We start from the raw sequence: 230,686 nt of genomic DNA, 5'->3' as shown, positions 1-230,686 counted from the left end.
TAGCCCAGGCCATTTACATCCAGGATCAGATGGGGAGGCTGCTTCTCAGCCAGGGTGCCGCGCAAACGTCCAATCACGTTACAAATCCTTGAGCGTTGGCCAGCTCATGGCCAGCGACTGATAGAGCGAGGAATACCGCCGACAACACAGGCGGAATACCCTCACTCCATGAAAATGATTACTGATGCTATCAGAGACGCAGGCGCCCGCCACGACTGCGTGCAGCTCCCAGACCATGGGGCAACAGACTGGAACGGGTATGAGCGTGGCAGATGGCAATGGCCAAGGCATCCGAAGCATCGATCTGCGGTTTGCTGGTGAGTTTGAGCATGTGCATGACCATCATCTGCACCTGTTCCTTGTTGGCCGCACCGGTACCGACGACCGCCTGCTTGACCTGGGTTGCAGTGTATTCGGCAATTTCCAGGCTTTCCTCGGCTCCCGCCACGATCGCGGCACCACGGGCCTGCCCCAGTTTCAGGGCGGAATCGGCGTTACGGGCCATGAACACCTTTTCGATCCCCATGGTCACCGGGTGGTAAGTCTGAATGATCTCCCGCACCCCGCGGTAGACAATCTGCAGTCGCTCATGCAGCTCGCCGGCACCGGTGCGGATACAACCGGAGGCGACGTACTCACAGCCACGGCCGGTATCGCGAACCACACCGTAACCGGTGATGCGCGAACCGGGGTCGATACCAAGAATTAAAGTCATAACGCCTGCGGGTTAAGAAAAAACACGATCTTCAGCTCAGCGAAAAATAAATGTGGGAGCGGGCTTGCTCGCGAATGCGGACTATCAGACAACATCGTTGCTGAATATTAAACCGCTTTCGCGAGCAAGCCCGCTCCCACATGGGACATTGTTGCCCTTTAGCCGAGCTGCGCGGCCACCGACTCCGGAATCTCCGCGTTGGAATAGACGTTTTGCACGTCATCCAGGTCTTCGAGCATGTCGATCAGCTTGAGGACTTTCTCGGCGCCTTCCAGATCGAGCTCGGCGCTGGTGGTCGGCAACATGACGATTTCAGCGTCGTCACCTTTGAAGCCCGCCGCTTCCAGTGCGTTACGCACGGAATAGAATCCGGCAAACGAGGTGAAAACGTCGATCGAACCGTCTTCGTTGGTCACCACGTCATCGGCGTCGGCTTCCATGGCGGCTTCCATCAGTGCGTCTTCGTCAACGCCGGCAGCGAAGGAGATCTGCCCCTTGCGCTCGAATAGATAGGCCACCGAACCGTCAGTCCCCAGGTTGCCACCGCACTTGCTGAACGCGTGACGAACAGCGGCTGCGGTGCGATTACGGTTGTCGGTCATGCATTCGACCATCACCGCCACGCCGCCCGGACCGTAACCTTCGTAGGTCAGTTCGACCACGTCGTCCGTGTCGGCAGCGCCGGTTCCGCGGGCGACGGCACGATCGATGATGTCGCGGCTCATGTTCGCACCCAGGGCCTTGTCCAGGGCCAGGCGCAGACGCGGATTGGAGCCTGGATCACCACCACCCTGACGGGCAGCGACGGTCAGCTCACGAATCCACTTGGTGAAGATCTTGCCCCTCTTGGCATCCTGACGTTCTTTGCGGTGCTTGATGTTCGCCCACTTGGAATGACCTGCCATAACTCGCTCCGAATTCTCTTTGAAACATTGCCCGCCGCGCTGCATTGCGCCGGCCGGCAAACAAAAATCTTGAACTGCTCTGCCTATAAAGGAAAGGGCGCATCCACAGATGCGCCCTTCAGGTCAGCCTTACTCGGCCTTAGGCGTTTCGCGCAGACGAATGTGCAGCTCGCGCAATGCCTTGGCATCCACCTGGCCCGGCGCCTGAGTCATGACATCCGCCGCGCTCTGGGTTTTCGGGAAGGCGATCACTTCACGGATCGACTGGGCGCCGGTCATCAGCATGACCAGACGGTCCAGACCGAAGGCCAGGCCACCGTGCGGTGGCGCGCCGTATTTCAGGGCATCGAGCAGGAAGCCGAATTTCTCTTCCTGTTCCGCTTCGTTGATGCCCAACAGACGGAACACCGACTGCTGCATCTCTTTACGGTGGATACGGATCGAACCGCCACCCAGTTCGGTACCGTTCAATACCATGTCGTAGGCACGGGACAGAGCGCCAGCCGGGTTGGCCTCCAGCTCTTGCGGGGTGCACTTCGGCGCGGTGAACGGGTGGTGCAAGGCGGTGAAGCTACCGTCGTCGTTTTCTTCAAACATCGGGAAGTCGACGACCCACATTGGTGCCCACTTGCAGGTCAGCAGGTCCAGGTCGTGGCCGAGCTTGATCCGCAGCGCGCCCAGGGCTTCGCTGACGATCTTCGCCTTGTCGGCGCCGAAGAACACGATATCGCCGTCGACCGCACCGACGCGATCGAGGATCACGTTGAGGTTGTCTTCAGGGATGTTCTTCACGATTGGCGACTGCAGGCCTTCAACGCCCTTGGCACGCTCGTTGACCTTGATGTACGCCAGGCCCTTGGCACCGTAGATGCCGACGAACTTGGTGTAGTCGTCGATCTGCTTGCGCGGCATGCTCGCCCCGCCCGGGACGCGCAAGGCAGCGATACGGCATTTAGGGTCATTGGCGGGGCCGCTGAACACCTTGAAGTCGACTTCCTTGAGCTGATCGGCCACGTCCACCAGTTCCAGCGGGTTACGCAGGTCTGGCTTGTCGGAACCGTAGCGGCGCATGGCTTCTTCGAAGGTCATGTGCGGGAACTCGCCGAATTCCAGGCCCAGCACTTCCTTGAACAGGTTGCGGATCATTTGCTCGGTCAGGCCCATGATCTCTTTTTCATCGAGGAAGCTGGTCTCGATGTCGATCTGGGTGAATTCCGGCTGACGGTCGGCACGCAGGTCTTCGTCACGGAAGCACTTGGCGATCTGGTAGTAACGGTCGAAGCCGGCCACCATCAGCAGTTGCTTGAACAGCTGCGGCGATTGCGGCAAGGCGAAGAACGAACCGGCATGAGTACGGCTCGGTACCAGGTAGTCGCGTGCGCCTTCCGGGGTGGCACGGGTCAGGATCGGCGTCTCGACGTCGAGGAAGCCGTTCTCGTCCAGGAAGCGGCGGATGCTTGTGGTCATGCGCGAGCGCAGACGCAGCTTCTCGGCCATTTCCGGGCGACGCAGGTCGAGGAAGCGATAGCGCAGGCGGGTTTCTTCGCCGACGTCGGAGAACTCGTTCAGCGGGAACGGCGGGGTTTCCGACTCGTTCAGCACTTCCAGCTCGTAGCCCAGGACTTCGATCATGCCCGACGCCATGTTGGCGTTGGTCGCGCCGGCCGGACGCAGGCGAACCTTGCCGGTGATCTTCACGACGTACTCGCTGCGCACGCGATCGGCAGCGGCGAAGGTTTCAGCACGGTCCGGATCGAACACGACCTGGGCCAGACCATCACGATCACGGATATCGAGGAAAATCACCCCACCGTGGTCACGGCGACGGTGGACCCATCCGCAAAGGGTAATTTCTTGGCCGTCCAGGCTTTCGTTCAGTTGGCCGCAATAATGGCTGCGCATCATGGTCGTGGTTTCACTTCTCGTAATTCGAAATTCGGTGGAGATCCTACAGCAGCCCCGCCTTTTAAAAAGTCGTCGGGTGATGCAAGAGCACGCGTGTCGTTCAACTCAGGTTCCAGACCTTAGTCAGCTTTGTCGCCGCCGGCCAGGTTCTTCTTGGAACCGGTCTTGAAATCGGTTTCGTACCAACCCGTGCCGCTGAGGCGGAAGCCCGGCATGGACAGCAACTTTTTAAGCTCTGGCGCCTGACAGGCAGGGCAGTCGACCAGCGGTGCATCGCTGATCTTTTGAATGGCTTCCAACTGATGACCACAGGAAGCACATTGATAATCGTACATCGGCATGGAGGTTGTCTCGGCGATCAGATTGCTACCGTAAACGCAGGGTTTTGCGGCAAAGAGCGGGATTATATCCATTAAATGCGGCCTGTGCAGCCGTAAGACTGCACAGACCGACACTCTGCTGTTTTCGCCGCCCAGACTAGGCCGTGGCGATGCAACCCCCCTCCTTGAGACTGTGCACGACACAGACAACCCGCACCAATCCACTGAAGTTCCTCACCCCGCCGTGACGCAAATGAACTTCGCGATCCACATGAGACAACAGGTTGTTGACCGAGCAACCATTGACCCGGGCCACCCCCCCCAAAATATCCCAATAAACCTGCTCGAGCCGCAAACAGGTGGCGAAGCCATTCAATCGCACGGAGCGGGACAAGGGCTGCGCCAGCCCCATATCGAACTCGCGAACAAACGGATCAACCTTTACATCCTTGTGCGAACCGTATCGCCCCTCTTCCTGCCTTTCATAAACCATAACGCTGACACTCCTTTGCCATCCTGGTTTCTTTAAGCGCAACTGTGTGTCGACTTATAAAAACGCAGATACAAAGGTCTTTTCCAGCCGACTTTATGACCCTCGACGTAGGATAAGCCAACAACGTTTGGCAGACCCTGGAGAGCGTCCTACTCCGGACATTTTCCCACGCAGCGAAGCGATACCCCCTTCAGAAGCACCTAATGGAATGGCGTAGGAAAGAAGAGCGCGAACAACACTTCAAGGTGCCTGGCAAAACCCGCCGTCGTACCGCAGCCCCGGAACTTCGGGCAACCCACGGCTAATCCCCCCCAAAAGAGCCGCCGGACGCCCTGATTTGAGTAGCCTGCGGCTTTGCTGTTAAATAGACAGTGTGTCGCCAGTGCCCATTTTTTCCGGGTACGGCGCATAGGCTGATACCGGGTACGTGTCCAACGCCTCTTTATTATCTTGAAGCGAACCGTGCGCCATCAGCTCTTCCTTGTGAGCTGTCTTAACGTGAGTTAATCAAAATGTTGAAAATCGTCCATCTGTTGATAGGCGCAGCGGCCTTGCTGCTGTCCTTCATCCCTAGCCTGCAATCCGAAGCCTTACCTTACCTGCAACAACCCGACGCGCTGTACCTGGCCTTTTTCGGCCTGCTCAACCTCACACTTGCGCCTGTCATCCCTTACTGGAACAAAGGCCCGCGTCACCAACTGCAAAACCTGGTCAGCGCCCTGCTGGTTCTGAGCGTGGTCCTGCAGACCCTGACGCTGATCGCACCGATGCCCGTCATCGCCGGTCAACCCGCTGTATTGTTCAGCCTGGTCGCAGCCCTGATCGCCGTTACCCTGCACCTGGGCATCAGCTTCTACAAGTCGTCACCAGCCGCCACCTCGCCAAGCTACGACATGAGCAACCGCGATACCGGCACCGTCAAGTGGTTCAACACATCCAAAGGCTTCGGCTTTATCTCCCGCGACTCCGGTGACGATATCTTCGTCCACTTCCGGGCCATTCGCGGCGAAGGCCACCGTGTCCTGGTCGAAGGCCAGCGCGTGGAGTTCTCCGTCATGAATCGTGACAAGGGCCTGCAAGCCGAAGATGTGATCGCCGCACTGCCGCGCCGCTGATTCAAGGCTAAAAAAAACCGCGCACAGCTGAGCTGTCCGCGGTTTTTTCATGCCTGCGACGCTCCTAATAGTGCGGCGGCGGCGCCTCTTCTTCGAATGACTCGAACTGCCCGACCATTTCCTCCTGCCGTTTGAGCAGCGCAGCCATTTGCAGCTGCAGGCGCTCGACCACCCGCTGCTGCGCCACCAGCACATCGTTCAACGCCTGGATGGTGTCATCCTGAAACGCCAGACGGCTTTCAAGCTCGGTAACGCGCTCTTCCAGGCTCATGCTTCAGCCCTCCAGAAACGTAAATTCATCGGTCAAAATCAAGCGCAAACGTTCGCGAATCGCGGCGATCTGCTCCGAACTGTAGGGTTTCGCCGGATGCTTACCCCAAACCGGCGCTGGCCAGGCGGCATCTTCGCGCTTGCGCACAATCACATGCATGTGCAACTGACTCACGACATTGCCCAGCGCCGCCACATTCAACTTGTCCGCATCGAACGCGTCCTTGAGCACTTGCGACAGCACTGTTGTTTCCTGCCAAAGCTGTTGTTGCTCTAGGACATCTAACTGAAATATCTCGCTGATAGCCTCGCGACGAGGTACCAGGATGAACCAGGGATAGTTCGAATCGTTGGACAGCAGCAACCGGCAGAGCGGAAAGTCCCCGATCGGTAACGTGTCTTGTTGAAGTCGTGGATCTAAAGTGAACACTGCGCGTACTCCCGCCGGGCCATCATTTTCAGCTTAGCGCCCATCCAGAGGGACAGCGCACCAAGCGACCGGACGGCAGCATACCTGCGAACGGCGCAGGCTTCACGGCGAACCTTGCATCGAAGCCACGAGCGCCAGTGGAAAGCTGACAGCCGCCCCCGAATGGGACAATTTTCGCTGCCGCGCACCTTTACAGAACCGAACGACAGGCAACAAACGTCGAAATGACTGATCAACAAGGAAAAGTTCGCTACAGGCAAGCGGCCAACAGAGATGAATTCAGTACAGGGCTAAAATTTTTTGCACCAAAACCGCACAGTGGGTCTACGCTGAACGCTTCGACATCCGCCATTTACTCAGTGGTGGGGTGAACCGGTAACATTTTTGGTAGCCAGACTGTCGACCAGAAGGCCGAAACATGATGTCAGGCAAGGCGTCAAGCCCAAACTAAAAGCGCTTGAACCCCCCGGTTTTATGAGGTTTTTACAGCACCTGGCAGTCAATTATAAAATAATCGTGAAAAAACACGATTTTGTGCACGCTTGTTGCATTCATACCCAACATCGCCCGAGTCGCACCCGCTGGAAGCGGAGGCCCTCAGGCAAAAAAAACAGTGGCAAGGTAGCCCGATGGAGATTCAAACGTTTCACCAGGACTCTTTTTACCGACGACAAGGCGCAAAAAACAGCATTAAAGTTGTCCGCCCGGTTGCGTCGGAGCTGGAAATTTGCGACATCTACCACGCTGTTTGCGACAGGGTCGTAAAGAAGGCGAAAGGTTAGATGCGCAAGTATCGCCAACATTGTCGGCGTGATATAAGTTTGCGCCGACACAAAAAGAAAGAGCCGCCCAGATAATAAAACAGGTGGGACGGCAGTACTCTTCTAAAACCAAAGGAGCAAATCACGATGCGCGTGATGAAGTGGAGCATGATCGCACTGGCAGTTGCAGCAGCAGCCAGTACCCAATTGGCTACGGCCGCCCCTTTCGTAAGTGACCAGGCTGAAGCCAAAGGTTTTGTTGAAGACAGCACGCTGAACTTGCTGGTTCGCAACTACTACTTCAACCGTGATAACAAAGACGGTGGCCGTGACCAGAAAGACTGGACCCAGGGCATCTGGGCTAACTACAGCTCCGGTTACACCCAAGGCCTGATCGGTGTCGGCGTTGATGCGTACGGTTACCTGGCAATCAAGCTGGACGGTGGTGACGGCACTAGCGGTAGCGGCAACATGAGCCGTAGCGACACCGTTAACGCCAACGGTTCTCGCGATGTCAACGACAGCCAGGGTAAAGCCGGTGGCGCCGTTAAATTCCGCGTTTCCAAAACCGAGCTGAAAGTCGGCGACATGCAGCCAAGCACTTCCCCAGTGTTCGCTGTGGGCGGCTCCCGTATCCTGCCGCAAACTGCCAGCGGTATCCAACTGCAGAGCAGCGAGATCAAAGACCTTGACCTCGAGGCCGGTCACTTCTACTCGGGTAGCAGCCAGGACAAAAACGCCCGTGACGGCGACCTGTTTGCAAACTACGCCGGCGTTTCCGCCAACAAGATCGACTACTTCGGCGGCAAGTACGGTTTCACCGAAAACCTGAGCGCATCGCTGTACGGCGCCAAGCTGGAAGACATCTGGAACCAGTACTACGCCAACCTGAACTACACCATCCCGTTCACCGACTCCGAGTCGCTGAACCTGGACGGTAACATCTACAACACCAAAGACACTGGCGATGCCAAAGTCGGCGATATCAGCAACACCACGTTCTCCCTGGCGGCTGCTTTCTCGTTCCTGAAAGCACACACCATTACCCTGGGCTTCCAGAAGGTCAACGGTGACACTCCGTTCGACTACATCGGTATTGGCAAGAACAACCGCGGCGGTGACTCGATCTTCCTCGCCAACTCCATCCAGTACTCTGACTTCAACGCTCCGAACGAGAAGTCTGCCCAGGTTCGTTACGACCTGAAAATGGCCGAGTACGGCGTTCCAGGTCTGAGCTTCATGACCCGTTACGTTAAAGGTTGGGACATCGACGGCACCAACACTCCAGCCAACAGCGCTTACGCTGGTCTGTACGGTGCAGATGGCAAGCACAACGAAACCAACTTCGAAGCCAAGTACGTTGTTCAGACTGGCCCGGCAAAAGACCTGTCCTTCCGTATTCGTCAGGCATGGCACTTCGCTAACGCCGACCAAGGCGAAGGCGACGTGAAAGAGTTCCGTTTCATCGTCGACTACCCGCTGTCGGTTTTGTAATCGCATCCAGTTAGTTTGCGGTAACAAAACAAAAGGCCCATCTTCGGATGGGCCTTTTTGTTGGCTGTCGCTTGACTGCTTTAACGACCTGCCCCTTACAGAACATGCCTGACCAAAGAGTCAGACATTGTTCAAATGACCTGTCACTGCACCGCAGACTCCTGAACCACACGAATAACCCGCTGTGGAAATGGAATATCAATGCCGGCCTCTCTCAGGCGATCACGGGATAGTTCGTTGAACATGAACAACACATCCCAGTAATCGGCAGTCTTTACCCAGACACGAAGCGAAAGCGTGATCGAACTGTCACCCAGGGTAGAAACAACTGCCTGTGGTTCCGGATCTGTCAATACTCGCGGGTCCCTGGCCAATTCCAGTAAAACTTCACGGGCTTTCTGAAGGTCCGCTTCGTAATCAACGCCTACATCAAACACGACTTTACGAGTCGGCTGACGGTTTGTGTTAGTGATGATGCCATTCGACAGATTGCCGTTCGGCACGATGATGGTCTTGTTGTCACCAGTACGCAGTACGGTATGGAAAATCTGGATGCTGTCGACAGTACCGGCGATACCCTGAGCCTCGATCCAGTCGCCGATGCGAAACGGACGGAACAGCAAAATCAGCACGCCACCGGCGAAGTTCGCCAAGCTGCCCTGCAAGGCCAGGCCAATGGCCAGGCCTGCCGCACCAATCGCCGCCACAAACGAAGTGGTTTCCACACCGATCATCGAGGCCACGCTGACGACCAGCAGGATCTTGAGGATGATGTTCGCCAGACTGCTGATAAAGCCTTGCAGCGCCAGGTCGGCATTACGTAATGCAATCAGGCCGCCGAGCTTTTTCGTGACCTTGTTGATCAGCCACCAGCCGATGGCCAGGGTGATGACCGCCAGCAGTACACGGCTGCCGTATTCCATGATCATCGGGATCCAGCTTTGGGATACCTTGACCAGATTGTCTACCTCGGCATTTAAGTCCATCTACATTCTCCTGTTTTCCGGCTACCCGGCATGCGTAAAAAAAGCGGCAGAAAGATCCAACCGCGACGGGCTCAATCGTTTCTGCCGTTGCTGGGGCCTCCGACGTCGCAAACGCCAGGAGGTTCCCGCTTTCAAGATCAGTCGCGGAAGTTGTTGAACTGCAGCGGCATGCCGAATTCCTTGGCCCGCAGCACTGCAATGGCTTCTTGCAGGTCATCACGCTTTTTGCCGGTGATGCGAACCTGCTCGCCCTGAATGGCCGCCTGGACCTTGAGCTTGGCGTCTTTGACATGAGCGACGATTTTCTTCGCCAGCTCCTTGTCGATGCCTTCCTTGAGGACGGCGTCCTGCTTCATCAGCTTGCCCGACGCGAACGCGTCCTTGACTTCAAGGCACTGCACGTCGATTTTGCGCTTGACCAGCGCCAGCTTGAGGATCTCAATCATCGCTTCGAGCTGGAAATCCGCTTCGGCGGTCAGGTTGACGGTCAGGTCTTTTTCCTTGAACTCGAAGCTGCCTTTGCCTTTCAGGTCATAACGACGATCGAGTTCCTTGACGGCGTTCTCGACCGCGTTGGTGACTTCGTGTTTGTCCAGTTCGGATACCACGTCGAACGACGGCATGTAATCTCTCCAAATATAAAGGCGCACCGATGGAGCACGCCTGGCTTGCGGTTAAAATCCGCGCTGATTATAACGGGTCTTTCCCATCATTCACTGTGAGCTGCCGATGCACGCCTTAAACAGAGCAAAAAGCTGATGTCCACAACCTGGCATGTATTGGGCGCCGGCAGCCTCGGCACATTATGGACGACACGTCTGGCACGGGCTGGCGTGCCGGTCAGGCTGATCCTGCGGGACACCGCGAGACTGCAGGCCTATGAGACTGCCGGTGGATTGACACTGGTGGAACACGATGAGGCGCAACACTATGCCGTGCCCGCCGAGACAGCCGACAACCCGCAACCGATCCACCGCCTGCTGGTGGCGTGCAAAGCCTACGATACCGAAAGTGCGGTGGCTCGATTGGCGCCACGCCTGGCACCAGGCGCCGAACTGATCCTGCTGCAAAATGGCCTGGGCAGTCAGGACGCGGTAGCCGCACAGGTTCCTCAGGCACGCTGCATCTATGCCTCGAGCACAGAAGGCGCCTTCCGCGATGGCGATTGGCGCGTGGTGTTTGCCGGGCATGGCTTCACCTGGCTGGGGGATGCGAGCCATCCGGTGGCGCCGATCTGGCTTGATGACCTGAGCGCTGCCGGCATTCCCCACGAGTGGAGCACGGAGATTCTGACCAGGCTGTGGCGCAAACTCGCCCTCAACTGTGCGATCAATCCGCTGACGGTGCTGCACGATTGCCGCAACGGCGGTTTGCAGCAACATCAATGTGAGGTCGCCACCCTGTGCGGCGAACTGGCGGAGTTGCTTGAGCGTTGTGGTCAGCCGGCAGCCGCCGAAAACCTGCAGCAGGAAGTCGAACGAGTGATTCACGCCACCGCAGCCAACTACTCCTCGATGCATCAGGACGTCACGAGCCAGCGCCGCACGGAAATCAGCTACCTGCTCGGTTACGCCTGCAAAGTGGCCGGGCGTCATCAACTGAACCTGCCTCACCTCAATCAACTTGAGACAAGGTTGATCGCTCGCCTGCAAAGCCTTGGATTGCCCAGCGACTGAGCAGCGGCTACGCTGGCCACTTGTTCCTTGTCTGCGATCAATCCGATGCCATTGCGCCAGCGCCTTGAAAACCTGCCCGTCGGCCAGAAACTGCTGGCCGCCCTGCTGGTACTGATGGTCACCGTCCTGCTGGTCGCCAACCTGACCTTTATCAGTGCCGCCTACTACATCTCCCAGGAAAGCATGGCGCCCCAGGCTCTGCAGACCATCGGCCGCCTGATATCCAACCCGAGCCTGGCCTCCGAAGCCCTGGCGTCACCGCAAAGCGCCGAGCGCCTGCTCAATGAACTCAACAGCTATTCGCCGTTGCGCGCGGCGGCCCTGTATGACGGAAAGGGTGAGCGATTGGCGCAATTGCAGCATGGCGACAACCTGGAACTGCCGAAGCGTTTCCGGCATATCGAAGACTGGCAGGCCACCGAGTTTCGTACCAACCAGGTCATCCCCCTGCCCCGCACCGGTGCGGCACCAGGGCACCTGCTGTTGGTGGCCACGAGCGAACTGCCAGTGGCGTTCTACACCGGGACCCTGACGGCCAGCCTGGGGATTCTGATCTTCAGCGTGCTGCTGTGGCTGATCATTGCCCGACAGATCAAGCGCTTGATTACCCGGCCGATCCACCAACTCGAGGAGTTGTCCCGACAGGTAACCCGTGAAGAAAACTATGCACTGCGTGCTTCGCGCGGAAACCACGATGAAATCGGCAGCCTCGCCGAGGCGTTCAACACCATGCTATCGCGGATCGAGGCCAGGGAGCAGCAACTCAAGCGGGCCAGGGACGACTCCCAGGCAGCCTACGACCAGGCCCAGGGTCTGGCAGAGGAAACCCGCCACACCAACCGCAAACTGGAGCTCGAAGTCCAGGTGCGCAGCAAGATCGAGAAAAAGCTCACCGGTTTCCAGAACTACCTCAACAGCATCATCGACTCCATGCCGTCGGCGCTGATCGCACTCGACGAACAGCTCTACGTGACGCAATGGAACCAGGAGGCCAGTGCCCTGTCCGGCACGCGTCTCGATGAAGCCCTGAACCAGCCTATCTTCCTCGCCTTCGAACCGCTCAAGCCGTTCTTGCCGCAACTCAAGGAAACGGTCGAGCAGCATACGGTGGCCAAGATCGAACGTGTCACCTGGCTCAAGGACGATGAGCCCCGCCACTACGCCCTGACTTTCTACCCGCTGATGGGCGGTGCCGGGCGTGGCGTGGTAATCCGGATCGATGACATCACCCAGCGCCTGTCCCTGGAAGAGATGATGGTGCAGTCGGAGAAAATGCTTTCGGTGGGTGGTCTGGCCGCCGGCATGGCCCATGAGATCAACAACCCGCTGGGCGCGATCCTGCACAACGTGCAAAACATTCGCCGACGCCTGTCACCCGATTTGCCGAAGAACCTCGAAGTGGCTGAACAGGCCGGCATCGAACTGACGACGGTCAACCAGTACCTGCAAGTTCGCGAGGTGCCACAGTTGCTCGACGGCATCCAGCAGGCAGGTGCCCGGGCGGCGAAAATCGTCACCCACATGCTCAGCTTCAGTCGTCGCAGCACCCGCCAGATGGCCCCCTGCGACCTGCCCGCCCTGATCGACCAGGCGGTGGAGATCGCCGGTAACGATTTTGACCTGGCGATCGGCTTCGACTTCAAGGGCCAGGCCATCATTCGTCAGTTCGATCCCGCGCTGGGACCGGTCCCCGGCACCGCCAACGAACTGGAGCAAGTGCTGCTCAACCTGTTGAAAAACGCCGCGCAAGCCATCCACCAGCGCGAAGACGACAGCGAGCCTGGACGGATCATTCTGCGCACCAGGCTCAACCCGCCATGGGCGGAAATTCAGGTCGAGGACAACGGCATCGGCATGAGCGAAAGCGTGCGCAAACGGACCTTCGAACCATTCTTCACCACCAAGGAAATCGGCCAGGGCACCGGGCTTGGCCTGTCGGTGTCGTACTTCATCGTCACCAATAACCACAAAGGGCAGATGGAAGTGCAATCGACGCTTGGCCAAGGCACTTGCTTCACCTTGCGCCTGCCCCTGGCGAGCACGCCGCCTGTCTCGCAACAACTCAATCTGCTATCGAGGTAACCATGGGCTTTCGTTTGTCGAAGATTTACACCCGCACTGGCGACAAAGGCGAGACCGGGCTGGGCGATGGTCGTCGCGTGCCCAAGGATCACCCGCGGATCGAGGCCATTGGCGAAGTCGATACGCTGAACAGTCAGGTGGGCGTGTTGCTGGCCGGGTTGGCAGCGCAAACGGGTCAGTTTCCGGACCTGAACGAAGTGATCGAGGTATTGGCCCCCTGCCAGCACCGGTTATTTGATCTGGGTGGCGAACTGGCGATGCCGGTGTATCAGGCGTTGAATGCAGCGGAAATCGAACGACTGGAAGCGGCGATTGATCTGTGGAATGAAGAGCTGGGGCCGCTGGAAAACTTCATCTTGCCCGGCGGCTCGACGCTGATTGCCCAGGCCCATGTCTGCCGCAGCCTGGCGCGCAGCGCAGAACGGCGATGTCAGCAGCTCAACGCGATTGAACCGTTGGCCGGGGTTGGCCTGGCGTACATCAATCGGTTGTCGGATTTGTTGTTTGTGGTGGCGCGGCTGATTGCCAAGCGTCAGGGAGTGGCGGAGATACTTTGGCAGCCTGCGGCGAAGCCTGAGGTTTAATCGGCGCCTGTCAGGCCCTCATCGCGAGCGAGCTCGCTCCCACAGTGGACTTGTGGCGTTCACAAAACCTGTGGGAGCGAGCTTGCTCGCGATTGCGTCGGAAGCTACAGCACAGAATCAAGCCTCAGGCCAAAACGCCCGAATCCCCGCCACACCCTGCGCACCCGTCGCCCAGGCTTTCTCGACTTCAGCCGGACCGACCCCGCCGAGCAGGAACACCGGCTTGCTGAAGCCCTCGATCAGGCTCGATGCCTGCTCCCAACCCAACGGCTCGGCGCCAGGGTGAGTCAGGGTCGGTTGAACCGGCGACAGGGTCACGAAATCCACCCCCATCTGTTCGGCCAGCGCCAACTCTTCAGCGTTATGGCAAGACGCCGCCAGCCAGCGCGATGCCGGAAGCGGTCGGCCAGCCGCTGCGTATTTGCGCAGTTGCGCCGCGGTAATGTGCCAACCGGCGGACGGGAAGTCGCCCAGCCATTCGAATGGCCCCTTGATCATCAATTGCGCCTTGCCGGCACACAGCCCCACAGCATCCACTGCCAGGTCGCGGTATTTCGGGTCGTAGCCGTTCGGTGCACGCAACTGGATCAGCTTGACGCCGCCGGCAATGGCCTTCTGAATACCACGCAGCAACGCGGGGGGTTCCAGGTCTTCCGGGGTGATCAAGTACTGCTCGGGTAACCGTGCGGCCGCGACGATCGGCCGGTTGGCTTCAGGGAACTCATAATCCGACAGGTCGCGGGGTGTCACCCAGGCCAGCGGTTGTCCCTCGGCACCGTGGGGCTCGCCGCTAAACGCCGAGACTTCCCAGACATCCAGCAACACCTGCTTGTCCGGGTAATCGTGCCGGACCTTGATCAGCGGGCGCGCCGCACCGACCACGATGCCCAGTTCCTCATGGAGTTCGCGGGCCAGTGCGGTTTCGACCGACTCGTCGGCCTCGACCTTGCCCCCGGGAAACTCCCACAGGCCACCCTGGTGCTGGGTATCGGCACGGCGGGCGATAAGGATCTTGCCGTTGTTATCACGGATAACGGCGGCGGCTACATGAACTCGTTTCACCGCTCGATTTCCTCCAGTCCGGCCTTCTGCCAGGCCTTGAACGCTGGCCATTGGTAGAGGGTTTCAACATAGGCTTCATCAGCCGCGGACAGTTTCACCCGATAGGTGCGCAGGCGCACGGCGATGGGTGCAAAGAACGCGTCGGCCAACGTGATGCGGCCAAACAAGTACGGACCGCTCTCGGTCGCAGCGACACGACACTCGGCCCACAACGCTGACATGCGCTCGATGTCCGCCTGGACATCGGCCGGGACCGGCGACAGCGCTGCGTCATGGCTCAGGTCGAACGGCATGTTGCCGCGCATGGCGAAAAAGCCACTGTGCATCTGCGCGCACGCCGAACGCGCCTGGGCACGGGCGGCGGTGTCTTTGGGCCACAGGTTCGCGTCGGGAAACTGTTCTGCCAGGTATTCAGCAATTGCCAGGGAGTCGGCGATGGTTCCGTGTTCGGTTTTCAGCAGCGGGACCTTGCCGGTCGGAGAATGCTTGAGCAGACGCTCGCGGGTGTCCGGCTGGTTCAGTTTGATCAGTTCTTCGGTGTAGGAGGCGCCAGCCAGATCGAGGGCCAGAGCCCCGCGCAGGGACCAGGAGGAATGCAGTTTGTCGCCGATGATCAGGTGCAGGCTCATGTTCGGGGTGCCTTCTCGTCAGAGTAACAAGCCAGAATATCCAGCGTCTGGTCGTCAGCCTTCGCGAGCAAGCCCGCTCCCACAGTTGATCGGACAGTACTCACATTTTGTGTTCACTGAAGATCTCCTGTGGGAGCGGGCTTGCTCGCGAATGGGACGACTCGGTCTTTAACCGTGTATCAAGTACGGTACTCGGCGTTGATCTTCACGTACTCGTGGGACAGATCGGTAGTCCAGATGGTTTCACTGCAATCGCCACGACCCAACTCGATACGGATGGTGATTTCTTCCTGCTGCATCACCGCCGCGCCCTGGGCTTCGGTGTAGGTCGCCGCGCGCGCGCCACGGCTGGCGATGCATACGTCGCCGAGGAACACGTCGATCTTGCTCACGTCCAGGTTCGGTACACCGGCACGGCCGACGGCGGCCAGGATGCGGCCCCAGTTCGGGTCCGAAGCGAAGAGCGCGGTCTTGATCAGCGGCGAGTGAGCCACGGTGTAACCGACGTCCAGGCACTCCTGGTGATTGCCGCCGCCGTTGACTTCAACGGTGACGAATTTGGTCGCGCCTTCACCGTCGCGAACGATGGCCTGGGCTACGTCCATGCACACTTCGAACACCGCTTGCTTGAGCTTGGCAAACAGTTCGCCTTCGGCGCGGGTGATTTCCGGCAGCGCAGCCTGACCGGTGGCGATCAGCATGCAGCAGTCGTTGGTCGAGGTATCACCGTCGATGGTGATGCGGTTGAACGACTTGTTGGCGCCATCGAGCATCAGGTTTTGCAGCACATCGCGGGAGACTTTGGCGTCGGTGGCGATGTAGCCGAGCATGGTCGCCATGTTCGGGCGAATCATGCCGGCGCCTTTGCTGATGCCGGTAACGGTGATGGTCACGCCGTCGTGCTGGAACTGACGACTGGCGCCCTTTGGCAGGGTGTCAGTGGTCATGATGCCCGTGGCGGCAGCTTCCCAGTTGTGGATCGACAGGTCATCGAGGGCCGCTTGCAGCGCGCCTTCGATTTTCTCGACCGGCAGCGGCTCGCCGATCACACCGGTGGAATACGGCAGCACCTGGCTGGCATCGACACCGGTCAACTCGGCCAGTTTCGCACAAGTGCGCTCGGCGGCGGCCAGGCCAGGTTCGCCCGTGCCGGCGTTGGCATTGCCGGTGTTGGTCAACAGGTAACGCACAGGGCCTTGTACGCGTTGCTTGGCCAGGATCACCGGTGCGGCGCAAAAGGCGTTCAAGGTGAACACGCCGGCAACCGTGGAGCCCTCAACACAGCGCATGACCACAACATCCTTGCGCCCCGGGCGCTTGATGCCAGCCGAGGCGATACCGAGTTCAAAACCGGCAACCGGGTGCAACGTTGGCAAAGGACCAAGACCAACAGCCATGAATGCGCTCCTTTATAAATGATGTCAGCACCGTTTCAGCAGAACGGTGGTTCGAATGGTAAAACGCCGCGACGGCAGAAGCCGGTCGCGGCGCGGGTATTTCAGCGATTGAAACGGGTTTTACTGAATCTGCCCGTGGCAATGCTTGAACTTCTTGCCCGAACCGCAGTAGCACAACTCGTTGCGACCCAGCTTCTGCTCGTTGCGAACCGGCGCGGCAGCGAGGGCAACATCGACCTCTTCGCCCAACACTTCAGGCTGTTCAAGGCCTGGAGCCTCTTCATGCAGGAACTGCATGCGAGCGGCCAATGCCTCGGCTTCCTGACGCAGGCGCTGCTCCTCTTCGATCGGATCTTCGCGACGAACCTGAACGTGGGACAGCACACGGATCGAATCGCGCTTGATCGAATCCAGCAATTCGGAGAACAGGGTGAAGGACTCGCGCTTGTATTCCTGCTTCGGGTTCTTCTGGGCATAACCACGCAAGTGGATACCGTGACGCAGGTGATCCATGGTCGACAGGTGGTCTTTCCACAGGTCGTCCAGCACGCGCAGAACGATTTGCTTCTCGAAGGTGCGCAGCGCTTCGGCGCCCGCCTGGTCTTCTTTCTCGTTGTACGCCGCGATCAGTTCCTGCATCAGTTTCTCGCGCAGGGTTTCTTCGTACAGGTGGTCGTCTTCGTCGAGCCACTGCTGGATCGGCAGCGCCACACCGAAATCGCTCTGCAACGCGGCTTCCAGACCGGCCACGTCCCACTGCTCAGGCAGCGATTGTGGAGGAATGTGCGCGCTGACGGTGGCTTCGAGCACATCCTGACGGAAGTCAGCGATGGTCTCACCGATGTTGTCGGCGGCCAGCAACGTGTTACGCATGTGATAGATCACTTTACGCTGTTCGTTGTTGACGTCGTCGAACTCGAGCAGTTGCTTGCGAATGTCGAAGTTGCGGCCTTCAACCTTGCGCTGGGCCTTTTCGATAGCGTTGGTCACCATGCGGTGCTCGATCGCTTCGCCAGGCTGCATGCCCAGGGCCTTCATGAAGTTCTTCACCCGGTCAGAGGCGAAGATGCGCATCAGGCTGTCTTCCAGCGACAGGTAGAAACGGCTGGAACCGGCGTCGCCCTGACGACCGGCACGACCACGCAACTGGTTGTCGATACGGCGCGATTCATGGCGCTCGGAGGCAATCACCTGCAAACCGCCCGATTCGAGCACTTGCTGGTGACGTTTCTGCCAGTCGGCCTTGATCTGGGCAATCTGCTCAGGGGTCGGGTTTTCCAGGGAAGCCACTTCCACTTCCCAGTTACCACCCAACAGGATGTCGGTACCACGACCGGCCATGTTGGTGGCGATGGTCAGCGCGCCCGGGCGACCGGCCTGGGCAATGATCTCGGCTTCCTTTTCGTGGAACTTGGCGTTCAGGACCTTGTGTTCGATGCCTTCCTTCACGAGCAGGCTGGACATGTGCTCGGAGGTTTCGATAGTGGCGGTACCGACCAGGACCGGACGGCCCGCGGCCATGCTTTCCTTGATGTCGGCCACGATTGCCGCGTATTTCTCGTCGGCGGTCAGGAACACCAAGTCGTTGTAGTCCTTACGGGCCAGCGGCTTGTTCGGTGGAATCACCATGACCTGCAGGCCATAGATCTGGTGGAACTCGAACGCTTCGGTGTCGGCCGTACCGGTCATGCCGGACAGTTTGTTGTACAGACGGAAGTAGTTCTGGAAGGTGGTCGACGCCAGCGTCTGGCTTTCGGCCTGGATGTTCAGGTTTTCCTTGGCTTCGATGGCCTGGTGCAGGCCTTCGGACAAGCGGCGGCCCGGCATGGTACGGCCGGTGTGCTCGTCGACCAGTACGACCTGACCGTCCTGCACGATGTATTCGACGTTGCGATGGAACAGCTTGTGCGCGCGCAGGCCGGCGTAAACGTGAGTCAGCAGGCTCAGGTTGTGGGCCGAGTACAGGCTCTCGCCTTCAGCCAGCAGGCCGATGCGGGTCAGCGTTTCTTCGACGTACTGGTGACCGGCTTCGTTGAGTTCGACCTGACGGGTCTTCTCGTCGACGGTGAAGTGACCGGCCTGGGTCACTTCGCCTTCGACTTCTTCAACGTGCAGCTTGAGCTGCGGGATCAGCTTGTTGACCTCGATGTACAGCTTGGAGCTGTCTTCGGCCTGACCGGAGATGATCAGCGGCGTACGGGCTTCGTCGATGAGGATCGAGTCGACTTCGTCGATCACGGCAAAATTGAGTTCGCGCTGGAATTTTTCTTCCATGCTGAACGCCATGTTGTCGCGCAGGTAATCGAAACCGAATTCGTTGTTGGTGCCGTAGGTGATGTCGGCGGCGTAGGCAGCGCGCTTCTCTTCCGGCGGCTGGAACGGCGTGACAACTCCGACCGTCAGGCCGAGGAACTCATACAGCGGGCGCATCCAGTTGGCGTCGCGGCGGGCCAGGTAGTCGTTCACCGTCACAACGTGCACGCCGTTGCCGGACAGCGCGTTGAGGTAAACGCCCAGTGTTGCCACCAGGGTCTTGCCTTCACCGGTACGCATTTCCGCGATCATGCCTTCATGCAAGGTCATGCCGCCGATCAGCTGGACATCGAAGTGGCGCATGCCCATGACACGCTTGCCGGCTTCGCGGGCGACCGCAAAGGCTTCTGGCAGCAGTTTGTCGAGGGATTCCCCTTTGGCGATGCGGGCCTTGAACTCGCTTGTCTTGGCACGCAATTGATCGTCCGAAAGGGCCACCATTTGCTCTTCGAAGGCATTGACGAGTTGCACCGTCTTGAGCATGCGTTTGACTTCACGCTCGTTCTTGCTTCCAAAAAGTTTCTTTAACAAAGGCGCAAACATATCGGCAGGATCTTCCACACTAAAGGGATGGAGGGCGGCCCCGTGAGTCGCCCGTGCAGCCCTCATGGCCGCATGCGAACGAGCATTCTACCCGGAAACGATGGAGAGGAAAGTGGCGATATTCCACGATGCTGGCACAGCGCTTTGACGGGGCTCACTTAAAATAAGGGCGTTTTGCTCAACTTCAAGCCGTTCAAGGCAGAAGTTAGTTGTTGATTTAATGGGTAAAGCGCCCACAAAAGCAATGGGCGGGTGCACTCGGTGCTTTCTGCTACCATGGCGCCTCTGTTACTTCAGGTGTCTGATCATGGCATTTCGCCCACTTACGGCCAAAGTACCTGCCGTTCTACTACGCGAAGCCAAGCCGCTGAAGGCCATTCTCGGCCACGCTCAACGCCTGGGTCATCTGCAACGTTTGCTCGAAAGCCAATTGCAACCCGCCGCTCGCGAGCATTGCCACGTGGCTTCCTGGCGCGAAGGCAGTTTGTTGCTGATTGTCACCGACGGTCATTGGGCAACCCGCCTGCGTTACCAGCAAAAGCGTTTGCAGCGGCAATTGCAGATGTTCGATGAGTTCGCCAATCTGACCCGGATCCTGTTCAAAGTTCAACCGCCGACCGTTCAGCAAGGTGCGGCCGGGCATACCATGGACTTGTCCAACGACGCGGCAGCGACCATCCAGGCCACGGCCGATGGGATCAGCGACCCGAATTTGCGGGCAGCGCTGGAGCGACTGGCGGCGCACGCCAAAACCAGAACCTGATACAAATCCAATGTGGGAGCGAGCTTGCTCGCGATGGCGGTGTGTCAGACGGCATATCCGTTGAATAGCAGACCGCTCCCACATTGATTGTGTTCGCTCAAGCTAGCGGCGTTTTTTGCTGCCTAGCAACGACCCCATCAACCCGCGCACCAACTGTCGGCCAATCTGGTTCGCCGCCTGTTGCATCGCCGATTTCAGTGCCTTCCCTGCCGCGGTGCCGAGGAACTCTCCCGCCTGTTCGGTGAAGCTCGGTTCCTGTTTGCCCTGCTCCGCTTCGGGCTCAGGTGCCAGGCCCTTGCGTCCCATCAGCACCTCATAGGCCGAGTCGCGGTCAATCGGCTTGTCATAACGCCCCTGCAACGGCGAACCGGCAATCAACGCTGTGCGTTCCGCACCGGTCAAAGGCCCGATCCGCGATTGCGGCGGTGCCACCAGCACCCGCCGGACCATTTCCGGCGTGCCTTTTTCCTGCAGGGTGCCGACCAGCGCCTCCCCGATCCCGAGCTCGGTCAGCACCGACAACGCATCAAACGCTGGGTTCGGCCGGAAACCCTCGGCCACCGCGCGCAGGGACTTCTGTTCCTTGGCGGTGAACGCACGCAGACCGTGCTGGATGCGCAAGCCCAACTGCGCCAGCACATCATCCGGCAGGTCTCCCGGCGACTGGGTGACGAAATACACCCCTACGCCTTTCGAACGAATCAGCCTCACGACTTGCTCCAGACGATCACGCAATGCCTGGGGCGTACCGTTAAACAACAAGTGAGCCTCGTCGAAGAACAGCGCCAGCAACGGCTTGTCGGCATCGCCACGCTCCGGCAACTGTTCGAACAGCTCTGCCAGCAGCCACAGCAGGAACGTCGCGTAGACTTTCGGCGCTTCATGCACCAGACGACTGGCATCCAGCAAATGAATGCGACCGCGCCCGTCCGCCGAAGGCTGGAGGATGTCTTCGAGTTGCAGAGCCGGCTCGCCGAACAAGGCTTCGGCGCCCTGTTGCTCCAGGGTCGCCAGACGTCGCAGCAATGCCTGGCTGGAGCCGGTGGTCATCAATGCCGCATCGTCGCCCAGCAACTGGGGGTTGTCCCGCAGGTGATTGAGCAATGCCTTCAGGTCCTTGAGATCAAGCAACAACAGGCCTTCGCGGTCCGCCACCTTGAACGCGGCGTACAGCGCCGACTGCTGACTGTCAGTCAGCTCCAGCAGACTGCCCAGCAGCAGCGGCCCCATTTCACTCAAGGTTGTGCGTAAAGGATGACCGGACTGACCGTGTATGTCCCACAACGTCACCGGATAAGCCTGAGGCTTGTGGTTGAGCCAGGGCATCCCGGCAATCCGCTCGGCGATCTTGCCCTGGGGATTGCCGGCGGCGCCGAGGCCGCACAGGTCACCCTTGATGTCCGCGGCGAACACCGCCACGCCGGCATCGCTGAAAGCTTCGGCCATTCGTTGCAAAGTGACGGTCTTGCCGGTGCCGGTCGCGCCCGCGATCAATCCGTGGCGGTTCGCCAGGCGCATGGCCTGGGCAGTCGGCTGCCCTTCTGGATCGGCGCCGATAACGAGTTGCAATGAGTCAGGCATTTGGTCACCCATGATTAATCTTTGGTCCTACACGGCCGATAGAGATAACGACAAAGCAGTCAGACACGATCTGGTCGGAAATTTCCCTAAGGAGAGTCGGAAAATTCACTTGCTTTCAACCTTGCCCGTCGTGCGTCCCTTTATAAAAGCACGCGCTGGACATTAAGACCTTAGCGGAACCCCAAGCCATGAACAAAAATCTGCGTTTCAGCCATAAAATCCTGCTTGCTGCCGCCCTCATTGTGATTGCCGCCTTCGCCTCCTTTACGCTGTACAACGACTACTTGCAGCGCAACGCCATCCGCCAAGACCTGGAAAATTATCTGCAGGAAATGGGCACAGTGACCGCCAACAATATCCAGACCTGGTTGAACGGGCGCAGCCTGCTGATTGAAAACCTGTCACAAACTGTTGCGCTCAACCCCGATGCCGACAACGTTTCCAGCCTGCTTGTACAAAAAGCCGTGACCTCGACCTTCATGGGAGCCTACCTCGGCAGCAAGGATGGTTCTTTCATCATTCGCCCGGACAGCAAGATGCCCGATGGCTACGACCCGCGTGCACGTCCCTGGTACAAGAGCGCGCAAGGCAGCAGCGGTTCGGCATTGACCGAGCCTTATATTGATCTGGCCTCCGGCCAACTGGTGATTTCCATTGTCGACAGCGTTATCAAGGACGGCCAGAACATCGGCGTGGTCGGTGGCGACCTGAGTTTGCAGGTGATAGCCGACAGCCTTGGCAAGCTGGATTTCGACGGCATGGGTTATGCGTTCCTGGTCAGCTCCGACGGCAAGATCCTGGTACATCCCGACAAAGCGCTGGCGATGAAGACGCTCAAGGATGTCTACCCGCAAGACACGCCGGCCATCAGCAGCGCCATGAGCGAAATCCTGGTCGACGGCAAAACCCGCATCGTGACCTTCACCCCGATCAAAGGCTTGTCATCGGTCAACTGGTACATCGGTCTGTCGGTCGATAAGGAAAAAGCCTACTCGATGCTCAGCGAATTCCGCACCTCGGCTGTGGTTGCGACCATCATCGCCGTGGCCATCATCATCGCCCTGCTCGGCATGCTGATTCGCATCCTGACCCAGCCGTTGCACGTCATGACCCGCGCCATGGCCGACATCGCCGACGGCGAAGGCGACCTGACCAAGCGCCTGACCATCCAGAACAATGACGAATTCGGCACTCTGGGCACCGCGTTCAACCGTTTCGTCGAGCGCATTCACGGCTCGATCCGCGAAGTGTCTTCGGCCACCGGGCAAGTCAACGAAGTGGCATTGCGCGTAGTGGCCGCTTCCAATTCGTCGATGTTCAACTCCGACCAGCAAGCCTCGCGCACCAGCAGCGTCGCGGCCGCAATCAACCAGCTCGGCGCCGCCGCCCAGGAAATTGCCCGTAACGCCGCTCAGGCTTCGAGCCAGGCCAGCGATGCCCGCAGCCTGGCCGAAGACGGCCAGCAAGTGGTGGACCGCAGTATCGTGGCGATGAATCAATTGTCGAGCATGCTCAGTGCGTCGAGTTCCAACATCGAATCGCTGAACAGTAAAACGGTGAACATCGGGCAGATTCTCGAAGTGATCACCAGCATTTCCCAGCAAACCAACTTGCTGGCGCTCAACGCCGCCATTGAAGCCGCACGCGCCGGTGAAGCCGGTCGTGGATTTGCCGTGGTAGCGGACGAAGTGCGCAACCTGGCACATCGCACGCAGGAATCGGCGCAACAGGTGCAAACCATGATCGAGGAGCTGCAGGTCGGCGCCCGGGAATCGGTCAGCACCATGAGCGACAGTCAGCGCCACAGCCAGGACAGCGTGGAAATCGCCAACCTTGCGGGTGAGCGCCTGAACAGCGTGACGCTGCGTATCGGTGAAATCGACGGCATGAACCAGTCGGTGGCCACCGCGACCGAAGAACAGACCGCCGTAGTGGAGTCGATCAACGTCGACATCACCGAAATCAACACGCTGAACCAGGAAGGTGTGGAAAACCTGCAATCGACATTGCGCGCGTGCTCGGACCTAGAGCAGCAGGCGGCGCGGTTGAAGCAGTTGGTAGGTAGCTTCAGGATCTAAGGCAACCTCACCGGCCTCATCGCGAGCAAGCTCGCTCCCACAGTAGATCTATAGTGCGACAAAGATTCCTGTGGGAGCGAGCCTGCTCGCGATAGCGGCCTGCCAAACGATACATCCCCCCGCCGACATCCCTCCCGCAAACCCCAACCGAACATCTATCCTTCATATAGGTCAACCAAAGGAGTAACAGGACCGGAGGATCGTTCATCGTGCATATCGCGGACATCACCATGTTCTACGCCCCTGCCAGCGGAGGCGTGCGCACTTATCTGGATGCCAAGCACCGTCGCCTGGGCATCAAGCCAGGCATTCGCCACAGTTTGCTGATCCCCGGATCATCCTTTGGAGAGCAGGATGGCATCTTCACAGTTCCCGCCCCTGCCCTGCCCTTCGGCAAGGGCTATCGCTTTCCTCTGCGTCTGGCGCCCTGGCGCAATGTCCTGCAAGACTTGCAACCCGACCTGATCGAAGTCGGCGACCCCTACCTCACCGCTTGGGCGGCGCTGGATGCGCGGCGCCAACTCGATGTGCCGATCATCGGTTTTTATCACTCGGACCTGCCCCTGCTGGTCAGCAACCGCATGGGCAACTGGGTGACCAACAACGTCGAGGCCTATGTCAGCAAGCTCTACGGCAACTTCGACAGGGTCCTGGCGCCCAGCCGGGTCATGGCCGACAAACTCACCGGGCTTGGGGTCAGGAATGTCTTCGTGCAGCCGCTCGGCGTCGACCTGCAAACCTTCAATCCCGATGCCAGAGACCCCGGGCTGCGGGCCGAACTGGGTCTGGACGAAAACACCCACCTCTTGATCTTTGCCGGGCGCGGTTCCAAGGAAAAAAACCTGCCGGTGCTGCTCGACTGCATGAAACGCCTGGGCCGACGCTATCACCTGCTACTGGTTGGGTCGTCGATGCCCACGGCCGTGCCCTCCAACGTGACGGTGATCGACGAGTTCTGCCCGGCGGCGCAGGTGGCCCGCCTGATGGCCAGCGCCGACGCCTTGCTCCACGCTGGCGATCAGGAAACCTTCGGCCTGGTGATACTCGAAGCCATGGCCAGCGGTATTCCGGTGGTAGCCGTGGCGGCCGGGGCGTTCGAAGAAATCGTCACCGAGGACTGCGGCCTGCTCTGTGCGCCGAACAATCCCGCCGCGATGGCCACCGCTGTTCGAGAACTGTTCGGCTCGGGCAGCGTAGCGCTGGGCCAACAGGCGCGATTACATGTCGAACGACATTATGCCTGGGACACGGTGGTCACCAGTTTGCTGCGTCACTACCACGCCGTGCTCGGCAGCCAATGGCCGCTGACAGCCAATGGTTGAGCCCATGAACAGTCCCGCTTTACTGCTGGTACTGCACGACGTGGCGCCGCCCACCTGGGCCGATTACCAGCCGTTCGTCAAAGCCGTCGACGCTTTGGGTGGCGTACCGATCACCTGGCTGGTGGTGCCGGATTTGCACAAACACAACAACCTGGACGCCCATCCGCAGTTTTGCCGCCAGCTCAGTGCCAGGGTCGCCCGGGGCGACGAACTGGCACTGCATGGCTATTTCCATTACGACGACGGGCCGATGACCATCAATCCCAGCGACTGGTTCATGCGCCGGATCTACACCCACGAAGGCGAGTTTTACCGTTTGTCGCAGGAAGATGCCCTCACCCGCCTGCGTTCGGGCATCGAGATGTTCCACCGCCATGACTGGCCGCTGGAAGGGTTCGTCGCCCCGGCCTGGCTGATGAGCCAAGGCACTCGCCAGGCATTGCGCCAATTGCCGCTGAGTTACACCAGCGACTCGCAACATTTATACCGGCTACCGGATTTCACCGCGCTCCAGGCGCCGGGGCTGGTCTGGAGTGCGCGCAGTGCCTGGCGCCGGGGTGTGTCGAAGCTCGTCAGCGACCGGCGTGAACAGCGCTGGCAGCACGCTCCGGTGATTCGCCTGGGCCTGCACCCGGTGGACATGCGCCATGAGTTCTCGCGCCGATACTGGCTAAAAACTCTTGAGCGCCAGCTCGACAACGGACGGGTGCCAATGACCAAGGCCCACTGGCTGGCGATGCAAAACGGCCGACTGGGCCGTGCCGCATGAGTCGCGCACTGCTGTTGCTCGTCGGTCTGCTCGCGGCAGTGCTGATTCCATTACTGTTGGGCGGCAGCGAAATCTGGTCTCGGCTGACCGCCTTTCCGCTGCCGTGGGTGCTGATCATGTTCGGCATGATCCTGTTGTGCTGGGGGGTGAACACCCTGCGTTTGCGCCTATTGCTGGGGGATCAATGCAACAAAGTCAGCCGGCTCAGGAGCCTCGGCGTGGTGATGGCCGCCGAATTCGCCTACTGCGCCACGCCCGGCGGCAGTGGCGGGCCTCTGACGATCATGGCTTTGCTGGCGCGTCACGGCGTGCGTCCGGCCAGGGGCAGTGCGGTGTTTGCCATGGATCAACTGAGCGACTTGCTGTTTTTTCTCTGTGCCCTGAGCGGGATTCTGATTTACGCACTGTTCCAGCACCTCAGCCAGCGTATGGAATGGATGCTGATGGTCAGCGCCGTTTCGCTGTTCGGCGGCCTGATCAGTTGCGTCATGGTGGCGCGCTATCACCGATTATTGATTCGCCTGAGTGGTCGTTGGCTCGCCCGACTCAATGTCAAAGCGGCCACTCGAATGCGCTGGGCGCGCAAACTCCTGCAGTTTCTGGCGGCGTTTACCGACACGTTGAAGTTGCCCGTGCAGACCTTGATCAAGGTATTCGCCCTGACCTGTGTGCATTGGGGCCTGCGCTACAGCGTGCTGTACCTGGCGTTGCGTGGGCTCGGCGCGGATTTGCAGTGGGCCTGGAGTTTTCTGATCCAGATGCTGGCACTGAGCGCCGGGCAATTCAGCCTGCTGCCGGGCGGAGCCGGGGCGGCTGAGCTGACGTCCGCTGCGCTGCTGGCGCCCATGGTCGGGAAGTCCACGGCAGCCGCGGCGATCCTGATTTGGCGGGCGGTAACCTATTACTTCTACTTACTGGTCGGTGGGCCGGTGTTTCTGCTGATGCTGGGTCGGCCGCTGCTGAAGAAGTTGATGAAACTCAGGCAGGCTTAGGTTTGTCCTCGGGCTCTTGCTGCAACTGTTCCCACAACTGCGCGGCGTCGGGAAACTCCGTACCGGTTTCAGGCCCCATGTCATCCGGGTCGTAGCGGCTCAGGCAACCCTCGCCCAGCGTGGCGGGAGCCTTGGAGGTGGCTTTGTCCAGTGGATCGGCCATGGTCATGTCCTCGGTGCAAAAACGGCGAAGGGCCTGAAGCGATTGAACGCCCAGGCCCTTCGAATTTCAACTGTGACGTACGTCTGTCAGAAGACGACGGTCTTGTTGCCGTGCACCAGCACGCGGTCTTCCAGGTGATAACGCAAGCCACGGGCCAGCACCATTTTCTCGACATCGCGGCCGAAACGCACCATGTCTTCGATGCTGTCGCTGTGGTTGACGCGCACCACGTCCTGCTCGATGATCGGGCCGGCATCCAGCTCTTCGGTCACATAGTGGCAAGTCGCGCCAATCAGCTTCACGCCGCGCAGGGAGGCCTGGTGGTACGGCTTGGCACCGACGAACGACGGCAGGAAGCTGTGGTGAATGTTGATGACCTTGTGCGCGTATTCGCTGCACAACTCAGGCGGCAGGATCTGCATGTAGCGGGCAAGTACCACCACTTCGGCATCGTGTTGCTTGACCAGGCGCGAAACCTCGGTGAAGGCTGGCTGCTTGTCCTGCGGATTGACCGGGACGTGGTAGTACGGAATACCGTGCCACTCCACCATGCTGCGCAAGTCATCATGGTTGGAAATCACACAGGAAATTTCACAGTCCAGTTCATCGCTGTGCCAGCGGTGCAGCAAGTCGGCCAGGCAGTGCGACTCGCGGCTGGCCATCAGGACCACGCGCTTCTTTTGCTCGGTATCGGTGATGCGCCAGTCCATCGAGAACTCTTCGGCGATCGGGGCAAAGGCTTCACGAAACGCTTCTATACCAAATGGCAGGGAGTCGGCACGGATTTCGTGACGCATGAAGAACCAGCCACTGAGATTGTCCGAGTGATGGCTCGCTTCAGTGATCCAGCCGTTGTGTGATGCCAGAAAGTTACTGACTTTGGCAACGATGCCAACACGGTCCGGGCAAGAAATCACCAGACGAAAAGTGCGCATGAGGGGGGAACTCCAGAACTTCGCAAAGGCCGCCATTCTAGCGATTGCGCAACAAAACTGCAGTATTGTTGACGTTTCGCCCTGCCGGAAGGTCAGTGCGGCAGGGCGGACACCAGCAGTGCCTGCTTGCACAGATGCTCTTGCGGTGCCGGCCAATTGTTAATTTATGTATATCTGACAGACCGGGACCACACTAATAATCGCACTACCAATGCGCGCCAGAACCCCGGCAATTAAATTGAATAAACTTGCCTTAAATGTTTACTTGATGAAACACCGTGACTATTATTGCCGCACTGTCACCTGCCATCCAGCGCACAACATAAGGTAGTCCACATGTCCTTGATCAACGAATATCGCGCCACCGAAGAAGCTATCAAAGAGCTGCAAGCCCGTTTGAAGAACCTGTCCCAAGACGACAAACTGCAAACCGAGCTGGAATTCGAAGGCAAACTGCGCACCCTGATGGGTGAATACTCCAAGTCCCTGCGTGACATCATCGCGCTGCTGGATCCAGAATCCAAAACCAAGGCACCACGCGGCGGTGCAGTGAAAACTACCGGCACCAAGCGTGCTCGCAAAGTTAAACAATACAAAAACCCGCACAACGGTGAAGTCATCGAAACCAAAGGTGGCAACCACAAGACTCTGAAAGAGTGGAAAGCCAAGTGGGGCGGTGACGTGGTGGAAGGCTGGGCTACCCTGCTGGGCTAAGCCTCAGAGCTTGTCGCAGATGGATCCGTGACAAAAAATAACGCCAGCAAATGCTGGCGTTATTTATGCTCGGCGTTTAAGCCCTGGCATGTTCGATTTCAAAGACTCAAACGCTGGCGCAGTCCCTGGACATAATCCTGCCACTCACCGAGCACCCCCTGCTGAAACGCAGTAGCACTAACGCTCAATTGGGCCGCGGCTTCTACAAAACTTTCAAGGGTATTTGGCGCACCCCATTCAGGGTCTGACAAACGTTTCTGACAGAATATTCGCCAGCGCTCTTGCTCTTCGGAATTCAACGTGTCGGGAAAGTTGCGTGCGCGATATCGAAACAGCAATTCAGGCAAACGTTCGTCATCGAAGGGCCACTGCTCTTGTGCCAATTGCATCGGGTCAACGGTCCTGACTTGTTCACACAATCGTCGATCCCGATCACCGATAAATCCATCGTATAACTGTTGCTCCGGATCCTGGTTCTGGGAAAAGTCTTCGCGGGCATAAATCGCCAGGATTTTATCCAGCCAAACTTTCCGGGCGTCATTGAGCTGCGACACCCTCTGCTGATACAGCGCCATATCCAGCCCCAGACGCTGCTGATCTTCCTGGCGAAGTACCGACAACGGTGCCACCACCGGACACTTGTTGATGTGAATCAGCTTCAACGGCACCGGCAACTCGCCTTCGGCCAGTTCGTCGCGGCGGGTATACAAGCGCTGGCGCAAACTTTCGGCATCCAGGTCGAGCAGGCCCTGGGGATCCAGGTGCAGGTCACAGACAATCAGGGCGTTTTTGTTGCGCGGGTGCCAGGCCAGCGGCAACACCACCCCCACATAGTTGCGCGCGGCCGAAAAACGTCCGGAAACATGCACCAGCGGTTGCAGCAGGCGTATCTGGTCCATGACTTTTTGCTTGCTGCGCAGTTGAAATAGCCAGTCGTACAGCTTTGGCTGTTTTTCCCGTATCAGGCGCGCCAGGGCGATCGTCGCGCGAACGTCCGACAGTGCTTCGTGGGCATTGCCATGATCGATGCCATTGGCAGCGGTCAGGCGTTCGAGCTTGAGCGTGACCCGCCCCTCGTCATCGGTCGGCCAGACCAGGCCATCGGGACGCAAGGCATAGGCGGCGCGCACCACATCGATCAGGTCCCAGCGGCTATTGCCGCCCTGCCACTCCCGCGCATAGGGGTCGAAAAAGTTTCGGTACAGGCTGTAGCGGGTCATCTCGTCATCGAAACGCAAGGTGTTATACCCCGCACCACAGGTACCGGGCGCCGCGAGTTGGGCATGCACCCGGGTCATGAAATCGGCTTCGCTCAAGCCGTGCTCTTGCAGTTGCCCGGGGGTGATTCCCGTGATCGCGCAGGCGGCAGGATGCGGCAGGATGTCGTCACTGGGCTGGCAGTAAAGATTGACCGGCTCGTCGATTTCATTGAGATCGAAGTCGGTGCGCAGGCCGGCCATTTGCAACGGACGGTCACTACGGGGATTGATGCCAGTGGTTTCGTAGTCGTACCAGAAAATGGAGGTCACGGGCGATTCCTGAACTGAAGATCGGCAAAGTCTAGGCGTTCACCGCCCGCCCCGGCCAGTAGTCTTGTCATTCAAGCACCTTGCGCGACTCACCATGCAATACATTGTTATGTCGTTTCCCCCGGCCCCCGCCCCTCGAATAGGCTGCTAGCATCGAATGGATACACAATCCCGAATAAGGCCACATCATCAGGTTGCCCATGCTCGAGACCACAGCACAGCCACGGAATGCGCCGCTGTCACCGCCGCTGGATACGCGGTACCAGGTTGAAACGCCGGAGGGCGTCGACCTGCCACTGCGCCCGGCCGGGTTGATGGTCCGTGTGCTGGCATTCTCCATTGATCTTGGTTTACGCGGCCTGGTCCTGGGCGTGCTGTTCATTGTGCTGGCGATGCTCGGCAAACTCGGAGCCGGGCTCGGCTCGATCCTGCTGTTCGTGGTGAGCTGGTGGTACATGGTGCTGTTCGAGGTGCTGAATCACGGTCGCTCGCCGGGCAAGCAATGGATGGGCCTGCAGGTGGTGCACGACGATGGCACCCCGGTCGGCTGGTCGGCGTCGCTGTTGCGCAACCTGCTGCGCGTTGTCGACCTGCTGCCGTTCGGTTACTTCCTCGGGGCCATCAGTTGCCTGCAACATCCCCACTTCAAGCGCCTCGGCGATATCGCCGCCGGGACCCTGGTGATCTACCGCGAACGACCGCACACCCGCCCCCAGCTCCCCGAAGCCCGGCCCCGCCGCCCGGCCTTTGTCCTGACACTCACCGAGCAACGGGCCATCCTCGGGTTTGCCGAGCGCCAGGGTGAACTCTCCGAAGCGCGGGTCAATGAACTGGCTTCGATTCTCGCCCACCCCTTGCAAGTCGAACCCCCGCAGGCAGTGACCGAGCTCAACGGCATCGCCCGCGGCTTGTTGGGGCCGACATGAAGCAAAGCCTTTTTGAAAGCCGGCACAAGGCCGAATGGGACCATTTCACCCATCTGCTCGAGCAGTTGGAACGGGACGGCAAGGCTCCCGACGCCGGCAGTTTCCCGAAGGACTACCGACGCCTCTGCCAACACCTGGCACTGGCACGGGAGCGTGGCTACAGCAGTTTTCTGATCGACTCCTTGCAGCAACAGGTGCTGCGCGGACACCAACAGCTTTACCGTCATCGCAGCCATTTGGGGGCCAATGTGCTGGCGTTCATCCTGGCCGACTTTCCGCGACTGGTGCGCGAACAGTGGCGTTTTGTCCTCGCCGCCAGCCTGATGTTTTTTGGCAGCCTGGCCGGTTTCGCGCTGCTGGTGTACCTGTACCCGGAGCTGGTCTACAACCTGATCCCCGCCGAGCAGGTCAGCGAAATGCAAAGCATGTACGACCCCGTTGCCGGTCACCTCGGGCGCACAGCGGAACGAGCCGCCAGTGAGGACTGGGCGATGTTCGGCTACTACATCATGCACAACATCGGCATTGCCTTTCAGACCTTCGCCAGTGGTTTGCTGTTCGGTCTGGGCAGCGTGTTTTTCCTGATTTTCAACGGCCTGATGATCGGTGCGGTGGCCGGGCACCTGACCTACGTCGGCTACGGACAAACCTTTTGGTCATTCGTGATCGGCCATGGCGCTTTCGAACTCAGCGCCATCGCCCTGGCCGGTGCCGCCGGTCTGAAGCTGGGCTGGGCCTTGGTCGCCCCGGGGCGCCTGCCACGGGCCGAGGCCTTGCGATTGGCTGCGCGCAAGAGCGTGCTGCTGATCTGCGGGGTCATGCTGTTTCTGTTGATCGCTGCGTTTATCGAAGCCTATTGGTCGTCAATGACCGGCCCTTCGCACCAGACCAAATATCTGGTCGGCGCGGCGCTCTGGCTGTCGGTGGTGGTTTATCTCGTGTTTGCCGGACGTCAGCGCCATGCGCCTGAGTGACGCCACGGTGGTGATTCGCCCGCGCTCGACCTGGGAAGCCATGGACCTGGGGGTGCTGCTGAGCCAACGCCACCGACGTCTGTTGATGACCAGTTGGGCCTTGGTCACCTTGCCGGTTTTCGCGCTGCTCAGTTGGGGGCTCTGGGATTCGCCCGATCTCGCCGTGTTCATTTTCTGGTGGCTGAAGCCGGCGTTCGAACGCCTTCCCCTATACATCCTGTCCAAAGCCATGTTCGGTGAAACGCCCACGCTCAAACAGGCCCTGCGCCAATGGCCACGTCTGCTCAAGCCGCAATTGCTGGCCAGCCTGACCTGGCGACGCCTGAGTTTGCCCCGCAGTTTCGTGATGCCGGTGGTGCAACTCGAAGGACTGGACGGGCAGCAACGGCAACAACGCCTACAAGTGCTGTTGCAGCGAGACGCCGGCACCGCACGCTGGCTGACGATCATCGGCGCGCACCTGGAAGGCGCATTGTGGGTCGGCTTGATGGTGTTGTTCTATCTGCTGCTGCCACAACAGGTCGCGCTCGACTGGAGCTGGCAGTCGCTGATCTCGGCGGCCACCCAGGACTGGCGTTGGCTGGAACACCTGACTAATGCCTTTTATGCACTGGTGCTGGTGGTCTGGGAACCGATCTATGTCGCCTGCGGTTTCAGCCTGTACCTGAACCGGCGCACCGTGCTGGAGGCCTGGGATATCGAACTGGTGTTTCGCCGGATGCGCCAACGTCTGGTCAGTGCAGGCGCTGTCCTGTTGATGGCCGTGATTATGCTGATGCCAACCACCCACAACGCATGGGCCACAGAACCGGCCCTCTCACCCGACAGCCCGCGCCTGCTGGGCCAGCCCCTTACCAGTCAGGCCTCCAGGGACAGCATCAAGGCGATCCTCGAACAGGCGCCCTTCAAGAACCGGGAATCGGTCACGCGCTACCGCTTTGGCGAAGAGCAACCGAATGCTGAAGCTTTGGACGACGGCAAGACACCACAATGGTTGAAGGCGCTGTTGAAGCTGTTCGAGGGGCAACACTTCGGGGCATTGGCGACACTGATCGAAATCGTACTGTGGGGCATCGTCATTGGCGCCGTCGGCCTGTTGATCTGGCGCTATCGCGACTGGCTGCAGGCGTTCGTCAGCCGACGACCGCCCCTCAATGTCAAAGCCACGCGACCGTTACCGCAGCAGGCGTTCGGCCTGGACCTCAAGCCCGAATCCCTGCCCGCCGACATCGCCGCCCACGCCGAAAGCCTCTGGCAAGCCCACCCACGCGAAGCGCTTGGCTTGCTCTATCGCGCTCTGCTCAGCCGCCTGTTGCACGACTTCAATATCGTGCTCAAGGCCGCCGACACCGAAGGTCAGGTGCTTCGGCGTGTCGAGCTACTGCAGCAGCCGGCCTTGCTGGCCTACAGCCAAAACCTGACCGGGCACTGGCAAAACATGGCCTACGGGCATCGCCTGCCGCCCGCTCAAGTGCAACAAGAACTGTGTAACGGCTGGCGTGTTCTGTTCGGTCCGGAGGCTGTCCGTTGAGTCGGCGCCGGGGTTCGATAGCCGGTGCGTTGATGGCCGTGTTGCTGGCTGCGTTGAGTGTTTATCTGTACCTCAAGGCGACTCCCTACCAGACCGAAATCGATCACGGCCCCTCCCCCGAAGCCAATGCCAATCCTTATCTGGCGGCCGAGTTGTTCCTGCGCAAGCAAGGCCTGAAGGTCGGCCACGCCAACGGCCTTGATATCCTGCCCAGCCTCGACCCGCATCAACACAGCCTGCTATTGCTCGGGGAACGCTACAACATGACCCCACGGCAGATCGACCAGGTGATGAACTGGACCCGGGCCGGCGGGCGGCTTCTGTTCGTCGCCGAGTCGCTGTGGGATGAAAAACTCGGCCATAGCAATGACCTGCTGCTCGACCGGGTGCAACTGCACCAGTCCTTGAGCAAAGACCTCAAGGACCCACCGCCGGATGTCGGTGAAGATCCGTACCCGCAACTGACCAAGCTCTATCTGGAAGACGAAGACACCCCGGCCTATGCCGGTTTCGATACCGCGTTCCATCTCGAAGACCCGAAAAACCTCGCCCTGGCCTGGGCCAACAGCGCCAGGGCCACGCACATGATGCAACTCAACCACGGGCTCGGTTCGATCATCGTGGTCACCGATGCCGACCTGTGGAAAACCCCGGCCATCGACCGGTACGACAACGCCTGGCTGCTCTGGTACCTGACCGCCGACACCCGCGTGACGCTGATCTTCAACACCGATCACGACAGCCTGCTGACGTTGCTGCTGCGTTACTTCCCCCAGGCGCTGGTCGCGTTGTTCGCCTTGATCGGCCTGGGTTTCTGGCACTTTGGCGTGCGCCAGGGACCGCTGCTGGAAGCGGCTCCGAAAGCACGCCGGCAATTGCAGGAGCACCTGCGCGCCAGTGCCGACTTCCTGTTGCGCCGCAACGGTCAGGCCGGCCTGCTGCAAGCCTTGCAGCAAGACATCCTGCGGCGTGTACGGCGTCGTCACCCCGGTTTTGAACAGCTCGGTGTTGCCGAACAATGGCTGGTGCTCGCGCGCCTGACCGGCCAACCCACACGCGCCATCAGCCAGGCCATGAGCCCGCGACCGAAACAACGGCTTTCCAGCGTTGAATTCAGCCGCCAGGTCGCCCACCTGCAAACCTTGAGGAACGCCTTATGATCTGGCACCTGACAAGTGTTGGATTCCCATTGGATTAGAAGACAGCCCCTTACGAGCTGTTCGAGGCTACCTCCGGCAGTTGCGGGTGCGAGCCACATTTGAGTCGACCTCTCATCGTCCGCATTGGGTTGAATCCATAGTCGAAAGCGGACGTTCCCAGGCACCTACGAAGTTATGGCGATTTAGTCTTGGTCCGTGGGAAATCAGTGCTCGCCATTAATCTTTCGTGAACATACTCCTCAAATTGTTCGGCTGGCAGTGGCGGGGAAAACAGGAAGCCCTGATAGGTCTGGCAGCCATGCTTGACCAAAAAGATGCGCTGAGCTTCTGTCTCCACACCTTCTGCAATCACCGAAAGCCCCAATATCTGGCTCAGGCTCACAATCGCGCAGGCGATGGCGGCGTCGTTGGGATCAACCAGCACATCTCTGATGAAGGACTGATCGATCTTGAGTTGATCCAGCGGAAGGCTCTTCAGGTATGACAGTGACGAGTAGCCGGTTCCGAAATCATCCAGCGAAAGGCCTATGCCGATCTCTTTCAACTCGATCATTTTGGCGACAGTACCTTCCATATCCTCTATCAGCAGGCCTTCGGTCAGTTCCAGTTTCAATTTCTTCGGATCGGCCCCCGTGTATCTCAGTACTTGCAGTACCTCCTCGACGAAGTCCGGATGGTGAAACTGGCGGGCGCTGACATTCACAGCCATACCCAGTCGGGCGGTTTCCGAACGCTTTGCCCAGGCAACCAGCTGAGTGCAGGCTGCCTGCAGCGCCCAACGGCCCAATGGCAGAATCAACCCCGTTTCCTCTGCCAATGGAATGAACTCGCCTGGAAACACGACTCCGCGCTCAGGATTCCGCCATCTCATCAGTGCCTCTGCGCCAATGATACGGCCCTCACTATTCACCTGCGGCTGGTAATGAAGAAGGAATTCGTTGTCCTGCAAGCCTTGGCGCAAGTCTACTTCCAGTCTGGCGCGTGCCGTGGCGACCGCCTGCATTTCCGGATCGAAGAAGCGCATGGTATTGCGGCCCGCTGCCTTGGCGCGATACATCGCCAGGTCAGCGCGCTTCAGAATATCGTCCGCTGTGCTCAGTTGCCCCTGGAACAGCGCAATGCCGAGGCTGGGAGTGCTGTGGTGCTCATATCCATCCAACTGGTAGGAAATGTTCAGAGAGTTGAGAATCTTTTCGCCAATAGCCTTGGCCTGGATAGCTGCGTCTGGAGGATTCTCATTAAGGCCATCCAGCAGGACGACGAATTCGTCTCCGCCCAGGCGAGCCACGGTGTCGCTCTCGCGTATGCAGCCGCAAAGGCGCAGAGCAACTTGCTGCAGCAACATGTCGCCTCTGTCATGCCCCAGCGTGTCGTTCAGTGCCTTGAAGTTATCCAGGTCAATGAGAATTATCCCGTTCGTATGCAGGCTACGGGCGCTGCCCGCCAGCAGATGCTGTAACCGGTCCAACATGAGCCGCCTGTTGGCCAGCCCGGTCAACTGATCGTAGAAGGCCAAACGCTGGACCTCTTGCTCAGCGGTCTTACGGTGGGTGATGTCAGTATTGATCGACAGAACGGATTGCGGCTGGCCATCATCGTCTCGCACCAGGGTTCGATGACTTTCGAGCGTGATGGTGCAGCCATCCCGGCGTCGAAGTGTAACTTCGTCCGCCCAGTCACCCGTTTCTATCAGGCTGTCAGTGGCCGCATTGAAAGCGGCGCTACCCTGGTAGATCAACTCCTGTGCCGATTTGCCGAGTGCCTCTTCCTTTGACAGACCGTAGAGACGCTCGGCACTTTTGTTCCAGTACAGGATGCGGTTATCCATCCCGTGAACGACAATGGCGTCCTGGGCCTTGTCCAGCAGCGATGCTTGCTGGCGGGCCTGCTTCTCGCTTTCGCGCAGCACTGCCAGATAACCTTCCCTTTCGGCTGCTTGCGACTCCATTTCGCGCCTGATCTTGCCCCCGTAGATAACGGCCGCACTGACCATCAGTAGCACGAACACCATGATCGCGTATTCGACCCGGCGCAGTTCTTCGACCGACTCAAGCTCCTCCTCCAGGAGCTTGCTTTGAATCAGGCCAACGCGATCCCGCACGGTACTGAGTGAGGCGAGCAACAGGGCAAACTTCCTGTCCATCGTTGCCATGCGTTTGCCGGCATTATCCGACTGCCCCTCCCTGAAGTAGGAAAAGATCAGCAAGGCCTCGTTCACCATTTCGACCATCGCGGCATCAACTGCACCCACCTCATCCTTCAATGCAAGGGTAAAGGCCTGTATATCTGCACTGTGTTCAGCCTCATTGGCGATCCGTACTTCCAACTGTTTTTTGGCCATTGCCAAATGCTCGTTGAAGGCGCGCAGGGCTTCATTCATGTTCCGCGATTCGGCTTCAACATTATGTGTATCGAACACATTATTGCCCGGCGCATTGACTGTGGAAGCCAGGCTGCCCAGCGTTGAATAGCTCGACAGCTGTTGGACCCACGACTGGTTTGCCTTGATGGAGCGGTGATAGGTATCGACGATCAGGTGATTCAATAGCACGCTCAGCACAACAACCAGCACGTCGAATCCCGCAAGAAAAAAGTACATGCGGTGCCATTTGGTCGAGCGCGGCTTATTTGAACTGGTGGGTATGGCTTGCTTTGCGGCGGTTTTATTCCTGAAAAAATCCATTTCACAATCTCCAAACATAATCCTTCTAAATTGACCAATAGAAGCGGTATTCGGAAACCAATTGACCTTTTGTGCCGCCACCTGAACCTGAGAACACACCGCACGTAGCATTAGCCAAATTTTTTCTCTGTTCTGGATTCACGCTGGTTTTCGTGAGCGAAGCTCCCGAGTGTCGTTGCGCATTTGCGCCCCTGAACTGGATGCTTCATGCAGAATAGTCGGGTTACACAGAGCACGTTGCGGGTCATTTCCGCGCAGCCTGCCGGACTGCCTGATCAGCTTCGACAGCAGACCAAGCATAGCCACTAATTTGCCATTATTCTGTTCGCCGACTGCTCCAGGTCGGTAGCAGCCCTTGATGGTCGGCAGCTTTCGGCTGTGGATTCAACCGGTCGATGCAACACAGCTAAATTCTGTGTAGGCAGAAGGAGTGTTGCAGGCTTGCTCTGCTGTGAAATTGTCACTGGCTGAACCCGTCCCTGCTATCTACGACATGCGCCGTTGCCGCCTGATACCGGTGCGGCAGATACGTTTCAAGCAGCTCCAGCCATGCTTTTCGCTCGCATCACCCTTGGTTCCGGGATGGCCGAATGACTGCCGCGACACGGCAAGGCTTTACTGCACCTTATCGTGCAGACCTGACAGCAGCGTTTGATTCACTCATCGAACCAAATTCTCCCAAGCAAGGCAGGTAATGTCGGCAGTTGACCGTCATAGACTAACCTCCACCTCTGACGAACGCTCAAATGAAGGGTTGCCATGGGTTTGCAATGAGGCAGATTGGCAGTCACTCACTCGTTCCACGCGTAAAAAAATACGTGAAAAAAGTTAGATTAGATAAGTGACTGACTTATGGAAGATAAAACAAATGTAACTGTTAACAAGGCTCCGGAAGTCGTGAGTCAACCGATCGAGCCCGACGCACCGAGCCATGCCGCTCAACAGCGTCAGCGTGCCGGCCATCTGGCCCAGGCCGTACGCAAAGAACTGCAAAAAGCGGTGATTGGCCAGGACAGCGTGATCGACGACGTCCTGACGGCACTGATCGCCGGCGGCCACGTGCTGCTCGAAGGCGTGCCGGGTTTGGGCAAGACCCTGTTGGTGCGCGCCCTCGCCCGCTGCTTCGGCGGCGAGTTCGCACGCATCCAGTTCACCCCGGACCTGATGCCCAGCGATGTCACCGGGCATGCCGTATATGACTTGCAGACCGAGCAATTCAAACTGCGCAAAGGGCCATTGTTCACCAACCTGCTACTGGCCGACGAGATCAACCGTGCCCCGGCGAAAACCCAGGCCGCGCTGCTCGAAGCCATGCAGGAACGGCAAGTCACCCTCGAAGGCCAGGCATTGCCGATTGCGCAACCGTTCATGGTGCTCGCCACGCAAAACCCGATCGAACAGGAAGGCACTTACCCCCTGCCGGAGGCTGAACTGGACCGTTTCATGCTCAAGGTCCGCATGGATTACCCCGACGCCGAGCAGGAGCTGGACATGGTGCGTCAGGTCAGCCGCTCGACCCGGGCCGACATGCTTGATGTCCAACCGATGCGCACGTTAATGCAGGCCAGGGATGTACTGGTCCTGCAACGCATCGCCAGCGACCTGGCACTGGACGACCAGGTGCTCGACTACGCCGTGCGCCTGGCCCGTTCCACCCGCAACTGGCCTGGTTTGATCCTCGGCGCCGGCCCACGCGCATCCATCGCGCTGGTGCGATGTGCCCGGGCCCGGGCGCTGCTGCGCGGCGGTGAGTTCGTGATTCCGGATGACATCAAAGGCTGCGCCCTGGCCGTGCTGCGCCATCGTGTGCGCATCGCGCCGGAGCTGGATATCGAGGGTCTGGATGTCGATCAGGTGCTCCAGCAGTTGCTCGACCAAGTGCCGGCGCCGCGCCTGTGAAACCCTCGCGCCTGGTGCTCGTCTGGCTGTTGATCCTGCTGGCCTGCACCATTGTGTCGGGCACTTTGGTGGCATTGGAGGTCTCGGTTCCGACGAATCTCATGGCGATCAACTGGGGGTTGCTCCTGGCGCTGCTGGCCCTGGCACTGCTGGATGCGGTGTGCGTGAAGCGCCTGCCGTCGCCCCGGCTGAAACGCCAGATACCCGGCAGCCTGGCGCTGGGTCGATGGAGCGAGGTGCAACTGACGGTCGAACACGACTTTGCGCAACCGCTGAAGGTACAAGTCTTCGACCATGTGCCACCGGGCCTGAGTTTCGAAAACCTGCCGCTGACGGTCGAGCTGCAACCCGGCCAGCACAGTCTGGCCGGTTATCGCCTGCGCCCGCTCAAGCGCGGCCACTTCAGCTTCGAACACTGCGAAATCAACCTGCCAAGCCCCTTGGGACTCTGGTCGCAAAGACGCTTGCTCGACCTGCCCGACGCCACCCGCGTCTACCCCGACTTCGCCCGTCTCTATGAAGGGCAATTACTGGCGGTGGACAACTGGCTCAGCCAGCTTGGCGTCCGCCAGAAACAACGGAGGGGCCTGGGCCTGGAATTCCATCAATTGCGCGAATTTCGCGAGGGCGACAGCCTGCGCCAGATCGACTGGAAAGCCACCGCGCGCCAGCGCACGCCGATTGCCCGGGAATATCAGGACGAACGCGATCAGCAAATCATTTTCATGCTCGACTGCGGCCGGCACATGCGCAGCCAGGATGATGAGCTGTCGCACTTCGATCACGCCCTCAACGCCTGTTTGTTGCTCAGCTACGTCGCTCTACGTCAGGGCGACGCCGTGGGCCTGAGTACTTTTGCCAGCGAACAGGCGCGCTACCTCGCGCCGGTAAAAGGCACCAGCCATCTCAACACCCTGCTCAACACCGTCTATGACTTGAACAGCAGCCAGCGCAGCGCCGACTATCAAGCCGCAGCCACGCAACTGCTGGCACGGCAAAAACGCCGGGCACTGGTGGTGCTGGTGACCAACCTGCGCGAAGAGGACGACGATGAATTGCTGCCGGCCGTCCACCGCCTGAGCCAGCAGCATCAGGTGTTGGTCGCGAGCCTGCGCGAAGACGTGCTCGACTCCCTGCGTCAGTCACCGGTGCAGACTTTGCCCGAAGCGCTGGCCTATTGCGGGACCGTGGACTACCTGAATGCACGCGCCGAACTCCATGAGCGCTTGAACGCTCATGGCGTATTGGTGATGGATGCGCGGCCTGGTGAGTTGGGAGCAGAGTTGGTGACTCGGTACCTGGGCTGGAAGAGAACCGGACTCTGAGCCTGGGCAATCACTCACAGCCAGGTTCCCACTGATCTCACGCCGAAGCCGGCAGCGGCAGAAAACTGAAATACTGCTTCAACGCCTCTACCAGTTGCCCATACTCCGGCGGTGCCCGTTGCAGGCTGAACCCGGCGTCGAAATGTTGGGGGGTCGCGTCTTCGTGGCACCACAGGCAACAGGCCTGCAGGTCGATGATTCGCAGACCACCTTCGCTGGCTGGAATTTTCAGGCGCAGGCTGAAGTCCGCGCCGATCATCATCGGCAGCTGGCTGATCAACATCAGCCCGTCTTCGGAGACGTTGCCCAGGTAGCCGATGGGTTTGCCGGTGATGCCGTTGAACACTTTCAGGAAGTACGGCAGTTGATGCCGCTCGATTCGGCGGTCAGTGAACATGTGCAAATTCGCTATGCAAGGCTCTTAAGCAGAGCCGCACTACTGCTTCGGAACGGGTATGCATAAGTCTTTGCCCGCTCTCCCCGCTTCCGGTGCGCCAGTCCTTGTAGCGCAGAGTCTTGCTTGTACCGGTCACAGGTGTTGCCCCGGTTCATCAAAGACAACGCTCTAAAACCGGTTCCCTGGACTATAGCTCACCACCGCCGGGGAGCCAGCGATCAGAGGGTTGCGGCCGTCAGAACTGCGTGGATTTTGTCGCGGCGGCACTGCGCAACGGGTAGTGACCCAGGCTTTGCAGGGTTTCCAGACGGGCTCGGGCGCGGTAGGCGTATTCGCTCTGTGGGTACGAGGCGATGATGAACTGATACGTCTGCGCCGCATCGACAAACATCTTCTGCCGTTCCAGGCAAAGTCCGCGCATCATCGATGCTTCCGGCCACACATAAGGTCGCGCCCGGCTTTCGCGCTCGACCTTGGACAGTTCAAGCATGACTTGCTCGCAATTGCCCCGGTCATAGGCTTTGTAGGCATTGTTCAAATGATGGTTCATCGACCAACGGGTGCAGCCCGTGACGCTGAGGGCGCTGATGGCAAGGGCGGCAATGAGTACGCAACGCATGGGAAAATCTCCTGTCATGAACGCTGTATCGACCCATGGTCGGAAATCTTCAGGCTGCCGGATGCAAAGTTGCGCGGTTCTATAAAGAAGGCAATAACCAGGTTCTTCGAAAAAACCAAGCTCTTCACGAAAAGTAGTGCATACGAACAATGACTACACCTTCGGAGCATAGTAGCCTCACTCAGCGCTTGAACTCAGGAGTCTTTGCATGTCCGTCCGTCGTACCAAAATCGTCGCCACCCTTGGCCCGGCCAGTAACTCGCCGGAAGTTCTCGAACAGCTGATTCTGGCTGGCCTGGACGTCGCCCGCCTGAACTTCTCCCACGGCACCCCCGACGAGCACAAGGCTCGCGCGAAGCTGGTGCGTGACCTCGCTGCCAAGCACGGCCGCTTCGTCGCCCTGCTGGGTGACCTGCAAGGCCCGAAAATCCGTATCGCCAAATTCGCCAACAAGAAGATCGAGCTGAAGATCGGTGATCAATTCACCTTCTCCACCAGCCATCCTCTGACCGAAGGCAACCAGCAAGTGGTCGGCATCGACTACCCGGACCTGGTCAAGGACTGCGGTGTGGGCGACGAGCTGCTGCTCGACGACGGTCGCGTGGTGATGCGCGTCGATACCGCCACCGCCACCGAACTGAACTGCACAGTGACCATCGGCGGCCCGCTGTCCGACCACAAAGGCATCAACCGTCGCGGTGGCGGCCTGACCGCTCCGGCCCTGACTGAAAAAGACAAGGCCGACATCAAGCTCGCCGCGGAAATGGAAGTCGACTACCTCGCGGTATCCTTCCCGCGTGACGCCGCCGACATGGAGTACGCCCGTCAACTGCGCGACGAGGCCGGCGGCACTGCCTGGCTGGTGGCGAAGATCGAACGCGCCGAAGCCGTGGCCGACGACGAAACCCTCGACGGCCTGATCAAGGCGTCCGACGCGGTGATGGTTGCCCGTGGTGACCTGGGTGTGGAAATCGGTGATGCCGAGCTGGTGGGCATCCAGAAGAAAATCATTCTGCACGCACGCCGCCACAACAAGGCGGTGATCGTGGCGACCCAGATGATGGAGTCGATGATCCAGAACCCGATGCCGACCCGCGCCGAAGTGTCCGACGTAGCCAACGCCGTGCTCGACTACACCGATGCCGTGATGCTCTCGGCCGAAAGCGCCGCTGGCCTGTACCCGCTGGAAGCCGTTCAGGCCATGGCGCGTATCTGCGTCGGTGCCGAAAAGCACCCGACCAGCAAGACCTCCAGCCACCGCATCGGCAAGGAATTCCAGCGCTGCGACGAAAGCATCGCGCTGGCGACCATGTACACCGCCAACCACTTCCCGGGCGTGAAGGCGATCATCGCCTTGACCGAAAGTGGCTACACCCCGCTGATCATGTCGCGCATCCGCTCCTCGGTGCCGATCTACGCGTTCACCCCACACCGCGAAGCCCAGGCTCGCGCGGCAATGTTCCGTGGCGTATACACCATCCCGTTCGACCCGGCTTCGCTGGCGCCGAACGAAGTCAGCCAGAAGGCTATCGACGAGCTGGTCAAGCGCGGCGTGGTACAGAAAGGCGACTGGGTCATCCTGACCAAAGGCGACAGCTACCACACTACCGGTGGCACCAACGGCATGAAGATCCTGCATGTTGGCGATCCGATGGTCTGAGTGACCGGCTGCTGAAAAACAAAAGCCCCGCCATGTGAATGGCGGGGCTTTTTGCATTCTGATCCGATAGTTGTGTTGTTCAGGCTGGCCTCATCGCGAGCAAGCTCGCTCCCACAATGGTTTGGTGTACACAAATCTACTGTGGGAGCGAGCTTGCTCGCGATGGGGCCGGCCCAGTCAGCGAAAGACTCAATGCCGCTTGATGAACCCCGTCAACGCCGCCAACGCCTCCGGCGACCGCAGCCGCTGGGTAAACAACGCACCCTCCTCTTCAATCACCTTGCGCAACAGCTCCCGGTCCGGCGCTTTCATCAATTGCTTGCTGATACGCACTGCTTCCGGCGGCAGCGACTCGAATCGAAACGCCATCTCCCGCGCCCTGGCCAAGGTTTCTTCGCCACTGCCCAAGGCTTCGGACGCAATACCCCACGCGGCAGCCTGCTCCCCATTGAAACCTTCACCGAGCAGCAACAACTCCGCCGCCTTGGCCTGCCCGAGCAGACGCGGCAGGATCAGGCTGGAGCCGAACTCCGGGCAAAGACCAAGGTTGACGAACGGCATGCGCAGGCGGGCGTCGCGGCTGACGTAGACCAGGTCGCAATGCAGCAACATGGTCGTACCAATGCCCACCGCCGCTCCGGCCACGGCGGCGACCACCGGTTTGCGGCATTCGAGCAAGTTGAGCATGAAATGGAACACCGGACTGTCGAGGCTGTTCGGCGGTTGCTGGATGAAATCGGCGATGTCGTTGCCGGCGGTGAAGCATTCGGCAGAGCCGGTGATCAACACGGCGTTGATATTGGGGTCGCTGTCGGCCTGTTTCAGCGCCTCGGCCAAGTGGCTGTACATGGCGCGGGTCAGGGCGTTTTTCTTGTCCGGGCGATTCAGGCGCAGGGTCAACAGGCCGCGTTCGCGTTCAACTTGGATGGCATCGGTCATGGCAGGTCTCGCGTCTGAAAAGTCAGCGCTCAACCACGGGGCAGGAACACATCGGCCAGCAGTTGATTGCGCGGCAATCCCGCCAGGTACAGACGCCGGGCAAAGGCGTCGACACTGTCGGGGCCTCCGCAGAGTAAGGCCAGGGTTTGCCGGGAAACAAGCCGCAGTTGCGCCAAAGCCGCTGGCAACTCGGCCGGGGTCCACAGTTCGACACTCAGGTTCGGACGGCTGGTTGCCATGGCTTGCAGGGGTTTGGCCAGGTAGTGCTCATCGGTATCATGGGCCAGGTGGATGACGCGGATGGTGCCCTGGTGATCCTGGCGCAATGCTTCGCGCAAGACACCAAACAATGGCCCCAATCCGGTGCCAGCCGCCATCAACCACAACGGCCGGGCGTGCCAGTCAGGGTCATAATGCAAGGCACCGCCGCGCAGTTCACCGAGACGGATCGGATCGCCGATGCGCATTTGCCTGGCGGCATCGCTGAATTCCCCGGGCGTGCGGCAATCGAGATGAAACTCCAGAAAACGGTCTTCCTGCGGCAGGCTGGCGAGGGAATACGGCCGCGCCACGCTGCCCGCCCACAATACCAGGTGCTGCCCGGCGCTATAACGCAACGGTCGCTGGGGGATTACCCGCAAGCGCAGCACCGTGGTACTCAGCCAATCGACCGCCGCGACCTCGGCCGGATGACCATCGGTTTGCGGGTCGAAGGCGTGCACCTGCAAGTCCTCGACCACCTGGCACTGGCACGCCAACCGCCAGCCTTGTTCACGCTGCTGTGCACTCAAGGCATCGGGGCGGCTGTCGTTCGGCAGGCCCCGCACACACTGCACCAGGCACGCATGGCAACTGCCGGCGCGGCAACTGTAAGGCACTGGCACGCCGTTCTGATTCAGTGCATCGAGCAGATTGCTGCCCGCCGCCACCGACCAATGGCGCTCGCCGACCCGCAGCTCAGGCATCGACGTTCTCCCACGCTGCCGCGCATCGGTTGCGGCCGTCACGCTTGGCGCGATAGAGCGCCTGATCGGCCTGCTGCAACGCATCATCGAGGTCGTCACCCAGTTCCAGCAGGGTCATGCCGGCGGACAGGCTGAGGTTGCGTACATTCAGACCAATCAGCTCGACATCGGTGAACGCGATGCGCAGCCGTTCGCAACACGAAGTCAGACTGTCGGCATCGCAATCGGGCAGCAGCACCACGAACTCTTCGCCACCGTAGCGAGCCAGTACGTCACCGTCACGCAGGCACGCGCTGGCAACGCCGGCAAAGGCTTGCAGCACCTGATCGCCGGCGGCATGACCGTGCAGGTCGTTGATGCGTTTGAAATGGTCGAGGTCTATCAGCGCCAGGCCATGCACGACACCGGCGTCCATGGCGTTCAGCTCGCGTGACGCCAGGCGCAGGAAATGCCGACGATTGAACAGGCCCGTGAGCTCGTCGGTGGCCACCAGGTCTTCGAGCTGGCGCATCATCCCGCGCAACGTGTCCTGGTGCGCCTGCAAGGCAAAACGCCGCTGGCGCATGCGTTGTCGCGAGGCCTGGACATAGCGGGCATACAGCACCAGCCACACCAGCACGATGAACAGCACACAGACCTGCAACACCGCCATGGCCGGGTCAGGCAGCTGGAAGTGGTAGCCCTCCCACAGCGTGATCGCACTGAAACTCAAAAACACCAGCAGCGCGCATCGTACTAAAGACCGGCGAGACAGATGGAACAGGCCGAACAGCAGGATCAGCACGTAAAACACCAGAAACGCGCCCCGGGCTTCGTCCAGATGGGCAATCAGCCAGGTTTGCCAACCCAGCCCCAGCAACACTTGTGCCTCGGTCAGGCTGGGGTCGGTGAAGCGCAGGTTGCAGCCGCTGTAGAACACCGCGAACAGGATGGCCTGACTGATCACTACCAGTGCGCTGCCGATGGCGACACTGGAAAGCGGCGCGTTGTAGTGACCGGTAAAAAACGCCAGCCACAGCAACAACAATGCCAGGGCATAGGTGCCGGCCGCGAGGGCGAAACGTTTGAGCAACAGGCGCTGGATGGCGTTTTGGGTCAATCGTTGATTCACCAAATGAAAGGAGACTGACAGAGCGTCCTACTCTACAGACCGAATGTCACTTTAGTGGCGTGGCCGATAAATGACCATTCAATTTTCGGGATCGACGGTCCGGGCCTTGCGCGACCCTGTGGCGAGGGGGCTTGTCGGACCGCCGCATCGCCCCGTTGGACTGCGGAGCAGTCCCGGTAACAGACAGGTCGTTGTGTCAGGCAGATTGTTTTCACCGGTTTTGCGGCTGCTTCGCAACCGAACGGGGGCAAGCCCCCTCGCCACAAAAGCCACGCACTCCTCTTGCAGCTGCTTCTATGCGACCAACGATTGACTGTCGGCGCGTGTGCCGGCCTTTGATGCGCGGTATACTGCCGCGCCTTTTTAGCGTCGCGCCAGCTTGCCCGGCGTGCCTTGAAAGGTGCTTGCAACCGACCGATGCACCCAAGCTGCAAGCACCTTATTGAATGTTCCCGTCTTTTAGAGGAGCGCGACTCATGACCGTGATTAAGCAAGACGACCTGATTCAGAGCGTTGCCGACGCCCTGCAGTTCATTTCCTACTACCACCCCGTGGATTTCATCCAGGCGATGCACGAGGCCTACCTGCGCGAAGAATCGCCAGCGGCCCGCGACTCGATGGCACAGATCCTGATCAACTCGCGCATGTGCGCCACCGGCCACCGCCCGATCTGCCAGGACACCGGTATCGTCACCGTGTTCGTGCGTGTCGGCATGGATGTGCGCTGGGATGGCGCCACCATGGGCCTGGACGACATGATCAACGAAGGCGTACGTCGCGCCTACAACCTGCCGGAAAACGTCCTGCGTGCTTCGATCCTCGCCGACCCGGCGGGCGCTCGCAAGAACACCAAGGACAACACTCCGGCGGTCATCCACTACTCCATCGTTCCGGGTAACACCGTGGAAGTGGACGTGGCAGCCAAGGGCGGCGGCTCCGAGAACAAGTCGAAGATGGCCATGCTCAACCCGTCCGACTCGATCGTCGACTGGGTGCTCAAGACAGTTCCGGAAATGGGCGCCGGCTGGTGCCCACCGGGCATGCTCGGCATCGGCATCGGCGGCACCGCCGAGAAAGCTGCCGTCATGGCCAAGGAAGTGTTGATGGAATCCATCGACATTCACGAGCTGAAGGCCCGTGGCCCACAGAACCGCATTGAAGAAATGCGCCTGGAGCTGTTCGAGAAGGTCAACCAACTGGGCATCGGCGCCCAGGGCCTGGGTGGCCTGACCACCGTGCTCGACGTGAAGATCATGGACTACCCGACTCACGCCGCTTCGCTGCCGGTGTGCATGATCCCGAACTGCGCCGCCACCCGTCACGCACACTTCGTGCTCGACGGTTCCGGCCCTGCTTCGCTGGAAGCGCCACCGCTGGACGCCTACCCGGAAATCGTCTGGGAAGCCGGCCCGTCGGCCCGTCGCGTCAACCTCGACACCCTGACCCCGGAAGAAGTGCAGAGCTGGAAGCCGGGCGAAACCGTCCTGCTCAACGGCAAGATGCTCACCGGCCGCGACGCTGCGCACAAGCGCATGGTCGAGATGCTGAACAAGGGAGAAACCCTGCCGGTGGACCTCAAGGGTCGCTTCATCTACTACGTCGGCCCGGTCGATCCGGTCGGTGACGAAGTGGTTGGCCCGGCCGGTCCTACCACCGCCACGCGGATGGACAAGTTCACCCGTCAGATCCTCGACCAAACCGGCCTGCTGGGTATGATCGGCAAATCCGAGCGCGGCCCGACCGCAATCGACGCGATCAAGGACCACAAGGCCGTCTACCTGATGGCAGTCGGCGGCGCGGCTTACCTTGTAGCGCAAGCGATCAAGAAATCCCGCGTGGTGGCTTTCGCCGAACTGGGCATGGAAGCGATCTACGAGTTCGACGTGAAAGACATGCCTGTGACTGTTGCCGTCGACAGCAAAGGTGAGTCGGTACACATCACCGGTCCTGCCATCTGGCAGAAAAAGATCAGTGAAAGCCTGGCGGTAGAAGTGCAGTAAGCGCTTGGACTGTTCCAGAAAAGGCGACAGGGTTATCCCTGTCGCCTTTTTTATTGCCAGGCCATCCCCCTGCAGAAGCGAGCCCGCTCGCGAAGGACGCATGGACGACACGGGCTGTCTGATGCCCCGCGTTATCGTTGACTTCCATCGCGAGCAGGCTCGCTCCTACAAGGGCCAAGTCGCTCATGTTATCGTGCGCCCCCTCCGTATTCCTTGTGTAAGCCCTGCATGTTTGAGTCATCTCGATCCCTGCGCCTGGCGCTCTATACCGTATTGATCATTGCCGGTGCTGCCATCGCGGCCACTCTGGCCATGCGCCACACCGTGCGCCAGTCAATGGTCGAAGACGCGGCTCGCGCCAATCAGCAACTGGCACTGTATGCCACGTCCCTGCATACCCTGATCGAACGTTACCGCGCCCTGCCCGCGGTGTTGGCGCTGGACCCGGAGCTGCGCTCGGCGCTCAAGGGCAAGGTCAGTTCCGAACAGCAGGACGCATTGAACCGCAAACTGGAAAAAATCAACGGCGCCGCCCAATCATCGACCCTGGAACTGCTCGATCACACCGGCCTCGCCGTGGCGGCGAGCAACTGGCGTTTGCCCAGCAGTTATGTCGGCCACAACTACGGTTTCCGTCCCTATTTCAACCAGACCCGCACCCAGGGCACCGGGCGCTTTTACGCCGTGGGGGTGACCAGCGGAATTCCCGGCTACTTCCTCTCCAGCGCGGTCAGCGATGACGATGGCCAGTTCCTCGGCGCCATGGTGGTGAAACTGGAATTCCCCGAACTGGAACGCGAGTGGCGCCAAGGCAGCGACACACTGCTGGTCAGCGACGCACGTGGAATAATCTTCATCGCCAACCAGCCGGGCTGGCGCTATCGCTTGCTCAAGCCGCTGAGCGACAGCGATCATGCCGAACTCAAGACCACCCGCCAGTACGACAAGCAGCCGCTGACGCCGCTTGAGTTTCAATCGTTGCGGCGCTTCGACGATAACAGTGACCTGGCTCGGGTCGACGGCCCCGACGGCAAGGCGGATTACCTGTGGGAATCCCTGCCGCTGAATACCGAGGGCTGGACCCTGCACCTGCTGCGGCGCCCACAAGTCGCCTTCGAAGACAGCCGCAATGCGGCCCTCGCCGCGGCCGGGCTATGGCTGACCCTGGTGTTCCTGCTGCTGTTTCTCAACCAGCGCTGGCGCCTGGCCAAACTGCGTCAGCGCAGTCGCGAAGAACTCGAACAGCTTGTAGAAGAGCGTACCCGCGACCTGCGCACCGCCCAGGAAGGTCTGGTGCAGTCGGCCAAACTCGCGGCGCTGGGGCAGATGTCCGCCGCCCTGGCCCATGAGATCAACCAGCCGCTCACCGCCCAGCGCATGCAGCTGGCGACCTTGCGCCTGCTGCTCGACAACGGCCGCGTCGACGACGCCTACAAGGCGCTCAAGCCGGTGGATGAAATGCTCACCCGCATGGCGGCCCTCACCGGCCACCTGAAAACCTTCGCCCGCAAGAGCCCCAGCGGTTTGCGCGAACGCCTGGACCTGGCGGCGGTGGTGGATCAGTCGCTGCAACTGCTCGACACTCGGCTGCGCGACGAACAGGTCAGCACCGTGCTGCATCTGACCCGCCCGGCCTGGGTGCGTGGCGATGCGATTCGCCTGGAACAGGTGCTGATCAATCTGCTGCGCAATGCCCTCGATGCGATGCAGGATAAACCCTGCAAACGCCTGGAAATCCGCCTCGAAGCCGACGAACAACTATGGCGCCTGAGTGTGATCGACAACGGCGGCGGTATCGCCGAAGAGAACCTGTCCAAGGTCTTCGATCCGTTCTTCACCACCAAACCGGTGGGCGATGGCCTGGGGATCGGTTTGGCCGTATCGTTTGCCATCGTTCACGAATCCGGCGGGCGCTTGAGTGCCGACAATCATGACAAAGGTGCCGTGTTCACCGTGACCTTGCCCATCGACCTGGACGTGCATGAACCATGCTGAACTCAGTGATCGTGGTCGATGACGAAAGCAGCATCCGCAGTGCCGTCGAGCAATGGTTGAGTCTGTCGGGTTTCGAGGTGCAGTTGTTCAGTCGCGCCGATGAATGCCTGGCGCAATTGCCCAGGCATTTTGCCGGGGTGATTCTCAGCGATGTGCGCATGCCCGGCATGACCGGCCTCGAACTGCTGGCCGAGGTGCAGCGCCGGGATGCCGATTTGCCGGTGATCCTGCTGACCGGTCACGGCGATGTACCGATGGCCGTCGAAGCCATGCGCGACGGTGCCTACGATTTCCTCGAAAAACCCTTCAGCCCGGAAACCCTGCTCGGCAGCCTGCGCCGCGCCCTCGACAAACGCCGGCTGGTGCTGGAAAACCGCGCACTGCACGAACAGGCGGACAACCGCGCCAAACTGGATGCCACGCTGCTCGGCGTGTCTCGGGGTCTGCAGACCCTGCGTCGGCAAGTTTTGGACCTGGCAGCACTGCCGGTCAACGTGCTGATTCGCGGCGAAACCGGTAGCGGCAAGGAACTGGTCGCGCGTTGCCTGCACGACTTCGGGCCGCGGGCCGACAAGCCCTTTGTCGCACTCAACTGCGCGGCCATCCCCGAGCAATTGTTCGAGGCCGAGCTGTTCGGCCACGAGAGCGGCGCGTTCACCGGGGCGTCCGGCAAGCGCATCGGCAAGCTCGAGTACGCCGACGGCGGCACACTGTTTCTCGATGAAATCGAAAGCATGCCGTTGGCCCAGCAGGTGAAACTGCTGCGGGTGTTGCAGGAGCAAAAGCTTGAACGGCTGGGCTCGAACCAGAGTATCCGCGTGGATTTGCGCATCATTGCCGCGACCAAGCCGGACCTGCTCGACGAAGCGCGGGCCGGACGTTTTCGCGAAGACCTGGCCTATCGCTTGAACGTCGCTGAGCTACGCCTGCCGCCCTTGCGCGAACGTCGTGAAGACATACCCCTGTTGTTCGAATCCTTTGCCCAAAACGCCGCCGAACGCCTGGGACGCAAATTTCCACCGTTGAGCGGCGCCCAGTTGAGTCACCTGCTGAGCCACGACTGGCCAGGCAACGTGCGCGAATTGGCGAATGTCGCCGAGCGTCAGGTATTGGGGCTCGGTGAACCGGAGCCCTTGGGCATCGAGCCCGGCCAGTCACTGGCGGCTCAGCAGGAAGCGTTCGAAGCGCAATGCCTGCGTGCGGCCTTGACCCGGCACAAGGGCGACGTGAAAGCGGTGCTCGAAGAACTGCAACTGCCGCGCCGGACCTTCAATGAAAAGATGCAGCGGCATGGGTTGAGCCGGGAGATGTTTTTGCCCGAGGCCTGATTTTTGTGGTGTCTGCCCTGGCCCCATCGCGAGCAAGCTCGCTCCCACAGTGGATCTGTGTACGCCAAACATTGTGGGAGCGAGCTTGCTCGCGATGGGGCCTGTACAGGCAAAGCAACCAACCAAACCGTAAGCAATTTTCCGCCCATCAGCTGCCACGAATAAGCGGATTTCCGCTCACCGAAACACTCCACCCCCTCTAAACCGGCCCTCTCCCCGTTGGCACAGCTCCTGCTATAGCCCTGGCAGGCTGCGTTTCATCGCGCTCCACAAAAACAATTAAATGAAGGATCCTTCAATGGATAACTCCAACTCCCTGCCGCTTGGGTCGGCTGCCGCGCCGGTCAAAGAAAGAACCACTTCCAGCCGCATCAAGTCGATCTTCAGCGGCTCCGTTGGCAACATGGTCGAGTGGTACGACTGGTACGTCTACGCCGCCTTCTCCCTGTACTTCGCCAAGACCTTCTTCCCCAAAGGCGACACCACCGCCCAACTGCTCAACACCGCCGCGATCTTCGCCGTGGGCTTCCTGATGCGTCCGATCGGTGGCTGGCTGATGGGTCTGTATGCCGACAAGGTCGGGCGCAAAAAGGCCCTGATGGCCTCGGTGTACCTGATGTGCTTCGGCTCGCTGCTGATTGCCCTGAGCCCGAGTTATGAAGTCATCGGCATCGGTGCGCCGATCCTGCTGGTGTTCGCGCGCTTGCTGCAAGGCCTGTCGGTGGGTGGCGAATACGGCACCTCCGCCACTTACCTCAGCGAGATGGCGACCAAGGAGCGTCGCGGCTTCTACTCCAGCTTCCAGTACGTGACCCTGATCTCCGGTCAGCTCATCGCTTTGGCGGTGCTGATTGTCCTGCAGAACTTCCTGACCACCGAGGAGCTCTACGCCTGGGGCTGGCGCATCCCGTTCGCCATCGGCGCGCTGTGTGCCGTGGTTGCGCTGTACCTGCGTCGTGGCATGGAAGAAACCGAGTCTTTCACCAAGAAAGAAAAAGCCAAGGAAAGCGCGATGCGCACCTTGATGCGTCACCCCAAGGAACTGATGACCGTGGTCGGCCTGACCATGGGCGGTACGCTGGCGTTCTACACCTACACCACCTACATGCAGAAATACCTGGTGAATACCGTCGGCATGAGTATTTCCGACTCCACCACCATTTCCGCTGCCACGCTGTTCCTGTTCATGTGCCTGCAACCGATCATCGGCGGGCTGTCGGATAAAATCGGTCGTCGGCCGATCCTGATTGCCTTCGGCATCCTGGGCACGCTGTTCACCGTACCGATCCTGACCACCCTGCACACCATTACGACCTGGTGGGGCGCGTTCTTCCTGATCATGGCGGCGCTGATCATCGTCAGCGGCTACACCTCGATCAACGCAGTGGTGAAAGCCGAACTGTTCCCGACCGAAATCCGCGCCCTGGGCGTGGGCCTGCCGTACGCACTGACCGTATCGATCTTCGGCGGCACCGCCGAATACATCGCGCTGTGGTTCAAGAGCATCGGCATGGAGACGGGTTACTACTGGTATGTCACCGCGTGTATTGCCGTGTCGTTGCTGGTGTACATCACCATGAAAGACACCCGCAAGCATTCGCGGATCGTCACTGACTGACAGATAGATCGAAGCTGGCTGTACCGGCCTCTTCGCGAGCAAGCCCGCTCCCACATTCGACCGCGTTCCTTCTGGAACAACCCGGTTAAATGTGGGAGCGGGCTTGCTCGCGAATGGAGCCGACTCGGTATCAAGCCAGCATAGTCATGACAGCCAAACCCAGGCTCGGCGATGCCACACTGAAAAATGGACAAGGGCTTCATGAAAAATCCGTCACCCAGGTAAAAGAGCCGATTAATCACGCGTTAATGCTCGCCGCCCAACCTTTAACGGCCTGATCGATTCATTGCGATGCGCTCACTCAGTCCTTGAAAGCGAAAAAGCCTGACGGCCTTAACATCCAATTAATCGATAGGTAGCAGGATTTAATTGCGAAATTTAATCGATATATCTGGCGTCTTGGCTTTTTCCACTAAACGCCAACGAGACGGGAGTCACTACCATGAAGACCAAACTGATCCTTGCCCTGGCCCTTTCCGTACTGGCCGCCAACACGTTCGCCGCCGATGGCTACGACAAAACCGGCTCGGCCTCTTACGGCTCCGGCGCCAGCGCCGCCATCGAACGCAGCCACTCGGGCACCTATGCTTCTGACGGCTTCGATAAAACCGGCACCGCGGACGCTATCGCTGCCGACGGTTTCGACAAAACCGGTAGCGCTGAAGCTATCGGCTGATCGTGGAGGGAACTCACGGCCCGGCTTCGGCCGGGCTTGGTCGTTTTTGGGGTAATACAATTCTTCCGGCAGACCACAAATCCTGTGGGAGCGGGCTTGCTCGCGAAGACGGCGGCACATCCAATATCAATGTGACTGGCACACCGCCTTCGCGAGCAAGCCCGCTCCCACATTGGATCTCATCAACTCAACTACCGAATCCGACTGGAAATCCGTGGCGCATGCTTGCACCATGAACGCCTCCCGAAAGCTCTGGAAATCCCATGCCTGACGACATCCACTTCTACGAACCCGCCAACGGCCACGGCCTGCCCCACGATCCGTTCAACGCTATCGTCGGCCCGCGCCCCATTGGCTGGATCTCTTCACAGGATGCCGAGGGCCACCTGAACCTGGCGCCCTACAGTTTCTTCAACGCCTTCAACTACATTCCGCCGATCATTGGGTTTTCCAGCGTCGGGCGCAAAGACAGCCTGAACAACATCGAACAGACCGGCGAATTCGCCTGGAACCTGGCCACGCGGCCGCTGGCCGAGCAGATGAACCAGAGCTGCGCCATGGTCGGGCCTGAGGTCAACGAATTCGAACTGGCCGGGCTGACGACCGCTGCCTCGAAGGTCATTCAGGTGCCACGGGTGGCAGAGAGCCCGGTGTCCTTCGAGTGCAAGGTCACGCAGATCATTCAGTTGCAACGAGCGGACGGCAACGTGGTGCCGAGCTGGCTGATCCTCGGCGAAGTGGTCGCCGTGCATATCGCCAAATGGCTGTTGAAGGACGGGGTATACGACACCGCCGCGGCAGAACCGATTCTGCGCGGCGGCGGGCCGGCGGATTACTTCCAGCTGGGGCCTGAGGCGTTGTTCAAGATGTACCGCCCGGGGGCGGTGAAGTGATCACCAGAGCAGGTCGGTGTCTTCTTTGACGTCCTTGAGGTGGGTCAGCTCTTTGGCCGCTGCCAGGTCGGCGTCATGGGCGGTCTTGAAGATCTGCCCTTCCAGCACTTTGTGAAAACGCGGGGCGCCGGAACCACCCAGCGCTTTGACGGCGATAGCGGCGTGGTAACCACCCTCGCCCGGTACTACAGCGGAAACAGCTTCGAAGTGTTCAAAGGCTTTACGTGCCATGTCGCGAATCCTGGCTGGTTGAGAATGCCGTCATTAAACCCTCAACCGGCCAGTTTGTGTACCGCCACTGCGGACTGCCCCAGGGCCTGCGCCGCCGAGACATCCTTGAAGGTGTGGAAATCCAGACTGTTGACCACCAGCTCCTGCACCAGCTCGGCAAAAATCTCCATCGCCGGCGTGCTGAAGTACGCGGTCATGGCCTGTTGATTGCTCCAGAAACCGGACACCAGCCACAGCTCCGGATCGCATTGCGAATGCTGCAAGGCAAAGCTCAGGCAGCCTGGCGCTGCGCGGGACGGTTCGATCAGGGCGCTGAGGCGCACACCGAGTTCCTCCGAGCGCCCGGCGCGCGCTCGAACGAAGGCCATATGACTGACGGGGATCTGCGTGGACATGTTCAACCCTCCCGGGGAGTCGCGTGGCAGCCGGGGGACGGGCTGCGACAGGATCAAAGGTTAAGGGCCGCGACGCCTGTCTCGTTAGTCGATTCCTGCCGGTGCGTTGCACAATCCTGCGAAACTTCATCGCCAGCCTGTAACAAGCTGTAAAACCCTGTCACGGTTCTGCCATACGAGTTTCAAGCAAGTTCTTGCGGCACAAGGCTCTATTGGCTACACCGCCGGTCGCCCCCAGGCAGAATCAGGCAAGCATCCGGCAGGATGTGTCTACCGCTGTCGCTTGCACAAACTTATGCTCTGCACCACTCCCTTCATGCCTTGCCGAGGATGCCTCGCATGTCGTCGCTCGATCACTTTCAAGCCCCGCTAGACACCGACATGGAAAAGCAGCGCGCGGAACTGGCGGCCATCATCCGCCGCAACACCGCCGAAGATGGCAGTTATGCCACGGCCATCGGCTCGCTGTTCATGTCCCGCCACAGCCAGTCCCACGAGTTCGCCCCGGTGCTCGCGCAACCGGCGCTGTGCATCATGGCCCAGGGGCGCAAGGAAGTTCAGCTGGCCAACGAATACTTCAACTACGACCCGCTGAACTACCTGGTGGTCTCGGTCTCGATGCCGCTCAGTGGACGAGTGGTGGATGTCTCGCCTGAGGAACCGATCCTGGCCTTGCGCCTGGACATCGACCCGACGGAAATCACCGCACTGATCGCTGACGCCGGCCCCCTCGGCGTGCCCACCCGGCCGACCGGGCGCGGGCTCTATGTCGAAAAACTCGACACCGCGATGCTCGACGCCGTGCTGCGCCTGGCACGGTTACTGGACACGCCAAAAGACATCGCCATGCTCGCGCCGCTGATTCGCCGGGAGATCCTCTATCGCCTGTTGCGCAGTAAACAGGGGCATCGGCTGTACGAAATCGCCATCGCCAACAGTCAGAGCCATCGCATCAGCCAGGCGATCAAATGGCTCAACGGCAATTTCGAACAGCCGTTGCGCATTGATGAATTGGCCAAGGAAGTGAACCTGAGCGTGTCGACGCTGCATCACCGCTTCAAGGCGATGACGGCGATGAGTCCGTTGCAGTATCAGAAGCAGTTGCGCCTGCAGGAAGCACGGCGGCTGATGCTCGCCGAAGGGCTGGAGGCTTCGGCGGCGGGGTATCGGGTCGGGTATGAGAGTCCGTCGCAGTTCAGCCGGGAGTACAGCCGGTTGTTCGGGGCGCCGCCATTGCGGGATCTGGCGCGATTGCGGTTGTCAGTCTGATCCAGAATTTGTGTTGGTTGTGCCGACCCCATCGCGAGCAAGCTCGCTCCCACAGGGTCCGGTGTACACCGATCCAGTGTGGGAGCGAGCTTGCTCGCGATGAGGCCAGCGAGGCCAACATCAAATCCGGATCAGGCGCCCAGTACCCGGCATGCCTCCACCGGCAAGGTCACCGACACCGGATGACCAACGCTCAGGCCAAAGCCCTGACATGGCGTGCTCAACGCTGTAAACGACACCCCGGAACACTCCACCGTGGTCTCGATGGTCGCGCCGATATCGCGCACGAACGTCACCTTGCCCAGCAAGCGGTTGCCCGCGGTCGCCTGGGGTGCGGACAGTTGCAGGTCTTCCGGGCGAATCAGCATCTTCACCTTTTCACCGACCACGATGCTGCTGCAGATCGGTACTTGCAGCGCATCGCCGCCCGGCAAACTGACCTTGCCGTTACCCAGCACCGTGGCCGGGAAGATGTTGCCCGAGCCGATGAAGTCCGCGACGAACTCGTTGGCCGGGTGACGATAGATCTCGATCGGCGTGCCCACCTGCTGCACCTTGTGCTCACCCAATACGACCACGATATCGGCCATGGTCATGGCCTCGCGCTGGTCGTGGGTCACCATGATGGTGGTGATGTTCAGGCGTTGTTGCAGTTGGCGGATTTCCACCTGCATCGACTCGCGCAGCTTGGCATCCAGCGCTGACAGAGGTTCGTCGAGCAGGAGGATTTTCGGGTGATTGGCAATCGCCCGGGCAATCGCCACGCGCTGGCGTTGGCCGCCGGACAGCTTGGCCACCGGACGATTGATCATCGCTTGCAGCTGGATCAGTTCCAGCAATTCCACCACCCGCGCCTGCTGGTCAGCCTTGCTGACCCCGCGCAGTTTCAGCGGATAGGCGATGTTCTCCCCCACCGTCATGTGCGGGAACAGCGCCAGCGACTGGAACACCATGCCGAAATTACGCAGATGCGCCGGGGTGTGGCCGATGTCCTCACCGTCCAGGCGAATCTCGCCACCGCTAAGGGTTTCCAGCCCGGCAATCATGCGCAGCAAGGTGGTTTTGCCACAGCCCGAAGGACCGAGGAAACACACCAGTTTGCCCTCGGGCAAATGCAGGTTTACATCCTTTACCGCGCAGGCCGAGCCGTAATGTTTCTCGACGTTTTCCAGAATCAGACCAGACATAAGAATCACCTCAAGAAATCAGAACGAAACGCCACCTTCACCAACCAGCTTCTCCAGCGCCCAGATGAGGACGAAGTCGATCAGCACGATCAGCACGGCAAACGAAAATACGGTTGGGTCGAGCGAAGACACGGTGCGGCTGTACATCCAGATCGGCACGGTCATGACGTCGATGGTGTAGAGGAAATAGGTCACGGTGAATTCGTTGAACGAGACGATGAACGCCAGCAGCATGCCCGCCAGGATCCCCGACTTCATCAACGGCACCACCACATCGACAATCGCCCGCAGCGGTGAGGCACCGAGCATTTGCGCGGCCTCTTCGACTTCGCTGCCGATGGAGAGCATCGCCGCCGTGCAGTTCTTCACCACGAATGGCAACGCGAGGATCACGTGGGCAATCACCAGGCGCGAGGTGGTCATGTGGAACGGCAGGCTGTCGAACACCAGCAGCAACGCCAGGCCCAACACCACCATCGGAAACACCAGCGGCAACGACATCAATTGCAGCGCCACCGCCTTGCCGCGGAACTCGCAACGGGTCAGCGCGTAGGCCGCCGGCACCGCGATGATCGTGGCGAAAATCATGGTCAGGCACGACACCAGCAAGCTGGTAGACATGGCCTGGCCGAGGCTCAGGACGTCACTGGCGTCCGGCGACACGAAGGTGTGCCAGGCGGCCTTGTACCATTGCAAGCTGTAGCTGCTCGGCGGGAAGTCGAGGTTCGACGCGCCGCTGAACGACATGACGATCATGGTCAGGATCGGCAGTACCGCCAGCAGCAGGATGAAGCCGGAAAGGATGCCGGCAAACTTGCCGGTCTCGCCGGGCAACAGCCCATAACGCTTTTTGGTCAGGGTGCTCATTGGGAAGCCTCCAGCATGCGCCGACGACGGCCAGTGATGTATTCGGACAAGGTCATGATCGCGAGGGTAGTGACGATCAGCACCACGCCGGCAGCGGACGCGGCGGGCCAGTTCATCAGCGGGGCGATCTGGTCATGCACCATCACCGCCAGCATCGGCACGCGCCGACCTCCGAGCAGCAAGGGCACCACGAAACTGCTGGCGTTGTAGGCGAACACCAGGGTCGCACCGGTAATGATCCCCGGCAGACTCATCGGCAATACCACTTGGCGGAACACCTGGAAGCGACTGGCGCCCAGGGTGGCGGCAGCTTCTTCGTAGCTGCGGGCGACACCGCGCATGGCGCTGGCAATCGGCAACACGGCCAGCGGGAAGGCGGTTTGCACCAGGCCCATCAACACGCCGTTCTGGTTGTACAACAGCATGATCGGGCGCTTGATCAGGCCCAGGCCCATCAAGGTCTGGTTGAGCATGCCGCCAGGGCCGAGGATCACCAGCCAGCCGTAGCTTTGCAGCAGCAGGTTGACCAGCAATGGCAGCAACACCGCCGCCAGGAAGATCCGTCGCACGAACGGCGAGGTCAGGCGCGACATGGTGTAGGCCACCGGGATCGCCAGAATCACTGCGATCACCGCGCTGATCAGCGCCAGGCGCAGGGTCAGCATCAGCGACTTGAGGTAATAGGGTTCCAGCAACTGGGCGTAACTGGCCAGGCTGAACCCGGACCATTCCGCGCCTTTGGTGCCCACGCTCATGCGCAGTACCAGCAGGCTCGCGGCAATCAAAACGCCGAGAAACAGCATCGACGGCGTGAGGAAAAGCCAGGCGCGCGTCGTGGGTGAAACACCCTGAGCGGCGCGCACGGGGGCGGCACTCACCGGATGGGTCAGAGGTTGGTGTTCCATAGCAAAGGGTCTCGTCAATGGACAGCAGCTGACAAACACAAGACTCAAGGTCACTTTGCCCCCTTGTGGGAGCGAGCTTGCTCGCGATGACTGCTTGTCAGTCGCCAATGATGTCGACTGACACTCCGATATCGCGAGCAAGCTCGCTCCCACAGGGGATCTTCAGTGTTTGAAGATCTTGTGTACGTCACTCGATCAGGAAGAAAAGATTTCCGTGTAACGACGAATCCATTGGTCATGCACGCTGGCCAGGAAGGCGTTGTCGTGCATGATCGCCTTCTCGGCAATCTGCTCCGGCGTGAGGATGTACGGGCTCTTGCGTGCTTCGGCGGAAATGATCGCCTTGGCGTTGACCGGGCCGTTGTAGATGTCTTCAGCCATCTTGCCCTGCACCAGCGGGTCCAGAGAGTGGTTGATGAAGGCGTAGGCCATGTCGGTATCGCCCGGACGGTTCTTCGGCATCACCGACAGCATCAGGTCGGTGTAGAAACCTTCCTTCATGCCGAACGTGGCGCCCAGGCCGTAGTTCGGATCGCGGATCTGTTTCGGGAAGAAGGCTGGTGCGTACAGGCCGCCCATGTCCAGGGAACCGGTGCGGAACAGTTCGGCGATCTGGTTAGGGTTTTCACCCAGGGTCACCACACGATCCTTCAGCTCGGCGAGCTTCTTGAAGCCAGGCTCGATGTTGTGTTCGTCACCACCGGCCAGTTTGGCGGCGATGATGATCAGGTCCATGGCCTCGGTCCAGTTCGGCGGCGGCAGGAAGATGTTCGGCGCCGCGTCGGCATCCCACAGGGAGGCGTAACTGGTCGGGGCTTCTTTCTGGGTGCGGGTGCTGTAGACCAGGCTGTTGCACCACAGCAGGTAACCGATACCGTGGCCATTGGCGCCGGTGCGGTATTTCTCCGGTACATCGACGAGGTTGGGAATGCGGTTGAGGTCGGGTTTTTCCAGCAGGTTGGCGGCGGCCAGACCTTCGGCGCCAACGCCTGCCAGGGTGATGATGTCGTATTGCGGACGATCACCGCCGGCCTTGAGTTTGGCGACCATTTCCGAGGTACTGCCGGTGCGGTCAGCGATGACCTTGCAGCCGTACTTGTCTTCGAACGTCGCGGCGATGTTGCGCAGTGCGGCCAGGCCGGTGTCATCGGACCAGGTCAGCAGACGAAGGGTCTTGCCGGCAAAGCGTGTGTCGCTGGCATTCGCCTTGATGAACGGCATGCTCATGGCTGCCGCTGCAACCGAGGCTACGCCCACGGTCTTGATGAATTGACGTCTGTTCAGATCATGCTCGCCCATTACGGACTCCCTTTGTTTTTGTAGGTATAAGGCAGGTCGAAACTGTTGCATCCGCGCGACCGGACCAGCGTTAGCCCTCGTATTTTCGGGGGCTTGGCTGAGCCAGCGAGTTCATCCTGAGGTCGTGTAAAACACCTGACTATCGATAAAAACTCATTGAAGCCATGACGCCAGCGCATGCCTCCTTTTCCTTGTGGGAGCGAGCTTGCTCGCGATGGACGTCAACGATAATGCGGGGCATCAGACAGCCCGTGTCGTCCATGCGTCCATCGCGAGCAAGCTCGCTCCTACACAGTGCCAGGCGTCAGACGGCCCGGATCACGTGTTTGATTTCCTGGAAAGCCTGCAAGCCCCATGGCCCCAATTCGCGGCCGATGCTGCTCTGCTTGTAGCCGCCCCAGGCGGTCTGCGGGAAGATCACCTGCGGCGCGTTGATCCACACAAGCCCCGCCTGCAAAGCATTGGCAACGCGGTCGGCGGTCTGTGCATTGCGCGTCACCACACTGGCAACCAGGCCAAACTGACTGTCGTTGGCCAGGGCAATCGCTTCGGCCTCGGAGGCGAAACGGCGCACGCAGATCACCGGGCCGAAAATCTCTTCATTCCACAACGCACTGTCGAGGGGCACTTCGGTGAACACCGTCGGCTGCAAAAAATATCCGCGCGGCAGGTCGGCCGGGCGATTGCCACCGCAAACCAGCTTGGCACCGGCACTCAAACCGCGATCGATGTGACCGAGCACGCGCTGGTATTGCGCCTGATTGACCAGCGCGCCCATTTCCACGTTCGGGTCGAACGGGTCGGCCACGCGAATGGCTTCGGCACGGGCCTTCACTCGGCTCAGGAATTCATCGGCCAGTTCATCGGCGACCAGCACGCGGCTGGTGGCGGAGCACATCTGCCCGGCGTTGAAGAAACCACCGCCACAGGCCACTTCCACCGCCAGTTCGAGATCGGCATCGGCCAGCACCAACAGCGAAGATTTGCCGCCCAGCTCCAGGCTCACACCTTTGACGGTTTCCGCCGCCCGTTGCATGACCTGCACGCCAACGGCATTGCTGCCGGTGAACGACACCTTGGCGATGCGCGGGTCTGCCGACAGCGGAGCGCCAACGGCCAGGCCGGTGCCGCACACAAGGTTAAAGACACCCGCCGGCACACCGGCATGATCGATGATCGCGGCCAGTTCCAGTTCCGGCAGCGGCGTCACTTCCGAAGGCTTGAGCACCACGCAGCAACCGGCGGCCAGGGCTGGGGCGAGTTTCCATGCGGTGGTGACCATCGGAAAATTCCACGGCACGATCAGGCCGACCACACCGCACGGCTCGCGGCGCAGGCGAGCACTGAAGTCGTCGGTCGGCAGCTCTACCGCGCTGTCTTGTTTGGCATCCAGGCCTTCGGCCAGACCGGCGTAATACTCGAACGTGGCGATCACGTCATCGACGTCGATCGCGGCTTCGAACTGCGGTTTGCCGTTGTTGCTCGACTGCAAGTGCATCAGTTTTTCACGGTTGGCCTGCACGCCCGTGGCGATTTTGCGCAGGATCGCACCGCGTTCGGCGCCCGTGGTTTTCGACCAGTCGGCGAACGCCTGGGTCGCTGCGTTCACGGCTTGATCAACCGCGCGTTCGTCGCCGCCATTGACGGTGGTCAACAGGGCTTCGGTCGCCGGGTTGATCACCCGCAGGTGTTCGTTGCCGGCCGACCATTGGCCGTTGATGTACAGGCCATCCAGAGTCGTCGGGAAGCTCATTTCGACACCGCCTGCATCCACTGGGTCTGGTCGATTTCAATCAGGGTCGGGCCCTGGCGATCGGTAGCCACCCGCAATGCACCGCGCAATTGCTCGACACTGCTGACCGCTTCGGCGGCGCAACCCAATGCCTTGGCCACACCGATGAAGTCCGGGGTGTAGATGTCCACGCCCACCGGCTCGATGGCGCGGTTGACCATGTATTTCTTGATCTCTTCGTAGCCCTGGTTATTCCACAGCAGCACGATCACCGGGGTGCGCGCTTCAACGGCACTGGCCAGTTCCGGCAAGGTGAACTGCAGGCCACCGTCGCCGATCAGGCACACCACCGGAGGACGCGCGCCACCTTCGATGCGGCCACCCAGCCAGGCGCCAATCGCCGCCGGCAAGGCATAGCCGAGGGTGCCGTAACCGGTGGACGAGTTGAACCAGCGACGCGGACGCTCCGGGTTGAACGTCAGGTTGCCGGTGTAAACCGGCTGGGTCGAATCGCCGACGAACACCGCGTCCGGCAGTTCCTGCAGCACGGTTTCGAGGAAGCGGGTCTGGGCCAGGGTCGGTGCGTCCCAGGTTGCAGCCAGGTCTTCACGCAGACGGGCGGCACGTACTTGTCCCCAATCGTTGCGACGCTCGGCCAGGGATTTGTGCGACAGGGCACTGAGCAACGCCTGGGCGGCGTTACGCGAGTCGGCCACCAGCGCCACATGCGGCGGGTAGTTGCGCACGGTCTGGTCCGGGTCGATATCGACGCGCAGCAACTTGCCAGGAATTTCGAAGCCACCGGCGAAGGTCACGTCGTAGTCGGTCTCGGCCAGTTCAGTGCCGATGGCCAGTACCACGTCGGCCTCGGCGACCAGCGCACGAGTGGCGACCAGGCTCTGGGTCGAGCCGATCAGCAGCGGGTGGCCGGAGGCGAGCATGCCCTTGGCATTGATGGTCAGGGCGACCGGCGCGTCCAGCAGTTCAGCCAGCTCAGTCAGCTCGACGGCCGCGTCGATGGCGCCGCCACCGGCGAGAATCAGCGGACGCTTGGCGCCGGCCAGCAATTCGGCCATGCGCGACACGGCGCTCGGCGAAGCACCGGCGCGGTCGATATTGACCGGCAGGCTGGCGAGCAGGTCGTCGGCTTCTTCAACCAGAACATCCAGCGGAATTTCAATGTGCACCGGACGCGGACGGCCAGCCTGGAACAGAGCGAAGGCGCGAGCCAGCACACCCGGCAATTCCGACGCCGACATCAGGGTGTGGGAGAACGCCGCGACACCGGCACACAGCGCGCCCTGGTTCGGCAGTTCGTGCAGCTTGCCGCGACCACCGCCCAACTGGCTGCGCGATTGCACGCTGGAGATCACCAGCATCGGGATCGAATCGGCGTAGGCCTGGCCCATGGCGGTGGTGATGTTGGTCATGCCGGGGCCGGTGATGATGAAGCACACACCCGGTTTGCCGCTGGTACGGGCGTAGCCGTCGGCCATAAAGCCGGCGCCCTGTTCATGGCGCGGCGTGACGTGGTTGATGCTCGAACGGGCCAGCCCGCGATACAGCTCCACGGTATGCACCCCTGGAATGCCGAACACCTGCTCGACCCCGTAGTTTTCAAGTAACTTGACCAATACTTCGCCGCACGTCGCCATGTCTTTGCCCTTTTTGTTCGTTTGAGACGCCGGGCGTGCGCTGTGTTTATGATGGATTCGCAGGCCCGGGAATGGCCTCATTGGAACGGGCGACAGGTAGCCGCAACAATGGATAAAAAGTCATACTAGCCATGTCCTCACGTCATACCTTGGATCCCAATGAAACGACTGCCTCCCCTGCCGGCGCTGCACACTTTTCTGATTACCGCGCAGTGCTGCAATTTCACCCGGGCCGCCGAACAGCTGCACATCACCCAGGGCGCGGTGAGTCGGCAGATCGCCGGGCTGGAAGATCATCTGGGTTATGAACTGTTCATCCGCCTGGCCCGAGGCCTGGACCTCACAGCCGAGGGACGGGAATGGCTGCCACGGGTCCAGCAGATTTTCGGCCTGATCGACGAGGCCGTTGAACAGATTGGCGAGAAGCGTGAAACCCTGCAACTCAAGGCACCGACCTGCGTCATGCGCTGGTTGCTGCCGCGTCTGTTGCAATGGCAAAGGGAACGCCCGGACGTGCCGGTGGAACTGACCACCACGGTCAAGCACGGGGTGGATTTTCATCGCGAGCAGTTCGATGCGGCGGTGATGTACGGCGCACCGCCGGATGATTCATTGATGTCGCAAAAACTCTTCGATGAACAACTCACGCCGGTGTGTTCCAGACCGATGCTCGAAGGCCCCATGCCCCTGCAGACTCCGGCCGATCTGCAACAACACCTGTTGCTGCACCCGACCCGCGACGAACGGGACTGGAAAGCCTGGTTGAAAGCCGCGGATGTGCATTTGACCAATGTCGGCAAGGGCCAGCACTTCGAAACACTGGACCTGGCGATGTCGATGGCGTCCCAGGGAACGGGTGTGGCGATTGGCGACTGGTCGCTGATCGGCGATGACCTGAACGCCGGGCGGCTGGTCATGCCATTCGATTTGAAGGTGACAACGGGGCTGGCGTATTACCTGGTGTTCCCCGAAAAACCCGGGCCTTCGCCGAAGTTGCGTGAATTGATGGGGTGGTTGGTGGAGCAGGCGCAATCGCGGTAAAACCGCAAAATCCTGGTGCACCACCCTGTGGGAGCGCGCTTGCTCGCGATGAACCTGAGAACGCCGCGGGGTATCAGGTTCCCAGCGTTATCGTTGGCGATCATCGCGAGCGAGCTCGCTCCTACAGGAGATCAGTGAACTCAATAACCGACAGTAAACCGCTGCCGCGAATGCTTCGGGGCTTCCACTTCATCGAGCATCGCGATCGCATAATCGGCAAACGTGATCCAGCTGCGCCCTTCGCTGCTCACCAGCAAATCATCCTGGCCGATGCGGAACTTGCCCGTGCGCTCGCCCTCGACAAATTCGGCCGATGGCGACAGGAAGGTCCAGTCCAGATCCCGCTCTTCACGCAAGTTTGCGAGGAATTCGGCACCGGCGCTGGCCTCTGCCTTGTAAGCCTCAGGGAAACCTTCGCTATCGATCACTCGAGCGCCATCGGGCAATAGCAGCGAACCCGCCCCGCCCACTACCAGCAAACGTTTAACCCCGGTTTTTTTCACCGGGCCAACGACTGCACTGGCAGGCAGGGTCGCGAAATGTGCGGCGCTGATGACTACGTCATGGCCCGCAATCGCAGCTTGCAACGCAGCGGCATCAAGGGCATCGACTTCCTTGCTGACCACACCTTCACGCACGTCTATTTTCGATGTGTCGCGGGCAATGGCAGTAACGCTGTGGCCGCGCCGCAGGGCTTCTTCCAGCACTTGGCTACCGGCACGACCGGTGGCACCGATGATTGCGATTTTGCTCATGACGTTCTCCAGTTGGCTTGAAAGTATCGGTATCAAATTGCGCTGACCTTTGTGGCGAGGGGGCTTGCCCCCGCTCGGCTGCGTAGCAGTCGTAAAACCTGTGCTTAGGGTGTGACTGATGGATTGCAGGGGAGCGCTTCGCACTCCAACGGGGGCAAGCCCCCTCGCCACAGGTAATCAATTTCATCTCAAAACTTGCTTCAGCTTCATGTACTTCCGGTTACCACTTCATCTCGCCCTTGGCGACCTTGGCACTCAGCTCCAGGGAGCTTTCATCGCCCAGGGTCGGGAAGCGTTTTTTCATCGCGGCGATCAGCGCGGCAGCATCCCTGGCCTTGGCGGTTTCTTCGTCGAAGGCCTTGATGTAGGCGGCGGTGAACTGCACGGCCGTCAGTGAACGATCGCTCTCGCCAAGGTAATGACCCGGCACCACGGTCTGCGGTTTCAGGGTTTCAATGGCATGCAGCGTAGTCAGCCAATCGGCATGGGACTGCGGAGTTTGCGTGTCAGCCATCCACACGTGGATGTTTTGCGCCACCACGACACCACCAACCACGGCCTTGATCGATGGAATCCACACAAAGCTGCGATCCGGCTGCGGGCCCTCAAGACCCACCACCTGCAACTTCTGCCCTTCGAGGATCAGGCTGTCCCCCTTGAGCACGTCCGGCACGATGGTTTTTACAGGCACATCGGCCCCCATTTTCGGGCCCCAGAATGCCAGTTTGCCGTCGACGGTGTGCTTGATGTGGTCGACGGTCGGCTGCGAGGCGAGGACCTTGGCCTTGGGGAATGCGGCCGTCAGGGTATCGAGGCCGAAGTAGTAGTCCGGGTCACCGTGGCTGATGTAGATGGTGGTCAACTGCTTGCCGCTGGCGCGGATTTTTTCCACTACCTGTTCGGCCTGGGATTTGCCGAATTGCGCATCCACCAGGATCGCTTCTTTCTCGCCACTGACCAGCACCGAGGTCACCGGGAAGATGGCTTTTTCGCCGGGGTTGTAGACATCCAGCGTCAGGGTCGAGGCGCTGGCGTGGGCGGCAAAACCGAAGGTGGTGGCCAGCAAAACTCGCTTAAGTGAGGTGAAACCGATCATCTGTTGCTCCGTGATCCCGATGCCATGTTTGGCGATGCCTTTTGTAGGAGCGAGCCTGCTCGCGATGGACTTGAAGGCGCCGCGTATAACCGGTATCCCGCGTTATCGTTAACGACCATCGCGAGCAAGCTCGCTCCTACACAGAGGAACAGAGCTTAGTTGCCTGACTCGGTACAAAAAATGCGATGCTTGAACATAGTTTGTTTCTGAAAGCGGGCAAATCATGGATCGTCTTCAAGCAATGCGTGTGTTCGTCACGGTGGTCGACCTCGGCAGCCAGTCGGCCGCCGCCGATCATCTGGAGCTGTCACGGCCGGTGGTGTCGCGGTATCTGGCGGAACTGGAAGACTGGGTCGGCGCGCGCCTGATGCATCGCACCACACGCAAGTTGAGCCTCACCGCCGCTGGCACCGAGATCCTGCCCCGCTGCCGGCAGATGCTCGATTTATCCACCGACATGCAAGCCGCCGTCAGCGAACCGGATGACGCACCCCGCGGCCAGCTGCGAATCAGCGTCAGCACCTCCTTCGGCCAGGCGCAATTGGCCGACGCCATGGCCGCCTATGTCCGACGCTACCCCGGCGTCAGCATCGACATGCAGATGCTCGACCGCACCGTGAACCTGGTGGATGAGCGCATCGACCTGGCGATCCGTACCAGCAACGACCTGGACCCGAACCTGATCGCCCGCCGCCTGACGGTTTGCCGCTCGGTGATTTGCGCGTCCCCCGCTTACTTGCGCGAGCACCCGGCGCCGCAACGGGTCGAGGACTTGAGCCTGCACAATTGCCTGACCCACTCCTACTTCGGCAAAAGCCTGTGGCATTTCGAACAGGACGGCGAGCAGGTTTCAGTACCGGTGCAAGGCAACATCAGCGCCAACGAGGCCAGCACACTGCTGCGCGCAACGATAGCCGGCGCCGGGGTAGCGATGCTGCCCACCTACCAGGCCGGCGTGCACATCCACAGCGGCGAGTTGATTCGCCTGCTGCCGACGGCCGAACCCCGGCAAATGAACGTGTATGCGGTGTATGCCTCGCGCAAGCACATGCCGGCGGCGTTGCGCAGCTTGCTGGATTTTCTGGTGGTGAGGTTTCCGCAAGAACCGGAATGGGACATCGGGTTGTAAATGGAAGCCCTGTGGGAGCGAGCTTGCTCGCGATGGCTGCCGAACATTCACCCATGATATCGACTGATCCACCGCTATCGCGAGCAAGCTCGCTCCCACAGGGGTGATCAGTGTTCTGAATACCGCGCTATTGCTGGTAACTCACCGGCGCTGACCTATGCTCAAAGTAGTACCGAAAGGTATTCGTTCAGAGGTCAACGCCATGAACATCAGAACAAGAAGATACCTCGCGATTTTCATCACCTGTGCGGTCACGCTCGGGCTTTATGGCGCTGCGGCCTGGCGCGTCGAGCAACTGCGCAACCTGCCCCGTGAAGCCGCGAGCTGCAACTTCGAGCGCTGCATCCCCCACAACGCCACCCTCAACGCCCTCCGGTAACGAAGGGGGTCAGGCTTCGTTGTCCTGATCGGCCTTCAAGCGGTCGCGGAACGCCTTTGGCGAAATCCCCACTCGACGTCGGAACAGGCGTGTGAAGTTGGTCGGATCGGAAAACCCCAACACGTCGGACATTTCATAAATGGTCATGCTGGTGTAGGTCAGCAAACGCTTGGCCTCCAGCAATTGCCGCTCATGCATGATCTGCAACGCCGGTTGCCCCGCCAGCTCACGACAGGTGCCGTTGAGGTGGGACACGGAAATCCCCAGCCGGTGTGCCAGATCCTCGACCTTGACGTGCTGGCGATACGTCTCTTCCACCAGTTGAATAAAGCCGTTGAGGTATTCCCGGGCCCGCTGCGGTCGCGCCATGGCGGTGCGACGCTGGATCACCTGGCGACTGACCCACACCACGATCACGCTGACCAGCGAATGCATGAGCATTTCCCGCGCCGGTTGATGGCTGGTGTATTCGTTCTGCAAGGCGCTGAACAGGCTGTTGAGGTACTCGGCGTCCTTGCCTGCCGGGTAGCTTTCGGACTGGGCCAGGGCATTGACCGATTGCCCCAACTGCATCTGCAGGTGGGCGATCAGCGGCGCGGCCAGGGTTACGACAAACCCTTCCACGTCCTCGGAAAAACGAAAGCCGTGCACCGACAGCGGTGGCAGGATCTGGATTGCCGGCTCCACCAGTTGCGTTCGCTTGCCTTCGATTTCAAGCTCGGCCTGACCTTTGAATACGAAGAGCAACTGGCACAAGTCAGCGTGGCGGTGAGGTTTGATTTCCCAATGATGTTCGCGACTGCGTTTGGAAATGGTTTCACAGTGCAGCAAGTCCGGGGTCGGCCAATCCAGGCTTTCACCGTAGAGCTTGAACACCGGAATCGAAGGCAGGTCAGGCTTGTTCATCACTTCAATCCAGGCCTCGGGGTTGATCTGGGGCGATAATCGCACCGATTGGCAGAATGTACAGCTATCGGCTCAGTTTTCACCTTCAATTGACAGACTCGCAAGGGAAAAATGCAAGCACTCGATCCATAAAAATCATTCACCGGCCCAGGTCGTGTAGAGCTTGCGAGTCATAAGAACAATGAAAACACTGAAAACCCAAGTTGCCATTATCGGTGCTGGCCCCTCAGGCTTGCTGCTCGGCCAATTGCTGCACAACGCCGGCATCGACAACATCGTTCTCGAACGTCAAACCCCCGATTACGTACTCGGTCGAATCCGCGCCGGCGTGCTTGAACAAGGCATGGTAGAGCTGTTGCGTCAGGCCGGCGTGAGTCAGCGCATGGACGCCGAGGGACTGGTCCATGGTGGCTTCGAACTGGCCCTCGACGGGCGCCAGGTACACATCGATCTGCAAGCGTTGACCGGCGGCAAGACGGTGATGATCTACGGCCAGACTGAGGTCACCCGTGACCTGATGGCCGCTCGTCGGGAGGTGGGCGCGCAGACGATTTACCAGGCCAGCAACGTCGTTCCCCACGGCATGAAAACCGATGAAGCGTTTGTCACTTTTGAGAAGGACGGCGAGCCATATCGACTTGACTGCGACTACATCGCCGGTTGCGACGGCTTCCACGGTGTGGCGCGACAATCGATTCCCGCCGACAGCCTGAAAATCTTCGAACGGATCTATCCCTTCGGCTGGCTGGGGATTCTGGCCGATACCCCACCGGTCCACGATGAGCTGGTCTATGCCCGCCATGAGCGCGGTTTCGCCCTGTGCAGCATGCGCTCGCCGACGCGCACCCGTTATTACCTGCAAGTGCCCGCAGAGGAAAATGTCGAGGATTGGTCCGATCAACGCTTCTGGGACGAGCTCAAAAACCGCCTGCCGGTCGATCTTGCGCAAAAACTGGTGACCGGCCCGTCCATCGAGAAAAGCATCGCGCCGCTGCGCAGCTTCGTCGTCGAACCCATGCAGTACGGGCGGATGTTCCTCGTCGGTGATGCCGCGCACATTGTCCCGCCCACCGGGGCCAAGGGCCTGAACCTGGCGGCCAGTGACGTCAGCACGCTGTTCAACATCTTGGTCAAGGTTTACCGCAACGATCGCCTTGATCTGCTGGAGAAATACTCGGAAATCTGCCTGCGCCGGGTGTGGAAAGCCGAGCGTTTTTCCTGGTGGATGACCTCGATGCTGCACCGCTTTGATGATCACGATGCCTTTAGCCAGCGCATTGCCGAGTCGGAACTGGACTATTTTGTCGATTCGCAGGCGGGTCGCAAAACCATTGCAGAAAACTACGTCGGGCTTCCTTATGAGGCTATCGAATAGCCTCCTATCGACTTACACTGGCGAGCATCCCCGCTCGCCTTGCCTCTTGCGGGTCAATCACTGCCCGCAGGTTTTCCCGTGACCAATCTCCACCAGCCTGAAACGCCCAAACCGGCCATTCGCAGCGTGCTGATCGCCCTGATGCTGGCGATCTTTCTCGGTGCGTTGGACCAGACCATCGTCGCCGTTTCGATGCCGGCCATTTCCGCGCAATTCAAGGACGTCAGCCTGCTGGCCTGGGTGATTTCCGGCTACATGGTGGCCATGACCGTGGCGGTGCCGATCTACGGCAAACTGGGCGACTTGTACGGGCGGCGCAAGCTGATGCTGTTCGGCATGGGCCTGTTCACCCTGGCGTCGGTGTTCTGCGGCATGGCACAGAGCATGGAACAACTGGTACTGGCGCGAATCTTCCAGGGCATCGGGGCCGGCGGAATGATTTCGGTGAGCCAGGCGATCATCGGTGACATCGTGCCGCCACGGGAGCGCGGCCGGTATCAGGGCTATTTCAGCAGCATGTATGCAGTGGCCAGCGTGGCCGGCCCGGTGCTCGGCGGTTACATGACCGAATACCTGTCCTGGCGCTGGGTGTTCCTGATCAACCTGCCACTGGGCCTGGGCGCCTGGCTGGTCGCCTATCGCACGCTGGTGGGCCTGCCGATTCCGCAACGCAAACCGATCATCGACTACCTGGGCACCGTGTTGATGATCATCGGGCTGACAGCATTGTTGCTGGGCATCACCCAGGTCGGCCAGGGCCATTCGTGGCGCAGTGCCGAGGTGCTGGCGCTGCTCGCTTGTGCGGTGCTGGTGCTGGGGCTGTTCGTCGTCCACGAGCGACGGGCGCGAGAACCGTTGTTGCCCATGCATCTGTTCGCCAACCGCAATGCGATCCTGTGCTGGTGCACGATTTTCTTCACCAGTTTCCAAGCCATCTCGCTGATTGTGTTGATGCCGCTGCGCTTTCAGAGCGTCACCGGCGCCGGTGCCGACAGCGCCGCCCTGCACCTGCTGCCCCTGGCCATGGGTTTGCCGATTGGCGCGTATTTCGCGGGCCGCCGCACCTCGGTCACCGGACGCTACAAACCGATGATCCTTACCGGTGCGGCGCTGATGCCCATCTCGATTCTTGGCATGGCGTTCAGCCCGCCGCAGGCGTTCGTCGTGAGCAGTCTGTTCATGCTGCTCTGCGGGATATCCTCGGGCATGCAGTTCCCGACGTCATTGGTCGGCACGCAGAACTCGGTGGACCAGCGGGACATCGGTGTAGCCACCAGCACCACCAACCTGTTCCGTTCGCTGGGTGGTGCCGTGGGTGTGGCGTTGATGTCGGCGCTGCTGTTGGCGTTGTTGCAGGATTCGAGTTTCGCGCACCTGGCCGGTTCGTCGCTGATTGCCGAAGGCAGCTCGGGGAATGTGTTGCTGGACGGTTTGAATGCCGCGCCGGGTGACGCGCAGAACACCCTGCGTGCCGAATTGTCACTGACATTCCGGCACTTGCTGACAGTCAGCGCGGCCGTTTCATTGCTTGGGCTGGCGGCGGCGATTGCCATGCCGAACATGTTGTTGCGCGGGCGCGAGGACAAGGTTCGATAGATAGACCGGGTCGCCAGTATTCGCGAGCAAGCCCGCTCCCACAGTTGACCGAGTTCTTCATAAGCACGCGGTCAACTGTGGGAGCGGGCTTGCTCGCGAAGGCGGTCTAACAGCCACTACGATTCAAGGGCTGTAATACCCGACCGCCACCAGAAAATGTCCGACCTTCTTCAGGTAGGCATGCTTGTTCTCGACTTTGCCCGTCACCGGGTTTTTCCAGCGGTATTCGTATTCGCCGTAATCCTGCTGGGCCATCAACGCCAGAATCGGCTCGCCCACCGGTTTGCCTTCCGGGTCCACGATCTTGCTGAAGTCGGTATTGATCAGCCGCAGGTTGGTGCCGTGGGCCACGTAACGCTGGGTATCCAGGTCGACGACAAACACATACAGATCATCCTGCAGGTAGCCGCCCTTGAGGGAATTGATCGCCGTCAGGGTGCCCTTTTCGTCCTTGGCCAGATCGGTTGTCGTTTTGTTCAGCAAGGCCATGGCCTGTTCGGCGGAGGCCCGTGGCAGGTAATAACCGACCGCCAGAATCCGCTCTCCGACGCGCTGGTAGTAGACGTGCTTGCGCTCGATCTTGCCGTCACTCCAGTTCTGCCAGCGATATTCCGCCTGCTGAATGCCATTGCCCTCCGGCACCTTCAGGGCGTCCTTGAAAGCTTTCTGCAGATCCGGCCCGAGCACTTGCGACACGTCCCGGCCAATCAGCGCCGACGACGGCCCGCCACTGGCGAGCATCACGCCCTTGGTGTCGAGCACAAAGACATAACGGTCCTTGTCGACAAACTCACCCTGGCGGCTGAATGCCGCCAGCGCCTTGTCGCCATTCTGGTGGTAGTAGGCCAGGGCTTTTTCCAGTAGGGCAATGGCCGCCTTGCTGTCGTCCTTTTCCGTCCCGGCGGCTTGCGCCTGGCCCAGGCACAACAAAAACATGCCGCACAGCAAGGTAAACCTATGCAGAAACCCCATTGCGCATCCCTCGTTCCTGATGGTGTTTCAAGAGCGTAGACGGCAATGGGATATGTACGAATATTCGCCAGAACAGGGTCATAGGCTTTTGTGGCGAGGGGGCTTGCCCCCGTTCGGCTGCGCAGCAGTCGTAAATCAGGCACCGCGGTTGATCTGGTGAACCGCGGCGAATGGATTTGGGGCGGCTCCGCCACCCATCGGGGGCAAGCCCCCTCGCCACAAGTGTTCGGATTACTGCCGGGCGCGCAGTTGCTGCTGAAGGTTCTGGATCTGCGCCTGAAGGGTATTGATGTTGCGGGTGACCTGGCTGCGGAATGCATCGAACTCGGCGGTATTGGTCGAGCCCTGCGTGACCGCCGGCCGGTTGTCCTGCTCGCTCTTGAGCACGATCATGTCTTGCTCGAGACGCTCGATAGCAGCGCTTGGGTTGCCTTGTTTCTTCAGCGCTGTGATATCGGCGCCCAGGCTCTTCAGTTGTGCATCGAGTTTTTCAGCGTCCGACGGGGCACTTTTCAGGGTGGCCAATTCAGCACTCAATGCTTTGACCTGGGCCTGCAACTGGGTATTGGCCGTCTGATGTTCGGTGTTCTGGGCATTCATTTGCGCCAGGCGCTTGTCCAGTTCGGTGGTTTGCGCGGTCATTTGTGCCAGTCGCTTGTCCAGGTCCGAGGCCTGGCCGGCAACACCTTGCTGCTGGGCGTTCTGGTCCTGGAGCTTGCTTTCCAGCTGGCGGATTTGCAGCTTCAAGGCCTCGCTGTCGGTAGTGACACTGGTCTGGCCGGCAACAACCTTTCCGGAAATATCCTGCAGGCGCCCTGCCGCTTCCTCACTGATTCGCGCGAAGCTTTCCTGGGTCGCCACCAATTGCTGTTCCATCAGGGAGATCTGCTGAAAGCTCCACCAGGCCAGGCCCGCGAACGCAAAGAACAACGCCCCGACCAACGCCCACAAGGCACCGGTACTCGCCGCCTTGACCTTCACCACCGGCGTCGTGCGCGAATGCACGACCGTACGGGCGGTGGGCGCAAAGTCGTCATCGAGAACGTCTGCACGCAGGCTCGGTACATCATCGAAGTCGTCGTTGGCATCGTTTCGCATGGACATTGAATCAACCTTAGTGAATCACATAATGGCTTTATGCCGCGCAGTATAAACCCCACAGCCGCAACCATTGACCCCCAAGCCCGAATCCGGTTCAGTCGGGGGTCGTTGTTCGAGCGTCAGCGAACAGCCTGGGCCTTCCACCAGCCACAGAATTCATCGAGCGCCGTCCAGAGGCTGACCTTGGGATCGTAATCCAGATAATGCCGCGCGCGGCTGATGTCCAGGGTGAAATTTTTGTTCATCACCTGCATGCCCAGACGCGACAGCGTCGGTTCTGGACGCCCCGGCCACAACTTGCACACGCCCTCGTTGAGCGCCGCCACGCTGTAGGCCAGGCCGTAGGAACGGTAGCGGGTGACCTGTGGGACTTCCATGTTGCGCATGACGTAATTGACCACGTCCCACAGGGGAATCGGCGTGCCGTTGCTGATGTTGTAAGCCTTGCCCAGCGCAGAACCGCTGGCCAGCAAACTGCTGAGCAACGCCTCGTTGAGGTTTTGCACGCTGGTGAAATCAACTTTGTTCAGACCGTTGCCGATGATCGCCAGGCGCCCCTTGCGCTGCATGTTCAACAGGCGCGGGAAGATGCTCATGTCGCCGGCCCCGGTGACGAAACGCGGGCGCAGGGCCAGGGTTTCGAGACCGAACTCCTGGGCACCGAAGACTTTTTGCTCGGCCAGGTACTTGGTGGCGGCGTAAGGGTGTTTGAAGCGCTTGGGCACCTGTTCTTCGGTCAGGCCCAGATGATCGCGACCATCGAAGTAGATCGACGGCGACGACAAATGCACCAGCCGCCGAACCCGTTGCTTCAAGCAGGCTTCGACCACGTTCTCGGTGACCTGGACGTTGCCCTGATGGAAGTCCTGATAACGTCCCCATAAACCAACAGCACCGGCGCAATGCACCACGGCCTCGACGTCCGAGCACAGCTCGCGCGCCAGTTCCGGGTCGCTCAAGTCACCCTGGATGAACTCGGCTCCCCGGCGTACCAGATGCTCCACGCTCTCGGCCCGGCGACCGTTGACCCGCACGTCCAGGCCCTGCTCCAGGGCAAAACGCGCAAAGCGCCCGCCGATGAAGCCGCTTGCGCCGGTAACCAGAATCTTCATGAATTGCTCCGAATATTTCGTTTTGCGTATTACGTGAGGTCTTGACGCTGCGCGTCAGTCCAAGGGCACCAGCCATTGCTTAGATGCGCTGACCAATTGATCGGTGAGCAGCCCCAGCAGTTGGCCGCCATTACGCCAATGATGCCAGTACAGCGGCACATCGATCGGCTTATCTGGCAGCAGCTCCTGCAATACACCCCTTTGCAGTTGCTCGCGCACCTGCAGTTCCGGAACCAGCCCCCAGCCCAGACCGGCTTCCGCCAAGCGGATAAAACCTTCGGAGGACGGGCACAAATGGTGTTCGAATCCGCCCTCGACGCCGAGGGACGCAAGGTAGCGATGCTGTAGGAAATCGTCCGGGCCAAATACCAGAGCCGGGGTTCGGGCCAACTGATCGGCGCGTACGCCCTGCGGAAAATGCCGGGCAATAAAGGCGGGGCTGGCCAGCGCACGGTAACGCATGGCCCCCAGCAACACGCTGCGCGCACCCGCCACCGGCCGCTCGCTGGCGCAGACACAAGCCGCCACTTCACCGGCGCGCATGCGCTTGAGGCCGACGGTCTGGTCTTCGACCACCAGATCCATCAGCAGATGCTGTTCGGCGCAAAACGCCCCCACGGCCTGCGCCCACCAAGTGGCCAGGCTGTCGGCGTTCAGGGCGATCCGCAGGCGTTCCGGCAAGCCCTCTTCATCCAGCGCCGGCACCAGGCTTTGCAAATCCCGTTCAAGCAATCGCACCTGCTGCACGTGGTTGAGCAGCCGTCGACCGATTTCCGTCGGCGTTGGCGGCGTGGCCCGCACCAGCACCGGTTGGCCAACCCGCGCTTCCAGAAGCTTGATGCGCTGGGAAATCGCCGATTGCGACAAGCCCAGTACCTGAGCCGCCCGTTCAAAACCGGCCTGTTCGACCACGGCGGCCAAGGCAGAAAGCAATTTATAGTCGAACATCAGTTTTCCTAATGAGCGATCAGCAAGATTGGTTTTTCTTATACAACCTTCACAAGGACAATGACCAGCAAGAACTCTTGAACAAGGATCACCCACATGGCTGGCGAAACTTCATTGGCAACGCTGCTGCGCAGCATGAGCCCGCAACTCAACGCAGGCGAATACGTGTTCTGCACCCTGCGCGACGGCAAGTTGCCTGCGGATCTGGAGATTGTCGGCAGCTTCCGCGAGCAGGAAGGCCTGACCGTGATTCTCGAGCGTTCCCGCGCCGAAACAGCCGGATTCAGCTTCGACTACATCGCCGCCTGGATCACCTTGAACGTACATTCGGCCCTCGAAGCGGTCGGCCTGACCGCCGCGTTCGCCACGGCATTGGGCAAGGCCGGAATCAGCTGCAACGTGATTGCCGGCTACTACCACGACCATTTGTTCGTCGGCCAGGCCGACGCCGACCGTGCCCTGCAAGTGCTGCGGGATCTGGCAGCCAACGCGGAGTAAAAAATCATGTGGCAAAGTTATGTGAACGGGCTGCTCGTGGCCTTCGGCCTGATCATGGCGATCGGCACCCAGAATGCGTTTGTCCTGGCGCAAAGCCTGCGGCGTGAACATCACCTGCCGGTGGCGGCACTCTGCGTGACCTGCGATGCCCTGTTGGTAGCCGCCGGGGTATTCGGCCTGGCGACGGTGCTGGCACAGAACCCGACGCTGTTGGCCATCGCACGCTGGGGCGGTGCAGCGTTCCTGTTGTGGTACGGCAGCCAGGCGCTGCGCCGGGCCTTCTCGAAGCAGAGCCTTGAGCAGGGCGAAGGCCAGACCGTACGTTCGCTGCGGGCGGTGATGCTCAGCGCGCTGGCGGTGACCTTGCTCAACCCGCACGTCTATCTGGACACCGTTTTGCTGATCGGCTCCCTGGGCGCCCAACAAACCGAGCCGGGCGCTTATGTCGTAGGCGCGGCCAGTGCCTCGCTGCTGTGGTTCTTCACCCTGGCCCTCGGTGCGGCATGGCTGGCGCCGTGGCTCGCCCGGCCCGGCACCTGGCGAATTCTCGATCTGTTGGTGGCGGTGATGATGTTTGCCGTAGCGCTGCAGCTAATCGCGGCCATCTGATTCGCGGAACCTCTATTCCACACAGTTGTTGCGTGGTTATGCCGCCCCCCCGGTGCTATGATCCGACTCCCTGCGCCGCAAAGAGTACAAACTCCCCGGCGCTTGTCTGGCCGCCCGTGATCGGCCTTGCGCTCACCGCAACTGACCTGATTAGGAGAATCATCATGGCTTTCGAATTGCCGCCACTGCCGTACGCACACGATGCCCTGCAGCCGCACATCTCCAAGGAAACCCTGGAGTTCCACCACGACAAGCACCACAACACCTACGTCGTGAACCTGAACAACCTGGTGCCAGGCACCGAGTTCGAAGGCAAGACCCTGGAAGAAATCGTCAAGACTTCCTCGGGCGGTATCTTCAACAACGCCGCTCAGGTCTGGAACCACACTTTCTACTGGAACTGCCTGGCGCCAAACGCTGGCGGTCAACCAACCGGCGCACTGGCTGAAGCCATCAACGCGGCCTTCGGTTCGTTCGACAAGTTCAAGGAAGAGTTCAGCAAGACTTCCATCGGCACCTTCGGTTCCGGTTGGGGCTGGCTGGTGAAGAAGGCTGACGGTTCCCTGGCCCTGGCCAGCACCATCGGCGCCGGCAACCCGCTGACCAACGGCGACACCCCGCTGCTGACCTGCGACGTCTGGGAACACGCTTACTACATTGACTACCGCAACCTGCGTCCGAAGTACGTCGAAGCGTTCTGGAACCTGGTCAACTGGAAATTCGTGGCTGAGCAGTTCGAAGGCAAAACCTTCACCGCTTAAGCTCGATGCCAGACAAAAACCCGGCTTTGTGCCGGGTTTTTTTATGGAAGGAATATGAGCAAAGGGACGGTGGTGATTGTCCCGCCGCCTTCGCGAGCAAGTCGGATCGCCGCACCGCCGCTCCCACAGGTCACCACCGAGCCAGTGGGAGCGGGCTTGCTCGCGAAGAACGATAACGCGGTTAGCCTGCCAACTACTGCGGATCGAGGTTATCCAGCGCGCGATTCACCGCCAGCTCCGCCAACATGACAATCTGCGAAATGGCCAGCGCCGTGTTGCGCTGGGGGCCAGCCAGGCAGGTGGCGAAATCACTCGCCATGACATTGGCTGAAGCCAGTGATTCACAAGCGTGGGCAAGCAGGCTTTCAGTGTCCATGTCGGGGACGATCATGAACATGGTGCGAGGGCTGTAGGGTTTGGTGGTGTTGCAGGGGGGATCGGGGATTAATTTGTCCATAAAACCATTCCTCTAGCGCTGGGGCCACCACTTGCCGTTTCTCACGCGGTGAAGAGGTGGCAGCTATGTGCGAGGTGAGAAACCGGTATGGACACCCGGGCCAGACCTAAGTCTGCCCGCACACAGCCGCCATGACGCATTTACAGACAGCGGATTAGCTGGCGGCGATTATGCGTGCACAGGCTCTGGATGACCATAAGTAGCCGGGTTCTCACACCCGATCGCTGAGTTTCAGCGACAGCCAAAGGTTATTCAGCCCGCTTCCGACGGACAACCTGAAAACTGCGTGGGAAACTTCTGGCGCTTTCCTACACCGCGCTAACGCCCAAAACGTAACGCGGACCGTCCCTGGCAGCACTCCCACGCGGGCGTGTGGAAACGATATGTTGGGGTGTGGCTGAAAATGCAATGTCGACTGTCCCGCCGTCTTCGCGAGCAAGCCCGCTCCCACAGTTAGGCCGGGGGGCATCCGAGAGAAAATGGTCGGCTGACAGGCTGCCATCGCGGGCAAGCCCGCTCCCACAGGGACTGGGTACATCCGCGAAATACCTTTCGGCTGTCAGGCCGCCTTCGCGAGCAAGCCCGCTCCCACAGAAGAGCCGAGCAAAGGCAGATCGGCATACACCCACGCTTCTCACCACTCAACAGGCCGAGCGTTAGCTCGCCTGCAGCTCTTGATCTTGATCCACCCGCCCCCTCGGCAGGCTGAGTGGAGGCGTTCATCCGGGGATGGGCGCGCAGCGCCGTTCGACGCAGTCGAACCCATCGCATGTAGGTGCCAGCGAAGCCAACCGGAGGGCGATGCCCCCGGATGAATGCCGGAGCGAAGGAACCCCGAGCCCTGGCGAGGGGCCGTACGTTCGGGGCGAGACTTTTTGGTTCCTTTTGTGTCGTTTGACAAAAGGGACTCGCCGTAAGGGCGAAACCGCCAGCCGCCGTTACCAAAAAAACGGATATGTACCCCACCCAAACCCGAACGAAGCCAATTTCCCAAGATGAAACCAGCCTCCAGCCCCTTGCTCCCCCGCCCACGCCGACTAACATCAAACAAAAGGAAAATATCTCCATCCCGCCCCTCAAGTTGAAGGACTCGACAACCGACACAGTACTAATAGGCTAACTCGCCAGGTCAACTGCAAATCGGCCAAGCAGCAGGCAAAATCCCCCAAGGATGATTGTCCCTTTGACTGCCATCACGGGATTGCCAATACTCATGGCAACTTGATGCTACCCGCACGGAACAAGGAATAACCCTTTGAAGCTGGAACTCAAGAACAGCTTGTCGGTGAAGTTGCTTCGGGTCGTACTCCTGTCGGCATTGATCGTCGGCGTGGTCTTGAGCTGCGCGCAGATTGTGTTCGATGCCTATAAAACACGTCAGGCCGTCGCCAGCGATGCCGAACGCATCCTCGACATGTTTCGCGACCCCTCGACCCAGGCCGTCTACAGCCTGGACCGGGAAATGGGCATGCAGGTGATCGAAGGCCTGTTTCAGGACGCCGCCGTGCGCAAGGCCTCCATCGGCCATCCCAACGAAGCCATGCTCGCGCAAAAAACCCGCGAATTGCAGCACTCCCACAGCCGCTGGCTGACCGACCTGATTCTTGGCAAGGAACGCACCTTCACCACCCAACTGGTCGGTCGCGGGCCCTACAGTGAGTATTACGGTGACCTGAGCATCACCCTCGATACCGCCACCTACGGCCAAGGGTTCATTGTCAGCTCGGTGATCATCTTCATTTCCGGCGTCCTGCGCGCACTCGCCATGGGACTGGTGTTGTACCTGGTCTACCACTGGCTGCTGACCAAGCCGCTGTCGCGGATCATCGAGCACCTCACGGAAATCAATCCGGATCGTCCCAGCGAACACAAGATTCCGCTGCTCAAGGGCCACGAGAACAACGAACTGGGCATCTGGATCAACACCGCCAACCAGTTGCTCGAATCCATCGAACGCAATACCCATCTGCGCCACGAAGCGGAAAACAGCCTGGTGCGCATGTCCCAGTACGATTTCCTGACGGGGCTGCCGAACCGGCAGCAATTGCAGCAGCAACTGGACAAGATCCTCATCGACGCCGGCAAATTGCAGCGCCGGGTCGCGGTGTTGTGTGTCGGCCTCGATGACTTCAAGGGCATCAACGAGCAGTTCAGCTACCAGACCGGCGACCAGTTGCTGCTGGCCCTGGCCGATCGCCTGCGCGGTCATAGCGGTCGCCTGGGCGCCCTTGCCCGCCTCGGCGGCGACCAGTTCGCCCTTGTCCAGGCCGATATCGAGCAGCCCTACGAAGCCGCCGAGCTGGCGCAAAGCATTCTCGATGACCTGGAAGCGGCGTTTGCCCTCGACCATCAGGAGATCCGCCTGCGCGCCACCATCGGCATCACCCTGTTCCCCGAGGACGGTGACAGCACCGAGAAATTGCTGCAAAAGGCCGAGCAGACCATGACGCTGGCCAAGACCCGTTCGCGCAACCGCTATCAGTTCTATATCGCCAGCGTCGATACCGAAATGCGTCGCCGCCGCGAGCTGGAAAAAGACCTGCGCGATGCGTTGATCCGCAATCAGTTCTACCTCGTCTATCAACCGCAGATCAGCTACCGCGACAACCGCGTGGTGGGCGTCGAAGCCCTGATTCGCTGGCAACACCCCGAGCACGGTATGGTGCCGCCGGACCTGTTCATCCCGCTGGCCGAACAGAACGGCACCATCATCGCCATCGGCGAATGGGTGCTGGACCAGGCCTGCAAACAACTACGCGAGTGGCATGACCAGGGCTTCTCCGACCTGCGCATGGCGGTGAACCTGTCTACGGTTCAACTGCACCACGCCGAACTGCCACGGGTGGTCAACAACCTGCTGCAGATGTACCGCCTGCCACCGCGCAGCCTGGAGCTGGAAGTCACCGAAACCGGTCTGATGGAAGACATCAGCACCGCGGCCCAGCACTTGCTCAGCCTGCGCCGCTCCGGCGCGCTGATCGCCATCGACGATTTCGGAACCGGCTATTCGTCCTTGAGTTATCTCAAGAGCCTGCCTCTGGACAAGATCAAGATCGACAAGAGCTTCGTCCAGGACCTGCTCGATGACGACGACGATGCGACCATCGTTCGCGCCATCATCCAGCTGGGCAAAAGCCTGGGCATGCAGGTGATTGCCGAGGGCGTGGAAACCGCCGAGCAAGAGGCCTACATCATTTCCGAAGGCTGCCACGAAGGTCAGGGCTATCACTACAGCAAACCGTTGCCGGCACGGGAACTGGGCGTTTACCTCAAGCAGGCCCAACGCAGCAATGCGGCTATTTTGTAGCCCCCCCTGTAGGAGCGAGCCTGCTCGCGATGGTCGTGAACGATAACGCGTTCATTCTGGATGAGCGCGTGGTTCTCAGGTTCATCGCGAGCAAGCTCGCTCCTACAGGGTTGCGAGCCGCGCTCTGTGAATAAGAAATATTTACAGGTACAACCCTTTACACATAATGCGAAAGATTTGCATTATGTCGCAGTTTTGCGTGTGCATAGCACGACTCCACCCCTATCGAAGCAGGATGTTCGCCATGATTCGTATGCCTCTGGCTACCGCCAGTCTGTTGGCCATCGCTATTTCCCTCGCCGGTTGCGGCGAAGGTAAAGACCAAGAAAAAGCTGCCGCGCCAGCTGCCAGCACTGCAGCTGCCCCGGCTGCTCCAGCCACTGCGCCTGCCGCTGCCGGTAAGGTCGACGAAGCTGCCGCCAAAGCCGTTGTCGCCCATTACGCCAACATCGTTTTCGCCGTTTACAGCGATGCCGAATCCACCGCGAAGACCCTGCAAACCGCCGTAGACGCCTTCCTCGCCAAGCCGAACGCCGACACCCTCAAAGCCGCCAAGGCTGCCTGGGTTGCCGCGCGCGTGCCTTACCTGCAGAGCGAAGTGTTCCGTTTCGGCAACACCATCGTTGACGACTGGGAAGGTCAGCTGAACGCCTGGCCGCTGGACGAAGGCCTGATCGACTACGTCGACAAATCCTACGAACACGCCCTGGGCAACCCAGGTGCCACTGCCAACATCATCGCCAACACTCAAGTGCAGATCGGCGAAGACAAGGTCGATGTCAAAGACATCACCCCGGAAAAACTCGCCAGCCTGAACGAGCTGGGCGGTTCCGAGGCCAACGTCGCCACCGGCTACCACGCCATCGAATTCCTGCTCTGGGGCCAGGACCTGAACGGCACCGGCCCTGGCGCCGGCAACCGTCCGGCTTCGGACTACCTGGAAGGCAAAGGCGCTACCGGCGGTCACAATGATCGTCGTCGTGCCTACCTGAAGTCCGTGACCCAGCTGCTGGTCAGCGATCTGGAAGAAATGGTCGGTAACTGGAAGCCGAACGTGGCCGACAACTACCGCGCCACCCTGGAAGCAGAACCGGCTGAAACCGGCCTGCGCAAAATGCTGTTCGGCATGGGCAGCCTGTCCCTGGGCGAACTGGCGGGCGAGCGCATGAAGGTTTCCCTGGAAGCCAACTCCCCGGAAGACGAACAGGATTGCTTCAGCGACAACACCCACAACTCGCACTTCTACGATGCCAAGGGCATTCGTAACGTGTACCTGGGTGAATACACTCGCGTCGATGGCACCAAAATGACCGGCGCCAGCCTGTCGTCCCTGGTGGCCAAAGCCGACCCGGCTGCCGACACCGCGCTCAAAGACGACCTGGCCGCCACTGAAGCCAAGCTTCAGATCATGGTCGACCACGCCAACAAGGGCGAGCACTACGACCAGTTGATCGCTGCCGGCAACACCGCAGGCAACCAGATCGTCCGTGACGCTATCGCGTCCCTGGTCAAGCAGACCGGTTCGATCGAAGCCGCCGCTGGCAAACTGGGTATCGCCGACCTGAACCCGGACAACGCTGATCACGAGTTCTGATCAACGTTGGCTGAGTGAAAAAGGCGACCTTCGGGTCGCCTTTTTCTTGTCTGCTTTTTGGGTGACGCTCATGGCCTCATCGCGGGCAAGCCCGCTCCCACAGTATCCGTGCTGATCACATCATCTGTGAGCACCTTCAATCCCTGTGGGAGCGTGGCTTGCCCGCGATGGCTGCACCGCGGTCTCAAGTGAAAACCTTGCCCCACATCAAGCAAACGATAATTCCTCTTATTCAAATTCCCATCCCCTGTTAGACTTTGCGCCCTTGTTTTGCTCGTCTTGCAGGATGTCTGATGCCCCCGCTGCCTCTTCGCTTGTCCGCACTGTTTCTGGCCCTGGGCCTGAGTGCCTGCGATGACGCCCCGAAATTCACCCGGGCCGAACCCGGTGAAGCCCGCTCCGGCGGCAGTGCGACGGTGCGCAAGACCGATCAGAACGCGTTTTCCATGCCCTCGGCGAACCTGCCGCCATCACGGCGTGTGGATTTCAGTGTCGGCAACAGCTTCTTCCGCAGCCCTTGGGTGATCGCCCCGTCGACGACGACAGCTCGCGATGGTCTCGGTCCACTGTTCAACACCAATGCCTGCCAGGGCTGCCACATCAAGGACGGCCGCGGCCATCCGCCGACGCCCGACGATGTGAACGCGGTGTCGATGCTGGTACGCCTGTCGATTCCCGACGCCCCGGCGTATGCCAAGGTCATCGAACAGCTCGGCGTGGTGCCGGAGCCCGTCTACGGCGGCCAGTTCCAGGACATGTCCGTACCCGGCGTGGCCCCCGAAGGCAAAGTGCGGGTCGATTACACCCCCGTGCCGGTTCGCTTCAAGGACGGCACCGAAGTCGAGTTACGCAAACCGAGCCTGAACATCACCCAGCTGGGTTACGGCCCGATGCACCCCGACACCCGTTTCTCGGCCCGCGTGGCGCCGCCAATGATTGGCCTGGGCCTGCTCGAAGCGATCCCCGAGGAGGCGATCCTGGCCAACGCCGAGGCACAGGCCAAGGCGAACAACGGCATCAACGGGCGACCGAACCGGGTCTGGGATGACGCTCTGCAAAAGACCGTTCTGGGACGATTTGGCTGGAAAGCCGGACAACCGAACCTCAATCAACAGAATGTCCACGCGTTCTCGGGAGATATGGGGCTCACAACCAGCCTTAGACCCCTTGATGACTGCACGGACGCGCAAACGGCCTGCAAACAGGCACCCAGTGGCAACGGCCCCGATGGCGAGCCGGAAGTCAGCGACAACATCCTGCGCCTGGTGCTGTTCTACAGCCGCAACCTTGCCGTACCGGCCCGCCGTGACGTCAACGCCCCTGAAGTGCTGGCCGGCAAGACCCTGTTTTATCAGGCCGGTTGCCAGTCCTGTCACACACCGAAATACACCACCGCCGCCAATGCCGCCGAACCTGAACTGGCCAATCAAGTGATTCGCCCGTACAGCGATCTGCTGCTGCATGACATGGGCGACGGCCTGGCCGACAACCGTAGCGAATTCCAGGCCAGCGGCCGCCAATGGCGCACCCCGCCGTTATGGGGCATCGGCCTGACACAGGCGGTCAGCGGCCACACCCAGTTCCTGCACGACGGCCGCGCCCGCAACCTGCTCGAAGCCGTGCTCTGGCATGGCGGCGAGGCGACTGCGGCGCAACAACAGGTTTTGTCTTTCAATGCCGAGCAACGCGCTGCGTTGCTGGCGTTCCTGAATTCCCTTTAACACGCATTCCACTCGCGGGAGCCCGACATGTTCCGTCCCAAACTGTTGTTCACCAGCCTTGCCGCCCTCGCCCTGGGCGCCTGCTCGCCCCAGGACCCGCAAGCGGTCACGTCGGCGGCCATTGCCAAGTCGGTGATCCTGCCGACCTACACCCGCTGGGTTGAGGCCGATCGTCAATTGGCGGTCAGCGCCCTCGCCTACTGCGAAGGCAAGGAAAACCTGGAAACCGCCCGTGCCGACTTCCTGCATGCGCAAAAAGCCTGGGCCGAGCTGCAACCGCTGCTGATCGGGCCTTTGGCCGAAGGCAACCGTTCGTGGCAAGTGCAGTTCTGGCCGGACAAGAAAAACCTGGTCGGCCGTCAGGTCGAGCAACTGGTCACCGCCCAGCCGCAAATCGATGCCGCCGCCCTGGCCAAGTCCAGCGTCGTGGTACAGGGGCTCTCGGCCTACGAATACATTCTGTTCGACAGCAAGCCCGACGTGGCCAACGCTGAGCAGAAGAGCAAATACTGCCCGCTGCTGATCGCCATCGGCGAACGCCAGAAGCAATTGGCCGAAGAAATTCTGCAAACCTGGAACAACACCGACGGCATGCTCGCGCAAATGAGCAAGTTCCCGAACCAGCGCTACGCGGACTCCCATGAGGCGATCGCCGATTTGCTGCGCGTGCAAGTCACCGCCATCGACACCCTGAAGAAAAAACTCGGCACGCCGATGGGCCGCCAGAGCAAGGGCGTGCCGCAACCGTTCCAGGCCGATGCATGGCGCAGCCAGGCGTCCCTGACCAGCCTCGAAGCCAGCCTCGCGGCCGCCAGGACCGTGTGGGAAGGTGTGGATAACAAAGGCCTGCGCGGCCTGTTGCCGAGCGAGCAGAAGCCGTTGGCCGACAAGATCGATGCAGCCTATGCCGCCTCGCTGAAACTGTTCGCCGGCAACCAGCGCTCGCTGACCGACATGCTCAATGACGAGGCCGGCCGCCAGCAACTCAACGAGCTGTATGACAGTCTCAACGTCGTCCATCGCCTGCACGAGGCCGATCTGGCCAAGGCACTGGGCATCCAGCTGGGCTTCAACGCCAACGACGGTGACTGATGAGGGCCGGTTCCATGCTGCGACGCCAGGTTCTGACATTAGGTAGTTTGCTGCTGGGTGCAGTGACGCTGGGCGGCTGGAAGCTGTTCAAGCAAAAGGACAGGAGTCCGTTGTTGCTTTCGGCACGGGACGACACCGACGGCCAGCATTACGCCGTCGGTTATCGGCTCGATGGCACCCAAGTGTTCGCCACCCGGGTCGGCCAGCGTTGCCACGACATCATCAACCACCCGACACAGCCGATTGCGCTGTTCGTCGCTCGCCGTCCGGGCACCGAGAGCTACCTGATCGACCTGCGCGACGGCGCGCTCCTGCAAACCGTGGTGTCACAGCCGAACCGGCACTTCTACGGTCACGCGGTCATTCACCACAGCGGTGACTGGCTGTACGCCACCGAAAACGACACCTCCGATCCGGGCCGCGGCCTGCTCGGCGTGTATAAGTTCGAAGGCGAACGGCTGGTGCACAGTGGTGAGATTTCTACCCACGGCCTCGGTCCGCATCAGGTGTCGTGGATGCCCGATGGCGAAACCCTGGTGGTGGCCAACGGCGGGATTCGCACCGAGGCCGAAAGCCGGGTGGAGATGAACCTCAACGCCATGGAACCGAGCCTGGTCCTGATGCACCGCGACGGCACCCTGCTGAGCAAGGAAACCCTCGCCCAGCAGATGAACAGCGTGCGTCATCTGGCCATTGCCAGTGACGGCACCATCGTCGCCAGCCAGCAGTTCATGGGTGCGGCCCACGAGTCGTCGGAGTTGCTGGCGATCAAGCGCCCCGGTCAGCCCTTCGTCGCGTTCCCGGTACCCGAGCACCAGTTGCAGGCCATGGGACACTACACCGCCAGCGTCGCAGTACACAGCGACTTGCGCCTGGTGGCGTTGACTGCACCGCGGGGCAACCGCTTTTTCATCTGGGACCTGGACAGCGGTGAAGTACGCCTGGACGCGCCACTGCCCGATTGCGCCGGGGTCGGTGCCGTGGCCGATGGTTTTGTCGTGACCTCGGGACAGGGGCGCTGCCGCTACTACGATTGCCGCCAGACAAACCTCGTTGCAAAACCGCTGGAGCTACCCGCAGGGCTCTGGGACAACCATCTGCATCTGATGGCCTGAATCATTGAAAAGATCGCCGGCCTGGGCCGCACCTGCATCGGGATGACGTACACCCCGCAGGCGAGAACCGAGACGGCGAATCTTTTCAGGCTTTCACCCCTCTAATACCTCACTACCTGTAAAAACGGCAGTTGGATTTACCCTCTACACTCGCGGTAATGTTCCCCGCTGTCTCACCTGATTTTCTCCAAGGAACTGGAATATGCTGCGTCGCCGCATGCTGATCATGTTGGGTGTGGTTCTATTGATTGTGCTGGCCCTGGCTGCGTACAAAGCCTTCTCGATCTATACGATGGTTCAAGGCTTCTCTGTGCCCAGACCGGCCGTCAGCGTTGCCGTGGCCACCGCCACCGAGCGCCCATGGCAAGCCCGCCTGCCTACCGTTGGCACGCTCAAGGCATTGCAGGGGGTGGACCTGAGCCTGGAGACCGATGGCACCGTCATCGATCTCCAGTTCGAGTCGGGGCAGAAGGTCAAGGCCGGCCAACCACTCCTGCGCCTCGACAGCGCCGTTGAAAGTGCCCTGCTGGAAACTGCTCTGGCCGACCTCGGGTTGGCACAGCTTGATTACGGTCGCGGTAGCCAACTGGTCGGCAGCCAGGCCATTTCCAAAGGCGAATTCGACCGACTTTCGGCGGTGCTGAAAAAGAGCAAGGCCACGGTCAATCAACTCAAGGCTGCGCTCGGCAAAAAAAGCATCATCGCGCCGTTCAGCGGCACCATTGGCATTCGTCAGGTGGACGTTGGCGACTACATGGCCAGTGGCACCATGATCGCCACCCTGCAAGACCTCAGTAGCCTGTATGTCGACTTTTTTGTGCCCGAGCAGTCGGTGCCGAAGATTGCGCTCGGCCAGCCAGTGCAGGTCATTGTCGCGGCGTATCCGACCGTGGAGTACCCCGGCACCATCAGTGCAATCAACCCTAAAGTCGAGAACAGCACCCGTAACGTGCAGGTCCGCGCCACCCTGGCCAACCCCGACGGCAAGTTGATGCCAGGCATGTTCGCCAGCCTCCAGGTGCTCCTGCCCGACCCGCAACCGCGCATCGTGGTGCCGGAAAGCGCGATTACCTACACGCTCTACGGCAACTCGGTGTATGTGGCCGTACCAAAGAAAGCCGAGGATGGCAGCCTGGTAAAGGACGACAAGGGCCAACCGGTGCTGATCGCCGAACGGCGGTTTGTCGAGACCGGCGAACGCCGCGATGGGCAAGTGATGATCACCAAAGGCGTGCAGAGCGGCGAGAAAGTGGTGACCGCCGGCCAGCTCAAACTGGATAACGGCTCACGCATTGCCATCAGCGACGACAAGACCCTGGCCGGGCAGAACAGCCAGCCACGCGCGGACTGATCAAGGAATTCCCATGGCTTTTACCGACCCGTTCATCCGCCGTCCGGTTCTCGCTACCGTGGTCAGTCTGTTGATCGTGCTGCTGGGCTTTCAGGCCTGGAGCAAGCTGCCGCTACGCCAGTACCCGCAAATGGAAAACGCCCTGATCACGGTGACCACCGCCTACCCCGGGGCCAACGCCGAGACCATCCAGGGCTACATCACCCAACCGATGCAGCAAAGCCTGGCCAGCGCCGAGGGCATCGACTACATGACCTCGGTCAGTCGCCAGAATTTCTCGGTGATCTCGATCTACGCGCGCGTCGGCGCCAATAGCGACCGTCTGTTTACCGAACTGCTGGCCAAGGCCAACGAGGTCAAGAACCAGCTGCCCCAGGACGCTGAAGACCCGGTACTGAGCAAAGAATCGGCCGATGCGTCAGTGCTGATGTACATCAGCTACTTCAGCAAGGAGTTGAGCAACCCGCAGATTACCGATTACCTGTCACGGGTGATCCAGCCCAAGCTGGCGACCTTGCCCGGCATGGCCGAAGCCGAGATCCTCGGTAACCAGGTATTTGCCATGCGCCTGTGGCTGGACCCGATGAAGCTGGCGGGTTTCGGCCTCAGTGCCAGCGATGTGACCAATGCGGTGCGCCAGTACAACTTCCTCTCTGCCGCCGGCGAGGTGAAGGGCGAATACGTGGTCACCAGCATCAACGCCAATACCGAACTCAAGTCCGCCGAAGCCTTCGGGACGATTCCGCTCAAGGTCGATGGCGACAGCCGAGTGTTGCTGCGGGATGTGGCGCGCGTGGAAATGGGTGCGGAGAACTACGACTCCATCAGCTCGTTCGGTGGCACCCCGTCGGTGTACATCGGCATCAAGGCGACGCCCGGCGCCAACCCGCTGGAAGTGATCAAGGAAGTGCGCAAGATCATGCCGGACCTGGAGGCCCAGCTACCGCCGAACCTGAAAGGTGAAATCGCCTACGACGCCACTCTGTTCATCCAGGCCTCGATCGACGAAGTGGTGAAGACCCTGTTCGAAGCGGTGCTGATCGTGATTGTGGTGGTGTTCCTGTTCCTCGGTGCCCTGCGCTCGGTGGTGATCCCGGTGGTGACCATCCCGCTGTCGATGATCGGCGTCATGTTCTTCATGCAGATGATGGGGTACTCGATCAACCTGCTCACCCTGCTGGCGATGGTATTGGCCATCGGCCTGGTGGTGGACGATGCCATCGTGGTGGTGGAAAACATTCACCGTCACATCGAGGAAGGCAAGACACCGCTCGAGGCCGCCATTGAAGGCGCCCGGGAAATCGCCATGCCGGTGGTTTCGATGACCATCACCCTGGCGGCGGTGTATGCACCGATCGGCTTCCTGACCGGCCTGACCGGGGCGCTGTTCAAGGAGTTCGCCCTGACCCTGGCCGGCGCGGTGGTGATTTCCGGTATCGTCGCCCTGACCCTGTCGCCGATGATGTGTGCGTTTCTGCTGCGTCACGACGAGAACCCCAGCGGCCTGGCCCATCGCCTGGACATGATTTTCGAACGCCTCAAGCGCCGCTACCAGAGCCTGCTTCATGGCACCCTCAACACCCGGCCGGTGGTGCTGGTGTTCGCCGTGATCGTGTTGTGCCTGATTCCGGTCCTTCTCAACTTCACCAAATCGGAACTGGCGCCGGATGAGGACCAGGGCATCATTTTCATGATTGCCAACGCCCCGCAACCGACCAACCTCGACTACCTGAACACCTACACCGACGAGTTCGTCTCGATCTTCAAGGCGTTTCCCGAGTACTACTCGTCGTTCCAGATCAACGGTTTCAACGGCGTGCAATCGGGCATCGGCGGTTTCCTGCTCAAGCCATGGGACGATCGCAGTCGAACGCAAATGGCGATCCTGCCCGAGGTGCAAGCCAAACTGGAAAAGATCCCGGGGCTGCAGATCTTCGGCTTCAACCTGCCGTCGCTGCCGGGCACCGGCGAAGGCGTGCCGTTCCAGTTCGTCATCAACTCCGCCAACGATTACGAATTGCTGCTGCAGGTGGTCGACCGGGTAAAAAAACGTGCGAAGGAATCCGGCAAGTTTGCGTTTGTCCACGTTGACCTGGCCTTCGACAAGCCGGAAGTGGTGGTGGATATCGACCGCGCCAAGGCTGCGCAGATGGGGGTTTCCATGCAGGACCTGGGGGGAACCCTGGCGACCCTGCTGGGTGAAGGCGAGATCAACCGATTCACCATTGAAGGTCGCAGCTACAAGGTCATTGCCCAGGTCGAGCGGCCGTTCCGTGACAATCCGGACTGGCTGAACAATTACTACGTGAAAAACACCAAGGGTGAACTGTTGGCGTTGTCGACCCTGATCACCGTCACCGACCGTGCCCGACCGAGACAGCTGAACCAGTTCCAGCAACTCAACTCGGCCATCCTGTCCGGCGTGCCGCTGGTGAGCATGGGGGAAGCCATCGACCTCGTGCGCCAGATCGCCCGGGAAGAGGCACCCGCCGGTTTTGCCTTCGACTACGCTGGCGCATCGAGGCAGTACGTTCAGGAAGGCAGTGCCCTGTGGGTCACCTTTGCCCTGGCACTGGCGATCATTTTCCTGGTGCTGGCGGCCCAGTTCGAAAGCTTCCGCGACCCGTTGGTGATCCTGGTCACCGTGCCCCTGTCTATCTGCGGTGCATTGATTCCGCTGTTCCTGGGCTGGTCGAGCATGAACATCTATACCCAGGTCGGGCTGGTGACCTTGATCGGGCTGATCAGCAAACACGGCATTCTGATCGTCGAGTTCGCCAACCAGTTACGCAAGGACAAGGGCCTGACCGCACGGGAAGCGGTGGAGGAAGCGGCGGCCATCCGGCTGCGTCCGGTCTTGATGACCACGGCGGCAATGGTGTTCGGCATGGTGCCATTGATCATCGCCAGCGGTGCTGGCGCGGTCAGCCGGTTCGACATCGGCACGGTCATCGCGACCGGCATGTCGATCGGCACACTGTTCACCTTGTTTGTATTGCCTTGCGTCTACACCTTGCTGGCCAAGCCGGATAAACCCTGATGCAGAAAAACCTGTGGGAGCCCGAAGTCAGGGCAATAAAAAAGGCCTCGCATCAGCGAGGCCTTTCATTTTGGCTTCAATCGGTTCAACTCTGCGGCCTCAATCCCTGAGAAAGTCCGAACATGAACAGCAACAAGTCATGATCGGGTCGAGTGGCCACGGATGCCTTGGCAATCCGTGGCAACGGACAATGTTCTTCTGCGTTTATCGAGCTGAGAACCTGGGGGCGTGGTTGCTCCCAGGTTGCCATCGCGATCGATGCAACTGCCAAGGCTCCTACCAGAAACAAACCTCGTGCAATTTCGAGTTTCATCGCTATAAACCCTTGATAGCGCTGCCAAACGCCGTCTCATAAAAGTAGATGAGTTTTTCCCAGTCTGCGTCGCTGAACGACGAGTGGCGACGCAATTGCTTCATGTCATGGACAGCTGCGCGATGGGCCGTCAAACGCTGTCGGCATTTTTCCAGATCGATCAGGGCCACTTCGACCTTGGCCGTCTCGCCCTCACCGGTCACGCGAACGAATACGTGCTTGTCGTAAATACATCCGTGCTGCCAGCGGCCCTTATGCATGCGAGCCAGGTTTTCAGCCAGGTCCTTGAGCACTCGTTCGTTTATGGCTTCACCATGACGCTCGCGACCGCCACCGGCGTACCAGCGATCGATTTCCTCGAAGCCGTCCAGCGACTTGGTGACCAGCAAGGCACGCCACTTGTGCACAGGATCGCGCTGTGCGCCACAGAAAACGATTTCCGGAACCCGTACGCCAAGCGCGGTCACACCGGTGAGCGCAGCATGCTCGCGCATGACCGTCGGCCGCCCGAAAGGATGCTGAAAGCTACGATGGATATGCCCGGTCTGGCGCTTGACGTAGAGCAGTTGACCATCACTGCCCATCAGGCGTTGAACGCCGCTTTCCCCGCCGCGACGGACGTTGGGTTCTTCTACCCATTCACCGCGCTGATTCCAAAAGTAATCGAAGCGGTCCTGGGGAACGACTTCCGTTTCTGCTGCACACTGCACTGCCATCCTGTTACCTCTTGCGTAATACGTAAACTCGCCACATGGCATAGAGCGGCAAAAAGTCCAGTTGTTCCTGGATTCGGAAACCCGCCTGCTCAAATTCCTTCTCTACGGTAGCGGCCGGTAACACAAACCGGTTTTGGTAACCTTCCTGCCCACGGGTTTTCTCCGAACGCTTGCGTTTCCAGGCCTTGAAGTTGCCATCGACCCACAGCGAAAGGATCACGCTGTCGCGGGAAACCCGCTCGAACTCACGCAAAATAGCCATGCGATGCTTGGCTTCACCGATGTGGTGGAGCAAACGCATGCAAAAAATGCTGTCGACGGCGTTGTCCGGCAAGGCGATGTCGAATACAGATGTGTGCAAGGGTTGTACCCGCTTCACCACATCGGCAGGTTGCGCCTGGGTTGCGACCTTCAGCATGGACGGCGAGTTATCGGCACCGATGATCACTCGGTTGGATTTTTCCGCCAACAAGGGCCAAAAACGCCCTGCACCACAAGGCAAATCGAGGACCAGACCAGGCTCGCCAACCAGGGCCAGTGCCTTGCGCGCCAGTTGTTCGTCACGCCAGTGGGACAATCGACGGCCGAGACCTTCCTGGTGTTTGCGCAAATAGCGTTGCGCGTGTTGATCGTCGTACTTTTCGGAAAAATCGAGCTTGATCGGGCCGTCCATCATCAGGTCTCCTGAACTTCTGATAGCAGCTACCTTAGATTTTGTAGTGTCGGCGTCTGGTCATCCATTTGTGAAAATATCGTTATGGGAAAACCTGAAATATTACAGGGTTTTACAGAGTTGACAGGGTTTGCTGGACGCCTGACTTAACAGATCAAGTTCGGGACAGCTCCACCTGAAAACGGCAGCCACTGGGCTCCATCGTAGTCAGGCTGACGCTCCAGCCCTGGTTTTCACAAATCCGCTGCACCAGTGAAAGCCCCAGGCCCAAGCCTTCCCCGCGTTTTTCAGTGCCCCGAACGAAGGGTTCGAACATCGCCTCGCGTTTTTCTTCGGGAATGCCCACACCGCTGTCTTCGACCAGAAATCCCGTGCCCGTCAGGCTCAGGCGGATGAAGCCCCGTTCTGTGTAGTGCAAGGCGTTGCGCAGCAAGTTACCCATCACCGCGTGCAGGAGCGTCGCATTGTAGCCCTTGGCCTCAGGGTTGCCCGGTTCGAAGATCAGTTTCAACCCTTTGCTTTCAATGGGCCCGCGCCACAGACCGACCAGGCCCTCGGCTACCTGGCCCAGAGGCTGCTGCGGCGACATGCTGTTATCTTCGCGCTTGGCGCGGGCCAGCATCAGGAAGGTTTGCACCAGCTCACGCATTTCTTCACATGCCCGGGCAATGCGCTCGACCTGGGCGCGACCGCGCTGATCGAGACCTGGGTTTTCCAGCAACAACTCGCAGGAACTGGCCAGGATCATCAGGGGCGTACGCAATTCGTGGCTGACGTCGCTGGTGAACAAACGCTCGCGGGTCAGGGCCTGACGCAAGCGCCCGAGGGTGGCGTCGAAGGCCACGGCCAGTTCGCCCACTTCGTCGGCGGCATAATCCGGAGCCAAGGGAGGAGCCAAACCCAGCAGTTGATCGCGATGGCGTACCTGGCGGGCCAGCCGTACCACCGGCGCCATGACCTTGCGTGCCAGCACCCAGCCGAGAAATACAGCCAGTGCCAGGCTCAGTACGAAACCCACCAGCACCACGGCAAACAGCACCCGCTCGCGCTCTTCAAAATCGCTCTGATCCTGCAACAGCACGTAACGTCGGCCGTCGACGATTTCGACCATGGCATGGTACGACAGGTTTTCACGGAACACTTCGTGGAAACCCGGCTCCAGATGCCGCAAATCCTTGGGCAAATTGAAATCGCCTGGCCCGTTGCTGAAGTAGAACAATTGGTCCGGTTCGGGTCGGTGGCTCCAGTCCGTGACATTGTCCATCAGCAACAGGCGCTGCAAATCGCCGCCCAGACCGGCCGAAATCAGTTTTTCCTCCACCAGGTGCACGGTCGCCACGATGCCCATGGCAAAGGCACCCGCCACCAGTGCGCTCATCAGCGCAAAGGCAATGATGATGCGTTGAGCAAGGCTCTGCTTAAACTCCATCACGGCCCTCGGCCAGGCGATACCCCACACCGTGCACGGTTTGCAGTAATGGTTTGGCGAACGGCTTGTCGATCACCTGGCGCAGTTGGTGGACATGACTGCGCAGGCTGTCGCTGTCCGGGCAGTCGTCGCCCCAGAGCGCTTCTTCAAGAATTTCACGGCGCAACACATGAGGGCTTTTCTGCATCAACACGGCCAGCAACTTCAGGCCGACCGGGTTGAGTTTCAGCAACCGGCCTTCGCGAGTGACTTCCAGTGTGTCGAGGTCGTAGCTCAGGTCGCCGACCTGCAAGGTCCGCCGCCCGCCGCCCTGGGTTCGGCGCATGACCGCTTCGATCCGCGCCGCCAGCTCAGACAGGGCGAACGGTTTGATCAGATAGTCATCGGCGCCGGACTTGAAGCCCTGCAGACGGTCATCCAGTTGATCGCGGGCCGTGAGCATGATCACCGGCGTTTCGCGGCGAGCATCCTCGCGCAGGCGCTTGCACAGGGTGTAGCCATCGATGCCGGGCAACATGATATCGAGCACGATCAAATCGTAATGCTCGGTGGCCGCCAGATGCAGGCCCGACAGACCATCCTGAGCGCAATCGACGGTATAGCCTTTGAGCCCCAGGTAATCGGCCAGGTTGGCGAGGATATCGCGGTTGTCTTCAACCAATAGAATTCGCATGGGTATCTCTCCGTCCACAGTAACGGCCGTCGTGGCCCGCGCAGCTTAAGGCGAAGTTCCGCTCAGGGCTAGGACTGAGTGAAGCGCAAAAGCGCGGAAATTGACCGATTACAGCCTTAACGAGTTTTTCACCGGCGATTCACATGCTGGCGACAGAGTCGGGCTCAAACTCTGCGCGGCTGCGCATTTGAGAACATTCACTGATCAAGGAACTAGCATGGTTTCGACCCTTGCCCGCCCTGCCCCTCGTCCGCTCAATTTCTGGGTGTGCCTTGGAGTCCCCGCCGTAGTCGCGATCATTCTGGTATTGCTCGAATTGACCAGTCTGGACATGGACCTGGCCAAGCTGTTTTACGACCCGGTCACCGGGGAATTCATCGGACGCCACAGTTACTTCCTCGAGGACATCCTGCACGATCGCGCCAAGCAAGTGGTCATCGCCTTCTCGGTGTTTGCCATCCTCGCCTTCATCGCTTCGTTCTTCATGGCCAGGCTCAAACCGCTCAAGCGGGAACTGGGTTGCCTGGTGCTGTCCCTGGGCCTGGCGACTTCCTTTGTCACGCCCATGAAAGCAGTGACCGCGGTGCAATGCCCATGGAGCCTCGAACAGTTCGGCGGTCACGAGACCTACAGCGAACTGTTGAGTCCTCGCCCGCACACCGATAAACCAGGGCGTTGCTGGCCCGGCGGCCATGCGGCCACCGGCTTCACCCTGTTTGCCCTGTTTTTCGTACTGCGTGACCGTCGCCCGCGCATGGCTCGCGCAGCGTTGGTCTTCGCCTTTGCCCTCGGCTCGGTGTTCTCCATCGGGCGGATGATGCAGGGCGCGCACTTCTTCTCGCACAACGTGTGGACGGCGGTGTTCTGCTGGCTGATTTGTTTGGGGTCGTATTACTACGTTCTGTATCGACCGGCCTTGAGGGCGGATCGCGAGGCAAGTGCAGAACCTGTCAGCGCCTGACCTGACGCCTTCGCGGGCAAGCCACGCCCCCACAGGATTTATGCAGTTCCTTGTGGGAGCGGGCTTGCTCGCGAAAGCGGAATGTCATTCAGCATCTATATCGACTGACACACTGCCTTCGCGAGCAAGCCCGCTCCCACAATGGATCGATGTGAACATTGAAGTCCGGGCAATAAAAAACCCCGCCTGCTTTCGCAGACGGGGTTTTTTCGTACAGGGGTAAGGCTGGCTTACATCATGCCGCCCATGCCGCCCATACCGCCCATGTCTGGCATACCGCCGCCAGCTGCACCTTCTTTCTTCGGTGCATCAGCAACAGCGGCTTCGGTGGTCAGGATCAGACCGCCGATCGACGATGCAGCTTGCAGCGCGGAACGGGTGACCTTGGTCGGATCCAGGATACCCATTTCGATCATGTCGCCGTATTCGCCAGTCGCAGCGTTGTAACCGAAGTTACCTTTGCCGTTCTTGACTTCGTTGACCACAACGCTTGGCTCGTCACCGCTGTTGGCAGCGATCTGACGCAGCGGTGCTTCAACGGCACGACGCAGAACAGCGATACCTACGTCCTGATCAGCGTTGTCGCCTTTCAGATCGTTCAGGGTTTGCAGAGCGCGGATCAGCGCAACGCCACCGCCAGGTACCACGCCTTCTTCAACGGCTGCACGAGTAGCGTGCAGGGCGTCTTCAACGCGGGCTTTCTTCTCTTTCATTTCAACTTCGGAACCAGCGCCAACCTTGATCACTGCAACGCCGCCGGACAGCTTGGCCAGACGCTCTTGCAGTTTTTCACGGTCGTAGTCCGAGGAAGTTTCGGCAACCTGAGCACGGATCTGAGTGATGCGTGCTTCGATGTCGCCGTGTACGCCAGCACCGTCAACGATGATGGTGTTTTCCTTGGACAGGGTCACGCGCTTGGCGCTGCCCAGGTTTTCCAGGGTTGCGCTTTCCAGGCTCAGGCCGATCTCTTCGGAGATAACGGTACCGCCGGTCAGAACGGCGATGTCCTGCAGCATGGCCTTGCGACGATCGCCGAAGCCTGGAGCCTTGACGGCTGCGACTTTAACGATGCCACGCATGTTGTTCACAACCAGAGTCGCCAGGGCTTCGCCTTCAACGTCTTCGGCCACGATCAGCAGTGGACGGCCGGCTTTGGCAACGGCTTCCAGCACTGGCAGCATTTCGCGGATGTTCGAGATCTTCTTGTCGACCAGCAGGATCAGCGGGCCGTCCAGCTCAGCGACCATGGTCTCTGGCTTGTTGACGAAGTACGGGGACAGATAGCCACGGTCGAACTGCATGCCTTCAACAACCGACAGTTCGTTTTCCAGGCCCGAGCCTTCTTCAACGGTGATCACGCCTTCTTTACCGACTTTTTCCATGGCTTCGGCAATGATGTCGCCGATGGAGTTGTCGGAGTTGGCCGAGATGGTGCCGACCTGAGCGATAGCCTTGGTGTCAGCGCATGGCTTGGACAGGTTTTTCAGCTCTTTGACGATGGCGATGGTCGCCTTGTCGATGCCGCGCTTGAGGTCCATCGGGTTCATGCCGGCAGCGACGGCTTTCAGGCCTTCGTTGACGATCGACTGAGCCAGAACGGTAGCGGTGGTAGTACCGTCACCAGCGTCATCGTTGGCACGGGAGGCAACGTCTTTGACCAGCTGCGCGCCCATGTTTTCGAAACGGTCTTCCAGTTCGATTTCTTTTGCTACGGAAACGCCGTCCTTGGTGATGGTCGGAGCGCCGAAGCTCTTCTCGATGATCACGTTACGGCCTTTCGGGCCCAGGGTCGCTTTTACTGCGTCAGCCAGGACGTTGACGCCCTTGAGCATTTTTTTACGGGCGGAATCGCCAAACAGAACTTCTTTAGCAGCCATGATCGATATTCCTTAAATACTTTGTAGTAGCGGGAAAATGAACGGGGGTATCAGCCTTCGATAACGGCGAGGATTTCGTTCTCGCTCATTACCAGCAGGTCTTCGCCGTCGACTTTCACAGTGTTGCTGCCGGAGTAAGGACCGAACACAACCTTGTCGCCCACTTTCACGGACAGTGCACGCACTTCACCGTTTTCCAGTACGCGGCCGGTGCCTACAGCGAGGATTTCGCCGCTGTTGGCTTTTTCAGCAGCCGAACCTGGCAGGACGATACCGCCAGCGGTTTTCTTTTCTTCTTCGCTGCGACGGATGACGACGCGGTCATGCAGAGGACGAAGCTTCATTGTCGATCTCTCCTAATTGTGGTTTTCATCGGCCGGTGTAGTCCCGGCGGGTTTAACAAAGGCCGGCGGTGCCGGTTGCGGTTCGTCAAGCGAACCGCGGAAGTCTGTCTGGCTTGTTCGCCAGAAACCTTGCGGTGACCGTTACATAAGGGCGCATAAGCTTATTACAAGGGCGGCGGTGAAAAAATTTTCAGGTCGATGCCCCGCAAACGAACACGGCACCCGAAGGTGCCGTGTCGATGTGCGTATTACTTGGTATCGCGGTGTTCGAACTCGCCTTCGATCACGTTGGGCTCGCGGCCCAGCGGCTCGCGAGGCACCGGGCCGCCACGGGCCTGTAGGTCGTCGGCGAACGCTCGCTGACGCATCGCCTGCTCTTCGGCGCGCTGGCGCATTTTATTGGCCAGCAGGCGACGACTGAACGGCAGCAGCATGAACAGGCCGATCACATCGCTGATGAAGCCCGGAAGAATCAGCAGGCCACCGGCCAATGCCAGCATCAGGCCTTCGAGCATGGTCTGGGCCGGCAGTTCGCCGCGGCTCAGGCTTTCACGGGCACGCAGGGCCGTGGCCAGGCCGGCGATGCGCAGCACAAACACGCCGAACATCGAGCCGAGAATGATCAGCAGCAGGGCCGGGAAGAACCCGATGGACCCTGCCACCTTGACGAATACGAACAGCTCCAACACCGGGAACAGCAGAAAGAGCAACAAAAAAGGGCGCATCAAATGGTTCCTCAACGCAAGAATGCCTTGCCAGTTCACCTTAGATGACGTCGCCGTTTCGTGAATTCAAGCGTCGGCCACTTCATTTTTCGGCCAATGATCGGCGTGAGCCAGAGAAACCAAGGCTTCGCGAACTTGTGTCGGCGTATTACAAGGCGCTTGGAACGGTAACCAGTACAGACTTTGACCGATGCGCAGGTGCATGCCTTCGCAATCGATGCCGACCATTTGCGCCGGCACGTTTTTCGGCAGCCCGGCCAGATCGACGTAATGGGCGATGGCCTTGGCGTGATCGGCGTTCATGTGCTCGACCATGCTCACTTCGGCCTTGCCGGCGAACGGGTTGGCCAGGGTCAGCTCGTTGACCCAATGAATCGCGCCAAAACCGCCGATGTAACGGTGGCGTACAGGCTCAAGCACCCAGAAATCGAAATCGTGGGCCTTGTGATAACCCTTCGACTCCGGGAAGTAGCGGTAGTAACGCTCGGAGGCAGCGTCGATGGCGGCTTCGTCTTCGAGCTGCTGCGCCTCAGCCAGGTAAGTCAGTCGACCAACGGCCTGGACATCTTCGGCACCACGTTCGCCGACAAAGAGCGAGCATTTCCGATCTTTTTGCAGATTATGAGTGTGCTGGGCGATGCGGCTGATCAGGATCAGCGGCCGGCCCTGCTCGTCCAGGCAGTACGGAACCACGGAACCGAACGGAAAACCGGGCATTGATTTGGAGTGCGTCGAAAGCACCCCACGGTATTCCTTGAGAAGCAATTCTCGTGCATGCTTAGCCGCTTCAACGCTCAATTTATGACTCCTTAAATAGAATCCGTCAGAAAAACGGACGAGCTGCTGGCGAAAGTCCCAGCACGCCATCGGGGGCAGTTCTCATGTGCAGCCAGGCCAGGTCAGGCGCAGATCGAGAGGCTCTCTAAAGGAAACCACTCAGACCTGCTACCGGGGCATGCGAATGCAACTCACTGACAAAGTAATCATTATCACTGGCGGTTGCCAGGGTTTAGGCCGCTCCATGGCCGAGTATTTCGCAGGCCTGGGCGCGAAACTCGCGCTGGTGGACCTGAACCAGGAAAAACTCGACAACGCCGTCGCGGCCTGCAAGGCCCAAGGTGTCGAGGCCCGCGCCTACCTGTGCAACGTGGCCAACGAAGAGCAAGTGACCCACATGGTTGCCCAGGTCGCTGAAGACTTCGGCGCGATCCATGGCTTGATCAACAACGCCGGGATCCTGCGCGACGGCATGTTGCTCAAGGTCAAGGATGGCGAAATGACCAAGATGAGCCTGGCCCAGTGGCAGGCCGTCATCGACGTCAACCTGACCGGCGTGTTCCTGTGCACCCGTGAAGTCGCGGCGAAAATGGTCGAGCTGAACAACAGCGGCGCGATCATCAATATCTCGTCGATTTCCCGCGCCGGCAACGTCGGTCAGACCAACTACTCCGCCGCCAAGGCCGGTGTTGCTGCGGCGACCGTGACCTGGGCCAAAGAACTGGCACGCTACGGCATTCGCGTCGCCGGCATTGCACCGGGCTTCATCGAAACCGAAATGACCCTGGGCATGAAGCCTGAAGCGCTGGAGAAGATGACTGCGGGGATCCCGCTCAAGCGCATGGGCAAGCCTGAGGAAATCGCCCATTCGGCGGCTTACATCTTCGAGAACGACTATTACACCGGTCGGATTCTGGAGATGGATGGCGGGTTGCGGATCTAAGCCCAACCCCAAACAACTGTGGGAGCGGGCTTGCTCGCGAAGGCGATAGATCAGTCAACTTGTTGGTTGAATGACACACCGCTTTCGCGAGCAAGCCCGCTCCCACATTTGGTCAGCGTTTATCTGGCGAACATTAGTCGTCGCTGACGCTGATGTTCGGCATCGCCGGCGTCAACGCTTCCTGCAACACGATCCGCGCGCCGACATGACGGGCCAGTTCCTGGTAAACCATCGCAATCTGGCTATCAGGCTCGGCGATCACTGTTGGCTTGCCGCCATCGGCCTGCTCGCGGATGACCATCGACAGCGGCAGCGAAGCCAGCAGTTCAACGCCATACTGGTTGGCCAGTTTCACACCACCGCCTTCGCCAAACAGATGCTCGGCATGCCCGCAGTTGGAGCAGATGTGCACGGCCATGTTCTCCACCACGCCCAGCACCGGGATGTTGACCTTGCGGAACATTTCCACGCCCTTGCGTGCGTCCAACAATGCCAGGTCCTGCGGGGTGGTCACGATCACCGCACCGGCCACCGGCACTTTCTGCGCCAGGGTCAACTGGATGTCACCGGTGCCTGGCGGCATGTCGATGACCAGGTAATCGAGGTCACCCCACGCGGTCTGGGTGACCAGTTGCAACAGGGCGCCCGAAACCATCGGCCCGCGCCAGACCATCGGCGTGTTGTCGTCGGTGAGGAAAGCCATGGACATCACTTCGACGCCATGGGACTTGAGCGGAACGAACCATTTCTGATCCTTGACCTCGGGGCGGGTGCGCTCGGGGATGCCGAACATGATGCCCTGGCTCGGGCCGTAGATATCCGCATCGAGAATCCCGACCTTGGCGCCTTCCCGGGCCAGAGCCAGGGCCAGGTTGGCCGCGGTGGTGGATTTGCCCACGCCGCCCTTGCCGGACGCCACGGCCACCACGTTTTTCACGTTCGCCAAGCCCGGAATCTGCGCCTGAGCCTTGTGCGCGGCGATCACGCTGGTGATTTCGACCTTGGCACTTGCCACGCCATCCAGCCCCTGAATGGCCATTTCCAGCATCTGCGCCCAGCCACTCTTGAACAGACCGGCGGCGTAACCCAGTTCAAGCTGAACGCTGACGCGGTCGCCCTGAATCTCGATGTTGCGCACGCACCCGGCGCTGACCGGGTCCAGGTTCAGGTAAGGGTCGGTATACTGGCGAAGGACGGCTTCCACCGCTGCGCGATTGACGGCGCTCATGGGCAACTCCGAAAACAGGACTGGAAAAGATAGTGGGTATCGTACCTGTTCCGAGCGTTCGGCGGGATGTTGAACCTTCACCTGTTACTCATCCAATGAAACAGGCTCACAGGGTGAAAAATATGCGCCGGCGCTTTATAGTGGCCGACCTCCGTTTCATCAAGTAGCCGAGCCCCATGTCCGAGCCACGCAAGATCCTCGTCACCAGCGCCCTGCCCTATGCCAATGGTTCGATTCACCTCGGCCATATGCTGGAATACATCCAGACCGATATGTGGGTGCGCTTCCAGAAGCACCGCGGCAATCAATGCATCTATGTCTGCGCCGACGACGCCCACGGTTCGGCGATCATGCTGCGCGCGGAAAAGGAAGGCATCACCCCGGAACAACTGATCGCCAACGTCCAGGCTGAACACAGCGCCGACTTTGCCGACTTCCTGGTGGACTTCGACAATTTCCACTCCACTCACGCCGAAGAAAACCGTGAGCTGTCGAGCCAGATCTACCTGAAGCTGCGTGACGCCGGGCACATCGCCACGCGTTCGATCACCCAGTACTTCGACCCGGAAAAGAAAATGTTCCTGGCCGACCGCTTCATCAAGGGCACGTGCCCGAAATGCGGCACCGAAGACCAGTACGGCGACAACTGCGAAAAATGCGGTGCGACCTACGCACCGACCGACCTGAAGGATCCGAAGTCGGCGATCTCCGGCGCCACACCGGTGCTCAAGGATTCCCAGCACTTCTTCTTCAAGCTGCCAGACTTCCAGCAAATGCTGCAAACCTGGACCCGCAGCGGCACCCTGCAGGATGCCGTCGCCAACAAGATCGCCGAATGGCTGGATGCCGGCCTGCAACAGTGGGACATCTCCCGCGATGCACCGTATTTCGGTTTTGAAATCCCCGACGAGCCTGGCAAGTACTTCTACGTGTGGCTGGATGCGCCGATCGGTTACATGGCCAGCTTCAAGAACCTGTGCAACCGCACGCCGGAGCTGGACTTCGACGCGTTCTGGGGCAAGGACTCCACCGCCGAGCTGTACCACTTCATCGGCAAGGACATCGTCAACTTCCACGCCCTGTTCTGGCCAGCCATGCTCGAGGGCGCGGGCTACCGCAAGCCGACCGGCATCAACGTGCACGGCTACCTGACTGTCAACGGTCAGAAAATGTCCAAGTCCCGCGGCACCTTCATCAAGGCCCGGACCTACCTGGACCACCTGTCGCCGGAATACCTGCGCTATTACTACGCGGCCAAGCTGGGCCGTGGCGTTGATGACCTCGATCTGAACCTCGAAGACTTCGTGCAGAAGGTCAACTCCGACCTGGTGGGCAAGGTCGTCAACATCGCCAGCCGTTGTGCCGGTTTCATCAACAAGGGCAATGCCGGCGTAATGGTCGACACCAACGCCGCGCCTGAACTGACCGAAGCCTTCCTGGCCGCCGCGCCAGGTATCGCCGACGCCTATGAAGCCCGCGACTTTGCCCGTGCCATGCGCGAGATCATGGGCCTGGCCGACCGCGCCAACGCCTGGATCGCCGACAAGGCGCCGTGGTCGTTGAACAAACAGGAAGGCAAACAGGATGAAGTCCAGGCCATCTGCGCCACAGGCGTCAACCTGTTCCGCCAACTGGTGATCTTCCTCAAGCCGGTGCTGCCGCTGCTGGCCGCCGACGCCGAGGCGTTCCTCAACGTCGCGCCGCTGACCTGGAACGATCACGCGACCTTGCTCGGCAATCACCAGCTGAACGAGTTCAAGCCGCTGATGACCCGCATCGACCCGGTAAAAGTGCAAGCCATGACCGACGCGTCGAAAGAAGACCTGACCGCCAGCCAGACCGACACCGGCGAAGCCGCACCTGCCGGCAATGGCGAACTGACCAAGGATCCGCTGTCGCCGGAAATCGAGTTCGACACCTTTGCCGCTGTCGACCTGCGTGTCGCGCTGATCGTCAAGGCTGAACACGTGGAAGGTGCCGACAAGCTGTTGCGCCTGACCCTGGATATCGGTGACGAGCAACGCAATGTGTTCTCCGGGATCAAGAGCGCTTACCCGGACCCGTCCAAGCTCGATGGGCGCCTGACCATGATGATCGCCAACCTCAAGCCACGGAAAATGAAGTTCGGTATCTCCGAAGGCATGGTGATGGCGGCAGGCCCTGGTGGAGAAGAAATCTACCTGCTCAGCCCTGACAGCGGCGCCAAGCCTGGCCAGCGCATCAAGTAAGGTCTGCGGCAAATCGATCCCACAGTCGTGCCTGGCGCGGCTGTGGGATTTTCATGTCTGGCCCACCCTCCCGCCTTGCCGGATAATGCCTAAGCTTTTTAGACCATCTCCTGTAGGAGCGAGCTCGCTCGCGATGGTCGTTAACGATTATGCGTGTCCACAGGTTGAACACAGCGCCCTTGAGTCCATCGTCGGAACGCCGCCCGGACCAAGCTCGCTCCTACAAAAACTACCGTTCTTGTCGGCACGAACAATGACCGAAATCCTGCTTACGCTTATCAGTGCTGCCCTGATCAACAACCTCGTGTTGCAATGGCCATTGGCCGTCGATCCACTGTTGGCCGGTCAGCGTCGTCAGGTACATGCCCTGGGCATTGCGACGACATGCCTGATGCTGGTCGTGGGCATGCTCGGCTACGCGCTCTATCAATGGATGCTGGTGCCACTGCAATTGACGCCGCTGCGTCTGTTTGTGTTTCTGCCATTGAGCGTGCTGCTGATCAGCCCGTTGCTGAAGTTGCTGGCGCGGTTGTTTTCGACACTACCATTCGAAGGCCTCTGGCCGTTGCTGCTGGGCAATGCTGGCGTACTCGGCGTGGCCCTGCTCAATGCTCAGGAAGACAAGGGTTTTTTTCACGCCACTGCCCTGAGCCTCGGTGCAGGGTTGGGCTTCTGGCTGGTGTTGAGCCTGTTCACTGATTTGCGTGAACGCACGGCCGACAACGATGTTCCCCTGCCCTTTCGCGGCTTGCCGATCGACCTGATTGGTGCCGGCCTGATCGCAGTGGCTTTTCTCGGATTCAGCGGACTGATCAAAACATGAGTCTGATTCAATGCATCGACGCACTCTTGCCGCAAACCCAATGCGGCAAATGCGGGCACCCCGGGTGCAAGCCGTATGCCGAAGGCATCGCCAGCGGTGAGCCGATCAACAAGTGCCCGCCCGGAGGCAACGAAACCATCGCGGCCCTGGCTGAACTGCTGAAGGTGCCGGTGCTGGAGTTGGATATCACTCGCGGCTCGGCACCTGCGCAGATCGCCTATATCCGCGAGGCCGAGTGCATAGGTTGCACCAAGTGCATTCAGGCCTGCCCGATCGATGCCATCGTCGGCGCGGCCAAGCTGATGCACACGGTGATCATTGATGAGTGCACCGGTTGCGACCTCTGCGTGGCACCGTGCCCGGTGGACTGCATCGAAATGCGCCCACTGCCGCCGAACACTGTACTGCCTGTTGTCGGGGGCCTGGCCCTCACACCGCAGGCGCGGCAGGCCCGCAACCTCAAGCGCGATCACGCACGGCGCCGCTTCGAACAACGCAATGCCCGCCTGCAGCGTGAGGAGCAACAGAAAATCGCCGAGCGCCAGGCAAGGCAGCGAGCCGCACAACCTGCCGAGACGACAGCCGACCCGGTGCAGGCGGCCCTCGAGCGCGTCCGCGCACAGAAAACCGCCAATGCCGATGCCGCGCTGAAAAAGGCCAAGATCGAGGTGGCGATGAGTCGGGCGCAGTTGCACAAATCGCTGAAGGCCTTCGGGCATCCGCCGACCTTCGAACAGCAATCGCAGTTGATCGCACTGCAACAACAGTTCGAAGCCGCCGAACAAAACCTGGCGCAACTGGAAAGCGCCGCTCCACCTTCCCCTGCGCCGACGGTCGCAGCTGCGTCGTCAAATGATGCCGATCTGAAACGGGCCAAGATCCAGTTGGCCATGCGTCGCGCCGAACTCAAGAAGGCTCAGGCCAACGAAGCACCAGCGGAACAAATCGAAGCCCTGGAACGCGCACTCGGTGAAGCCGAACGCCTGGTGGACGCCCATGCCAGCCCTTGACGTGGTGGATGATCGCCTGCAACAGGCGATGAAACTGGTGCTGTTGGCCACGCTGCCGGGAATCCTGGCGGCGTTCTGGCTGTACGGCTGGGGGGTGTTGATCAATCTGGTTCTGGCGGCCACTGCCGCGTTGGCCGTCGAGGCCGCCGTCGTGCAATGGCGCAAGCAGCCGCCGGGGCCAACTTTGAGTGACGGTAGCGCGCTGGTCAGTGCCACATTGCTGGCTCTGGCACTGCCGCCTTACTGCCCATGGTGGCTGACCCTCAGTGCTGCCGCTTCTGCGATGGTGTTCGGCAAGCACTTGTATGGTGGCGTCGGTTCGAATCCCTTCAACCCGGCGATGCTTGGCTTGGCTCTGGTATTGGTGACCTTTCCCCAACCAATGACCCATTGGCCATTGCCCCATGGCATGGATCTGTTGAGCGGCCTGCAGCACGTGTTTGGCATCGGCCATGTGCCGGATGCGTGGGTGCAGGCCACGGCACTGGACAGTCTGCGGATCAACAAAAGCCTGACCATGGATGAACTGTTTGCCGGCAACCCGGCATTCGGCCACTTTGGCGGCCGGGGGGTGGAATGGGTGAACCTGGCCTTTGTGGCGGGTGGAGCGTTTCTCCTGCAACGAAGGGTGATCAGCTGGCATGCACCGGTCGGCATGCTGGCCAGCCTGTTCATCATCAGCCTGTTGTGCTGGAACGGTTCGGGCTCCGACTCCCATGGCTCGCCATTGTTTCATCTGCTGACCGGCGCGACCATGCTGGGGGCGTTCTTCATCATCACCGAACCGGTGTCCGGCGCCAGAAGCCCTGGCGCGAAACTGTTGTTCGGCGCTGGTGTTGGGCTTCTGACTTATCTGATTCGTACCTGGGGTGGCTACCCGGACGGCATCGCCTTCGCTGTGCTGTTGATGAACCTGTGCGTGCCGGCGCTGGAGCGGTTCGTGGCGGCCAGGCAACAGCCGGAGGCGCCATGAACCGGACATCAAGCATCGCGCTTGTGGTGCTTTTGGCCGCACTGGGCCTTGGCGTGACGTACTTCGTACAACTCGGCAGCGCGCCACGCATTGCAGCCGAACAGCGCCTGATCGACAGCCGTAACCTGCTGGACCTGATCGCGCCGGACAGCTACGACAATCAACCACTCGAACACTCCATAACGATAGAAGCGACCGCACTGACCAACAGCACCTTGCTGGGTGGTTATCTGGCGACCCGGGCCGATCAACCCGTCGCGGTCTTGCTGCGCAGTCAAACCCTTGGCTACGCCGGTGCCATCGACCTGTTGATCGCAGTCGACGCCAGTGGCAGGTTGCTGGGCGTCAAAACCCTCAAACAGTCGGAAACACCTGGACTGGGGGCTCGGATCGCCGACTGGCCCAATGCCTGGCTCCAGGTTTTTTCCGGCAAGTCTCGAACAGAACCCGGTGACAGCGGCTGGGCGCTGAAAAAGGATCAGGGACAGTTCGATCAGATCGCAGGCGCAACCATCACCTCAAGAGCGGTGATCAATGCCGTCCACGATGCCTTGCGCTACTTCGATGAACACCGGCAACAACTGCTCGGAATCCCTGCCCATGGATAACTCATCGACTCTGCGCAACGCCTTGATGCTGACGCCACTGATCGGCGTCACCCACTCGCTGATGGCTGCAGTTGGCCTGTGCCTGATGTTCTTGGTGGTGACTCAGTTGTTCGGTCTGGCCATGGGTGCCCTGCGATCTCGACTGGTCCCGGCGACCCGTATGCTGGCCAGCATCCTGTTGGCAGCCACCCTCACCAGTTGCGCGGAACTCATGGCACAAGCCTGGTCGCTGCAATGGCAGCAGCATCTGGGGATTTATGGAGCCTTGATCGCCTTGCAATGCGTCGTACTGGAACACACCGGGGTCTTTCAGAGCGATTGGCATCAACGCCTGCGACTCACTAGCCTGTTTGCCACGCTGATGATCACGCTGGGCCTGCTGCGCGAACTCATCGGCAACGGAACACTTGGAAACCATCTATCGTGGCTGTTCGGTGCAACGCAAACTGACTGGCATGGCTGGGTGCTGGTGGCTGACGGCGGACTGCGCCTGACCACACTGGTCCCTGGCGGGTTCATCATGCTCGGACTCCTGATCGCCGCCTGGCAGGCCTGGCGCCCCACGCCCACACATTGATTGCCTTCGAGGAAACGCACTGCCCATGAATGCCGCAAAACGTCTGGAAATCTTCCGCCGACTGCACGAGGACAACCCGGAACCAAAGACCGAACTGGCCTATTCCTCCCCCTTCGAATTACTGATTGCCGTGATTCTCTCGGCGCAGTCCACCGATGTCGGCGTCAACAAGGCCACAGCCAGGCTTTTCCCGGTCGCCAATACCCCGGCAGCGATGCATGCCCTGGGTGTCGAAGGGCTCTCGGAGTACATCAAGACCATCGGGCTGTACAACAGCAAAGCGAAAAACGTGATCGAAACCTGCCGTTTGCTGGTCGAGCGTCACGCCGGCGAGGTCCCACAAACCCGCGAAGAGCTGGAAGCACTGCCCGGCGTCGGCCGCAAGACCGCCAATGTGGTACTCAATACGGCATTCCGTCAGCTGACCATGGCCGTCGACACGCATATTTTCAGGGTCAGCAACCGGACTGGCATTGCTCCCGGCAAGAATGTGGTGGAAGTCGAGAAAAAACTGATGAAGTTCGTGCCCAAGGAGTACCTGCTCGACTCCCATCACTGGCTGATCCTTCATGGGCGCTATGTTTGCCTGGCCCGCAAGCCCCGATGCGGAAGCTGCCGGATCGAGGATTTGTGCGAATACAAGCACAAAACCTCTGACGATTGAGGCGCTATTGGGTTTATTGATTTGTCGATTGAAAAAATCTTTTTTACCCGCCGGGAGAATGTCGATATAAGGGGCGCCAAAGGCCTTCTTAGCCTGGAGCAACTAAATGAGTACTGGCAAAGAGCAATTAGACGTAGAAGACGATTTCACCACCGCCGAATCCGATGACGCTGAACCGGTGGTTGAAGTAGCGAAAACTAATCTGAGCAAACGCCGCACCATCGACAACCTGCTGGAGGAGCGCCGACTGCAAAAGCAATTGGCCGATTACGATTTTGATTTATGACACCTGAAAGCCTCCCGAAACGGAGGCTTTTTTTTGCTAAGTGCCGTACCCCGATAGGCGCCCCTTGTCGCGCAGTTATGCCATCACACCAGACCATTGCGTTGTGCCAGTTCGATCAGATCGACCAGAGACCGCGCATTCAGCTTGAGCAACAGGCGGGTCTTGTAAGTACTGACTGTTTTATTGCTGAGAAACATCCCATCGGCAATCTCTTTATTGGTCTTTCCTCGGGCCAACTGCTGCAGGACCATCATTTCCCGCCCCGACAATCGATCGACCATATCGGCCTCACTGGCATTCCCCAAACTGCATCGTACGGTATGCAAGGCTTGATTAGGAAAGTAACTGTAGCCTGACAAAACGGCCTTTATTGCACTGAGCAACTCCGTGAGATCTTGTTGTTTGCAGACATAACCGGCTGCACCGGATTGCATGCAACGCATCGAAAAATGTCCCGGCGCCTGGGAAGTCAAAATCAGCACTTTCATCGGCATTGAAGTCGAAGACAAACGCGCGATGACTTCCAACCCGTCCAGCTTCGGAATCCCGATATCCAGAATGACAATGTCCGGCATAAGTTCTCGGGCTAGTTGCAGTGCGTCCACACCATTATCGGTTTCTGCAATAACTTCGTAGCCATGACGCTCCATTAGCATACGTACCGCAAGACGAATGACGGGGTGATCATCCACGATCAGCACTTTATTCATGGGCAAGTCCAATTTTCGCTGTTCGAATTTTTAGAGCCCGCACAATAGCCTAGTCGTTTCACCCATGGCATGTCGCCCCTCCCGGCCACCCACACCAAGAGACATCCCCTACAAACAACACGGATTCCTCCTACAAAAATCCCTCGAACAGAATGAATTTAAAACTGTATCAGCGTCAGTGTGTCGCACTTTCCAGCAGCCACCTGTGTCGATTTACGACCAGATTTTTTCGAGAGCCAGCTTGATCCGGTCCCGCCCTGACAAACACTAGCCTCTACCTTTCCGCTAAAACGTAACTGATATTTTCGCACTCAACACTCACACCAGAAATATCACACACTTCGCATCCAATTACTCTTACAGCAAATAATATTTTTTGAGCAATCATTAAAACACGCCAAAAATTCAAGAAACCGAAGAGCAATACAACAAACAAATAAAAACCTGTCAAAAACCAGCAGACAATCAAAATCACTACAATAGGCACCACATCGAACCAACTTCATAAACCACTCGAGAACAGACAACCCGGCATGAGTACAGAATATGATAAAAAAACGAATCACCAACCCAATGACAATTATCGCGATATTCGCAGCGCTCTCTGAAACGTCGGCAGCCGTCTCTCTACCCTTCCTTGATCAGGAGGAAAGAGAACTCTACGTCTGGTTCCTGATCAGCTTTCCGTTTTATTTACTTTTGCTTTTTTTCGCGACACTCAACTTCAACTATAAATCACTTTATGCACCCTCCGATTTTGAAAAGGGAAAGCACTTCATGAAGGTCATGGATGATGTTGGGCGCTCGGAAAAAAAAGCGTCCGCAAAACCGCCTGAAAACCCCACACTGGAAACGTCAGCGAATGACTGGCGGTCAGCCCGAACGCCCTGTGGCGCACAGGACCCGCCAACCGGGATTGGTCTGCAAACCACGGTCTCTGTTCAGCATCACCTTCTGTTACCGGAACCGGTAAAAGACCTGTACATCGTTGATGTACGCTGGATGAGCGAAGAGGTCGAGTTTGGAGCGCTGCTGGAAAAAATCCAGAGGCCACGGGAAAAGACGGCGTACGTGATTCTGTTTGTCACTTGTGCCGTTTCGGAGAAATTACTGAAAGCCAGTGCGCTTGGACATACAAAGCAGGCCAGCAAACGCGGTGCCGCCTTTTATGTGGCCTACAATCCGGACTCGCACAGATTGTCGGTCATTGATCACGCCGGGCAACCGGCGAACAGCAACCTGTAGTACAGGTCAGGCCATCGAGAAGGAGAAAAACAGTAAATCATCAGCGGAAACGAAAACACCCGACAACACAGTAACTGGTATCACACCCCGTTTTCAGGTACCTGACCTCGTCGAGGGCGAGGTCAGGTATCCATCACGATGTCAAAGGTCTCAGAACAGCTTCCGGCCTTTGTTCGCCGCAATGCGCATGCGCAGGGCGTTGAGCTTGATGAAGCCCGCGGCATCCGCCTGGTTGTACGCGCCGCCATCTTCTTCGAAGGTAGCGATGTTGGCGTCGAACAGCGAGTCGTCGGACTTGCGGCCAGTGACGATCACATTGCCCTTGTACAGTTTCAGGCGCACAACGCCGTTCACGTTGACCTGGGACGCATCGATCATCTGTTGCAGCATCAGACGCTCAGGGCTCCACCAGTAGCCGGTATAGATCAGGCTGGCGTACTTGGGCATCAGCTCGTCCTTGAGGTGAGCCACTTCGCGGTCCAGGGTGATCGATTCGATCGCACGGTGGGCACGCAGCATGATGGTGCCGCCAGGGGTTTCGTAGCAGCCACGGGACTTCATGCCCACGTAGCGGTTCTCGACGATGTCGAGACGGCCGATACCGTGCTCACCACCGATACGGTTCAGGGTCGCCAGCACGGTGGCTGGAGTCATTTCGACGCCGTCCAGCGCGACGATATCGCCGTTGCGGTAGGTCAGTTCCAGGTACTGCGGCTTGTCTGGAGCGTTTTCCGGGGAAACGGTCCAGCGCCACATGTCTTCTTCGTGCTCGGTCCAGGTGTCTTCCAGCACGCCGCCTTCATAGGAGATGTGCAGCAGGTTGGCATCCATGGAGTACGGGGACTTCTTCTTGCCGTGGCGCTCGATCGGAATCGCGTGCTTCGCGGCGTAATCCATCAGCTTTTCACGGGACAGCAGGTCCCACTCGCGCCAAGGAGCGATCACTTTCACACCTGGCTTCAAGGCGTACGCACCGAGCTCGAAACGAACCTGGTCGTTACCCTTGCCGGTGGCGCCATGGGAAATGGCGTCTGCACCGGTTTCGTTGGCAATTTCGATCAGGCGCTTGGCGATCAGCGGACGAGCGATGGAAGTACCCAGCAGGTACTCGCCTTCGTAAACGGTGTTGGCGCGGAACATCGGGAAAACGAAATCGCGCACGAACTCTTCGCGCAAGTCGTCGATGTAGATCTCTTTGACGCCCATGGCCTGAGCCTTGGCGCGTGCAGGTTCGACCTCCTCGCCCTGACCCAGGTCAGCGGTGAAGGTCACTACTTCACAGTTATAAGTATCCTGCAGCCACTTGAGGATCACCGAAGTGTCCAGGCCGCCGGAATACGCCAGAACGACCTTGTTTACGTCCGCCATGCCATCACTCCACGGGGTTCTACGGAAAGCCGGGAAGTCTACCGCTCATGCAGAATAATTTACAGTGGCGCGACAGCTTATGACGACGAAGCGACAGATTATGTCGAGGGCGCGACGATTACAGCCGGGTCAGGAAGTGGCCGAAGTGGCCGCTTTCGTCGCTTGCGGGGCAACTTGTTCCGCGGCTGCTCCGCGCTCCAGGCGCACTGCTACTCGACGGTTCTTCGCGCGGTTGGTGTTGTTGGTGTTAGGCGCCACCGGATAACGCTCGCCATGGAAACGCAGGGTGATTTGCGATTCCTGGATGCCGTTGGCCTTGAAGAACTCCATCACTGCCAGGGCTCGGCGCCGCGACAGGTCGCGGTTGGTCAGGCGGTTGCCGCTGTTGTCGGAGTGACCGTCGAGCTCGATGTGATTGACCGTCGGATCGGCCTTCATGTACTCCAGCATTACCTGCAGTTTGGCTTTTGCGGCGCTGTCGAGTTCGATTCCGCCGCCGGGGAAGCCGATTTCCGATTGCTTCACCTGTTCGAAATTCTGTGGCAACAGTTTCGCCACGCAACCCTGGTAGTCGGCAAACGCCTTGGTGAACCTGACCGGCAACAAGCGTACTTCCGACACCCGCCCATCCCCCGAGGAATGTCGAACGACCGGGCTGCGACCGTCCATCAGGCCACTGATCAGACGCCCGGCCTGAACCTGTGAGCTGTTGAACAATACGTTGCCGCTGCCGATTCTCACCGTGCCCAGGTTGATATCGTCACGGCCCGGTTGCCACGGCGCGGCAGCGGCCAGCAAGGTGGCCGAACCGCCGCCGATCATCGGGTTGTAGGCTTTCAGACGGAAAATCGCCTGCTCGCCGGCACGACGCACGAACTCGCCCGAGCCGAAATCGGTAACCGGCTGAGTCAGGCGGCATTCGAACTTGTCGCCTTCGACCGTCCACTCAATGTTCTCCAGACGTGTCTGGAAAGTGAGCGCCATCGCCGGAAGGCTGGCAAACACACTGAGCAAGGCTAAATAACGCTGGCGCACGGGAGGCTCCACTGGCTTCTACAACAAAAAGACCGACACACACATGTTTACGGCATACCTGTTGGATATCGGAAGCTTCCTGCAAAACTTGATAGCGAGTGCCTGCAAGAGTCTTTTCCGGTAGCATTCCCTTGAGTTTGACCCGCCTGGAATCCCCTCATGTCCGACCGCCTGACCCTGCTGCGTCCCGACGACTGGCATATTCATCTTCGCGATGGTGCCGTGCTGACCAATACCGTCGCGGATGTCGCGCGCACCTTTGGCCGCGCCATCATCATGCCCAACCTGGTTCCACCGGTACGCAATGCGGCCGAAGCCGACGGCTATCGGCAGCGGATTCTCGCTGCCCGCCCGGCCGGCAGCCTGTTCGAGCCACTGATGGTCCTGTACCTGACCGACCGCACCCAGCCTGAAGAAATTCGCGAGGCCAAGGCCAGCGGATTCATTCACGCCGCCAAGCTGTACCCGGCCGGCGCGACCACCAACTCGGATTCTGGCGTCACCAGCATCGACAAGATCTTCCCTGCACTCGAGGCCATGGCCGAAGTCGGGATGCCGTTGTTGGTCCACGGTGAAGTCACCCGGGGCGATGTCGACGTGTTCGACCGAGAAAAAATCTTCATCGACGAGCACTTGCGTCGTGTGGTCGAGCGTTTCCCGACCCTCAAAGTGGTCTTCGAACACATCACCACCGCAGACGCCGTGCAGTTCGTCAACTCGGCTTCGGCCAACGTGGGCGCGACCATCACCGCGCATCACCTGCTGTACAACCGCAACCACATGCTGGTGGGCGGGATTCGGCCGCACTTCTATTGCCTGCCGATCCTCAAGCGCAATACCCACCAGGAAGCCCTGCTCGACGCGGCCACCAGCGGCAGCGACAAGTTCTTCCTCGGCACCGACTCGGCCCCCCACGCCCAGCATGCCAAGGAAGCGGCCTGCGGCTGCGCCGGTTGCTACACCGCCTATGCGGCGATCGAGATGTACGCCGAAGCCTTCGAACAGCGCAATGCGCTGGACAAGCTCGAGGCCTTCGCCAGCCTCAACGGCCCTCGGTTCTATGGTCTGCCGGCCAACACCGATCGCATCACCCTGGTCCGCGAAGAGTGGACCGCCCCGACCAGCCTGCCATTTGGCGAGCTGACCGTTATCCCGCTGCGCGCCGGTGAAAAACTGCGCTGGCGCCTGCTGGAGGAACACGCGTGAGTGAAGACCATTTCGACGACGAACTGGAAGGCAATGGCGGCGGAGGCGGCCCTCGTCATCCAATGGCGGCAAGGTTTCGTGGTTACCTGCCGGTTGTCGTCGACGTAGAGACCGGTGGCTTCAACTCGGCCACCGATGCCCTGCTGGAGATCGCCGCGACCACCATCGCCATGGATGAAAAGGGTTTTGTTTACCCGGATCACACCTACTTTTTCCGTGTCGAGCCGTTCGAGGGCGCGAACATCGAAGCGGCAGCCCTGGAATTCACCGGGATCAAGCTCGATCACCCGCTGCGCATGGCGGTGAGTGAAGAGTCTGCCCTGAACGATATCTTCCGCGGCGTGCGCAAGGCCCTCAAGGCCAACGGTTGCAAACGGGCGATCCTGGTCGGGCATAACAGCAGTTTCGACCTGGGCTTCCTGAATGCGGCGGTTGCGCGGCTGGACATGAAGCGCAATCCGTTCCATCCGTTCTCCAGCTTCGATACCGCAACGCTGGCCGGTCTCGCTTACGGCCAGACCGTGTTGGCCAAGGCGTGCCAGGCAGCGGACATCGACTTCGACGGTCGCGAGGCTCACTCGGCTCGCTACGACACCGAGAAGACGGCAGAGCTGTTCTGCGGCATCGTCAATCGCTGGAAACAGATGGGTGGCTGGGAAGACTTCGGCGACTGAGTGCACTCACGAATCAATGTGGGAGCGAGCTTGCTCGCGATGGTCGTCAACGATAACGCGGGGAGCCTGGTTCCCCGCGGTGTTCATGATTCCATCGTCGGAACGCCGCCCGGAGCAAGCTCGCTCCTACAGGGACTTCAGCACATAAAAAAACCGGCCTCGAAGGCCGGTTTTTTTATACCTGGAACGCCTTACAGAGCGGCAGCGTGCTCGGTCAGGTAAGCAGCAACGCCTTCTGGCGAAGCGTTCATGCCTTTGTCGCCTTTTTTCCAGTTGGCAGGGCAGACTTCGCCGTGCTCTTCGTGGAATTGCAGAGCGTCGACCAGACGGATCAGCTCTTCCATGTTACGGCCCAGCGGCAGGTCGTTGACGATCTGCGAGCGGACAACGCCTTTGTCGTCGATCAGGAACGCGCCACGGAAAGCCACGCCATCAGCGGACTGAACGTCGTAGGCCTTCATGATGTCCTGCTTGATGTCGGCAGCCATGGTGTAGCGAACCTGGCCGATACCGCCATTGTTCACTGGAGTGTTGCGCCATGCGTTGTGGGTGAAGTGCGAGTCGATCGAAACAGCGATCACTTCAACGTTGCGTGCCTTGAAGTCAGACATGCGGTTGTCCAGAGCGATCAGCTCGGACGGGCAAACGAAGGTGAAGTCCAGTGGATAGAAGAACACCAGGCCGTATTTGCCTTTGATCGCCGAGGACAGGGTGAAGCTGTCAACGATCTCGCCATTGCCGAGTACGGCCGGTACGGTGAAGTCAGGGGCTTGTTTGCCTACGAGTACGCTCATTGGATATCTCCTGGTGTAATAGCGTGAGAAACAGGGCTCGCATCAGCCTGCCACCCTGAGGCGACAGCCCTGTGACACGATCCCCGGTCGCAAAAGACCGGCCATCATACACCGCGTGTTTGAGCTGGCTTAGCTGTTTTTTCCCCGTACGATGAAATCCCCGCCGGTTTTGGATCACCGATTTGCCAGGCAGACCGTTCGTCAGCCATACCCGTTTATGACGAAAAGTGCTCTGAAACCACTTTGACAATCATTCTCGTTAACATTAAGATCCATCGCAATTGAGTCACAATCAGCGACGGTCCTTCCCTATGTATGTTTGCCTCTGCACTGGCGTCACCGACGGTCAAATCCGCGATGCGATCTATGAAGGATGCTGCAGCTACAAGGAAGTCCGTGTGGCCACCGGCGTTGCGAGCCAGTGCGGCAAATGTGCCTGCCTCGCCAAGGAAGTGGTCCGCGAGACCCTGACCAAACTGCAAACGGCCCAGGCTGCAATTCCTTATCCAGCAGAATTTACCGCGGCTTAAACATCGAATTTCAAAGAACCGGACATATGTCCGGTTTTTTTATGCCTCAAAATCAACTAGTTATGCTCTAGACGCGGAACACAAACATTCTTATTCCGATTAATTTTCATTTAAGTTTCAATAACTTAGGTTTGACACTATTAAATACGAGGCTCAAACTCTGCTCTATTGACAGCTAATACAGGGCAGGACCCCATCATGAAAGGCGACGTTACAGTCATCCAGCATCTCAACAAGATCCTCGCCAATGAGCTGGTCGCGATCAATCAATACTTCCTGCATGCGCGCATGTATGAAGATTGGGGCCTGAACAAGCTCGGCAAGCACGAGTACCACGAATCCATCGACGAGATGAAGCACGCGGACAAGCTGATCAAGCGCATCCTGTTCCTTGAAGGCCTGCCGAATGTCCAGGACCTGGGCAAGCTGCACATCGGCGAGCACACCAAGGAAATGCTTGAGTGTGACCTGCGTATCGAGAAAACCGGCCATGCCGATCTCAAAGTGGCTATCGCGCATTGCGAAAAAGTTGGCGACTTCGGTAGCCGTGAACTGCTTGAAGATATCCTCGAGTCCGAAGAAGAACATATCGACTGGCTGGAAACCCAGTTGGGCCTGATCGATAAAGTGGGCCTTGAGAACTATCTGCAATCGCAGATGGGCGAAGACGAGTAAGTTCTACGCCATTAATCTCGATGCAATAAAAAGCCCCGCTCTCTTTGAAGAGGCGGGGCTTTTTTGTGCCTGCCGCTGTAGGAGCGAGCTTGCTCCGGGCGGCGTTCCGACGATGGTCGTTAACGATAACGCTGGGAGCCTGACACCCAGCGGCGTTCTTTAGTCCATCGCGAGCTCGCTCCTACAGGAAGCGAATCAGGCTTCGGTCTTTGGAGCAGCAGCCTTGGCGGCGGCGTCCTTGATCAGGCTCTGCAGCGAACCGTCAGCAGCCATTTCAGTCATGATGTCGCTACCGCCGACCAGTTCACCGGCAACCCACAGCTGTGGGAAGGTTGGCCAGTTGGCGTATTTTGGCAGGTTGGCGCGGATTTCCGGGTTCTGCAGGATGTCCACGTACGCAAACTTTTCGCCACACGCCATCACGGCCTGCGCGGCTTTCGCGGAGAAGCCGCACTGCGGGGCATTCGGCGAGCCTTTCATGTAAAGCAGAATGGTGTTGTTGGCAATCTGCTCTTTAATCGTTTCGATGATATCCATGGAGCACCTCGGCTGAACTTTCCGACTCATGGGTCGGCACGGTGGCGCATTGTAACGGAAAGCCGAGCGCCCTGCTCGGTCTCTCCGTCTGACTGATTCACGCCGCCACCACGATCACCGGCACACCATTGAGCGCGGCATTTCCCGACAGTTCGTCAATCTGGCGTTCGTCGGTCAGGTCGTTGGCGCTGGAGCCCGGTTGACTGCTGGCAATCGACATTTGCACGCCCGGCCGCGCGTGCCCCCAGCCGTGAGGCAGGCTGACCACGCCTTTCATCATGTCCAGACTGCCAAGCACTTCGACTTCGATCACACCCACCCGCGAACTGACCCGAACACGCTGTCCGTCGCTGAGCCCGCGACTAGCCAGATCGTCCGGATGCATCAGCAACTGGTGACGTGGCTTGCCCTTTACCAACCGATGATAGTTATGCATCCATGAATTGTTGCTGCGTACATGCCGGCGGCCAATCATCAACAACTCGTCGGCGGCCGGCGCCTTCAAGGCTGCAAAGCGCGCCAGGTCAGCGAGAATCGCCGCAGGCGCGGCCTGGATGCGTTGATTGGCAGTCTTCAGGCGTGGCGTCAGGTTAGGCTTGAGCGCGCCCAGATCGACGCCATGGGGATGATCGAACAAAGTCGCCAGCGACAGCTTGTGTTCTGAATTGTCGCCGTACATTCCCATGCGCAAGCCGAGATCGATCATTTGCGCTGGAGCGATGGTGGGCTTCAGTTCTTTGCCGGTCCTGACGGCAAATGCCTTGGCCAGGCCGACGAAAATCTCCCAGTCGTGCAATGCACCCTGGGGTTTGGCGAGGATGGCGCGGTTGAAACGGCTGACGTTGCGCACCGCGAACAGGTTGAACGTGGTGTCGTAATGGTCGTTTTCCAGCGCCGATGTGGACGGCAGGATCAGGTCGGCGTAACGCGTGGTTTCATTGATGTACAGGTCGATACTGACCATGAACTCCAGCCCGTCCAGCGCCTGTTCGAGTTGTCGGCCATTGGGTGTGGACAACACCGGATTGCCCGCCACGGTGATCAGCGCGCGGACTTGCCCTTCCCCTTCAGTGAGCATCTCTTCGGCCAGCGCCGAGACAGGTAGTTCTCCGGCGTACTCCGGGCGCCCGGAAACCCGGCTCTGCCACAGATTGAAATGCCCGCCCGAGGTCGACGCCACCAGGTCCACTGCTGGCTCGGTGCACAAGGCACCACCCACGCGATCGAGATTGCCGGTGACCAGGTTGATCAACTGCACCACCCAATGGCACAGAGTACCGAAGGCCTGGGTCGAAACGCCCATGCGGCCATAGCAGACTGCACTCGGTGCCGCGGCGAAGTCCCGCGCCAACTGGCGGATCTGTTCGGCCGGTACGGCGCACAACGGACTCATGGCCTCGGCAGTGAACGGTGCGACGGCCTCCCGTACGTCCTCCAGGCCGTCCACCGGCAGATGGCTGTCGCGGGTCAGACCTTCAGCGAACAAGGTATTGAGCAGGCCGAACAACAGCGCTGCATCACCGCCCGGGCGTACGAACAGATGCTGGTCGGCAATCGCCGCCGTTTCACTACGGCGCGGATCGACCACCACCACCTTGCCACCCCGGGCCTGTATCGCCTTCAAGCGTTTCTCCACATCCGGCACGGTCATGATGCTGCCGTTCGAAGCCAGTGGATTGCCGCCCAGGATCAGCATGAAATCGGTGTGGTCGATGTCCGGGATCGGCAGCAGCAGACCGTGGCCGTACATCAAATGACTGGTCAGGTGATGGGGCAATTGATCGACCGAGGTGGCGGAAAAACGGTTGCGGGTTTTCAGCAGGCCGAGGAAGTAATTGCTGTGGGTCATCAGCCCGTAATTGTGCACACTCGGGTTGCCCTGATAGACCGCCACGGCGTTTTGCCCGTGATGCTCCTGAATGGCGGCGAGGCGTTCGGCGACCAGATTGAATGCCGCCTCCCACTCGATGGGCTGCCATTCATTGCCCACCCGCTGCATCGGCTGATGCAGGCGATCCGGATCGTTCTGAATGTCTTGCAACGCCACGGCCTTGGGGCAGATGTGCCCACGACTGAACGTATCCTGGGGGTCGCCCTTGATCGAAGTGATCTGGACGTTACCGCCTTCGCCCCTGGTGGTTTCGATAGTCAGGCCACAGATGGCTTCGCACAAATGGCAAGCACGGTGATGGAGAGTCTTGGTCATGGCCAGTCTCTGTCTTGTTATGGGCGGGCAACGTAGGCCGCGGAAACAAAACTATGGCGCCAGAGCCGCCGACACGCCAGCGACGTTCGTCTTGTGAATCGAGGGTTATCAGGCCAGCCGATGGCCGTCCGAGTTCAGTTCGAAGGCAGCCTGGGCGGCACCTGCAACTGAAATTCCTGAAGGGTTTCAATCGGTCCGTGGGGTCCATGCGCGCCGGTCTGCTCGCCGATCAGGCGCCAGTGCCCATCAAGCCCGGCGCTGATGAATGACAAGTCAAAAACCGACTGTCACGCACCATTGCCGCCGCGCCTGATTGCCAAGCCCCGAGGGGCCGGTGTACAAATGAACCGCTGCTATCAGGAAACAGGCTTCAAAAGCGCTACCTCGGTAAACCCGTAGCACCTCTGAAACTCCCTAAAAACTGTAGCCCTATTGGTAAGACGCGACATTTAATTATAAGATCGCGCCTTCCCCTATTTCGTCGCCCCGTGCGGCTTACGCCGCAGGTCTCGCCCGTTGTTCCGTTAAACAAGGCTTTGAGCATCTGCGGTTTGTAGCAAAAGGTAGTCAATGATGAGCGCAAGGCACTTTCTCTCCCTGATGGATTGCACGCCCGAAGAGCTGGTCAGCGTGATCCGTCGAGGCGTTGAGCTCAAGGACCTGCGTAACCGCGGCGTACTGTTCGAGCCTCTGAAAAACCGTGTCCTGGGAATGATTTTCGAGAAATCCTCGACCCGTACCCGGATCTCCTTCGAGGCAGGCATGATCCAGCTCGGCGGGCAGGCGATCTTCCTGTCGCCACGTGACACCCAACTGGGTCGTGGCGAGCCGATCGGCGACTGCGCCATCGTCATGTCGAGCATGCTCGATGCAGTGATGATCCGTACCTTTGCCCACAGCAACCTGACCGAATTCGCCGCCAATTCCCGCGTACCGGTGATCAACGGCCTGTCCGATGACCTGCACCCGTGCCAGTTGCTGGCCGACATGCAGACCTTCCTCGAACACCGCGGCTCCATCCAGGGCAAGACCGTGGCCTGGATTGGCGACGGCAACAACATGTGCAACAGCTATATAGAAGCGGCGATCCAGTTCGACTTCCAGTTGCGCGTTGCCTGCCCGGAAGGCTATGAACCCAACCCGGTGTTCCTGGCCAAGGCCGGCGATCGGGTCACCATCGTTCGCGATCCGAAGGAAGCCGTGCGTGGCGCACACCTGGTGAGCACCGACGTCTGGACCTCCATGGGCCAGGAAGAGGAAACCGCCAAGCGTCTGCAACTGTTCGCGCCGTATCAGGTCAACCGCGCCCTGCTCGACCTGGCCGCTGAAGACGTGCTGTTCATGCACTGCTTGCCAGCGCACCGCGGCGAGGAAATCAGCATCGACCTGCTCGATGACAAGCGCTCGGTGGCCTGGGATCAAGCCGAAAACCGTCTGCACGCGCAAAAAGCCCTGCTCGAGTTCCTCGTCGAACCGGCGTATCACCACGCATGAGCCAGCCATTACTGCTTAACCTGCGCAACCTCGCCTGCGGCTATCAAGACCAGCGCGTGGTGCAGAACCTCAACCTGCACCTGAACGCAGGCGACATCGGTTGCCTGCTGGGCTCGTCGGGCTGCGGCAAGACCACCACCCTGAGGGCGATTGCCGGTTTCGAACCGGTGCACGAAGGCGAAATCCAGCTGGCTGGCGAGACCATCTCCAGCGCCGGTTTCACCCTTGCGCCGGAGAAACGTCGCATCGGCATGGTGTTCCAGGACTACGCGCTGTTTCCGCATTTGTGCGTGGCCGACAACATCGCCTTCGGCATTCGCAAGCATCCGCAAAAGGATCGCGTGACCGAAGAGCTGCTGGAACTGGTCAACCTGAAGAATCTCGGCAAGCGTTTCCCCCACGAGCTTTCAGGAGGTCAGCAGCAACGTGTCGCACTGGCCCGTGCCCTGGCGCCGGAACCGCAACTGCTGTTGCTCGACGAACCCTTCTCCAACCTTGATGGCGAATTGCGCCGCAAGCTCAGCCATGAAGTACGCGACATCCTCAAGGCCCGTGGCACCAGCGCGATTCTGGTGACTCACGACCAGGAAGAAGCCTTCGCGGTCAGCGACCACGTTGGTGTGTTCAAGGAAGGTCGCCTGGAACAGTGGGATACGCCCTACAACCTGTATCACGAACCCCTGACACCTTTTGTCGCGAGTTTCATCGGCCAGGGCTATTTCATTCGCGGTCAGTTGAGCAGCCCAGAATCGGTGCAAACCGAACTGGGTGAGTTGCGCGGCAATCGGGCCTACACCTGGCCGGTAGGCGGCGCCGTGGACGTGTTGCTGCGCCCGGACGATATCGTCTATGCGCCGGACAGCGCACTGAAGGCGCGAATTGCCGGCAAGACGTTCCTGGGTGCATCGACCCTGTATCGCTTGCAACTGCCGACAGGCGCACAGCTGGAGTCGATTTTCCCGAGCCATGTCGATCGTCAGGTTGGGGCGGATGTGGGTATTCGTGTCGCGGCTGAACACCTGGTGCTGTTCCAGGCGTCCGGCAGCACCGCGGCGCAGATTCCAGCTGTTGAATCAGGTGTCCGGCGCTACAGCACGGCCAACTGATACCCCCCCTACTGTAGGAGCGAGCTTGCTCGCGATGGACGACAACGATAACGCGTGCAACCGGAATGAACGCGTTATCCAGACGTTTTTCGCGAACAAGCTCGCTCCTACAGTGGGTTTGCGTTATCCCAGCCTCAGCGTGCCACTGGCAACCAGGGTCGCATTGCCGCCGATCCTCACCCGATCGCCTTCCAGTTGGCAGAACAATTCCCCACCCCGCGCCGAACGCTGAAAAGCCGTCAGGCTCGACTTGGCCAAACGCTTTGACCAGTACGGAATCAGAAGGCAATGGGTCGATCCGGTCACCGGGTCTTCATTGATGCCGATTGCCGGGGCGAAGTAGCGGGAAACGAAATCGTGCTGCTCGCCCCGCGCCGTCACGATGGCACCCAGCCATGGCAGTTTCGCCAGGGCCACCATGTCCGGCTTGCAGTCGAGCACCGCTTGCTCCGACTCCAGCACCACAAACAGCTCATTTGAAGCCAGTACCTCAACAGCCTTCACAACCAGTGCACGCTCGATGTCCGAGACCACGTTCACCGGCGATGCAGTGATCGCCGGGAAATCCAGCCACAGCCGCCCACCTTCACGGGTCACGCCCAACGGGCCGGATTTGCAGGTGAAGTCCAGTCGTTCGACGGGCTCCTTATAAATCTCGAACAGCACATGAGCGCTAGCCAGCGTCGCGTGACCGCACAATGGCACCTCGGTGGTCGGCGTAAACCAACGGATGTGCCAGCCCTGCCCTTCACGCACGACAAACGCCGTTTCGGCGAGGTTGTGTTCGGCGGCAATCTTTTGCATCAACTCATCGGCGAGCCATGTGTCGAGCCGATAGACCATCGCCGGATTGCCGCTAAATGGCTGATTGCTGAACGCGTCGACCTGATGAAACTCCAGTTGCATAACCTTCTCCCTTTGTCAGACCACCCAGCATGCCGCGCTGGCTCAGCCGGCACCAGTGACAGAGCAGGCTGATTTTCACCATACAGCGCTGCGCGGACTCCGATGATGTTCACGCACGGCCGATATCGGCAAATCTGGCCTGGGTGTGCTCGGCCAGCACCGCCGGTGCCAGTTCGACTTCCAGTCCACGCCGCCCCGCACTGACAAAAATGCTGGCGAAGGGCTGGGCCGAATTATCAATGAAGGTACGCAAGCGCTTTTTCTGCCCCAGCGGACTGATCCCGCCCAACAGATAGCCGGTAGAGCGCTGCGCTGCCGCCGGGTCGGCCATTTCGACCTTCTTCACGCCCGCGGCGTGGGCCAACCCTTTCAAGTCCAGGCTGCCGACAACCGGCACCACGGCCACCAGCAACTCGCCCTTTTCGCTGGCCGCCAGCAAGGTCTTGAACACCTGCGCCGGATCGAGCCCGAGTTTTTCCGCCGCTTCCAACCCGTAGGAGGCGGCCTTGGGATCATGTTCGTAACTGTGTACGCGATGTTCGGCCCGAACCTTTTTCAACAAATCCAATGCGGGGGTCATGACAGCTCCAGACTGGGCGGCAGAAGAAAAATACTGCGCCCGATTCTAGGACATTGATCATTAAAAGGCTCTACGGCGGCGCATCCATAACGCCATTGCCCTGCCTTCCCCTTCCCCAATGACTCATTCATTCATGCAACGAATAGTTTTTTTGTGACCGATGGTTCACTTTCGACCTTTGACAGCAGCGTTTCTTGTCTATATTTTTTCGTTTATGAAACTGTACGAAACGTCCTACCGCTGCACCCAGCAGTAAACCGCGACCAGGATGGGGATCCTGCCTCGGCGAAAACCGCGCTCCGACCATGATGGAAAAAGCGCCAGACAACAAAAAAAATGAGGTTTCAATGACAACTGATTTACAACAACCGTCGCTCTCGAGCCAATGCATGGCCGAGTTTCTGGGTACGGCGCTGCTGATCTTTTTTGGTACAGGTTGCGTTGCCGCGCTCAAGGTCGCGGGTGCCAGTTTTGGCTTGTGGGAAATCAGCATTATCTGGGGCGTCGGCGTCAGCATGGCGATCTACCTTACCGCTGGGGTTTCCGGGGCTCATCTGAACCCTGCCGTCAGTATTGTCCTGAGCATTTTCGCGGACTTCGAAAAACGTAAATTGCCTTTCTACATACTCGCCCAAGTGGCGGGTGCCTTCTGTGGAGCGCTGTTGGTTTACACGCTCTACAGCAATCTATTCTTCGAATTCGAACAAACGCACCATATGGTTCGCGGCACTCAAGCCAGCCTCGAATTGGCCTCCGTGTTCTCCACCTTCCCGAACCCGGTGCTGACCACCGCCCAGGCATTTCTGGTCGAGGTGATCATCACGGCCATTCTGATGGGCGTGATCATGTCCCTGACCGATGACAACAATGGCCTGCCCAAAGGCCCGCTGGCACCGCTGCTGATCGGCCTGTTGATTGCGGTGATCGGTAGCTCGATGGGACCACTGACCGGTTTTGCCATGAACCCTGCGCGGGACTTCGGCCCTAAACTGATGACTTTCTTCGCTGGCTGGGGTGAAATTTCCTTCACTGGCGGACGCGATATCCCGTATTTCCTGATTCCTGTTTTTGCACCGATTGTCGGTGCCTGCCTCGGTGCTGCCGCCTATCGCGGGCTGATTGCCCGCCATCTGCCCAGCGCCGTACCTGCTACAAAGGATGCAACAGCTGCCATTGACGGCAAACCCAGAACTTCTTGATACCGTTGGCGCGTGCCCCTGCCCCTTGATCGCGCGCCAGACCTCACTCCCTTATTTCGTCCAAGGCAATCGACATGACCGACACACAGAATAAGAACTACATCATTGCCCTCGATCAGGGTACGACCAGCTCCCGCGCGATCATTTTCGACCGCGACGCGAACGTGGTCTGCACCGCCCAACGGGAGTTCGCACAGCATTACCCGCAAGCCGGCTGGGTCGAACACGATCCGATGGAAATCTTCGCGACCCAAAGCGCCGTGATGGTCGAGGCCCTGGCGCAAGCCGGCCTGCACCACGACCAGGTGGCGGCCATCGGCATCACCAACCAGCGCGAAACCACCGTGGTCTGGGACAAGAACACCGGCCGCCCGATCTACAACGCCATCGTCTGGCAGTGCCGACGCAGCACCGAGATCTGCCAGCAGCTCAAGCGCGATGGCCACGAGCAATACATCAGCGACACCACCGGCCTGGTCACCGACCCGTACTTCTCCGGAACCAAGCTCAAGTGGATCCTCGACAACGTCGAAGGCAGCCGCGAACGCGCGCGCAACGGTGAGCTGTTGTTCGGCACCGTCGACAGCTGGCTGATCTGGAAATTCACCGGTGGCAAGGTGCATGTCACCGACTACACCAACGCTTCGCGCACCATGCTCTTCAACATCCACACCCTGGAGTGGGACGCGAAGATGCTGGAGGTCCTCGACATCCCTCGTGAGATGCTCCCGCAAGTGAAGTCTTCTTCGGAAATCTACGGTCACACCAAAAGCGGTATCGCCATCGGCGGCATCGCTGGCGACCAGCAAGCCGCCCTGTTCGGCCAGATGTGCGTCGAACCAGGCCAGGCGAAAAACACCTACGGCACTGGCTGCTTCCTGTTGATGAACACCGGCGACAAAGCCGTTAAATCCCAACACGGCATGCTCACCACCATCGCCTGCGGCCCACGTGGCGAAGTGGCCTACGCGCTGGAAGGCGCGGTGTTCAACGGCGGCTCCACCGTGCAATGGCTGCGTGACGAACTGAAGATCATCAACGACGCCCACGACACCGAATACTTCGCCAACAAGGTCAAAGACAGCAACGGTGTGTACCTGGTGCCGGCCTTCACCGGTCTTGGTGCTCCCTACTGGGACCCGTACGCCCGTGGCGCCTTGTTCGGCCTGACCCGCGGCGTGCGCGTAGATCACATCATTCGCGCAGCGCTGGAATCGATTGCCTACCAGACTCGCGACGTGCTCGACGCCATGCAACAGGACTCCGGCGAACGCCTCAAGGCCCTGCGCGTGGACGGCGGCGCGGTGGCGAACAATTTCCTGATGCAGTTCCAGGCCGACATCCTCGGCACGCAGGTCGAACGTCCGCAAATGCGCGAAACCACGGCACTGGGTGCGGCTTACCTGGCAGGCCTGGCCTGCGGCTTCTGGGGCAGCCTGGAAGAGTTGCGCGGCAAGGCAGTGATCGAACGCAAGTTCGAGCCGACGCTGGATGAAACGGCGAAGGAAAAACTCTACGCGGGGTGGAAAAAAGCGGTCAGCCGTACCCGCGATTGGGCGGCTGAAGACGAGACTGAATAAGCCAAGACGCAGGCTCGTATCTGTATGTAACTGGTCGGGAGCAGATTCCTGCGGCATCATGGGCAAATTTTGCACGGCAGCCCAAAGGACGCCCCATGAATCTGCCTCCCCGTCAGCAGCAAATCCTCGAACTGGTCCGCGAACGCGGCTATGTCAGCATCGAGGAAATGGCCACGCTGTTCGTAGTTACCCCGCAGACCATTCGCCGCGACATCAATCAGCTCGCGGAAGCCAATTTGTTGCGTCGCTACCACGGCGGCGCGGCTTACGACTCCAGCGTTGAAAACACCGCCTACGCCATGCGCGCCGATCAGATGCGCGATGAAAAACAGCGTATCGGCGAAGCCATTGCCGCGCAGATTCCCGACCATGCCTCGCTGTTCATCAACATCGGCACGACCACCGAATCCATTGCCCGGGCACTGCTCAACCACAGTCACCTGAAGATCATCACCAACAACCTGCACGTCGCCTCCATGCTCAGCGCCAAGGACGATTTCGATGTCCTGCTCACTGGCGGCAACGTGCGGCGCGATGGTGGCGTGGTGGGTCAGGCCAGTGTCGACTTCATCAATCAGTTCAAGGTCGATTTCGCCCTGGTCGGCATCAGCGGCATCGATGAAGACGGCAGCCTGCTGGACTTCGACTATCAGGAAGTGCGGGTATCCCAGGCGATCATCGCCAATGCCCGGCAGGTGATCCTCGCGGCCGACTCCAGCAAGTTCGGGCGCAACGCCATGATTCGCCTGGGGCCGATCAGCCTGGTCGATTGCCTGGTCACCGATCAGCAACCCTCCCCGGCGCTGGCGCAGTTGTTGAACCAGCACAAGGTTCGGCTGGAAGTCGTTTAAGCACACCGCTCCCCTGTGGCGAGGGGGCTTGCCCCCGTTGGGCTGCGAAGCGGCCCTAAAACCATTCAGCCGAGTTCAGACAGGCACATTCATAGCCCCAACCTGCGACGGCTTCGCCGTCGAACGGGGGCAAGCCCCCTCGCCACAAAAGCAGCCTGCAACCTTTCAATGTTCGTAAATTTTCCTTTAACGGCCCTTCGATGAGTATTTTCAATCGAAGCTGACTGGCTGTGGGCGTCTTTATGGGCTAGTATTTTCGCAAATGAACATTAATGTTCGAATTCAAATACAGAACATCAAAGAATTCCGAGGCCGAGCCGATGCCCACTTCCACCTTGCCTACGCCCCCTCTCGCCGAGGTCTACGATATCGCCGTCATCGGTGGCGGGATCAATGGCGTGGGGATCGCAGCGGACGCCGCCGGACGCGGTCTCTCGGTGTTCCTTTGTGAAAAGGATGACCTGGCCAGCCATACATCGTCGGCCAGCAGCAAGCTGATTCACGGTGGCCTGCGCTACCTCGAACATTACGAATTCCGCCTGGTGCGTGAGGCCCTGGCTGAGCGCGAAGTGTTGTTGGCCAAGGCGCCGCACATCGTCAAGCAAATGCGCTTCGTGTTGCCGCACCGCCCGCACCTGCGCCCGGCGTGGATGATTCGCGCCGGTCTGTTCCTCTATGACAACCTGGGCAAGCGCGAGCAACTGCAAGGTTCGAAAAGCCTGAAGTTCGGCCCCGACAGCGCGCTCAAAAGCGAAATCACCAAGGGCTTCGAATACTCCGACTGCTGGGTCGACGACGCCCGCCTGGTGGTGTTGAACGCCATGGCCGCCCGGGAAAAAGGCGCCCACGTTCACACCCAGACCCGCTGCGTCAGCGCACGTCGCACCAAGGGCCTGTGGCACCTGCACCTGGAGCGCGCCGATGGCAGCCTGTTTTCGATCCGCGCCAAGGCATTGGTCAATGCGGCCGGGCCTTGGGTCGCCAGGTTCATTCGCGATGACTTGAAGATGGAATCGCCTTACGGCATCCGCCTGATCCAGGGCAGCCACCTGATCGTGCCGAAACTGTACGAAGGCGAACACGCGCACATCCTGCAAAACGAAGATCAGCGCATCGTGTTCACCATTCCGTACCTGAATCACTTCACCCTGATCGGCACCACCGACCGCGAGTACACCGGCGATCCGGCGAAGGTGGCAATTACCGACGGCGAAACCGATTACCTGTTGAACGTGGTCAACGCCCATTTCAAAAAGCAAATCAGCCGCGAGGACATCCTGCACAGCTATTCCGGTGTGCGCCCGCTGTGCAACGACGAATCCGACAACCCGTCGGCCGTGACCCGCGATTACACCCTGGCGCTGTCCGGCACTGGCGAAGAGGCTCCGTTGCTGTCGGTGTTCGGCGGCAAGCTCACGACCTATCGCAAACTGGCCGAGTCGGCGCTGGCGCAACTGGCACCCTACTTCAAGCACATCCAGCCAAGCTGGACCGCAAGCGCCACGCTGCCGGGCGGTGAAGACATGACCACCCCACAGGCCTTGAGCTCACGTATCCGCGACAAATTCGACTGGGTACCAAGCGAGATGGCTCGCCGCTGGGCCACCTCCTACGGCAGCCGTACCTGGCGCATGCTCGAAGGTGTACAGGACCTCAGCGATATGGGCGAGCACATCGGCAGCGGTCTCTACACCCGCGAGGTCGATTACCTGTGCAGTGAAGAATGGGCCACTACCGCACACGACATCCTCTGGCGGCGCAGCAAGCTCGGCTTGTTCACCACAGCCGCGGAGCAGGAAAAACTCAAGGATTACCTGAACAAGGTCGAGCAAAACCGCAACAAGATCGAAGCGGCCTGACCACGATCCGGATAAACGAAAGCCCCTGAATCTCACGATTCAGGGGCTTTTTCGTATCGATGGATTTCAGTCGCGCAAATCCGATTCATGAATGGGCTGCTCACGGTGAGTCGCCCGCTGATATTGCGCCGGCCACACGGCCTTGTGCCCACCCAGGTCGTCGTCCGCGTGCAGCGCCCAGTACGGATCGCGCAACAACTCACGGGCCAGGAAGATGATGTCCGCCTGACAGGTGCGCAGGATGTGCTCGGCCTGGGCCGGCTCGGTGATCATGCCGACTGTGCCGGTGGCCATGCCCGACTCCTTGCGCACGCGCTCGGCGAAGCGGGTCTGGTAACCGGGCCCTGTGGGAATTTCGGCATTGACTGCCGTCCCGCCCGACGAGACGTCGATCAGGTCGACCCCCAAGGCTTTGAGGCGGCGGGCCAGCTCTACGGTTTCATCGGGGTTCCAGCCGTCTTCCACCCAGTCGGTGGCCGAGACCCGGACAAACACCGGCAACTCTTCAGGCCACACCGCACGCACCGCTTCGGTGACCTGCAGCACCAGCCGAATACGATTTTCGAACGAACCGCCATATTGATCGCGACGCTGATTGCTCAACGGCGACAGGAATTGATGCAACAGGTAACCATGGGCCGCGTGCACTTCGACCACTTTGAAACCGGCCGTCAGTGAGCGCTTTGCCGCATCGACAAAGGCCTGGATCACCTTGGCGATCTCGTCGTCATCCAGTTGTTTGGGTTGGGTGTGCTGCGGGTCGAACGCAATCGGCGAAGGTCCGACCGGTACCCAGCCGCCCTCGTCGGGTTTGACGCTGCCATGCTTGCCGAGCCACGGCCGGTGGGTGCTGGCCTTGCGCCCGGCATGGGCCAGCTGAATGCCGGCAACGGCGCCCTGGGCGTTGATGAAGCGGGTGATGCGTTGCAGGGGTTCGATCTGTTCATCATTCCACAGACCGAGATCCTCGGCCGTGATACGCCCGTCGGCGGTGACCGCCGTGGCTTCGGTAAACACCAGCCCGGCCCCGCCGATAGCACGGCTGCCGAGGTGGACCAGATGCCAGTCATTGGCCAGGCCATCGGCGCTGGAGTACTGGCACATCGGCGATACCGCGATGCGGTTGGGCAGGGTCAATTGGCGAAGGGTAAAGGGTTCAAGCAGCAGACTCATGGGGCACCTCTCGAATCAGTGGGCAGGCTCCAGGTTCTGTTTGAATAGTCGACGAGTGACAGGAAAAAGGTACAACACCCGCCCCCGCGGGCAAAAAATTCGACAAGACGTCACAAGGCCAAAATCAAGCAGTGCTTAGAGCCTAGTCGACATCGAGGGATGTTGCCCCCTTGTAGGAGCGAGCTCGCTCGCGATGGGCGTGAACGATAGCGTTGGGGACCTGATACCCCGCGGTGTCCTGTCGTCCATCGCGAGCGAGCTCGCTCCTACAGGGGGTCAACGCGGTTCGATGTGGGCAATCATCAATTGAACCGTCTCGTTGCCGCGAAACTCGTTGAGGTCGAGCTTGTAGGCCAGCTCCACCCATTTGATGGTCGGATTCGGCCAGATATCGCGATCGATCCCGAAGGCAATGCCGTCGAGTTTCACCGAACCACATTCACTTTTGAGCACGACTTTAAGATGCCGCTCGCCAACGACGCGCTGCTCGACCAGCTGGAACACCCCATGAAACAACGGTTCCGGGAAGTGTTGTCCCCAAGGACCGGCATGCCGCAAGGCACGAGCCAGCTCCAGGTGGAACTCTTCCACCGCCAGGGTGCCGTCCGACAACAGGCGACCAGTCAGATCTTCTTCGCGCAGCTGCCGGCGCACTTCAGCGTCAAAGGCTTCGGCGAACAAGGGGAAATTTGCTTCCGGCAGCGTCAGGCCGGCCGCCATCGCGTGGCCACCGTATTTGGTGATCAGATTCGGATGCTGCGCCGCCACCACACTCAAGGCGTCGCGGATGTGAAAGCCCTGGACCGAACGCCCCGAGCCCTTGAGCAGGCCATCTCCGGCATCGGCAAAGGCGATGGTCGGGCGGAAATAGCGCTCTTTCATCCGTGACGCGAGGATACCGATGACGCCTTGGTGCCACTCGGGATCGAACAGGCACAAGCCGAACGGCATCGACTCCACCGGCAGATCCTTGAGCTGCGCCAGCGCTTCGCGCTGCATCCCTTGCTCGATGGATTTGCGATCCTGGTTCATGCCGTCCAGTTGCGCCGCCATCTCACGGGCCAGACCTGCGTCTTCGGTCAGCAGGCATTCGATGCCCAGGCTCATGTCGTCCAGGCGCCCTGCTGCGTTCAGGCGCGGGCCGACAATGAAGCCCAGATCGGTGGAGGTGATGCGCGCATGATCGCGCTTGGCCACTTCGAGGATCGCCTTGATTCCCGGCCGGGCACGTCCAGCGCGAATCCGCTCCAGGCCCTGATGCACCAGAATCCGGTTGTTGGCATCCAGCGGCACCACGTCGGCCACGCTGCCAAGAGCCACCAGATCGAGCAGTTCGCCTATATTCGGCTGCGGCTTGCTTGTGTACCAGCCCAGCTCGCGCAACCGCGCACGCAGGGCCATCAACACATAGAAAATCACCCCGACGCCGGCCAGCGCCTTGCTCGGAAACTCGCAACCGGGCTGGTTCGGATTGACGATGGCATCGGCCAACGGCAGCTCGTCACCGGGCAAGTGGTGGTCGGTGACGAGCACCTTGAGCCCGGCCTTTTTCGCCGCTGCCACGCCTTCGACGCTGGAGATGCCGTTGTCGACGGTGATCAGCAAATGCGGCTGACGCTCAAGCGCCACCGCGACGATTTCCGGTGTCAGGCCATAGCCGTAGTCGAATCGGTTGGGCACCAGGTAGTCGACATGTGCCGCCCCCAACAGACGCAACCCCAAGGTGCCCACGGTGCTCGCCGTCGCGCCGTCGGCATCAAAGTCGCCGACGATCAGAATGCGCTGACGCTGTTCGAGCGCAGTCACCAGCAGATCCACCGCGGCATCGATGCCCTTGAGTTGCTGGAACGGAATCAACCGCGCCAGGCTCTTGTCCAGTTCCGCCTCGGACAGCACGCCCCGAGCCGCATACAGGCGGGTCAACAGCGGCGGAATATCACCGAGGAATGGCAGGGTGTCGGGCAGCAGGCGAGGTTCGATGCGCATGGGGTGAAAGATGCTTCTCTTCAATACGTAGGATAAAACCGGGTGACGCGGGGCAGTTGCGAAAAATCAGCCGCGCTCACCGGCCAGCCACTGCAACTGGACTTCGTGCTGACCACGGTCGTCGGTGACGAAGATCGTCCCTTCGCTGATCATCACGTCCCACTTGATGACGCGGGGCATGTCTTTGGCCAGGGTTTCCAGGACTTCCTGAGGCACGGCAGCGATGTTGACGTTCTTCAGGTTTTTCACCGCCGGCACCACTTTGCCCTCCCACACGCGCAGGCTGCCGTAGGCCAACAGGCTGGTACGTTCAGTGCGGCGCGAGCACCAGGTCAGGCGCTCGGCATCCGGCTGGCCGACTTCGATCCAGTGCAGGACGCGGTCATCCAGGCTTTTTTCCCACAAGGCCGGTTCATCCACTTCCGACAAACCGCGGCCAAAAGACAACTGCTCGTTGTACCAGAGGGCGTAGGCCAGCAGGCGCACGGTCATGCGCTCTTCGGTTTCCGAAGGATGACGGGCGATGGTCTGCTTCACGCTCTCATAGACGCTGCGGTCGAGGTCGGTGAGGTTCAGTTCAAACTTGTAGGTCGTGGACGGCTGGGCCATGTACGGGCTTCTTGATACGAGGAAAGGCGGCAAGTCTAACCGATGCGACGGGCAATCCACGAATTGAACACAATCAAGCTGGAGCGTCTGACAGTCGGCTATGTTAAAACGCTCTATCCGCTCAACCTTTGCCCCACAGGATCCAGCATGCCGTTCACCGCCAAACCGCTTTCCGGTCTGAAAGTCATCGAATTGGGCACCTTGATTGCCGGCCCGTTTGCCTCGCGTATTTGCGCGGAATTCGGTGCCGACGTAATCAAGATCGAATCCCCGGACGGCGGTGATCCATTGCGCAAATGGCGCAAGTTGTATGAAGGCACTTCGTTGTGGTGGTTCGTCCAGGCCCGCAACAAAAAGTCCCTGACTCTCAACCTCAAGCACCCCGACGGTCAGGCCATCCTGAAACAGCTGCTGGGTGAGGCAGACATACTGATCGAAAACTTTCGTCCCGGCGTCCTGGAAAAACTCGGCCTGGGGTGGGACGTCCTGCACGCCTTGAACCCGAAACTGGTCATGGTGCGGCTGTCGGGTTTCGGCCAGACCGGCCCGATGAAGGATCAGCCCGGCTTTGGCGCGGTCGGTGAGTCGATGGGGGGCCTGCGCTACATCACCGGCTTCGAAGACCGCCCACCCGTGCGCACCGGCATTTCCATCGGCGACTCGATTGCCGCGCTCTGGGGCGTGATCGGCGCGCTGATGGCCCTGCGTCATCGCGAAGTCAACGGCGGTCTGGGGCAAGTGGTGGACGTGGCGCTGTACGAAGCCATCTTCGCGATGATGGAAAGCATGGTTCCGGAGTTCGACGTATTCGGTTTCATCCGCGAACGCACGGGCAATATCATGCCCGGCATCACCCCGTCCTCGATCCACACCAGTGCCGATGGCAAGCACGTGCAGATCGGCGCCAATGGCGACGCGATTTTCAAACGCTTCATGCTGATCATTGGCCGGGAAGACTTGGCCAACGACCCCCAGCTTGCCAGCAACGATGGCCGCGATGCCCGACGCGACGAGATTTATGGCGTCATCGATCGCTGGGTCAACTCGTTGCCGCTGGACAGGGTGCTGGCGCAGCTCAATCAGGCCGAGGTGCCGGCCAGCCGGATCTTCAGCGCCGAAGACATGTTCAATGACCCCCAGTACCTGGCGCGGGAAATGTTCCTGCAAGCCAAGCTGCCGGATGGCAAAGACTTCAAGATGCCGGGCATTGTGCCGAAACTCTCAGAGACACCCGGGGAATGTGAATGGGTCGGGCCACAACTGGGTGAGCACAACGCACAGGTACTCCAGGAACTTGGCTATGACGCGACGCAGATTGCACAGTTGCGCAAAGACGGAGCCATCTAGGCTGAGGCACCTGCCCGCATGGCCCACTCGACACTGCCCGCCACGCGGCGGGCGGCTGCTGTGCATGCTGGCGATCTTGTTCCTGCTCCCTGGACCGATCCCGTCAGCCCTGGCGCAAACCGGGGAACCCCTGATCTGGCTCAAGCGCGACCTGCCGCCGCTGACGATTTTCGACGGGCCGAAAAAGGGTCTGGGCGTTATCGATCAATTGCTTCCACTATTGATTGCCGGCATGCCGCAATACCAGCACAGCGTGATGAGGGTCAATCGCGCGCGTGGACTGCAAATGCTCCACGAACCGTCCCTCGTCTGCGACGCGGCGCTGAACTGGAGCAAGGAACGGGAAAAGTGGATCGCCTTTTCCATTCCGGTCTTCCGCGCCATGAGCAATGGCTTGGCCGTGCGGCGCGTCGACCAGAAAGTGCTGACGCCATTTATCAAGGACGACGAAGTGGACCTGGCAGCGCTGCTCGCCAGCGGTAGCGAAAAACTGGGAATTATTGCCGAGCGCAATTACGGCGAATACCTCGACGGACTGCTCAAGCAAGCGCCAGCCGACGCGCTGGCCCCTCATTACGGTAACGACGCCTTGGGCAGCCTGCTGCAAATGCAGCGCCTGGGACGCTTACGCCTGCTGTTGGGTTATCGCCCGGAAATACGCTACCAGGCCTCGCTGCAAGGCATTGCCGAGGATGAATTGCAGTTCTATCCGATCCGTGGCACGGGCAAATACCTGTCCGGTTATATCGGTTGCACCGACACGCCAAAGGGCCGGCAGGCCATTGTCGAGATCAACCAGGTGTTGCGCACCCTTCCCCGTGAACGCCTCGATGAGGCCTACGCCGCCTGGCTGGATCCCGAAAGCCGCAACGATTACCTGAAAGACACCAAGGCGTTTTTCGACAATCTGGCGCACCCCTGACAAATCCCGGGCAAAAGAAACCCCGAGAAGTGGGGAGACGACTCGGGGTCAAACGTGGTCTGCTTGGAGACCAGTAGCAGCAAGCTACAAGCACCGGAGCACAATGCTTGATCCTGCTGTTACAAAGTCTGACTGACCTGGGCGCGGGAAGGTTCCCGCAAAAAACCGTTCAATTGCGGCTGGCCAGCAGCTTGTCCTGCGCCGCATTACGCAATGCCGCGATCACACAAGGCTCAAGACGTCCTTCAGCAATCAGCACGTCGCGATGCAAACCGTCGACCACATCCGTCAGCAGGCGTTTGTCATTCAACTGGGCCTGATTGAACTCGCGCTCGACCACGGTCGCGCCGATAGCATTCTTCAGGGTCACCCGGCATTCGCCACGAATGCCTGACGGGGTCAACGTAACCTGATACGGGCTTAGCGCCTCACCGAGCAACAGACTGATACTTTCCATCCCGATCACCACTCAATAGTCCGAAAACAACGTGCCTGGGGCATGCCTACTACAAATGACCGCTGGCCCGAGAAGAAAGTTCTGGGTACTGACTGCAGGCTAACCTGCAGCCCAGTCAAGAGAGCATGCACGGCGAACATGACAGAGAAAAAACCCAACCATCACGTCTGTCGGGTGCGCCGGGCGATGTCGGCCCATCCCCCCAACAATCCTCGTAGCTGGCCATCCGCCGTATAAAACGGCACTGTCCACTGGTAGATATCCCTGACACCGTCCTTGAACATCAATTGACGCTCGAAAAAGCGCGTCCTGCGCGTACTCAATTGCGCCATGAACTCGGCATGCAGCAGTTCCGCGGTTTGTCTGGGCATGGCATCGACCTCGATCAACTGCCGCCCCTGCATCCGGTCAAAACGCGTCGACAAGGCGTCCTCATAACTTTTGTTGCACATGATCAAGCGCCCTTGCAGATCACGGACAAACATCGGGTCAGGCATGGCATCCATCAGGGCATGCTGGAAGGCGAGCTGATCGCGCAGACTGCTTTGAGCCTCGACCCGTTGCCTGACCACCACCGCCAACCGCCGATTCCAGAGCAGGGACAACAGACCGAACAGGCTGACCACCAACACGCCCCAGCAAACCCACTGGTCAATCCGCTGCCAGAGGCCAGGCGCCTGTGGCGCGGTAGCGCCGCCGAACCACTTCAGGCGAAGGCCGCGCAACTCCTGTTCAGGAAACGCCTCAAGCGCCTTGTTGAGGATACTCAGCAACTGCGGCTGGCCTTTGCGCACTGCCAGATAATCCGCATCCCATTTTCCCGGCACCACGGCGTCGATCTTTAGCCGGCCCGACGGAATAAGCTGGGCGCCGATTTCGCTTTCGATGGTGGCGTAGGCTTCGCCGCTTTCCACCCAGGCACGGGCTTCGGCGTAGGTTTTAACCGAACGCAACTCGATGGACGGATAATTGCGACGGATCATCGCTTCCAGTGCATGCCGGGTCGGCAGCACCAGTACCCGCTTCGCCAGATCCTCCAGCGACTGCACCGGTGGTGCTCCGGCCTGCCCGAGAAAGACCCATCCTGCACCGCCGAATGCATGGCTGAAATCAAGAAACGCCTTGCGTTCGTCATTCATCGCCAGGGTCGTACTCAAATCCGCAGCGCCGCTTTCCAGATGGGCCAGCATCTGATCGGTGGAAAAAGACTCTTGGTAAACGAACTGCAACCCCGTCATGTCACTGATGCGCTTGAGCAGGTCACTGTTCAAGCCCGTCCATTGGCCATGTTCATCCTTGAACAGGTACAACGGGTATTCCAGCGCCGTGACCACAACCCGAGGATGCTTGGCCATCCACTGCAACTCCTGGTCATCCAGCACGACCATTGACCGTGCGGCAGACTTCCCACGCTCCTGAATCGATGCAGGGCTTGCCCCTCCCCATTCGGCGATTCCCAGCATGCCGAATAAAAACAGCCAGCGCGCGACTGGCTTGAACACACTTGTAAACAGCATTCCCACGTCCTTGGTGATCCATTCGCCTGTCCCTTCGCGGCGATAACACGACAAGTGTGCATGCAGAAATGAAAAAGCCCGTCAGGAGACGGGCTTCAAAATGTAACAGCGCTGACCGGTTACAGCGGCTTGCCGCGGTTGCCATGCTGGCTGACAAAGGCCTGCACGGCCTTCAGGTCATTTGGCAATACGGTGCAACGTTCGTCTCGCTCAAACAAATCAGAAAGATGTACCGGCAGTTCGAGCGCTTTTCCTACACCGGCTTTTTCCACGGCGTCCGGGAATTTGACCGGGTGGGCGGTGCCCAGGATCACCATTGGAATATCCAGGCTGCGACGGCATTCCCGGGCAGCTTTCACGCCGATGGCTGTGTGTGGATCCAGCACTTCGCCAGTCTGCTCGTAGACTTCGGCAATGGTTTCGCAGGTTTGCGCGTCATCCACGGCCAGCGAGTCGAACAACTTGCGGGCTTCGGTCCAGCGCTCTTGCTCGACGCTGAAACCGCCACCCTGCTTGAACGAATCCATCAGCCCGGCGATGGCCGCGCCGTTGCGACCGTGCAGGTCGAACAGCAGGCGTTCGAAGTTCGACGAGACCATGATGTCCATCGACGGCGACAGCGTGGCGTGCAGGGTGTCCTTGACGTACTGGTTGCCGCTCATGAAGCGGTGCAGGATGTCGTTGCGGTTGGTGGCGACGATCAACTGGTTGATCGGCAGGCCCATGTTGCGCGCCAGGTAACCGGCGAAGATGTCGCCGAAGTTGCCGGTTGGCACCGAGAACGACACCGAACGCGCCGGGCCGCCCAACTGCAGGGATGCGTGGAAGTAGTAAACGATCTGGGCCATGATCCGCGCCCAGTTGATCGAGTTCACCGCGACCAGGCGAGTGCCTTTGAGGAAGCTCTGATCGGCGAAGCTCGCCTTGACCATTTCCTGGCAGTCATCGAAGTTGCCTTCGATGGCGATGTTGTGGATGTTCTCGCCGAAAATCGTGGTCATCTGGCGACGCTGCACCTCGGACACACGGTTATGCGGGTGCAGGATGAAGATGTCGACGTTTTCGCAGTGCTTGCAGCCTTCGATGGCGGCCGAACCGGTGTCACCGGAGGTGGCACCGACGATCACCACGCGCTCGCCGCGCTTTTCCAGCACGTAGTCGAGCAGACGACCGAGCAGTTGCAGGGCGAAGTCCTTGAACGCCAGGGTCGGGCCGTGGAACAGCTCCAGCACCCATTCGTTGCCGTTCAGCTGACGCAGCGGCGCAACGGCGCTGTGGGCGAACACGCCGTAGGTTTCTTCAAGAATCTTTTTGAAATCGGCGTCCGGAATGCTGCCGGTGACGAACGGGCGCATGACGCGGAAGGCCAGTTCGTGATACGGCAGGCCGGCCCAGGAGGCGATTTCTTCCTGGGTGAAACGTGGCAGGTTTTCCGGGACGTACAGACCGCCGTCGGTGGCAAGACCAGCCAGCAGGACGTCTTCGAAATTCAGGGCCGGTGCCTGGCCGCGGGTACTGATGTAACGCATGACTGACTCCAATGGACAGTGTTCGTAGTGCCGGGCCCGCAAGCGAGCCCGGTCAACGATATCGGCTTAGTTCAGGTGCTCGACACGGATCCGTACGACCGGACCGACCACACCCGCCAAGGCCTCCAAAGCAGCGATGGCGTCGTTGATGCGCTGTTCCACCACACGGTGGGTCAGCAGGATCATCGGCACCAGGCCGTCGTGCTCCTCGGCTTCCTTCTGCATGATCGACTCGATGTTGATGCCGCGCTCCGAAAGGATGCTCGCGACCTGAGCCAATACGCCCGGATGGTCCTTGGCCTGGATGCGCAGGTAGTAGGCGCTTTCGCAGGCTTCGATCGGCAGGATCGGGTGAGCCGACAGCGAATCCGGCTGGAACGCCAGGTGTGGTACGCGGTTTTCCGGGTCGGAAGTCATGGCGCGGACCACGTCCACCAGGTCGGCGATCACCGACGAAGCGGTCGGTTCCATGCCGGCGCCAGCGCCGTAGAACAGGGTCGAACCGGCAGCATCGCCGTTGACCATCACCGCGTTCATCACGCCGTTGACGTTGGCGATCAGGCGATCGGCCGGGATCAGCGTCGGGTGCACGCGCAGTTCGATACCGGCCGCGGTGCTGCGCGCCACGCCCAGGTGCTTGATGCGGTAGCCCAGCGCTTCGGCGTAGTTCACGTCGGCGGTGGTCAGCTTGGTGATGCCTTCGGTGTAAGCCTTGTCGAACTGCAACGGAATACCGAACGCGATGGATGCCAGGATCGTCAGCTTGTGAGCGGCGTCGATACCCTCGACGTCGAAGGTCGGATCGGCTTCGGCGTAACCCAGGGCCTGGGCTTCGGCCAATACATCTTCGAAGGTGCGACCCTTCTCGCGCATTTCCGTCAGGATGAAGTTGCCGGTGCCGTTGATGATGCCGGCTACCCAGTTGATGCGGTTGGCGGACAGGCCTTCGCGGATCGCCTTGATCACCGGGATGCCACCGGCCACCGCCGCTTCGAACGCAACGATCACGCCCTTCTCGCGGGCCTTGGCGAAAATTTCATTACCGTGAACGGCGATAAGCGCCTTGTTCGCGGTGACCACATGCTTGCCATTCTCGATGGCCTTGAGTACCAGCTCGCGGGCAACGGTGTAGCCGCCCATCAGCTCTATGACGATGTCGATCTCAGGGTTCGTGGCCACTTCGAAGACATCGTTGGTAATCGCAATACCGGTCGTTTGGAACTGAGGCTTTGGCGTGCGCATGGCAATTTGTGCCACTTCGATTCCACGCCCGGCACGACGAGCAATTTCCTCGGCGTTGCGCTGAAGTACGTTGAAGGTACCGCCACCGACGGTTCCTAACCCACAGATGCCTACTTTGACCGGTTTCACTGTGAACTCCCCATAAAACGGCCGACTCGAGGCCGGCCGTGAAAACAACCGCAGACTCGCGGCTCTCTATTGATGGCCCGGCGAATGTCGCTACCGGACCATGATCGTCAAGGCTTGCCGTGACGATGCGAATTTACTTCGCGCCCAGCGCCAGTTTGGCGACTTGTGGCGCAGGCTGGTAGCCCGGAATGACCTGACCGTCGGCCAAAACGATGGCCGGTGTGCCATTCACGCCGATCGACTGGCCGAGGGCGAACTGTTTGGAAACCGGGTTATCGCACTTGGCGGCCTTGATTTCCTTGCCGTCGACCATTTTGTCCATGGCCGCTTTCTTGTCTTTCGAGCACCACACCGCTTGCAGTTGCTCGTCACCCGGCGAGCCCAGGCCCTGACGCGGGAACGCGACGTAACGCACTTCGATGCCGCGTTTGTTCAGTTCAGGCACTTCGGCGTGCAGCTTGTGGCAGTACGGGCAAGTGGTGTCGGTGAATACGGTGATGTGCGACTTGGTTTCGCCAATGGCCGGGTAGACAACGGTTTCGGCAACCGGGATGGCGTTGATCAGCTTGGAGATGCCCTGGCGTTCGGTCTTCTCGGTCAGGTTGACCGGCTTGCCGTCCTTGAGATCGAACAGGTAGCCCTGAACCACGTACTGGCCGTCGGCGCTGGCGTACAGCACACGGCTGCCCTTGAGCTTGACTTCGTACAGGCCTGGCAACGGGCTGGCGGTGATGGTCTCTACCGGCACTTCGAGCTGGAGGTTTTCCAGGCTTTTACGAATGGCTTTGTCGGCCGCGTCATCGGCGACGGCAAAGGTGCTGACCAACGCAATGGCTGCGGCGGCGAAAATCTGGGTCAGACGCATGAGAACTCCTGAAGACGGACAAATGGGACGATCAGAACGCCCGTGCCGAAACACCGGGTCATAAACGCCCATCGTGCAAACCGGCCCAGCCTATCACATAAGGCCCACATGGCCGAATGCACCTGATGCAAGACATTTGTAGCGACACAATCTCCTGTGGGAGCGGGCTTGCTCGCGAAAGCGTCGTATCAGGCGACATCAATGTTGTATGTGCCGACCTCTTCGCGGGCAAGCCCGCTCCCACAGAAAAGCGGATCTCGGGAAGTTCACCCGCGTGGATGATGCTTGGCGTGCAGATCCTGCAAGCGCGCCCGGGCAACATGGGTGTAGATCTGCGTCGTAGACAAATCGCTGTGCCCCAGCAGCATCTGCACCACCCGCAGGTCTGCACCGTGATTGAGCAGATGCGTGGCGAAGGCATGGCGCAAGGTGTGCGGCGACAGCGACTTGCCGATCCCGGCCACCTTGGCCTGGTGCTTGATCCGGTGCCAGAAGGTTTGACGCGTCATCTGCTCGCCACGTTGACTCGGGAACAACACATCGCTGGGACGCCCGCCGAGCAGTTCGCCACGGCCATCGCGCATGTAGCGCTCGACCCAGACAATTGCCTCTTCACCCATCGGCACCAGACGCTCCTTGCTGCCCTTGCCCATCACACGCAGCACGCCCTGACGTAGATTGACCTGCTCCAGCGTCAGGCTGATCAGCTCTGTCACTCGCAGGCCGCAGGCGTACAGGACTTCAAGCATGGCCCGGTCACGCTGGCCAATGGCTTCGCTCAGGTCCGGCGCTTTCAACAGCGCCTCCACGTCGGCTTCCGACAAGGATTTCGGCAGCGGCCTACCCAGCTGCGGCATGTCGATGCGAAGGGTCGGATCGACGGCGATGAGTTTTTCCCGCAGCAAATAGCGATAGAACCCACGCACACCGGAGAGAAATCGCGCAGTGGAACGAGGCTTGTAGTTTTGTTCCAGACGCCAAGCCAGGTGATCAAGGATCAGTTCGCGGCCAGCGTTGATCAGCTCCAGCCCTTTTTCCTGCAACCAGCCGTTGAACAGCGCCAGGTCACTGCGATAGGCATCGCGGGTGTTGTCGGAAAGACCTTTCTCCAACCACAGGGCATCGAGGAATTGGTCTATCAGCGGGTGATCGATGGCAGGCATGGGTACTCGAATCATGCAGCCTTGAGGCTGCACGCAAAATTAAGATTGGACATGAAAACGGCCGCTAGTCTTTCATAGGCCGCCATTTCAAGGAACAGGGAGCAGCAATGAGCGAGCAGCAGATTTTATTGGCATTTGGCGGGATAGGCGCGGCGGCGCTGCTTTGCCAATGGCTGGCCTGGCGCTTGAAATTGCCGGCGATTCTTTTTCTGCTGCTGACCGGCATCCTGGCTGGCCCCGTGCTGCACTTGCTCGACCCGCAAGAAATGTTCGGGCCATTGCTGATGCCGCTGGTGTCCTTGGCGGTGGCGCTGATCCTGTTCGAAGGCAGCCTGACCCTGCATCTGTCCGAGTGGCGCGAAATCGGCAGCGTCGTCCATCGCTTGGTCACCATTGGCGCCCTCTCCACCTGGGTGGTCATTGCTGTCGCCACTCACTGGCTGCTGGGGTTCGACTGGTTGCTGGCCATCCTGTTCGGCAGCCTGACCCTGGTGACAGGGCCAACTGTGATCGTACCGATGCTGCGCGTCGTGCGCCCGAAAGCGTCGATTGCCAATATCCTGCGCTGGGAAGGCATTGTCATCGACCCCATCGGCGCCCTGCTGGCGGTAGTCGTCTATAGCTTCATCATTGCCAGTGCCGAAGGTAACGGCCTCAAGGAAAGCCTGCTGACCTTCGGCGGCGTGATTTTGTGCGGGAGCCTGTTCGGTATTTTTGGTGGCTGGTTGCTCGGCACCCTGATTCGCCGCCAGTGGCTGCCGGAATACCTGCACAACCTGGCGGCGCTCGCGGCAGTCCTGGGTATTTTCATTGCCTCCAACGAGGTCACCCATGAATCCGGGTTGCTGGCCGTGACACTGATGGGCATGTGGCTGGCCAACATGAAAGGCGTGGATGTACGGCACATCCTGCATTTCAAGGAAAACCTCAGCGTATTGCTGATCTCCGGCCTGTTCATTCTGCTGGCGGCACGGCTGGACCTGAACGCCATGATCGGCCTCGGGCCTCTGGTGCTGATTTTGCTGCTGGTCATTCAGTTCATCGCCCGCCCTTTGAATGTGCTGCTGAGCACGGCGGGCTCCAGCCTGGGTTGGCGCGAACGGGCGCTGCTGGCGTGGATTGCCCCAAGGGGCATCGTGGCAGCGGCGGTGTCGGCAATCTTCGCCATTCGCCTGCATGAGGCCGGTCACCAGGGAGCGTTGCTGCTGGTGCCGCTCACCTTTGCGGTGATCATCGGCACGGTGGTGTTGCAAAGCGCGACGGCACGACCGCTGGCGCGCCTGCTGAAGGTGGCGGAACCGGCACCGAGCGGCTTTCTGATCATCGGCGCCAACGGACCTGCGCGCACGCTGGGCAAGGCCCTGCAGCAACTGGGCAGTCGCGTACTGTTGACGGATTCGAGCTGGGAAAACATTCGCGCAGCCCGGATGGAAGGCTTGCCGACCTATTTTGGCAACCCGGCCTCGCAACATGCCGATGCACATCTGGATCTGGTCGGACTTGGACATTTGCTGACGCTGTCACCGTCCGGGGAGTTGAACACCCTCGCCGCAATGCGTTTTCGCCATGATTTCGGCCATCAACGGCTGTTCGGACTGGCCAGCGGCCAGGAGAGCCGACGCACCGACAAGCATCGCGCCAGCCATGAACATCGCGGGCGTTTGCTAGGCAATGAGGAGTTAACCTATATCAAGCTGGCCAATCAGCTGCATCAGGGGGCTGAGTTGTACAGCACGAACCTGACCGAGGGCTTTGGCTGGGAGGATTATCAGGCGTTGCATGGCGAGCGTGCGACTCTGCTGTTTGCTCGTGATGACAGTGGCTGGGTGCATGTGGTGACGCCGGACAGTGCGGTCAAGCCTTCAGCAGGGTGGACGTTGTTGGCGTTGATTCAGCCTGAAACCAGCGACGCTATGTAAATCGCATCGCGAGCAAGCTCGCTCCCACAGGGGATCTATGGCGTTCACAGGCATTGTGGTCGCAGAAGATCTACTGTGGGAGCGAGCTTGCTCGCGATGGCCGCAACCCGGTCTCGCGTCAGGCCGCGATCCGGAGAATTCGTTAAACCGCAGGCAACAAAAAAGCAGCCCGCAGGCTGCTTTTTTTTGCATCGGAAGCTGGACTTAAGCCAGTTTTTCCTTGATGCGAGCTGCTTTGCCCGACAGGTCGCGCAGGTAGTACAGCTTGGCTTTACGTACGTCACCGCGACGCTTGACAGCCATGCTGTCGATTTGCGGGGAGTAGGTCTGGAAAGTACGCTCTACGCCAACACCGTTGGAGATTTTACGAACGGTGAATGCACTGTTTACGCCGCGGTTACGCTTGGCGATAACAACACCTTCGAACGCTTGCAGACGCGAACGGTCGCCTTCCTTCACTTTCACCTGAACGACAATGGTGTCGCCCGGGGCAAAGGTAGGGATCTCTTTGGTCATCTGCTCTGCTTCGAGTGCAAGGATGATTTTGTTAGTCATGCTGTGCTCCTAAGGTAAATCGTCGGATCTACCATCGATACGTTGTTAACTATCGTCCCGCTCGCGGATGTATTCCTCGAGCAGCTTCTTCTCTTCTCCAGAAAGCGAGCGGCTTTCCAGAAGATCGGCGCGTCGTTCAAAGGTCCGACCAAGGGACTGCTGTAAACGCCAACGCCGGATGTGCGCGTGATTGCCACTTAGCAATACGTCGGGAACACGCTGATCCGCATACACCTCCGGTCGGGTGTAGTGCGGGCAATCCAGCAAACCATCCGTAAAGGAATCTTCCTCTGCGGAGTCCGCATGCCCTAAAGCTCCAGGCAGCAGTCGTGTAACCGCATCGATCAGGACCATCGCCGGCAGCTCGCCGCCAGACAGTACATAGTCGCCAATCGACCACTCTTCATCGACATGAGCATCAATAAAACGCTCGTCAATGCCTTCATAGCGGCCGGCAATCAGGATCAATGCATCCAGATTCGCCAACTCGCGTACCGCCGACTGAGTCAGTTGACGGCCTTGGGGGGACAGGTAAATCACCTTCGCCGCCTCCCCGGCTGCTGCCTTGGCCTGAACCAGAGCATCTTCCAGGGGCTTGATCTTCATCACCATGCCCGGACCACCGCCAAACGGGCGATCGTCCACAGTGTGATGTCGATCCGTCGTGTAGTCTCGCGGATTCCAACAGGTGAGCTGCAAGAGCCCCTGTTTCACCGCCCGACTGGTGATGCCGTACTCGCTGATGGCGGAAAACATCTCGGGAAACAGACTGATCACTTCTACGCGCAAGTTAGCCACGCTTAGAAATCCGCGTCCCAATCCACCTTCATCTCGCCCGCGGCCAGGTCAACGGCCAACACGCATTGCTCCGTATAGGGCAACAGGCGTTCGCGGTCATCCAGGCTGCCAGCGCAAGGCTTGACCACCATGACATCGTTCGAGCCGGTCTCCAGCAGGTGATCGATTTTTCCGAACAGTTGTCCGTGCGTATCGATGACCTTGAGACCTTCCAGCTGGTACCAGTAGTACTCGCCGTCGGTCAGTTCAGGGAACAGGTTGCGCGGCACGCAGATCTCATAACCGGCCAGAAGACGAGCTTCTTCGCGATCATCGAGACCCTTGAGCTTTGCGACCAGGAACTTGTCATTCCCGCGTCCGCTGACCAGCTCTACCTGCTTTACATTACCGTCACGCTTGAGCGTCCAGGTTTTGTAGTCCAGCAGGTTTTTAATCGGATCAGTAAAGGAGTACACCTTCACTTCGCCGCGAACGCCGTGAACAGAATAAATCTTGCCGATAACGATCAAATCATCAGCAATGGCTGGCGTCGCGTTCATATTGCTCAGGCCGCAGCCTTAGCAGATTCCTTCAACAACTGAGCAACGCGCTCAGAAGGTTGTGCACCAACGCTCAGCCAGTAGGCTACGCGCTCTTGGTTCACGGACAGACGAACTTCCTGACCACGGGCAACAGGGTTGAAGTAGCCAACCTGTTCCTTGTGCGAACCGTCGCGCGGGTTGCGGCTGTCGGTTACGGTCAAGTGGTAAAACGGGCGCTTTTTGGAGCCGCCAAGGGCAAGACGGATTGTTAGCATGTGAACATCGTTCCTGTAGTCGGTGCTGCAAATCTAAAGGCACAGCGGGCATGGGTGCCCGAAAGGCCGCATATTCTAAGGAATATCCGGACTTTTGCAAATGACTTTTTCCGGCGGTCTATCGGCCGCCATGCAGATTTGCTATAGAGCCGTCGTTGAAAACGGCCGGTCAGCTCCCGCCAAGTGCGGGTTTGCTGGAGATCCCGCTTCCTTGCGGGTCTGCGCCGGTGCGATGACCGGCGCGGATTTTTTACATCTTTGGCATGCCGCCGCCGGGCAACATTCCGCCCATGCCGCGCATCATCTTGGCCATTCCGCCTTTTGCGGAGAACTTCTTCATCATCTTCTGCATCTGCTTGTGCTGCTTGATCAAGCGGCCGATGTCCTGCACCTGGGTGCCGGAACCCATGGCGATCCGGCGCTTGCGCGAACCACTGATCATCTCAGGGTCGCGGCGCTCGGCCGGGGTCATGGAATTGATGATGGCTTCCATCTGCTTGAATTGCTTCTCTGCCGCACCCTGGGCGTTGCCCATTTGCGCCAGGTTCACGCCACCCATGTTCGGCAGCTTGTCCATGAGCCCGCCGAGGCCGCCCATGTTCTTCATCTGTTGCAGCTGATCGCGGAAGTCTTCGAGGTCGAAGCCCTTGCCCTTCTTCAGCTTCTTGGCCAGTTTGTCGGCCTTGTCCTTGTCGAGGGTCGCTTCTGCCTGCTCGATCAGACTGAGCACGTCGCCCATGCCGAGGATGCGCGAGGCGATACGCTCAGGATGGAACGGATCGAGCGCTTCGCTCTTCTCGCCCATACCGATGAACTTGATCGGCTTGCCGGTGATAGCGCGCACCGACAGTGCGGCACCGCCACGGGCGTCACCGTCGACCTTGGTCAGGATCACACCGGTCAGCGGCAATGCATCGCCGAAGGCCTTGGCCGTGTTGGCGGCGTCCTGGCCGGTCATGGCGTCTACCACGAACAGGGTTTCGACCGGGTTGATCGCGGCGTGCAGGGCCTTGATCTCGCCCATCATCTCTTCATCGATGTGCAGGCGACCGGCGGTATCGACGATGACCACGTCGATGAATTTGAGTTTGGCTTCCTTAATAGCCGCTTGCGCGATCGCGACCGGCTTCTGGCTCAGGTCGGACGGGAAGAAGGTAACGCCGACTTCACCGGCGAGCATTTCCAGTTGCTTGATCGCCGCTGGACGATAAACGTCGGCGGACACGACCATGACCGACTTTTTCTTGCGCTCTTTAAGGAAGCGCGCGAGCTTGCCGGCGGTGGTGGTTTTACCAGCGCCCTGCAAACCTGCCATGAGGATGACCGCTGGCGGCACTGCGCTCAGGTTCAAATCTTCGTTGGCCGCGCCCATCAGGCTTTCGAGTTCGGCCTGGACGATCTTCACGAAGGCCTGGCCCGGCGTCAGGCTGCGTGACACCTCGGTGCCGACGGCGCGTTCCTTGACCGAATTGACGAAGTCCTTGACCACCGGCAGGGCGACGTCGGCTTCGAGCAACGCCATGCGCACTTCGCGCAGGGTGTCTTTGATGTTGTCTTCAGTCAGCTTGGCCTTGCCGGTGACATGGCGCAGCGTCTGCGAGAGACGGTCGGTTAAGTTTTCAAACATTGCGCGATCCTTTCAGGCCCTGTGTAGACCGGGATAATGGCGGCCCGGACCGGACTAAACGTGTGCTCGGCGAGCCTGCGGCGTGGGCAGGTCGCGGATTATAGCGAAGACTGCGGCCGGCGGACACCTCGCCGTCGGGTTGCGCGGTCTTTCGTGTGGCGGGGGTTCTATGCCAAACTCAGCGACTTTCGGGCTTGCCTAACAGGATTTATGCTCCCCTTGTCACCCAGCTTGCTAACTACTCTCGCCGCCGCCTGCTTGTACGCCGCTGCGACCATTTACCAGGGCACTCGCCTGGCGTCCGGCGCCAAGGTCAACAAACGCCTGCTGGTCATACTCGGCGTGCTCGCCGTATTGGCCCACAGCGTCAGCCTGCTCACCCACCTGCTGACCCCGACCGGCCTGGCCCTGGACTTCTTCAGTGCCGCCAGCCTGATAGCCGTGGCGGTCATCGCACTGACCCTGCTGGCCTGCTCGCGGATTCCGGTGGAGAACCTGCTGGTCCTACTGCTCCCGCTTGGGGCCTTGACCGTGTTGCTGGCGCATTTTGCCCCCGCCGGCACGGTACAGATCATCAATGAGGAGCCGGGCATCCTCGCCCACATCCTGCTTTCGATTCTGGCCTATGGCATGTTCACCATCGCGGTGTTCCAGTCCTTGCTGCTGCTGATTCAAGACCACCAGCTCAAGCACAAACACCCATCCGGCCTGATCAAGAACTTCCCGCCGCTGCAAACCATGGAAAGCCTGCTGTTCGGTTTCCTATGGGCCGGCTGGACGCTGTTGTCGCTGTCGCTGATTTCCGGCTGGCTGTTCGTCGAGAACCTGTTCGCCCAGCATCTGGTGCACAAAACACTGCTGGCCTGCCTGGCCTGGGTCGTTTTCAGCGTGCTGCTGTGGGGACGCAATCGCCTTGGCTGGCGCGGGCACAAAGCCATTCGCTGGACCCTGGCCGGTTTTTGCCTGCTGATGCTGGCGTATTTCGGCAGCAAGCTGGTTCGTGAATACATCCTGCATATCTGACGGGCGGCATTAATGGACGACTTGCCCATAGGGCCGATGCTCGCGGTAGTGACCCTGCTGGTTTTATGGTCAGGGCTGTTTACCGCCATCGAAGCGGCGCACCAGCATTTGCTGGCCCAGCGCACCGCAACGCGTTCCAGCGACAAACCGGTAGCGAAACTCAGCTTCCCACTGGCCAGCCTGATTTTTTGCAACACCCTGTGCCGTGCACTCGTGGTGGTCATCAGCACCTTGCTGGCCATATTCACCTGGGCCGAGAACGGCCCGTGGGTCGCCTGCCTCGGAGCGGGCGCCATGTTGCTGGTGTTTTCCGACTATTTGCCACGCGCCCTCGCCACCCGCTATCCGGATGCGATCCTGGCCCAGGGCAACAACCTGCTACGGTTGCCGCTGAAAATCATCTATCCCGCGGCATGGCTGCTCAACAGCATCAGTCAGTTGCTGACGCGCCCATTCGCCCGTAAAGCCAAAGTGGTGCAACAAAGCGAGGACGAAACGCTGACGGAGCGGCATGCGCCCTCCGAAACCGCAAGCCGCCCTCACCCGCTGCCAGGCATCCACGCGCTGGACAACATTACCGTCAACGACATCCTGGTACCGCGCAGCGACGTGGACGGCATCAATCTCGATGACTCCATCGAAGAAATCATCGAACAATTGCGCCACAACAAACGCACGCGCCTGCCCGTGTTCCACAGCGATATCAACCAGGTCGAAGCCGTCCTCAACACCCGACACATCCTTCACTTGCTGCCCGATGCGAGCCTGACCAGGGAAGCGTTGCTGGCGGCCAGCCACGAGCCGTACTTCGTGCCGGAAAGTACCCCGTTGCAACTGCAACTGCTCAACTTTCACAAGCAGCAGCGGCGCCTGGGCATGGTGGTTGACGAATACGGCGAAGTACTGGGCATCGTCACCCTGGAAGACATTCTCGAAGAAATCGTCGGCGAGTTCGAAAGCCAGCAGAGCCTGGACAACCCACACATTCATCCGCAAGCCGACGGACGCCTGGTGATCGACGGTGCCGCGTCCATTCGCGAGCTGAACAAGAGCCTCGGCTGGCACCTGCCCAGCGATGGCCCGAAAACCCTGAACGGTCTGGTCACCGAGGCCCTGGAAACCATTCCCGAAAGCGCGGTGTGCCTGAAGATCGGCCGGTATCGCCTGGAAATTCTCGAAACCGAGGACAACCGTGTCACGCGGGTGCTGATCTGGCAGACCAGCCCGATGCCTGTCGTTATCTAAAACCCGCCACAATGTCCTCGCAAGCCCTCTTGTTCGATCGTTAGCCACCTTCCTATAATCGAAACGCTTACCCAAGCCTCGCCGGCCCCGTGCTTACCCCGCACTTCGCTGCATCCGGCCTGTCCACCAGCAAAGTCTGCAATAAACCGACGCCTGTTCCTACCTTGAACAGCGACCGTGCCTCCGCCCACATCCCTGGGTTCTCGACCATAATAATTCGCTCCACTGGAGCACATGACTGTCAGGGATAACCGCATGACGACCAGCACGACTTACAGCGACTCCACACCTGCGCAACCGACGAACTCCCCCACCCGCGTGGCCACCGCAAGCTTCATCGGTACCGCCATCGAGTTCTACGACTTCTACGTCTATGCCACCGCCGCCGCGCTGGTGATCGGCCCGGTGTTCTTTCCGCAGACATCCGGCACCGCCCAGATGCTTTCGGCTTTTCTCACGTTCGGCATCGCCTTCCTTGCACGCCCCTTGGGTTCGGCCCTTTTCGGTCACTTCGGCGACCGTATCGGCCGCAAGTCGACCCTGGTCGCCTCGCTGCTGCTGATGGGCGTGTGCACCACGCTGATCGGCGTGCTGCCGGGATACGACAGCATCGGCGCCTGGGCACCGATCCTGCTTTGCGTCCTGCGCTTCGGCCAAGGCCTTGGATTGGGCGGCGAATGGGGTGGCGCGGCATTGCTGGCCACGGAGAACGCGCCGAAAGGCAAGCGCGCGTGGTTCGGCATGTTCCCGCAGCTGGGTCCATCCATCGGCTTTCTGGCGGCCAACGGCCTGTTCCTGACCCTGGCTGTGGTGCTGGATGACGAACAGTTCCGCTCATGGGGCTGGCGTATTCCGTTCCTGCTCAGCGCCGCATTGGTGATGGTCGGCCTGTACGTTCGTCTCAAGCTGCATGAGACCCCGGTATTCGCCAACGCCATGGCGCGCCAGGAACGAGTGAAGATCCCGCTGTTCGAGCTGTTCGGCCAATACTGGGTACCCGTCTTGCTGGGCGCCGGCGCGATGGTCGTGTGCTACGCGCTGTTTTACATCTCCACCGTGTTTTCCCTGAGTTACGGCGTGGCAACGCTCGGCTACAGCCGCGAAACCTTCCTCGGCCTGTTGTGCTTCGCGGTGTTGTTCATGGCTGCCGCCACCCCGCTGTCGGCCTGGGCCAGCGACCGTTATGGGCGCAAACCGGTGCTGATCATCGGCGGTGTGCTGGCGATCCTGTCCGGCTTCCTCATGGAACCACTATTGACCCAAGGCTCGACCTGGGGCGTGGCGTTGTTCCTGTGCATCGAACTGTTTCTGATGGGTGTGACATTTGCGCCTATGGGGGCGTTGCTGCCGGAGCTGTTCCCCACCCACGTGCGCTACACCGGCGCCTCGGCGGCCTACAACCTGGGCGGTATCGTCGGTGCTTCCGCGGCGCCGTTCTTCGCCCAGAAACTGGTGGCGATGGGCGGGTTGAGTTATGTCGGCGGTTATGTGTCCGCGGCGGCGGTGCTGAGTTTGATCGCGGTGCTGTGCCTGAAGGAAACGCGACATAACGATTTGAATCAGGTCGCCTGACAGATTGCTTTCGCGGGCAAGCCCGCTCCCACAGGTTTTTTGTCGAACCACTATTTTGTGATCGACACTGATCCTGTGGGAGCGTGGCTTGCCCGCGATGGCGTCATTGCAGACAAAACACTCCCCGAAAAACCACAACTTTTCCCCCACCCATTGTCACCTCGCTCTACGCGCATGGGCTCATCCCCGCTATACTTCCCGGCTTTTCCTGAATAAATGCCAATAGGGTCCCGCCGCGCATGGATAAGACCTACCAGCCGCACGCCATTGAAACTTCCTGGTACAACACCTGGGAGTCAGAGAATTACTTCGCCCCGCAAGGCGCGGGCGAGTCCTACACCATCATGATCCCGCCGCCGAACGTCACCGGCAGCCTGCACATGGGTCACGGCTTCAACAACGCGATCATGGACGCCCTGATCCGTTTCCGCCGCATGCAGGGTCGCAACACCCTGTGGCAGCCGGGTACCGACCACGCCGGTATCGCCACGCAGATGTTGGTGGAGCGTCAGCTCGAAGCCAAGGGCCAGAGCCGCCATGACCTGGGCCGCGAGAAATTCCTCGAGAAGGTCTGGGAGTGGAAAGATGAGTCCGGTGGCAACATCAGCCGTCAGATCCGTCGCCTCGGTTCGTCCGTAGATTGGAGCCGCGAGCGCTTCACCATGGACGACGGCCTCTCGGAGGCCGTTAAAGAGGCTTTCGTCCGCCTGCACGAAGACGGCCTGATCTACCGCGGCAAGCGCCTGGTCAACTGGGACACCAAGCTGCACACGGCGATTTCCGACCTCGAAGTGGAAAACCACGACGAGAAAGGTTTCCTGTGGAACCTGAAATACCCGCTGGCCGACGGCGCCAAGACCGCTGAAGGCAACGACTTCCTGATCGTCGCGACCACTCGCCCGGAAACCATGCTCGGCGACTCCGCCGTGGCCGTTAACCCGAACGATGAACGCTACAAAGCCCTGATCGGCAAATTTGTCGAGCTGCCACTGGTTGGCCGCCGCATCCCGATCATCGCCGACGATTATTGCGACCCTGAATTCGGCACCGGCTGCGTGAAAATCACCCCGGCCCACGACTTCAACGACTATGAAGTCGGCAAGCGTCACAACCTGCCGCTGCTGAACATCTTCGACAAGAACGCATCGGTCCTGCCGGCTTGCCAGGTGTTCAACCTCGACGGCACGCTGAACGAAACCATCGACGGCAAGATCCCGGCCGAATACGCCGGTCTCGACCGCTTCGAAGCGCGCAAGCAGATCGTGGCCGCGTTCGACGCCGCCGGCCTGTTGGTCAGCGTTGACGATCACGCCCTGAAGGTGCCGAAAGGCGACCGCTCCGGCACCGTCATCGAGCCTTGGCTGACCGACCAGTGGTACGTGTCCACCAAGCCTTTGGCCGAGCCTGCGATTGCCGCCGTTGAAGACGGTCGTATCCAGTTCGTGCCGAAGCAGTACGAAAACATGTACTTCTCGTGGATGCGCGACATCCAGGACTGGTGCATCAGCCGCCAGCTGTGGTGGGGCCACCGGATTCCGGCCTGGTACGACGAGTCGGGCAAGGTCTACGTCGGTCGCGACGAAGCCGAAGTGCGGGCCAAGCACAGCATCGGCCCGGACGTTGCGCTGCAACAGGACAACGACGTTCTCGACACCTGGTTCAGCTCGGGCCTGTGGACGTTCTCCACCCTCGGCTGGCCGGAAAAAACCGAGTTCCTGAAGAAATTCCACTCCACCGACGTCCTGGTGACTGGCTTCGACATCATTTTCTTCTGGGTTGCCCGGATGATCATGCTCACCATGCATTTGGTGAAAAACGAAGACGGCACTCCGCAGGTTCCGTTCAAGACCGTCTACGTCCACGGCCTGGTGCGCGATGGCCAGGGCCAGAAGATGTCCAAGTCCAAGGGCAACGTCCTGGACCCGCTGGACATCATCGACGGCATCGAACTCGAAGCCCTGGTGCAGAAGCGCACCTCCGGCATGATGCAGCCGAAACTGGCGAAGAAGATCGAGAAGCAGACCCGCGACGAGTTCGCCGAAGGCATCGCCAGCTACGGCACCGACGCCCTGCGCTTCACCTTCTGCTCGCTGGCGTCCACCGGTCGTGACATCAAGTTCGACATGGGCCGCGTCGAAGGCTATCGCAACTTCTGCAACAAGATCTGGAACGCGGCGCGCTACGTACTGGACAAGGGCGAAGACTGCGGCCAGAACGGCGAAGCCTTTGAGCTGTCCCTAGCTGACCGCTGGATCATTTCGCAGCTGCAGCGCACCGAAGCCGAAGTGACCCGCCAGCTTGACCAGTTCCGTTTCGACCTGGCAGCACAAGCCTTGTACGAGTTCATCTGGAACCAGTATTGCGACTGGTACCTGGAACTCTCCAAGCCTGTGCTGTGGGACGAAAACGCACCGGTCGAACGCCAGCGTGGCACCCGTCGCACCCTGGTACGCGTACTGGAAGTCGCCCTGCGTCTGGCGCACCCGTTCATGCCATTCATCACCGAAGAAATCTGGCAACGCATCGCGCCGCTGGCCGGCATCGAAGGCAAGACGATCATGCTGCAACCTTGGCCAGTGGCCAACGAAACACGCATCGATCAGGCGGCCGAAGATGACATCGAATGGCTCAAGGGCCTGATGCTCGGCACCCGTAACATCCGCGGCGAAATGAACATCGGCCCGGGCAAACCGCTGCCACTGTTCCTGAAGAACGTCAGCGCCGAAGATCAGCGTCGTCTGACCGAGAATGAAGCCCTGCTGAAGAAGCTGGCGCGCCTGGAATCGATCACCGTACTGGCTGCTGGCGAAGAAGCACCGCTGTCCGCCACCGCGCTGGTCGGCGAGATGGAAGTGCTGGTGCCAATGGCCGGCTTGATCGACAAAGGTGCGGAACTGGCGCGTCTGGACAAGGAAATCCAGCGTCTGCAAGGTGAAGTGCAACGAGTCGGCGGCAAGCTGTCCAACGCCGGTTTCGTTGACAAGGCACCGGCTGAAGTCATCGAGAAAGAACGCGCCAAACTGGCCGAGGCCGAACAGGCCCTGGGCAAGCTGGCCGAGCAGCATGCGCGGATTGCCAGCCTGTAACGGCGAGTCGCAATGAAAAAGGGAGGCCAGCAATGGCCTCCCTTTTTTGTGCCTGTTGTCCCATTTTCCCAAACGCCAAAAATCCCCTGTGGGAGCGAGCTTGCTCGCGACGAGGCCATAACATTCAACATCAATATTGACTGACCGACCGCCATCGCGAGCAAGCTCGCTCCCACAAGGGACAGCGGTGTTTGCCACAATTGGGTTCACACGGGCCGGATGTGGGACAATGCCCGCCACTTTTAGCCATACCCGAATCGACCACCGCCATGACCGCCCCCCGCTCCCCCAAGCCTGCGCGCAAAAAGCCTGCCCCGAAGACCCCGGCCACGGCCGTCGCCCCGAAGGAAAAGGCCAGCCTGCACCCGCGCAATCGCCATCAGGGTCGCTACGACTTTCCGGCGCTGATCAAAAGTGCCCCGGAACTGAAGAAATTCGTAATCATCAATCCGTACGGCAAGGAAAGCATCGACTTCGCCAGCCCGGAAGCCGTGCGGGTGTTCAACCGAGCGCTGCTCAAGTCGTTCTATGGCATCGCTCACTGGGACATTCCGGCCGACTACCTGTGCCCACCGGTGCCAGGCCGCGCCGATTACGTGCACTTCCTCGCCGACCTGCTGGCCAGTGGCAATGACGGTGTGATCCCCCGTGGCGCCGCCGTGAAGGTGCTGGACATCGGCATGGGCGCCAACTGCGTGTATCCGCTGATCGGTTACAGCGACTATCGCTGGCAGTTCCTTGGTTCCGATATCGATGCGACCGCCATCGCCGCGGCGAAGGCGATCATTCAATCCAATGGCCTGAACAAAGCGATCCAGGTACGCCAGCAGAGCAACCCCAAGCAGATCCTCACCGGCCTGCTGGAGAGCGCAGAGCGGTTCGACCTGACCATGTGCAACCCGCCATTCCACGCCTCGCTGGACGAGGCCACACGGGGTAGCACACGCAAATGGCGAGCCCTGGGCAAGGCCGATCCGAAACGCAAGCTGCCGGTATTGAACTTTGGCGGCCAAGCGGCGGAATTGTGGTGTGAGGGCGGAGAAGTGCGTTTCGTCACGCAACTGGTCAGCGAGAGTGTGCAGGTGGCGCAACAAGTGCTGTGGTTCAGCACACTGGTGTCGAAGGCGTCGAACCTGCCGGCGATCCAGGCGGCCCTGAACAAGGCCGGCGCGCTGGACAGTCAGGTAGTGGAAATGGGTCAGGGACAGAAGCAGAGCCGCTTCGTGGCGTGGACCTTCCAGACTCCAGTCCAGCAACAGGTTTGGCGCGAACGTTGGGCGCCTAAAAACTAAAACATGTCCACCTGCAGGAGCGAGCCTGCTCGCGAAAAACCTGAGAGCAACGCGTTCATTCAGACTGCCCGCGTTATCGTTTGCGCCCATCGCGAGCAGGCTCGCTCCTACAATCGCAGGCACAAAAAAACCGTGCCCGGATCGCTCCGGTGCACGGTTTTTTTTTAACAAGTCTTACTTGTTAACAGCGTCGGTCAGGCCTTTGGCCACAACCAGCTTGATCACTTTCTTGGCAGCGATTTCGATGGCAGCGCCAGTCGAAGGGTTACGGCCAGTACGGGCAGGGCGCTCAGTCACTTTCAGCTTGCCGATACCTGGCAGAGTGATTTCGCCGCCGTTTTCCAGCTGATCGGCAACGATTTGGCCCAGTTGGTCCAGAGCGTTACGCGCGGTGGTTTTCGGCGCGTCGATAGCTTCAGCGATGTCGGCGATCAGTTGGTCTTTAGTAAGAGCCATTTAGTGTTCCTTCCCTATCAAATTCATATGGATTGCAGAGTGCAATGTCAGCTATCGAGCCCGATCTTCTGGATCTGGCACCCTCGGCCAAATAACCTCGGGATCGGGGTTATAGATACCGAAATCAGGGTTTGGTTCGACCTGACAAATGCTGACTGCACGCTTAACGCAGTGACTTCGCGCAAGACCGGGCAAAGCTAGCACAGAGACGGGGAAATATCCGCCTCCAGCTACCCATTTGGTCAGCTTTATTGCTCTAAATCGGGAAAAAATCGCATAAGCGCCGCCGGTCGCCCGGGAATTGGCCTTCGCACCGCGCCAAAACCAGTGGTTGCGGTACACTGGGCGCTTTTTCGGGGGAGCGCGCCCTCCTCTCTTCATTCAGCCGAGAAGCCCATGCCGATCCGTCATTGCATCGTCCACCTGATCGACAAAAAACCCGACGGCACACCTGCAGTTCTCCACGCCCGCGACTCTGAACTGGCTGAGTCTGCGGCCATCGAGAACATGCTCGCCGACCTCAACGAAAGCTATAACGCCAAACAGGGTAAAGCCTGGGGCCTGTTCCATCCGGAATCCGGCGCGTTCCCGTTCAGCGGCTGGCTGAAGGAGTACCTCGAGGGCGGTCAGGATTTCACTGCGTTCAGCCGCGTGGCGGTCGAGCATCTGCAGAAACTGATGGAGGAGTCGAACCTGTCGGTCGGCGGCCACGTGCTGTTCGCACACTATCAGCAAGGCATGACCGACTACCTGGCCATCGCCCTGCTGCACCACAGTGAAGGCGTGGCCGTAACCGACGAACTGGACGTGACGCCATCCCGCCACCTCGACCTTGGCCAGTTGCACCTGGCGGCGCGGATCAACGTTTCCGAGTGGCAGAACAACAAACAATCCAAGCAGTACATTTCGTTCATCAAAGGCAAGAACGGCAAAAAGGTTTCGGAGTATTTCCGCGACTTCATTGGCTGCCAGGAAGGCGTCGACGGTCCAGGTGAAACCCGCACCCTGCTCAAGGCCTTCAGTGATTTCGTTGAAAGCGAAGACCTGCCGGAAGACGACGCCCGCGAGAAGACCAAGACCCTGGTGGATTACGCCAGTAGCCAGGCCAAGCTCGGTGAGCCGATGGGCCTGGAAGAGTTGTCGGGGCTGATCGACGAAGAACGCCCGAAGGCTTTCTACGATCACATCCGCAACAAGGATTACGGCCTCTCGCCGGAAATCCCGGCCGATAAACGCACCCTGAACCAGTTCCGCCGATTCACTGGTCGCGCCGAAGGCCTGTCGATCAGTTTCGAAGCACACCTGCTGGGTTCGAAGATCGAGTACGACGAGGAAGCCGGCACGTTGATCATCAAGGGCCTGCCCACTTCGCTCACCGATCAGCTGAAGCGTCGCAACTGATGCTCGGCGGCGTACTGAAGAAATTCCTGCTGATCCTGCTGGTGGTCGTGGCCTATCAGAACTGGGGCAAGATCGAGCGGGTGTTCAATCCATCGCAAGTGGTGTCGGCGCAGACGCAGGCCAAGGCCAACGTTGTGCTCTACGCCACCGAATGGTGTGGTTACTGCAAGCTGACCCGGCGCTTCCTCGACCAGAAAGGCATTGCGTACAAGGAGTTCGACATCGAGAAGGATGCTGCCGCGCGCGAGGACTATCAGGCGCTGGGCGGTGGGGGCATTCCGATCATCGATGTGAACGGGACGCTGATTCGCGGGTATGACCCGGATGCGATTCTGGCTGCGTTGAAGTAACTGTGGGAGCGAGCTTGCTCGCGATGAGGCCAACACAGCCAACAATTTTGTTGAATGTCAGTCCGCCATCGCGAGCAAGCTCGCTCCCACAAAATTTTTTTCAGCAGGCTTCGATCCGGAAACCAAACCGCGGGAAGTGCACATGCACCACACCGCCGCGCTCGTCCTCGCGCCGTACAATCAGTTCTTCGCGGCCGGCAAACAACAACTCCCCTGCCACTGGATCCACACCGTAGTCCGTGGCTGCGATCACTACCTGCTGCCCTGCCTTGAATCCATTGGGATCGACGAATTGCTCATCCGGCAAAGCCGCTGGCGTGGACGTGCGCGCCACTGCCAGAGCCTCCTCGGAACTCATCTCGCTGGATGCGCCATGACCGAAGCCCAATACCCGCGCATGCCATGCATTGACTGCCGGATAAGCTTCGACCAGCGGAGCCGTCACCGGCGTGGCCTTGAGGAACCAGAGGCAATGAGCCAGGGCGAAGTCGGCAATCGACGGCTCGCCAAACAGGTAGTCACCCTCCTCGCGCTGCAACTGCAGCTCCAGACGCGACATGATCGTCGGCCACTGATGCTTCGCCTGTTCGGTAGACAATTTTGTCGCGCTACCACCACTGAACAAACCGGCGCGGTCGGCCAGAAACGCCTTGATCGCTTCCTGCGGTAAATTACCGAAACGCACGGCAATCGATTCCGGCTGGAACACCAGGCTCACCGCATGCTGGAACACCACCGAATCAGCCCAGGCGGCAAAGGACGCAGCGATCATTTCCTGACCTTCCGGGAAGAACGCCGGCAAGGCCTTTTCCTGCTCCAGTCGCCGGGCAATCAATGCCGTGTCGCAATAGATATCGGCACCGACCTGCAACACCGGTGTCTTGCGGTAGCCACCGGTCAACGCCGTGAGATCCGGTTTTGGCATCACTGGCGAGATCTTCACCGAGCGCCAGGACAAGCCCTTGAAGCCCAGCAGCAGGCGGGCCTTCTCGGCAAAGGGGGACGTCGGGTAATGATGCAGAATCAACTCGGACATGCTCGGCTCCGCCGCAAGGATCAGGAGTCCGCAGCTTAGCGCGCAATCACCTGGTAGCCTACAGATCTGCCTGATGGGAACCGATCAGTCAGAGTGATAAGCCAGGGGCTGTGCTCGCTGCGCTCGCCACCAGGCATTCCTTGGCGCTCTTCTTGAGTTTCTTGATCAGCCGCTCCTGACGCAACGCATCGCTTTTGTCGCGACAGCGTTCGGTGTAGACCAGGGCCATGGCCGGGCTGGAAAGAAAGAATCGCGCGCCCTTGCCGCTTTGATGCTTGGCGAAGCGACGCACGGGATCATCGCTGATCCCGCAATAGAGCGACCCGTTGGCCGCGCGAACGAGGTAGACGAACCAGGTTTTGCTCGCGGGGGTGTCGGCGTCGACAGGGCTTTCGCTGAGGGTGGTCACGTAACGATCAGGGCTTGAAGGAAAACAAGCCGCGATCTTATCAGCGACTGGCCTGGAATGCCTTCAGCCCCTTCAGGGCCTGTGAGCGAACGGCGTTGCGAACAAGTGGCGTCCAGCCCAACAGCAGACCTTTGAAACCCAGGGCCTGGCGTGACCATGTCCACAGGTCGAAACTGTCGTGATGTTCGCAAATCTTGCCATCGCGAAAGACAAAGCGTGCCTGGATGTCATTGACCACGGTATTGCCAGTCTGGCTGAACAGATAGGTCGCGACCCAATGGGCGCTACCGATACGATCATCGGCACGGACATGATCGAAGGTCAGGGAGAAATCCTTGGCGCGGGTGGTGAGCATGCACCACATATCACCAGCATCACGACCACGAAGCTCGCCGAACGCCGGGTCACTGAACACCACGTCATCGGTGTAGCAGGCAGCCATCGCCTCGCCATCGAGACGCTGGAAGGCCTGGTAGAAACGGGTGATCAAGGCGCTGTGGACTTCACTCATGGGCAGACTCCCTGTTGTGCAATGGGTATCGAAAGATTGCCTGCACGATAGTCTGCAAATGGGTCGAACACTATCGGCATTCGCAAGACGAATACCGACAGTGTGCGGGAATCAGACCTTTTCGCTTTCGACCTGCACGTACAACGCACGTCCGGCCCCCAGGCCGGCGAGGATCGCACCTAAGCCGATGACACCGAAGATCCAGCCCACGGCCGTCCAGCCGCCGGTCCAGTCATGTACGATGCCGACCGCGAACGGCCCCATGGACGCCAGGGTGTAACCGAAGCCCTGGGCCATGCTCGACAGGTTCGCCGCAACGTGGGAGTCCCGCGAGCGCAGCACGATCAGGGTCAATGCCAGGCTGAACGTGGCGCCCTGCCCCAGCCCCAGCACAATCGCCCAGCCCCACAGACCTTCAATCGGGGCGTACAGGCAACCGAACAGACCGCCGAGGGTCAGGGCCATCACGATCACAATCGCCAGGCGCTGATCCTTGCCGCGCGTCGCCAGCCATGGCGCGGCGAGGGAGCTGACCAGTTGAACGATCACCGAACCCGACAGCACCAGACCGGCCTGGGTCGGAGTCAGGCCGCGTCCGATCAGGATCGACGGCAACCAGCCGAAAACGATGTAGGCCAGGGACGATTGCAGGCCCATGTACAAGGTCACTTGCCAGGCCAGCGGATCGCGCAGCAATCCGCGAACCCGGTAGGCGACGTTGTGCGCGCCGTGTTTCTGGCCGACTTGCGGCAACCAGAACAGCGCGGCCGCTAATGCCGGAATGACCCAGAAGCCGAGGCCCATCGCCCAATTCTTGTCGAAGTGTTCACTCAATGGCACGGTCGCACCCGCCGCCATCGCCGCGCCCAGGCACAGGGCCATGGTGTAGACACCGGTCATGGTCCCGGCCTGTTTCGGGAAGTCGCGCTTGACGATGCCCGGCAGCAACACGCCAATCACGCCGATGCTGGCACCGGCCAGCACACTGCCGGCAAACAGACCGATTTCACCGAACGAACTGCGCAGGATGATCCCGCCCGCCAGGGTCAGAAGAATGCCCAGCACCACCCGCTCCGCACCAAATCGCCGCGCCAGCACGGGTGCCAACGGCGCAAACAGGCCAAGGCAAAGCACAGGCAACGTGGTCAGCAACCCCGCCGCGGACGCCGACAAGTCAAGGGACTTCGAGACCTCGCTGAGCATCGGCGCCATGCTCGACAGCGCCGGGCGCAGGTTCAGCGCCACCAGAATCAGGCCCAGCAGCAACAGCCAGGGCCGGTGCAGAACCGGGTGAGCTTGCTGGACCTGTTCGTCATCGGCCTCGGCATCGATCAGCAACTCTTCCAGCTCGGCCGAACGTTTGAGGGCTGTGGATAACTCACTGCGGTGCATGGACTTCTCGGTTTCAAGGTTCATTGATCAACTGCCTCGACAGGGCTTTGGCTCGTTCCGGGTCGCGTTGCTCGACGGCATCGAGCAACGCGATGTGCAGGTCGAACACTTCCTGACGGCGCGGGACGATGTTCAGGATCTGGCGCAATTGGGCGCCGACGACGCTGGAGAAATAGCGATACAACTCGCTGAGGGTCGGGTTGTGTGCGGCGTCCACCAACCGGCGGTGAAACACCAGGTCGCAGGCGATGTAGGTGTCGAGATCGCCGTGATAGTGGCTGCCGCTGACACTCAGGGCCTCGCGCAAAGCCACCAGATCTTCATCGGTTCGGCGCACTGCCGCCAGGCCAATGGCCTCGACTTCGAGGATGTGCCGGGTTTCCCGGGCCTGATCAAGAGAACAACGGGACAGCGCCTTCAACGTATCGAGCGGATCGACCACCGCCCGCAGGTAACTGCCGTCGCCCTGACGGATTTCGATCAACCCGGAAAACGCCAACACGCGCATGGCTTCGCGCACGGTGTTGCGACTGATGCCCAGCTCGGCGGACAACTCGGGCTCGGTGGGCAAGCGCTGGCCCACGACCCAGGTGCCCTGGTTGATGCGCTGGCGCAACTGATCCAGGGCCTGATCGACCAGGGATCGTTTCACTAATGGAGAAATTTCTGACATGGAATTCGCCCTGTCATCCAATCATAGGATGAATTTTCTGACATGTTAGTCAACATATCCCAGAACGGCAACAGCCCTCCCCCTGTAGGAGCGAGCTTGCTCGCGATGGTCGTCAACGATAACGCTGGTTGGCAGGCACCCCGCAGCGCTCTCCAGTCCATCGCGAGCAAGCTCGCTCCTACAGGGGTATGAGTTTTCCGCAGGCAAAAAAAACCCGGAACATGTCCGGGTTTATTTCAGTGCCTGGGGTTGATCAATGCAGGATCTGGCTCAGGAACAGCTTGGTGCGCTCGTTCTGCGGCTTGTCGAAGAAGTCGTTCGGCGCTGCCTGTTCGACGATTTCGCCCTTGTCCATGAAGATCACGCGGTTGGCCACGGTACGCGCGAAGCCCATTTCATGGGTCACGCAGAGCATGGTCATGCCGTCTTCGGCCAGGCCGATCATGGTGTCCAGTACCTCTTTCACCATCTCCGGGTCGAGTGCCGACGTCGGTTCGTCGAACAGCATGATCTTCGGCTTCATGCACAGCGCGCGAGCGATCGCCACACGCTGTTGCTGACCGCCGGACAGTTGCCCCGGGTACTTGTGCGCCTGCTCCGGAATGCGTACGCGTTCCAGGTAGTGCATGGCAATTTCCTCGGCCTTGCGCTTGGGCATCTTGCGCACCCACATCGGCGCCAGAGTGCAGTTCTGCAAGATGGTCAGGTGCGGGAACAGGTTGAAGTGCTGGAACACCATGCCGACTTCACGGCGGATCGCTTCGATCTGCTTGAGGTCGTTGGTCAGCTCCACGCCATCGACCACGATGCGGCCCTGCTGGTGCTCTTCCAGACGGTTGAGGCAGCGGATGGTGGTGGACTTTCCGGAACCCGACGGGCCGCACAGCACGATACGCTCGCCCTGCTTGACGTTGAGGTTGATGTCCTTGAGTACGTGAAACTGACCGTACCACTTGTTCACGCCCTGCATCTGAATAATGCCTTCAGGGCTCACAGGCTGTTTGATTGCTTCGCTCATCACAAAACTTCCTAAATTAGGTAGCGACTTAGCGCTTGTGGCCAGTGTCGAGCTTGCGTTCCAGATGCATGGAATAGCGCGACATACCAAAACAGAAAATCCAGAACACCAGGGCGGCGAACACATAGCCTTCGGTGGCCATGCCCAGCCATTTCGGGTCGGCGGCGGCTTGCTTGACGCTGTTGAGCAGGTCGAACAGGCCGATGATGATCACCAGGCTCGTATCCTTGAACAGCGCAATGAAGGTGTTGACGATGCCGGGGATCACCAGTTTCAGGGCCTGCGGCAGAATCACCAGCCCCATGCTGCGCCAGTAACCCAGGCCCATCGCCGCCGCCGCTTCGTACTGTCCCTTGGGAATTGCTTGCAGACCACCGCGCACCACTTCGGCCACGTAGGCCGACTGGAACAGGATCACGCCGATCAGCGCCCGCAGCAGCTTGTCGAAGTTCATGCCTTCCGGCAGGAACAACGGCAGCATCACCGAGGACATGAACAGCACCGTGATCAACGGCACGCCGCGCCAGAACTCGATGAAGGTCACGCAGACCACGCGAATCGCCGGCATGTTCGAACGACGACCCAGCGCCAGGACGATCCCCAGTGGCAACGCACCGGCGATGCCGACGGTGGCAATCACCAGGGTCAGCATCAGGCCGCCCCACTGGCTGGTCGCCACGGCGTCCAGACCCAATACGCCGCCATGCAGCAGACACCAGGCAATGATCGGGTACAGCACCAGGAAGCTCAGCCCGTACACCGCCTTATGGTGAAAGCGCGAGATGAACAACGGCGCCACGCCGACAATCGCCAGCCACACCGTCAGGTCCACGCGCCAGCGCAGTACCGGCGGGTAGTAGCCGTACATGAACTGGCCGAAGCGCTGTTGGATGAACACCCAGCAGGCGCCCTCCTTCGTGCAGTCGGCCTGGCTGGTGCCGACCCAGTTGGCGTCAAGGATCGCCCACTGCAGGATCGGCGGTACCACCAGGTAGATGAGGTAGAACGCAAACAGGGTCAGCAGGGTGTTGAGCCAGCTGGAGAACATGTTCGCGCGCATCCACGCCACCGCACCGATGCTGCGGCTCGGTGGTGGCATGTCAGGTTTGAAAGTATGAGTACTCATGCGCTTTTCCTTACCGCTCGATCAGCGCAATGCGCTTGTTGTACCAGTTCATCAGCAGGGAAATGCTGATACTGATCGCCAGGTACACGCTCATGGTGATGGCAATCACCTCGATCGCCTGGCCGGTCTGGTTGAGCACGGTCCCGGCAAACAGCGAGACCATTTCCGGATAACCGATACCGGCCGCCAGCGAGGAGTTCTTCGCCAGGTTCAGGTATTGGCTGGTCAGCGGCGGGATGATCACGCGCAGGGCTTGCGGGATGATCACCTTGCGCAGGGTCGGACCGTTGCGCAGGCCGAGGGAGTGCGCCGCCTCGGTCTGGCCGTGGCTGACCGACTTGATGCCCGAACGCACGATCTCGGCGATGAACGCCGCGGTGTACACGGTCAAAGCCAGGGTCAGCGCCAGCAGTTCCGGGATCAACACCCAGCCGCCGACGAAATTGAAGCCTTGCAGCTTCGGCATTTCCCAGTGCACCGGTGCACCGAAAATCAGCGCGCACAGCGCAGGGATGACCAGGAACATCGCAAGGCCAACCCAGAACTTGTGGAACGGCACACCGGTGGCTTCGAAGCGCTTGGTGGCCCAGCGGCTCATCAGCACGATGGCGACGATGGCGACTACAACGCTGGTCACAAACGGCCAGAAGCCGTCCGCCATCAACGCGGCCGGCATGTTCAGGCCACGGCTGCTGACGAAGAAGGTGTCGCCGAAGTTATGACTGTTGCGCGGCCCCGGCATGGTCAGGAACACCGCGAAGTACCAGAACAGGATCTGCAGCAGCGGCGGAATGTTGCGGAAGACTTCCACATACACCGTCGCCAGCTTGGCGATGATCCAGTTCTTCGACAGCCGCGCCACACCCACGATGAAACCCAGGATCGTCGCCAGGATCACGCCGATGAAGGTCACCAGCAAGGTGTTGAGCAGACCAATGACAAACACCCGGGCGTATGTGTCCGCTTCGGTGTAGTCGATCAGGTGTTGAGCGATGCCGAAACCGGCACTGCGCTCCAGAAAGTCGAAACCGGAGGTAATGCCCCGGTGTTGCAGGTTGGTCTGGGTGTTATCGAACAGATACCAGCCCAGCGAGACCACCGCGATAATCGTGATGATCTGGAATACCCAAGCACGCACGCGTGGATCGCTGAGGCTGAGCCTCTGCTTTGGTGCGCCGATTGAATTTTGCATGAAGTGCCCCGGAAATAATGGAACAGAACATCACCCGGTGGTTGGCCCACCGGGTGATAGAACCATCAGCGCACTGGTGGTGCGTATTGAATGCCGCCAGCGTTCCACAGAGCGTTCAGCCCGCGGTCGATTTCCAGCGGAGTGCTCTTGCCGAGGTTTTTCTCGAACACTTCGCCGTAGTTGCCGACTTGCTTGATGATCTGCACGACCCAGTCTTTCTTCACTTTCAGGTCTTTGCCGTATTCACCGTCGGTACCCAGCAGACGGGCAACGTCAGGGTTCTTGGTGCCCTTGGCTTCGGCTTCGACGTTCTTCGAAGTGATGCCGGCTTCTTCAGCGTTGAGCATGGCGTAGCCAGTCCAGCGCACGATGGCCAGCCACTCGTCGTCGCCATTACGTACGACCGGGCCCAGAGGTTCCTTGGAAATGGTTTCCGGCAGAACCACGTAGTCCTTCGGCGAAGCCAGCTTGCTGCGCTGGGCGAACAGCTGGGATTTGTCGGAGGTCAGTACGTCGCAACGACCGGATTCCAGCGACTTGGCGCTTTCGTCGGAGGTGTCGAAGGTGATCGGGGTGTATTTCAGGCCGTTGCCGCGGAAGTAATCGGAAACGTTCAACTCGGTAGTAGTACCGGCCTGGATGCAGATGGTTGCACCGTCCAGTTCCTTGGCGCTCTTGACGCCCAGCTTGTTGTTTACCAGGAAGCCGATACCGTCGTAGTAGGTAATGAAGCCCGGGAATTTCAGGCCCATGCCCGCGTCACGGGAGCTGGTCATGGTGGTGTTGCGCGACAGAATGTCGATTTCGCCGGACTGCAGCGCGGTGAAGCGCTCCTTGGCGTTCAACTGGCTGAACTTGACCTTGGTCGCGTCGCCGAAGACAGCCGCCGCTACTGCACGGCAGTAGTCAGCATCGATACCCACGATCTTGCCGGTGGAATCCGGAACCGAGAAGCCTGGCAAGCCATCGCTGACGCCACACTGCACGAAACCTTTCTTCATCACTGCATCCAGGGTTGCGCCCGCCTGGGCAAACCCGCTGACACCGAGTACTGCGGCTGCAGTCACGATAGCCAGGGTGGATTTCAACATCTTCATTCAAACCTCCAGTTTTGCTCTTGTTGTGTCGGAGCGTGAGTCCTGTCGCACCCTTTTGAGGCGTAGTCGACCCGTGTTGGCTTGTTTTGGGGGTCAACCGACGTAAGACGTTAGCTATGAGTCTAGTAGGAGAAAATCCACGTCATGGAAAACTCACTCTCACCAGTCGGCCGAACGGGCTGTAGCCCTTTCACGTTCGCGAAGCCCCATATCGGCCTTTGGCGAACATCCATCACCGGATTCTTTTCAATCCCACTAATAACCTTGGCCTGATAGTGTTACCGACAGGCGTGGGATTTTTCATACAGACTTCGCCATAGCAAAGCCCGTACCACACTGCTCTCCGAAGCGGTTCAGCTGCAGGTCAATAGCAAAACTTGTAACCTTGCGACATCTTCGTAACTGATCAACCAGACACGCACTCAGCCTTAGCACTCAATAAGAGCGCACGCACACTTTTGGAGCAGCCATGACCAACCCCTTGATTCTTGAACCCGTCAAGACCGCAGATGCCTGCGTTATCTGGCTGCACGGCCTGGGTGCCGATCGCTACGACTTCCTGCCAGTGGCCGAAGCCCTGCAGGAAACCCTGTTGAGCACCCGCTTTGTTTTGCCCCAGGCGCCGAGCCGCGCCGTCACCATCAATGGCGGATACGAGATGCCGAGTTGGTACGACATATTGGCCATGAGCCCCGCGCGCGCGATCAACCGCGAGCAATTGGAAGAATCTGCCAACTGGATCATCGAACTGATCGAAACGCAGAAGGCCAGCGGAATAGACGCCTCGCGGATTTTCCTGGCAGGTTTTTCACAGGGTGGTGCGGTGGTGCTCCACACCGCGTTTCTGAAATGGCAGGGACCACTGGGTGGCGTACTCGCCCTCTCCACTTATGCACCGACCTTCAGTGACCAACTGGAAATGTCCGCCAGCCAGCAGCGCATTCCAGTGCTGTGCCTGCACGGCCAGTACGACGATGTGGTGCAAAACTCGATGGGGCGCAGCGCCTACGAGCATTTGAAGCTGCGTGGTGTCACCGTGACATGGCAGGAATACCCAATGGGTCACGAAGTGTTACCCGAAGAAATTCGCGACATCGGCGTCTGGCTCGCCGAGCGCTTGCGTTAAGCATTTCTGTTTAAAAGCGCCCTTTGATCCATCCCACTACGCCGCGCCCGATTCTTGCATTACACTGCCCGGCGTACATTCCTTAACCAATTGATGAGATGACCGTGCTCAAAGCACTCAAGAAAATGTTCGGTAAAAGCGAGACTGAGCAACTCGCGCCAGTCCCCAGCGCTCCGTCTCACGCTCCCGGCCACCGCACCGACGGCAATCAGTCTGAACGGACCGCCACCACGACTGCACCCAAGCACGAGCCGAAGACCGTAGAAGACGCCCAGCCTGCGGCGATCACAGCCCCGGAGCAGCCGCGCAGCGACACGCCGAAACCCGCCAAACCGCGCCGCGAACCCAAGCCCAAGGCACCGGTCATCCCATGGAAACTCGAAGACTTCGTCGTCGAACCCCAGGAAGGCAAGACCCGCTTCCACGATTTCAAACTCGCCCCTGAACTGATGCACGCCATCCAGGATCTGGGCTTCCCGTATTGCACGCCGATCCAGGCACAGGTGCTGGGCTTCACCCTCGCGGGCAAAGACGCCATCGGCCGCGCCCAGACCGGTACCGGCAAGACCGCTGCGTTCCTGATCTCGATCATCACCCAGTTGCTGCAAACCCCGCCGCCGAAAGAGCGCTACATGGGTGAGCCACGGGCACTGATCATCGCGCCGACCCGCGAACTGGTGGTGCAGATCGCCAAGGACGCCGCCGACCTGACCAAGTACACCGGCCTCAACGTCATGACGTTCGTCGGTGGCATGGACTTCGACAAGCAGCTCAAGCACCTCGAAGCCCGCCACTGCGACATCCTCGTGGCCACGCCGGGCCGCCTGCTGGACTTCAACCAGCGCGGCGACGTGCATCTGGACATGGTCGAAGTGATGGTGCTGGACGAAGCCGACCGCATGCTCGACATGGGCTTCATCCCGCAAGTGCGCCAGATCATTCGCCAGACGCCGCCGAAGTCCGAGCGCCAGACGCTGCTGTTCTCCGCGACCTTCACCGAAGACGTGATGAACCTGGCCAAGCAATGGACCACCGATCCGTCGATCGTCGAGATCGAGTCGCAGAACGTTGCCAACGAAAACGTCGAGCAGCACATCTACGCGGTGGCCGGTGCCGACAAGTACAAGCTGCTCTACAACCTGGTCAACGACAATGGTTGGGAGCGGGTCATTGTCTTCGCCAACCGCAAGGATGAAGTGCGGCGCATCGAAGAACGCCTGGTGCGCGACGGCATCAACGCCGCGCAACTGTCCGGCGACGTGCCGCAGCACAAGCGCATCAAGACCCTCGAAGGCTTCCGCGAAGGCAAGATCCGCGTACTGGTCGCCACCGATGTCGCCGGTCGCGGTATCCACATCGACGGCATCAGCCACGTGATCAACTTCACCCTGCCGGAAGTGCCGGACGACTACGTGCACCGCATCGGTCGTACCGGTCGTGCGGGTGCCGATGGCGTATCCATCAGCTTTGCCGGTGAAGACGACTCCTACCAGCTACCGTCCATCGAGGAAAAGCTGGGGCGCAAGATCAGCTGTGAAACGCCACCGACGCATCTGTTGCGGGCCGTTGAACGCAAGCGTCCTCATTAAGCGACGCTGAAAAGACAAGCGCAGCCGGAAACGGACTGCGCTTTTTTTTCGCCCGGCTTTTTTTCAACAGGAGCTTGCTCGCGATAACTAAAAGTCCATAATAGACAAATTAGTTTAATTCAAACTCCGGAGCCGACCATGTCCAGCACGCCCCAAGTGATCCCCCAAGCCCAGGCTCGCGAGCTACTGGCGCAGGTCGATGTACCGCAGATCCTGCGCAAACTGTTCCGCGAGCTGGCCGCCGGGCAGGCCGTACAACCGGCGCAGCAACTGGTGGAGTTTCCACAGGGCGCCGGCGATTTCATCAACTACCTGGGCGTGTTGGCTGAAGACGGCGTGTACGGGATCAAGACGTCACCGTACATCGTCCGTGAACAGGGGCCATTGGTGACTGCATGGACGCTGCTGATGTCGATGCAGACCGGCCAGCCGCTGTTGTTGTGCGATGCCGGAGAACTGACCACCGCGCGCACGGCGGCCACCACCGCCGTGGCAGTCGACGCCCTGGCGCCACTCACAGCCAATCGTCTGGCCATCATCGGCAGCGGTAAAGTGGCCCAGGCGCACCTGCACTACGTGAAAGGCCTGCGCGACTGGCAGAGCATCAGCCTGTACTCGCCTAGCCTTAACGAAGATGCCGAAACCGTGAGCCTGCTGAAAAACATCGAGCCACGCCTGAACATCGTCGACAGCCGCGAAGCTGCCGTTCAGGATGCCGACGTGATCATGCTCTGCACCTCGTCCGCCGGTCCGGTGATCGATCCGTCGAGCTTGCGCAAACCGGCGTTGATCACCTCCATCAGCACCAATGCGCCGCGTGCCCACGAAGTGCCGCCGCAGAGCCTCAACGACATGCAGGTGTTCTGCGACTATCGTCTGACCACCCCGGGCTCGGCCGGTGAAATGCTGATCGCCGCCGAACGACACGGCTGGGACAAGGGCGCGATTGTCGGCGACCTGCCCGACCTGCTCAGCGAGAAGGTGCAGCGCCCCGACTACGACCGTCACGTGTTTTTCCGCTCCATCGGCCTGGGCCTGGAAGACATTGCGCTGGCCAATGCGATCTATCGCCTGCAGCACTAATCCCCCGCCCTGTAGGAGCGAGCTTGCTCGCGATGGTGGATCAGGCACCACTGTGTCGACTGACACACCATCGCGAGCAAGCTCGCTCCTACAAGGTACCGAACCATTGGCATCGCGCGTTATCAGGAGACGTTCATGAGCCAGGCAGATTTCATCATCATCGGCGGCGGGATTGCCGGTGCTTCAACGGGTTTCTGGCTGTCGCAGCACGGCCGCGTGATCGTGCTCGAACGCGAATCCCATCCGGCCTATCACTCCACCGGCCGTTCGGCCGCGCTGTACACCGCAGCCTATGGCACCCCACAAGTGCGGGCGCTGACCCTGGCCAGCCGGGACTTTTTCAACAACCCGCCCAGCGGTTTCTGCGAACACCCGCTGCTGACCCCGCGCGGCGAAATGACCGTGGACCTCACCGGTGACCCGGACGAATTGAACCGGCAGTACCAGAGCGCCAGAACCACGGTGCCGGAAATGCAATTGCTCGGCGTCGACGAAGCCTGCGCGCTGGTGCCGATCCTGCGCCGGGAAAAGGTCCACGGTGCCATCTACGACCCGACCGCCAGCGACATCGACACCGATGCCCTGCATCAGGGATACCTGCGCGGCATTCGTCGCAACCAGGGCGAAGTGCATACCGACAGCGAAGTCGTCGGCCTGAGCCGCGACGAACAAGGTGTATGGCACGTTCAGACCAACAGCCAGACGTTCAGCGCGCCAATCATCATCAACGCCGCCGGTGCCTGGGCCGACAAGATCGGCGAACTGGCCGGCGCCAAGCCCCTGGGCCTGCAACCCAAACGCCGTGCCGCGTTCATCTTCGCCGGCCCCGAAGGCGTGGACATCCACCATTGGCCGATGCTGGTCAGCCTCGACGAATCCTTCTACATGAAACCCGACGCCGGGATGTTCCTCGGCTCGCCGGCCAACGCCGACCCGGTGGAACCCCACGACGTGCAGCCCGAAGAGCTGGACATCGCCATGGGCATCTACCAGATCGAAGAAGCCACGACCCTGACCATTCGCCGCCCGACCCGCACCTGGGCCGGCCTGCGCAGCTTCGTCAGCGACGGCGACCTGTTGTCCGGCTTCGACCCACAGGTAGCGGGGCTGTTCTGGGTCGCGGCACAAGGCGGTTATGGCATCCAGACTTCGCCGGCCATGGGCCAGGCCAGCGCGGCACTGGTGCGTGGTGCGGCGTTGCCCGAGTCGCTCGGCCGTTTCGGCCTGAATGCCGAAATGCTCTCCCCTGCCCGCCTCGGCTGATCCTGATCCTCAGGTGACGTGCCCACACGATTACGGCACACTTTCAGCGCCCCTTTGATGGGGCGCTGACGCTGCCTGGAGTTCCACTGTATGAACGCCCTCGAAAAAGACTCGGCCCCGAACACTGCGTCGCTGGATAACTACCGGGCGATCGCCGACGCCATTGCCACGTTGTTTTTCCCCCACGCCGAAGTGGTGCTGCACGACCTGCGCACGCAAAAGGTCGACTACATCGCCAACAACCTGTCCAAGCGGGAAATCGGCGACGACTCGGCGCTGGAAGACATGCTCAGCGACGATGTCAGCGAACGAAATATCGGGCCGTACGAAAAGCTCAACTGGGATGGTCAGAAGATTCGCAGCCTCAGCACGGTGCTACGCGACAGCGAAGGTCATCCGCTGGCGGTGTTGTGCATCAACCTGAATATTTCGCTGTTCGAGAATGCCAAGGCCGCCCTGGACCTGTTCCTGTCGCCGACCAAGCTGATCCCGCAACCGGATGCACTGTTCCGCGATGACTGGCAGGAGCGGATCAACACCTTCCTCCACGCCTGGCTGCGTGAGCGCCAGTTGAGCCTGAATCTGCTGACCCGCGACCACAAGCGCGAACTGGTGCTGGCGTTGCACGCCGAAGGCGCGTTCAAGGGCAAAAGCGCCTCGAACTACGTGGCCAATGTGCTGAACATGGGCCGGGCGACGGTGTACAAGCATTTGAAGGAATTGAAGGGCTGAGCCCTGAGAAATGTATTGGCTGGAAGGGCCTCATCGCGAGCAAGCTCGCTCCCACAGTGTCCGAGTCGTGCGCAAGAGATATGTACACCACTGAACCTGTGGGAGCGAGCTTGCTCGCGATGGCGGTTTGTCAGTCGCCGTAGATATCCGACTTGAAGTACTTGTCCGAAATCTTCTGATACTCACCACTGGCGCGAATGCCATCAATGGCCGTGTTCAGCTCGCTGACCAACTCGGTGTTGCCCTTGCGCACGGCAATCCCGGCACCCTCGCCCACATACTTCGGATCTTTCAGCTCCGGCCCGACAAAGGCGTAACCCTTGCCTCGCGGCATCGACAGGAAGTCATTCAGTGGAATGGTGTCGGCAAAAATCGCGTCGAGGCGACCGGCGGCCAGATCCATGTAGATTTCTTCGTTGTTGCTGTAGCGCTTGACGTTGATGCCCTTGGGCTCGAACACCTCGGAGGCGTAACGGTCGGTGGTGGTGGCGCGCTGCACACCGACAGTCTTGCCCTTGAGGCTGGCGTACTGGTCATCCACCACCACGCCGTCCTTCATCACCAGACGCGACGAAGTGAAATAGTACTTGTGGGTGAAGTCCACCGACTTCTTGCGGTCTTCATTGATGGTCATGGACGACAGCGCCATGTCGATTTTCTTCACCTTCAGGGACGGAATCAGACCATCGAACTCGCCTTCGACCCACACACACTTGGCCTTCATCTGTGCGCACAAGGCATTGCCGATGTCATAGTCGAAACCGACGATTTCGCCTTTGTCCGTTTTCGAGGCGAACGGTGGATACGCCGCTTCGATACCGATGCGCAGGGTTTTCTCGGCGGCGAACACAGAGCTGCACGCCAACAGGCTCAGGGCCAGACCGGTAATGAGGGGGAACTTCTTCATGTTCGTTTTCTCGCGGTTGTTGTTGGTTTGGCAAGACAGAAGAAAAAGCTGAAACGGGTGGAAACCTTTTTTGTACTTATAATTCCATACTGGACTTTTATGTATAAACCGTCAATGAGGCAAATGTAGCTCGCGCCGGCCAGTGGTCGGGTGGTGAATCCGGGAGTGATTGGTTGAATCGAAAGGCCTCATCGCGAGCAAGCTCGCTCCCACAGTGGATCTGGATGAACACAAACTTTGTGTACGACGCAGAACCCTGTGGGAGCGGGCTTGCTCGCGAAGACGGACTAAAGAACGCCGCAGAAACTACTGCTTCCAGCGATCCGCCGCCGCATGATCACTGTCACGCCCCTCGACCCAACGCGGCCCGTCACTGGTGTTTTCTTTCTTCCAGAACGGCGCACGGGTTTTCAGGTAATCCATGACAAAGGCGCAGGCGTCGAATGCCGCCTGACGATGGGCGCTGGCCGCGCCGACGAAGACTATCGGCTCGCCCGGCTCCAGGGCGCCGATGCGGTGCAGCACTTCCAGCTTGAGCAGCGGCCAGCGCTGCTCTGCCTCGATGGCGATCTTGCCTAACGCTTTTTCAGTCATGCCGGGATAGTGTTCGAGGAACATCCCGGCGACGTCGAGGCCGTCATTGAAGTCGCGCACGTAGCCGACAAAACTCACCACTGCACCCACGCCGACATTGGCATCGTGCATGGCGTTGACTTCGGCCCCAGGGTCGAACGCCGTGGACTGCACGCGAATCGCCATGGTTCAGCCTCCGGTCACAGTCGGAAAGAACGCCACTTCATCGCCGTCGCTGACCGGTTCGTCGAGCTGGCACAGGTCTTCGTTGCGGGCGCACATCAGGTTCTGCTCGCTCAACACCTCGGCACCGTCACGTTGGGCCAACAGTGCGCGGACGTCGTCGACGGTAGCGAAGTTGCCTTCTACTTTCACCGAATCCAGACCCAACGCTTCACGATAACGGGCGAAAAACTTTACGGTAACGTTCATGACTGCTCCGCCTGGAAATGTCCGCTCTTGCCACCGACCTTCTCCAGCAGACGCACGCTTTCGATGGTCATGCCACGGTCCACGGCCTTGCACATGTCGTAGATCGTCAGCGCGGCGACGCTGGCAGCGGTCAGGGCCTCCATCTCGACGCCGGTCTGCCCTGACAGCTTGCAACGCGCCACGATGCGCACCGAATCCTCGCCTTCGGCACTGAGCTCGACCTTGACACCGGTCAGCATCAGCGGATGGCACAGGGGAATCAGATCGCTGGTTTTCTTCGCCGCCTGGATACCGGCAATGCGTGCCACGGCAAACACATCACCCTTGGGGTGGCCGCCACTGACGATCATCTGCAGGGTTTCGGGCAGCATGCGCACCAGCGCTTGAGCGGTCGCCTCACGGAACGTCACGGCTTTTTCAGTGACGTCGACCATGTTGGCGCGACCTTGGGAATCGAGATGAGTCAGCACGGGATTACTCCTGATCAGGAGCGTCGATTGTAAACCTGCGGGTCAATTTTCCGCACGCACGATTATCGGCTCACACAATCCCCCTGTAGGAGCGAGCCTGCTCGCGAAAAACGCAGGAACAACGCGGGCATTCAGACAACACGCGTTATCGTTGACGTCCATCGCGAGCAGGCTCGCTCCTACATTTGGATTTGTGTTGGGCATAAAAAACCGGGCGACCTTGCGGCCGCCCGGTTCCGGTGGACTGTTACAAATGCGATTCCTTATTAAGCTTACAAACACTGCCAAACAACAAAAATACATGTAACAAAACCCTACTGGAAATGCGCTTTTTTTCACATCGTCGAACGACTCAACCTTGTTCACCAGTTGATAACTTACTGATTACTCTATAACAAATTTCGACGTAAGAATTCTCCGCAAGTCCGCACCAATAACCTGCTGTGAAACTTTCTACAACTGAATGATTGACCGAGTTGTTAATTCGAGAAAAACTGACCAACAAAGTTCACGATCCTACAAACTCAAGTCAGTGGTATCACAAAAGGTCTTTGGCACGCGTACTCAGTAAATCCAATATCCCAGTCTACGCTATTGCTCCCGGCGCAGTTTCCGGCAGTCATCAGCCAGGATCTCCTGAAGAAATCATGAACACGCTCACTTTTCTGCCGACCTCCGGAAGGAGCTCAACGGCGCGGGCCCTACACGCTAACCATGGTTGGCACACGGAAGGTTAGTCATGTCAGCACGGACAATTTACTCAGGAAAACACATCATGATCTCTCATTGCCGGGACTGTGACATCCCTGGCTACATGATTATTTCTCTTAAGCGGGACATAATAAGACTTGCAGAACTAAGCGCAGAGGAAAGTGCTGAGCTGATGAATGGGCTAGCATTTACGGAGCGAGCCTTAAACACTATATTTTCTCCTGAAAAAATATACATAATGCGTATTTCCGAACTCAATCATGAACTGCATTTTCACGTTTTCCCCAGGTATGCCTCCGTGACCAAGTTATATTTGTCGGAACACAATGAACATATTATTGATGGCCCGTTCTTTTTCAGTTGGGCGCGAAAAAAGTTTAGTAGCTCACAGCCTGAGCCGACCCAAGAGGTATTGAACGCTCAATCAATTCTTACGGAAACCCTCAAGGGCTATTTTTCGCAACCTCTGTAAACAAGACTGCTTTCGCCCCAGGCTTTGCAGAAACACATTCATCGGTATTGGGTCTGCCCTGAGGCACAGCCTTTACCTCGCGTACAAAAAACCGGGCGACCTTGCGGCCGCCCGGTTCCGGTGGACTGTTACAGATGCGATTCGGCGTATTCGGCCAGGATCGAACGTGGTACCCCTTGCAGGGTGATGTGCACCCCGTTCGGGAAGTCCTTGAAGCGTTCAGTGAGGTAGGTCAGCCCGGAGCTGGTCGCGGACAGGTAAGGGGTGTCGATCTGTGCCAGGTTGCCCAGGCACACCACTTTGGAACCGGCACCGGCACGGGTGATGATGGTTTTCATCTGGTGCGGCGTGAGGTTCTGGCATTCGTCGATCAGAATCAGGCTCTGCTGGAAGCTGCGGCCCCGGATGTAGTTGAGGGATTTGAACTGCAACGGCACTTTGCTGAGGATGTAGTCGACGCTGCCATGGGTACTTTCGTCATCCATGTGCAAGGCTTCGAGGTTGTCGGTGATGGCGCCCAGCCACGGCTCCATTTTTTCCGCCTCGGTACCGGGCAGGAAGCCGATTTCCTGATCCAGGCCCTGCACGCTACGGGTAGCGATGATGCGGCGATAACGTTTGCTGACCATGGTCTGCTCGATCGCAGCGGCCAGCGCCAGGATGGTTTTACCCGAGCCAGCGGCACCCGACAGGTTGACCAGGTGGATATCCGGATCGAGCAAGGCGTACAACGCCAGGCTCTGATAGATATCACGCGGCTTGAGGCCCCAGGCTTCCTGGTGCAGCAGCGGTTCCTGGTGCAGGTCGAGGATCAGCAAGCGGTCCTCTTCAATCTCCTTGATCCAGCCGACAAAGCCCTGTTCATCAATGATGAATTCGTTGATGTGCACCGCCGGCAGGTTGTCGATCAATTGCACCTGATGCCAGGTGCGGCCGTGGTCCTGACGGGTCTCGACCTTGCTCACGCGGTCCCAGAAAGAGCCGGTCATGTTGTGGTAGCCATTGGGCAGCAAGGACACGTCGTCGACCAGTTGGTCGGTGCTGTAGTCCTCGGCCGCGATCCCGCAGGCGCGCGCCTTGAGGCGCATGTTGATGTCTTTGGTGACCAGCACCACGGGCTTCTTCGGATCGCGCGCGTGCAGGTCGATCAGTTGATTGATGATTTTGTTGTCGTTCAGGTGCTCGGGCAGAATCAGGTTCGGCTCGGCATGCTTGCTCATCAGAATTGACAGCAAACCCTTGGGTCCGCTTTTGCCACGCTGGATCGGCACACCCTGCTCGACGTCCTCGGGTGAGGCATCGCCCAGAGTCTTGTCGATCAGGCGGATGGCCTGGCGGCATTCGGCGGCTACGCTGTGATGCCCGCTCTTGAGCTTGTCGAGCTCTTCAAGCACGGTCATCGGGATCGCGACGTGGTGTTCTTCGAAGTTAAGCAGCGCGTTTGGATCGTGAATCAATACGTTGGTATCGAGTACATAAAGGATTGGCTGGTTGGAAGAAGAGCTACGTCCGTGATCATCCATACTCGGTCACCTTTGTGGGAGCCATTCGACGCAATACCTTGACGGTGCTGCGCCTCGAAGTGACTGCCGAATACACCTGCGGGGACTCAAGTGTTCTGCATACATGCGGGGTCTTGGAAGACGCCACCTGTGTTGCAGGTTTCGGCGGTCTGTCTTCGTAATACTCCAAAACGTGTGACAGAAAAAAGTACTTTGACGCTTTTTTGAAGTTTATTTTGCAGATTGACCAATAGCACTTGGCGGACTGCCATCACCCGTTTAAAGTCGGAAGTCCACCTGCAACGAATCCCCTTCCAAAATTGCCAAAAACCCAATGTTTACGGGGTTTTGTCATTTTCAGCGAAACGCATCCTGGCAATCCTCCCAGCCGATCCCGACAGGCGCCGTTTGCGTGACCAGCCACGGCAACGCCGTTTTCACTGCATCCTGTTTCACATTGAAATTGATCACTCCGTGCCGCCACAGCAGCATCAGGGTCAGCACCCGTTGCGCACTCGGGTTGCCCTTGAGTTTGCCGGCACCGTCCTGGGCGTCGATGTCCCACAACGCTACCTGCAACCCTTGAGTCTTGAAGAAACCTTCGGCATCGGAACGGCGCTGACCGTCGGGCGGACGGAACAGGGGCACGTAGTTCTCCGGCAGCTTGCTCTTGACCAGTTCGGCGCTGCGGCGCACCGAGTCCTGCCAGTCCTGCCAGTGGCTGTGGGAACGGAACTCCCAGCCTTGTACGCCGATGCACTGGCTCGAGTAGGTCGCTTGCAGGTTACTCACCGAAGCTTCGGCCAAGCGGGCCTGGATGTCCTTGCCGAGGACGAAGAACGTCCCGCTCATGTTCGACTTGCGCAGGTACTCGGCGACCCAGGCGGTGTTATCCGGTGCGGCGTTGGCCGCGCTGTCGAAGGTCAGCAGAAACAGCCGGTCATGCATCCCGTCGCCGCTGCGCTCATAGTCGCCAAAATGATCGACTTCGCTGCTGGTTTGCGGGAACAAAGCGGCCTTGCGCAACTGTTCGTCCAGGTACTGGGTGTGGAACACACGGCTCGGCTCGGCCCACTTGATGTAATAGCTGTCTGCGCCGACCTGGAATTTGGCAGCCTGCTCGCGCAAGGTGGGCATGTCTTCGACCAGAAAACAGAAGGAGGCATCCTGGTCGCAACTCTGTTGGGCGAAGTTGTAGTTGGCCAGCAGCCGTTGCCACATGCGCTGACGAACCCGGTCGACCGACTCCAGATTGATCGTGCGCAGGCCCAGGCGCTGGGCCAGGGTGGGTTCATCCAGCGACTCGCTGGCCAACAGGACACTGGAAAACATGAGGATCTCGGCCCTGGACGCCACGTCGAACAGTGTCGGGTTGCCGAGTTTCTCCGGCCAGGTGCTGCGATCGAGCGTCGCCACATCGCCCGGAGCCGCAATGGCGCCGAAGCTCAGTAGCCAGATCGAAATGAGAAAAGCGATACGCAATGGGATGTCTCCATAACAAAACCCGCGCGGCACTATAGCTGATCCACACACACCTCCTGCAGCAACACTGAACCACTGTGGGAGCGAGCTTGCTCGCGATAGCGATCTGACATTCAACAATGATGTCAGCTGACACACCGTCATCGCGAGCAAGCTCGCTCCCACAGGTTTTGTGCTCTGCCACCAGTCATCACCTATGGACGCGATAGCTGGAGTCAACGAGGACAACCCCCTAGAATCGCCGCCACGATTAAAGGAGACGACTTCATGCTGATGGTGATTTCACCCGCCAAGACCCTCGACTATGAAACACCGCCGGCGACCCAGCGCTTCACTCAGCCGCAGTACCTCGACCACTCCCAGGAGTTGATCCTGCAATTGCGCGAGCTGACGCCCGCGCAAATCAGCGAATTGATGCACGTGTCCGACAAGATCGGCGGGCTCAACGCCGCGCGTTTCGGCAGCTGGACGCCCGCGTTCACCCCGGAAAACGCCAAGCAGGCGCTGCTGGCCTTCAAGGGCGATGTGTACACCGGCATGAATGCGCAAACCCTCAGCGAAGCCGATTTCGATTACGCCCAAAAACACCTGCGCATGCTCTCTGGCCTCTATGGCCTGCTGCGTCCGCTGGACCTGATGCAACCCTATCGCCTGGAAATGGGCACCAAACTGGCCAACGCTCGGGGCAAGGATTTGTATGCCTTCTGGGGCACGCGCATCAGCGAGTGGCTGAACGAAGCCCTGGTCGATCAAGGCGATGACGTGCTGCTCAACCTGGCGTCCAACGAGTACTTCTCGGCCGTCAAACGCAACGCCTTGAACGCGCGCATCATCAATACCGAATTCAAGGACCTGAAGAACGGCCAGTACAAGATCATCAGCTTCTACGCGAAAAAGGCCCGTGGCTTGATGAGTCGCTTCGTCATCGAAGAACGCATTAACGACCCGGCCACCCTCAAGCAGTTCGACGTTCAAGGCTATCGCTACAGCGCCGAACAGTCCAAGCCGGACAATCTGGTGTTTCTACGCGATCACGCACCAGAGTGATGCATCCGGTCGGTGCACGACCTCCACAAACCCTCGTGCGCCGACCCTTGATTCACTTCAGACTTCCCTGCCATTTCGCCATTTTTTTGGCGCCATAAAAACACCAGCTGATTTTCTAACTTTAGTTTCACTCGACTTCAATCATTTTTTTGCGTAGTGGCACTGACTTTTTTTAACAGTAGTGGCAAAAAAATATCCCCTCTGTTGAGCCGCCTATATATAAAGGGCGAAACGGCAAGTGCTATCAATTTGAGAGCAGTGCCATCTTTCTCAATATTTCAAGAAATTTCAGATTTCGCGATGAGTGGGCTGGAACTATGTCCAAACGAGCCGCTCATACCACCGGTAACGATTCTCGCCGAGCGTGTACGAGATAACTTACGCAGATAAGCGATTCGTGTAGCGAAGTTGTAATATTAACTTGCGCTGACTAATCACCGATTTGGACAACAGCAATCGGACAGGAGATAACGCGGTATGACTATCCCCTACAAGGCCACGACAGCGCCCCTATAAACGTGCTCACCCGAGCACCCAACCGCTTGATCCACGGGCTTTCGGCCTGACATCAGGCGTGCAAGGCCGTTGCACCTGCATCCTTCCGACAGGAGGATCGGCTGCATAACAGGGCAAATCATAACAACAAGGCCTAGTTGCGCACCCCTTGAGTGCATTTATTTAGACACTCGTAACTTATATGCCAGCACAGGGCATTGTCGTGCCTGTAAGGCACACTTGCGAGTGCACTAAAACACGCTGAATACCATTAACTCCGGCCATTTAATGGCTTGATGTTTACAGGCTTGATAACAGAGAGGTAATTGCGATGCGCATCAGCATTTTTGGTTTGGGTTACGTCGGCGCAGTATGTGCCGGTTGCCTGTCTGCACGGGGCCATGACGTCGTTGGCGTCGATGTGGCCAAAGACAAGATCGATATGATCAATGCCGGCAAATCGCCGATCGTTGAACCAGGCCTGGGTGAACTTCTGGCCCAGGGCATCCAGACAGGTCGTCTGCGTGGCACCACCAACTTCGCCGAGGCGATTCGCGACACCGACCTGTCGATGATCTGCGTGGGCACGCCGAGCAAGAAGAACGGCGATCTGGAACTGAACTACATCGAGGCAGTGTGCCGCGAAATCGGTTTTGTCCTGCGTGACAAGACCACCCGCCACACCATCGTGGTGCGCAGCACCGTACTGCCGGGTACCGTGGCCAATGTGGTCATCCCGATTCTCGAAGACTGCTCCGGCAAGAAGGCCGGTGTTGATTTCGGCGTGGCCGTGAACCCTGAGTTCCTGCGCGAAAGCACCGCCATCGCCGACTACGACCAGCCGCCAATGACCGTCATCGGTGAATTCGACAAGGCGTCCGGCGACGTTCTGCAATCGCTGTATGAAGAGCTCGACGCACCGATCATCCGCAAGGACATCGCGGTCGCCGAGATGATCAAGTACACCTGCAACGTGTGGCACGCCACCAAGGTCACCTTCGCCAACGAAATCGGCAACATCGCCAAGGCGGTCGGCGTCGACGGTCGTGAAGTGATGGACGTGGTCTGCCAGGACAAGACCCTCAACCTGTCCCAGTACTACATGCGCCCAGGCTTCGCCTTCGGCGGCTCGTGCCTGCCAAAAGACGTGCGTGCCCTGACCTACCGCGCCGGTTCCCTGGACGTGGAAGCCCCGTTGCTCAACTCGCTGATGCGCAGCAACGAATCCCAGGTGCAGAACGCTTTCGACATCGTTTCCAGCCACGACAAACGCAAAGTCGCCCTGCTGGGCTTGAGCTTCAAGGCCGGCACCGACGACCTGCGCGAAAGTCCGCTGGTCGACCTGGCGGAAATGCTGATCGGCAAGGGCTATGACCTGAGCATCTACGACAGCAACGTCGAGTACGCCCGCGTTCACGGTGCGAACAAGGACTACATCGAGTCGAAGATCCCTCACGTCTCGTCCTTGCTCAACTCCGACTTCGACGCGGTGATCAACAACTCCGACGTGATCATCCTCGGCAACCGCGACGAGAAGTTCCGCGCGCTGGTGCAGGAAGTTCCACACGGCAAGCAAGTGATCGACCTGGTCGGTTTCATGTCCAAGGCCACCAGCGTGACTGGCCGGACTGAAGGTATCTGCTGGTAAAGCAGCCGCAAGCTTCAAGCTCCAAGCCGCAAGTTCAAAGCTCCTCGCTTGGGGCTTGAAGCTTGGGGCTTGCAACTGACTTTAGGATTCCGATTATGCACAGGCTAAAACACGGCCTACTCCAGGCCGCCGGTTGGCTGTTCTACCTGAGTTTACTGATGGGCCTCGCCATGGCGTTGCCCGTGTCCACGTTCGACTCCGAGTCGAAGGACTTTATTTTCCTGATTGGCGCCGTGGGTATCTGGCGCTATTCGATGGGTGCCACCCACTTTGTGCGCGGCATGATTTTTCTGTACATCGTCTACCCGCACCTGCGGCGCAAAGTGCGCAAGCTGGGCAAAGCGGCTGACCCGTCCCACGTGTTCCTGATGGTCACCAGTTTCCGCATCGACGCCCTGACCACCGCGCAGGTCTACAGCTCGGTGATCCGCGAAGCCATCGACTGCGGTCTGCCGACCACCGTGGTCTGCTCCATCGTGGAAATGTCCGATGAGCTGCTGGTCAAAAGCCTGTGGAAACGGATGAACCCGCCGTCCCGGGTCAAGCTCGACTTCGTGCGCATTCCCGGCACCGGCAAACGCGATGGCCTGGCCTACGGCTTCCGCGCCATCTCCCGGCACCTGCCGGATGATCGCGCCGTGGTCGCGGTGATCGATGGCGACACCGTGCTGGCCGAAGGCGTGGTGCTCAAGACCGTGCCGTGGTTCCAGATGTTCGGCAACGTCGGTGGCCTGACCACCAACGAATTCTGCGAAGTGCGCGGCGGCTACATCATGAGCGAATGGCACAAGCTGCGTTTCGCCCAGCGTCACATCAACATGTGCTCGATGGCCTTGTCCAAGCGCGTGCTGACCATGACCGGCCGCATGTCGGTGTTCCGCGCCACCGTGGTCACCAACCCGGACTTCATCGCCGACGTGGAAAGCGACTCGCTGCAACATTGGCGCCTGGGTCGCTTCAAGTTCCTTACCGGCGATGACAAGTCGAGCTGGTTCAGCCTGATGCGCCTGGGCTACGACACGTTCTATGTGCCCGACGCGGCGATCAACACCGTTGAACACCCGCCGGAAAAGAGCTTCATCAAGGCCAGCCGCAAACTGATGTTCCGCTGGTACGGCAACAACCTGCGGCAGAACTCCCGTGCCCTGGGCCTGGGGGTCAAACGCCTCGGCGTGTTCACTTCGGTGGTGCTGTTCGACCAGCGCGTGTCGATGTGGACCTCGCTGCTGGGCCTGACCGTGGCACTGATCGCCAGCTTCAAGTACGGCACCGCGTTCATCCTGGTGTACCTGCTGTGGATCGGCATCACCCGGTTCATCCTGACCTTGTTGCTGTCGTGCTCCGGACACCGGATCGGCCCGGCTTACCCGGCGATTCTCTATTACAACCAGATCGTCGGCGCGCTGGTGAAGATCTACGTGTTCTTCCGCCTCGACCAACAGTCCTGGACCCGCCAACCCACGTCTCTGACCCGTGATCTCGCCAGCTTTCAACGTTGGTTCAACACCTGGTCGTCTCGGACCATGACCTTCTCTGCCGGCAGCATTTTTGTCGCCGTGCTGCTGTTGATGGTCTGACCGCCCCCTTATTGAATTAACCAGGAAATCGCCTTTATGAATACCGCCGTCAACGCCAACGTAGTGCATGAATCCGAAGCCCAGCGCCAACACGCCCGAGTGAAAATCCCGGCCAAGTTGCGTTTCTTCGGCCCTGACCGGACGCCGGTCGAAGCCCGGGTGATCGACCTGTCCGCCGGTGGCCTGGCGTTCAACGCCGGTCAATTGCCGCTGAAGATGGGTGACGTGTACAAGGCCCGCCTGCAATTCGTCATCGACAACCTCGGCCTGGCCATGGACGTCGAGTTGCAGGTCCGCTCTTTCGATCGCGAGACCGGACGCGCCGGCTGCCAGTTCCAGAACCTGGAACCACGGGACATCTCGACCCTGCGCCACCTGATCACTTCGCACCTGGCTGGCGACATCGTCAGCGTGGGTGAAATGCTGGCGACCCTGCAGCGCGACAACTTCACCAAGGCGCGCAAGGTCAAGGACGGCGGCCACGGCATGTCCGCGTTCGGACGCCTGAAAGCCGTGACCTTCAGCCTGGGGATCTTCGTTGTCGGCGTGGCCGCATTCGGCTTTGTCTTCAAATCGGTGTATGGCATGTACTTCGTCAGCCACGCCCAGGCCGGTCTGGTCAGCGTGCCGGGCGTGAACATCACCATGCCCCGCGACGGCACCGTGCAGAGCCTGGTGAAAGCCGACGGCGTGGCCGCCAAGGGCGCACCGCTGGCGACCTTCAGCACCAGCATGCTCGACGTGCTCAAGGGCCATCTGGACGAAGACCAACTGCAACCGGCCAAGGTTGAAGAACTGTTCGGCAAGCAGATGACCGGCACCCTGACCTCGCCTTGCGACTGCACCGTGGCCCAGCAAATGGTCGCCAACGGCCAGTACGCCAGCAAGGGCGACGTGATCTTCCAACTGGTGCCGCGTAACAGCGAAGCCAACGTAGAAGCGCGCTTCTCCTATCGCCAGTTCAGCGACGTGCGCCCGGGTACTTCAGTGCGCTTCCAGATCGCCGGCGAGGACAAGAGCCGCACCGGCAAGATCGTCAGCAGCACCAGCCTGAAAAGCGCCGACCTGTCTTCGGACATCCGCGTGCTGATCCAGCCGGACGAAACCCTGGACAGCTCCCTCGCCGGCCGCCCGGTGGAAGTGAACAGCGACCGTGGCCCGAACCTGAACTGGCTGATCGACAAAGCCATGGCTGTCGGTCTTTAAGTCGAGGACATGCCTGTGACTACTCCAACCCTCAACACGCCGCCGACCCTGTGGGAGCGAGCTTGCTCGCGATGGGATCGACGCGGTCTGTCTGATGCACCGAGCCAGCCGCATCGCGAGCAAGCTCGCTCCCACATGGGATTTGCGTTCTGTTCGCTAGCCCTGGCGGTCAGCCTCAGCGGCTGCGCCGGCCTGCCCGACCAGCGCCTGGCCAACGAAGCGCTCAAACGTGGCGATACCGCCACCGCCGCGCAGAACTACCGGCAACTGGCAGACCTGGGCTACAGCGAAGCCCAGGTCGGCCTGGCCGATATCCAGGTCGACAGCCGTGACCCGACGCAGATGAAACAGGCCGAGGCGACTTACCGCGCCGCGGCCAGCGTTTCGCCGCGCGCCCAGGCACGCCTCGGTCGTCTGCTGGTAGCCAAGCCCGGTTCCACCGAAGCGGAACAACACGAAGCCGAAACCCTGTTGAAAAAAGCCGCTGCGGCGGGCGAAGGCAATACGCTGATCCCGTTGGCGATGCTGTACCTGCAATACCCGCACAGCTTCCCCAACGTGAATGCCCAGCAGCAGATCAGCCAATGGCGCGCCGAAGGCAAGCCGGAAGCGGGTCTGGCGCAGGTGCTGCTCTATCGCACCCAGGGCACCTACGACCAGCATCTGGATGACGTGGAAAAAATCTGCAAGGCCGCGCTCAACACCAGCGACATCTGCTACGTCGAACTGGCCACGGTCTATCAGAAACAGGCCAAGCCAGAGCAACAGGCCGAGCTGATCAAGCAGATGCAAGCGGCTCATGCCCAAGGCACCGTTTCGGCGCAGCGCGTCGACAGCGTCGCCCGCGTGCTTGCCGATGCGTCCCTGGGCAAGACCGACGAGAAGACCGCACAGTCGCTGCTCGAACCGATCGCACCGGGCTACCCGGCGTCGTGGGTCACCCTCGCGCAACTGCTCTACGACTTCCCCGAACTGGGCGACGTCGACCAGATGATGAAGTACCTGGACAACGGCCGCGCCGCCGACCAGCCCCGCGCCGAGCTGTTACTGGGCAAGCTCTACTTCGAAGGCAAACTGGTGCCGGCCGACGCCAAGGTCGCCGAAGCGCATTTCCAGAAAGCCGTCGGCCGTGAAGTCGCTGCCGATTACTACCTCGGCCAGATTTATCGCCGTGGCTACCTGGGCAAGGTCTATCCGCAGAAGGCCCTCGACCATCTGTTGACCGCTGCGCGCAACGGCCAGAACAGCGCCGACTTCGCCATCGCCCAACTGTTTTCCCAAGGCAAGGGCACCAAGCCGGATCCGCTGAACGCCTATGTCTTCAGCCAACTGGCCTTGGCCCAGAACACTCCGCAAGCCACCGAGCTTGCGCAAACAATCCAAACGCAACTGCCGCCCGACCGGTTGGCCGAGGCCCAACGCCTGTTGAAACAAGAACAGGCCGTGCGCGGTGCCCTGAGCCCGAACACGCCGGAACTGCATGCCCTGCAAGAAGAAGATGGCGAGGAATCCCAATGAAGTTGAATCCATTCATGAAGGCCGGCATCGGCCTGACATTCGCGCTGATCTGGTCTTGCCCGACGCTGGCTGCGATGACTGAAGAAACCAAGAACTTCGGCCTGGACGTAAAAATCACCGGCCAGTCCGAAGACGACCGTGACCTCGGCACCGCCGACGGCGGCGACGTCAACGGCGTCGGTCTCGACCTGCGTCCGTGGGTCTATGGCGAAAGCGGCGCGTGGAGCGCCTACGCCATGGGTCAGGCAGTGACGTCCACCGACATCATCGAGACCGACACCCTGCAACAATCCGATGGCGCCGAGAACACCGACAATGGTGATCGCGAGACCAAGAAAAACTACCTGGCGATGCGTGAGTTCTGGGTCGGCTACAGCGGCTTCACGCCCTACCCCGGCGAGATCCTGAAGTTCGGTCGCCAGCGCCTGCGCAATGACGACGGCCAATGGCGCGACACCAACATCGAAGCCCTTAACTGGACCTTCGACACCACCCTGCTGCGCGCCAACGTCGGTATCGCCGAACGCTTCAGCGAGTACCGCACCGACCTCAAGGAGCTCGCACCAGAGGACAAGGATCGCCTGCACGCTTACGCCGATGCGGCGTACCAGTGGACACCGGGCAACTGGGTGGGCATCCGCGGTCATCACACCCACGACGACGGCAAACTCGACTACGCACAACCGGGCGTGCCGAGCGATTCGCTGGACAAAAAACAAAACGGCGACATCAGCTGGCTCGGCCTCACCGCCGACAGCGACGCCTACAACTGGCGCAATACCAACACAGTCAACTACTGGGGCAGCATCACCGGCATGAGCGGCGACCGTGACACGGTCAATCCGCTGAACGCCGATGGCACCGCTCCCGCACAAGCCAAGCGCAGCGGCGATGTCGATGGCTGGGCCACCGATCTGGGTGTTCGCCTGCGCCTCGATCCGCAATGGCAAGTCGGTGCGGCCTACGCCCGCGCCAGCGAAGACTATGAACAGAACGGTCTGGAAAGTAACCGCTCGAACTACACCGGTACCCGCTCGCGCGTGCACCGTTTCGGCGAGGCCTTCCGTGGCGAAATGAACAACATGCAGAGCGCCACTCTGTTCGGTTCGTGGATGCTCAACGACGAATACGACGCCAGCCTGATCTACCACAAATTCTGGCGCGTCGACGGCAACAAGCCGGTCGGCAGCAACGGCATCGACGCTGTGCAGAACAATACCGATGACGTGACTGGCGCGATCCTCTCCAGTACGTCCCTGCCACTGAACGATGGCGAGAAAGACCTCGGTCAGGAAATGGACCTGGTGGTGACCAAGTACTTCAAGCAAGGCCTGTTGCCGGCTTCGATGAGTCAGGCGATCGATGAGCCTTCGGCCCTGGTGCGCTTTCGTGGCGGCGTGTTCAAGCCAGGCGATGCGTACGGCAAGGAAGTCGATTCGTACATGCACCGCGCGTTCATCGACGTGATCTGGCGCTTCTGATGCACATTGCGAAGGGAGTCTCCCAGATGAATCATCCAGCCCGAAAAGGCTCGATCAGCCTGCTGGCCGGCGCGATGCTGCTGGCCAGTGCGACTGGCTTCGCCAATGTGGAGCCGGCGAAGCCGGCAACCACGGCCAAGGAACTGCAACAGGCCAAGACCTACACCGTCAGCAGCGCACCGACCGCGCCGCTGGAACTGGCCACGCCGAAACTGCCGGACGTTTCCGGCTACACAGCCGAAGCTATCGCCGCGAAGATCGTGCGCAGCAAACCGGGCAAGATCAGCCTGCGCCGGATGATGCAGGAAGACGCCCTGAAGGACTTCATTGGTGGCGACAACAAGATGGCCGAGTGGGTAGTGCGTCAGCACGGCATCCCCCAGGCGATCTTCGTCGACGACGGCTACATGAACCTCAAGGACCTGGCGAAAAAGGTCCCCAAGCAGTACTTCAGCGAAACCTCGCCGGGTGTGTTCCTGGCGAGGTTGCCGATCGTGGTCGGTCGCCACGGCATCCTGGAAATCGACAAGCAGACCCAGGAACTGCGCCTGTCCCAGGAAGCCGGCTCGTTCCTGGTCAACGACGGCCAGCTGTTCGTGCGTGACACAAAAATCACTGGCTGGCGCGAGAAAGACAACGGCCCGGCGACGTTCAATTCGCCCAAGGAATTCCGTCCGTTCCTGCTGTCCTGGGGCGGCACCGAGACCTACATCGCCAACAGCAAGATCGCCAGTTTCGGCTACGCCAACAGTAAATCCTACGGCGTGAGTATTTCCCAGTACACGCCGAACATGGCCAAGGTGCTCAAGCGCCGTGAGCCGACCGGCTGGATCGTCGGCTCCGAGTTCTCGGACATGTGGTACGGCTTCTACTGCTATGAAACCCGCGACTTCGTGGTCAAGGGCAACACCTACAAAGACAACATCGTCTACGGCATCGACCCCCACGACCGTTCCCACGGTCTGATCATTGCCGACAACACGGTGTACGGGACCAAGAAGAAGCACGGGATCATTATTTCCCGTGAGGTCAACGACAGCTTCATCTTCAACAACCGCAGCTACGACAACAAGTTGTCGGGCCTGGTGATCGACCGTAACAGCGTGAACAACCTGATCGCCCACAACGAGATCTACCAGAACCACACCGACGGCATCACCCTCTACGAGAGTGCCGACAACCTGCTGTGGGGCAACAAAGTCGTCAGCAACCGTCGCCACGGCATCCGCATTCGTAACAGCGTGAACATTCGCCTGTACGAAAACGTCGCCATGGCCAACGGCCTGACCGGCGTCTATGGCCACATCAAGGACCTGAGCAACACCGACCGTGACATCAAGCTCGACCCGTTCGACGCCCAGGTGTCGCTGATCGTGGTCGGCGGTGAGTTGGCGGCCAACGGTAGCGGGCCGCTATCCATCGACTCGCCGCTGAGTGTCGAGTTGTATCGCGTGTCCATGCTCGCCCCGACCAAATCCAGCGGCATCAGCTTTTCGGGGATTCTCGGCGAGCGCCAGGATGAAATTCTCGACCTGCTGGTGCGCCAGCAGAAAGCCGTGCTGATCGACCCCGTCGAACGCCAGACCGAAATGCGGGACTGAGGACAATCTTATGCACCCACACTTGATCAAATTACTCAGCCTGTCGGCCCTGACCGCCGGCATTCTCGCCGCCAGCGGTGGTGCTCGCGCCGATGAGGTCAAAGCGCCTAGCTTCACCGCAGAACCGTGCTGCAGCCTGTGCCCGGCCGCCCACGATGCGAAGAACTACACCACCCGTTATCAGCAGAACTTCACCACCCTGGTACAGGCCCAGGGCGACTGGCTGTTCCGGACCCAGGAAGACCTGCGCACCGAATTCGACACCACGCCCGCCGGCTACAAACGCATGAAACAACTGCACGATGCGTTCAAGAGCAAAGGTGTAGAACTGGTCATCGTGTACCAGCCGACCCGTGGCCTGGTGAACCGCAACAAACTCAACCCGGCGGAGAAAGCCAGCTTCGACTTCGACAAGGCGCTGCAGAACTACAAGACCATGCTCGGTCGTTTCGCGCAGATGGGCTATGTCGTCCCGGACCTTTCGCCGCTGACCAACGAGTCGTTGCCCGACACCCTGCCCGCCCACGATTTCTACTTCCGTGGCGACCAGCACTGGACGCCGTACGGTGCCCAACGCACGGCGAAAATCGTCGCCGAGAAAGTCAAACAGTTGCCTGAATTCGCCGACATTCCCAAGCGCGAATTCGAGACCAAAAAGTCGGGACGCATGGGCAAGACCGGAACATTGCACAACATGGCCGGTCAACTCTGTGGCACCAGCTATGCGATCCAGTACATGGATCAGTTCACCACCGAGCCGAAGGGCGAAGCGGGCGATGGCGATCTGTTCGGTGATTCCGGCAATCCGGAAATCACCCTGGTCGGTACCTCCCACAGCGGCAAGAACTACAACTTCGCCGGTTTCCTCGAAGAGGCCATCGGCGCCGACATTCTCAACGTGGCGTTCCCCGGCGGCGGCCTGGAAGGTTCGATGCTGCAGTACCTGGGCAGCGACGAGTTCCAGAAGAACCCGCCGAAGATTCTCATCTGGGAATTCTCGCCGCTGTATCGCCTCGACCAGGAAACCATCTACCGCCAGATGATGGCGCTGCTGGACAACGGTTGCGAAGGCAAGGATGCACAGATGTCCGGCAGCACCACCCTGAAGCCGGGCAAGAATGAACTGATGGTCAACAGCAAAAACCTGAACCTGCAAAACGGCAGTCACCAGGTCGACATCCGCTTCGCCGACACCTCGGTGAAAACCCTGCAAGCCACCCTCTGGTACATGAACGGACGCCACGAGGACATCAAGATCGAAAAACCGGAAACCTCCGATACCGACGGGCGTTTCGCCTTCGAGTTGCGCACGGACGAAGACTGGGCCACGCAGAATCTGCTGGCCGTCGAAATCCAGGGGCCTGAAAACGCCACCACGCCACAGAAAGTCGAAGCGAAAATCTGCAAACGCAACGTATTCCCGAGCGCCGAACAGCGTACTGCTTCGGTCGGGCAATGAGGTCTGCTATGCGAAATCCGATACTTTCAAAATTGTTGGCACCCACCCTGTTAAGCCTGGCGATGTTCGCCGGTGCAGCGCAGGCTGCGGCGCCACTGCGCCCGCCGCAGGGATACTTCGCGCCGATTGAAAAAATCAAAACCGGCGACAAGAGCGAAGGCTGCGATGCGATGCCGACGCCGTACACCGGCTCGCTGCAATTTCGCAGCAAATACGAAGGTTCGGACAAGGCCCGCGCGACCCTGAACGAGCAGTCGGAAAAAGCCTTCCGCGAAAGCACCGCCGACATCACCAAGATCGAGCGAGGCATCAGTAAGCGCGTGATGCAGTTCATGCGTGACGGCCGCCCGGAACAACTGGAGTGCACGCTGACCTGGTTGACCGCCTGGGCCAAGGCCGATGCGCTGATGTCCAAGGACTTCAACCACACCGGCAAGTCCATGCGCAAATGGGCGTTGGGCAGCATGGCGTCGTCGTACATTCGCCTGAAATTCTCCGACTCCCGTCCGCTGGCCAACCATCAGCAAGAGTCGCAGCTGATCGAAGCCTGGTTCAGCAAGATGGCCGACCAGGTAGTCAGCGACTGGGACAACCTGCCGCTCGACCAGACCAACAACCACTCGTACTGGGCCGCCTGGTCGGTGATGGCCACGTCCGTCGCCACCAACCGTCGCGACCTGTTCGACTGGGCAGTGAAGGAATACAAGGTCGGCGCCAACCAGGTCGACGCCGACGGCTACCTGCCCAACGAACTCAAGCGTCAGCAACGGGCCCTGGCCTACCACAACTACGCCCTGCCGCCGCTGGCGATGATCGCCAGTTTCGCCCAGGTCAACGGTGTGGATTTGCGCCAGGAAAACAACGGCGCATTGAAACGCCTGGGTGATCGCGTGCTCGCCGGGGTGAATGACCCGGATGAGTTCGAGGAAAAGAACGGCAAGGAACAGGACATGACCGACTTGAAGGTCGACTCGAAATTCGCCTGGCTCGAACCGTTCTGCTCGCTCTACACCTGCTCGCCCGAGGTGCTGGCGAAGAAGCACAAGATGCAACCGTTCAAGACCTTCCGCCTCGGCGGTGACCTGACCAAGGTCTACGACCCGGCCAATGAAAAGGGCAGCAAGGGTTCTTGAAGACAGACACAAAACCTGTGGGAGCGAGCTTGCTCGCGATAGCGGTCTGACATTCAACATCGATGTCGACTGACACTCCCTCATCGCGAGCAAGCTCGCTCCCACAGGGTCGGTGTCGAAAGTGAGTTTTGTGAGTTAGCCCCCCGGATTTCCGTGGGGGGTTTGGGGGGGCCGTTGGCCCTTGACTGTTGGTTCAAACAAGGAGAGATCGGGATGGTTTTTTCGTCCAACGTGTTCCTGTTTTTATTCTTGCCGATCTTCCTCGGCTTGTACTATCTGAGCGGGCAACGCTATCGCAATTTGCTGCTGCTGATTGCCAGTTACGTGTTCTACGCCTGGTGGCGTGTGGACTTCCTCGCGCTGTTCGCCGGCGTTACGCTGTGGAACTACTGGATCGGCCTGAAAGTCGGTGCCGCCGGGGTCAGGACCAAACCGGCGCAGCGCTGGCTGCTGCTCGGCGTGGCTGTCGACCTGTGCATCCTCGGCTACTTCAAGTACGCCAACTTCGGCGTCGACAGCATCAACGCAATGATGACGTCGGTGGGCCTGGAACCCTTCATCCTGACCCACGTGCTGCTGCCGATCGGGATCTCGTTCTACGTCTTCGAGTCCATCAGCTACATCATTGACGTCTACCGTGGCGACACCCCGGCGACCCGCAACCTGATCGACTTCGCAGCGTTCGTGGCGATCTTCCCGCACTTGATCGCGGGCCCCGTGTTGCGTTTCCGTGACCTGGCCGACCAGTTCAACAACCGCACCCACACCCTCGACAAGTTCTCCGAGGGCTGCACGCGGTTCATGCAGGGTTTCATCAAGAAAGTCTTCATCGCCGACACCCTGGCGGTGGTGGCCGACCACTGCTTTGCCCTGCAAAACCCGAGCACGGGCGATGCCTGGCTCGGCGCCCTGGCGTATACCGCGCAGTTGTATTTCGACTTCTCCGGTTACAGCGACATGGCCATCGGCCTGGGCTTGATGATGGGTTTCCGCTTCATGGAAAACTTCAAGCAGCCGTACATCAGCCAGTCGATCACCGAGTTCTGGCGGCGCTGGCACATCAGCCTGTCGACCTGGCTGCGTGACTACCTGTACATCACCCTCGGCGGTAACCGCAAAGGCACGCTGATGACCTATCGCAACCTGTTCCTGACCATGCTGCTTGGTGGTCTGTGGCACGGCGCGAACATCACCTACATCGTCTGGGGTGCGTGGCACGGCATGTGGCTGGCGATTGAAAAAGCCATCGGCCTGAACACCTCGCCACGCAGTTTCAACCCGATCCGCTGGGCACTGACCTTCCTGCTGGTGGTGATGGGCTGGGTGATCTTCCGCGCGGAAAACCTGCACGTCGCCGGGCGCATGTACGGTGCGATGTTCAGCTTCGGCGACTGGTCGCTGTCGGAACTCAACCAGGCCAGCCTCACCGGTCTGCAAGTGGCGACCCTGATCGTGGCCTACGTGACCCTGGCGTTCTTCGGCCTGCGCGATTTCTACACCAACCAGCCTCCGGTCAAGACCAAGCCTGCCGTGAGCTTCGACACCGACGGCCCGGCCGCTGCGACACCGGGAACGATCAAGGCCGTGCCAGGGGATAACCCGGCGAGCATCCACCAGCCAGGCTACACCGTCGGCGTCGAAGCCCAGGTGCAACCGGCCTACTGGACCGCTGACTGGTCGCGTTACGTGATGCGTGCGCTGGTGCTGCTGCTGTTCATTGCCTCGATTCTCAAACTCTCGGCGCAGAGCTTCTCGCCGTTCCTTTACTTCCAGTTCTGAGGGATCTGACCATGACCCGCTCATTACGCATCTTCTACATCGCGCTGTTCCTGGTGACCTTGCTGGTGCTCGGTCTGTGGTCGGTGCGCAGCTTCTTCGGCTTCAGCACCAACGCCGATGCGACTGTGCTCAACGGCCGCTGGAGCAAAGCCGTGGAAACGCACTACGACGACGAGTTCCCGATCAAGCGCCTGGGCACCAACCTCTGGGCCGCGCTGGATTTCAAACTGTTCAACGAAGGTCGTCCGGGCGTGGTGCTCGGTCGCGACCAGTGGTTGTACAGCGATGAAGAATTCCACCCGGTAGTCAACGAAGAGCTGAACCTGCAAGGCAACTACGCGCTGGTCGAAGGCGTACGCCAGACCTTGAAGGAAAAAGGCGTGCAACTGGTGATGGCGGTGGTGCCGGCCAAGGTGCGCCTGTACCCGGAACACCTCGGTGAAGTGAAGCCGGCGAGCATCCACGCCAACCTCTACAAGGACTTCCACCAGCGCCTGGCCGCCGACCGTATTCCGGCCCCTGACCTGCTCGGCCCGCTGCAACAGGCCAAGCAGAATGGCCAGCAAGTGTTCCTGCGCACCGACACCCACTGGACGCCGCAAGGTGCCGAGATCGCCGCCAATCGTCTGGCCAGGACCATTGCCGACAAGTACCCGCTAAGCGGCGAGCCCCAGCGTTTCGTCACTGAACCTGCCGAAACCATTACGCACAAGGGCGACCTGCGTCTGTTCCTGCCACTGGACCCGCTGTTCGAAAACCTGATGCCTAAACAGGAGCAATTGCAGAAGCGCAATACGGTCGTGGCTGAAGATCAATCCGCCGGTGACGACGCGCTGTTCGCCAACACCGAAGTGCCGGTGGCCCTGATCGGCACCAGCTACAGCGCCAACCCCAACTGGAACTTCGTCGGGGCGCTCAAGCAAGCGCTGAACAGCGACGTGGTCAATTACGCCGAAGACGGCCACGGCCCGATTCTGCCGATGCTCAGCTACCTCAAGAGCGACGCCTTCAAGAACAGCCCGCCACAGGTGCTGATCTGGGAGTTCCCTGAACGATATCTGCCCGTGAACAACGAAATCGGCGACGCCGACCCGCAGTGGGTCGCAGAGCTTAAACAAGCCGGCGCCCGCCAACAAAACGTAGCTGCAAACACTAAATCCGAGACGCCCGACCGGGCGCAAAACTGAAAGAGAGGTACACCATGACTTTCACTACAACTCCTCGTCGTCTCGCTAAAAGCTTTGCCCTGGTTGCCGGCCTCAGCGTGCTGTCGGTACAGGCTTTCGCCGCAGGCGACGCCGCCCTGTACGGCCCGACCGCACCGAAAGGCTCGACCTTCGTGCGTATCTACAACGCCGGCAACGCCGAAGTCAGCGCCACCGTCGGCAGCACCAACCTGAGCGACGTCGCGCCACTGTCCAGCACTGACTTCAGCTTCATGCCGGGCGGCGACTACAGCGCCAAGGTTGGCAGCCAGACCCTGCCGGTGAAACTGGCCGGCGACCACTATTACACCCTGGTCAACAACGCCAGCGGCGCCCCGCAACTGATCGAAGAGCCGCCGTTCAAGAACAAACAGAAGTCCCTGGTACGCGTGCAAAACCTCAGCGACAAGGCGCTGACCTTGAAGACCGCCGACGGTAAGACCGACGTGGTCCCGAACGTTGCGCCCAAGGGCCGCGGCGAGCGTGAAATCAACCCGGTCAAGGTCAGCCTGGCCTTGTACGACGGCACCACCAAAGTCGGCGACGTAAAACCGGTCGCCCTGGAACGCGGTGAAGCCGCAGTGCTGTACGTCACTGGCAGCGGCAGCAGCCTGTCGCCGGTCTGGGTGAAACGCCCGGTGTCGACGCGCTAATACATTCGTCTGGCTTGACCCAATCCCTGTGGGAGCGGGCTTGCCCGCGATGAGGCCCTTGAGACCGCCATCGCAGGCAAGCCAGCTCCCACAAGGACCGAGGCGTCAATCCGGACACGGAACAAAAACAAGAGTGAAACGACAGAACGCAGTAGCTCTAACCAATCGATTTTCAAGGAGTAAAAACATGATTCCGGTGATCTTGTCAGGTGGTAGTGGCTCACGTCTTTGGCCGCTTTCCCGTAAGCAATTCCCCAAGCAGTTCCTGGCCCTGACCGGCGAACACACCCTGTTCCAGCAAACCCTGGAACGCCTGGTGTTCGAAGGCATGGATTCGCCAATCGTGGTCTGCAACAAGGACCACCGCTTCATCGTCAACGAGCAGTTGGCCGCGCGCAAGCTGGAAACCCAGCGCATCCTGATGGAACCGTTCGGTCGCAACACCGCGCCGGCCGTGGCCCTGACCGCGTTGATGCTGGTCAATGAAGGTCGCGACGAGCTGATGCTGGTGCTGCCGGCGGACCACGTGCTGGAAGACCAGAAAGCCCTGCAACGCGCCCTGGCCCTGGCCACCGTCGCCGCAGAAAACGGTGAAATGGTGCTGTTCGGCGTGCCGGCCACCAAGCCGGAAACCGGTTATGGCTACATCAAGTCGACCAACGACTCGCTGCTGCCTGAAGGCGTCAGCCGCGTCTCGCACTTCGTCGAAAAGCCTGACGTGAAGCGCGCCACCGAGTTCGTCCAGTCCGGCGGTTACTTCTGGAACAGCGGCATGTTCCTGTTCCGCGCCAGCCGCTTCCTTGAAGAGCTGAAGAAGCACGATCCGGACATCTACGACACCTGCGTGCTGACCCTGGAGCGCAGCCACCAGGATGCCGACACCATCACCTTCGACGAAGCCACCTTCGCGTGCTGCCCGGACAATTCCATCGACTACTCGGTGATGGAAAAAACCCAACGTGCCTGCGTCGTGCCGCTGACCGCGGGCTGGAGCGATGTCGGCTGCTGGTCGTCGCTGTGGGAAGTCAATGCAAAAGACGCCAACGGCAACGTCACCAAAGGCGACGTGGTAATCCAGGACAGCAAAAACTGCATGATCCACGGCAACGGCAAACTGGTGTCGGTGATCGGCCTGGAAAACATCGTCGTGGTCGAAACCAAGGACGCCATGATGATCGCCCACAAGGACAAGGTCCAAGGCGTGAAGCAGATGGTCAACACCCTCAACGAACAGGGCCGCAGCGAAACCCAGAACCACTGCGAGGTCTACCGTCCGTGGGGCTCCTACGACTCGGTGGACATGGGCGGCCGCTTCCAGGTCAAGCACATCTCGGTCAAACCGGGGGCTTGCCTGTCGCTGCAGATGCACCACCACCGCGCCGAGCACTGGATCGTGGTCAGCGGCACCGCCGAGGTGACCTGTGACGAGAACGTGTTCCTGCTGACCGAGAACCAGTCGACCTACATTCCGATCGCTTCGGTTCACCGTTTGCGCAACCCGGGCAAGATTCCGTTGGAGATCATCGAAGTTCAATCGGGCAGCTACCTGGGCGAAGACGATATCGAGCGGTTTGAAGATATCTACGGGCGCTCGACCCCGGTTGAGCGTGGCGTGTCGGTGAAAACCATCGCGCAGTAACGTTCAGTAAAACAGAAGCCCCCGTCCAGCCTGCTGCGTTCCCTATCCGCAGCAGGCTGGGCGGGGGCTTTTTTTGTACTGAGTTTTTGTAGTGCCTTGCCTGGCCCCATCGCGAGCAAGCTCGCTCCCACAGGGTGTTGGGTTGATCACGGATTTTGTGTTCGGCTCGGTACACTGTGGGAGCGAGCTTGCTCGCGATGGGCCAGTCGGCACACCACCGAATCGCCCATCGCCAACCCCACCTGCGCTTAGGTAGGATGACCCTCTCTATTCCCGAGATTTCACGTCATGTTCATCGGCGTCCTGCTGGTCATCACCTGGCTGATCCTGTTGCTGCGCTATCCGGCCAAGGCCTTGCCCGTTTCCGTGGCCGCCGCCGTGGGGCTGGGCATCGTCGCCACCTGGGTCATCTGGATGGACCACCACGAACTCAAGCAACTGCAACGCCTGGAGTTGCGCATCAGTTACGCACCGCAGCAGTGCCCCGCCGACCGCCCATTGCAATTGACCCTGAACAACGGCAATGACGTGCCGCTCACTGAGTTGCGCTGGCGGGTCGCGGCTTATGCACCGGGCGATACGGTGAACCTGGCCGACAATCAATACACCGCCCCGCGCTATCGTGGTCCTGGTGAATTGCATGCCGGTGGCAACTGGAAAGACTGTTTGCCGCTGCCGCCACTGCGTCCTGGCTACCGTCCGGAAACCCTGGAGTTTCGCGCCGAGCGATTGCAGGGTAGTTTTTCCGACTGATCCCACCCCCCCTCTTTTGCACAAGGAATGCGCCATGCCCGTTGCGTTGATTACCGGTTGCTCCAGCGGCATTGGCCGCGCCCTTGCCGACGCGTTCAAAGTCGCCGGCTATGAAGTCTGGGCCAGTGCGCGCAAGACCGAAGATGTTGCCATGCTGAACGCTGCCGGATTTACCGCTGTGCAACTGGACGTAAACGACGGTGTTGCCCTTGAGCAGTTGAGCGAGCGCATCAACCAGGAGCGCGGTGGTCTCGACGTGCTGATCAACAACGCAGGTTATGGCGCCATGGGACCGCTGCTCGATGGTGGCGTACCAGCCATGCAGCGCCAGTTCGAAACCAATGTGTTCGCCGTCGTCGGCGTCACTCGCGCGATGTTTCCCGTGCTGCGCCGGACCAAAGGATTGGTTGTGAATATCGGCAGCGTTTCGGGTGTGTTGGTCACGCCATTCGCCGGGGCCTACTGTGCCTCGAAAGCCGCCGTGCATGCCTTGAGCGATGCCTTGCGCATGGAACTGGCGCCGTTCGGTGTGCGGGTCATGGAAGTCCAGCCGGGAGCCATCGCTTCCAGTTTCGCCAGGAATGCCGGGCACGAAGCCGAGCAACTGATCAGCGAACAGTCGCCATGGTTTCCGCTGCGCGAAGGCATACGCGCCCGGGCCAAAGCCTCTCAGGACAACCCGACCCCGGCCAGTGAATTTGCCGTCGGTTTGCTCAAGGCTGTGCAGCAGGACAAGCCACCGCGACTGATTCGCCTGGGCAATGGCAGCCGCGCGTTGCCGCTGCTGGCGGGTTTGTTGCCCAAGGGTTGGCTCGAGTCCGGGCTGATGAAGCGGTTCGGGCTGCGTGGGCAGCTCTGAGACCACGGTGCCCCTATCGCGAGCAAGCTCGCTCCCACAGGGATTGTGGGTATGAATGCCATCTATGCCACCCAGATGCCCCCTGTGGGAGCGAGCTTGCTCGCGATGGCGCCGGAACAAACACCCCAGAACTCAGGTATCAACATGACCGACTACACCGAATACTTCGAAGAAGTGATCCAGGCCCACGTGGCCATCGAACAATGGCTGGCCGAAGAACGTGACGCGTGTGAACTCGAAAAACTGCTGACACGTTTTTCGCCGCAGTTCTCCATGGTCTCGCCGCTCGGCCGGGTGCTGGACTTTGACGCGCTGAACGAATTGTTCTCGCTGGCGGGCGGCAAGAAGCTCGGGTTCCGCATCGAGCTCAGTGAGTTGCGTGGTATTGCGTTGCACGACGGTGGCGCGACCGTGAGTTACCGCGAACAGCAGACCGATGCGACCGGACTACACTCGGATCGTCGCTCGACCGTGGTGTTCGAGAAGGTGGAAGGCAAGATCCTTTGGCGGCATTTGCAGGAGACGTTTTGCTGATCAACTGTAGGAGCGAGCCTGCTCGCGATGGACGTCAACGATAACGCAGGCGTTCAGAAAGCACGCGTCGCTCTCAGGTTTTTCGCGAGCAGGCTCGCTCCTACAGGGGAATGGGTTATGCCCCATCACCTTGTTTGACCACCACCGTACAAGTGATCCCCGCCGCCAACAGCACACCCTCCGGCACTTCATCGATGTGAATCCGCACCGGTACTCGCTGCGCCAAACGTACCCAGTTAAACGTCGGGTTCACATCGGCAATCAGCTCTCGGCTCTCCGGGTTGTCGCGGTCGTAGATGCCACGCGAGATGCTTTCCACGTGGCCCTTGAGCACTTCGCCGCTCATCAGTTGCATGTCGGCCTTATCACCAACGCGCACATGGGGCAGCTTGGTTTCTTCGAAGAAGCCGTAGACCCAGAACGAGTTCATGTCGACCACGGCCATTTTCGCCTCGCCGATGCGCGCGTAGTCACCGCGATGCACGTTGAGGTTGGTCACGTAGCCATCCACCGCCGCGCGCACTTCAGTGCGTTTCAGGTTGAGCTCGGCGGCTTCCAGTTGCGCCTGGGCCTGCTGGTAATCGGCCAGGGCCGAGTCGGCGAGGTTACTGGCGTCGTCACGGTTTTCCCGGGAGATCACCAGGTTGTCCATATCGGCGCGACGATGGGCGTTGACCTTGCGCATCTCCCAGGTCGCCTTGCGCGATGCCACCAGACTCTGTGCCTGTTTCACTGCGAGACGGTAGTGCTCGGGGTCGATCTGCATCAGCAAATCGCCCTTCTTCACCAACTGGTTGTCGCGCACTGGCACGTCCACCACTTCGCCAGTGACGTCGGCGGCGACGTTGATGATATCGGCGCGCACGCGGCCGTCGCGGGTCCATGGCGTGTTCATGTAGTGCTCCCACAAGGAGCGGCCGATCCACAGCGCGAGAGCCAGCACCAGCAAGGTCGCGAGCAGGCTGAAAAACTTTTTCATCGGGGCATTCTCAGTGATAGAGAGTCAACGGTAGACAGTCAGCGCCAACGCGCCGAACAGACAGGTAAACAGGCTCAGGCGCAGCAACGCCGGATGCCAGAAAAAACGGTACAGATCGAACCCGGACAGGAACCGGTCCAGCGCCCAGGAAAGCGCCGCGGCGATGAAAAACATCAGGGTCATGGTCGGCATGTACACGCCGTGGAAGGCGATTTCACGAGGCATGTTCAAGTCCTTGGGGCTGGCTGTTTGCGAAGGCGGCGAGCGGTGATTGCGGATCGAGCAGAGAGGTGCGGATGAAGTGCAGGTAGCTCTTCACCCGGCGCAACGCCGAGGTATCGAAGTGCGGGGCGAAGGGTTCGTCGGTGGACTGCACACGGCTGATCGCGTGATCGACGGCAATCAGCGCGCGTTCGAGATTGCTGCTGTTCGGTTGCAGGAACAGCCGCACCAGCGCACGCCCCATCACCCGGATCGCCTGGCGCCACGGCTGGGATTCGGCATAGGCCGGATGCACCGGCAAAATCGCCTGTTCCTTGCGCAACTCGATGATCGCATGGCCGACTTCCAGCACTACGAACATCCAGCGCAGCAAGTCCCGCTGCACTTGCGGTTGGCCCGCCGCGAAGCCGTAGGCCTGATGCACCAGATCACGGGTCCGGCTTTCGAATCTCGATGCCAATCCCTTGAGCTTGCCGCTGATGGCGTACACCACCTGGCCGCGCAAATCCTGCTCCAGCCGACGCCACAGCCAGCGGCTGTTGGGCGGCAGAATGATCGCCCCGGCCGCTGCACACACCAGCATGCCCAGCACCATGGCGATGTAGTCGTTGATGAAGGTGTAGGGGTTGTAGACCGTGAGGTTGTCCGGCACCGAACCGGTGCTGAAGAAGATCAGCAAACCCAGGCCGACGCCGACGTATTGCGGCCGCGAAGTCAGGAACGAGCCCAGCACGATCACCGGCGCGAGCATCACGCACAGCAACGGAAATCCGTCGATCCACGGGAAAATGAAAAACATCTCCACGAAGCCGATCAGCGCCCCGAGCAATGTCCCGCACGCCATCTGAAAGGCCATGCGTTTCGGGTTCGGGGTGGCGGCGGACAGGCCCACCGTCGCGGCGGCAATCAGGGTCATGGTCGCCCCGCTCGGCCAGGCGGTTGCCACCCAATAGCTGCCCAATACCGCCAGAATGAACGCTGCGCGAATTCCCGATGCTGCCGCTGCCATCCAGTTGGTTTGCGGGGTGAACGGCTCGTCCCAGCGCTCCCGTTCGTGACTGTGATCGGCCAGGGAGGCGTGGGTCTGTGCATAACCGTGCAAGTCGTCGACGAAACGATAAAGCAGCTCGTACGCGGTGTGGAAATCCAGTTGCTCGGCATCGCTCGGATCGCTCTGCTGGAACGTTGCCCGCAGACAACGCACCCGCGCCGGCAAACCTTCCTTGTAGGCGCTCAGCACCATGACCAGACGCGCCGCATCGGCGCTGGTCAGGGCACGGCCGCTGAAGCCGTCGAGCAACTCGGCGAGGTCCTGCAGACCCGGCTTGATGGCCGCCACCACGGTGTCCGCCGCGCTGCTGCGCAAGCGTTCGAGCAACTGGTGCAAGGCATTGAAGCGCGTGGTGATGCCCATGAACTCACTGTTCAGGCGACTGAGCCGGCCATTGCGCCGACGCATGTGCGGGTCTTCAAAAACAGTCACGCTGCGCAAGCCTTCCAGGCCCACGGCTTCGGCGATGAAACGCACGTTGCCGGCCTCGAACGCCTCCCGCTGACTGCGTCCGCGCAAGCCATCGGTGACGAACAGGGCGAACACGCCAAAGCGCTGATACAAGGCATTGCGCATCGCCGCGCTAGCCGATTGCGGCAGGATGGCGGCACTGATCAGGGTCGAACAGAGAATGCCCAACGAGATTTCCAGCACCCGCCAGACCGCCGCCATGAACGCCCCCTCCGGATGGGCCAGCGCGGGCAAGCCGACCATCGCCGCGGTGTATCCGGCGAGGACGAAACCGTAGGCGCGGAAGTTGCGGCAGCGGGCGGCGCCGGCCGTGCAGATACCGACCCAGATCGCCAACGAACCGAGGAATAGCTCAGTGTTCTGCGCAAACAGGGCGATCAGCGCGACCATCACCGCCGAACCGGCCAGGGTGCCGAGAAAACGATAGAAACTCTTGGCGAACACCTGGCCGCTTTGCGGCTGCATGACGATGAACACGGTGATCATCGCCGTACGCGGTTGCGGCAGCTCCAGGCGCATGGCCAGCCATAACGCCAGGAATGCCGCGAACAGTACCTTGAAAATGTAGACCCAAGTCACGCCGTCGCTGCGTGCCCAGTCGAAGAAACCCCGGCGCCATTCCAGGGAGTACAGCCAGCGCAAGGGTGCGGGCAAGGGAGTCATGAAATCCTGCTCAATAAAAATAAGGTCAGACTCAGGACCTGTGGGTTCGTGTTCAACGCAGAAGGCTCGGGGTTTTCGGTGCTTGAGTCTGTTCGGCGCTCGGTACGTCATTGCCAGCACCCAAACCACCGCCCAACGCCGTCACCAGTTCGGCATGGGCACTGAGGCGCGCCGCCTGAACCTGCTGCTGCACTTGCTGCTGCTTGAACAACAAGGTCTGGGCATTGAGCACGTTGAGGTAGTCGGTCAGGCCACGCTGGTAGGCGATCATCGCGATGTCATAGGTCTTCTGCGCAGTGGCCACCGACTCGGCGGCGAAAGCCTGCTGTTTGTCCATGGACTCGCGGCGGATCAACTGGTCGGAGATGTTTTTCAGGGCGTTGACCAGGGTCTGGTTGTACTTGGCCACGGCGATGTCATACCCGGCCGAGGCTTCGCCCAACTCCGAGCGCAAGCGCCCGCCATCGAAGATCGGCAACGAAATCGCCGGTCCCACACTGTAGTTGAGTTTCTTGCCGGTCAAGAACTCCAGGGCTCCACCGCCGGTGGCCATGTAGCCAAGGCTGCCGACCAGATCGACGTTCGGGTAGAAACCGGCATGGGCGACATCGATACCCCGCGCCTGCGCCGCCACTTGCCAGCGGCTGGCGACCACGTCCGGGCGTTGACCGAGCAATTGCGCCGGCAGCGACGACGGCAGTTTCAGCGGCGCACCCAGCGACAGCGTTGGCCGCAGCAACTGCGCGCCCTCCCCCGGGCCCTTGCCGGCGAGGGCGGCGAGCTGGTTGCGGCTCAGGGCGATTTCTTCATCGAGGGCATCGATCTGGCGATGGGTTTCCGGCAACGGTGTTTCAGCTTGGCTGACTTCGAAATGGGTGCCGATGCCACCGTCCAGACGCTTTTGCGCCAGTTCGAGAATCTGCTGTTGCTGCTTCAAGGTCGCTTCAACGATGTCCCGCTGGGCGTAATGCAACGACAACTCGATGTAGACCCGTACGATGTTGTCCTGTAATTCGAGCTGGGCCTGACGCGCTTCGGCAACGCTCCTGTGCGCCATGTCCACGGCGCGCTCGGTGGCATTGCTTTCGCGGCCCCAGAGGTCGAGGGCATAGCTCAAACCCAGCGCTGCGTTATTGTCCCAGGTGGTGCTGTTAGCCAGCTCACCGGGGCCATAGAACTGGTCGGTAGGCCAGTTGTGACGCTTGAGGGTGGACTCGCCATTGATCTGCAGCGATTCGGCCGCTTCGGCCACGCCGGCCATGGACCTGGCCTGACGCACCCGGGCGGCGGCCATGGCCAAGGTCGGGCTGTCTTGCAGGGCGAGGTCGATCCAGCGATTCAGTTGCGGGTCGCCGTAGGCTTGCCACCATTGTGCAGTGGGCCAGTGGGCATCCTGCGCGGCGCTCTGGATCGCTTCGTCGGTAGCCAGTGAGTTGGCCTCCAGCGCCTTGCCCTGTGGGGCAATACCTCCGGTTCCGATGCAGCCGCTGATTGCCAGGGTTAAAGCCAAAACACTGAGCGGCTGAAGCGCTCTGCTGATGCGACGCGGCACTGCTGCGATTTCCTGAAATAGGGGGAGGTACACGTTTTTTGGAAACAGCGCCGCATTTGTGGGAGCGAGCTTGCTCGCGATAGCGGAGCCACATTCAACATCTGTGTTGGCTGAACCGCCGCCATCGCGAGCAAGCTCGCTCCCACAGGTTGTGCGGCTGGGGCCGTGCCCCCGGTTTGCCAAGTTGCGCAATTCTATGGGGCGGCCTGAAGGGCGATAAGCTGGGATTCCTGTGAATCTTTGTTACCGTTAACGAGATAATCCGTTGGTAGATCTTTAGTCGCCTGTAAATAAACAGAAACTTCGTGTCACAATTTGTCATTCGACGAGAGAGCACCCCATGGACACTTTGCAAAACATGCGCGCCTTCAGTTATGTGGCCGAAGCCGGCAGCTTCACCGCCGCCGCCGTGCAACTGGACACCACCACGGCCAACGTCTCGCGCGCGGTCTCCAACCTGGAAGCCCACCTGCAAACCCGCCTGCTCAACCGAACGACCCGCCGCATCGCCCTGACCGAAGCCGGCAAGCGCTACCTGTTGCGCTGCGAACAGATCCTGGCCTACGTCGAAGAAGCCGAAGCCGAGGCCAGCGACGCCCACGCACGCCCGGCCGGGCAACTGAAAGTGCACACCATGACCGGCATCGGCCAGCACTTCGTGATCGACGCCATCGCCCGCTACCGCAAGACCCACCCGGACGTGACCTTCGACCTGACCATGGCCAACCGCGTGCCGGACCTGCTCGACGAGGGTTATGACGTGTCCATCGTCCTCGCCAGCGAACTGCCAGACTCGGGTTTCGTCTCCCAGCGCCTGGGCATCACCTACAGCATCGTTTGCGCCTCGCCGGCCTACGTCAAAGCCAACGGCTGCGCACAAAAACCCAGCGACCTGCTCAACCACGCCTGCCTGCGCCTGGTCAGCCCGGTGATTCCGCTGGAGAAATGGGCCTTCGACGGCCCTGATGGCCAGGAAATGGTCACCATCAACAGCTCACCCTTCCTGGTGAACTCCGCCGACGCGATGAAAACCGCGATCATCAGCGGCATGGGCGTTGGGGTGCTGCCGCTGTACGCCGCGATAGAAGGCCTGCGCAACGGCACACTGGTGCGCGTGATGCCCAACTACCGCTCCCAGGAACTGAACCTGTATGCGATCTACCCGTCGCGCCAGTACCTGGATGCGAAGATCAAGACCTGGGTCGAGTATTTGCGTGGATCGTTGCCGGAATTGCTGGCGGCGCATCAGGCGGAATTGGCGGCGTATGAATTAAGCGGGAGCCTGGGTGGGGTTCGGGTGGCGAATTGATGGATGCCCAAACCCGGCTCACATCAGATTGATTCATTGTGGGAGCGAGCCTGCTCGCGATAGCGTTCTCACATTCAAATCTCTGTGAGCAGATACACCGCCATCGCGAGCAAGCTCGCTCCCACAGTTGGATTTGCATCAATCTGTCAGAAATTGGCCGGCTGTCAGACTGCCTTCGCGAGCAAGCCCGCTCCCACATTTTGAATTATGCACGGTCAGGAAAATCAGGCCGGCCGGTAGGCTGCCTCGCTTTTGCTTTTGCGGTACACGCCCCCTCGAGAGGCTGAGCGCAGGTTCTGCGGAGTGGGCAACCCGGCATGGATGCCGGGTTAGCCGCCCCCGGCCATGGATGGCCGATGGCGGCGGGCCCACGGAGCAGGACCGGAGCGAGGGCACCCTGAGCCTAAGCGAAGGGCCGAACGTCAGGGGCAAGAGCCCTTGGTTACTTGGGGCTTTTCCAAGTGACCCGCCGTAAGGGCGGAACCGATAGCCGCCGTGACCGAAGAAACGGATATGCACACGGTCACCCACAACATGGTCGGCCCAGAGGCCGCCAAGACCAAACCAAACCGCAAACTGACAGCGCCGTCAGTTAGCCGTCACCCTCCTGACCGGCAAACAGGTTTATAAAGGAAACTACCTTACCCACCTACCGACCACCCAGCCCCGGCGCCCCACTCGCATGCGAATCCAGAAAAAATCCGCCCTGCTCGTCGCCCTTCTGATCGTCCTGGCAGCGCTGGGCCTGTGGTACGCCACCAAACCGGCCAAGGCCAAACTCGCCACCCCCACCGCCATCCCGGTGCGCGTGGTCGCCGTCGCCGAAAAAGACGTACCGCGCTACGTCAGCGGCATCGGTTCGGTACTGTCCCTGCACAGCGTCGTGGTCCGCCCGCAAATCGACGGCATCCTCACCAGATTGCTGGTCAAGGAAGGCCAACTGGTGAAAAAAGGCGACCTGCTGGCCACCATCGACGACCGGTCGATCCGCGCCAGCCTCGACCAGGCCCGGGCACAACTGGGCGAAAGCCAGGCGCAACTGCAAGTGGCGCTGGTCAACCTCAAGCGCTACAAGCTGTTGAGTGTCGACGACGGCGTGTCCAAGCAGACTTACGACCAGCAACAAGCCCTGGTCAACCAGCTCAAGGCCACCGCCCAAGGTAACCAGGCCTCGATTGACTCCGCCGAGGTACAGCTTTCCTACACACAAATTCGCTCCCCGGTCAGCGGTCGTGTCGGCATTCGTACCGTCGACGAAGGCAACTTCCTGCGCATGACCGACACCCAAGGCCTGTTCACCGTGACCCAGATCGACCCGATCGCTGTGGAATTCTCCCTGCCGCAGCAAATGCTGCCTACCCTGCAAGGCCTGATCAACGACCCACAGCACGCCCGGGTCAAGGCCTACATCGGGGCCGACACCGACGGCGAAACCGGCAACCTGCTCGGCGAAGGTCACCTGACCCTGATCGACAACCAGATCAACGCCAACACCGGCACCATCCGCGCCAAAGCCGAATTCGACAACGACGCACAGAAACTCTGGCCGGGCCTGCTGGTGACGGTAAAGATTCAGACTGCCCTGGATAAAGATGCGCTGGTGGTGCCGCCGACAGTCGTACAACGCGGCCTCGACCAGCACTTCGTGTACCGGGTCAATGGGGACAAGGTCGAAGCCGTGCAGGTGCAGATGGTCTATCAAGGCAGCGGTCAGGACATCATCAAGGGTGTGAAGCCGGGTGATGTACTGGTCAGCGATGGTCAGTCGCGGCTCAAGCCCGGCGCTACTGTGCAAGTGCTGACCGAGCCACCTCAAGTGGTGCGATCGGAGGCGGCGCAATGAAGGGCCATGGTTCGATTTCAGCCTGGTGCATCGACCACCCGGTGGCCACGGTCCTGCTGACGTTCGCCCTGGTGCTGCTGGGTGTCATCGCGTTTCCGCGCCTGCCGGTAGCGCCGTTGCCGGAGGCAGAATTCCCGACCATTCAGGTCGCCGCGCAACTCCCCGGCGCCAGCCCGGAAACCATGGCTTCCTCGGTGGCCACGCCCCTTGAAGTGCAATTCAGTGCCATTCCCGGCGTAACCCAGATGACCTCGAGCAGTGCACTGGGCTCGACCAACCTGACCCTGCAATTCACCCTCGACAAGAGCATCGACACCGCCGCCCAGGAAGTGCAGGCGGCGATCAACACCGCCGCGGGCAAACTGCCCAAGGACATGCCGAACCTGCCAACCTGGCGCAAGGTCAACCCGGCCGACAGCCCGGTGCTGATCCTCAGCGTCAACTCCTCGCTGATGCCAGGTCCTGAGCTCAGCGACCTGACGGAAACCCTGTTGTCCCGTCAGCTCAGTCAGGTCGACGGTGTAGGACAGGTCGTCATCACCGGTCAGCAGCGTCCGGCGATCCGTGTCCAGGTGTCCGCCGACAAACTCGCCGCCATCGGCCTGACCCTGGCGGACATTCGCCTGGCGATCCAGCAGACCAGCCTCAACCTGGCCAAAGGGGCGCTGTACGGCGAATCGAGCATTTCAACCCTGTCGACCAACGACCAGTTGTTCCACCCCGACGAATACAGCCAGTTGATCGTTTCCTACAAGGACGGTGCACCGGTTCACCTCAAGGATGTCGCGAAAGTCGTCAACGGTTCGGAAGATGCCTACGTTCAGGCCTGGGCGGGTTCGCAACCGGGCGTGAACCTTGTGATTTTCCGCCAGCCAGGCGCCAACATCGTCGAGACCGTGGATCGCATTCAGGCCGCGCTGCCGGCGCTGCAAGCGATGTTGCCCGCCTCGGTACAGGTCAAGGTGTTGATCGACCGCACCCAGACCATCCGCGCCTCGCTGCACGAGGTGGAAATCACCTTGATGATCGCTGTGATGCTGGTGGTGGCGGTGATGGCGCTGTTCCTGCGCCAACTGTCGGCCACGCTGATCGTGTCGGCAGTGCTCGGTGTGTCGCTGATCGCCAGCTTTGCGCTGATGTACGTCATGGGCTTCAGCCTGAACAACCTCACGCTGGTGGCGATCGTGGTCGCCGTGGGCTTTGTGGTGGACGATGCGATCGTGGTGGTGGAGAACATTCACCGGCATCTGGAAGCCGGCGACGGCATGCGCGAGGCGGCGATCAAGGGCGCCGGCGAGATCGGTTTTACCGTGGTGTCGATCAGTTTCTCGCTGGTGGCGGCGTTCATTCCGCTGCTGTTCATGGGCGGTGTGGTCGGCCGGTTGTTCAAGGAGTTCGCCCTGACCGCCACCTCCACCATCATGATTTCGGTGGTGGTTTCGCTGACGTTGGCACCGACCCTCGCTGCGCTGTTCATGCGCGCGCCCGTGCATCATGCCCACGACAAACCGGGGTTCGGTGAGCGCCTGTTGGCGTGGTACGAAAAAGGCCTGCGCCGTGCCCTCGCCCACCAGAGATTGATGATCGGCGTGTTCGGTTTGTCCCTGGGCTTGGCGGTCGCCGGGTACATCTTTATCCCTAAAGGTTTCTTCCCGATTCAGGACACTGGCTTTGTTCTCGGTACCACCGAAGCAGCTGCGGATATTTCCTACGGCGACATGGTGAAAAAACACCTGGTGATGGCCGAAATCGTCGCCGCTGATCCTGCGGTTCAAGCATTTTCCCACTCGGTCGGCGTCTCGGGCAGCAACCAGACCATCGCTAACGGTCGCTTCTGGATCGCCCTTAAAAAACGCGGCGACCGTGATGTTTCGGCCAGCGAATTCATTGACCGGATTCGCCCGCAACTGATGAAAGTCCCGGGCATCGTCCTGTACCTGCGTGCAGGGCAAGACATCAACCTCAGCTCCGGCCCGAGCCGCGCCCAGTACCAATACGTGCTCAAGAGCAACGACGGTGCGACCCTCAGCACCTGGACCCAACGCTTGACGGAAAAACTGCGCAGCAACCCCGCGTTCCGCGATATTTCCAACGACCTGCAACTGGGCGGCAGCATCACCCACATCAGCATCGACCGTAGCGCCGCTGCACGTTTCGGCCTCACCGCCAGTGACGTCGACGAAGCCCTGTACGATGCTTTCGGCCAGCGTCAGGTCAATGAATTCCAAACCCAGATCAACCAGTACAACGTGATCCTGGAACTGGATACCAAGCAGCGCGGCAAGGCCGAAAGCCTCAACTACTTCTACCTGCGCTCGCCCCTGAGTGGGGAAATGGTGCCGCTGTCGGCCCTGGCCAGGTTCGATGCGCCGACTGTCGGCCCGCTGTCCATCGCCCATGACGGGATGTTCCCCGCCGCCAACCTGTCGTTCAACCTGGCCCCCGGCGTGGCACTGGGCGATGCGGTGATCATGCTCAACCAGGCCAAGGCCGACATTGGCATGCCGACCGCCATCAGCGGTAATTTCCAGGGCGCGGCCCAGGCGTTCCAGAGTTCGCTGGCCAGCCAGCCGTGGCTGATCCTGGCGGCGCTGTTGGCGGTGTACATCATTCTCGGCGTGCTCTACGAGAGCTTCGTGCACCCGCTGACGATCATTTCGACCTTGCCTTCGGCAGGCCTCGGCGCGGTGATCATGCTGTGGATCTGCGGCCAGGACTTTTCGATCATGGCGCTGATCGGGCTGGTGTTGCTGATCGGTATCGTCAAGAAGAACGGCATCCTGATGATCGACTTCGCCCTCGAAGCGCAGCGCAATGGCGGAATGTCGCCTGAGGAAGCGATTTTCAAGGCCTGCATCACACGGTTCCGTCCCATCATCATGACTACCCTCGCCGCCCTGCTCGGCGCTCTGCCGTTGATGCTCGGCTATGGCAACGGCGCCGAATTGCGCCAGCCCCTGGGGATCGCGGTGGTCGGCGGTTTGCTGGTGAGCCAGGCGCTGACGCTGTTCACCACACCGGTCATATACTTGTGGCTTGAGCGGCTATTCCATCGACCTAAACCTGCGCCAGAACCGGTGCTGGCGACCACAGACTGAGGCGGGGTCATGCGCGTTCTGATTATCGAAGACGAAGAAAAAACCGCGGACTATCTACATCGCGGCCTGACGGAACAGGGTTTCACCGTGGATCTGGCCCGCGATGGTGTGGAAGGTCTGCACCTGGCGCTGGAGAGCGACTACGCGGTGATCGTCCTCGACGTCATGCTACCGGGCCTCGACGGCTTCGGTGTGTTGCGCGCCCTGCGTGCGCGCAAGCAAACCCCGGTAATCATGCTCACCGCCCGCGAGCGTGTGGAAGACCGCATCAAGGGCTTGCGTGAAGGCGCCGATGACTATCTGGGCAAACCGTTTTCCTTCCTTGAACTGGTGGCACGCCTGCAAGCGCTGACCCGGCGCAGCGGCGGTCATGAACCGGTGCAAGTGAGCATCGCCGACCTGTGGATAGATTTGATCAGCCGCAAGGCCACCCGCGCCGGTACACGCCTGGACCTGACCGCCAAGGAGTTCTCGCTGCTCAGCGTACTGGCCCGGCGCCAGGGTGAAATCCTCTCGAAAACCGCCATTGCCGAGATGGTCTGGGACATCAATTTCGACAGCGACGCCAACGTCGTCGAAGTCGCGATCAAACGCCTGCGGGCCAAGCTCGACGGGCCGTTCGAAGAGAAACTGCTGCACACCATTCGTGGCATGGGTTATGTGCTGGAGAGCCGTGGTGTCCAGTAATTCCATCGCCCTGCGTCTGAGCGCAATGTTCACGCTGGTGGCGCTGCTGGTGTTCCTGCTGATCGGCTGGGCGCTGTACCAGCAGGTCGACAAAGGCCTGGGCCTGCTACCAGAAGCCGAACTCGATGCGCGCTACAGCGTGCTCGAATCCACGGTCGGCCGTTACGGCACGCCAGAGCACTGGGTGAAGATCAACAACAAGCTCAACCTGCTGAGCGAAGAAGACAAGCGCATCAGTTTCTGGATCATCAGCGGCGATCCACAGTACGAATACGGCAACCTGACCTCGCAGATCCGTGCCTTTGCCCAAGGCCCGCTGGGCACGCGCGACATGCATCTGCCGGAGCACCCGTATCCGCTGAAAGTGCTGGTCAGCGAGTTCCCGGCCAAGGACCAGCGCCCAGCGTTGCGCTTCATGATCGCCATCGACACCGAAACGTTTTTCCATACCCAGCATCACCTGCTGGTCGCGCTGATCAGCCTGGCGATTGCCGGTGTGCTGCTGGCCTCGGCACTGGGTTATTGGGTGGCGCGGATCGGGCTCAAGCCGCTGATCAAACTGTCCCAGGAAGCCCAGCGCCTGGCCCCGCCGTTGCGCTCGGGGCGCTTGCGATTGTCACCGTTGCCGCCGGAACTCGATCAATTCGTCAGCTCGTTCAACTCGACCCTGGAACGGGTCGAGCAAGCCTACTCGCGCCTTGAGTCATTCAACGCCGATGTCGCCCATGAACTGCGCTCGCCACTGACCAACCTGATCGGCCAGACCCAGGTCGCATTGACCCGCGGACGCTCCGCCGAGCATTACTTCGAAGTGCTGCAATCGAACCTCGAAGAGCTTGAGCGACTGCGTTCGATCATCAACGACATGCTGTTTCTCGCCAGCGCCGACCAGGGCAGCAAGGCGACCAAGCTCACCTCAACCTCGCTGGCCGATGAGGTGGCCACGACCCTGGAATATCTGGATTTCATTCTCGAAGACGCTCAGGTCCAGGTTGAGGTCAGTGGTGATGCGCAGGTGTGCATCGAGATCGCTCATCTGCGCCGGGCGTTGATCAACTTGCTGAGTAATGCGGTGCAGCACACCGCGCCCGGGCAGGTGATTCAAGTGCGGATCGAAGCCCAGGAGCATCAAGTCAGCATCGGCGTCGCCAACCCGGGTTCGCCGATTGCCAACGAACATCTGCCGCGCCTGTTCGAACGCTTCTACCGGGTCGATGCGTCGCGCAGCAACAGCGGCCACAATCACGGTCTGGGGCTGGCCATCGTCAAGGCAATTGCGCTGATGCATGGCGGCGATGTGTTCGTGCGCAGTGATCATGGGATGAATACGTTCGGCATACACCTTCCCGTCTGACGGGCACAACCCCTGTGGCGAGGGGGCTTGCCCCCGTTGGGCTGCGCAGCGGCCCCAAAATCTGCAACCACGATTTATCTGATACACCTTGCATACCGGATTTACGACGGCTTCGCCGCCGAACGGGGGCAAGCCCCCTCGCCACAGTGAATGTGTGCTCCCTCCTATCGATCTTTGCTTTTGCTGTAACAGTCCTTTCATGAATCCGCTCTTTTTCCCCTCGCCTCATATCCTTATCTTTGCCCGCACCAAACAGCACTTGCCAAGCAAGAAGGTTTTAAAAATGTCCAACAGTATGGGTATTGCCAGCGCTTTCGTTTTGTCCTCTTTGTTCCTGTCGCCATTGGCGATGGCGGAAGAATCGCAGACTTTCGTCGCGCATAACGCCGCACGCGCTGCAACGTTCGAAGAGCATCAGATCGAGATGACGGCCAAGGCTGCTCAAGACTCCCAAGCCCCGCAGGCATCCAGCATCCAGGCCCAGCCACTGGCCGAGAAAGACAGCTGACCCGCACCGATCACACCCGTTTCCCTCGACACTTTTCATCGGCTCTTCCCTTTGAGAAGTTGTCTTCAAAGCCGCTGCTGTCAGCGGCTTTTTTTATAGTGGCGACTCGGCCTTCATTGCAATTTGCGCAACGAAAGTCACTGACGCCCACACCCAGGATCAATCGTTCGAGGGAACGATTCACTCGGCTGCTACGTTTATGCAACTACGCTTAGAGCGTCCCTTTAGCGAACGTCAGCCCTATGACCGCAAGCCGCACCGCACATTTTCAAGGCCCGACCGGGCGACCCGAGATCATGGTGATCTTCGGCAGTACCCTGACCGTCATCTCGATCCTGTGCATCGTCACTTTCCTGCTGATCCGCGAACACGCCTACGCCCAGCAGACCGCCACACGCAGCGCGACCACCATCGCGCAACTGATCGATGCCGATGTCCTGCGTACGGTCGAGCTCTATGACTTGACCTTGCAGGGCCTGATCGCCGCCGCCCAACGGGACGACCTTAAACAGGTTGCACCGCAGATCCGTCATCTGGTGCTGTTCGACCGCTCCACCACTGCGCGCTACAAGGGCGACATCCTGCTGCTGGACAAGCACGGCGACGTGCTGGCCGACTCATCATTGATCGAGCCGAAACCGGGCAACTTCGCTGACCGCGATTACTTCCTGGCCCATGCCTTCAATCGCGACACCGGCATGTTTATCAGCCGACCGTTCAAGCCACGCTGCGACTGCGATGACAGCGACGAATGGCGCATCAGTTTCAGCCGGCGCATTTCTTCGCCCACGGGTGAGTTTCTGGGGGTCGCGGTGGCGTCGATGCGCATGAGCTACTTCGACCAACTGTTCAACAGCCTCGACATCGGCAACGGCAGTACGCTGGGCATCATCAACGATGACGGGATCCTCCTGGCGCAGAAACCGTACCGGGAGCAAAACGCCATCGGCAAAAGCCTCTCCAGCCGTCCCAACGTCGTACGCATGCTGCGCGAGCGCAGTGGTACCTTTGAAAGCGTATCGAGTGTCGATCATCAACGGCGCCTGTACACCTTTACCCGGGTCGGCAATCTTCCGCTGACCGTCATCGTGGCCCTTTCCATCGACGAAGTGTTCGCCACCTGGAACCGCACGGCCTATGTGATCAGCGGTGCAACAGGGGTCTTGTGCATCGGCCTGTTGTGGCTGACCTGGCTGCTCTGCCGCGAGCTGCGACGGCGCCAAAGTGCCGAGCAGGAATTGGCGCAACTGGCGGCCACCGATGCCTTGACCGGCGTGGCCAACCGTCGATCCCTTGATCAGACCCTGCGCCATGAATGGTTTCGTGCGCAGCGCAGTGGCAGGCCGTTGTCGTTGCTGATGATCGATGCCGATCACTTCAAGGCCTTCAATGACCGGCACGGACATCAGGCCGGCGACGAAGCCTTGCGGGCGTTGGCCGAGGTCCTGCGCGCCAATGTCCATCGCCCGACGGATCTGGTGGCGCGCTATGGCGGCGAGGAGTTTTCGGTGGTCCTGGCCGAAACTGACAGTGAAGGCGCGAAGCAGATCGCCGAGCACATCCGCGAGGCGGTGCAAAAACTGCCACTGGTGGACGCCGGTGAGCCACCGATGAGTGTGAGTATCGGTATTGCCACCTGGACAGCGGCCAGCGATATCAACCTGGAGCAATTGCTGTTCAGTGCCGACAAGGCGCTGTATCAGGCCAAGGAAGGGGGGCGTAACCGGGTGGTGTGTGCCGAATAGGATTTTCATTGGATGGGCGGACGCCATCGCGAGCAAGCTCGCTCCCACAGGGGAATGCAATCCACTGTGGGAGCGAGCTTGCTCGCGATGAGGCCAGCCCAGGCACTACAAACTTCGGACATAAAAAAAGGCCACCCGAAGGCAGCCTTTAAAAAACTAGAGAGGTTTTTTGCTTACACGGCCGCAACCGGGCGCATGTAAGAGATCGGTGCAGTACTGGCGTCTTCGAACGTCACGACTTCCCAGGCATCTGTCTGCTCAATCAACTTGCGCAGCAGCTGGTTGTTCAGTGCGTGGCCGGACTTGAAGCCCTTGAACTCACCAATCAGGCTATTGCCCAGCAGGTAGAGGTCACCAATTGCATCGAGAATCTTGTGCTTCACGAATTCGTCTTCATAGCGAAGGCCGTCTTCGTTCAGTACGCCATCGGCGTCGACCACAATAGCGTTTTCAACGCTGCCGCCGAGTGCGAGGTTGTGCTTGCGCAGGTACTCGATGTCACTCATGAAACCGAAAGTACGGGCGCGGCTGACTTCTTTTACGAACGAAGTGCTGGAAAAATCCACGCTTGCACTTTGGGTGCGGTCCCGGAAAACCGGGTGATCGAAATCGATCTCGAAGCTCACCTTGAACCCTTCGAAAGGGACGAAAGTGGCGCGCTTGTCGCCGTCTTCCACTGTCACTTCACGCAGGATGCGGATGAATTTCTTGGCGGCGTCCTGTTCTTCCAGGCCTGCCGATTGAATCAGGAATACGAAGGGTCCAGCGCTGCCATCCATGATCGGGACTTCGGACGCGGAGAGCTCGACGTAGGCGTTATCGATGCCCAGGCCAGCCATGGCCGAGAGCAAGTGCTCTACCGTGTCCACTTTGACGTCGCCATTGATCAGCGTGGTCGACATAGTGGTTTCACCGACGTTTTCCGCGCGGGCAGGAATTTGCACCACAGGGTCGAGGTCAGCGCGACAAAACACAATGCCAGTGTCGACAGGCGCAGGCTTGAGGGTCAGGTAGACCTTCTCCCCGGAGTGCAGGCCTACACCTGTGGCACGGATAATATTTTTCAGTGTGCGTTGTTTAATCATGGCTTGGGCCGCTTCAGCGCAAATTGCGAACTGGTATCAACAAAGGCTGGCGATGATAGCAGACCACGCCTTTGCTGAACACCAATCACCTTCATAGCCCTGATACATTCCATCAATCGGCCTGACGACGCAGGAAAGCCGGGATGTCCAGGTAGTCCAGATCATCTTGCGGATTCATCTTCGCGGCAGTCGCAGCACCGGCCTGAGCCTGGTTGCGCATGACGGTCGGACGGTCCAGGTCACGGTAGTTCACCGCTGGAGCTTCCTGACGAACAGGGGCCTGTTGTTGTGGCTGTGCAGCCATCGAGGTGTGGACGGTGTTGTCGATGACCTTCACAGGCTTCTCGATTTTAGCGCCCAGACCTGTGGCAACGACAGTCACGTGCAGCTCGTCGCGCATGTCCGGATCGATAACGGTACCGACCTTGACCATCGCGTGCTCGGAGGCGAATGCCTCGATGATGCTACCCACGTCGGAGTATTCACCCAGGGACAGATCCGGACCGGCGGTAATGTTCACCAGGATGCCGCGAGCGCCTTGCAGGTTCACGTCTTCCAGCAGCGGGTTGCGAATGGCCGCTTCGGTGGCTTCGCGTGCACGGTTCGGACCGCTGGCGCAGCCAGTGCCCATCATCGCCATGCCCATTTCGCTCATCACGGTACGCACGTCGGCGAAGTCGACGTTGATCATGCCCGGACGCTTGATGATGTCGGAGATACCGCGGACGGCACCGGCCAGTACATCGTCTGCCTTGGCGAAAGCCGACAGCAGGCTGGCGTCTTTACCGAGGATGGTCAGCAGCTTCTCGTTGGGAATGGTGATCAACGAGTCGACGCTTTCGGAGAGCATACGGATGCCTTCGTCGGCGATCTGCATACGCTTGCGGCCTTCGAACGGGAACGGACGGGTCACGACCGCAACGGTCAGGATGCCCATTTCCTTGGCCACTTCGGCGATGATCGGCGCAGCACCGGTACCGGTACCGCCGCCCATGCCAGTGGTGATGAACACCATGTTGGTGCCCTGCAGCACTTCGGCAATGCGCTCACGGTCTTCCAGAGCGGCTTGACGGCCGACTTCAGGGTTGGCGCCAGCGCCCAGACCCTTGGTCACACCGGTGCCCAGTTGCAGGATGGTCCGCGCGCCGATGTTTTTCAGCGCTTGAGCATCGGTGTTGGCGCAGATGAACTCGACGCCTTCGATGTTGCTCTTGACCATATGGTTGACAGCGTTGCCGCCGCCACCGCCGACACCGATAACTTTGATTACCGGGCTTGCGGGGATGTTGTCTACGAGTTCGAACATTTTCCCTCTCCTTTACATTCTCTAGTTTTTTCGCCTACTGCGTGCTTCGGTGTAACGGTATTGCGGTAAATCTTCAGAAATTGCCCTGGACCCACTTCTTCAGGCGGTCCAGCAGCGGAGCCTGTGGCTCTTCGTTGCTGTAGCTGTCGCGACTGCCGATGCCCGAGAACGAGATGCCGTCGGACTGCTTCTGCAGGCCGTACATCAACAGGCCGACGCCGGTGGAATAGATCGGGTTGCGTACCACGTCATCCAGACCTTTCACGCCGTGAGGCACGCCCAGGCGCACCGGCATGTGGAAGATTTCCTCGGCCAGTTCGGTAGCGCCTTCCATCTTCGACGTACCGCCGGTCAGCACGATGCCGGCCGGGATCAGGTCTTCGTAGCCGCTGCGGCGCAGTTCGGCCTGGATCAGCGTGAACAGCTCGTCGTAGCGCGGCTCGACTACTTCGGCCAAGGCCTGGCGGGACAGCTCACGCGGTGGACGGTCGCCAACGCTTGGTACCTTGATGGTTTCACCGGCACCGGCCAGTTTGGCCAGGGCACAGGCGTAGCGGATCTTGATTTCTTCGGCGTACTGGGTCGGAGTGCGCAACGCCATGGCGATGTCGTTGGTCACCTGGTCACCGGCAATCGGGATCACCGCGGTGTGACGGATCGCGCCTTCGGTGAAGATCGCGATGTCGGTAGTACCGCCACCGATGTCCACCAGGCACACGCCCAGCTCTTTCTCGTCATCGGTCAGTACCGAGTACGCGGAAGCCAGTTGCTCGAGAATGATGTCGTCGATTTCCAGACCGCAGCGGCGCACGCATTTTTCAATGTTCTGTGCGGCGTTGACGGCGCAGGTGACCACGTGGACCTTGGCTTCCAGACGTACGCCGGACATGCCCAGCGGTTCGCGGACGCCTTCCTGGTTATCGATTACGTAATCCTGCGGCAGGGTGTGCAGCACGCGCTGGTCAGCCGGGATCGCCACGGCCTGGGCCGCGTCGAGCACACGCTCAAGGTCCGCCGAGCTGACTTCGCGATCACGAATCGCCACGATGCCGTGGGAGTTCAGGCTGCGGATGTGATTACCGGCCACGCCGACGAACGCCGAGTGAATGCGGCAACCAGCCATCAGCTGCGCTTCTTCGATGGCGCGCTGGATCGATTGCACGGTGGACTCGATGTTCACCACCACGCCTTTTTTCAGGCCACGGGACGGATGGGTGCCGATCCCGACGATTTCCAGCGTGCCGTCGTCCGCGACCTCGCCCACCAGCGCCACCACCTTGGAGGTGCCGATATCGAGACCGACGATCATTTTGCCGCTTTGCACGTTTGCCATGGGTCCTGCCTCTTCTTAATTCTTCGCGACAGCGGGTTGGGCTGCCGTGGGCGCTACAGGTTCCCGCCAGCCAACAGCGAGGCCGTTGGCGTAGCGCAGATCGATGCGCGCAATGTTCGTAATCTGTTCTTTGAGCGTCTTGTCATAGATGGCGATGAAACGGCGCATCTTTTCCACCTGGTTGCCGCGTCCCAGCAGCAGTTCTATCCCGGGACCCGCACTGCCGGGGCCGGTGGTCAGGAACCAGCTGCCGCGATCACGCAGTTCGAGGCGTGCAATCGAGAAGCCCAGCGGCCTGAGCATCTGGCTCAGTACCTGGTATTGCTGCATCACTTGCTGCTGAGCCCGCTGTGGGCCGAACAGCTGTGGCAGATGTTCATAGTTCGCCAGCTCGCGCGGGGTGAAGGCCTGGCCCTGGTTGTTCAACAGCGACTCGTCGCCCCAACGGGCCACCGGCAGTTGTTCTTCCAGGCGGATCACCACTTGATCCGGCCACACCCTGCGCACTTCGGCGTGGGCAATCCATGGCATCTGTTCCAGCTCGGTGCGCATGCTCGCCAGGTCGATGGTGAAGAAGCTCGACGCCACGTAAGGGGCGATCCGCTGCTGCACCGCTTGCTGGCTGATGTAACTCAGGTCGCCCTGCACGTTGATCCTGGTGATCGGCCTGTCGGCATACGGCAACAACCGTGTCGCGCCTTCGTAAGTACCGAACCCCAAAGCCACCAGCAGTACCGGCCAGAACAACGCTTTGAGAAAACCGAAGTTGGCTTTCGGCAGGCGCGCGGACATCGGCTCTTTGGCCACCATTCGGCTGGCACCCCGCGGTACCGGCTTGCGGCCGGTCGGTGCGGTGGGCTGATGTCTGAGCTGAGCGCCTTGCATGGCCTTAACCTCTCGTCGACTCTTGGTTACCGGCAGTCTTGCCGACAACGCTCTCGGCCAGAATGGCCAGAACCAGTTGCTGGAAATCCAGACCGGCGGCACGGGCCGCCATCGGCACCAGGCTGTGATCGGTCATGCCCGGTGCGGTGTTGACCTCCAGGAACCAGAACTGCCCTTCGGCGTCCTGCATCACGTCTGCCCTGCCCCAACCGGCGATACCCAGCGCTTCACAGGCTTTCGCCGTGAGGCCCATGAGTTCCTTTTCCTTGGCGCTGTCCAGACCGCACGGAATGCGGTACTGGGTATCGTTGGCGATGTACTTGGCGTCGTAGTCGTAGAAGCTGTGCGTGGTGCCCAGGGCAATCGGCGGCAACACCTGGTCACGCAGGGTGGCGATGGTGAACTCCGGACCGTGAATCCATTGCTCGACCAACACTTGCGAATCGTAGGTACTGGCCGCTTTCCATGCGTCGATCAATTCGGACGCGGAACTCACTTTGGCCATACCGATACTTGAACCTTCATGGGCCGGTTTGACGATCAAAGGGAAGCCCAGTTCCGTCGCCGCCGAAATACAATCGGCCTCGCTGCTCAGTACCGCGTGACGTGGGGTTGGAATGCCCAGGCTGTGCCAGACCTGCTTGGTGCGCAGTTTGTCCATGGCCAGGGCCGAAGCCAGGATGCCGCTGCCGGTGTACGGAATGCCCAGGCATTCGAGCAGGCCCTGCATGCTGCCGTCTTCACCGCCACGGCCGTGGAGGATGATGAAGGCGCGGTCGATTTTTTCGTTGAGCAGACGCTGCAGCAGGTCATCGCCCACGTCGAGGCCGAACGCGTCCACACCGGCGCTTTGCAGCGCGTCCAGAACAGCGTTACCCGACTTCAGGGAGACCTCACGCTCGGCGCTCTTGCCGCCGAACAGCACGGCGACGCGGCCGAAGTCTTTCGGCGCGATCGTGGAGACCAGGTTGGCGTAGGCAACAGTCATTTCAACTTCCCCTTCTCCGGCGCGGCAACGGCACCGGCGAACAACTCACTTTTCAACAGTTTTGGTGCGAGACCGCCGATATCGCCGGCGCCCTGGCACAGCAGGATGTCGCCGGCGCGCAGCAGCGGCTTGACCACTGGCGCGAGGTCGACGCCACGCTCGATGTAGATCGGGTCAAGCTGGCCCCGCTGACGGATGCTGTTGCACAGCTTGCGGCTGTCGGCGCCCGGAATCGGCTCTTCGCCGGCCGGATAGACTTCCATCAGCAGCAGTACGTTGGCGTCGGCCAGCACATTGACGAAATCGTCGTACAGGTCACGGGTGCGGCTGTAACGGTGCGGCTGGTAGACCATCACCAGGCGGCGCTCCGGCCAGCCACCGCGTACGGCCTTGATCACGGCCGCGACTTCCGTCGGGTGGTGACCGTAGTCATCGACCAGCATCACATTGCCGCCGTCCACCGGCAGTTCGCCGTAGACCTGGAAGCGTCGGCCGACCCCCTGGAACCCGGACAGGCCCTGGACGATGGCTTCATCGCTGACGCCTTCGTCGGTGGCGATGCAGATGGTCGCAAGGGCATTCAATACGTTGTGGTTGCCCGGCATGTTCACCGAAACATCCAGTGGCTCGCGGTCGGGACGCAGTACGGTGAAGAAGGTCTGCATGCCTTGCTGGCGCACGTTGATGGCGCGCACGTCGCAGGCTTCGCCGAAGCCGTAAGTAACGGTCGGACGCTTGACCTGCGGGAGGATTTCACGCACCACCGGATCGTCCAGGCACACCACGGCCAGACCATAGAACGGCAGGTTGTGGAGGAACTCGACGAAGGTTTTCTTCAGTTTGTTGAAGTCACCGTCGTAGGTCGCCATATGATCGGCGTCGATGTTGGTGACCACAGCCACCAGCGGCTGCAAGTGCAGGAAGCTGGCGTCGCTTTCGTCGGCTTCGGCGATCAGGTAGCGGCTGGTGCCAAGCTGGGCATTGGTGCCCGCGGCATTCAGGCGGCCACCGATCACGAATGTCGGGTCCAGGCCACCGGCGGCGAACACCGAAGCGATCAGGCTGGTGGTCGTGGTTTTGCCGTGGGTACCGGCAACGGCGATACCGTGGCGATAACGCATCAGCTCAGCCAGCATCTCTGCACGTGGCACCACCGGGATACGGCGTTCCAGCGCGGTAGCGACTTCCGGGTTGGACGTGTTCACGGCGCTCGACACCACCAGCACGTCGGCGGCCGCGGCGTTCTCGGCGCGATGGCCGATGAAGATCTGCGCGCCGAAGGACTCCAGGCGTTCAGTCACCGGCGAAGCCTTCAGGTCAGAGCCGGACACGGCATAACCCAGGTTCAGCAGCACTTCGGCAATCCCGCACATGCCCACACCGCCGATACCGACGAAGTGGATGCGACGGATGCGGCGCATTTCCGGTTGCGGCATGGCTTTCTGACTCTCAACCATGGGCCACCTCCAGGCAGCTATCGACCACGTTACGGGTGGCATCGGGTTTGGCGAGGCGGCGTGCCGCGGTAGCCATTTCGTTGAGTCGTTGTGGTTGCATCAGGACCTCTGTCAGGCGAGCGGCAAGATCCGCTGCGCCAGTCGTTCTTTGTGGCATCAGGAAGGCTGCACCTTCACGGGCCAAATATTCGGCGTTGCGGGTCTGGTGATCGTCGATTGCATGAGGCAAAGGCACCAGCATCGAGGGCAGACCGGCGGCGGCCAGTTCACTGATGGTCAGCGCGCCTGCGCGACATACCACCAGGTCGGCCCAGCTGTAGGCTTGGGCCATGTCTTTGATGAAGGGCTGCACCTGCGCCTCGACGCCAGCCGCGCGATAACGCTCTGCAGTCACTTCATCGTGTTTTTTGCCGGCCTGATGGAACACTTCCGGACGCAAATCGGCAGCGACTTGCGACAGGGCTTCAGGCAGCAACTTGTTCAACGGTTCTGCGCCCAGACTTCCGCCCAGGATCAGCAAACGCGCCTTGCGACCGGCCAGGGCAGGTCGCGATGTCTCGAGGAACAGCTCGGTGCGCACCGGATTACCGGTGGTCCGGCGGCTGTCCGACAGGGTAAAGGTGTCGGGGAACGCTTCACAGACTCGGGCGGCCAACGGCACCAGCAACCGATTGGCGGTACCGGCCACGGCGTTCTGTTCGTGAACGATCACCGGCACACCGGCCAGTTTGGCCGCGACGCCGCCAGGACCGGTCACAAACCCACCAAAGCCAACGACGCAGACCGGCTGCAGACGGCGAATGATCGCCCGCGCCTGCCAGACCGACTTGAACAACATGAACGGTGCCTTTAGCAGGGACAATTTGCCCTTGCCGCGCAGACCGCTGGCATTGATCCGATGCAGTTCGATACCGGCCGCCGGCACCAGATCGTTCTCGATCCCACGCGGGGTGCCGAGCCAGTGCACGGTGTAGCCGCGCGCCTGGAATTCGCGGGCACAGGCCAACGCCGGGAACACGTGGCCACCGGTACCGCCAGCCATGATCATGACGTTAGCGCCCATGGTTCGGCTCCTCGGCAAAGTCGCTCTCATGGAACTCCATCTCTTCGCTGCCCAAGTGGGTTCGACTTTCCCACTCGATGCGCAGCAACAAGCCGAGACAGGCGCAGCAAATCACCAACGAACTACCGCCATAACTGAGGAACGGCAGGGTCAGCCCCTTGGTCGGCAGCAGGCCGACATTCACCCCGATGTTGATCAGGAACTGGCCGATCCACAGGAACGACAGACCGTATGCCACATAAGCTGCGAAAAACTGCTTGGCCTTTTCAGCCCACAAACCGATGTACATGCCACGAATACACACGAAGACAAACAGTGCCACGGTGCACAACGAACCCACCGCACCCAGCTCTTCGGCCAGGACCGAGAACACGAAGTCAGTGTGGGCCTCCGGCAGGTAGAACTGTTTCTGCACGCTGTTGCCCAGGCCCACGCCCAGCCATTCGCCGCGACCGAAGGCGATCAATGCCTGGGACAACTGATAGCCGGCGCCGAACTGGTCGGCCCATGGGTCGGCAAAGTTGGTCAGACGCGCCATTCGATACGGCTGCATTTGAATCAACAGCACCACTGCGCCGACCGCCAGGACCACCATCAGGGAAAAGCGGAACAACCCGACGCCGCCAAGGAACAGCATCGCCGCCGCGGCCCCCATCATCACGACGGTGGCACCGAAGTCCGGCTCCATCAGCAGCAGGCCCGCCATCGGCAGCAGCACGATGAACGGCTTGAAGAAGCCCATCCAGCTTTCACGCACTTCTTTCTGGCGACGCACCAGATAACCGGCGAGGTAGATCACCACGAACACCTTGGCGATCTCGGATGGCTGGACGTTGAAGAAACTGAATCCGATCCAGCGCATCGAACCGTTCACTTCACGGCCGATCCCCGGAATGATCACCATCACCAGCAGGCCGAACGCCCCCAGCAGCATCAGCCAGCCCAGGCGTTGCCAGGTGGCAATCGGGATCATCATGGTGACGATGCAGGCACCCAGGCCCAGCACCACGTAAATAAGGTGGCGAATCATGTAATACAGGGCGCTGCCCGACTGCACGGCCGCCACTTCGGTCGATGCCGAGGCGATCATGATCAGCCCCAGGCCGAGCAGCGTCAGGCAGCCGGCGAGCATCGGGAAGTCGAGGTCGATACCGCGCCCGGTGATGAGCGGCGATGGATACGGCTTGATGATGCCTTTGAGGCTCATGCCAGATCCTCCACGGCTTGGACGAACTGGTGACCACGGTCTTCGTAGTTCTTGAACATGTCGAAACTGGCGCAGGCAGGCGACAGCAGCACCACGTCGCCCGGCTGGGCTGCAGCGCGGCATTGCTCGACGGCTTCGACCAGGGAACCGGCGCGGATCAGCGGTACGGCATCGCCGATGGCTTCACCGATCTTGTCGGAGTCACGCCCCATCAGGACCACGGCGCGGCAGTTGGCCGCCACCGGATCGCGCAGGTCCTTGAACTCGGCCCCCTTGCCGTCGCCACCGGCGATCAGCACGATCTTGCCGTCGATGTCCGCGCCGAGGCCTTCGATGGCCGCCAGTGCGGCACCGACGTTGGTGGCCTTGGAATCGTTGTAGTAACCCACACCGTCGAGGTCACGGACCCATTGGCAGCGATGCTCGAGACCGGCGAAGGTGCGCAGGCTCGACAGCATGGCATCGAACGGCAGGCCGACCGCATGGCCCAGGGCCAGGGCTGCCAGGGCGTTGGACTGGTTGTGGGCGCCGCGAATCTTCAATTCGCGCACTGGCATCAGGTTCTGGAATTCGAAGCCCAGGTATTTCTCGCCGTCTTCTTCACGAATACCGAAAGCCTTGAAATCGGGTTTGCTCAGGCCGAAGGTCCAGCATGGCTGCCCTTCGCCTATCAGAGGACGACTCAAAGCGTCCTGACGATTGACCACAAACTGCCTGGCGCCACGGAAGATCCGGTGCTTGGCCAGGTGGTAGGCCGGCAGACCGCTGTAACGGTCCATGTGGTCTTCGCTGATGTTGAGCACGGTCGCGACTTCGGCGTTGAGTTGATCGGTGGTTTCCAACTGGAAACTCGACAACTCCATCACGTACAGCTCGACGTCGTCTCGCAGCAGATCCAGCGCCGGCGTGCCAAGGTTGCCACCGACGGCAACACGCTTGCCCGCCGCCGCCGCCATTTCGCCGACCAGCGTGGTCACGGTGCTTTTCGCGTTGGAGCCGCTGATGGCCACGATCGGCGCCTTCGCGTTACGCGCGAACAGCTCGATGTCACCGGACAATTTCACGCCACGGGCGGCGGCGGCCTGCAGGGCCGGGGTCGCCAGCGCCAGGCCGGGGCTGACGTAGAGCTCGTCGGCACGGCACAGGAACTCGACATCCAACTCGCCACAACGCACTTCCACGTGCGGATAGTCACGCTTGAGCGCGGCCAGTTCCGGTGGATTTTCCCGCGTATCGGCCACGGCAAACGCCACGCCCCGGTTCGCCAGGAAGCGAACCAGGGACATGCCGCTCTTGCCGAGGCCGACAACGATGCGGAAGTGGTCAGAAGCGATCAGAGACACTTGTTTCTACCTCAGCTTCAGGGTGGCAAGGCCGATCAGCACGAGAATCACGGTGATGATCCAGAAACGGACGATCACGCGCGGCTCGGGCCAGCCCTTGAGTTCAAAGTGGTGGTGAATGGGCGCCATGCGGAATACGCGGCGACCGGTCAGTTTAAAAGAGGCGACCTGAATGACGACTGACAGGGTTTCCATCACGAACACGCCGCCCATGATGAACAGGACGATTTCCTGACGGACGATCACCGCGATGGTGCCCAGGGCCGCGCCCAGCGCCAGTGCGCCGACGTCACCCATGAAGACTTGTGCCGGATAGGTGTTGAACCAAAGGAAGCCCAGGCCGGCTCCGATCAACGCGCCACAGAACACAATCAACTCGCCTGCGCCCGGTACGTAAGGAATCAGCAGGTATTCGGCGAACTTCACGTTACCCGACAGGTAGCAGAAAATGCCCAGGCCACCACCAACCATCACGGTCGGCATGATCGCCAGGCCGTCGAGGCCGTCGGTCAGGTTGACCGCATTGCTCGAACCGACAATCACGAAATAGGTCAGCACGATGAAGCCGGCGCCCAGCGGAATGCTGTAGTCCTTGAGCATCGGCAGGATCAGCGTGGTTTCCACCGGCGTGGCGGCAGTCATATAAAGGAAGATCGCCGCGCCCAGACCGAACACCGATTGCCAGAAATATTTCCAGCGGCTCGGCAAGCCACGGGAGTTCTTCTCGATGACCTTGCGGTAGTCGTCGACCCAGCCGATGGCGCCGAACAGCAAGGTCACCAGCAGAACGACCCAGACGTAACGGTTGCTCAGGTCAGCCCACAGCAGGGTGCTGACACCGATGGACGACAGAATCAGCGCGCCGCCCATGGTCGGTGTACCCGACTTGGACAGGTGCGACTGCGGGCCGTCGTTGCGAACGGATTGACCGATCTGACGGTTCTGCAACGTGCGGATCATCCACGGGCCATAGCACAGCGACAGGACCAGCGCGGTCAGTACACCGAGAATCCCGCGCAGGGTCAGGTACTGGAAGACCGCGAAGCCTTTGTAGAACTGTTGCAGATACTCCGCTAGCAGCAGCAGCATTAATGTTTCTCCAGACTGGACCCGCACAAAGCGGCGACGACGTTTTCCATCGCAGCGCTGCGCGACCCCTTGATCAAAATGGTGGTGTTTGTGTCTTGCTCGGCGTCCAGGGCCTTGATCAGTTCAGCTTGCGTGCTGAAGTGAAAAGCCTGAGGACCGAATGCGTTCACGGCGTGAGCCATCATTGGCCCGACGGCGTACAGCGCAGAAACCTTGCCACGGGCGTACGCGCCCACGTCGCGGTGCCCCTGCTCCGCCCATTCGCCCAACTCGCCGATATCCCCGAGCACCAGGACGGTGCGACCGGAAAAGCCGGCCAGTATATCAACGGCAGCACACATGGAGGTGGGGTTGGCGTTGTAAGTGTCATCGATCACGCGCATGCCGTTGGTGGCCAGTTGCGCGACGGTGCGCCCCTTGACCGGTTGCATCGCGCCAAGGCCGGTGGCGATACCGAACAGCGACACACCCAGGGCATGGGCGGCTGCGGCGGCGGCCATGGCATTGGCGACGTTATGGGTGCCGAGCAGGTTCAATTGAACGCGCTCCACGCCTTCAGGGCTGTGCAGGTTGAACGCCGGGCAGCCGCGGGCATCGGTAGTCAGGTCACTGGCGTAGAAATCGGCGCTGGCGTTGCTCAACGCAAACGTCAGCACTTTGCGGTCACCGGCGCGTGCCTTCCAGATACCGAATGCCTTGTCGTCAAGATTGAGAACGGCGACGCCATCGGCATCCAGCCCTTCGATGATCTCGCCCTTGGCTTCGACGATTTTGTCCGGGCCGCCGAACTCGCCGACGTGGGCGGTCCCGGCATTGTTGAGAATGGCCACGTGCGGCCGGGTCAGGCCGACGGTGTAGGCAATTTCACCCAGGCGCGAGGCACCCAGTTCGATCACGGCAGCGGTGTGTTCCGGTGCCAGTTCGAGCAAGGTCAGCGGCACGCCGAGGTCGTTGTTCAGGTTGCCACGGGTCGCCAGCACCGGACCACGGGTGCGCAGAATGCTCGCAAGCATCTCCTTGACCGTGGTCTTGCCGCTGGAACCGGTGACGGCCGCGACCGGATGGGTGTAGGCGGCGCGATTGAGCGCGCCCAACTGGCCGAGGGCCTGGCGAGTGTCGCTGACCAGTAACTGCGGCAGCGTGCTGCCAGCGACTTCACGCTCGACCAGCGCAGCCACGGCGCCCTTGGCGGCGACTTCATTCAGATAGTCATGACCGTCAAAACGCGGACCGGTCAGGGCAATAAACAGCTGGCCCGGCTTGATTGCACGGCTGTCGATGCTAACGCCGTCGAAGCTGGCATCGGCGGACACCAGGCGAGCACTCAGCGCACCGGTCAGCTCACTCAGTTTCAAGGCCTTAAGCATGGGTCACCTCCCACGCGGTCAAGGCATGATCAGCCTCGACCAGATCGGAAAAGGCATGGCGTTCGCCGTTGATTTCCTGATAGTCCTCGTGACCTTTCCCGGCCAGGACAATCACGTCATCCGCCGAGGCACTGGCGATCAACCGGGCAATCGCCTGACCACGACCGGCAACGAACTCCACTTTATCCACAGCCGTGAACCCGGCGCGGATGTCATCGAAAATCACCGCCGGGTCTTCTGTGCGCGGATTGTCATCGGTCACCAGCACGCCATCGGCCAGGCGCTCAACCACTTCGGCCATCAACGGACGCTTGCCGCGATCGCGGTCGCCGCCACAGCCGAACAGGCACAGCAACCGGCCCTTGGCGTGTGGACGCAGAGCCAGCAGCACTTTTTCCAGGGCATCCGGGGTGTGGGCGTAATCGACCACCACCAGCGGCTGCGAGCCACCGCCCAAGCGCTGCATGCGCCCGGCAGGGCCTTCAAGCTTCGGCAGCACCTTGAGAATTTCGTCCAGGGCGTAATCCAGACCGAGC

General features: G+C 60.0%; 205 protein-coding genes and 1 pseudogene (2 of these 206 cut by a window edge). 102 read left to right on the top strand and 104 right to left on the bottom strand.

What is annotated here, in order from left to right; all coding sequences use genetic code 11:
* The 6 genes from ruvA to ABIE16_RS01570 form a co-directional block, all read right to left on the bottom strand.
* Positions 1 to 77 carry the beginning of a Holliday junction branch migration protein RuvA gene (gene ruvA, locus ABIE16_RS01595; RefSeq protein WP_008052450.1) on the bottom strand. It extends 532 nt beyond the left edge of the window, so 77 of the gene's 609 nt are visible here — the first part of the coding sequence; its start codon is at positions 75 to 77; the stop codon falls past the left edge of the window.
* 113 nt (positions 78 to 190) lie between these two features.
* Entirely contained in the window at positions 191 to 715 is a 525-nt protein-coding gene (gene ruvC / locus ABIE16_RS01590) for a crossover junction endodeoxyribonuclease RuvC (protein ID WP_008015799.1), read from the bottom strand.
* A gap of 158 nt (positions 716 to 873) precedes the next feature.
* Positions 874 to 1,620, bottom strand: coding sequence for a YebC/PmpR family DNA-binding transcriptional regulator (locus tag ABIE16_RS01585; protein ID WP_007995641.1), 747 nt, complete (start codon positions 1,618 to 1,620; stop codon positions 874 to 876).
* A gap of 129 nt (positions 1,621 to 1,749) precedes the next feature.
* Positions 1,750 to 3,525 carry an aspartate--tRNA ligase gene (gene aspS / locus ABIE16_RS01580; protein WP_007995642.1) on the bottom strand — a complete coding sequence of 592 codons (1,776 nt, stop codon included), beginning with the start codon at positions 3,523 to 3,525 and terminating at the stop codon, positions 1,750 to 1,752.
* A gap of 119 nt (positions 3,526 to 3,644) precedes the next feature.
* Entirely contained in the window at positions 3,645 to 3,866 is a 222-nt protein-coding gene (locus tag ABIE16_RS01575) for an FmdB family zinc ribbon protein (protein WP_032829812.1), read from the bottom strand.
* A 136-nt stretch (positions 3,867 to 4,002) separates the two neighbouring features.
* Positions 4,003 to 4,338, bottom strand: coding sequence for a ribbon-helix-helix domain-containing protein (locus ABIE16_RS01570; protein ID WP_429520439.1), 336 nt, complete (start codon positions 4,336 to 4,338; stop codon positions 4,003 to 4,005).
* 512 nt (positions 4,339 to 4,850) lie between these two features.
* Here ABIE16_RS01570 and ABIE16_RS01565 point away from each other — a divergent pair.
* Positions 4,851 to 5,453 (top strand): cold-shock protein, encoded by a 603-nt coding sequence (locus tag ABIE16_RS01565; protein WP_057713515.1) that lies wholly within the window; start codon positions 4,851 to 4,853, stop codon positions 5,451 to 5,453.
* A 64-nt stretch (positions 5,454 to 5,517) separates the two neighbouring features.
* Here the strand turns inward: ABIE16_RS01565 and ABIE16_RS01560 are convergent, their stop codons facing one another.
* On the bottom strand, positions 5,518 to 5,724 hold the full coding sequence (locus tag ABIE16_RS01560; RefSeq protein ID WP_008052459.1) for a SlyX family protein: 207 nt from the start codon (positions 5,722 to 5,724) through the stop codon (positions 5,518 to 5,520).
* A 3-nt stretch (positions 5,725 to 5,727) separates the two neighbouring features.
* Positions 5,728 to 6,153, bottom strand: coding sequence for an HIT domain-containing protein (locus ABIE16_RS01555; RefSeq protein ID WP_057713514.1), 426 nt, complete (start codon positions 6,151 to 6,153; stop codon positions 5,728 to 5,730).
* Positions 6,154 to 7,061: 908 nt separating this feature from the next.
* On the opposite strand from ABIE16_RS01555, the gene ABIE16_RS01550 reads away from it, so the two are divergent.
* Positions 7,062 to 8,408 (top strand): OprD family porin, encoded by a 1,347-nt coding sequence (locus ABIE16_RS01550; RefSeq protein ID WP_057713513.1) that lies wholly within the window; start codon positions 7,062 to 7,064, stop codon positions 8,406 to 8,408.
* A 143-nt stretch (positions 8,409 to 8,551) separates the two neighbouring features.
* Here the strand turns inward: ABIE16_RS01550 and ABIE16_RS01545 are convergent, their stop codons facing one another.
* A complete protein-coding gene (locus ABIE16_RS01545) occupies positions 8,552 to 9,394 on the bottom strand; it encodes a mechanosensitive ion channel family protein (protein ID WP_057713512.1) in 843 nt (280 codons plus the stop codon).
* Positions 9,395 to 9,531: 137 nt separating this feature from the next.
* The gene (locus ABIE16_RS01540) at positions 9,532 to 10,017 is read right to left on the bottom strand and encodes a YajQ family cyclic di-GMP-binding protein (protein ID WP_007990750.1); all 486 of its coding nucleotides are present in this window, start codon (positions 10,015 to 10,017) and stop codon (positions 9,532 to 9,534) included.
* A 135-nt stretch (positions 10,018 to 10,152) separates the two neighbouring features.
* Here ABIE16_RS01540 and ABIE16_RS01535 point away from each other — a divergent pair, with 135 nt between their 5' ends.
* From ABIE16_RS01535 to ABIE16_RS01525, 3 genes are read left to right on the top strand one after another with little or no spacing between them, the layout of a single operon-like run.
* Complete coding sequence (locus ABIE16_RS01535; RefSeq protein ID WP_429520438.1) at positions 10,153 to 11,070, top strand: putative 2-dehydropantoate 2-reductase; 918 nt, start codon at positions 10,153 to 10,155, stop codon at positions 11,068 to 11,070.
* A 45-nt stretch (positions 11,071 to 11,115) separates the two neighbouring features.
* A complete protein-coding gene (locus ABIE16_RS01530) occupies positions 11,116 to 13,152 on the top strand; it encodes a sensor histidine kinase (protein WP_057716570.1) in 2,037 nt (678 codons plus the stop codon).
* 2 nt (positions 13,153 to 13,154) lie between these two features.
* Positions 13,155 to 13,736, top strand: a complete 582-nt coding sequence (locus ABIE16_RS01525; protein WP_057713510.1) for a cob(I)yrinic acid a,c-diamide adenosyltransferase — start codon at positions 13,155 to 13,157, stop codon at positions 13,734 to 13,736.
* 117 nt (positions 13,737 to 13,853) lie between these two features.
* On the opposite strand, the gene ABIE16_RS01520 is transcribed toward ABIE16_RS01525, so the two are convergent.
* From ABIE16_RS01520 to secA, 4 genes are all read right to left on the bottom strand, one after another.
* Positions 13,854 to 14,798, bottom strand: a complete 945-nt coding sequence (locus ABIE16_RS01520; protein ID WP_429520437.1) for a Nudix family hydrolase — start codon at positions 14,796 to 14,798, stop codon at positions 13,854 to 13,856.
* A complete protein-coding gene (locus ABIE16_RS01515) occupies positions 14,795 to 15,427 on the bottom strand; it encodes a glutathione S-transferase family protein (protein WP_429520436.1) in 633 nt (210 codons plus the stop codon). The genes ABIE16_RS01520 and ABIE16_RS01515 overlap by 4 nt, the downstream gene beginning before the upstream one ends.
* 179 nt (positions 15,428 to 15,606) lie before the next feature.
* Complete coding sequence (gene argJ / locus ABIE16_RS01510) at positions 15,607 to 16,824, bottom strand: bifunctional glutamate N-acetyltransferase/amino-acid acetyltransferase ArgJ (RefSeq protein WP_056726069.1); 1,218 nt, start codon at positions 16,822 to 16,824, stop codon at positions 15,607 to 15,609.
* A gap of 120 nt (positions 16,825 to 16,944) precedes the next feature.
* Entirely contained in the window at positions 16,945 to 19,680 is a 2,736-nt protein-coding gene (gene secA, locus ABIE16_RS01505; RefSeq protein ID WP_218494286.1) for a preprotein translocase subunit SecA, read from the bottom strand.
* Positions 19,681 to 19,987: 307 nt separating this feature from the next.
* On the opposite strand from secA, the gene ABIE16_RS01500 reads away from it, so the two are divergent.
* Positions 19,988 to 20,443: a DUF721 domain-containing protein gene (locus ABIE16_RS01500; RefSeq protein ID WP_090457454.1), complete on the top strand. Its 456-nt coding sequence runs from the start codon at positions 19,988 to 19,990 to the stop codon at positions 20,441 to 20,443.
* A 102-nt stretch (positions 20,444 to 20,545) separates the two neighbouring features.
* Here the strand turns inward: ABIE16_RS01500 and ABIE16_RS01495 are convergent, their stop codons facing one another.
* The gene (locus ABIE16_RS01495; RefSeq protein ID WP_429520435.1) at positions 20,546 to 22,024 is read right to left on the bottom strand and encodes a helicase HerA-like domain-containing protein; all 1,479 of its coding nucleotides are present in this window, start codon (positions 22,022 to 22,024) and stop codon (positions 20,546 to 20,548) included.
* Between the two features lie 188 nt (positions 22,025 to 22,212).
* Here ABIE16_RS01495 and ABIE16_RS01490 point away from each other — a divergent pair.
* The 5 genes and pseudogenes from ABIE16_RS01490 to ABIE16_RS01470 all read left to right on the top strand — a co-directional run.
* Positions 22,213 to 23,244 (top strand): annotated as a pseudogene (locus ABIE16_RS01490) (HAMP domain-containing protein); the annotation flags it as partial.
* Positions 23,245 to 23,337: 93 nt separating this feature from the next.
* Complete coding sequence (locus ABIE16_RS01485; protein ID WP_412072454.1) at positions 23,338 to 24,102, top strand: methyl-accepting chemotaxis protein; 765 nt, start codon at positions 23,338 to 23,340, stop codon at positions 24,100 to 24,102.
* A gap of 209 nt (positions 24,103 to 24,311) precedes the next feature.
* Positions 24,312 to 25,424 carry a glycosyltransferase family 4 protein gene (locus tag ABIE16_RS01480; RefSeq protein ID WP_057713504.1) on the top strand — a complete coding sequence of 371 codons (1,113 nt, stop codon included), beginning with the start codon at positions 24,312 to 24,314 and terminating at the stop codon, positions 25,422 to 25,424.
* Complete coding sequence (locus ABIE16_RS01475) at positions 25,417 to 26,193, top strand: DUF2334 domain-containing protein (protein ID WP_429520434.1); 777 nt, start codon at positions 25,417 to 25,419, stop codon at positions 26,191 to 26,193. Before ABIE16_RS01480 ends, ABIE16_RS01475 begins: the two co-directional genes overlap by 8 nt.
* Positions 26,190 to 27,185: a lysylphosphatidylglycerol synthase transmembrane domain-containing protein gene (locus tag ABIE16_RS01470; protein WP_429520433.1), complete on the top strand. Its 996-nt coding sequence runs from the start codon at positions 26,190 to 26,192 to the stop codon at positions 27,183 to 27,185. Before ABIE16_RS01475 ends, ABIE16_RS01470 begins: the two co-directional genes overlap by 4 nt.
* Here ABIE16_RS01470 and ABIE16_RS01465 read toward each other — a convergent pair.
* Positions 27,172 to 27,348 (bottom strand): hypothetical protein, encoded by a 177-nt coding sequence (locus ABIE16_RS01465; protein WP_173677941.1) that lies wholly within the window; start codon positions 27,346 to 27,348, stop codon positions 27,172 to 27,174. The two genes, ABIE16_RS01470 and ABIE16_RS01465, sit on opposite strands and share 14 nt — an antisense overlap.
* An 86-nt stretch (positions 27,349 to 27,434) precedes the next feature.
* Positions 27,435 to 28,283, bottom strand: a complete 849-nt coding sequence (gene purU / locus ABIE16_RS01460; RefSeq protein ID WP_057713501.1) for a formyltetrahydrofolate deformylase — start codon at positions 28,281 to 28,283, stop codon at positions 27,435 to 27,437.
* Positions 28,284 to 28,619: 336 nt separating this feature from the next.
* Here purU and mvaT point away from each other — a divergent pair, with 336 nt between their 5' ends.
* A complete protein-coding gene (mvaT, locus tag ABIE16_RS01455; RefSeq protein ID WP_007933316.1) occupies positions 28,620 to 28,997 on the top strand; it encodes a histone-like nucleoid-structuring protein MvaT in 378 nt (125 codons plus the stop codon).
* 98 nt (positions 28,998 to 29,095) lie between these two features.
* Here the strand turns inward: mvaT and sbcB are convergent, their stop codons facing one another.
* Positions 29,096 to 30,526 (bottom strand): exodeoxyribonuclease I, encoded by a 1,431-nt coding sequence (gene sbcB, locus ABIE16_RS01450; protein WP_218494284.1) that lies wholly within the window; start codon positions 30,524 to 30,526, stop codon positions 29,096 to 29,098.
* Positions 30,527 to 30,726: 200 nt separating this feature from the next.
* Between sbcB and ABIE16_RS01445 the strand changes: the two genes are divergently transcribed.
* Genes ABIE16_RS01445 through ABIE16_RS01430 form a run of 4 tightly spaced genes read left to right on the top strand, consistent with a single transcriptional unit; the run spans position 30,727 to position 35,117 of the window.
* Complete coding sequence (locus ABIE16_RS01445; RefSeq protein ID WP_429520432.1) at positions 30,727 to 31,452, top strand: RDD family protein; 726 nt, start codon at positions 30,727 to 30,729, stop codon at positions 31,450 to 31,452.
* Positions 31,449 to 32,426, top strand: a complete 978-nt coding sequence (locus tag ABIE16_RS01440) for a stage II sporulation protein M (protein ID WP_429520431.1) — start codon at positions 31,449 to 31,451, stop codon at positions 32,424 to 32,426. The genes ABIE16_RS01445 and ABIE16_RS01440 overlap by 4 nt, the downstream gene beginning before the upstream one ends.
* Entirely contained in the window at positions 32,413 to 33,957 is a 1,545-nt protein-coding gene (locus tag ABIE16_RS01435; RefSeq protein WP_218494281.1) for a DUF4129 domain-containing protein, read from the top strand. Before ABIE16_RS01440 ends, ABIE16_RS01435 begins: the two co-directional genes overlap by 14 nt.
* Positions 33,958 to 33,989: 32 nt before the next feature.
* On the top strand, positions 33,990 to 35,117 hold the full coding sequence (locus tag ABIE16_RS01430) for a DUF4350 domain-containing protein (RefSeq protein ID WP_429520609.1): 1,128 nt from the start codon (positions 33,990 to 33,992) through the stop codon (positions 35,115 to 35,117).
* Positions 35,118 to 35,289: 172 nt separating this feature from the next.
* On the opposite strand, the gene ABIE16_RS01425 is transcribed toward ABIE16_RS01430, so the two are convergent.
* Positions 35,290 to 37,800, bottom strand: coding sequence for a putative bifunctional diguanylate cyclase/phosphodiesterase (locus ABIE16_RS01425; protein WP_429520430.1), 2,511 nt, complete (start codon positions 37,798 to 37,800; stop codon positions 35,290 to 35,292).
* Between the two features lie 897 nt (positions 37,801 to 38,697).
* Here ABIE16_RS01425 and ABIE16_RS01420 point away from each other — a divergent pair.
* Together ABIE16_RS01420 and ABIE16_RS01415 are read left to right on the top strand one after the other, a co-directional pair.
* Positions 38,698 to 39,699 (top strand): AAA family ATPase, encoded by a 1,002-nt coding sequence (locus ABIE16_RS01420; protein ID WP_429520429.1) that lies wholly within the window; start codon positions 38,698 to 38,700, stop codon positions 39,697 to 39,699.
* Entirely contained in the window at positions 39,696 to 41,024 is a 1,329-nt protein-coding gene (locus tag ABIE16_RS01415) for a DUF58 domain-containing protein (RefSeq protein WP_429520428.1), read from the top strand. Before ABIE16_RS01420 ends, ABIE16_RS01415 begins: the two co-directional genes overlap by 4 nt.
* A 37-nt stretch (positions 41,025 to 41,061) precedes the next feature.
* Here the strand turns inward: ABIE16_RS01415 and ABIE16_RS01410 are convergent, their stop codons facing one another.
* Positions 41,062 to 41,421, bottom strand: a complete 360-nt coding sequence (locus ABIE16_RS01410; RefSeq protein WP_057713492.1) for a PilZ domain-containing protein — start codon at positions 41,419 to 41,421, stop codon at positions 41,062 to 41,064.
* A gap of 235 nt (positions 41,422 to 41,656) precedes the next feature.
* A complete protein-coding gene (locus ABIE16_RS01405; protein WP_057713491.1) occupies positions 41,657 to 42,040 on the bottom strand; it encodes a tetratricopeptide repeat protein in 384 nt (127 codons plus the stop codon).
* Positions 42,041 to 42,248: 208 nt separating this feature from the next.
* Here ABIE16_RS01405 and pyk point away from each other — a divergent pair, with 208 nt between their 5' ends.
* A complete protein-coding gene (gene pyk, locus ABIE16_RS01400) occupies positions 42,249 to 43,700 on the top strand; it encodes a pyruvate kinase (protein WP_007978464.1) in 1,452 nt (483 codons plus the stop codon).
* Positions 43,701 to 43,889: 189 nt separating this feature from the next.
* Here pyk and ABIE16_RS01395 read toward each other — a convergent pair whose 3' ends face one another.
* From ABIE16_RS01395 to ABIE16_RS01385, 3 genes are read right to left on the bottom strand one after another with little or no spacing between them, the layout of a single operon-like run.
* Positions 43,890 to 44,639: an enoyl-CoA hydratase-related protein gene (locus ABIE16_RS01395; protein WP_429520427.1), complete on the bottom strand. Its 750-nt coding sequence runs from the start codon at positions 44,637 to 44,639 to the stop codon at positions 43,890 to 43,892.
* Between the two features lie 29 nt (positions 44,640 to 44,668).
* Complete coding sequence (locus ABIE16_RS01390) at positions 44,669 to 45,604, bottom strand: iron-sulfur-binding ferredoxin reductase (RefSeq protein ID WP_429520426.1); 936 nt, start codon at positions 45,602 to 45,604, stop codon at positions 44,669 to 44,671.
* Complete coding sequence (locus tag ABIE16_RS01385) at positions 45,597 to 46,703, bottom strand: GGDEF domain-containing protein (protein WP_154909448.1); 1,107 nt, start codon at positions 46,701 to 46,703, stop codon at positions 45,597 to 45,599. Before ABIE16_RS01385 ends, ABIE16_RS01390 begins: the two co-directional genes overlap by 8 nt.
* Positions 46,704 to 47,191: 488 nt before the next feature.
* Here ABIE16_RS01385 and ABIE16_RS01380 point away from each other — a divergent pair, with 488 nt between their 5' ends.
* The 7 genes from ABIE16_RS01380 to ABIE16_RS01350 all read left to right on the top strand — a co-directional run bounded on the left by ABIE16_RS01380 (position 47,192) and on the right by ABIE16_RS01350 (position 55,225).
* Positions 47,192 to 48,715: a fumarate hydratase gene (locus ABIE16_RS01380; RefSeq protein ID WP_090457475.1), complete on the top strand. Its 1,524-nt coding sequence runs from the start codon at positions 47,192 to 47,194 to the stop codon at positions 48,713 to 48,715.
* Positions 48,716 to 48,943: 228 nt separating this feature from the next.
* Positions 48,944 to 50,710, top strand: a complete 1,767-nt coding sequence (locus tag ABIE16_RS01375) for a sensor histidine kinase (RefSeq protein WP_429520425.1) — start codon at positions 48,944 to 48,946, stop codon at positions 50,708 to 50,710.
* Entirely contained in the window at positions 50,704 to 52,038 is a 1,335-nt protein-coding gene (locus tag ABIE16_RS01370; protein ID WP_057713486.1) for a sigma-54-dependent transcriptional regulator, read from the top strand. Before ABIE16_RS01375 ends, ABIE16_RS01370 begins: the two co-directional genes overlap by 7 nt.
* 298 nt (positions 52,039 to 52,336) lie before the next feature.
* Complete coding sequence (locus tag ABIE16_RS01365) at positions 52,337 to 53,656, top strand: MFS transporter (RefSeq protein WP_090457479.1); 1,320 nt, start codon at positions 52,337 to 52,339, stop codon at positions 53,654 to 53,656.
* Positions 53,657 to 53,802: 146 nt separating this feature from the next.
* On the top strand, positions 53,803 to 53,934 hold the full coding sequence (locus tag ABIE16_RS01360) for a hypothetical protein (protein WP_340313097.1): 132 nt from the start codon (positions 53,803 to 53,805) through the stop codon (positions 53,932 to 53,934).
* A gap of 164 nt (positions 53,935 to 54,098) precedes the next feature.
* On the top strand, positions 54,099 to 54,332 hold the full coding sequence (locus ABIE16_RS01355) for a hypothetical protein (RefSeq protein WP_057713484.1): 234 nt from the start codon (positions 54,099 to 54,101) through the stop codon (positions 54,330 to 54,332).
* Between the two features lie 263 nt (positions 54,333 to 54,595).
* On the top strand, positions 54,596 to 55,225 hold the full coding sequence (locus ABIE16_RS01350; RefSeq protein WP_090457482.1) for a flavin reductase family protein: 630 nt from the start codon (positions 54,596 to 54,598) through the stop codon (positions 55,223 to 55,225).
* Here ABIE16_RS01350 and ABIE16_RS01345 read toward each other — a convergent pair whose 3' ends face one another.
* Together ABIE16_RS01345 and ABIE16_RS01340 are read right to left on the bottom strand one after the other, a co-directional pair.
* Positions 55,226 to 55,456 carry a hypothetical protein gene (locus ABIE16_RS01345; protein WP_057713482.1) on the bottom strand — a complete coding sequence of 77 codons (231 nt, stop codon included), beginning with the start codon at positions 55,454 to 55,456 and terminating at the stop codon, positions 55,226 to 55,228.
* A gap of 41 nt (positions 55,457 to 55,497) precedes the next feature.
* Complete coding sequence (locus ABIE16_RS01340; RefSeq protein ID WP_057713481.1) at positions 55,498 to 55,851, bottom strand: putative quinol monooxygenase; 354 nt, start codon at positions 55,849 to 55,851, stop codon at positions 55,498 to 55,500.
* 339 nt (positions 55,852 to 56,190) lie between these two features.
* Between ABIE16_RS01340 and ABIE16_RS01335 the strand changes: the two genes are divergently transcribed.
* Positions 56,191 to 57,120, top strand: coding sequence for an AraC family transcriptional regulator (locus ABIE16_RS01335; protein WP_090457485.1), 930 nt, complete (start codon positions 56,191 to 56,193; stop codon positions 57,118 to 57,120).
* A gap of 131 nt (positions 57,121 to 57,251) precedes the next feature.
* On the opposite strand, the gene ABIE16_RS01330 is transcribed toward ABIE16_RS01335, so the two are convergent.
* From ABIE16_RS01330 to ABIE16_RS01305, 6 genes are all read right to left on the bottom strand, one after another.
* Positions 57,252 to 58,307 (bottom strand): ABC transporter ATP-binding protein, encoded by a 1,056-nt coding sequence (locus ABIE16_RS01330; protein ID WP_057713479.1) that lies wholly within the window; start codon positions 58,305 to 58,307, stop codon positions 57,252 to 57,254.
* A gap of 18 nt (positions 58,308 to 58,325) precedes the next feature.
* The gene (locus ABIE16_RS01325) at positions 58,326 to 59,174 is read right to left on the bottom strand and encodes an ABC transporter permease (protein ID WP_007978496.1); all 849 of its coding nucleotides are present in this window, start codon (positions 59,172 to 59,174) and stop codon (positions 58,326 to 58,328) included.
* Positions 59,171 to 60,079 (bottom strand): ABC transporter permease, encoded by a 909-nt coding sequence (locus ABIE16_RS01320; RefSeq protein ID WP_429520424.1) that lies wholly within the window; start codon positions 60,077 to 60,079, stop codon positions 59,171 to 59,173. The genes ABIE16_RS01325 and ABIE16_RS01320 overlap by 4 nt, the downstream gene beginning before the upstream one ends.
* A gap of 195 nt (positions 60,080 to 60,274) precedes the next feature.
* Entirely contained in the window at positions 60,275 to 61,378 is a 1,104-nt protein-coding gene (locus tag ABIE16_RS01315; RefSeq protein WP_057713476.1) for an extracellular solute-binding protein, read from the bottom strand.
* A gap of 304 nt (positions 61,379 to 61,682) precedes the next feature.
* Positions 61,683 to 63,131: an aldehyde dehydrogenase family protein gene (locus ABIE16_RS01310; protein WP_429520423.1), complete on the bottom strand. Its 1,449-nt coding sequence runs from the start codon at positions 63,129 to 63,131 to the stop codon at positions 61,683 to 61,685.
* Positions 63,128 to 64,765, bottom strand: coding sequence for a 5-guanidino-2-oxopentanoate decarboxylase (locus ABIE16_RS01305; RefSeq protein WP_057713474.1), 1,638 nt, complete (start codon positions 64,763 to 64,765; stop codon positions 63,128 to 63,130). The genes ABIE16_RS01310 and ABIE16_RS01305 overlap by 4 nt, the downstream gene beginning before the upstream one ends.
* 159 nt (positions 64,766 to 64,924) lie before the next feature.
* On the opposite strand from ABIE16_RS01305, the gene ABIE16_RS01300 reads away from it, so the two are divergent.
* Positions 64,925 to 65,806, top strand: coding sequence for a LysR substrate-binding domain-containing protein (locus ABIE16_RS01300; RefSeq protein ID WP_150813333.1), 882 nt, complete (start codon positions 64,925 to 64,927; stop codon positions 65,804 to 65,806).
* A gap of 140 nt (positions 65,807 to 65,946) precedes the next feature.
* Here ABIE16_RS01300 and ABIE16_RS01295 read toward each other — a convergent pair whose 3' ends face one another.
* On the bottom strand, positions 65,947 to 66,561 hold the full coding sequence (locus tag ABIE16_RS01295) for an NAD(P)-dependent oxidoreductase (protein ID WP_429520422.1): 615 nt from the start codon (positions 66,559 to 66,561) through the stop codon (positions 65,947 to 65,949).
* Between the two features lie 220 nt (positions 66,562 to 66,781).
* The gene (locus tag ABIE16_RS01290) at positions 66,782 to 67,657 is read right to left on the bottom strand and encodes an MBL fold metallo-hydrolase (RefSeq protein WP_150813336.1); all 876 of its coding nucleotides are present in this window, start codon (positions 67,655 to 67,657) and stop codon (positions 66,782 to 66,784) included.
* Between the two features lie 223 nt (positions 67,658 to 67,880).
* On the opposite strand from ABIE16_RS01290, the gene ABIE16_RS01285 reads away from it, so the two are divergent.
* Together ABIE16_RS01285 and ABIE16_RS01280 are read left to right on the top strand one after the other, a co-directional pair.
* Positions 67,881 to 68,786, top strand: coding sequence for a LysR family transcriptional regulator (locus ABIE16_RS01285; protein ID WP_218494272.1), 906 nt, complete (start codon positions 67,881 to 67,883; stop codon positions 68,784 to 68,786).
* Positions 68,787 to 68,943: 157 nt separating this feature from the next.
* Entirely contained in the window at positions 68,944 to 69,165 is a 222-nt protein-coding gene (locus ABIE16_RS01280) for a hypothetical protein (protein ID WP_057713469.1), read from the top strand.
* A gap of 9 nt (positions 69,166 to 69,174) precedes the next feature.
* On the opposite strand, the gene ABIE16_RS01275 is transcribed toward ABIE16_RS01280, so the two are convergent.
* Complete coding sequence (locus ABIE16_RS01275) at positions 69,175 to 70,071, bottom strand: helix-turn-helix domain-containing protein (RefSeq protein WP_090457497.1); 897 nt, start codon at positions 70,069 to 70,071, stop codon at positions 69,175 to 69,177.
* A 181-nt stretch (positions 70,072 to 70,252) separates the two neighbouring features.
* Here ABIE16_RS01275 and pobA point away from each other — a divergent pair, with 181 nt between their 5' ends.
* Together pobA and ABIE16_RS01265 are read left to right on the top strand one after the other, a co-directional pair.
* Entirely contained in the window at positions 70,253 to 71,446 is a 1,194-nt protein-coding gene (pobA, locus tag ABIE16_RS01270; protein WP_218494271.1) for a 4-hydroxybenzoate 3-monooxygenase, read from the top strand.
* A 78-nt stretch (positions 71,447 to 71,524) separates the two neighbouring features.
* Positions 71,525 to 73,042: an MDR family MFS transporter gene (locus ABIE16_RS01265; protein ID WP_429520421.1), complete on the top strand. Its 1,518-nt coding sequence runs from the start codon at positions 71,525 to 71,527 to the stop codon at positions 73,040 to 73,042.
* 123 nt (positions 73,043 to 73,165) lie between these two features.
* On the opposite strand, the gene ABIE16_RS01260 is transcribed toward ABIE16_RS01265, so the two are convergent.
* The 4 genes from ABIE16_RS01260 to ABIE16_RS01245 form a co-directional block, all read right to left on the bottom strand.
* Complete coding sequence (locus ABIE16_RS01260) at positions 73,166 to 74,014, bottom strand: cache domain-containing protein (protein WP_429520420.1); 849 nt, start codon at positions 74,012 to 74,014, stop codon at positions 73,166 to 73,168.
* Positions 74,015 to 74,245: 231 nt separating this feature from the next.
* Positions 74,246 to 75,118, bottom strand: a complete 873-nt coding sequence (locus ABIE16_RS01255) for an ATPase (RefSeq protein WP_429520419.1) — start codon at positions 75,116 to 75,118, stop codon at positions 74,246 to 74,248.
* Between the two features lie 116 nt (positions 75,119 to 75,234).
* Positions 75,235 to 76,227, bottom strand: a complete 993-nt coding sequence (locus tag ABIE16_RS01250; protein WP_150813342.1) for an NAD-dependent epimerase/dehydratase family protein — start codon at positions 76,225 to 76,227, stop codon at positions 75,235 to 75,237.
* A gap of 54 nt (positions 76,228 to 76,281) precedes the next feature.
* Positions 76,282 to 77,175 carry a LysR family transcriptional regulator ArgP gene (locus ABIE16_RS01245; protein WP_057713462.1) on the bottom strand — a complete coding sequence of 298 codons (894 nt, stop codon included), beginning with the start codon at positions 77,173 to 77,175 and terminating at the stop codon, positions 76,282 to 76,284.
* A 96-nt stretch (positions 77,176 to 77,271) separates the two neighbouring features.
* Between ABIE16_RS01245 and ABIE16_RS01240 the strand changes: the two genes are divergently transcribed.
* The 3 genes from ABIE16_RS01240 to ABIE16_RS01230 all read left to right on the top strand — a co-directional run bounded on the left by ABIE16_RS01240 (position 77,272) and on the right by ABIE16_RS01230 (position 79,043).
* Complete coding sequence (locus tag ABIE16_RS01240; protein WP_429520418.1) at positions 77,272 to 77,673, top strand: ACT domain-containing protein; 402 nt, start codon at positions 77,272 to 77,274, stop codon at positions 77,671 to 77,673.
* Between the two features lie 6 nt (positions 77,674 to 77,679).
* Positions 77,680 to 78,282, top strand: coding sequence for a LysE/ArgO family amino acid transporter (locus ABIE16_RS01235; protein ID WP_057713460.1), 603 nt, complete (start codon positions 77,680 to 77,682; stop codon positions 78,280 to 78,282).
* A gap of 164 nt (positions 78,283 to 78,446) precedes the next feature.
* A complete protein-coding gene (locus tag ABIE16_RS01230) occupies positions 78,447 to 79,043 on the top strand; it encodes a superoxide dismutase (protein ID WP_008022038.1) in 597 nt (198 codons plus the stop codon).
* Positions 79,044 to 79,236: 193 nt separating this feature from the next.
* Here the strand turns inward: ABIE16_RS01230 and ABIE16_RS01225 are convergent, their stop codons facing one another.
* A complete protein-coding gene (locus ABIE16_RS01225; protein ID WP_090457509.1) occupies positions 79,237 to 79,500 on the bottom strand; it encodes a DUF6124 family protein in 264 nt (87 codons plus the stop codon).
* A gap of 1,255 nt (positions 79,501 to 80,755) precedes the next feature.
* Between ABIE16_RS01225 and ABIE16_RS01220 the strand changes: the two genes are divergently transcribed.
* The 7 genes from ABIE16_RS01220 (at position 80,756) to ABIE16_RS01190 (ending at position 92,720) form a co-directional block, all read left to right on the top strand.
* Positions 80,756 to 82,807: a putative bifunctional diguanylate cyclase/phosphodiesterase gene (locus tag ABIE16_RS01220; protein ID WP_090457513.1), complete on the top strand. Its 2,052-nt coding sequence runs from the start codon at positions 80,756 to 80,758 to the stop codon at positions 82,805 to 82,807.
* A 244-nt stretch (positions 82,808 to 83,051) separates the two neighbouring features.
* Entirely contained in the window at positions 83,052 to 84,401 is a 1,350-nt protein-coding gene (locus ABIE16_RS01215) for an imelysin family protein (RefSeq protein WP_429520417.1), read from the top strand.
* Positions 84,402 to 84,694: 293 nt separating this feature from the next.
* Positions 84,695 to 86,122 (top strand): di-heme oxidoredictase family protein, encoded by a 1,428-nt coding sequence (locus ABIE16_RS01210; protein ID WP_340313057.1) that lies wholly within the window; start codon positions 84,695 to 84,697, stop codon positions 86,120 to 86,122.
* A 27-nt stretch (positions 86,123 to 86,149) separates the two neighbouring features.
* Positions 86,150 to 87,214, top strand: coding sequence for an imelysin family protein (locus tag ABIE16_RS01205; protein WP_223445979.1), 1,065 nt, complete (start codon positions 86,150 to 86,152; stop codon positions 87,212 to 87,214).
* A gap of 14 nt (positions 87,215 to 87,228) precedes the next feature.
* On the top strand, positions 87,229 to 88,329 hold the full coding sequence (locus tag ABIE16_RS01200) for a DUF1513 domain-containing protein (protein WP_090457519.1): 1,101 nt from the start codon (positions 87,229 to 87,231) through the stop codon (positions 88,327 to 88,329).
* 202 nt (positions 88,330 to 88,531) lie between these two features.
* On the top strand, positions 88,532 to 89,680 hold the full coding sequence (locus tag ABIE16_RS01195; protein WP_090457521.1) for an efflux RND transporter periplasmic adaptor subunit: 1,149 nt from the start codon (positions 88,532 to 88,534) through the stop codon (positions 89,678 to 89,680).
* A 13-nt stretch (positions 89,681 to 89,693) separates the two neighbouring features.
* A complete protein-coding gene (locus ABIE16_RS01190) occupies positions 89,694 to 92,720 on the top strand; it encodes a multidrug efflux RND transporter permease subunit (protein ID WP_090457523.1) in 3,027 nt (1,008 codons plus the stop codon).
* Positions 92,721 to 92,805: 85 nt separating this feature from the next.
* Here the strand turns inward: ABIE16_RS01190 and ABIE16_RS01185 are convergent, their stop codons facing one another.
* From ABIE16_RS01185 to colR, 5 genes are all read right to left on the bottom strand, one after another.
* Positions 92,806 to 93,033, bottom strand: coding sequence for a hypothetical protein (locus ABIE16_RS01185; protein ID WP_079246712.1), 228 nt, complete (start codon positions 93,031 to 93,033; stop codon positions 92,806 to 92,808).
* Between the two features lie 2 nt (positions 93,034 to 93,035).
* Complete coding sequence (locus tag ABIE16_RS01180) at positions 93,036 to 93,749, bottom strand: lipopolysaccharide kinase InaA family protein (RefSeq protein WP_340313043.1); 714 nt, start codon at positions 93,747 to 93,749, stop codon at positions 93,036 to 93,038.
* 4 nt (positions 93,750 to 93,753) lie between these two features.
* Complete coding sequence (locus tag ABIE16_RS01175; RefSeq protein ID WP_057716567.1) at positions 93,754 to 94,422, bottom strand: class I SAM-dependent methyltransferase; 669 nt, start codon at positions 94,420 to 94,422, stop codon at positions 93,754 to 93,756.
* Between the two features lie 154 nt (positions 94,423 to 94,576).
* On the bottom strand, positions 94,577 to 95,851 hold the full coding sequence (locus ABIE16_RS01170) for a sensor histidine kinase (protein ID WP_057713451.1): 1,275 nt from the start codon (positions 95,849 to 95,851) through the stop codon (positions 94,577 to 94,579).
* A complete protein-coding gene (gene colR / locus ABIE16_RS01165) occupies positions 95,841 to 96,524 on the bottom strand; it encodes a two-component system response regulator ColR (protein WP_007985839.1) in 684 nt (227 codons plus the stop codon). The genes ABIE16_RS01170 and colR overlap by 11 nt, the downstream gene beginning before the upstream one ends.
* Before the next feature lie 217 nt (positions 96,525 to 96,741).
* Between colR and ABIE16_RS01160 the strand changes: the two genes are divergently transcribed.
* Positions 96,742 to 97,485 carry a phosphatase PAP2 family protein gene (locus tag ABIE16_RS01160; RefSeq protein WP_429520416.1) on the top strand — a complete coding sequence of 248 codons (744 nt, stop codon included), beginning with the start codon at positions 96,742 to 96,744 and terminating at the stop codon, positions 97,483 to 97,485.
* Between the two features lie 230 nt (positions 97,486 to 97,715).
* Here ABIE16_RS01160 and groL read toward each other — a convergent pair whose 3' ends face one another.
* The 4 genes from groL to ABIE16_RS01140 form a co-directional block, all read right to left on the bottom strand.
* Positions 97,716 to 99,362, bottom strand: coding sequence for a chaperonin GroEL (groL, locus tag ABIE16_RS01155; protein ID WP_090457529.1), 1,647 nt, complete (start codon positions 99,360 to 99,362; stop codon positions 97,716 to 97,718).
* A 50-nt stretch (positions 99,363 to 99,412) separates the two neighbouring features.
* Positions 99,413 to 99,706: a co-chaperone GroES gene (locus tag ABIE16_RS01150; RefSeq protein ID WP_007985847.1), complete on the bottom strand. Its 294-nt coding sequence runs from the start codon at positions 99,704 to 99,706 to the stop codon at positions 99,413 to 99,415.
* A 248-nt stretch (positions 99,707 to 99,954) separates the two neighbouring features.
* Positions 99,955 to 100,431 carry an FxsA family protein gene (locus tag ABIE16_RS01145; protein WP_218494259.1) on the bottom strand — a complete coding sequence of 159 codons (477 nt, stop codon included), beginning with the start codon at positions 100,429 to 100,431 and terminating at the stop codon, positions 99,955 to 99,957.
* A 66-nt stretch (positions 100,432 to 100,497) separates the two neighbouring features.
* Positions 100,498 to 101,229, bottom strand: a complete 732-nt coding sequence (locus ABIE16_RS01140) for a HugZ family protein (RefSeq protein ID WP_057713448.1) — start codon at positions 101,227 to 101,229, stop codon at positions 100,498 to 100,500.
* A gap of 163 nt (positions 101,230 to 101,392) precedes the next feature.
* Here ABIE16_RS01140 and ABIE16_RS01135 point away from each other — a divergent pair, with 163 nt between their 5' ends.
* Positions 101,393 to 102,151, top strand: coding sequence for an SDR family oxidoreductase (locus ABIE16_RS01135; RefSeq protein WP_429520415.1), 759 nt, complete (start codon positions 101,393 to 101,395; stop codon positions 102,149 to 102,151).
* 133 nt (positions 102,152 to 102,284) lie between these two features.
* On the opposite strand, the gene apbC is transcribed toward ABIE16_RS01135, so the two are convergent.
* Entirely contained in the window at positions 102,285 to 103,379 is a 1,095-nt protein-coding gene (gene apbC / locus ABIE16_RS01130) for an iron-sulfur cluster carrier protein ApbC (protein WP_057713446.1), read from the bottom strand.
* Positions 103,380 to 103,555: 176 nt separating this feature from the next.
* Between apbC and metG the strand changes: the two genes are divergently transcribed.
* The 8 genes from metG to ABIE16_RS01090 all read left to right on the top strand — a co-directional run bounded on the left by metG (position 103,556) and on the right by ABIE16_RS01090 (position 110,548).
* Positions 103,556 to 105,607, top strand: a complete 2,052-nt coding sequence (metG, locus tag ABIE16_RS01125; protein ID WP_429520414.1) for a methionine--tRNA ligase — start codon at positions 103,556 to 103,558, stop codon at positions 105,605 to 105,607.
* A gap of 253 nt (positions 105,608 to 105,860) precedes the next feature.
* The gene (locus ABIE16_RS01120; RefSeq protein ID WP_154860461.1) at positions 105,861 to 106,430 is read left to right on the top strand and encodes an electron transport complex protein RnfA; all 570 of its coding nucleotides are present in this window, start codon (positions 105,861 to 105,863) and stop codon (positions 106,428 to 106,430) included.
* Complete coding sequence (gene rsxB, locus ABIE16_RS01115) at positions 106,427 to 107,440, top strand: electron transport complex subunit RsxB (RefSeq protein ID WP_057713443.1); 1,014 nt, start codon at positions 106,427 to 106,429, stop codon at positions 107,438 to 107,440. Before ABIE16_RS01120 ends, rsxB begins: the two co-directional genes overlap by 4 nt.
* On the top strand, positions 107,427 to 108,413 hold the full coding sequence (locus ABIE16_RS01110) for an RnfABCDGE type electron transport complex subunit D (RefSeq protein ID WP_429520413.1): 987 nt from the start codon (positions 107,427 to 107,429) through the stop codon (positions 108,411 to 108,413). The genes rsxB and ABIE16_RS01110 overlap by 14 nt, the downstream gene beginning before the upstream one ends.
* The gene (locus ABIE16_RS01105; protein ID WP_429520412.1) at positions 108,410 to 109,021 is read left to right on the top strand and encodes an RnfABCDGE type electron transport complex subunit G; all 612 of its coding nucleotides are present in this window, start codon (positions 108,410 to 108,412) and stop codon (positions 109,019 to 109,021) included. The genes ABIE16_RS01110 and ABIE16_RS01105 overlap by 4 nt, the downstream gene beginning before the upstream one ends.
* Positions 109,014 to 109,598: an Rnf-Nqr domain containing protein gene (locus ABIE16_RS01100; RefSeq protein ID WP_429520411.1), complete on the top strand. Its 585-nt coding sequence runs from the start codon at positions 109,014 to 109,016 to the stop codon at positions 109,596 to 109,598. Before ABIE16_RS01105 ends, ABIE16_RS01100 begins: the two co-directional genes overlap by 8 nt.
* Before the next feature lie 25 nt (positions 109,599 to 109,623).
* On the top strand, positions 109,624 to 110,262 hold the full coding sequence (gene nth / locus ABIE16_RS01095) for an endonuclease III (RefSeq protein ID WP_057713439.1): 639 nt from the start codon (positions 109,624 to 109,626) through the stop codon (positions 110,260 to 110,262).
* Positions 110,263 to 110,368: 106 nt separating this feature from the next.
* A complete protein-coding gene (locus ABIE16_RS01090) occupies positions 110,369 to 110,548 on the top strand; it encodes a PA3496 family putative envelope integrity protein (protein WP_057713438.1) in 180 nt (59 codons plus the stop codon).
* Positions 110,549 to 110,631: 83 nt separating this feature from the next.
* Here ABIE16_RS01090 and ABIE16_RS01085 read toward each other — a convergent pair whose 3' ends face one another.
* Entirely contained in the window at positions 110,632 to 111,258 is a 627-nt protein-coding gene (locus ABIE16_RS01085) for a response regulator transcription factor (protein WP_008053528.1), read from the bottom strand.
* A gap of 546 nt (positions 111,259 to 111,804) precedes the next feature.
* Here ABIE16_RS01085 and ABIE16_RS01080 point away from each other — a divergent pair.
* On the top strand, positions 111,805 to 112,503 hold the full coding sequence (locus ABIE16_RS01080) for a hypothetical protein (RefSeq protein ID WP_429520410.1): 699 nt from the start codon (positions 111,805 to 111,807) through the stop codon (positions 112,501 to 112,503).
* 150 nt (positions 112,504 to 112,653) lie between these two features.
* Here ABIE16_RS01080 and ABIE16_RS01075 read toward each other — a convergent pair whose 3' ends face one another.
* Both ABIE16_RS01075 and ABIE16_RS01070 read right to left on the bottom strand, forming a co-directional pair.
* Complete coding sequence (locus tag ABIE16_RS01075; RefSeq protein WP_007972320.1) at positions 112,654 to 113,871, bottom strand: argininosuccinate synthase; 1,218 nt, start codon at positions 113,869 to 113,871, stop codon at positions 112,654 to 112,656.
* A gap of 129 nt (positions 113,872 to 114,000) precedes the next feature.
* The gene (locus ABIE16_RS01070; protein WP_429520409.1) at positions 114,001 to 114,906 is read right to left on the bottom strand and encodes a flagellar protein MotY; all 906 of its coding nucleotides are present in this window, start codon (positions 114,904 to 114,906) and stop codon (positions 114,001 to 114,003) included.
* Between the two features lie 159 nt (positions 114,907 to 115,065).
* On the opposite strand from ABIE16_RS01070, the gene pyrC reads away from it, so the two are divergent.
* Together pyrC and rnt are read left to right on the top strand one after the other, a co-directional pair.
* Positions 115,066 to 116,112: a dihydroorotase gene (pyrC, locus tag ABIE16_RS01065; RefSeq protein ID WP_223501953.1), complete on the top strand. Its 1,047-nt coding sequence runs from the start codon at positions 115,066 to 115,068 to the stop codon at positions 116,110 to 116,112.
* Positions 116,109 to 116,786, top strand: a complete 678-nt coding sequence (gene rnt / locus ABIE16_RS01060; RefSeq protein WP_057713434.1) for a ribonuclease T — start codon at positions 116,109 to 116,111, stop codon at positions 116,784 to 116,786. The genes pyrC and rnt overlap by 4 nt, the downstream gene beginning before the upstream one ends.
* A gap of 191 nt (positions 116,787 to 116,977) precedes the next feature.
* Here rnt and ABIE16_RS01055 read toward each other — a convergent pair whose 3' ends face one another.
* Complete coding sequence (locus tag ABIE16_RS01055; protein ID WP_057713433.1) at positions 116,978 to 117,580, bottom strand: peroxiredoxin; 603 nt, start codon at positions 117,578 to 117,580, stop codon at positions 116,978 to 116,980.
* A 311-nt stretch (positions 117,581 to 117,891) separates the two neighbouring features.
* On the opposite strand from ABIE16_RS01055, the gene ABIE16_RS01050 reads away from it, so the two are divergent.
* Both ABIE16_RS01050 and bfr read left to right on the top strand, forming a co-directional pair.
* Positions 117,892 to 118,110: a bacterioferritin-associated ferredoxin gene (locus ABIE16_RS01050; RefSeq protein ID WP_007985869.1), complete on the top strand. Its 219-nt coding sequence runs from the start codon at positions 117,892 to 117,894 to the stop codon at positions 118,108 to 118,110.
* A 198-nt stretch (positions 118,111 to 118,308) separates the two neighbouring features.
* Positions 118,309 to 118,785 carry a bacterioferritin gene (bfr, locus tag ABIE16_RS01045; protein ID WP_057713432.1) on the top strand — a complete coding sequence of 159 codons (477 nt, stop codon included), beginning with the start codon at positions 118,309 to 118,311 and terminating at the stop codon, positions 118,783 to 118,785.
* Positions 118,786 to 118,980: 195 nt separating this feature from the next.
* On the opposite strand, the gene grxD is transcribed toward bfr, so the two are convergent.
* Both grxD and ABIE16_RS01035 read right to left on the bottom strand, forming a co-directional pair.
* Positions 118,981 to 119,322, bottom strand: a complete 342-nt coding sequence (gene grxD, locus ABIE16_RS01040; RefSeq protein WP_007971318.1) for a Grx4 family monothiol glutaredoxin — start codon at positions 119,320 to 119,322, stop codon at positions 118,981 to 118,983.
* 97 nt (positions 119,323 to 119,419) lie between these two features.
* Entirely contained in the window at positions 119,420 to 121,528 is a 2,109-nt protein-coding gene (locus ABIE16_RS01035) for a molybdopterin oxidoreductase family protein (protein ID WP_429520408.1), read from the bottom strand.
* Between the two features lie 573 nt (positions 121,529 to 122,101).
* On the opposite strand from ABIE16_RS01035, the gene argF reads away from it, so the two are divergent.
* Entirely contained in the window at positions 122,102 to 123,022 is a 921-nt protein-coding gene (argF, locus tag ABIE16_RS01030) for an ornithine carbamoyltransferase (protein ID WP_057713430.1), read from the top strand.
* Positions 123,019 to 124,128 carry an ABC transporter ATP-binding protein gene (locus tag ABIE16_RS01025; RefSeq protein WP_429520407.1) on the top strand — a complete coding sequence of 370 codons (1,110 nt, stop codon included), beginning with the start codon at positions 123,019 to 123,021 and terminating at the stop codon, positions 124,126 to 124,128. The genes argF and ABIE16_RS01025 overlap by 4 nt, the downstream gene beginning before the upstream one ends.
* Before the next feature lie 123 nt (positions 124,129 to 124,251).
* Here ABIE16_RS01025 and ABIE16_RS01020 read toward each other — a convergent pair whose 3' ends face one another.
* Positions 124,252 to 125,034 (bottom strand): PhzF family phenazine biosynthesis protein, encoded by a 783-nt coding sequence (locus ABIE16_RS01020; protein ID WP_429520406.1) that lies wholly within the window; start codon positions 125,032 to 125,034, stop codon positions 124,252 to 124,254.
* 109 nt (positions 125,035 to 125,143) lie between these two features.
* Entirely contained in the window at positions 125,144 to 125,614 is a 471-nt protein-coding gene (gene ybaK, locus ABIE16_RS01015; RefSeq protein ID WP_057713427.1) for a Cys-tRNA(Pro) deacylase, read from the bottom strand.
* Between the two features lie 347 nt (positions 125,615 to 125,961).
* Here ybaK and ABIE16_RS01010 point away from each other — a divergent pair, with 347 nt between their 5' ends.
* From ABIE16_RS01010 to glpD, 4 genes are all read left to right on the top strand, one after another.
* Positions 125,962 to 126,813: an MIP/aquaporin family protein gene (locus ABIE16_RS01010; RefSeq protein WP_429520608.1), complete on the top strand. Its 852-nt coding sequence runs from the start codon at positions 125,962 to 125,964 to the stop codon at positions 126,811 to 126,813.
* 74 nt (positions 126,814 to 126,887) lie between these two features.
* Positions 126,888 to 128,393: a glycerol kinase GlpK gene (gene glpK / locus ABIE16_RS01005; protein WP_057713425.1), complete on the top strand. Its 1,506-nt coding sequence runs from the start codon at positions 126,888 to 126,890 to the stop codon at positions 128,391 to 128,393.
* Positions 128,394 to 128,488: 95 nt separating this feature from the next.
* Entirely contained in the window at positions 128,489 to 129,244 is a 756-nt protein-coding gene (locus ABIE16_RS01000) for a DeoR/GlpR family transcriptional regulator (protein ID WP_007971301.1), read from the top strand.
* A 320-nt stretch (positions 129,245 to 129,564) separates the two neighbouring features.
* On the top strand, positions 129,565 to 131,103 hold the full coding sequence (glpD, locus tag ABIE16_RS00995) for a glycerol-3-phosphate dehydrogenase (protein WP_429520607.1): 1,539 nt from the start codon (positions 129,565 to 129,567) through the stop codon (positions 131,101 to 131,103).
* A 66-nt stretch (positions 131,104 to 131,169) separates the two neighbouring features.
* Here glpD and ABIE16_RS00990 read toward each other — a convergent pair whose 3' ends face one another.
* The 3 genes from ABIE16_RS00990 to ABIE16_RS00980 form a co-directional block, all read right to left on the bottom strand.
* A complete protein-coding gene (locus ABIE16_RS00990; protein WP_150814679.1) occupies positions 131,170 to 132,276 on the bottom strand; it encodes an NADH:flavin oxidoreductase/NADH oxidase in 1,107 nt (368 codons plus the stop codon).
* Positions 132,277 to 132,552: 276 nt separating this feature from the next.
* The gene (recJ, locus tag ABIE16_RS00985) at positions 132,553 to 134,262 is read right to left on the bottom strand and encodes a single-stranded-DNA-specific exonuclease RecJ (RefSeq protein WP_046042001.1); all 1,710 of its coding nucleotides are present in this window, start codon (positions 134,260 to 134,262) and stop codon (positions 132,553 to 132,555) included.
* A gap of 66 nt (positions 134,263 to 134,328) precedes the next feature.
* Positions 134,329 to 134,871, bottom strand: a complete 543-nt coding sequence (locus ABIE16_RS00980) for a YaeQ family protein (protein ID WP_007971297.1) — start codon at positions 134,869 to 134,871, stop codon at positions 134,329 to 134,331.
* 147 nt (positions 134,872 to 135,018) lie between these two features.
* Here ABIE16_RS00980 and ABIE16_RS00975 point away from each other — a divergent pair, with 147 nt between their 5' ends.
* Together ABIE16_RS00975 and ABIE16_RS00970 are read left to right on the top strand one after the other, a co-directional pair.
* A complete protein-coding gene (locus tag ABIE16_RS00975) occupies positions 135,019 to 136,218 on the top strand; it encodes a CaiB/BaiF CoA transferase family protein (RefSeq protein ID WP_057713422.1) in 1,200 nt (399 codons plus the stop codon).
* The gene (locus ABIE16_RS00970) at positions 136,172 to 137,140 is read left to right on the top strand and encodes a TIGR02285 family protein (RefSeq protein WP_429520405.1); all 969 of its coding nucleotides are present in this window, start codon (positions 136,172 to 136,174) and stop codon (positions 137,138 to 137,140) included. The genes ABIE16_RS00975 and ABIE16_RS00970 overlap by 47 nt, the downstream gene beginning before the upstream one ends.
* Before the next feature lie 169 nt (positions 137,141 to 137,309).
* Here ABIE16_RS00970 and ABIE16_RS00965 read toward each other — a convergent pair whose 3' ends face one another.
* From ABIE16_RS00965 to xerD, 6 genes are all read right to left on the bottom strand, one after another.
* Complete coding sequence (locus ABIE16_RS00965) at positions 137,310 to 137,597, bottom strand: DUF3509 domain-containing protein (protein WP_046041997.1); 288 nt, start codon at positions 137,595 to 137,597, stop codon at positions 137,310 to 137,312.
* A gap of 161 nt (positions 137,598 to 137,758) precedes the next feature.
* The gene (locus ABIE16_RS00960) at positions 137,759 to 139,114 is read right to left on the bottom strand and encodes a transporter substrate-binding domain-containing protein (RefSeq protein ID WP_057713419.1); all 1,356 of its coding nucleotides are present in this window, start codon (positions 139,112 to 139,114) and stop codon (positions 137,759 to 137,761) included.
* A 119-nt stretch (positions 139,115 to 139,233) separates the two neighbouring features.
* Entirely contained in the window at positions 139,234 to 140,643 is a 1,410-nt protein-coding gene (gene thrC, locus ABIE16_RS00955) for a threonine synthase (RefSeq protein WP_057713418.1), read from the bottom strand.
* A 66-nt stretch (positions 140,644 to 140,709) separates the two neighbouring features.
* On the bottom strand, positions 140,710 to 142,014 hold the full coding sequence (locus ABIE16_RS00950) for a homoserine dehydrogenase (RefSeq protein ID WP_057713417.1): 1,305 nt from the start codon (positions 142,012 to 142,014) through the stop codon (positions 140,710 to 140,712).
* A gap of 133 nt (positions 142,015 to 142,147) precedes the next feature.
* On the bottom strand, positions 142,148 to 142,879 hold the full coding sequence (dsbC, locus tag ABIE16_RS00945; RefSeq protein WP_057713416.1) for a bifunctional protein-disulfide isomerase/oxidoreductase DsbC: 732 nt from the start codon (positions 142,877 to 142,879) through the stop codon (positions 142,148 to 142,150).
* A 266-nt stretch (positions 142,880 to 143,145) separates the two neighbouring features.
* Positions 143,146 to 144,042, bottom strand: coding sequence for a site-specific tyrosine recombinase XerD (xerD, locus tag ABIE16_RS00940; protein ID WP_056853624.1), 897 nt, complete (start codon positions 144,040 to 144,042; stop codon positions 143,146 to 143,148).
* A 107-nt stretch (positions 144,043 to 144,149) separates the two neighbouring features.
* On the opposite strand from xerD, the gene ABIE16_RS00935 reads away from it, so the two are divergent.
* Positions 144,150 to 145,961, top strand: coding sequence for a cation:proton antiporter (locus tag ABIE16_RS00935; RefSeq protein WP_340312987.1), 1,812 nt, complete (start codon positions 144,150 to 144,152; stop codon positions 145,959 to 145,961).
* A gap of 204 nt (positions 145,962 to 146,165) precedes the next feature.
* On the opposite strand, the gene rplS is transcribed toward ABIE16_RS00935, so the two are convergent.
* The 5 genes from rplS to ffh form a co-directional block, all read right to left on the bottom strand.
* On the bottom strand, positions 146,166 to 146,516 hold the full coding sequence (gene rplS / locus ABIE16_RS00930) for a 50S ribosomal protein L19 (RefSeq protein ID WP_003175895.1): 351 nt from the start codon (positions 146,514 to 146,516) through the stop codon (positions 146,166 to 146,168).
* Between the two features lie 45 nt (positions 146,517 to 146,561).
* A complete protein-coding gene (trmD, locus tag ABIE16_RS00925) occupies positions 146,562 to 147,314 on the bottom strand; it encodes a tRNA (guanosine(37)-N1)-methyltransferase TrmD (protein WP_007897583.1) in 753 nt (250 codons plus the stop codon).
* A 2-nt stretch (positions 147,315 to 147,316) separates the two neighbouring features.
* Positions 147,317 to 147,853: a ribosome maturation factor RimM gene (rimM, locus tag ABIE16_RS00920; protein ID WP_057713414.1), complete on the bottom strand. Its 537-nt coding sequence runs from the start codon at positions 147,851 to 147,853 to the stop codon at positions 147,317 to 147,319.
* 5 nt (positions 147,854 to 147,858) lie between these two features.
* The gene (rpsP, locus tag ABIE16_RS00915; RefSeq protein ID WP_007972721.1) at positions 147,859 to 148,110 is read right to left on the bottom strand and encodes a 30S ribosomal protein S16; all 252 of its coding nucleotides are present in this window, start codon (positions 148,108 to 148,110) and stop codon (positions 147,859 to 147,861) included.
* A gap of 250 nt (positions 148,111 to 148,360) precedes the next feature.
* Positions 148,361 to 149,737 carry a signal recognition particle protein gene (gene ffh / locus ABIE16_RS00910; protein ID WP_090457559.1) on the bottom strand — a complete coding sequence of 459 codons (1,377 nt, stop codon included), beginning with the start codon at positions 149,735 to 149,737 and terminating at the stop codon, positions 148,361 to 148,363.
* 210 nt (positions 149,738 to 149,947) lie between these two features.
* On the opposite strand from ffh, the gene ABIE16_RS00905 reads away from it, so the two are divergent.
* The 5 genes from ABIE16_RS00905 to rlmF all read left to right on the top strand — a co-directional run bounded on the left by ABIE16_RS00905 (position 149,948) and on the right by rlmF (position 157,955).
* A complete protein-coding gene (locus tag ABIE16_RS00905; protein WP_429520404.1) occupies positions 149,948 to 150,760 on the top strand; it encodes a cytochrome C assembly family protein in 813 nt (270 codons plus the stop codon).
* Between the two features lie 12 nt (positions 150,761 to 150,772).
* Entirely contained in the window at positions 150,773 to 152,005 is a 1,233-nt protein-coding gene (locus ABIE16_RS00900) for a transporter associated domain-containing protein (RefSeq protein ID WP_429520403.1), read from the top strand.
* 255 nt (positions 152,006 to 152,260) lie between these two features.
* Positions 152,261 to 153,577, top strand: coding sequence for an MFS transporter (locus ABIE16_RS00895; RefSeq protein WP_429520402.1), 1,317 nt, complete (start codon positions 152,261 to 152,263; stop codon positions 153,575 to 153,577).
* A gap of 239 nt (positions 153,578 to 153,816) precedes the next feature.
* Positions 153,817 to 156,663 (top strand): valine--tRNA ligase, encoded by a 2,847-nt coding sequence (locus ABIE16_RS00890; RefSeq protein ID WP_102672256.1) that lies wholly within the window; start codon positions 153,817 to 153,819, stop codon positions 156,661 to 156,663.
* A 269-nt stretch (positions 156,664 to 156,932) separates the two neighbouring features.
* Entirely contained in the window at positions 156,933 to 157,955 is a 1,023-nt protein-coding gene (rlmF, locus tag ABIE16_RS00885) for a 23S rRNA (adenine(1618)-N(6))-methyltransferase RlmF (protein WP_057713408.1), read from the top strand.
* Positions 157,956 to 158,129: 174 nt separating this feature from the next.
* On the opposite strand, the gene ABIE16_RS00880 is transcribed toward rlmF, so the two are convergent.
* The gene (locus tag ABIE16_RS00880) at positions 158,130 to 158,411 is read right to left on the bottom strand and encodes an HU family DNA-binding protein (RefSeq protein WP_007905514.1); all 282 of its coding nucleotides are present in this window, start codon (positions 158,409 to 158,411) and stop codon (positions 158,130 to 158,132) included.
* Between the two features lie 396 nt (positions 158,412 to 158,807).
* Here ABIE16_RS00880 and yejK point away from each other — a divergent pair, with 396 nt between their 5' ends.
* On the top strand, positions 158,808 to 159,812 hold the full coding sequence (gene yejK / locus ABIE16_RS00875) for a nucleoid-associated protein YejK (protein ID WP_008018580.1): 1,005 nt from the start codon (positions 158,808 to 158,810) through the stop codon (positions 159,810 to 159,812).
* On the top strand, positions 159,812 to 160,162 hold the full coding sequence (locus ABIE16_RS00870) for a glutaredoxin family protein (RefSeq protein ID WP_057713407.1): 351 nt from the start codon (positions 159,812 to 159,814) through the stop codon (positions 160,160 to 160,162). Before yejK ends, ABIE16_RS00870 begins: the two co-directional genes overlap by 1 nt.
* Positions 160,163 to 160,262: 100 nt before the next feature.
* Here the strand turns inward: ABIE16_RS00870 and ABIE16_RS00865 are convergent, their stop codons facing one another.
* The 9 genes from ABIE16_RS00865 to ABIE16_RS00825 form a co-directional block, all read right to left on the bottom strand.
* Entirely contained in the window at positions 160,263 to 161,198 is a 936-nt protein-coding gene (locus tag ABIE16_RS00865) for a glutathione S-transferase family protein (RefSeq protein WP_429520401.1), read from the bottom strand.
* An 88-nt stretch (positions 161,199 to 161,286) separates the two neighbouring features.
* Complete coding sequence (locus ABIE16_RS00860; protein ID WP_349736453.1) at positions 161,287 to 161,607, bottom strand: GIY-YIG nuclease family protein; 321 nt, start codon at positions 161,605 to 161,607, stop codon at positions 161,287 to 161,289.
* A gap of 40 nt (positions 161,608 to 161,647) precedes the next feature.
* On the bottom strand, positions 161,648 to 162,118 hold the full coding sequence (locus ABIE16_RS00855) for a nuclear transport factor 2 family protein (RefSeq protein ID WP_057713404.1): 471 nt from the start codon (positions 162,116 to 162,118) through the stop codon (positions 161,648 to 161,650).
* 111 nt (positions 162,119 to 162,229) lie between these two features.
* Positions 162,230 to 163,534, bottom strand: coding sequence for a CynX/NimT family MFS transporter (locus tag ABIE16_RS00850; RefSeq protein ID WP_218494241.1), 1,305 nt, complete (start codon positions 163,532 to 163,534; stop codon positions 162,230 to 162,232).
* The gene (locus ABIE16_RS00845) at positions 163,524 to 164,183 is read right to left on the bottom strand and encodes a FadR/GntR family transcriptional regulator (protein WP_090457574.1); all 660 of its coding nucleotides are present in this window, start codon (positions 164,181 to 164,183) and stop codon (positions 163,524 to 163,526) included. The genes ABIE16_RS00850 and ABIE16_RS00845 overlap by 11 nt, the downstream gene beginning before the upstream one ends.
* 253 nt (positions 164,184 to 164,436) lie before the next feature.
* The gene (locus tag ABIE16_RS00840) at positions 164,437 to 165,201 is read right to left on the bottom strand and encodes an amino acid ABC transporter ATP-binding protein (protein ID WP_007989979.1); all 765 of its coding nucleotides are present in this window, start codon (positions 165,199 to 165,201) and stop codon (positions 164,437 to 164,439) included.
* Between the two features lie 28 nt (positions 165,202 to 165,229).
* Positions 165,230 to 166,327, bottom strand: a complete 1,098-nt coding sequence (locus ABIE16_RS00835) for an amino acid ABC transporter permease (protein ID WP_218494240.1) — start codon at positions 166,325 to 166,327, stop codon at positions 165,230 to 165,232.
* A 10-nt stretch (positions 166,328 to 166,337) separates the two neighbouring features.
* Complete coding sequence (locus tag ABIE16_RS00830; RefSeq protein WP_090457576.1) at positions 166,338 to 167,519, bottom strand: amino acid ABC transporter permease; 1,182 nt, start codon at positions 167,517 to 167,519, stop codon at positions 166,338 to 166,340.
* 65 nt (positions 167,520 to 167,584) lie between these two features.
* Entirely contained in the window at positions 167,585 to 168,616 is a 1,032-nt protein-coding gene (locus ABIE16_RS00825) for an amino acid ABC transporter substrate-binding protein (RefSeq protein WP_008018591.1), read from the bottom strand.
* A gap of 469 nt (positions 168,617 to 169,085) precedes the next feature.
* Between ABIE16_RS00825 and ABIE16_RS00820 the strand changes: the two genes are divergently transcribed.
* From ABIE16_RS00820 to ABIE16_RS00800, 5 genes are all read left to right on the top strand, one after another.
* Positions 169,086 to 169,742 carry an alpha/beta hydrolase gene (locus ABIE16_RS00820; RefSeq protein ID WP_057713399.1) on the top strand — a complete coding sequence of 219 codons (657 nt, stop codon included), beginning with the start codon at positions 169,086 to 169,088 and terminating at the stop codon, positions 169,740 to 169,742.
* Between the two features lie 98 nt (positions 169,743 to 169,840).
* On the top strand, positions 169,841 to 171,331 hold the full coding sequence (gene rhlB, locus ABIE16_RS00815) for an ATP-dependent RNA helicase RhlB (protein WP_090457577.1): 1,491 nt from the start codon (positions 169,841 to 169,843) through the stop codon (positions 171,329 to 171,331).
* A gap of 138 nt (positions 171,332 to 171,469) precedes the next feature.
* Complete coding sequence (locus ABIE16_RS00810) at positions 171,470 to 172,414, top strand: ornithine cyclodeaminase family protein (protein WP_429520400.1); 945 nt, start codon at positions 171,470 to 171,472, stop codon at positions 172,412 to 172,414.
* 135 nt (positions 172,415 to 172,549) lie between these two features.
* Complete coding sequence (locus ABIE16_RS00805) at positions 172,550 to 173,677, top strand: NAD(P)/FAD-dependent oxidoreductase (protein ID WP_429520399.1); 1,128 nt, start codon at positions 172,550 to 172,552, stop codon at positions 173,675 to 173,677.
* Positions 173,678 to 173,767: 90 nt separating this feature from the next.
* Positions 173,768 to 174,409, top strand: coding sequence for a helix-turn-helix transcriptional regulator (locus ABIE16_RS00800; protein WP_349736455.1), 642 nt, complete (start codon positions 173,768 to 173,770; stop codon positions 174,407 to 174,409).
* 130 nt (positions 174,410 to 174,539) lie between these two features.
* Here ABIE16_RS00800 and ABIE16_RS00795 read toward each other — a convergent pair whose 3' ends face one another.
* The 4 genes from ABIE16_RS00795 to moaC all read right to left on the bottom strand — a co-directional run bounded on the left by ABIE16_RS00795 (position 174,540) and on the right by moaC (position 176,791).
* Positions 174,540 to 175,316 carry an ABC transporter substrate-binding protein gene (locus tag ABIE16_RS00795; protein ID WP_429520398.1) on the bottom strand — a complete coding sequence of 259 codons (777 nt, stop codon included), beginning with the start codon at positions 175,314 to 175,316 and terminating at the stop codon, positions 174,540 to 174,542.
* A gap of 306 nt (positions 175,317 to 175,622) precedes the next feature.
* The gene (gene moaE / locus ABIE16_RS00790; RefSeq protein ID WP_007989960.1) at positions 175,623 to 176,075 is read right to left on the bottom strand and encodes a molybdopterin synthase catalytic subunit MoaE; all 453 of its coding nucleotides are present in this window, start codon (positions 176,073 to 176,075) and stop codon (positions 175,623 to 175,625) included.
* 3 nt (positions 176,076 to 176,078) lie between these two features.
* Positions 176,079 to 176,321 carry a molybdopterin converting factor subunit 1 gene (moaD, locus tag ABIE16_RS00785; protein WP_057713393.1) on the bottom strand — a complete coding sequence of 81 codons (243 nt, stop codon included), beginning with the start codon at positions 176,319 to 176,321 and terminating at the stop codon, positions 176,079 to 176,081.
* Positions 176,318 to 176,791, bottom strand: coding sequence for a cyclic pyranopterin monophosphate synthase MoaC (gene moaC, locus ABIE16_RS00780; RefSeq protein ID WP_057713392.1), 474 nt, complete (start codon positions 176,789 to 176,791; stop codon positions 176,318 to 176,320). Before moaC ends, moaD begins: the two co-directional genes overlap by 4 nt.
* 739 nt (positions 176,792 to 177,530) lie before the next feature.
* On the opposite strand from moaC, the gene ABIE16_RS00775 reads away from it, so the two are divergent.
* On the top strand, positions 177,531 to 177,974 hold the full coding sequence (locus ABIE16_RS00775) for an HIT family protein (RefSeq protein ID WP_429520397.1): 444 nt from the start codon (positions 177,531 to 177,533) through the stop codon (positions 177,972 to 177,974).
* Between the two features lie 128 nt (positions 177,975 to 178,102).
* Here the strand turns inward: ABIE16_RS00775 and ABIE16_RS00770 are convergent, their stop codons facing one another.
* Both ABIE16_RS00770 and ABIE16_RS00765 read right to left on the bottom strand, forming a co-directional pair.
* Positions 178,103 to 179,497, bottom strand: a complete 1,395-nt coding sequence (locus tag ABIE16_RS00770) for a PhoH family protein (protein ID WP_008050144.1) — start codon at positions 179,495 to 179,497, stop codon at positions 178,103 to 178,105.
* Between the two features lie 336 nt (positions 179,498 to 179,833).
* Positions 179,834 to 180,958: a polysaccharide deacetylase family protein gene (locus ABIE16_RS00765; RefSeq protein ID WP_429520396.1), complete on the bottom strand. Its 1,125-nt coding sequence runs from the start codon at positions 180,956 to 180,958 to the stop codon at positions 179,834 to 179,836.
* A gap of 267 nt (positions 180,959 to 181,225) precedes the next feature.
* Here ABIE16_RS00765 and yaaA point away from each other — a divergent pair, with 267 nt between their 5' ends.
* The 16 genes from yaaA to ABIE16_RS00685 all read left to right on the top strand — a co-directional run bounded on the left by yaaA (position 181,226) and on the right by ABIE16_RS00685 (position 201,545).
* The gene (gene yaaA / locus ABIE16_RS00760) at positions 181,226 to 182,005 is read left to right on the top strand and encodes a peroxide stress protein YaaA (RefSeq protein WP_057713390.1); all 780 of its coding nucleotides are present in this window, start codon (positions 181,226 to 181,228) and stop codon (positions 182,003 to 182,005) included.
* An 826-nt stretch (positions 182,006 to 182,831) separates the two neighbouring features.
* On the top strand, positions 182,832 to 184,148 hold the full coding sequence (locus ABIE16_RS00755; protein WP_057713389.1) for a nucleotide sugar dehydrogenase: 1,317 nt from the start codon (positions 182,832 to 182,834) through the stop codon (positions 184,146 to 184,148).
* Positions 184,149 to 184,243: 95 nt separating this feature from the next.
* On the top strand, positions 184,244 to 185,725 hold the full coding sequence (alg8, locus tag ABIE16_RS00750) for a mannuronan synthase (RefSeq protein ID WP_057713388.1): 1,482 nt from the start codon (positions 184,244 to 184,246) through the stop codon (positions 185,723 to 185,725).
* A gap of 36 nt (positions 185,726 to 185,761) precedes the next feature.
* Complete coding sequence (locus tag ABIE16_RS00745; RefSeq protein ID WP_102671020.1) at positions 185,762 to 186,931, top strand: alginate biosynthesis protein Alg44; 1,170 nt, start codon at positions 185,762 to 185,764, stop codon at positions 186,929 to 186,931.
* A 15-nt stretch (positions 186,932 to 186,946) separates the two neighbouring features.
* Complete coding sequence (gene algK, locus ABIE16_RS00740; RefSeq protein WP_429520395.1) at positions 186,947 to 188,449, top strand: alginate biosynthesis TPR repeat lipoprotein AlgK; 1,503 nt, start codon at positions 186,947 to 186,949, stop codon at positions 188,447 to 188,449.
* Positions 188,446 to 189,930, top strand: a complete 1,485-nt coding sequence (locus ABIE16_RS00735; RefSeq protein WP_150814297.1) for an alginate export family protein — start codon at positions 188,446 to 188,448, stop codon at positions 189,928 to 189,930. Before algK ends, ABIE16_RS00735 begins: the two co-directional genes overlap by 4 nt.
* 26 nt (positions 189,931 to 189,956) lie before the next feature.
* Positions 189,957 to 191,531 carry a mannuronan 5-epimerase AlgG gene (gene algG / locus ABIE16_RS00730; RefSeq protein ID WP_429520394.1) on the top strand — a complete coding sequence of 525 codons (1,575 nt, stop codon included), beginning with the start codon at positions 189,957 to 189,959 and terminating at the stop codon, positions 191,529 to 191,531.
* A gap of 10 nt (positions 191,532 to 191,541) precedes the next feature.
* A complete protein-coding gene (locus ABIE16_RS00725; protein ID WP_340312941.1) occupies positions 191,542 to 192,990 on the top strand; it encodes an alginate O-acetyltransferase in 1,449 nt (482 codons plus the stop codon).
* 8 nt (positions 192,991 to 192,998) lie between these two features.
* Positions 192,999 to 194,123 carry a mannuronate-specific alginate lyase gene (locus tag ABIE16_RS00720; RefSeq protein ID WP_057713382.1) on the top strand — a complete coding sequence of 375 codons (1,125 nt, stop codon included), beginning with the start codon at positions 192,999 to 193,001 and terminating at the stop codon, positions 194,121 to 194,123.
* Positions 194,124 to 194,336: 213 nt separating this feature from the next.
* Positions 194,337 to 195,902 carry an MBOAT family O-acyltransferase gene (locus ABIE16_RS00715; RefSeq protein WP_429520393.1) on the top strand — a complete coding sequence of 522 codons (1,566 nt, stop codon included), beginning with the start codon at positions 194,337 to 194,339 and terminating at the stop codon, positions 195,900 to 195,902.
* A gap of 11 nt (positions 195,903 to 195,913) precedes the next feature.
* The gene (locus ABIE16_RS00710; RefSeq protein WP_057713380.1) at positions 195,914 to 197,089 is read left to right on the top strand and encodes an alginate O-acetyltransferase; all 1,176 of its coding nucleotides are present in this window, start codon (positions 195,914 to 195,916) and stop codon (positions 197,087 to 197,089) included.
* 14 nt (positions 197,090 to 197,103) lie between these two features.
* On the top strand, positions 197,104 to 197,760 hold the full coding sequence (locus ABIE16_RS00705; RefSeq protein WP_057713379.1) for an alginate O-acetyltransferase AlgF: 657 nt from the start codon (positions 197,104 to 197,106) through the stop codon (positions 197,758 to 197,760).
* A gap of 187 nt (positions 197,761 to 197,947) precedes the next feature.
* Positions 197,948 to 199,399 (top strand): mannose-1-phosphate guanylyltransferase/mannose-6-phosphate isomerase, encoded by a 1,452-nt coding sequence (locus ABIE16_RS00700; RefSeq protein WP_057713378.1) that lies wholly within the window; start codon positions 197,948 to 197,950, stop codon positions 199,397 to 199,399.
* A gap of 288 nt (positions 199,400 to 199,687) precedes the next feature.
* Entirely contained in the window at positions 199,688 to 200,152 is a 465-nt protein-coding gene (locus ABIE16_RS00695; RefSeq protein ID WP_429520392.1) for a multidrug transporter, read from the top strand.
* A gap of 34 nt (positions 200,153 to 200,186) precedes the next feature.
* A complete protein-coding gene (locus ABIE16_RS00690) occupies positions 200,187 to 201,011 on the top strand; it encodes an SDR family oxidoreductase (protein ID WP_429520391.1) in 825 nt (274 codons plus the stop codon).
* Between the two features lie 144 nt (positions 201,012 to 201,155).
* Positions 201,156 to 201,545, top strand: a complete 390-nt coding sequence (locus ABIE16_RS00685; protein WP_340313320.1) for a DUF4440 domain-containing protein — start codon at positions 201,156 to 201,158, stop codon at positions 201,543 to 201,545.
* A 115-nt stretch (positions 201,546 to 201,660) separates the two neighbouring features.
* Here ABIE16_RS00685 and ABIE16_RS00680 read toward each other — a convergent pair whose 3' ends face one another.
* Genes ABIE16_RS00680 through ABIE16_RS00665 form a run of 4 tightly spaced genes read right to left on the bottom strand, consistent with a single transcriptional unit; the run spans position 201,661 to position 206,483 of the window.
* Complete coding sequence (locus ABIE16_RS00680) at positions 201,661 to 202,524, bottom strand: efflux RND transporter periplasmic adaptor subunit (RefSeq protein WP_057395860.1); 864 nt, start codon at positions 202,522 to 202,524, stop codon at positions 201,661 to 201,663.
* Between the two features lie 24 nt (positions 202,525 to 202,548).
* Positions 202,549 to 202,749, bottom strand: a complete 201-nt coding sequence (locus tag ABIE16_RS00675; protein ID WP_090457594.1) for a DUF1656 domain-containing protein — start codon at positions 202,747 to 202,749, stop codon at positions 202,549 to 202,551.
* Positions 202,739 to 204,931 carry an FUSC family protein gene (locus tag ABIE16_RS00670; protein ID WP_429520390.1) on the bottom strand — a complete coding sequence of 731 codons (2,193 nt, stop codon included), beginning with the start codon at positions 204,929 to 204,931 and terminating at the stop codon, positions 202,739 to 202,741. Before ABIE16_RS00670 ends, ABIE16_RS00675 begins: the two co-directional genes overlap by 11 nt.
* A 52-nt stretch (positions 204,932 to 204,983) precedes the next feature.
* The gene (locus ABIE16_RS00665; RefSeq protein ID WP_429520389.1) at positions 204,984 to 206,483 is read right to left on the bottom strand and encodes an efflux transporter outer membrane subunit; all 1,500 of its coding nucleotides are present in this window, start codon (positions 206,481 to 206,483) and stop codon (positions 204,984 to 204,986) included.
* Between the two features lie 340 nt (positions 206,484 to 206,823).
* Here ABIE16_RS00665 and ABIE16_RS00660 point away from each other — a divergent pair, with 340 nt between their 5' ends.
* From ABIE16_RS00660 to ABIE16_RS00630, 7 genes are all read left to right on the top strand, one after another.
* On the top strand, positions 206,824 to 207,792 hold the full coding sequence (locus ABIE16_RS00660; RefSeq protein ID WP_150814291.1) for a LysR family transcriptional regulator: 969 nt from the start codon (positions 206,824 to 206,826) through the stop codon (positions 207,790 to 207,792).
* 682 nt (positions 207,793 to 208,474) lie between these two features.
* Positions 208,475 to 209,635, top strand: a complete 1,161-nt coding sequence (locus ABIE16_RS00655; RefSeq protein WP_057713371.1) for an efflux RND transporter periplasmic adaptor subunit — start codon at positions 208,475 to 208,477, stop codon at positions 209,633 to 209,635.
* Positions 209,632 to 212,733, top strand: coding sequence for a multidrug efflux RND transporter permease subunit (locus ABIE16_RS00650; RefSeq protein ID WP_429520388.1), 3,102 nt, complete (start codon positions 209,632 to 209,634; stop codon positions 212,731 to 212,733). The genes ABIE16_RS00655 and ABIE16_RS00650 overlap by 4 nt, the downstream gene beginning before the upstream one ends.
* A 9-nt stretch (positions 212,734 to 212,742) precedes the next feature.
* Entirely contained in the window at positions 212,743 to 213,420 is a 678-nt protein-coding gene (locus ABIE16_RS00645; RefSeq protein WP_056726212.1) for a heavy metal response regulator transcription factor, read from the top strand.
* Positions 213,410 to 214,774, top strand: a complete 1,365-nt coding sequence (locus ABIE16_RS00640; RefSeq protein ID WP_429520387.1) for a heavy metal sensor histidine kinase — start codon at positions 213,410 to 213,412, stop codon at positions 214,772 to 214,774. The genes ABIE16_RS00645 and ABIE16_RS00640 overlap by 11 nt, the downstream gene beginning before the upstream one ends.
* Positions 214,775 to 215,057: 283 nt before the next feature.
* Positions 215,058 to 215,282, top strand: a complete 225-nt coding sequence (locus ABIE16_RS00635) for a hypothetical protein (protein WP_057713368.1) — start codon at positions 215,058 to 215,060, stop codon at positions 215,280 to 215,282.
* Positions 215,283 to 215,524: 242 nt separating this feature from the next.
* Positions 215,525 to 217,027, top strand: a complete 1,503-nt coding sequence (locus ABIE16_RS00630; RefSeq protein ID WP_429520386.1) for a sensor domain-containing diguanylate cyclase — start codon at positions 215,525 to 215,527, stop codon at positions 217,025 to 217,027.
* 173 nt (positions 217,028 to 217,200) lie between these two features.
* Here ABIE16_RS00630 and lpxC read toward each other — a convergent pair whose 3' ends face one another.
* The 12 genes from lpxC to ABIE16_RS00570 form a co-directional block, all read right to left on the bottom strand.
* Positions 217,201 to 218,112, bottom strand: a complete 912-nt coding sequence (gene lpxC, locus ABIE16_RS00625; RefSeq protein ID WP_007916984.1) for a UDP-3-O-acyl-N-acetylglucosamine deacetylase — start codon at positions 218,110 to 218,112, stop codon at positions 217,201 to 217,203.
* Positions 218,113 to 218,224: 112 nt separating this feature from the next.
* Positions 218,225 to 219,418, bottom strand: a complete 1,194-nt coding sequence (gene ftsZ, locus ABIE16_RS00620) for a cell division protein FtsZ (protein ID WP_007972612.1) — start codon at positions 219,416 to 219,418, stop codon at positions 218,225 to 218,227.
* A 73-nt stretch (positions 219,419 to 219,491) separates the two neighbouring features.
* Positions 219,492 to 220,751 (bottom strand): cell division protein FtsA, encoded by a 1,260-nt coding sequence (gene ftsA / locus ABIE16_RS00615; RefSeq protein WP_007989901.1) that lies wholly within the window; start codon positions 220,749 to 220,751, stop codon positions 219,492 to 219,494.
* A gap of 15 nt (positions 220,752 to 220,766) precedes the next feature.
* Positions 220,767 to 221,636, bottom strand: coding sequence for a cell division protein FtsQ/DivIB (locus tag ABIE16_RS00610; protein WP_429520385.1), 870 nt, complete (start codon positions 221,634 to 221,636; stop codon positions 220,767 to 220,769).
* 4 nt (positions 221,637 to 221,640) lie between these two features.
* Entirely contained in the window at positions 221,641 to 222,624 is a 984-nt protein-coding gene (locus tag ABIE16_RS00605) for a D-alanine--D-alanine ligase (protein ID WP_429520384.1), read from the bottom strand.
* A complete protein-coding gene (murC, locus tag ABIE16_RS00600; RefSeq protein WP_349736471.1) occupies positions 222,621 to 224,081 on the bottom strand; it encodes a UDP-N-acetylmuramate--L-alanine ligase in 1,461 nt (486 codons plus the stop codon). Before murC ends, ABIE16_RS00605 begins: the two co-directional genes overlap by 4 nt.
* Positions 224,074 to 225,144: an undecaprenyldiphospho-muramoylpentapeptide beta-N-acetylglucosaminyltransferase gene (gene murG, locus ABIE16_RS00595; RefSeq protein WP_429520383.1), complete on the bottom strand. Its 1,071-nt coding sequence runs from the start codon at positions 225,142 to 225,144 to the stop codon at positions 224,074 to 224,076. The genes murC and murG overlap by 8 nt, the downstream gene beginning before the upstream one ends.
* Complete coding sequence (gene ftsW, locus ABIE16_RS00590) at positions 225,134 to 226,351, bottom strand: putative lipid II flippase FtsW (protein WP_056726220.1); 1,218 nt, start codon at positions 226,349 to 226,351, stop codon at positions 225,134 to 225,136. Before ftsW ends, murG begins: the two co-directional genes overlap by 11 nt.
* Positions 226,348 to 227,694, bottom strand: a complete 1,347-nt coding sequence (gene murD / locus ABIE16_RS00585) for a UDP-N-acetylmuramoyl-L-alanine--D-glutamate ligase (RefSeq protein WP_429520382.1) — start codon at positions 227,692 to 227,694, stop codon at positions 226,348 to 226,350. The genes ftsW and murD overlap by 4 nt, the downstream gene beginning before the upstream one ends.
* 6 nt (positions 227,695 to 227,700) lie before the next feature.
* On the bottom strand, positions 227,701 to 228,783 hold the full coding sequence (gene mraY / locus ABIE16_RS00580; protein ID WP_015096766.1) for a phospho-N-acetylmuramoyl-pentapeptide-transferase: 1,083 nt from the start codon (positions 228,781 to 228,783) through the stop codon (positions 227,701 to 227,703).
* A complete protein-coding gene (locus ABIE16_RS00575) occupies positions 228,783 to 230,150 on the bottom strand; it encodes a UDP-N-acetylmuramoyl-tripeptide--D-alanyl-D-alanine ligase (protein WP_090457613.1) in 1,368 nt (455 codons plus the stop codon). The genes mraY and ABIE16_RS00575 overlap by 1 nt, the downstream gene beginning before the upstream one ends.
* Positions 230,143 to 230,686: the 3' portion of a UDP-N-acetylmuramoyl-L-alanyl-D-glutamate--2,6-diaminopimelate ligase gene (locus tag ABIE16_RS00570; RefSeq protein ID WP_429520381.1), read on the bottom strand. Its footprint extends 920 nt past the window's final position; 544 of the gene's 1,464 nt are visible here — the last part of the coding sequence; its start codon lies off the right edge, out of view; it ends in the stop codon at positions 230,143 to 230,145. Before ABIE16_RS00570 ends, ABIE16_RS00575 begins: the two co-directional genes overlap by 8 nt.

Origin of the sequence: Pseudomonas sp. 2725, assembly GCF_050434585.1 — a bacterium.
GTDB lineage: Bacteria > Pseudomonadota > Gammaproteobacteria > Pseudomonadales > Pseudomonadaceae > Aquipseudomonas > Aquipseudomonas jessenii.
This window is presented reverse-complemented; position numbering and strand designations above follow the sequence as displayed.

Excerpts from the sequence above, each read along its gene's own strand:
- ruvC (WP_008015799.1), bottom strand. The coding sequence starts at position 715 with ATGACTTTAATTCTTGGTATCGACCCCGGTTCGCGCATCACCGGTTAC.
- ABIE16_RS01585 (WP_007995641.1), bottom strand. The coding sequence starts at position 1,620 with ATGGCAGGTCATTCCAAGTGGGCGAACATCAAGCACCGCAAAGAACGT.
- aspS (WP_007995642.1), bottom strand. The coding sequence starts at position 3,525 with ATGATGCGCAGCCATTATTGCGGCCAACTGAACGAAAGCCTGGACGGC.
- ABIE16_RS01575 (WP_032829812.1), bottom strand. The coding sequence starts at position 3,866 with ATGCCGATGTACGATTATCAATGTGCTTCCTGTGGTCATCAGTTGGAA.
- ABIE16_RS01570 (WP_429520439.1), bottom strand. The coding sequence starts at position 4,338 with ATGGTTTATGAAAGGCAGGAAGAGGGGCGATACGGTTCGCACAAGGAT.
- ABIE16_RS01565 (WP_057713515.1), top strand. The coding sequence starts at position 4,851 with ATGTTGAAAATCGTCCATCTGTTGATAGGCGCAGCGGCCTTGCTGCTG.
- ABIE16_RS01560 (WP_008052459.1), bottom strand. The coding sequence starts at position 5,724 with ATGAGCCTGGAAGAGCGCGTTACCGAGCTTGAAAGCCGTCTGGCGTTT.
- ABIE16_RS01550 (WP_057713513.1), top strand. The coding sequence starts at position 7,062 with ATGCGCGTGATGAAGTGGAGCATGATCGCACTGGCAGTTGCAGCAGCA.
- ABIE16_RS01545 (WP_057713512.1), bottom strand. The coding sequence starts at position 9,394 with ATGGACTTAAATGCCGAGGTAGACAATCTGGTCAAGGTATCCCAAAGC.
- ABIE16_RS01540 (WP_007990750.1), bottom strand. The coding sequence starts at position 10,017 with ATGCCGTCGTTCGACGTGGTATCCGAACTGGACAAACACGAAGTCACC.
- ABIE16_RS01535 (WP_429520438.1), top strand. The coding sequence starts at position 10,153 with ATGTCCACAACCTGGCATGTATTGGGCGCCGGCAGCCTCGGCACATTA.
- ABIE16_RS01530 (WP_057716570.1), top strand. The coding sequence starts at position 11,116 with ATGCCATTGCGCCAGCGCCTTGAAAACCTGCCCGTCGGCCAGAAACTG.
- ABIE16_RS01525 (WP_057713510.1), top strand. The coding sequence starts at position 13,155 with ATGGGCTTTCGTTTGTCGAAGATTTACACCCGCACTGGCGACAAAGGC.
- ABIE16_RS01515 (WP_429520436.1), bottom strand. The coding sequence starts at position 15,427 with ATGAGCCTGCACCTGATCATCGGCGACAAACTGCATTCCTCCTGGTCC.
- argJ (WP_056726069.1), bottom strand. The coding sequence starts at position 16,824 with ATGGCTGTTGGTCTTGGTCCTTTGCCAACGTTGCACCCGGTTGCCGGT.
- secA (WP_218494286.1), bottom strand. The coding sequence starts at position 19,680 with ATGTTTGCGCCTTTGTTAAAGAAACTTTTTGGAAGCAAGAACGAGCGT.
- ABIE16_RS01500 (WP_090457454.1), top strand. The coding sequence starts at position 19,988 with ATGGCATTTCGCCCACTTACGGCCAAAGTACCTGCCGTTCTACTACGC.
- ABIE16_RS01495 (WP_429520435.1), bottom strand. The coding sequence starts at position 22,024 with ATGCCTGACTCATTGCAACTCGTTATCGGCGCCGATCCAGAAGGGCAG.
- ABIE16_RS01485 (WP_412072454.1), top strand. The coding sequence starts at position 23,338 with ATGTTCAACTCCGACCAGCAAGCCTCGCGCACCAGCAGCGTCGCGGCC.
- ABIE16_RS01475 (WP_429520434.1), top strand. The coding sequence starts at position 25,417 with ATGGTTGAGCCCATGAACAGTCCCGCTTTACTGCTGGTACTGCACGAC.
- ABIE16_RS01470 (WP_429520433.1), top strand. The coding sequence starts at position 26,190 with ATGAGTCGCGCACTGCTGTTGCTCGTCGGTCTGCTCGCGGCAGTGCTG.
- ABIE16_RS01465 (WP_173677941.1), bottom strand. The coding sequence starts at position 27,348 with ATGGCCGATCCACTGGACAAAGCCACCTCCAAGGCTCCCGCCACGCTG.
- purU (WP_057713501.1), bottom strand. The coding sequence starts at position 28,283 with ATGCGCACTTTTCGTCTGGTGATTTCTTGCCCGGACCGTGTTGGCATC.
- mvaT (WP_007933316.1), top strand. The coding sequence starts at position 28,620 with ATGTCCTTGATCAACGAATATCGCGCCACCGAAGAAGCTATCAAAGAG.
- ABIE16_RS01445 (WP_429520432.1), top strand. The coding sequence starts at position 30,727 with ATGCTCGAGACCACAGCACAGCCACGGAATGCGCCGCTGTCACCGCCG.
- ABIE16_RS01440 (WP_429520431.1), top strand. The coding sequence starts at position 31,449 with ATGAAGCAAAGCCTTTTTGAAAGCCGGCACAAGGCCGAATGGGACCAT.
- ABIE16_RS01435 (WP_218494281.1), top strand. The coding sequence starts at position 32,413 with ATGCGCCTGAGTGACGCCACGGTGGTGATTCGCCCGCGCTCGACCTGG.
- ABIE16_RS01430 (WP_429520609.1), top strand. The coding sequence starts at position 33,990 with ATGGCCGTGTTGCTGGCTGCGTTGAGTGTTTATCTGTACCTCAAGGCG.
- ABIE16_RS01425 (WP_429520430.1), bottom strand. The coding sequence starts at position 37,800 with ATGGATTTTTTCAGGAATAAAACCGCCGCAAAGCAAGCCATACCCACC.
- ABIE16_RS01410 (WP_057713492.1), bottom strand. The coding sequence starts at position 41,421 with ATGTTCACTGACCGCCGAATCGAGCGGCATCAACTGCCGTACTTCCTG.
- ABIE16_RS01405 (WP_057713491.1), bottom strand. The coding sequence starts at position 42,040 with ATGCGTTGCGTACTCATTGCCGCCCTTGCCATCAGCGCCCTCAGCGTC.
- pyk (WP_007978464.1), top strand. The coding sequence starts at position 42,249 with ATGTCCGTCCGTCGTACCAAAATCGTCGCCACCCTTGGCCCGGCCAGT.
- ABIE16_RS01395 (WP_429520427.1), bottom strand. The coding sequence starts at position 44,639 with ATGACCGATGCCATCCAAGTTGAACGCGAACGCGGCCTGTTGACCCTG.
- ABIE16_RS01390 (WP_429520426.1), bottom strand. The coding sequence starts at position 45,604 with ATGCCTGAGCTGCGGGTCGGCGAGCGCCATTGGTCGGTGGCGGCGGGC.
- ABIE16_RS01380 (WP_090457475.1), top strand. The coding sequence starts at position 47,192 with ATGACCGTGATTAAGCAAGACGACCTGATTCAGAGCGTTGCCGACGCC.
- ABIE16_RS01375 (WP_429520425.1), top strand. The coding sequence starts at position 48,944 with ATGTTTGAGTCATCTCGATCCCTGCGCCTGGCGCTCTATACCGTATTG.
- ABIE16_RS01370 (WP_057713486.1), top strand. The coding sequence starts at position 50,704 with ATGCTGAACTCAGTGATCGTGGTCGATGACGAAAGCAGCATCCGCAGT.
- ABIE16_RS01365 (WP_090457479.1), top strand. The coding sequence starts at position 52,337 with ATGGATAACTCCAACTCCCTGCCGCTTGGGTCGGCTGCCGCGCCGGTC.
- ABIE16_RS01360 (WP_340313097.1), top strand. The coding sequence starts at position 53,803 with ATGACAGCCAAACCCAGGCTCGGCGATGCCACACTGAAAAATGGACAA.
- ABIE16_RS01355 (WP_057713484.1), top strand. The coding sequence starts at position 54,099 with ATGAAGACCAAACTGATCCTTGCCCTGGCCCTTTCCGTACTGGCCGCC.
- ABIE16_RS01350 (WP_090457482.1), top strand. The coding sequence starts at position 54,596 with ATGCCTGACGACATCCACTTCTACGAACCCGCCAACGGCCACGGCCTG.
- ABIE16_RS01345 (WP_057713482.1), bottom strand. The coding sequence starts at position 55,456 with ATGGCACGTAAAGCCTTTGAACACTTCGAAGCTGTTTCCGCTGTAGTA.
- ABIE16_RS01340 (WP_057713481.1), bottom strand. The coding sequence starts at position 55,851 with ATGTCCACGCAGATCCCCGTCAGTCATATGGCCTTCGTTCGAGCGCGC.
- ABIE16_RS01335 (WP_090457485.1), top strand. The coding sequence starts at position 56,191 with ATGTCGTCGCTCGATCACTTTCAAGCCCCGCTAGACACCGACATGGAA.
- ABIE16_RS01330 (WP_057713479.1), bottom strand. The coding sequence starts at position 58,307 with ATGTCTGGTCTGATTCTGGAAAACGTCGAGAAACATTACGGCTCGGCC.
- ABIE16_RS01325 (WP_007978496.1), bottom strand. The coding sequence starts at position 59,174 with ATGAGCACCCTGACCAAAAAGCGTTATGGGCTGTTGCCCGGCGAGACC.
- ABIE16_RS01320 (WP_429520424.1), bottom strand. The coding sequence starts at position 60,079 with ATGGAACACCAACCTCTGACCCATCCGGTGAGTGCCGCCCCCGTGCGC.
- ABIE16_RS01315 (WP_057713476.1), bottom strand. The coding sequence starts at position 61,378 with ATGGGCGAGCATGATCTGAACAGACGTCAATTCATCAAGACCGTGGGC.
- ABIE16_RS01310 (WP_429520423.1), bottom strand. The coding sequence starts at position 63,131 with ATGAGCTTCCCGACGACTCTGGATGGCCTGTACATCAACGGCCAATGG.
- ABIE16_RS01305 (WP_057713474.1), bottom strand. The coding sequence starts at position 64,765 with ATGGCGACGTGCGGCGAAGTATTGGTCAAGTTACTTGAAAACTACGGG.
- ABIE16_RS01300 (WP_150813333.1), top strand. The coding sequence starts at position 64,925 with ATGAAACGACTGCCTCCCCTGCCGGCGCTGCACACTTTTCTGATTACC.
- ABIE16_RS01295 (WP_429520422.1), bottom strand. The coding sequence starts at position 66,561 with ATGAGCAAAATCGCAATCATCGGTGCCACCGGTCGTGCCGGTAGCCAA.
- ABIE16_RS01290 (WP_150813336.1), bottom strand. The coding sequence starts at position 67,657 with ATGATCGGTTTCACCTCACTTAAGCGAGTTTTGCTGGCCACCACCTTC.
- ABIE16_RS01285 (WP_218494272.1), top strand. The coding sequence starts at position 67,881 with ATGGATCGTCTTCAAGCAATGCGTGTGTTCGTCACGGTGGTCGACCTC.
- ABIE16_RS01280 (WP_057713469.1), top strand. The coding sequence starts at position 68,944 with ATGCTCAAAGTAGTACCGAAAGGTATTCGTTCAGAGGTCAACGCCATG.
- ABIE16_RS01275 (WP_090457497.1), bottom strand. The coding sequence starts at position 70,071 with ATGAACAAGCCTGACCTGCCTTCGATTCCGGTGTTCAAGCTCTACGGT.
- pobA (WP_218494271.1), top strand. The coding sequence starts at position 70,253 with ATGAAAACACTGAAAACCCAAGTTGCCATTATCGGTGCTGGCCCCTCA.
- ABIE16_RS01260 (WP_429520420.1), bottom strand. The coding sequence starts at position 74,014 with ATGGGGTTTCTGCATAGGTTTACCTTGCTGTGCGGCATGTTTTTGTTG.
- ABIE16_RS01255 (WP_429520419.1), bottom strand. The coding sequence starts at position 75,118 with ATGTCCATGCGAAACGATGCCAACGACGACTTCGATGATGTACCGAGC.
- ABIE16_RS01250 (WP_150813342.1), bottom strand. The coding sequence starts at position 76,227 with ATGAAGATTCTGGTTACCGGCGCAAGCGGCTTCATCGGCGGGCGCTTT.
- ABIE16_RS01245 (WP_057713462.1), bottom strand. The coding sequence starts at position 77,175 with ATGTTCGACTATAAATTGCTTTCTGCCTTGGCCGCCGTGGTCGAACAG.
- ABIE16_RS01240 (WP_429520418.1), top strand. The coding sequence starts at position 77,272 with ATGGCTGGCGAAACTTCATTGGCAACGCTGCTGCGCAGCATGAGCCCG.
- ABIE16_RS01235 (WP_057713460.1), top strand. The coding sequence starts at position 77,680 with ATGTGGCAAAGTTATGTGAACGGGCTGCTCGTGGCCTTCGGCCTGATC.
- ABIE16_RS01230 (WP_008022038.1), top strand. The coding sequence starts at position 78,447 with ATGGCTTTCGAATTGCCGCCACTGCCGTACGCACACGATGCCCTGCAG.
- ABIE16_RS01225 (WP_090457509.1), bottom strand. The coding sequence starts at position 79,500 with ATGGACAAATTAATCCCCGATCCCCCCTGCAACACCACCAAACCCTAC.
- ABIE16_RS01215 (WP_429520417.1), top strand. The coding sequence starts at position 83,052 with ATGATTCGTATGCCTCTGGCTACCGCCAGTCTGTTGGCCATCGCTATT.
- ABIE16_RS01210 (WP_340313057.1), top strand. The coding sequence starts at position 84,695 with ATGCCCCCGCTGCCTCTTCGCTTGTCCGCACTGTTTCTGGCCCTGGGC.
- ABIE16_RS01205 (WP_223445979.1), top strand. The coding sequence starts at position 86,150 with ATGTTCCGTCCCAAACTGTTGTTCACCAGCCTTGCCGCCCTCGCCCTG.
- ABIE16_RS01200 (WP_090457519.1), top strand. The coding sequence starts at position 87,229 with ATGCTGCGACGCCAGGTTCTGACATTAGGTAGTTTGCTGCTGGGTGCA.
- ABIE16_RS01195 (WP_090457521.1), top strand. The coding sequence starts at position 88,532 with ATGCTGCGTCGCCGCATGCTGATCATGTTGGGTGTGGTTCTATTGATT.
- ABIE16_RS01190 (WP_090457523.1), top strand. The coding sequence starts at position 89,694 with ATGGCTTTTACCGACCCGTTCATCCGCCGTCCGGTTCTCGCTACCGTG.
- ABIE16_RS01185 (WP_079246712.1), bottom strand. The coding sequence starts at position 93,033 with ATGAAACTCGAAATTGCACGAGGTTTGTTTCTGGTAGGAGCCTTGGCA.
- ABIE16_RS01180 (WP_340313043.1), bottom strand. The coding sequence starts at position 93,749 with ATGGCAGTGCAGTGTGCAGCAGAAACGGAAGTCGTTCCCCAGGACCGC.
- ABIE16_RS01175 (WP_057716567.1), bottom strand. The coding sequence starts at position 94,422 with ATGGACGGCCCGATCAAGCTCGATTTTTCCGAAAAGTACGACGATCAA.
- ABIE16_RS01170 (WP_057713451.1), bottom strand. The coding sequence starts at position 95,851 with ATGGAGTTTAAGCAGAGCCTTGCTCAACGCATCATCATTGCCTTTGCG.
- colR (WP_007985839.1), bottom strand. The coding sequence starts at position 96,524 with ATGCGAATTCTATTGGTTGAAGACAACCGCGATATCCTCGCCAACCTG.
- ABIE16_RS01160 (WP_429520416.1), top strand. The coding sequence starts at position 96,742 with ATGGTTTCGACCCTTGCCCGCCCTGCCCCTCGTCCGCTCAATTTCTGG.
- groL (WP_090457529.1), bottom strand. The coding sequence starts at position 99,362 with ATGGCTGCTAAAGAAGTTCTGTTTGGCGATTCCGCCCGTAAAAAAATG.
- ABIE16_RS01150 (WP_007985847.1), bottom strand. The coding sequence starts at position 99,706 with ATGAAGCTTCGTCCTCTGCATGACCGCGTCGTCATCCGTCGCAGCGAA.
- ABIE16_RS01145 (WP_218494259.1), bottom strand. The coding sequence starts at position 100,431 with ATGCGCCCTTTTTTGTTGCTCTTTCTGCTGTTCCCGGTGTTGGAGCTG.
- ABIE16_RS01135 (WP_429520415.1), top strand. The coding sequence starts at position 101,393 with ATGCAACTCACTGACAAAGTAATCATTATCACTGGCGGTTGCCAGGGT.
- apbC (WP_057713446.1), bottom strand. The coding sequence starts at position 103,379 with ATGAGCGCCGTCAATCGCGCAGCGGTGGAAGCCGTCCTTCGCCAGTAT.
- metG (WP_429520414.1), top strand. The coding sequence starts at position 103,556 with ATGTCCGAGCCACGCAAGATCCTCGTCACCAGCGCCCTGCCCTATGCC.
- ABIE16_RS01120 (WP_154860461.1), top strand. The coding sequence starts at position 105,861 with ATGACCGAAATCCTGCTTACGCTTATCAGTGCTGCCCTGATCAACAAC.
- rsxB (WP_057713443.1), top strand. The coding sequence starts at position 106,427 with ATGAGTCTGATTCAATGCATCGACGCACTCTTGCCGCAAACCCAATGC.
- ABIE16_RS01110 (WP_429520413.1), top strand. The coding sequence starts at position 107,427 with ATGCCAGCCCTTGACGTGGTGGATGATCGCCTGCAACAGGCGATGAAA.
- ABIE16_RS01105 (WP_429520412.1), top strand. The coding sequence starts at position 108,410 with ATGAACCGGACATCAAGCATCGCGCTTGTGGTGCTTTTGGCCGCACTG.
- ABIE16_RS01100 (WP_429520411.1), top strand. The coding sequence starts at position 109,014 with ATGGATAACTCATCGACTCTGCGCAACGCCTTGATGCTGACGCCACTG.
- nth (WP_057713439.1), top strand. The coding sequence starts at position 109,624 with ATGAATGCCGCAAAACGTCTGGAAATCTTCCGCCGACTGCACGAGGAC.
- ABIE16_RS01090 (WP_057713438.1), top strand. The coding sequence starts at position 110,369 with ATGAGTACTGGCAAAGAGCAATTAGACGTAGAAGACGATTTCACCACC.
- ABIE16_RS01085 (WP_008053528.1), bottom strand. The coding sequence starts at position 111,258 with ATGAATAAAGTGCTGATCGTGGATGATCACCCCGTCATTCGTCTTGCG.
- ABIE16_RS01080 (WP_429520410.1), top strand. The coding sequence starts at position 111,805 with ATGATAAAAAAACGAATCACCAACCCAATGACAATTATCGCGATATTC.
- ABIE16_RS01075 (WP_007972320.1), bottom strand. The coding sequence starts at position 113,871 with ATGGCGGACGTAAACAAGGTCGTTCTGGCGTATTCCGGCGGCCTGGAC.
- pyrC (WP_223501953.1), top strand. The coding sequence starts at position 115,066 with ATGTCCGACCGCCTGACCCTGCTGCGTCCCGACGACTGGCATATTCAT.
- ABIE16_RS01055 (WP_057713433.1), bottom strand. The coding sequence starts at position 117,580 with ATGAGCGTACTCGTAGGCAAACAAGCCCCTGACTTCACCGTACCGGCC.
- ABIE16_RS01050 (WP_007985869.1), top strand. The coding sequence starts at position 117,892 with ATGTATGTTTGCCTCTGCACTGGCGTCACCGACGGTCAAATCCGCGAT.
- bfr (WP_057713432.1), top strand. The coding sequence starts at position 118,309 with ATGAAAGGCGACGTTACAGTCATCCAGCATCTCAACAAGATCCTCGCC.
- grxD (WP_007971318.1), bottom strand. The coding sequence starts at position 119,322 with ATGGATATCATCGAAACGATTAAAGAGCAGATTGCCAACAACACCATT.
- ABIE16_RS01035 (WP_429520408.1), bottom strand. The coding sequence starts at position 121,528 with ATGACCAAGACTCTCCATCACCGTGCTTGCCATTTGTGCGAAGCCATC.
- argF (WP_057713430.1), top strand. The coding sequence starts at position 122,102 with ATGAGCGCAAGGCACTTTCTCTCCCTGATGGATTGCACGCCCGAAGAG.
- ABIE16_RS01025 (WP_429520407.1), top strand. The coding sequence starts at position 123,019 with ATGAGCCAGCCATTACTGCTTAACCTGCGCAACCTCGCCTGCGGCTAT.
- ABIE16_RS01020 (WP_429520406.1), bottom strand. The coding sequence starts at position 125,034 with ATGCAACTGGAGTTTCATCAGGTCGACGCGTTCAGCAATCAGCCATTT.
- ybaK (WP_057713427.1), bottom strand. The coding sequence starts at position 125,614 with ATGACCCCCGCATTGGATTTGTTGAAAAAGGTTCGGGCCGAACATCGC.
- ABIE16_RS01010 (WP_429520608.1), top strand. The coding sequence starts at position 125,962 with ATGACAACTGATTTACAACAACCGTCGCTCTCGAGCCAATGCATGGCC.
- glpK (WP_057713425.1), top strand. The coding sequence starts at position 126,888 with ATGACCGACACACAGAATAAGAACTACATCATTGCCCTCGATCAGGGT.
- ABIE16_RS01000 (WP_007971301.1), top strand. The coding sequence starts at position 128,489 with ATGAATCTGCCTCCCCGTCAGCAGCAAATCCTCGAACTGGTCCGCGAA.
- glpD (WP_429520607.1), top strand. The coding sequence starts at position 129,565 with ATGCCCACTTCCACCTTGCCTACGCCCCCTCTCGCCGAGGTCTACGAT.
- ABIE16_RS00990 (WP_150814679.1), bottom strand. The coding sequence starts at position 132,276 with ATGAGTCTGCTGCTTGAACCCTTTACCCTTCGCCAATTGACCCTGCCC.
- recJ (WP_046042001.1), bottom strand. The coding sequence starts at position 134,262 with ATGCGCATCGAACCTCGCCTGCTGCCCGACACCCTGCCATTCCTCGGT.
- ABIE16_RS00980 (WP_007971297.1), bottom strand. The coding sequence starts at position 134,871 with ATGGCCCAGCCGTCCACGACCTACAAGTTTGAACTGAACCTCACCGAC.
- ABIE16_RS00975 (WP_057713422.1), top strand. The coding sequence starts at position 135,019 with ATGCCGTTCACCGCCAAACCGCTTTCCGGTCTGAAAGTCATCGAATTG.
- ABIE16_RS00970 (WP_429520405.1), top strand. The coding sequence starts at position 136,172 with ATGACGCGACGCAGATTGCACAGTTGCGCAAAGACGGAGCCATCTAGG.
- ABIE16_RS00965 (WP_046041997.1), bottom strand. The coding sequence starts at position 137,597 with ATGGAAAGTATCAGTCTGTTGCTCGGTGAGGCGCTAAGCCCGTATCAG.
- ABIE16_RS00960 (WP_057713419.1), bottom strand. The coding sequence starts at position 139,114 with ATGCTGTTTACAAGTGTGTTCAAGCCAGTCGCGCGCTGGCTGTTTTTA.
- thrC (WP_057713418.1), bottom strand. The coding sequence starts at position 140,643 with ATGCGTTACATCAGTACCCGCGGCCAGGCACCGGCCCTGAATTTCGAA.
- dsbC (WP_057713416.1), bottom strand. The coding sequence starts at position 142,879 with ATGCGTCTGACCCAGATTTTCGCCGCCGCAGCCATTGCGTTGGTCAGC.
- xerD (WP_056853624.1), bottom strand. The coding sequence starts at position 144,042 with ATGCCTGCCATCGATCACCCGCTGATAGACCAATTCCTCGATGCCCTG.
- ABIE16_RS00935 (WP_340312987.1), top strand. The coding sequence starts at position 144,150 with ATGAGCGAGCAGCAGATTTTATTGGCATTTGGCGGGATAGGCGCGGCG.
- rplS (WP_003175895.1), bottom strand. The coding sequence starts at position 146,516 with ATGACTAACAAAATCATCCTTGCACTCGAAGCAGAGCAGATGACCAAA.
- rimM (WP_057713414.1), bottom strand. The coding sequence starts at position 147,853 with ATGAACGCGACGCCAGCCATTGCTGATGATTTGATCGTTATCGGCAAG.
- rpsP (WP_007972721.1), bottom strand. The coding sequence starts at position 148,110 with ATGCTAACAATCCGTCTTGCCCTTGGCGGCTCCAAAAAGCGCCCGTTT.
- ffh (WP_090457559.1), bottom strand. The coding sequence starts at position 149,737 with ATGTTTGAAAACTTAACCGACCGTCTCTCGCAGACGCTGCGCCATGTC.
- ABIE16_RS00905 (WP_429520404.1), top strand. The coding sequence starts at position 149,948 with ATGCTCCCCTTGTCACCCAGCTTGCTAACTACTCTCGCCGCCGCCTGC.
- ABIE16_RS00900 (WP_429520403.1), top strand. The coding sequence starts at position 150,773 with ATGGACGACTTGCCCATAGGGCCGATGCTCGCGGTAGTGACCCTGCTG.
- ABIE16_RS00895 (WP_429520402.1), top strand. The coding sequence starts at position 152,261 with ATGACGACCAGCACGACTTACAGCGACTCCACACCTGCGCAACCGACG.
- ABIE16_RS00890 (WP_102672256.1), top strand. The coding sequence starts at position 153,817 with ATGGATAAGACCTACCAGCCGCACGCCATTGAAACTTCCTGGTACAAC.
- rlmF (WP_057713408.1), top strand. The coding sequence starts at position 156,933 with ATGACCGCCCCCCGCTCCCCCAAGCCTGCGCGCAAAAAGCCTGCCCCG.
- ABIE16_RS00880 (WP_007905514.1), bottom strand. The coding sequence starts at position 158,411 with ATGGCTCTTACTAAAGACCAACTGATCGCCGACATCGCTGAAGCTATC.
- yejK (WP_008018580.1), top strand. The coding sequence starts at position 158,808 with ATGCCGATCCGTCATTGCATCGTCCACCTGATCGACAAAAAACCCGAC.
- ABIE16_RS00870 (WP_057713407.1), top strand. The coding sequence starts at position 159,812 with ATGCTCGGCGGCGTACTGAAGAAATTCCTGCTGATCCTGCTGGTGGTC.
- ABIE16_RS00865 (WP_429520401.1), bottom strand. The coding sequence starts at position 161,198 with ATGTCCGAGTTGATTCTGCATCATTACCCGACGTCCCCCTTTGCCGAG.
- ABIE16_RS00855 (WP_057713404.1), bottom strand. The coding sequence starts at position 162,118 with ATGAGTGAAGTCCACAGCGCCTTGATCACCCGTTTCTACCAGGCCTTC.
- ABIE16_RS00850 (WP_218494241.1), bottom strand. The coding sequence starts at position 163,534 with ATGAACCTTGAAACCGAGAAGTCCATGCACCGCAGTGAGTTATCCACA.
- ABIE16_RS00845 (WP_090457574.1), bottom strand. The coding sequence starts at position 164,183 with ATGTCAGAAATTTCTCCATTAGTGAAACGATCCCTGGTCGATCAGGCC.
- ABIE16_RS00840 (WP_007989979.1), bottom strand. The coding sequence starts at position 165,201 with ATGAGCGAAGCAATCAAACAGCCTGTGAGCCCTGAAGGCATTATTCAG.
- ABIE16_RS00835 (WP_218494240.1), bottom strand. The coding sequence starts at position 166,327 with ATGAGTACTCATACTTTCAAACCTGACATGCCACCACCGAGCCGCAGC.
- ABIE16_RS00830 (WP_090457576.1), bottom strand. The coding sequence starts at position 167,519 with ATGCAAAATTCAATCGGCGCACCAAAGCAGAGGCTCAGCCTCAGCGAT.
- ABIE16_RS00825 (WP_008018591.1), bottom strand. The coding sequence starts at position 168,616 with ATGAAGATGTTGAAATCCACCCTGGCTATCGTGACTGCAGCCGCAGTA.
- ABIE16_RS00820 (WP_057713399.1), top strand. The coding sequence starts at position 169,086 with ATGACCAACCCCTTGATTCTTGAACCCGTCAAGACCGCAGATGCCTGC.
- rhlB (WP_090457577.1), top strand. The coding sequence starts at position 169,841 with ATGACCGTGCTCAAAGCACTCAAGAAAATGTTCGGTAAAAGCGAGACT.
- ABIE16_RS00810 (WP_429520400.1), top strand. The coding sequence starts at position 171,470 with ATGTCCAGCACGCCCCAAGTGATCCCCCAAGCCCAGGCTCGCGAGCTA.
- ABIE16_RS00805 (WP_429520399.1), top strand. The coding sequence starts at position 172,550 with ATGAGCCAGGCAGATTTCATCATCATCGGCGGCGGGATTGCCGGTGCT.
- ABIE16_RS00800 (WP_349736455.1), top strand. The coding sequence starts at position 173,768 with ATGAACGCCCTCGAAAAAGACTCGGCCCCGAACACTGCGTCGCTGGAT.
- ABIE16_RS00795 (WP_429520398.1), bottom strand. The coding sequence starts at position 175,316 with ATGAAGAAGTTCCCCCTCATTACCGGTCTGGCCCTGAGCCTGTTGGCG.
- moaE (WP_007989960.1), bottom strand. The coding sequence starts at position 176,075 with ATGGCGATTCGCGTGCAGTCCACGGCGTTCGACCCTGGGGCCGAAGTC.
- moaD (WP_057713393.1), bottom strand. The coding sequence starts at position 176,321 with ATGAACGTTACCGTAAAGTTTTTCGCCCGTTATCGTGAAGCGTTGGGT.
- ABIE16_RS00775 (WP_429520397.1), top strand. The coding sequence starts at position 177,531 with ATGTCAGCACGGACAATTTACTCAGGAAAACACATCATGATCTCTCAT.
- ABIE16_RS00770 (WP_008050144.1), bottom strand. The coding sequence starts at position 179,497 with ATGGATGATCACGGACGTAGCTCTTCTTCCAACCAGCCAATCCTTTAT.
- yaaA (WP_057713390.1), top strand. The coding sequence starts at position 181,226 with ATGCTGATGGTGATTTCACCCGCCAAGACCCTCGACTATGAAACACCG.
- ABIE16_RS00755 (WP_057713389.1), top strand. The coding sequence starts at position 182,832 with ATGCGCATCAGCATTTTTGGTTTGGGTTACGTCGGCGCAGTATGTGCC.
- alg8 (WP_057713388.1), top strand. The coding sequence starts at position 184,244 with ATGCACAGGCTAAAACACGGCCTACTCCAGGCCGCCGGTTGGCTGTTC.
- ABIE16_RS00745 (WP_102671020.1), top strand. The coding sequence starts at position 185,762 with ATGAATACCGCCGTCAACGCCAACGTAGTGCATGAATCCGAAGCCCAG.
- ABIE16_RS00735 (WP_150814297.1), top strand. The coding sequence starts at position 188,446 with ATGAAGTTGAATCCATTCATGAAGGCCGGCATCGGCCTGACATTCGCG.
- algG (WP_429520394.1), top strand. The coding sequence starts at position 189,957 with ATGAATCATCCAGCCCGAAAAGGCTCGATCAGCCTGCTGGCCGGCGCG.
- ABIE16_RS00725 (WP_340312941.1), top strand. The coding sequence starts at position 191,542 with ATGCACCCACACTTGATCAAATTACTCAGCCTGTCGGCCCTGACCGCC.
- ABIE16_RS00720 (WP_057713382.1), top strand. The coding sequence starts at position 192,999 with ATGCGAAATCCGATACTTTCAAAATTGTTGGCACCCACCCTGTTAAGC.
- ABIE16_RS00715 (WP_429520393.1), top strand. The coding sequence starts at position 194,337 with ATGGTTTTTTCGTCCAACGTGTTCCTGTTTTTATTCTTGCCGATCTTC.
- ABIE16_RS00710 (WP_057713380.1), top strand. The coding sequence starts at position 195,914 with ATGACCCGCTCATTACGCATCTTCTACATCGCGCTGTTCCTGGTGACC.
- ABIE16_RS00705 (WP_057713379.1), top strand. The coding sequence starts at position 197,104 with ATGACTTTCACTACAACTCCTCGTCGTCTCGCTAAAAGCTTTGCCCTG.
- ABIE16_RS00700 (WP_057713378.1), top strand. The coding sequence starts at position 197,948 with ATGATTCCGGTGATCTTGTCAGGTGGTAGTGGCTCACGTCTTTGGCCG.
- ABIE16_RS00695 (WP_429520392.1), top strand. The coding sequence starts at position 199,688 with ATGTTCATCGGCGTCCTGCTGGTCATCACCTGGCTGATCCTGTTGCTG.
- ABIE16_RS00690 (WP_429520391.1), top strand. The coding sequence starts at position 200,187 with ATGCCCGTTGCGTTGATTACCGGTTGCTCCAGCGGCATTGGCCGCGCC.
- ABIE16_RS00685 (WP_340313320.1), top strand. The coding sequence starts at position 201,156 with ATGACCGACTACACCGAATACTTCGAAGAAGTGATCCAGGCCCACGTG.
- ABIE16_RS00680 (WP_057395860.1), bottom strand. The coding sequence starts at position 202,524 with ATGAAAAAGTTTTTCAGCCTGCTCGCGACCTTGCTGGTGCTGGCTCTC.
- ABIE16_RS00675 (WP_090457594.1), bottom strand. The coding sequence starts at position 202,749 with ATGCCTCGTGAAATCGCCTTCCACGGCGTGTACATGCCGACCATGACC.
- ABIE16_RS00670 (WP_429520390.1), bottom strand. The coding sequence starts at position 204,931 with ATGACTCCCTTGCCCGCACCCTTGCGCTGGCTGTACTCCCTGGAATGG.
- ABIE16_RS00660 (WP_150814291.1), top strand. The coding sequence starts at position 206,824 with ATGGACACTTTGCAAAACATGCGCGCCTTCAGTTATGTGGCCGAAGCC.
- ABIE16_RS00655 (WP_057713371.1), top strand. The coding sequence starts at position 208,475 with ATGCGAATCCAGAAAAAATCCGCCCTGCTCGTCGCCCTTCTGATCGTC.
- ABIE16_RS00650 (WP_429520388.1), top strand. The coding sequence starts at position 209,632 with ATGAAGGGCCATGGTTCGATTTCAGCCTGGTGCATCGACCACCCGGTG.
- ABIE16_RS00645 (WP_056726212.1), top strand. The coding sequence starts at position 212,743 with ATGCGCGTTCTGATTATCGAAGACGAAGAAAAAACCGCGGACTATCTA.
- ABIE16_RS00635 (WP_057713368.1), top strand. The coding sequence starts at position 215,058 with ATGTCCAACAGTATGGGTATTGCCAGCGCTTTCGTTTTGTCCTCTTTG.
- ABIE16_RS00630 (WP_429520386.1), top strand. The coding sequence starts at position 215,525 with ATGACCGCAAGCCGCACCGCACATTTTCAAGGCCCGACCGGGCGACCC.
- lpxC (WP_007916984.1), bottom strand. The coding sequence starts at position 218,112 with ATGATTAAACAACGCACACTGAAAAATATTATCCGTGCCACAGGTGTA.
- ftsZ (WP_007972612.1), bottom strand. The coding sequence starts at position 219,418 with ATGTTCGAACTCGTAGACAACATCCCCGCAAGCCCGGTAATCAAAGTT.
- ftsA (WP_007989901.1), bottom strand. The coding sequence starts at position 220,751 with ATGGCAAACGTGCAAAGCGGCAAAATGATCGTCGGTCTCGATATCGGC.
- ABIE16_RS00610 (WP_429520385.1), bottom strand. The coding sequence starts at position 221,636 with ATGCAAGGCGCTCAGCTCAGACATCAGCCCACCGCACCGACCGGCCGC.
- ABIE16_RS00605 (WP_429520384.1), bottom strand. The coding sequence starts at position 222,624 with ATGACTGTTGCCTACGCCAACCTGGTCTCCACGATCGCGCCGAAAGAC.
- murC (WP_349736471.1), bottom strand. The coding sequence starts at position 224,081 with ATGGTTGAGAGTCAGAAAGCCATGCCGCAACCGGAAATGCGCCGCATC.
- murG (WP_429520383.1), bottom strand. The coding sequence starts at position 225,144 with ATGGGCGCTAACGTCATGATCATGGCTGGCGGTACCGGTGGCCACGTG.
- ftsW (WP_056726220.1), bottom strand. The coding sequence starts at position 226,351 with ATGAGCCTCAAAGGCATCATCAAGCCGTATCCATCGCCGCTCATCACC.
- mraY (WP_015096766.1), bottom strand. The coding sequence starts at position 228,783 with ATGCTGCTGCTGCTAGCGGAGTATCTGCAACAGTTCTACAAAGGCTTC.
- ABIE16_RS00575 (WP_090457613.1), bottom strand. The coding sequence starts at position 230,150 with ATGCTTAAGGCCTTGAAACTGAGTGAGCTGACCGGTGCGCTGAGTGCT.